A 225,391-nucleotide genomic window follows, 5' to 3' on the forward strand; every position below is an offset into this window, starting at 1 on the left:
GGCAAACCCTTGCGCCGGCGCCGCGCGCCGGGCTTCTGGAGCCAGGCCCAGGGCGGGCCTGGCCGGCCCTGCAACCGGCGTCCAGGCAAAATCGCCGGATTCGGCAGCCGGCGCCACGCGCGGTGCCTGCACCGGAGAGGCATTGCCGCCGTGCAGCCGGAACCGAGCCAATTGCTCCATCAGGCTGTCGGCTTCGCTCGGTAGAACGCGGGCGCCGGCGGTATCGTGAGCCGCCATGGCCGGTTTGCGCCGTGGGCCCGCATCCATGCCCGATACCATGCGTGAAATGGCGCCGATGCCGTCGGCCTGGCGCTGGGCCGCGTCGGCAATCTCTTCGACCAGGCCCGACACCGCGTTCACTTCGCCCACGATCTGGCGCAGCGCGTCGCCGCTGCTTTCCACCAGCGCCACCCCATCGGTGATCTGTTGAGAACTGGCATTGATCAAGCTCTTGATGTCCTTGGCCGCGTTCGCGCTGCGCTGCGCCAGGCCGCGCACCTCGCCAGCCACCACGGCAAAGCCCTTGCCGGCCTCCCCGGCACGGGCGGCTTCTACCCCGGCGTTCAGTGCCAGCAGGTTGGTCTGGAATGCGATGCCGTCGATCACGGCAATGATCTCGGCCATCTGGCGCGAGCTGCTCTCGATCGAGCGCATCGCCGCCACGGCATCGTGGGCGATGGTTTCCACCTTGCCGGCAGTGTCGCGCGCCACGCGCAGCCGGCCGCTGGTCTGGCGGGCATTTTCGGCGGTGATCCTGACGGTGCCGGTGAATTCGGTGAGCGTCCGCGCGGTGTCTGCCAGGGCATTGCGCTGCTGGGCGGACTGCAGGGACAGATCGGACGAGGCGGCCGCAACGTCGTCGATGCCCTGCTGGATCGTGCGGCATCCTGCCACGATGCGGCCCACCACATCGCCTGTGTCGCCTGATGCTGGATTGCCGTCACTGGCGAGCTTCTCCACCGCGCGGGCGGCGTTTTCGGCCTCGCCATGCGCCTGATCCGCCTGCGCGCGCTGTCTGTCGCGGGCGATCTGGCCGGGGGTGGGGCGGTCCGCTGCTGGGCGGATGCGCCGGGCCGGGCTCGCCCTAGCGGCGATCAGCACCGTCAACAGGATCGCCGACGCGGCCAGCGCCGCCACTGCCGTGCCCACCATCCAGCTTTGGGCAGCGGTATGGATGGCCGCACCCTGTTCGGAAATCGTCGCCATGCCTTTGGCCTGGCCATCGCTGAGGCGCTGCATCAGGTCTTCAAGCATGGCGTAGTGTTCGCGCGATGGCCCGCCCAAGGCAGCCCGCGCCGCGGCGGGATCGCTTTCCGACGCGGCGATCAGGCGATCGGTGTCTGCCGTCATGTCGCGCCACCCGGCCTCGAACGTGGCAAGCAGTGCCTGCTGCTCGGGCGCGGTGGTGGCCGCGCGATAATCAGCCAGGGTCTTGTCCACCGCCGCTTGCATATCGCGCGCCCGCTTGGCCGTGCTTGGGTCCGGCGTGTCGACCAGTTCGGCCTGCAGGACGCGGTATTGCGCAAGCTGGCTGTGCAACTCGCCCAGCGATTGCGTGGCCGGCAGCCAGCGTTGGCGCAGTTCGGTGGCGACACCGTTGACAGCGCCGATGTGATCGACCCCCACCACGGTGATGGCCGCGATCGTTATCAGCATCACGGCAAAGGCAGAGATCAATTTGGCGGAAATACGCAAACGAAGCATGGCGGCAGCCTCCGGCGATGGGGCGGATATGCCGGGAAACCTAGGCTGCGCACGTTCAGGGATTGGTAACCATACCCCCCGTGGTTGATTGCTAGGCCGGCGTTAACCATGATCCATGGTGCGCAGCCTGACCGTGGGATGCGCCTTTGGGATGTCCGGCCGTGTCAACTTCGGGCAGGATTGCCCGATGATCACGCGATTCGCTTTCCATATCCCTCGCCTGGCCTTGGCCCTGGCCGCTTCCCACCTGATGTTCGCCGCCGCCGGTGCGGCCCCTGTGCGCAAGCCCGCGTTGCGCGCCGCACCTGCCAAGGCGCCGGTCGAAGCGGCACCGGCCCCGGTTCCCGATGTCGCGACCGTTGCGCTGGTGACCGACCAGGGCACCATCGTGGTGGAACTGGACGGGAAGCATGCGCCGGTCAGCGTGGGCAATTTCCTGCACTACGTGGACAGCAAGCGCTATGACGGGATGATGTTCTACCGCGCCATGCACCTTGAATGGGGGCAGCAGCCCAACGGGCTCTTGCAGGGCGGCATCCGCGACGGTGCCAAGCTGTTCAAGCCGGTGGCGCACGAACCCACCAGCCAGACCGGCATTCTGCACAAGGCCGGCACGCTTTCCCTGGCGCGGCTGGCACCGGGCACGGCGACGTCGGATTTTTCGATCCTGTTGTCGGATATTCCCAGTCTGGATGCCGATCCGGCCAGCGCCGATCCCGCCAAAGCCGTTACTGATACCCAATTGGGCTATGCCGCGTTCGGCCACGTGGTTTCGGGCATGGATGTGGTGCGCAAGATCTGGGACATGCCGATTTCCCCCACGCTGGGTGAAGGGGCCATGCGCGGGCAGATGCTGGCCCAGCCGGTGAAAGTGATCACCGCGCGCCGGGTGCCCAACCAGGCACCGCAACCCGCTACCGTTCCCGCGCCTGCCCCCGTCCCAGCCACGCCTTGATCAGTTGGGGCAGGGTACCGCCGTGCTCTGGCCCCGGCGGAACAGCACCACGCGGTAGAAGAACGCGTCGCCGCCAAAGGTCTGGTTCGGCCCGGCCACCAGGTCGAGCTTGTCACCTGCGGCGAGGTCCACCGCCACCGGGCCGGGTTGGAGCGCGGTGGTGACCGTGCCTTGCCACAAGACCTTGCCATTGCGCAGCACGGACAGGTCCACCCCGTCGCCGTTGGCCGCCTTGGCAAAGCAGCCGCGCAGATCCACCGCCTGGGCCGCCGGTGCCGTATAGCGCCACACCGCGCGCAGCGGTGCGCTGGCATCGCCCGCAGGCGCTGCGCTTGTCGCGTTGATGCGCAAGGGCTTGCTGAACTTGTTGCCGAAATAGCCGGTCCAGGTATCGTCCAGCCAATCGAGCGCGGTATCGGCGCCGGTCTTGCCCCGCACGAAATAGCGCCAGGCCGGCGTGCCCCAGCCAAGCAGCGTATCGGCCACCACGGCCGAAGACCCGATGGTATAGCCCTTGCCCACCAGCACGATCGGCTGGTCCCCGATCAAGGGCGCGGCGAGCGCGGCGCCGGTGGGGCCATAGGCACGCGTGCCATTGCCCAGTACCAGCCCGCGCGGGCTTCCCCACACCACCGTGGTATCGCTGCCAAAGCGATAGGCAAACAGCAGCGGATCGCCCAGGTCGAGCCGCATCGGGCGCCCCTTGGGCAGCACGCTTGCTTGCAGGAAGCGGAACGCGCGACCCTGGTCCTTGATCGCGGTGCCGGCAAAAAGCCCCATGGTGGGAAAGCCGGTCTGGTCGATCAGCGCATACCAGCTGGCCTGGCCCACGCCGTTTGCCGCCAGCAGCGTGGCCTGCTTGACCAGTTCGCCGGCCGCCAACCCCTGGTCTGGTGTGGCGAGTCCGAATTCCGTGGCCCAGACCGGCACGCGCCGGCCCGAGGCATCCATGGCCGCCCAGAGCTGCGCCATTTCCACGTCCAACCCTTCGCCCCGGTTGCGATAGGGGTGCACGGCCAGGCCGTCGACCTGTGAGAGCAGCCCGGCGGCAAACAGCGGGCGCAGGAAGCCGGTGCCGATCATGTTGGTCGATCCGCCCAGCAGCGCGGGATTGCCGCCCAACCGCGCGCGCGCGGCGGCGGCAATGCGCACATAGGCCGCCACACTGTCGATCCCGCTGGCGAAGACCATCGCCCGGCTGCCGTTGATCTCATTGCCCAGCTCGATCGCGGCAAGGCACGATCCGAACTTGTCTTTCAGAGCGCCAAGATAGGCGGCATAGGCCGTGCGCCCCTGTTCGGACGAAACCCACAAGCCATTGTCGTAAAGCGGGTTGACCGGAATTTCCGTCAGGATCAGCCGCCGCCCTGCCTGGCACGCAGCCACCAAGTTCTGCGCCGCTGCGCTGCCCAGCGCATATTGCCCCTTGGTCACCTCACCCGCCGCCCAGGGCAGTGAATCGCGCAAGAGCGGCGCTTGCGCCTGCGCGGCCAGATCGCCCACTCCAGTGGCCCAACCCTGGCTGAAATGCGTCTGCGCGCCCAATAGCAGCGGGCTGCCGCCGGTCGAGGCGGCGGTGGCGGCTGCCGAAGCGGCCACCACCGCCGTGGTTGCGGTGCCCGTGCTGGCGGCAAGCGTGACCGCCGCAACCGGCTGGCTGGATTGGGACGCTGGTGCTTTCCCCGCAGTGAGGATGACCGTTGTCGCCAGTGCCGGCGCTGCCACGATGGCAGCCGTGACCAGCAGTGACTGGCGAAAACGGGTGTTCTTAAAAAGCGCCATGTGCGGCCGTCCTGCAAGTTGCCAGCAAAGGGCGGCAGGGATTCGCCGCCCGGTCTGCACAATCTTGCCGTTTTCCTTTAACATGCCCGCTCCAGACGCGGTTGACGCCGTGGCAGTCTTCGTTGCTGTAACCGTATTGACCAGTAAGGGAAAATACGTGGGATATGGTGGGATCGCACTGAAACGGTGCCATCTAATCGACCCGTTCTCGATTTCTGTTGAGAGTCCAACTTGCTTTCCCACGATCCTGAACGGGCGGCGGTGTCCAGGGGCAGTCTCGCGCGCAAGACAGGCGGTGGCAGACCGTGCCGGTTCTGCGGGGGGCAAGACGGCGGAATGCAGTTTGGAACCTTGCGGCGCGAGTCTGCTTGCCAGGAAAATTAGCTTAAAGGTGATGTTACGCTGAAATCTAGAATTTATCCTGTCTATTTGAACCTTGCGAAATTAAATTCGGCATAATTCGAATAGATCATAAATATAAACCAATTGAAGATCGAAATGTACTTGAAATTCGATTTTTAAATTTCACTTGCAATTATTGGCGTGATTTGCCATAAGCTGCGCATCGCCCCCTGTCATGGATGCAAATATCCTGGATGCATCAGGCGCCTGAGAGACCATCGCGCTCCCGCATCTGGCAGGAGAACGACCGTGGACCTCAATCATCTTCTTTTTCAGCATCAGGTTGCGGTGATGGATGCCCAAGCGCCGCGTGATCGCCGTGCGGGCAGCCGTTACGATCTCGTACGCCATTACGAAACGCGCATTGCCCGGCTGCGCCAGAAGCTGGGCGTTGCGGCCTATCCCGAATGGTTTGCCCAGCCGGACGCGCCCGCGGCGGCCTGATCGCCCAAACGCAATCGGGCGCATTTGCCCACGTTGCCCGTTTCGCAGGCCTTGCGAACCGGGTCTTCCGGCCAGGAGATTTCCCCATGACGGCAATTGTCACCACCCGCGCGCTCAACATTTCGGTCGAAGAGACGGCTGCGATCAAGCAATGCGAAGCCAAGTCGCTGCGCATCAGTTCGATCGAACCGCTCAAGTCGGGCGGCACCCACGTGGTTTTCTTGACGATCGAAGAGGCCGACAAGGCGCGCATCCTGTTCAAGTCCGCGATGCTGACCGGCCGCGTGGTTCGCTTCCCCTTCATGGGGGCTTCGACGCGCAGCGCTTACTGAGCTTGTGTGGTCAGCGGGGCAGGGCTGCCAGCCCTGCTTCCACCACATCGCCCACGCGCGCCAGATCCTCTGGCGTGATGCAATAGGGCGGCAGCACATAGACGGTGTTGCCCAGCGGGCGCAGCAGTACGCCGTTGTCGCGGGCAAAGCCCATCAGGTGCGGTGCCAGGGCAGAGAGATAGCCGCCATCGGGCGTGGCAAAGTCCACCGCGATGATCGTGCCGCAGCGGCGCGGGTTATTGGCGCCCGGCAGGCTGGCCAGCCGGTCCAGCAAGGCCTGCTGGTTCTGCGCCAGCGTGTCGATCCGCGCCTGTACCGGCTCCTCGCGCCAGATCGCCAGGTTTTCCACCGCCGCCGCGCAGGCGATCGGATTCGCCGTGTAGCTCGACGAGTGGTAGAACAACCTGGCTCGGTCGGTGGACCAGTGCGCGGCAAAGATCGGCTCCTGCGCCACCGTCACCGCCAGCGGCATCGATCCGCCGGTCAGGCCTTTGGCCAGGCACAGGATATCGGGCACCACGCCGGCCTGGTCGCAGGCCAGCAGCGTGCCGGTGCGGCCGAACCCGGTCATCACTTCATCGGCAATCAGCAGCACGCCATGGCGGCGGCAGACGTGCGCCATTTCGGCCAGTATGGCGGGCGGATAGAACAGCATGCCCCCTGCGCCCAGCACCAGCGGCTCCACGATCAGGGCTGCCGGCTTTTCGCGGCAGGCAAGTTCCAGCGCGGCGATGGTGTTGGCGCCATCGGCATGCGGAAACGGCACCGTGCCCACGTCGAACAGCAGGGGGGCATAGGCCGCGTTATAGACCCCGCGCTCTCCCACCGACATCGTGCCGATGGTATCGCCGTGATAGGAATGTTCCATCACCAGGATGCGGTGGCGCGGCTCGCCACGGTTGGCCCAGAAGCCCAGCGCCATTTTCAGCGCCACTTCCACGCAAGTGCTGCCGCTGTCGGAAAAGAACACGCGGGTCAGCGGCTCGGGCAACATGGCCACCAGGCCGCGCGCCACCTCTTCGGCCGGTTGATGCGTCCACCCGGCAAAGATCACCTGGTCCAGCTTTTCGGTTTGCGCGCGGATCGCGGCCATGATGCGCGGGTTGTTGTGCCCGTGCGTGGTCACCCACCAAGACGAGATCGCATCGATCACCCGGCTGCCGTCTTCCAGCACCAGCGCCGCGCCTTCGCCGCGCGCCACCGTGGGGATCGGCAGGCCCAGGCCATGCTGCCAGAACGGATGCCAGACGGGCGATTGGCTCACGCGAAATCCTCCAGCGCAAAGCCTGTGGCAAAGGCAGCGGCCAGGGTTTGCGGTGTCAGCGGATCAAGCCGGTCCAGCCGGCCCAGCCTGCGGACTTTGCCCATGGCGGCAATCGTCTGCTCGTTGTCTTCGTTGGCCGCGCCGACAAAGGCGATGCCATGGATCGGCACCCCGCGCGCACGCAATGCTTCCACGGTCAGCAGGCTGTGGTTGATTGTGCCCAGGCCCGTGCGCGCAACGATGATGACCGGCAGGTTCCACCAGGCGAACAGATCGGCATAGAGCGTGCCGCGCGTGATCGGCACCAGCGCGCCGCCGGCGCCCTCGACCACCAGGTTGTCCAGCTCGGGCGGGGCCAGCCGGGCCGGATCGATCTGCAAGCCGTCCAGTTCTGCCGCACGATGGGGGGAAAGTGGCTGAGTCAGGCGATAGGCTTCGGGCAGCACGCGCTCGGGCGGCAATTGCGCCAGGGTGGCCACGGCATCGCGGTCGGCGCCGTCATCCAGGCCCGATTGCACCGGCTTCCAGTAATGGGCGCCCAGCGCATTGGCCAGCGCGGCGCTGAACACGGTCTTGCCGATGCCGGTATCGGTTCCGGTCACGACATAGCGGGGCATGTCAAAGCACCTCCTCAAGCGTGGCAGCCAGCGCGTCCACATCGGCGGGGCTGGCGTTGAGCGTCAATGAAATGCGCAACCGGCTGGTGCCGTCCGGCACGGTGGGCGGGCGGATGCCGCGAATGTCGAACCCCGCCCGTTGCAACCGTGTCGCCACGGCCATGGTGCGCGCATCGTCCTTTAAGATCAGCGGCATGACCTGGCTGCCGCTCACGCTGGCGCCCAAGGGACCAAGCACCCGTGCGGCATGGTCGATCAACGTGGCCAGCGCCGCGCGCCGCTCCGGTTCCTCGGCGCAGATGCGCAAGGCCTCGCGCACAGCACTTGCCATCAGTGGGCTGGGCGCGGTGGAAAAGATGAACGGGCGGCCCCGGTTGACCAGGAAATCGCGCACCACGCGCGGCCCGCACACTAGCGCGCCTTCGCAGCCCAGCGCCTTGCCACAGGTGCGCAGCACGATCACGTCTTCCCGGCCATCGAGATGCGCGGCCAGGCCCCGGCCATCCGGGCCAAATACGCCAGTGGCATGGGCTTCGTCGATGATCAGGATGGCGCCGTATCGTTCTGCCACGGCGGCCAGGTCATCCAGCGGCGCGCGATCGCCATCCATCGAATAGAGGCTTTCGACGCACAGCCACAGGCGCCCCTTGTGGCCGTCCGCGCGCCATTCCCGTGCCAGGGTTTCAAAGGCATCGGCTTGGTTGTGCGCGGCCATGGCGGTTTGCGCACGCGTCAGCCGCAGCCCTTCATGGACCGAGGCGTGGATCAATTCGTCACAGATCACCAGGTCATCGCGCTGCGGCAGGGTGGCGATCAGCGCCACGTTGCCGGCATAGCCCGCGCTGAACCACAGCGTGCTTTCGCAGCCAAAGAACGCGGCGGCTTGGGCCTCCAGCGCCTCGTGCTCGGGATCGTTGCCGCGCAGCAGGCGCGATCCGCCCGAACCGACCGCCACTCCGCGCGCCAGGGCATCGGCCACGGCGGCGCGCAGGCGCGGTGATTGCGCCAGGGCGAGATAATCGTTGCTGGCGAAATCCACCCCGGAACGCGGGGTCAGCGCGCGCAGGCGGGCGCGGCTTTCCAGTGCCGCCAGATCGGCGGACTGGGCCTGCCACAGATCCGTGGCGATCACGCTGTCCATGGGCTCAGGCCGCGCAGCCGCCCGAGCAACCACCCACTGCCTTCATCGCCCGTAGCGGCTCTTCGCCTTCCATGGGCTTGAGGCCCAGGCGCGCGAACATTGCTGCGTCGCTGTCATCACCCGCGTTGGGCGCGGTCAGCAGCTTGTCGCCGGTGAAGATCGAGTTCGCACCCGCCAGGAAGCATAGTGCCTGGGTCGCCTCGCTCATGCTTTCGCGACCGGCCGAAAGGCGCACCATCGAGAGCGGCATGGTGATCCGCGCCACGGCCACGGTGCGCACGAATTCGATGTCATCGATCTTGGCCAGCGGCGTATCGGCCAGCATGTCGCCCAGCACGGTGCCCTTCACCGGCACCAGCGCGTTGACCGGCACGCTTTCCGGGTGCTGTTCCAGCGTGGCCAGCGCGTGGACGAAGCCGACGCGATCGGCGCGGGTTTCACCCATGCCCACGATGCCGCCCGAACAGACGTTGATCCCTGCTTCGCGCACCACGCTCAAGGTATCGAGCCGGTCCTGGAACGTGCGGGTGGTGATCACCTCGTTATAGCGTTCGGGCGAGGTATCGATGTTGTGATTGTAGTAATCCAGGCCGGCTTCGGCCAGTTGAGCAGCCTGATCGGGGGTGAGCATGCCCAGCGTCATGCAGGTTTCCATGCCCATTTCGCGCACGCCCTTCACCATCTGCACGATGGCGCCCATGTCGCGGTCCTTGGGGTTGCGCCAGGCCGCGCCCATGCAGAACCGCTTGGAACCGGCATCGCGCGCCTGGGCCGCCGATTGCAGCACGGCCTGCACATCCATCAGCTTGCTGGCGGCAACGCCGCTGTCGGCCTTCACGCTCTGCGAGCAATAGCCGCAATCTTCGGGGCAGCCCCCGGTCTTGATCGACAGCAGCGTGCACAGCTGCACTTCGCCCGCGCGATGGTGATCGCGGTGCACGGCCGCGGCGCGGAACACCAGCTCGGTAAACGGCAGGTCGAACAGCGCGGCGATTTCCTCGCGGCTCCAGTCGGTGCGCACCGCCGGGTTGGTGGCGGGGGCTTCGAGCGTGGCAAGGTCGGACATCGGGCGACTCCGTTCGGAATGAGCGGGAGGGAAACGGTTTAATCGTGCCCTTAGTCAAACTGCGCAGACAGGGGAAGGCCCACCGTTGCACGCCTTGAAAGGCTGCGCCAAAATCCAATCCATTTGCGGATTGGTAACGCCATGGGATTATGGCCAAAGATTGTTGGCGTAAGCAGGAATGGAACAGGCGTGCAGGGCAACGGGGTGTTTTCGCAAAAGATCGGTGTGGTCGGGCTTGGTTATGTTGGCCTGCCGCTGGCCATTGCCTTTGCCCGCAAGTTTGCCGTGGTCGGCTTTGACGTCAGCGCGCACCGCATTGCCACGCTGCGCGCGCATCACGATTATACCGGGGAGGTTTCGGCGCAGGATCTGGCCGCGTCTTCGCTGGTCGTGACCGACGATGCCGCCGCGCTGGCCGATTGCCCGGTAATCATCGTCACGGTGCCCACGCCCGTGGACGAAAGCCGCCGCCCTGATTTCACGCCCGTGCGCATGGCCTGCGAAACGCTGGGCAAGGTGATCCGCAAAGGCACGGTGATCGTGTTCGAATCGACCGTCTATCCCGGCGCCACCGAGGAAGTCTGCGCGCCCACGATCGAGGCGGTTTCGGGCCTGAAAGCCGGGCAGGATTTCAAGCTGGGCTACAGCCCGGAACGCATCAATCCAGGCGACAAGGATCACCCGTTCGAAAAGATCGTCAAGGTCGTGGCCGGTGAAGATCAGGAAACGCTGGACCTCCTGGCCGATCTCTATGGCGCGGTGGTGGAGGCCGGCATCCACAAGGCCAGCTCGATCAAGGTAGCCGAAGCCGCCAAGGTGATCGAGAACACCCAGCGCGACATCAACATCGCCTTGATGAACGAGATTTCCAAGATCTGCGACCTCGTTGGCATTCGCACCAGCGAAGTGCTGGCGGCCGCAGGCACCAAGTGGAATTTCCTGCGCTTCTATCCTGGCCTGGTCGGTGGCCACTGCATCGGCGTCGATCCCTATTACCTCACCGCCAAGGCCGAGCAGCTGGGCTATCACCCGCAGGTGATCCTCGCCGGGCGGCGCATCAACGACGGCATGGGGGCGTACATTGCCCAGCGCACGGTCAAGATGCTGGCCGGTGCCGGTTGCGCCCTCAAGACCGCGCGGGTGGGCATCCTGGGGCTGACGTTCAAGGAAAACGTCCCCGATATCCGCAATTCCAAGGTGGAAGACATCTGGCGTGAATTGAAGGACTTCGGCATCGCGCCCCTGGTTCACGATCCCCTGGCCGAACCGGCCGCCGCAGCGCATGAATTCGGCATCACGTTGGCTTCACTGGACGATTTCACCGGGCTTGATGCGGTCATCTATGCCGTCTCGCATCGTGAATATGCCGCACTGGGCGGGGATGCCATTGCCGCCATGCTGCGCCCGGGTGGTGTGCTGGTCGATGTGAAATCGGCGCTCAAGCCACAAGCGCTTCCCGAGGGGGTGCAATACTGGAGCCTGTGAGCGGCACCGGCGGTCTTGCCATGGGCCGCCATCCCGCCGCCGCCGCCCATCCGGGCGGCGGCGGGAGAGCTTGGGCAAGGCCCGTGGCCGTGCCCTGCACCACGCGGCGGTAAAAGCTGCCGTTGATCTGGGCGCGCGCCAGGATCAGCGCGTGGAAACGGCGCCACAACGCCGGATCGGGCACGGCCAGCGGCGCTTCGTGCCAGAAGCGGTGTAGCGGCCCTTGATAGGTCAATCCCGGTATGTCGTAGAATGCCGTGCCCACGGCCTTGGTGGCGCGGCCTTGGGCCAGCGCGCTCAACCCCACGGTGCTGTTGATCGTGATCACGCCACGGCAATGCTGCAACAGTAACAGCGTGGGCTGATCGTGCAGGCACAGCACCCGCCCGGCGCAGCCATGGCGTGCGGCTTCATCGGCCACCATGGCGCGATAATCACGGTATCCCCGGTCCATCGGGTGATGCTTGATCACCAGCAGGCAATCGGGCGGGGCATGGCGGGCAAACGAGGCGATCGTGCTGGCGATGAACCCCGCCACGCCGCCGGTGGCGGCATGATGCAGCACTTGCGAATCGTTGTGCACCTGCAACGGCACCATGAACCAGCGGCCGCTCGCCGGGCCGGTCAGGCGCGCCAGCATGCCGCGCTGAGCCAAGGCGCAAAGCGGTTTGCGCCAGGCCGAACGTAACCAGGGCAAGGCCTGTACCAGGGCCAGTGGCCGATGGTGGACATAGTGCGGAAACCGCCAGGCGAGCAGCGCACCCACCGCGAAATAGAGCACCGCCCACCAAGCCATGCGCCAGAACGTGGCCGGCACCGGAACCAGGGACGGGGACGCTGGCGATGCCGGTGCGGCCAGAATGCCCGCCGCATCGCGTGGCAAGGCGCTGTCGGCGTTCACCCCACCCCATTCGAATGTCACATGGTGCGGACGCAGATAGCCTTCCTCGAACACCCCCACCGCCACCCCCAGCCGGGCGCAGGCCGCACGCGCGCCTTGGTGCACCGGGCGGCAATCGCCGAACAGCAGCACGCAATCGATCTGCCATTGGTCCAGTTGCCGCTCCAGCCAAGCTGGCCAATCGGCCATTTGCCCGCGCCAGGCGATTCCCCCGGGAAAGAACACCTGGTCCCCGGCGTGGAAATTGACTTTCCACACCTGGGCCCCGGCGGCGCGCAGGTCCCGCGCCAGGTGGGCAAAGAACGGTCCCACTGGCCCTTGCAACAGCAAGATCCGCTTGCCGGCAAACTGCGCCCAGCCGTCGCGGTCATGGTCGTTCACCTTTGCACTCCCGATCCATCATGCCTTGTTGTTCAGGCCAGGCAGGATGGCGGCCATCGCGGGCACCAACCAGTGCGGAAACAACCGTTTCGCAGGCAGTAAGCGGTTGGTTTTTCGGCGCAGGTGCGTCCTGCGATGGTGCATGCGGCCTGGGCGAGAGCGTCGCGCAATCAGGCTGGCGCCCGATGAAGCGCAAGGACCGCTTCGATATGGACCCAACGGCATCCCGTGGAGATGGGCAAGGGTCGGTCTTTCAGACGCCGGCCACTGCCGCCAGTTGCGCCAGCCGGCTATCCCAAGTGTGATGCGCGGCCACATGGGCGGCGCCGGCGCGCGCGCGCTCCAAGTCTTGCGCGCTGGGCCCGTGGCGCAGGCGGGCAAACAGGTCGCGCGCATGGGCGGCATCGCGCACCACGTGGCAAAATTCGGCAAACAGCGTGTCTACCGATCGCGCCGCTGAAGTGACGGCAATGCCCCCGCAGGCGAGGATTTCCACCAGGCGGCGGGAAAACATCGTGGCCGAATCCGTCACCGTGTTGACGTTGAGCGAGACCAGGTTTTCCTTGTAGATTCGCGCCGTTTCGATGTGCGCCACCGCCGGGTGCACTTCCAGCCCGCACCGTGCCGGATAGCGATAGATGCGCGATGGCCGTTCCGAATTGCGATCGTACACGGTCAGGCCCAGCCCGGTGTCCAGTGCGGCGGAAAAGGCCATGTCCTGCCATGCACGGCGGGCGGGATGCACGTGGGTGGAATAGCTGCCCACGAAGTTTGCCTGGTTGCGGGCAAAGGCAAACCCGGTGAAGCGATGATAGGCCGGCTGCACCGGAAACGGCATGACGTGGACCGAAGCATCCGCGCCCATCGCCGTGCGATAACGGGCCAGGCAATTGGCGTCGACTGTGAACACGTGGTCAAACAGCCTGGCACTGGCGATGAAACGCTGAAAGTGGACGCCGTCTTCCTTGTTCCAGAACACCGTGGGAATGCCCATGTCGCGCGCGGTGTGCACCAGCACGCGCAGCCGCCTGATCGAACGCAGCCAAGAGCCTGGATAGCTGGCCACGCGGTATCGCCAGGTCTGCTCCCATCCCGCCCAGGCGCTTTCAACCAGCAGCAGATCGGGCCGGTTGGCAGCAAGCAACCGATGGAAACCCTGCGCGGTGGCCAGCGCGGGCACGTCCAAGATGCGGCATTCGGGCACCAGGCAGGCGCGGGTCAACTCGTCGGCCACCAGCGCGATCTTGAGCGAAGCGTTCGGCATGGCGGGGCACTCCTTCAAGGCAGGGTCTGGCCACGGTCGAGCAGAAAACGGGGCGCGCCGGCGCTGCCGGGTGGGCACCACGGGCGGGGCACGCGCGATCCGCGCACCAGCACGCGGCGGTCTGCCGGCAGATTGCCAAAATCGTTGCCGGTCACGGTGATGCCGGTCGATGGACATTCGCCGCCAGCCTTGGTGCATTCGCTGGTGCGGTCCATGTCGCAGAACCATTCCTCGATTCCCGGCGCGCCGTCGGCATCGCGGAAATGGTTGGCGCGGATCGTGGCGCCCCCCGAATCATCGCGCAGTTTGATCGCGCTGCCGCAGAAATCCTGGAACGTGTTGCCCTCGATCCGGGCACCGGTGGAATGGCTGGCCAGATAGATTGCGTGGAGCCCGCCGCAAGTGTCGCGCGGCGTGTTGCGGATGGTGTGGAAAAACACCCCGCGCACCACGGTATCCTTGGCGTTGACCAGGCGGATTGCGGCGGTCGATGGCTTGGCTGTGCCGGCATCGCTGCCGATCTGCGCCAGGACCAGGTTTTCCAGGACCGTGCCGCGGTTGAACGCGGCCGGATCGTTGCGGTTGCCGTTGAGGCTGATCGCGGTGGCATAGCGGGCCACGCGCAAGGCCTGCACGGTGAGGCCGGTATCGCGCCCTTCGGCCCCGCGATAGTGCAGCCAGGCGCTGGTGCCATCGCCCAGGAAGGCGGGAAAGGCCGCCGGGTCGCTGGCCGTCCCGGCAATCGTCAGGCGGCCTTGCAGCCGGCGCCCGTCGATGTCCACGCTTTGCCCGCGATAGACGCCGGGCAGCACGATCACACGTGTTTCCTCTCCCGCTGGCGCTTGCTGCGCGCGCGCCACGGCGGCGGCCAGCGTGGCCAGCGGTGTCTGGGCAGTGCGGCCATCGGCCTGGTCGTTGCCGGTCGGGGCCAGATAGAGCGTGGCCGCTTGCGCCGCCATTGGCAGCAGTACCAGCGCCATGGCGGCCAAGAGCCGGCGCATCAGGCTGCCTCCGCCAGTGGCAGGCGCAGCGCGAGCGCCGTGCCAAACCTGGCGTTATAGGCCGCGATGGCCGTGCCCAGCCGCGTGGCGTGGCATGCCATGGCGGCGTGATCCTCGCTGCACAGCAGCTTGGCTCGCGCGCTGCCGGTGGCACGCTCGGTGGCGTTGCGATTGTCGACCGTGGCCACGAACCGCGCCAGTTCTTCTTCGCTTGCCACCACGCCCAGCGGCGCGAACAGATGCCGGCCCAGCCAAGCCGGCTTGTTGGCGGCCGCGATGAACGCGTCGAGATCGAGCGGGCTGATCGCCGTTTCCAGGCCATCTGGCGCCAAGTCATGAGGAGATCGCGCATCGGCAATGGCGCGCGCTTGGTCCAGGCTGTTGCAATAGCGTTCCACGAATTGGTCCATGCCATCGGAAAACCACGGCATTGCCTTGAGCGAGAGCCAGCAATCGGCCGGATTGCGGACGCAGTGCAACCAGGCCAGGCGACGGAAGGCAGGGCGCGCGATGGCTGCGATCGCCGCGCTCTGCCGCTCCATCTGCGGGCATTTGAACCCGTGGATGTCGGCGCCCGGCTTGGTCAGCCGCTTGGCCTTGGACAGCAGCGCGAACAGATCGATCGCCCCCTGCGCACGCTTTTGCCGGTAATAGCTGGCGGCATAGCCACTGGCATAGGCACGATCGCCCACCTCCAGCGTGGCGCGGATTGTGCCCACCAGGGCGCTGCGGATTTCCCCCTGCAGGCACAGGCGCGGATGGGCATTGAGGAAATCTGCAAACTGGCGCGTCCCGCAGCGGGGCATCCCGCACAGCACGACAAACGTTTCCAATGGCAGGCGTTGGGGCACGGGCACAGGGCTATCGTCCTTGTGGTTCAGAGCGTTTCGGTGATGCGGCCTTCTTCGCAGATTGCTTCGGGCGCTCGCTCGGCGGTGTGGCCGGGCGGGGCAAAGACATTGGCCAGCGGTCCTGAAAAGAAATGGCGCATGACCAGGTCCACCCCCATCGGGTTCACCGTGCGCAGATCGGGGTTGAAGAACAGGCCCCGGCTGGGATGGCCCGCGATGATCTCGTAGCTGGGGAAATACGTGGTGTCGGGCAGGTCGGCTGCCAGGTCTCCCGCCGCCGCGCGCAGCACGGATTTGGAATAGACCGTGGCGGGCAGGACGTGGCCGCCGCTGGCCGTGGCCATCAACGGAACCGGGGAAACGGTCAGCAGCATGCGCGCACCGGGATTGATCTCTTTCACCAGCGCCCAGAACGCGGTCATGTCAGCCACCACCTCGCCATGCCGCATGTTGCGAAACGCGTGGGCGGCGGGGTCGAAACTGCCCGCGATGGTGCCCGGCGCCGTGGGATAGGCCGTGCCATCCACCAGGCTTTCCCAGCATTCGGTCAGCCCCAGGGTAAACACCAGCACGTCCATGGTTTCCAGCATGGTGCGCACCGCGCCCAGGTGCAGCCGCCTGGCCAGATGCACGGTTTCCGGGGTGGCATGGCCGGCCGGATCCACCGCCGGGCGCAGCGCATCGTAAAAGCGCCCCTCGCGTTCCCACACCACTTCGGCCGGGCGGCGCAGGCCCAGCGCTTCCTGGGCCAGTTGCAGCATCTGCCGGGCGGTATAGACATTGCCATAACGGCACGAAAACACGCCATAACCGAACCGCCGCGCTTCGGCTGCATCGGCAAAGACCGGTGGCGGCGGTTCACAATCCAGGAAATGCGCGCCACGCGTGGCCAGGGCATGGCCGATATGCTGGGCAAAGCAACTGCCCGCCGTGGCGATGCAATCCTCCGGGTTCAAGGCGATCGGGTCCCACACATCGGTCATATCGGCCAGGTGGTGCTCGGCCACGGCGCTTTTCCAAAAGGCGCGGGCATCGCGTCCGCGATAGGGATTGTGCATCAGGCGGCTTCCTTGCTGGCATCGGCCGGGTTGACCGGTGCGGGCGGCTCATCTTCGGGTTCGTGTGGGGGCTGGGCTGCCGGTGCTGCGGCGGCAGGGTGGCGCGCCAGCCAGGCTTCCAGGCGGGCACTTGCCGAGAGCGTCTGGGGCGGGTTGAGGAGCGCCGTGTCGCCGGGGGCCTTCGCCTTGCCGCGGCGGCGGGCGGGGGCGTTTCGGGGCACACCCGCCTGGCGCAAGGCGTGCCAGGTATCCAGCAGGTCGGCCGGCATCGTGGTCGGGCTGATCACCGCTGCGCGCAGCCAGGTGGCATAGGCTTCGCGCGGCAGGGCGTGGCCGTGAACCCCATGAAAATCGGTGTGGAACAGCACCCGATCGGCATTGCCCCGGCCAGCCACAGCCGCTGCGAACGGTAGCATGTGCGCGCGCCAGTGATGGCGGTCGCCCATCGATTGGGCATAGATCACCGTGTTGGCAAAACCCGCACCATAAAGTGCCGTGCAATCGGCCAGGGTTACGCGCTCCAGCGCGGCATTGTCGGCCAATGCCGGCCAGCACCCTTCACGATAGGCCGTGACCGAGGGCGCATGATAGCGGGCGATGCGGGTCTGCGGATTGCCGACTACGGCGATCGATCCGGGCATGGCATGCGATTGCGCCAGCGCGGCAAACCCACCGCCAGACGTGCCGAAAAAGATCGTGCGTTCCACGCCCCAGGCCTTGGCCATTTCGGCAAAGGCGCGGCGCAGCAGGGCCGGGGTGTCGAAATCCTGGTGCCCGGCAAACCAGGCGATTCCGAAATCGCCGGGCAATTGCAGCGAAGGATCGCTGACCGCCACCTGGATGCAATCGGCCAGATCGGGATTGAAGCCGTTGAACACCGGCCGTCCGCGCCGCGCGGCATCGGCGGCGCCATGTAGCGTGACCAGCATGCGCGTGGCGCCTGGCACATGACGCACGCGGAAATGCAGGGGCAGGCAGTCCGGCCGGCCCGTGCTCAGCAAGCCGCCAGTGCGCACATTGAACCGATTGTCGCCCGGCGTCGCCTGGCCCAACTTGCGCCGAAGGCTGCGCACGAATGCGGTCATGTTGGTCATTCCGCTGCCTCTGCCAGAGTGTTGCCGGGGGCCTGCGCCAGATCGTGCTGCATCAGGGCCACGGCCTGCTCACCCACGCCCAGCCAGGTTCGCTCTGCCTCCACCCAGCGCCGGCCGCGCCGCCCCAGCGCCGCGCGCAACGCCGGATCACCGATCAAGCGCGCCAACGCCTGGGCCAGGCTCGCCACGTCACCCTTGGCAAAGGCAAGGCCGGTGTCCTCATGCGCGATCATTTCGGCAAGGGCGCGCACATCGGACACCACCACCGCCTTTTCCATGGCCAGCGCTTCCAGCGGCTTCATCGGCGAAACCATCTCGCACACCGGCCAGGGCTTGCGCGGAAAGGGGCACACGTCGATCAGCGAATACCAGCTTTCCACCTCGTCGTGCGGCACCCGCCCGGGCATGATCAGCCACTCGGCAAAGCCACCTCGCGCGGCAATATCGGCAATTGCCTCGGCAATCGGTCCGCGCTCGCTGCCGCTGGTGTTTTCGCTGCCCACCAGCAGCAGGCGGAACGCATGGCCCTGCGCCTTGAGCAGCGCGCAGGCGGCCGCCAGGTCGTCCAGCCCTTCGTAATCCACGAAAGTGCCGACATAGCCAATCACCTGCACGTCGGCGGGAATCCCCAGCGCATGCGCGCGGGCAATATCGCGCGGACGGGGGGTGAAGCGGGCCGGGTCGCAGGAATTGGGCAGCAACGCGATCTTGCCCGGCTCCACCCCGCGCGCCACCAGTTCTTCCGCCATCGGGCCGGTCAGGGTAAAGACCTGGTCGGCCGCCTGGGCGATGGCCGCTTCAAGCCTTTCCTGCACTTGGTAGGCTGGCGTCGCGCGATAGCTTTCCTCGCGAGACATCTTGGTCACTTCCCAAAAGCCCCGCACTTCATAGGCAAACGGAATGCCCAGCCGCCGCGCCGCGATCAGCGCGGGCAGCGCCACCAGGTGGTTCGACGCGGCCATGACCAGCGCCGGGCGCAGCGCGCGATAGCGTTCCTCCAGCGCGCGCGCCGCAGCGGGAATGTAATGGACATAGCGCATGTCGATGCGCGCGGGGTTGGGCGTGCGCAGATAAGTGATCCCGTCGATCACCTCCGCCTCCGGCACATCGCCATCGGCCAGGCCCGCCACGGCATCGTAGGGAAAGCCTGGCCGGGTCATTGCCAGAACCTCGCACCCCGCCGCGGCCATGCCGCAGGCCAGGCCATGGGTGCGCGTGGCATAACCTCCGGTGGCATAGGGCAGGCTGTTGTGCAGCATATAGCACACCCGGCCCGGCACCGGGGCCAGCGCGCGGGCACGGCGCGGGGTGATCAGGTGCAACAGGTCAAGCTGTCCGGCCAGGCCCTGGGCCAACCGCTCGATACGGGCCTGGGCTGCGCGGTCGGCCCGCGCATCGGGATGATGGCGCATTTCCAGCATCCATTGCGCGCAATGGTCAAACGCCCCGGCACGCTGGGCAGCGGCATAGGCGCCTGCCAAAGTGGCAAGCCCGCGGTCCAGCCCGACGGCTTCCTCCGCGGCGCACAACTCAGCAGTTCCGGCGCCCGCTTCGCCTGCGGCCTTGCCCAGCCGTAGCCATTCGCGCGCGGCCTGGGCGGCATCGGTAAAGGGCGCGGTGGCCATGGCGGCACGCGCCGGTGCCGGATTTGCCTGTACCAAAGCGGCGATCAGGCTTTCCGCATCCGGCACGATCCACCCGTCACCGCTCGGTTCGGCAAGGTCGCCCCCTCCATCCTGCGCGTCGATATCGCGGCTGGGCAAGGTGTGCACGACGGCGTTGGCGATGGTGTTCCAATCGCGATTTGCGGCGGCGTGGGAGCGCGCGGCCTGGCCCAGTCGCTGGGCGAGGGCAGGATCGGTGGCGAGCGTGGCGATGGCGCGGGCGAGGTCTGCGGCGTGGTCGGGGGTGAAGAACAGGGCGGTCTCGCCGTGCTGCGCCTCGGCGCGGAACACGGGCAGGTCCGGCACCACGGCGGGCAGGCCCAGGGCCATGGCCTCGACCAGCTTGATCGGTGGCACCAGTTCGGTCACGTCGCTGCGCCGGCGCGGCAGGCAGGCAATGTGGCAGGCGGCCATGCGCGCGCGGGCCTGCGCCGGATCGAGGCGGCCGGTAAAGGTGACGGCCTGGGCCAGGCCCAGCCGCTGGGCCTGTTCCTCCAGGCTCGCCCGCAAGGGCCCATCGCCCATCACCAACAGGTCGATATCCAGGCCTTGTGCCTTGAGCAGGGCCAAGGCCTCGATCAGCAGGTCGAGCCCTTCATAGCTGACCAGCGCCCCGGCATAGCCGATCGTGGTGCGCGGCAGTGGATCGGCCGAAATGCTTGCAAAGCCGGCGCTATCGATGCCGTTGGGCAGCAGCGCCACGCGCGCGGGATCGAGGCGCCACTGCGCGATCACATGATCGGCCAGGGGCTGCGAGATGGCAAAGACGCGGGTCGCCGCACGGGCCACGAAGGCTTCCAGCTCCAGGCCCAGGGCATGGCGCTCGGTGCCGGCAAAGCCGGGCACATTGGCCGCGCGGCTCATTTCCCACAGGCCGCGCAACTCATAGTGGAAGGGAATGCCCAGGCGGCGTGCGGCAAGCAGGGCAGGCAGGGCATTGACGTGGTTGGACGCAGCCTGGATCGCGGCGACGCGGCGGGCCTTGGCCAGGCGGGCGATGCCGATGCTGGCGCGCTCGATATAGATGTCGAGCGGCAACGACTGGCTGGGCTGGCGCAAGTGCTGCCAATCGAGGCCATCATGGCGGGTAGCCAGCGCCTCGGGCGTGCCGGCGCTATCGGCGCGGTCCCACGGATATCCGGCGCGGGTAAGGGCGACCAGGTCCACGCCTTGCGCGGCCAGCGCCTGCAACAGCGCCTGGGTGCGGGTGGTATAGCCGCTGGTGTGCCAGGGCAGGGCGCTCGCGGCGCAATAGAGCAGGCTTTGCGGGCGCGGGTCATAGGCCGGCGCCGCCACCGGCGGCAGTTCGGGCAGGGCTTGCGCCATGGCGGCGAGCGCCAGGATCTGCTGCGCGCGGCTGCTTTCCGATGCGCTCAGCCCCACGTCCTGCGGCAGGCCCTGGAGCAGCGCTGCCGGCCGCGTCAGTTCCCCCGCATCGTGCAGGCGAAACGCCAGCCACTTCGCCCGCCACGGCTGCGGATCGGCGTCGTGCGCGGCCAGGCCAAGCCGTGCGGCTTCATGTGGGTCTGTGTCCTGCACCGTGCGCGCTTGTTCGGTAAGCCTGCGGGCCAGGGCTTGGGCCTCGCTGCGGCGGTGCGCTTCCTCGGCGGCGGCCAGCGCTTCGGGATCGGGTGCCGGTTCGGGCGCGGGTGGATTGAGAATCCGTTCGATGCGGCCGCGTTCCGATCGGCTCATCGCCAGATCGGCCGGCAGGGATTGCAACAGGTGCACGGCGCGGGCCGGATCGCCTGCTTCATGCCAGCGGAACGCCAGCCACTTGGCGCGCCAAGGCTGTGGATCGAGTGTCTGCGCCTCTTCCGCCAGGGCAATCGCGGCGGGCAGGTCGCTGGTGTACAGCGTGCGCGCCTGCCGGGTCAGCGCGTCGGCACGGTCCAGTGCCTGCGCCCGGCGCCGCGCTTCTTCTGCCTCGGCCGGGTCAGGCATCGGCTTGGAAGCAAGGGGGGTGAGAATCTGGCGAATCCGGCTCCGTTCCGAACGGCTCAGCGCCAGATCGGTGGGCAGGGCTTGCAACAGCTGCGTGGCCCGCGCCGTATCACCTGCTTCGTGCCAGCGGAACGCCAGCCATTTGGCCCGCCAAGGTTGCGGGTCGAGGGCCTGCGCTTCTTCCGCCAGCGCAATCGCGGTGGGCAGATCCCTGGCACAGACGGCGCGGGCCTGGTGGGTCAGGGCCTCGGCGCGTTGCAGTGCCTGCGCCCGGCGCTGCGCTTGTTCGGTGGCAGCCAAGGCGGCCGGGTCGGGAGCCGGTTCGGCTGTCGGCGCTGGCGCCACGGTGGGTGGGGCGAGTATCTGGTCGATGCGGCTCCGTTCCGAACGGCTCAGCGCCAGATTGGCCGGAAGGGCTTGCAGCAGTTGCGCCGCACGCGCCGTATCGCCCGCTTCATGCCAGCGGAATGCCAGCCATTTGGCCCGCCAGGGTTGCGGGTCGAGGGCCTGCGCCTCTTCCGCCAGCGCAATCGCGGCGGGCAGATCCATGGCATAGAGCGCGCGGGCCTGGCGGGTCAGCGCCTCGGCGCGTTGCAGCGCTTGTGCCCGGCGCTGCGCTTGTTCGGCGGCAGCCAAGGCGGCCGGGTCGGGAGCCGGTTCGGGAGTTGGCGCTGGCGCTATGGTGCGTGGGGCGAGGATCTTGTCGATGCGGCTCCGTTCCGAACGGCTCAGCGCCAGATTGGCCGGAAGGGCTTGCAGCAGTTGCGCCGCGCGCACCGTATCGCCCGCTTCATGCCAGCGGAACGCCAGCCATTTGGCCCGCCAGGGTTGCGGGTCGAGGGCCTGCGCCTCTTCCGCCAGCGCAATCGCGGCGGGCAGGTCGTTAGCATAGAGCGCGCGGGCCTGGCGGGTCAGCGCCTCGGCGCGTTGCAGCGCTTGTGCCCGGCGCTGCGCTTCTTCGGCAGCGGCCAAGACGGCCGGTTCGGGCGTGGGTTCGGGCTCCGGCTCTGGCTCTGCTTGTGGCAAGGTTTGCACGACGGCGTTGGCGATGGTGTTCCAATCGCGATTTGCGGCGGCGTGGGAGCGCGCGGCCTGGCCCAGTTGCTGGGCGAGGGCGGGATCGGTGGCGAGCGTGGCGATGGCGTGGGCGAGGTCTGCGGCGTGGTCGGGGGTGAAGAACAGGGCGGTCTCGCCGTGCTGCGCCTCGGCGCGGAACACGGGCAGGTCCGGCACCACGGCGGGCAGGCCCAGGGCCATGGCCTCGACCAGCTTGATCGGTGGCACCAGTTCGGTCACGTCGCTGCGCCGGCGCGGCAGGCAGGCAATGTGGCAGGCGGCCATGCGCGCGCGGGCCTGCGCCGGATCGAGGCGGCCGGTAAAGGTGACGGCCTGGGCCAGGCCCAGCCGCTGGGCCTGTTCCTCCAGGCTCGCCCGCAAGGGCCCATCGCCCATCACCAACAGGTCGATATCCAGGCCTTGTGCCTTGAGCAGGGCCAAGGCCTCGATCAGCAGGTCGAGCCCTTCATAGCTGACCAGCGCCCCGGCATAGCCGATCGTGGTGCGCGGCAGTGGATCGGCCGAAATGCTTGCAAAGCCGGCGCTATCGATGCCGTTGGGCAGCAGCGCCACGCGCGCGGGATCGAGGCGCCACTGCGCGATCACATGATCGGCCAGGGGCTGCGAGATGGCAAAGACGCGGGTCGCCGCACGGGCCACGAAGGCTTCCAGCTCCAGGCCCAGGGCATGGCGCTCGGTGCCGGCAAAGCCGGGCACATTGGCCGCGCGGCTCATTTCCCACAGGCCGCGCAACTCATAGTGGAAGGGAATGCCCAGGCGGCGTGCGGCAAGCAGGGCAGGCAGGGCATTGACGTGGTTGGACGCAGCCTGGATCGCGGCGACGCGGCGGGCCTTGGCCAGGCGGGCGATGCCGATGCTGGCGCGCTCGATATAGATGTCGAGCGGCAACGACTGGCTGGGCTGGCGCAAGTGCTGCCAATCGAGGCCATCATGGCGGGTAGCCAGCGCCTCGGGCGTGCCGGCGCTATCGGCGCGGTCCCACGGATATCCGGCGCGGGTAAGGGCGACCAGGTCCACGCCTTGCGCGGCCAGCGCCTGCAACAGCGCCTGGGTGCGGGTGGTATAGCCGCTGGTGTGCCAGGGCAGGGCGCTCGCGGCGCAATAGAGCAGGCTTTGCGGGCGCGGGTCATAGGCCGGCGCCGCCACCGGCGGCAGTTCGGGCAGGGCTTGCGCCATGGCGGCGAGCGCCAGGATCTGCTGCGCGCGGCTGCTTTCCGATGCGCTCAGCCCCACGTCCTGCGGCAGGCCCTGGAGCAGCGCTGCCGGCCGCGTCAGTTCCCCCGCATCGTGCAGGCGAAACGCCAGCCACTTCGCCCGCCACGGCTGCGGATCGGCGTCATGCGCGGCTTGCGCGGCCTGGGCCGCAGCCACCGGATCGCTATGGCGCAGCGCGCGGGCGCGGGCGGCATGGGCATCGGCCCGTGCGGCGCGGGCGCGCTGTTCCTGCTGCTGCGCTTTCTTGCGGGCGCGCTCTTCTGTTCGAGCCAGAGTGGCAGGGGTCATCGGCGGCAGGGGGGCGAGCGGCGCTGCGGTTGGTGCTTCGTCCCGATCGGGCACGACATCAGGCGGGCCGACCGGCGGATCGATGGCGGCTTCTGCCAGAGGAAGGCCGGGCAGCGGCAAGTCTGCATCGCGCTTGCTCGAAGGCCGGCGCAGCGGCAGCAGTCCACCGGGTAGCGCCAACCAGCGGCCCGGTTTGCGCAAGCCGTGGAGCAGCGTCTCGCCCAGGCGATAGGCCGGCGATCCCTGCAATTGGCACAGGCGGGTTTCATAGGCCGCCACGGTGCGTTCGTGGCGCTCGGCCTGGCGCATGGTGGCAAGGCGGGCATGTTCGGCGGCCGCGCGCCAGGCTGCGCTTTCGGCCTTAGTGGCGGCCAGATCGGCTGCCAGCAGGGTGGCATCTCCCGGCGTGGCGCAGCCGGCCAGCAAGAATGCCCCAGCCGCGCCAGCCTGGAGGCCGTCTGCTAAGGCACGGCCACTCTGTGCCACTTGCGCACGCTGTGCTGCGTCTGCCGTTGCCATTGGAGCGGCGGGCGCCAGCACGGCATTTGCCGCAGGGCCGGGTACAGACGCGTCTCGGGTTGGCGTTTCGATCATCGGCTCCCCACGGCGCCCCGATCGACCGGGGCTTGCACAGTTGTGGAAGAGAGCCCGATCCGAAACGCTGGCGGCTTGGTCTGGTGGCCCCCGGCCACCGCCGCTGCGTTATCCGCTGCCGTCCGCCCCCTGGCGGCTGGCCCCCGCCGCCTGGCGCGTGACGAAGGTCAGTTCGTCAGCCGCGCGCAAGGCGGGGTTGCGGATCGGGCGCTCAGTCCGTCCAGATCCCGCGTGCGTCCACGATCTCCACCCCGTCGCGCCGCTTGGGCGAAACGGTCTTGAACGGGCGGTGATCGACCAGCAGGGTCCAGACATCGGCTTGATCGAGAGCGGCAAAGCCATCGATCAGTTCAACGCCGCAGGCCGCCAGCGCAGGCGGCAGCACGGCGATATTCGGTTCAACGACCAGCAGCGGCCGCGAGAAATGGGTGGACAGGTCCTTGACGATTTCCACCGCAGGGCTTTCGCGCAGGTCATCGATGTCGGGCTTGAACGCCAGGCCGAACGTGGCCACGCGCACCTGTTCGGGGGCGCAGCCCTTGCGTGCGGCCACAGCGCGCGCCGCGGCCAAGACCTTTTCCACCACCCAGTGCGGCTTGCTGTCGTTCACCTGGCGCGCGGTGTGGATCAGGCGCGATTCGTCCGGGCTGCGGTTGACGATGAACCACGGGTCAACGGCGATGCAGTGCCCGCCCACGCCCGGCCCCGGCTGCAGGATATTGACGCGCGGATGGCGGTTGGCGAGCCGGATCAGTTCCCACACGCTGATGTCCAGCTTGTCACAGATCATCGACAGCTCGTTGGCAAAGGCGATGTTCACGTCGCGAAACGCGTTTTCGGTCAGCTTGCACATCTCGGCCGTTCGAGCCGACGTGACCACGCATTCGCCTTTCACGAACGTGCTGTAGAGCGCCACTGCTTCGGCCGAGCAGCGCGGGGTGAGGCCGCCGATCACCCGATCGTTCTCCACCAGCTCGCGCAGCACATGGCCGGGCAGCACGCGTTCGGGGCAATAGGCGACGGCAACGTCCGCCGCTTCGCCCGCTTCCTGCGGAAAGCTCAGGTCCGGGCGCGCTTCGGCCAGCCAGGCCGCGATTTGTTCAGTCGTGCCCACGGGCGAGGTGCTTTCCAGCACCACGAGGTTCCCCTTGGCCAGCACCGGCGCAATCGCGCGCGCTGCTGCCTCGATGTAGGAAAGATCGGGTTCGTGGCCATCGCGGAACGGGGTGGGCACGGCGATCAGGAATGCGTCGGCCGGCTCGGGCTTCAATGTCGCGCGCAGGCGCCCTTCCCGTGCGGCGGCATGCACCACCATGTCCAGGTCGGGCTCCACGATGTGGATGCGGCCCTTGTTGATCGTCTGCACTGCGATTTCGTTCACGTCCACGCCGATCACATCGATCCCGCGTGAGGCAAAGACGGCGGCAGTGGGCAGGCCGATATAGCCAAGGCCGATCACGGAAACCCGCTTGAAGCGGTGGGCAGGGGTCATCATCTCTTCGGTTTCATCCCTCAAAGGCGCCGCAGTGGCCATGGCGCATGCCCCCTTTCATACGTGATATCCCGTGGCAAAAGCCTTAATATTGGCGGGCCTTTGCGTGGCGACAGGTCTGAAATCCGTGTGCATCGGGCGCCATGGCGGGCGGTGGTTCGGCCAGTGGATGGCAGACCGGAGCCACCGCCGCGCGGGCGACCGTTTGCATTTTTTCGGCTGCGTCTTGCTGCCGGTGAAACAACAATTCCTCACTTCCGCCCCCGGTGCGAGCCGAGAAACCTCCGGAAGCAATGAATCGCGTCGCCGCGAAATGCACTATCCGCACAAATACTCAGTATTTACTTTCGTTTCGGAGCAGACCGGCGAGCGCGCCGGCATTTCAAGCGGCCTTGGGCCGCGCAATCCTTGCAGGAACACGCCAAAAGCGCATCCTCGCCTTGCCCGGTCGAGAAAGCGCGACGTGTGGCGAATCTGCCGTCACGGCGCAGGATGGACTATCTGGCCGGAAGGCAGGCAGCCGGCGGGCCGGTCACATCAGGTTGCGGCAATGCTCAAGGTAGCCGGCCTCGTGCCGCGCGGCCAGGTCGACCACGGTTTGCCACAGCCAGGATGGCGCATCAGCCTGTGCTAGGTCCGGCAGCAGCATGTCGCGCCAGGCGCGGCGCGTGGCATCGCTCATCTGCCGGGCATGGCCCATGCCGACGATGTAGGCGAGGTAAGAAGCTGCTGCGACCGCCTGCCGGCGCGAGAATTGTGCCACCTCGATCTTGAGGTCTTGCGGTGCCAGTTCACGCAGCACCACAGACTTGCCCAGCAGGTGGGCCGGGATCATCCGCTCGCCCAGGTTGGGCGCCAGCGCGCGGGCGCCAGCGACCACGCGCTGCGCGGGATCGGATGGCATGGTCGCCCCCGGCGCTGCTGGCGCCACTGAAGGAATGGCTTCCTTGATATCGACCAAGGCGAGGTATTCGGGGCCATGCTTGTCGGCGCGTACGCCCAATACCACGGCATGGCGCAAGCGGCCCAGCGAACTGCACCCCTTGCGCCAATAGGCCGCATCCAGCACGCGCAGGTGTCCTTCCTCGCCATAGCCGGCGAGCGCCAGGGCCCGCGTTCGCACGTGCGGATCGGCAAAAAGCGCATCCACCGCATCACGCTCGTGATCGGCCAGGCGCCAGAACCGCTTGCCCAGCGGCAGCGTGGGGGCGGGGCCATCGATCCGCTCGTTGGCCAGATGCCGCCACCGGCGGCCCGCAGCGCGGCGGCGCACGGCGCGCACCACCTTGGGCTCGGTCGGGTCGTCTTCAGTTTCGGGGGACAGCGCACGGGCATAGCCATCGATCATCGCCGCCAGCATGTGCGCGGTGACAACGCCCGGCAGATCGGAACTGCGTGCGGCGGTTTCGAGCGACAGTCCCAGGCGAATGAGATCGAGCGCCGGGTTGCCGATCACCGTCTGGTCCAGATCGCGAATCTGGATGGCAAAATCGTGGTGCCGATCAGCCAGCGGGCCCAGGTTGCCCAAGTGGCAGTCGCCACAAATCCACACGTCCGGCCCAGCCGGTACATGCGCCATGGCGGGTGAGGCTTGCAGCCATTGGTAGAACTGCGCCGTGTTGCCCCGCACATAGGCATGGACCGACCGCGCCATCTTCAACGCGCGCCGTGCCTCCAGCGCGGCGTCACGGCGATCGGGGGTGATCTTCAACCGGGATGGCCTGCCTGTGCCTGCGCCCGCGCTTTCTTGGCATAGTGATGGTGCGCCACCACGCAGCCCGCCGCCGCACCGGCCAGCGCATGGCCCTTGCCCACGAAATGTCCGGCCACACCACCTGCCACAGCACCCCGGATGCAGCCTTTGGCCATGGCCGGCTGGACGGAAAGGGTGGCGGTGGCCAAGGCGGCAATCAGAACAAGACCTTTGCGCATCATCTATCTCCTTCGTCGCGACACAGCGTGGGAAGGGCGGTGGAGTTCCATGAAGAATTTGTCATGCGCGGCGCGCAACAAGGTTGTTTGGACAACTTTCTGATCTGGCGCCGAAAGTTCCCGGTTCTAGAGGTTGCCATCGCGTTGCGCGATCGGCGGCGGATCGAACACCGTCACGGGCGGCGGTTCTCCTGCGAACAGCCGCGCCTGGACCAGGCAGGTTTGCGCAACGCACCCCTGGGACAAGCCCGAGGCGCCCCGGTCGAGCGTCAGCACGTTGGGATTGCCATGCCGTTCAAGGTCCGTGCCGGGATCGAACCAGGCGCCGGTCGCCAGCCGCGCGACGCCCGGCATGATCGCGTCGCTCAGGATCGCGCCGGCAAGGCAGCGGCCCCGATCATTGAACAATTCGACCAGATCGCCATCGATGATGCCGCGCGCGGCCGCGTCGGCACGGTTGAGGTAGACCGGCTCGCGCCCGGCAACCTTTCCCGCTCTGCTATAAGGACTTGCGTCAAGCTGGCTGTGCAATCGCCGCTCGGGCTGATCGGACAGCAGGTGCAACGGATACGTTTCGGCCTTTTCATGGCCAAGCCACTCGAACGGCTCGAGCCACACGGGATGGCCGGGGCAGTCGGGAAGGTCAAAAGCGGCGATCCGCTCCGAAAAGATTTCGATCTTGCCCGATGGCGTCGGCAGTGGATGCGCGCGCGGATCGTCGCGGAAATCGGCGTGCATCACATGGGGGGCGTCATGGACTGACAGATCGATCAGCCCGTCTTCCCAGAATTGATCGAAGTCGGGCAGGTCGATCCCGTTGGCTGCGATCTTTTCCGCGCATTCGCCATAGATGCGGCGAAGCCAGCCGGTCGTGTCTAGCCCCTCGGTAAAGGCTTGCTCCACGCCAAGACGACGGCTGAGAGCGGCGAAGATTTCGTGATCATCGCGCGCTTCCCCCTGCGCCGGCGTGGCCTGGCGCATGGCCACGAAAAGCCCTTCGCGCGTGGCAAAGCCGATATCGTCGCGTTCCAGCGAGATGGTTGCAGGCAGGACGATGTCGGCCTGCCGCGCGACCGGAGTCCAATGCTGTTCCTGCACGATGATCGTATCCGGACGCGCCCATCCCTGCCGAAGCCGGTTCAGATCCTGGTGATGGTGGAAGGGATTGCCACCGGCCCAATGCACCAAGCGGATATCGGGATAGCTGTGCAACCCGCCATTATAGGTGAAGCGCTCCCCCGGATGCAGCAGCATGTCGGCAATGCGGGCGCAAGGGATGAACGTTACAACGCTGTTGCGCCCCTGCGGAAAGACCGGGCCGGGCAGGCGCGGGTGGGCGCTGCCCATGACATTCATCGCGCCATAGCCAAGGCCATAGCCGCCCCCGGGCAGACCGATCTGGCCGACCATTGCGGCCAAAGCCACCAATGCCCAGAATGGCTGTTCGCCGTGCGCGGCGCGCTGCAACGCCCAGGCGCAATTGAGCATGGTGCGATGGCGCAGCAGGTCATGGCCGAGGGCGGCGATGCGAGCCGCGGGGACGCCCGTGATCGCCGCTGCCCATTGCGGTGTTTTGGGCGTGGCGTCCGCCTGTCCCAGCAGATAGGCGCGGAAGATGTCGAAGCCGACCGTGTGACTGTCCAGGAAGCTGCGGTCGAACAGCGGATCGTGCAGCACCACCCACGCCAGTGCCAGCATCATGGCCGTGTCGGTGTTGGGGCGGATGGCAATCCATTCCCCTGCATCACCGTCGCCCAGATTATCGCCCACCGGACCAATGTTGATGATCCGTGCGCCGGCTTCTCGCAGGCGCTTGAGGCCAGCGCGCGCACGATGACGGCCAGCACCGCTGGAAGAGACGCGCGTGTTCTTGAGCGGGACACCGCCGAAGCTGACGAACAGGCTGCAATGCGCCTCCAGCACGTCCCAGCTCGTATGGGAGGCGTTGCTTTCGTCCATGCTGGTGGCGATATGCGGCATCAGCACCCGCCCCGCGCCCAGGCTATAGCTGTCTACGCTCCGCACATAGCCGCCCAGCACATTGTAGAATCGATGGAGTTGGCTTTGCGCGTGGTGAAAGCGGCCGGCACTGGCCCATCCGTAGGAGCCGCCGAAGATCGCCTCGTTGCCATGGTTATGCCGCACCCGCGCTATTTCGGCGGCGGTCATGTCCAGCGCTTCGTCCCAGGAGAGCTCGACGAACGGTTCTTCGCCGCGTCCCGCGCGCTTTCGTCCCTCCAGCCAACCTTTTCGAACGGCCGGGCGGGCGATGCGCAGCCGGGTCATGCTGTCGTCCAACTGGTCGAGCCCGATGGGATTGGGATCGGGGTCGGCGCGCAGCGGCGAAAGGTGCGGCGCATCATCGCCCGCCCCGGCGTTGATCTCATAGACGCCCCAATGGGCAGCAGAATAGCGGGTCATGACAAGCTGGCGCCGAAGGGGGGAAGCACGTGCAGCGTGCGGTCAACCACCTCGGCGCGGCAATACCGGTCGGCCGTCTCATGACGCTCGGCAATCAGGGACATGGGCAGGGTCACTCTTCAAAGAGACGCATGCCTAGCGTTCGGGATGCTGCCTGACGCATGATGATTGCAAATAGGTCGAATGGTTCTGCTCACAGTTCCCGGCAAGGACCGTTGCGCTGCAACGGGGTGCGATTGCTGCCTGTAGGCAGAACGCGCAAAACCCCGTTGGTCAAAGCCCCAGCACCACCTTCGCGCTCACTGCGATCTGGTAGAGGATCTGCGTCATGTCTTTGAGGATCTGGCGCGATTTGGTGTCGATGCGGGGCAGCACCAGCAGATCGTCGCCGCTGCGCACGGCGTGGCTCTGCGCGGAAACTTCCTCGAAGCTGCCATCGGCATGGGCCACCACGATGCGGCGGGCGGCGCTTTTCTGGGTATAGCCACCTGCACGGCTGACATAGCCATTGGCGTCCAGCCCCTGTTGCCAGGCGACGGCATTGGGGAACAGCACTTCGCCGCTAACCAGCACGAGGCCATCGCGCGTGGGTACGTGCAGCAGGTCGCCGTTTTCCAGCAGCAGGTCGTCGCGCGCCGGGCCCTGGCCGATCACCACCTGGCCCAGCGGCTGCACCTTTCGCGCGCGATCGATCCATTGCAGGATCAGGTCGGCCTCGTTGCGGCGCAACTGGCTTTCATCGTTGGTGCCCGATCGCGCGGTCAGCGCGGCCTGTTCCAGGCTGTGCAGGCTGGCGTCCAGCATGGTCTTCTGCCGGTCTTTCACGCTCTGCCGGAACAGTTGGATGCTGCCCGCATCCGATCGCTGCGAAAAGCGGATCTGCTGCAACAGATCGCCCAGGTGCGCGCCATAGGGCAGCACATATTCCTGCGGGCTTTCATGCTCGCCCTCTATCCGCACGGTGATCGTGCCCGCTTTCTTGTCGGCGGTGAATTCGATCGTGTCGCCATTGCCAACTGGCAGGGCGCCGGCATCGGCGAGCGGGCGATAATCCACGTTTTTCACCGGCCCGGTGTTGCGCGTGATGCGCATGTGCGTGGCCGATGGCTGCGGCCCGGCGAGCAACATGACATCGGCGGTGGTGGGGTGGGCATTGCGCGGAAATTCAAAGACGTTGGCATTGTTGGCCAGGCCCAGCACACTCACCGTCTGCTGACGCGGCCCGACGAAGATCACGTCGCCATCGCCCAGCGGCACCGGCGGCATGACCCCGCGAAACAGGAACTGGTAGAGATTCACGTGGGCGCGCACCTGCTCGCCGCGCTTGACCTCCACATCGATGAAAGTGCCGCGATCGGGATCGATGCCGCCGGCTGCGTCCAGGTAATGCAGCAGGCCATCCATGCTGGTGCCGTCATAAAGCCCCGGCCGCCGCACGAAGCCGCCCACGAACACGCGCACCGGCTGCGCTTCGGCCAGCGAGGCATAGACATAGACGTTGCTGCGAAACGTCGCGGCCGCCGCGCCCGTGACCACCCGTTGCAGATCCTGGTTGCGCACGCCGGCCAGGTGGATCGGGCCGATATTGGGCAGGAACACGTTGCCTTGCGGGTCCACCGTCTGCACCTGGGCAAACTGGAACGCTCCCCACAGCCGCAGCACCACCCGGTCTCCCGCCGCGACCACGTAATCGGGGTTGAAATGGGCTGCGCCCGTGCGGGCAAAGGCACCGGTGAACAGCTGCGCGCCAAACACCGGGCTGGCCGAATTGGCGGCATAGCTGGCCGCCGGTGCCGCGCCGGGGGTAACGGGCGGTGCCCCAGCATCGACCAGAGCCGCCGGCGGCGACGTCGGGCTGGCGGTCGGTACGGCCAATGGCACGCTGGGCAGGCTGCCGCCATTGCCGATGCCGGCATTGCCCATGGCATTGGCGATCGTGGCCAGGGTGGTGGGGTCGGCGTTCTGCAAGACCTGGCTGACCAGGCCGGGCGGCAGTCCCTGGGCCGAGCCCTGCACGGGCGAAGCCAGCAGGGGCAAGGCAAGCGAAAGGCCCAGCGCCAGCCGGCCGCGGCTGGGCATGGAATGGCAATCACGGCGCATGGTGGCGCTCCTTAGGGTTGCAATTCAGTCGACATGGTCGCGCACCACCGACACCAGCAGCAGCAGGATCGCTGCCACGACGAAAGCGGCCAGGGTGAACGCGAGGGAATTGTAGAGCCGGCGTGGGCGGGCGGGGTATTCGGGCAGGGTGGGCGCCTGGACCACGGAAATCTGCTTCATCGCCTGCATCGCGGTGATCCGCCCCTTTTCCAGCGCGGCCAAGGTGGTCTGGTACAGCGACTGGCTGAACTGCGCCTCTTGCTGCAATTGGCGAAAGGCATCGGCGCGGCGGTTGAGCGCCTGCGAATCCGACGATGTGGCGCGGCCCCGTTCGCGGGCGAGTTCGGCGTCGATCGCGGCAATCTGCTGGCGCACGGCCACCACATCGGGATGGGCCGGCACGAGATAGGCTTCCAGCGTCCCGAGCTGGGTCTGCAGCGCGCTCTTGCGCGATTCCAGCTGTGTGATCGTGCCGGCCACGGCCTCCAGCGTGCCATCGGGCGAAACCATGCCGGCCTTGCTCTGGAAATCGAGCACCGCCTTGCGCGCGGCCTCGTTGCGCTGGCCCATCTGCGCCGCCTCGCCGGCCAGGAAATCCACTTGCGTCTGGGCCAGGCGATGGTCGTTGGCGTTCATGAACGCAGCGCCTTCGCGCAGCATGGCGGCCACGATGGCCTGCGCCACGCCGGGGGCATAGGCGCTGGCTTCCACATGCAGCACGCCCTGGTTGTCGTCGTAATCCACTTTCACCCGAGCCTTCATATAGTTGCGAAAGCGGGCGAGCGGCACGTCGGGCGCCGAAAGACGTGACAGCCAATCGTGCCGGCGATCGGCATAGTGGGCGCGCAAATGCAGGCTGGCATCCAGCCGGGCGAGCATGTCCTGCGACAGCAGGTGGTTGCGCAGCAGCATCTGGTCATTGCGATTGCCAGCGCCGGAAAGGCCGGAAAGCAGCCCGCCCAAGCCACCGGGATCGATGGCGCCCATGTCGGCCCGTTGCACCACCACGTCGGTTTCCGAGACATAGAGATCCGACGCGATCAGGCACCAATAGGCCGTGGCGCCAAGGCTTGCCGCGCCCGCCAGGCCCAGCACCAGGTTGCGCACCTTTGCCGCGCGCCAGCGCCGGCGGGGTAGCGAAGGGGGCGCCAGCGTGTCGCTTGCGGGCCGGCGTGGGCCGGCCAGCGGCACGGCCGGCGCGGCTTCATCGCTCGATGGGGGGGGGACGCCGGGTTGGAATGCCTGGTCGGGCTCGCTGTCGGGCGCTGGCCGCGTGCGGGCAACCGGCGGGGCAGGATCGGTTTCCGGTTTCGCCGGGGGCGGCGGAAAGGCAAGCTCGGTGCTCATGCGGGCAGGGTTTCCTTGTAGGCCGTGATCGCCTCGCCCAGCCGGTCGAACCAGGTCAGCTTGCCTTCGTGCAACAGCATCCCTGCGGTGCAGAACCGCTTGAGCGTGCCGGGATCGTGACTGACCATGATCACGCTGGCCTGGTTGGCGCGGCGGCGGAATTCCTCGGCAGCGCGGGCGCGAAAGCTGGCGTCACCGGCCGATGTGGCTTCATCGGAAATGTACACGTCGAAATCGAACGCCAGCGAGATGGCAAAGCGCAGGCGCGCAGCCATGCCGGTGGAATAGGTGCGGATCGGCTCGTCAAAGCGGTCGCCCAGCGCGGCAAATTCGGCAATGCGCGCCAGGCGTTCGGGGATGTCATCCTCGTGCCCATGGATGCGGCAGACGAAACGGGCATTCTGCCGCCCGGTGAGCGTGCCTTGCAGCCCACCGCCAAAGCCGAGTGGCCAGGATACACGGCAATGCCGCTCCACCGCGCCGCGCGTGGGTTTGTCCACCCCTGCCAGGATGCGCAGCAGGGTGGATTTGCCCGCTCCGTTGGCCCCCAGGATGCCCACGCTGACCCGCGGCGGAATGACGAAGTTCACGTCATCAAGCACCCACGGCCCGGCACCGTGCGCTGTCATGTAGCGCTTGCTCAGGCCGCGCCCCACGATCATCGCGCACCCACCTTGTGTGCCAGCCGCAGTTGCAGCGCCAGGCCAAGCAGCAAGAGCCCCAGCACCCAGGCGAAGAGATAGCCGGCATCGGTTTCGGGCACTGCCTGGTAATTGTCGGAAAGCCCCATGCGCACCAGTTCCACCCCGTGGGCGAGGGGATTGAGCATGAGCAGCGCGCGCCAATCGGCCGGCAGCGAGCCGATGGGAAACATCACGCCCGAAATCATGTAGAGCGGGCGCAGCACGATCTGCAGCACCTGGCGCGTTTCGCGCATCATCGTGGTGCAGGCTGAAACCACCATGCCGAACCCCACGCCCAGCAGCCACATTGCCGCGCTGGCGCCGGCCATGGCCAAGGGGAATTGCGGCATGAACGGGTGGCCCCACATCGCCAGGAACGCGATCAGCAACAGCGTGATCACCAGCCAGCTCGCCCCTTCGAGCAGCCCGCGCGCAACCAGCGTGTCCACCGGCTTGACCTGGCGATAGGCAAACAGGGCGGAATTGTCGGCCGGCGCGCCGGCTACGTGGTCGGCCGTCTTGCGAAACAGGAAGAAGGCCTGGATCCCAACCATGATCCACACCGGCGTATCGAGGTTGCCGACGCTGCGCACTTGCACGGCGGAATAGAGCACGAGCAGGTAGGCAACATGGAACACCGGCTCGAACAAGACCCAGGCCCAGGAAATGCGGGTGGCGAACAGCCGGGTCAGCGCCTCGCGCAGGATCAACGCGCGCCAGACCGACCAGGTGACCGCCAACGAGGAACGGGGAGGGGAACCGGCCATGGCGCTCAGGCCACTGCCACCGGCCTGCGCCGGTGCCAGGCAAACAACGGCGCTGGTGTCGGTGCAGCGGCCAATGCAGCGCAATCGGCCAGGCGCAGCAAGGTTTCGGCAAGATCGGGCACCTGCGGGAGCGACACCCCATGGCGCCCGCGTGATGGCGCGTGATCGGGTTGTGCGTCGATTTCCAGCATCAGCCCTGCGACGCCCACCGCCACCGCCGCGCGTGCGAGCGGCGCCACGAATTCGCGCTGCGCGCCCGATGACCCGCCCTGACTGACAGGATCGTGCAGGGCATGCGTGGCATCGAACACCACCGGGCAACCGATGTCACGCAACTGGATCAGGTTGCGCATGTCCACCACGAGATTGTCGGGGCCAAACAGCGTGCCACCCTCGCACACCGTGAAGGCATCTTGGCGATGGCCCGCGGCCTGGGCAGCGGTGCGTGCCATGCCCACCATGCGGGCCACGCCGGCTAGAGACATGGACGGTCCCTTTTCCAGGTTCACCGGCCGGCCCGAGGCGGCGGCCGCCATGATCAGGTCTGCCTGGCCGGCGAGGACGCCAGGCGTTTGCAGCATGTCTGCCACTTGGGCTGCGGCGGCCACTTGCGCGGCATCGTGCACGCGGGCCAGCACCGGCAGCCCGGTTTCGCTGCGCACCTTTTCCAGCACGCGCAGTGCTTCATCCTGCCCCAGCCCGTGATGGCCCGAATGCGCGCCAAGGTGAGTTGGGCCCAGGTCGGCCTGGAAGATCACCAGCGTGCCGGTGCGATCGGCCAGCTGGCGCAAGGCCTGCGCCGCGTCCACGCACCGCGCCTCGCTTGCGATTGTGCCAGGCCCGGCGATCAGGAACGGACGGCCGGTATCGTCGACGTCGATGGAGTGGCCCAGCAGGTTCACGCGTGTTCTTTCGTCATCGGGGTAGGATTAGGGCAGGCGGCAAAACCGGTCCGGGTGGTGCAGCGTCGGTCCATCAGTTCAGCCCCAGCCGGCCCAGATCGTGGAGATGCAGCACGCCCACCGGCAGGTCCGATCCATGGTCTTCCACCACGAACAGCGCTGAAACCTGGGCTTGCGACATCAGGGCCAGCGCTTCACCCGCGCGGGCCGATGTGCGCACGGTGCGCGGCGCGGGTGTCATCACGTCTTCGGCGCGGGCAGTGAGCAGGCCATGGACATGGCGGCGCAGGTCACCGTCGGTGATCGCGCCCAGCAAGCGCCCGGTGCGATCGACCACGCCGGCAATGCCCAGGCTCTTTTCGGTCATTTCCAGCAGGACCTCGCGCATCGGCATGGCCCGTGGCACCAGCGGCAGCGCTTCGCCCCGGTGCATGATCTCGCCCACGGTCACCAGGCCCAGCCCGATCGAGCCGCCGGGGTGCAACTGGCGCAACTGGGCATGGGTCACGCCGCGCGCGGCCATGGTGGCAATCGCCAGCGCATCACCCAGGGCGAGCATCAGCGTGGAGGATGTGGTCGGCGCGATGTTGGCCGGGCACGCCTCGCGCGCCGGGGGCAGGACCAGGCCAACCGTGGCCGCGCGCATCAGGATCGAATCCGGCTGGCCGCAAATGCCGATCACCGGGCAGCCCAACTGCGCGGCATGGGCCAGGATCTGGCGCAGATCGGGCGTGTTGCCCGAATTGGACAGCACCAGCAGCACGTCGTGCGCGGTCATCATGCCCAGGTCGCCATGGGCGGCTTCGGCGGGATGGATGAAGAACGCGGGCGTGCCGGTGGCGGCCAGGGTCGCGGCCAGCTTGCGCCCGACATGGCCTGATTTGCCCATGCCGCTGACCACCACTCGCGATTGCGTTGCCAGCAACAGGTTCACCGCATCGGCAAAGCGCGCGTCGAGCGTCAGCGCCAGGCGATCGAGCGCGTCGGCTTCTGCCTGGATCACGTGCCGGCCCCGCGCCAGCAGTTCCATGGCCGGCATCATGCCCGGCGCTGCCTGCGCCGTGATCTGGTGTGCTGCGATCTGGCCCGTTGGCTTCATCGAAAATCCCTTGCCGCTTGCGCATGCCCCAATTGCCCCCGCCAGCGCGATCCGTGCCGCCGCCCATCGGGGTTGGCCCTTAGTAGTCCCACCTCGGCCGCTTCAGGCCTGCTGTTCCCACGGAAATGAAGCGATAGTCCCGCCGCCTTGGCCGTTCGTGACGGCACGGGCCATGCATTGCGGCGCCGTTTGTGATAGAAACGGCCTCTCAATTTTCGAGGGGGTTGGGCGGGGCGATGCAACTGCGCCACTTGCGCTATTTCGTGATGCTGGCCCGCCATGGCCATTTCGCCCGCGCGGCGGCGGAATGCGGGGTGTCGCAACCCACGCTTTCGGCTGGCTTGGCGGCGCTGGAACAGGAGGTGGGCAAGCGGCTGGTGGAGCGCGATCGCCGCTTCATCGGCTTGACGGCGCAGGGCCAGGCGATGCTGCCCTGGGCCGAACAGATCCTGGGCGCGATGGGCAGCATGGCGCAGGCCGTGGCCGCCACCGCGGCGCCGCTGGCCGGGCCGTTTCGCCTTGCCGCAATTCCCGCCGCGCTGCCGCTGGTGGGCCGCTTTGGCGATGCGCTGCTGCGCCGTCATCCGGGGCTGCAACTGGCCGTGCACCAGGCCACCAGCCGCGCAATCGAGCAGGATCTTCAAGCGCTTTCGTGCGATGCCGGGCTGACATACCTGGATCACGAACCGCCCGCCCATGTCGTGGCGGTGCCACTGGCGGAGGAACGCTATCTGTTCGTCACGCGGCGGGATGCGGGGGAGGAAATAGGTGAAGGGACACCGGCGAGCATGGATTGGGCGCAGGCTGCGGCGCAGCCGCTGTGCCTCTTGCACCAGGGCATGCAATATCGCCGTATCCTGGACGCGCAGTTTGCCGCGCGCGGCTTGAGCGTGACCCCGCGCGCGGTGGCAGACAGCTATGTCGCGCTGCTCTCGCTTGTGCAGTCCGGGCGCTTTGCCACGATCATTCCCGATGGCTATGCCGCGCTGCTGACCGGGTTGGACTGGGCCACGCTCTGCCCCATGGCTGGCGCCGAAACGGCACGCCGCCTGGGCTTGGTGGTGCTCGATCGCCAGCCGATGGGACCGCTGGCTCTCGCCGCGCTCGACGTGGCACGGACGCTGTCGGTTTGATAGACATTCTCTATCACACTTCGCGCAATTCGATTTGACGCTGCCGGTCTCCTGCGCGACATTTCGGGCCATGACCGAACCTGCCGAACTGGACCGGATCCTTGCCGCCCACGCCGGGCGCGAAGGCGCCCTGCTGCCGATCCTGCACGATGTGCAGGCCGTCTTTGGCCATGTGAGCGAGGATACAGAGCGGGCGATTGCCCATGCGCTCAACCTCAGCCGCGCCGAAGTGCATGGCGTGGTCAGCTTCTACCACGATTTCCGCACCCGGCCCGAACCGCGCCCGGTGGTCAAGCTGTGCCGCGCCGAAAGCTGTCAGGCACGCGGCGTGGAAGCGCTGGCCGCACGGCTGCCGGCCGATGGTCCGGTGAAAGTGGAAACGGTCTATTGCCTGGGGCTGTGCAGCGTGGGGCCGAACGCCATGGTGGGCGATACGCTCCACGCGCGGTTGACGCCTGAAAAGCTGGGCGCCCTGATGGGAGGTCTGGCATGACGGTCGTGCGCATTTCCGATGACGCGCTGGCGCTGGCCTGCGGTGCCGATGCCGTGGCCGCCGCTTTCGAAGCGGCGGGGTGCACGGTGGAACGCGTGTCCAGCTGGGGCATGCACTGGCTCGAACCGCTGGCCGAGATCGACGGGCAGGGCTTCGGCCCGCTGGAACCCGCCGACGCGGCGGCCGTGCTGGCCGGCAGCAGTGACAAGGGCATCGGCCCGATTGCCGATCATCCGTTCATCGCCAGCCAGCAGCGCTTCACCTTTGCCCGCGCCGGCAAGACCCGGCCCCTGAGCCTTGAGGATTACGAGGCCCACGGCGGCTGGAGCGGCCTGGCCAAGGCGCGCCAGATCGGGCCCGAAGCGACCATCGCCGAAGTCATGACATCGGGGCTGCGCGGCCGGGGTGGCGCGGGTTTTCCCGCCGCGATCAAGTGGACCACAGTGGCCAAGGCTGCTGCCGCGCCCAAGTATATCGTCTGCAACGCCGACGAGGGCGACAGCGGCACCTTTGCCGACCGCATGGTGATGGAAGGCGATCCCTTCATGCTGATCGAAGGCATGGCGATTGCTGCCCATGCCGTGGGCGCGGCCAAGGGCTATGTCTATATCCGCAGCGAATATCCCCATGCCATCGCCAAGATGCAGGCCGCCGCGCAAGCCGCGCGGCCCTATATCGCCCCATTCGAAGTCGAGGTGCGCGTGGGTGCCGGCGCCTATGTCTGTGGCGAGGAAACCTCGCTGCTCAACAGCCTTGAGGGCAAGCGTGGCGAAGTGCGCGCCAAGCCACCGCTGCCGGCATTGGAAGGCCTGTTCGGCAAGCCCACCGTGGTCAACAATGTGCTGACGCTCGCCGCCGTACCGTGGATCCTGGCAAACGGCGGCGCCGCCTATGCCGATGTCGGCTTCGGCCGGTCCAAGGGCACCATGCCGATCCAGATCGCGGGCAACGTGAAGTATGGCGGGCTTTACGAAGTGGGCTTCGGCATCACGCTGGGCGAACTGGTCGAGGTTGTCGGCGGCGGCACCGCATCGGGCCGCCCGGTGCGCGCGGTGCAGGTGGGCGGGCCATTGGGCGCCTACCACCCGCCCGCCGATTTCCATCTGCCGTTCGACTATGAAAGCTTTGCCGCCGCCGATGGCCTGATCGGCCACGCTGGCCTTACCGTGTTCGACGACAGCGTGGACATGAGCGCGCAGGCCCGCTTTGCCATGCAGTTCTGCGCCGCCGAATCCTGCGGCAAATGTACACCCTGCCGCCTTGGTTCCACGCGCGGGGTGGAAGTGATCGACCGCATCCGTGCCCGCCAGGGCCGCACGGCGGACGCGGTGGAAGCACTGCCGCAGATCCACAACGCGCGAAAGGGTGCGCGCACGCTGTCTGACGAGATCGCCCTGCTCGAAGACTTGTGCGAGACAATGAAGTTCGGCTCGCTCTGCGCGCTGGGCGGCTTCACGCCTTATCCCGTCCTCTCTGCCCTGCGCCGCTTTCCCGAGGATTTCGGCGCCGTGCCTGATGCGGTGGAGGCGGCCGAGTGAGTGCGTTCTTGAGCCAATGGGCTTCGACAAGCTCAGCCCGAACGGGTTTCAAGGGTTCGCAAACCCCACGTCCGTTCGCCCTGAGCCTGTCGACGCCCATTGGCACCAGCGTCTCGGTGCAACCATGATCCTGGGCGCCGTTCTTGCCGGTGGTCAGTCCACCCGCTTTGGCAGTGACAAAGCCTTGGCCCAACTGGCCGGGCAAAGTTTGCTGCTGCGTGCGGTGGAAACGCTCAAGCGCCAGTGCGATGCCGTGGTCGTGGTTGGGCGCAGTGAAGCGCCCGCGCCATGCCTGGCCGATTGGCCCCGCGGCGGCATGGGACCATTGGGCGGGATCGCTGCCGCGCTTCATTATGCCGCACGGCATGGTTTTGATGAAGTTCTGACCACGGCCGTCGACAGCTTCGGCTATGATGATGATCTCGCCATCCAGCTTTCCCCCGCGCCGGCCTATTGCGCCAGCCAGCCGGTGATCGGCTTGTGGCCGGCCGGCGCCGCCCCCGCGCTCGATGCCTTGCTCGCCGGCACCGGCAAGCACAGCTTGCGCGCCTTTGCCCAAACGCTCGGCGCGCGCGCCGTTGCGCTCGACAGCATTCCTCACAATATCAACACCCCGGCGGATCTTGCCGCCGCGCAGGAGCATGCCCATGGGCTATGAACGCCAGGCCGATTTCGGCACCCCCGAGGTTCGTTCCGATACCCAGGTGACGCTGGAAATCGATGGCCGCGCCGTCACCGTGCCGGCCGGCACCACCGTGATGCGCGCGGCGGCGGTTTCGGGTGGCTCCATCCCCAAGCTCTGCGCCACCGACAATCTGAAGCAGTTCGGTTCGTGCCGCCTGTGCCTTGTGGAAATCGACGGCATGCGCGGCACGCCCGCCTCATGCACCACGCCGGTGTCCGATGGCATGAAGGTCCACACCCAGACCGAAAAGCTCGCCAAGCTGCGGCGCGGCGTGATGGAGCTCTACATCTCCGACCACCCGCTCGATTGCCTTACCTGCAGCGCCAACAACGATTGCGAGCTTCAGGACCAGGCGGCCGCCGTTGGCCTGCGCGATGTGCGCTTCGGCTATGAAGGCGCCAACCATCTGGAAGCCCAAACCGACGCCAGCAATCCCTATTTCGATTTCGACGCGACCAAGTGCATCGTCTGCTCGCGCTGCGTGCGCGCCTGCGATGAAGTGCAGGGCACCCTGGCCCTGACGGTGGAAGGGCGCGGCTTCGGCTCGCAGATTTCGGCGGGCGTGAAATCCGACGATTTCCTCTCTTCCGAATGCGTCTCGTGCGGCGCCTGCGTCCAGGCCTGCCCCACCTCTGCCTTGATGGAAAAGGCCGTCACCGAGATCGGCAAGCCCGAGCGCGCCGTGGTCACCACTTGCGCCTATTGCGGCGTGGGCTGCACGTTCCGCGCGGAAATGCGCGGGGAGCAGGTCGTGCGCATGGTGCCGTGGAAGGACGGCAAGGCCAATCGCGGCCATTCCTGCGTCAAGGGCCGCTTTGCCTGGGGCTATGCCCAGCATCAGGACCGCGTCTTGAAGCCGATGGTGCGCGAATCCATCGACCAGCCCTGGCGCGAAACGAGCTGGGAGGAAGCACTCGGCTTTGCCGCCAGCCGGTTCAAGGCGATCGCGGCCCAGCACGGCAACAACGCCCTGGGCGGCATCGTTTCCAGCCGCTGCACCAACGAGGAAGGCTTCCTCGTGCAGAAGTTGGTGCGCGCCGGTTTCGGCACCAACAATGTCGATACCTGCGCCCGCGTCTGCCACTCGCCCACTGGCTATGGCCTCAAGACCACGTTCGGCACCTCTGCCGGCACGCAGGATTTCGATTCGGTGGAAGACAGCGACGTGATCCTGGTGATCGGCGCCAATCCCACCGATGGCCATCCCGTGTTCGCCAGCCGGATGAAGCGCCGCCTGCGCCAGGGGGCCAAGCTGATCGTGATCGATCCGCGCCGCACCGATCTGGTGCGCAGCCCGCATATCGAGGCAGACTATCACCTGCCGCTGCGCCCCGGCACCAATGTGGCGGTGCTGTCCGCGCTGGCCCACGTGATCGTTACCGAAGGGCTGGTGGACGAGGCTTTCGTGCGCGAACGCTGCGATTGGGACGAGTTCCAGCACTGGGCCGAATTCGTGGGGCAAGAACGCAACAGCCCCGAATTCCTCGAACCCGTCACCGGCGTGCCGGCCGATCTCATCCGCGGTGCCGCTCGGCTATTCGCCACGGGCGGCAATGGTGCGATCTATTATGGCCTGGGCGTGACCGAGCACAGCCAGGGCTCGTCCACCGTGATGGCGATCGCCAATCTCGCCATGGCGACGGGCAACATTGGCCGGCGCGGGGTGGGGGTGAACCCCCTGCGTGGGCAGAACAATGTGCAGGGCGCCTGCGACATGGGCAGCTTCCCGCACGAGCTTTCGGGTTATCGCCATGTGTCGGACGCCGCCACGCGCGCGCTGTTCGAGGCGGAATGGGGCGTCAGGATCGATCCCGAACCGGGCCTGCGCATTCCCAACATGCTCGATGCGGCCACCGACGGCCTGTTCAAGGGCCTCTACATCCAGGGCGAAGACATCCTCCAATCAGACCCGGATACCAGGCATGTCGCGGCGGGCCTCGCGGCGATGGACTGCGTCATCGTGCATGACCTGTTCCTCAACGAAACCGCCAACTATGCCCACGTCTTCCTGCCCGGCTCCTCGTTCCTGGAAAAGGACGGCACGTTCACCAATGCCGAACGCCGCATTCAGCCGGTGCGCAAGGTGATGGAGCCCTTGAATGGCTATCAGGATTGGGAAGTGACCCAGGAACTGGCCCGGGCGCTGGGCCTGGATTGGAGCTACACCCACCCCAGCCAGATCATGGACGAAATCGCCCGCCTCACCCCCAGCTTTGCCGGGGTCAACTATGCCCGGCTCGATGCCGAGGGATCGTTGCAATGGCCGGTCAATGACGCCGCGCCCGATGGCTCGCCGATCATGCACATCGAAGGCTTCGTGCGCGGCAAGGGCAAGTTCGTGGTGACGGACTATGTCCCCACTGACGAGCGCACCGGCCCGCGCTTCCCGCTGCTGCTCACCACCGGGCGCATCCTGTCGCAATACAATGTGGGTGCGCAGACCCGGCGCACCGAAAACAGCGTGTGGCACCCCGAAGACCTGCTGGAAATCCATCCCACCGACGCGGAAAATCGCGGGATCAAGAGCGGGGACTGGGTGCGCCTGGCCAGCCGCTCGGGCGAGACCACGCTGCGCGCCACGGTGACGGATCGCGTGGCGCCGGGCGTGGTCTATACCACGTTCCACCACCCTGCGACGCAGGCGAATGTGGTAACCACCGACTATTCCGACTGGGCCACCAATTGCCCGGAATACAAGGTGACGGCGGTGCAGATCACCCCGTCGAACGGGCCGAGCGAATGGCAGCAGGACTATGCCGAGCAGACCCGCCAGGCGCGCCGCATTGCCGGCAGCGCGATGGAGCCGGCCGAATGAGCGGGCAGACCGAAGCCAAGCTGGTCTACATGGCCAACCAGATCGCGCGGAATCTGAAGCACGAGCCGCACCCGGTCGCCGCCGTGGCCGATCATATCCGCGCGTTCTGGAGCCCGGCGATGTTGCGGCAGGTCTTTGCCCATCTTGCCATGCAGGGCGAAGATGGGATCGATCCCGTGGCGCGCGCGGCCCTGGCAGAACTGGCCGCCGGCCATGCCCCGCCGCCGCAGACCAAGGCGACCGATCCCGCGCACCATGGCGCCGATGCCGGATAGCCTGCCGCCAGGTGCCACCGCGCATCGCTTTGCCGAACACTTCGTCGATGGCAGGGCGGCGACCGCGCACGAACGCGCCCTGGCGCAAGAAGCGCCGGTGGCCATCGAGATCAATGGCCTGGGCTATGCCGTGATGATGGCCACGCCCACCGATCTGGAAGACTATGCGCTGGGCTTTTGCCTTGCCGAACAATTGATTGCCGATGCCAGCGGGTTCGTTGCGGCACAGGCTGCCGAAATCGAGGGGCGCGGCTGGATGTTGCGCATCACGCTCGCCACGGGCGATGCCGCGCCATTGCTGGAACGTGCGCGGTTGCGCCTTTCCGAGGGATCGTGCGGGTTGTGCGGGATCGAAAGCCTGGAGCAGGTCTTGCGCCCGCTCCCGCAGGTACCGGTGCAGTTGGCAGTGGACGATGCCGCAATCTTTCGCGCCACCGCCGCGCTGGGGGATCGCCAAGTGCTGGGCCGGGCGACGCGGGCGGCCCACGCCGCCGCCTTTTGCACGCGCGATGGTGCGATCGTGCTGTTGCGCGAAGACGTGGGCCGGCACAACGCGTTCGACAAGCTGGTGGGGGCCTTGGCCCGCGTCGGGCGGGACCCGGCAGATGGCTTCGTGGTGCTGACCGCGCGGTGCAGCTTCGAACTGGTGCAAAAGGCGGTGATCGCTGGCGTGCCCCTGCTTGTCACCGTTTCGGCTGCCTCTACCCTGGCGGCAGAGCGCGCGCAGGCGCACGGGCTGCGACTGGTCAGCCTGGCGCGGGAAGACAGTTTTCTGGAAAGTTGAGAGGCGGGGAACAGCCCCGACGCCCGCTTAGTTCGCCTCGATCAGCGACGAGAGGGCCTCGCGCAGCGCGCTCAGGCTGACGGGCTTGGGCAGCATCGGCGCTTCGGGCGCGCCGGAATCGGGATCAAACGAAGCGTGGCCCGAAAGATAGAAGAACGGCGTGCCTTCTTCGCGCAGGCGCAACGCAACGGGCACTGACGTGGTGTCGCTGCCCAGCGAGAAGTCGAGCAGCGCGGCGTCCACCGGGCCTTCGTCCAGTGCCGAAAGCGCCTGGTCCACCGTGGCCACCGCTGTCACTTTGTCATGGCCGAGGTCTGCCAGGTTTTCCTCCAGCAGCATTGCGAGCAAGGGCTCGTCCTCGACAACCAGAATTCTCATGCGCTCAATCCTTGGTGGCGCCTGTCGCAGGCCGAACGCACGGTCTGGCAGCACCCCATCTTTGCCAAAGCCTACCGCATATGGGGGATTGGCGAAACTGCCGATGATACGAAATGGGTGGCATCGCGGGGGTCTATCCCCTGGTTGCAACGCCTTGTCCCGTTTTTTGCCCGTGTCGTGCCGCCGGGAACCCGATTGGCCTGCGAACGATTATGCCTCCGCCATGGCTTCCTACGTGATTCGCCAAAGCGCCAGGGACGCGCGCTGGAAACGCCATCTGGCCATTGGCGGCGCGGTTGCCTTGTTGCACGTGGGCCTGATTCTGGCCTTGGTAAAGGGCCTTGCGGGGGGCATGCCCGCGCTGCATTTGCCCGTTTCGGCCCTGGTGGTCTTTACCCCGCCCGCGCCCGTGCCCAGCCCAACACCCCAGCCTACGCCGCCACCCGCGCCCAGCCACGCGGAAGCGGGGGCAACCGGCGCGACGGGGCGCAAGGCCCGGCCCAAGGCGATCACTGCGCCGCCCCCGCGCATCGTCATCCCCGCGCTGGCCGCGGCCCCGGTGGCTGCCAATGGCGATGCCACGCGATCGGGCGCAGGCGCAGCCGGCACCGGCACGGGCGGTGGCACGGCGGGAAGCGGCACCGGCAGTGGTGCGGGCGGCACGGGCGACGGCGCTGGCCTGGCCCGAGCCGTGGCCAAGATCGCCGGCGACATTACCGCCACGCGCGATTATCCCGCAGCCGGGCGCGCCGATCGTGCCGGCCGCCAAGTGGTGATCGTGCTGCGTGTCGATACCCAGGGCACGCCCTCCGCCTGCCGCGTGCAACAGCCCAGCGGCAACGATGAGGCCGATGCCATCACCTGCCGCCTGGCGATGCAACGCTTCCGCTTCCGTCCGGCGCGCGATGCACAGGGGCAGCCGGTGGCCGCCGACTATGGTTGGCGCCAGCGCTGGTGGGCGCCCTAGCGACGGGGCGCGGCATTTGCCAACATGCGATAATTTTTGCATCGCCACACCCTTGAACTGCCCTTTTTCAGCGACAAAATCAGTAGCTCGCGATCGGATGGCGTTGCAGCGCAATGCAACTTTATCCGGTCTGCATCGTTTGGTTCATCGAACAGACAGATTTCGGGGCGAGCCAGCCAGATGACAAGCGACCTTTCCAATTCCCTGCGGCGCGCCACCCCTGTGGCAGGGGCCGTGCTTGATTTCTTCGCCGCCGATGGCGCTCGCCAGCCGGCCCGCCGACTGGCGCTGATCGGCGGTTTTGCGCCGCGCAAATGCGGCATTGCCACTTTTACCACCGACTTGTTCGAGCAACTGGGCCTGCACCATCCCGAGCTGTCGGTCGATCTCCATGTAATCGATAGCCCGACCGAGCCGCATGCCTATCCCCAGGCGCGCAGCGTGATCCGCTCTGACCGTGCCGAGGACTATCGTACCGCAGCGCGGCGCATCAACGAGGATGCGGTGGATGCCGTGTGGCTTCAGCATGAATACGGCATTTTCGGCGGCGCCTCGGGCGCGCTGGTGCTCGAACTCGTCGACCGTGTGGCAGCGCCGCTGATCGTCACGCTGCACACCGTCCTGGCCGACCCTTCCGCCCAGCAGCGTGCGGTGCTCGAACATATCCTGGCCCGCGCCAGCGGCGTAATGGTGATGAGCGAGCACGGCCGCGATGTTCTGTCACGCGTCTATGGCGTCGATCCCGCCCGGGTCACGGTGATTGCCCATGGCGCACCCGATCGGCCGTTCGGGCGTAGTGCCGAATTCAAGGCACGCGCCGGCCTGGCCGACAAGAACGTGATCATGACCTTTGGCCTGCTTGGCCAGGGCAAGGGTCTGGAAACCGCCATCGAGGCACTGCCGGCGATCGCCGCCCAGCATCCCAACACGGTCTATCGCATCGTGGGCGCCACGCACCCCAACCTGGTTGCCGCCGAAGGCGAAGCCTATCGCGAAAGCCTGATGGACCTTGCCCGTGATCTGGGCGTGGCCGATCATGTGCTGTGGGACAACCGCTTCCTCGAAACCGGCGAACTGCTCGACCAGCTTGAAGCCTGCGACATATACCTCACGCCCTATCCTAATCTTCAGCAGTCCACCTCGGGCACACTGAGCTATGCGGTGGCGCTGGGCAAGGCGGTGGTGTCTACCCCCTATCTCCATGCCAGCGAGTTGCTGGCAGATGGCGTGGGCGCCCTGGTGCCGCCGCGTTCGGCCACCGCGCTCGCCCGCGCAGTCAACGCCTTGCTTGGCGATCCGCAGGCGCTCGATGCGATGCAACGCCGTGCCTATGCGCGCGGGCGCGAAACCATCTGGCCGCGCTTTGCCGAGGGCTGCGCGCAATTGGTCAAGACCGTGGCGGCGATCGCACCGCTGCAGGTTCCGCTCACCGCTACGCCGGGCGCCAGCGGCGTCTGGGCGATGTGCGACAGCACCGGCATGCTCCAGCACGCGATCGGCACCGTGCCCGACCGCCGCCATGGCTATTGCCTGGATGACAACGTGCGCGCGTTGATGCTCATGGGCGTGGCCGATGGCATTCCCCTGGCAGAGCGACAGCGCTGGGCCACGGTATTCGCCTCGTTCATCCAGCATGCGTGGAATCCCGATGCCGGGCGCTTCCGCAATTTCATGGCCTTCGATCGTTCATGGTGCGAAGACGTGGGCTCGGAAGACAGCAACGGCCGCACGCTGTGGGCCTTGGGCCACGCCGTGGCCCATGCCCCCGATGCCGGTCTCCGGCAGTGGGCGCGCCAGTGGTACGATATTGCCGTCGGGCCGCTAGGCCAGGTGGACTATCCGCGCAGCATGGCCTTTGCCATCCTTGGCGCGGTCCACGTGCTCGCCGTGGAGCCCGATCACGGGCCCAGCCGCGCCTTGGTGGAACGTGGTGGTGCCCTGCTTCACGCGTTGCTGGCCAAGGGCCGGCGCCCGGACTGGGCCTGGTTCGAGGCCATGCTGGGCTATGACAATCCGCGCTTGCCCGAGGCCCTCATTCGGGCGGGCCATCTGACAAAGCGGGCAGATTGGCTGGAAAGCGGCATCGAGGCCTTGCGGTTCATCGTGGCGCAACAGACCACCGCCAAAGGACAGTTCCGTGCCATCGGATCGGAAACCTTTACCCCTCCCCATGCCGTCACATACGAAGCCAAGCCGTTCGACCAGCAGCCGCTGGAAGCCTGGGCCGCAGTGGAAGCCTGCGCCGCGGCATGGCACGCGCTTGACGCCGATGGTGAGGCAGATACCGATGGTTCGGCCCGCGCTTTGTGGCGTGGGCATGCCCAGGCGGCCTATCGCTGGTTCCTGGGTGCCAACGACCGGAGCCTGGCTCTGGGCGATCTGGTCAGCGGGCGTTGTCGCGACGGGATCACGCCGCGCGGCGTCAATGCCAATTGCGGGGCCGAATCGATCCTGGCATTCCAGCTGGCGCATTATGCGCTGGCCGGGCTGGAACGCGCAGCGGCGCCGCGCGTTGGCAGCGAAACCCAGGCCCTTGGTCAAACCAGCAAGGTAAGGAGTGTCCTTGGCGACCGAGCATACAAAGCCCAGCCTCTCGCCGGCCAGATCGGGGGCCAACCCGCCCTCGGCCAGCAACGGCTTGCGAATTCTTGAGCAGCGGCTCCATGCCGATCCTTCGCGCGTTGTCCTGCGGCCCTTTCATCTGGGCTGGCAGGGCGGCGCTGGCGGGGGATCGCGCGCCGCGCGCCTGGTAAAGGACGTTCTCTCGCTCGACGAAGCCGATGCGGCCGACGAATATGCCCGGGTGCTCCACGATTTCGAGGAGCGTCACTGGCAGACCGAGCAGTTGTTCGAAGAGCGCTATGCCGAAGTGCGCCAGGCGCTGGATCTGGACGATGGCGCCATTCCGCCCATCCGGCGGCGCCTGATCGGTGCGTACTTCTGCCACGAATACACCTACGCGGCCGCCGCGTTGATGAACCCGTCGATCGTGCCCCATCCCGACCAGTCGGGCATGGTGGATGGTGCGCAGCGTTTCGTGATGAGCCTGCGCGCCGTGGGCGAAGGGCACATCAGCTCGATCGTGTTCCGCGAAGGCGTGGTTTACGAAGACGGTACGTTCCAGCTTTGGCCGCAGAGTGCCTTTGCCACCGCCATGCTGCCCGATGCCAGCGCGCCGCTTGCCGCTGGCAGCAACGAAAGCGACCAGGGCGTCTGGCTGCATCGCCACGCCGAAAGCAGCCTGTCGAACAGCGTGATCTTCCCGATTACCGAGCAACAGCGCGGCGGGCTGGAAGACTTGCGCCTCGTGCGCTTTGACCATGGCGATGGCGAATACGAGTGGATCGGCACGTACACGGCCTATTCGGGCAGCGCGATCCGTTCGGAACTGCTGCGCACCCGCGATTTCCGCCGCTTCCGGCTGGAGCCCATCCAGGGCCGCGCCGGGCGCAACAAGGGCATGGCGTTGTTTCCGCAGACGATCGACGGGCGCTATGCGATGGTCGGCCGCCAGGATGGCAAGAACCTGTTCCTGCTGCGCTCTGACCGGCTGGATTGCTGGGACGATGACGGCGTCCTGTTGATGGAGCCCAAGTTCCCTTGGGAATTCGTGCAGATCGGCAATTGCGGGAGCCCGATCCTCACCGACCAGGGCTGGCTGCTGCTTACCCACGGGGTGGGGGCAATGCGCAAGTATGCGTTGGGTTGTGCGCTGCTCGATCGCGATGATCCATCCAAGGTCATCGCGCGCAGCAAGGTGCCGCTGCTGACCGCCATCGACGCCGATCGCTATGGCTATGTGCCCAACGTCGTCTACACGTGCGGTGCGCTGATGGTGGAAGACAACCTGCTGGTGCCTTATGGCATTTCCGATAGCGCGGTGGGCTTTGCCACGATCGGTGTGGACGATATCCTCAAACTGATGGAATGAGCGCGCTTGCGCATCGGGCGGTCATCGCGGCAATAAGGGCCGCATGATCGCCCAGACCATCCAGTTGTCGCTTGCCCCGGTCTTCGTGCTGGTGGCGATCGGCAACATCATGAATATCCTCACCACCCGCCTGGGCCGGATTGTCGATCGCTCGCGCCATCTGCAGAAATTGCACGCGGAAACCACCGGCCTTGCCCACGATGCCGTGGTGGTGGAAATGCGCTATGTCGATCGCCGCATCCAGCTGATCGGCCGCGCGCTCCTGCTGCTCGTGCTTTCGGGGCTGGGTATCGGGGTGACGGTGGGATCGCTGTTCTTTTCCCAGATGACCGGCATCGCCCATCTGGGTGACGTGACGGCCACGGCCTTTTTCATCGCCATCGCGCTCTTGATGATCGCCCTGATCTACCTGCTGCTGGAAACCCGCCTGGTTGCCAGCACGCTGCGCCTGCCGCCTGAATTGCTGGAGCTGGAACGCAAGGATTTGTGATTCTCTGTGCCCAAACTTCGTTTCGGCGTTGCGACACCGGCCCGCTCCCCCAACACTCAGGCCAGCAGCTTTTCGCCCTTTTCGCGGATCATGCCTTCGATCATGCCGCGCGCAAAGCCCAGCCCGGCCGGGATATCCACGTCGAACAGCACCTGGCTTTCTTCCAGGGTCACATGGCTGGGGATGGTAAAGCCCATCGCCGAAACCGTCATGGTCAGGTGATCCTCGTCGGTCCAGGCGGTTTCCACCTGGGCCATGCCACCGATCAGTTCGCTCGCCTTGCCCGAGGCATCGCCCAGGCGCGTGTGCAGGCGCGTGCGGACTTCGTCCTTGCCAAGGGTATGGGGCAGGGCAATGCGCATTATTTCGTCTCCACCGGCCGAGCCGGATCCAGGGGGGGCAATTGGGCCGGCGCCGCGTCCGCGCCTTCCAGCGCATTGCCATAACGATAGTCAAGATAGCGGCCGCGAATGGCCAGGGCATCGATGTCACCGGCGGCCAGTTGGCGGGTGATCTCGTCGATCTCGCCGCTTATCTTGGCCAGGCCATCGGCCAGTTGCTGGTCGGCATTGCGCCCGCCGCGCTCTTCCTGGCGCAAGTGGGGAGGAATGCGCCGCCAGGATTCCACCATGCCGGGCAGATGCTCGCCCACCAGGCTGCGCACTTGCGCCACGGCTGGCTCGGCCTGGTCGATCCCTTCAAGCTGCAGGCCCAGCCCATCGAGTTGGCCGCCGATCTGGTCCACCAGCCGCACCGCCGGGGCGGGCAGGGCCGGTGCCTGCGCTTCCAGCCACAATTGCGTGCGGCCCACCATGGTGCGCACGTCGCCGCGGTTGATGCTGGCGAGGTCGGGCACCTTGAGCCGCGGATAAGTCGCAAAGAAACCCAGCACGCCGATTACCGCCAGGATGGTAAGCAAGAGGCCGAGCAGGCCGATGCCGTCGATCACCAGGCCTACGGCCATCGCCGCCACCAGCACCGCGCCGACGGCCATGGCCATGCGCGCGGCTTTTTTCGCCACGTGCTGCCGCTTGAGCTCGGCCGAGCGCACGCCGATCGAGCGCCGCCGGCCCCCGGCGCGCTGGTGCGCCAGGCTGGCACGCGCTTCGCGCAGGATAAGGTCTGATTGGGATGCGGTCATGGTTGGGCCTGTGAAAAGTTTGCGCTCGGTATCCACCACCCTGATCTCCCTACCCGAAGCAGTAGGCGGCTTTTCAGGGCAGTCTGCTCCCCCTGTTCTTCACAAGAGGGAGTCGGGGCGTGGTGGGCGCCACCGGCAACGCCAGAAATCATCACCCCTCCAAGCTCAGCAGCGAAGGCGCGCTGGCCTGCGCCTGGTTCCGCGCTGCGCCTTCGGTGCGCGCGATGTATCCCTTGGATTTCTCCACTTCGCCCGAAAGCGTATCGACCGTCTGCTTCATCGCGTCGAGCGCCTTGAGCTTGAACGTGTCGATCGTGTCCATCGTGTCGTAGATGTTCTGGAACGCGCGCTGCAGGGTTTCCAAGGGAATCGTGCTTGAAGCCGCCATCTCGTGGATGCGCCCGGTCTGCTCGCGCAGCAGCTTGCCGGTGGAATCGATGATGTTGGCGGTGGTGGTGTTGAGCGCGGTGATCTGTTCGAGCACCAGGCGCTGGTTGGTCATCGCCTGGGCCACGGTCACTGCGGTGCGCAGCGCGGCCACGGTGGTGGTGCTGGCACGGTCCACGCCCTTGACCAGTTCCACGTTGTTCTTCTTGACCAGGTCCAGCGCCAGGTAGCCCTGGACGGTCACGGCCATCTGCGTGAGCAGGTCCTGCGCGCGCTGGCGGGTATAGAACAGCGCGCTTTCGCGGATCGCCTTGGCCTTGGCCGGGTCGGTGTGATCGAGGTCGGCAGCGGCATCTTCCAGCTTGGTGTCGAGCAGGCGGGCAATCGCGATCATCTGCTCAAGCTGGCCCATCGCTTCCCACAGCTTCTGCCGCTCCACGTCGATCGCGGCATTGTCCATCAGCAGTTCGTCCTTGCCGGCGGCCAGCCGTTCCAGGATCGCCTTGATGTGCCCCTGGGCCGAAACATAGCCGTCGAAGTACTTCTTCATGCTGCTGCCAAAGGGGATGATGCCCAGGAACTTGCGCGGCGAAGACAGCGCGCCCTTGCGCGCGGGATCGAGGTCTTCGATCGTCCGGCGCAGCTGGGCCAGATCGGCGCCCACGCCCGAATCCTTGTCCATCGCCCGGATCGGCCGGTCCAGGAAACGGTTGGACATCCCCGCCGCCTGGGCGATTTCCTTGCGTCCCATGGCGGTCAACTGGTCCACCCGCTTGCCGAATTCGGGGCTGGCGGCATCCTGCGCCAGCAATTCGTCCACGAACGATTGCGCCTTGGCTTCCAGCTTGCTGCGCGTTTCCTCGGCCACCGGCACCAGCCCGGCGGCCTGGTGCGGCGCGACCACGGGCACGGGATCGGGCGGGGTCAGGGTGATGGTGGCAGCCTGGCCGATGTCAGCCTGATTTGCGGTTGCGGCGGAAGGGGTCGAGGCCATCAAGCGATCCTGTCTTGCATGGGCGGGCATGGGCTTGCCGCCCCGCGGGAAGATGGCCCCGGCATGCGCCCGGCGCAAGGCCGATCGGATGAACGGCCCATGCATTTCGCCCGGCGGCAACTGTGGCAAGGTTAACAGGGGCATAGCCCCGGCATCCGCGCGCCTGCGGAAATGGCCGGCAAGGCAACGTGAAACCCCGATGGATAAAGCCGCCTTGGAGTGGGGCCTTGCGCGCAAGGCACGGGGAAAGCGATGTCATGCCTGGAGCAGTTTCTGCCGGATTGATTGGGGCCGAAGCCCGTACCCGTCGGCCCGGCTCGCTGGCCGGCGGGGTGCTGGCTGGCGTGGCGATGATCCTGGTGGCGATGCTGCTGTCCAGCGTGGTCTTTTCCATCGTCCGGGCCGACAACAGTATCCGCGACGCCGCCACGCGCCGGGCGCAAAGCGCCATCGATCTGCTTTCCACGCTCCATGTGCAATCCATGCTCAACCGCGCGACGTTGTCGGACGACGATGGTGCAACCCGCGCATTCGATGCGACCATGAGCGCCTTTTCGCGCGATGAAGGCCATGTCCAGGTGTGGATGGCGATGAGCGCCGAGACGATGTACTGGCAGGCGCGCCGCGGCGCGGCCACGATCGAACCGCCGCGTGATGCGCTCGACAAGGCAGGCCTTGCGCGCAGGCGCGAACTGATCGACACGCGCGGCGGCACGGTGCGCATCGTGCGCCCGGTGATCCTGGGCCAGGGCGTCGCGGCCGACGCGCGCTGTGTTGCCTGCCATGGCGCCGGACCAGGCGCGTTGCGCCCGGGGCAGGTCATCGGTGTCTACAGCGCGCAGGCGAACATGGCGGCAGAGCGTGCGCACTGGCGGCGCATGTTCCTTGATGAAGTGACGTGGCTGGTATGCGTGGCGCTGGCCGCGTTGCTGGCGCTCTCGCTCTGGCTGCGGCGGGCCTTGCTGCGCCCGCTGCGGCGGGTCGAGCGGATTGCCCTGCGCATGGCCCATGGCAACATCGACCGACCGGTGGAGAGTCTGGCCACGAGCCACGAATTCGGACGGATCGGCACCGCGCTCGAGCAGTTCCGCCAGGCCTTGGTGCAAAAGCGCGCGCTGTCCGAATACAATGCCTTCCTCGCCACGCACGATAGCCTGACGGGCCTGCCCAATCGTGGCGCCTTTGCCGAGCGACTCAAGCATTTGCTGGTCGAGGCCGGCACTGCCCGCGCTGGGCCGACGATGGCGCCGGTCGGGCTGTCTGGTACGGCAGACGAACCGCCGGCGGCACTGTGCGTGATGATCGACCTGGTGCGCTTCAAGGCGATCAACGATCGCCATGGGCGCGAGGCGGGCGATGCCCTGCTGTGCACCGTCGCGCGCGCGCTGCGCCAGGCACTGCAGCCTGGTGAGCATGTCGCGCGGCTGCATGGCGATGAATTTGCCGCCTGCCGCCTGGTGTCGCAGAGCGAAGGCATCCACGATTTCCTCTCGCGCCTCGCCCGCGCGCTGGCCACGCCGCTGCACGACGGTGATCTGGTCTTGGGCACGGGTGGCAGCATCGGCTATGCGCTGTCACCCGAAGATGGCTCGTGCGTCGACGAATTGATGGGCAATGCCGATCTTGCCATGCGCCGGGCCAAGGCCGATCCGCACGTTGCCTATACCCGCTATGACCCGCAGAGCGACGAGCCCTCGCGCACGCGGGTCGCGCTGCTCGACGATCTCGCCCTTGCCGTGGCGCGGGGCCAGATCGTGGTGCATTACCAGGCCCAGCACGACACGATGACCGGTACGGTGGTGGGCTATGAAGCGCTGGCGCGGTGGATCCACCCCACCCGCGGCCTGATCAGCCCGGCGGTGTTCATTCCTTTGGCCGAGGAAACCGGCCTGATCGGCCCGATCGGGGCGTTCGTCCTGCGCGAGGCCTGCCAGCTCGCCGCGCGTGAGCCGCAACCGGTGCGCGTGGCGGTCAATGTCTCGGCAGTGCAGCTGTGCGATCCGCAGTTCGATCGGCTGGTACACCAGATTCTGGTCGATACCGGCCTTTCGCCCGCGCGGCTGGAACTCGAACTCACCGAAACCGCGCTGATCACCCATCGCGATCGCGCGTTGCATGCGATGCGCCGCTTGAAAGCGCTGGGCGTGCAGATCGCCGTGGATGATTTCGGCGTGGGCTATTCCTCGCTCGAGGCGATCAACTTGTTCCCGATCGACAAGATCAAGATCGATCGCTCGTTCGTGACGACCTACGACGTGGAGCCCAAGGGCCGCATGCTGTTGAAAGCGATCATCACCATCGGCGAATCGCTGCAAGTGCCGATCCTGGCCGAAGGGGTTGAAACCCAAGCGCAACTGGCGTTCCTGCGCTCGGTCGGCTGCACCCAGGTGCAGGGCTTCCTGCTCGATCACCCACGCTTGCGTGAAGACCTCCCGCTCGACGAATGCGGGGACACGGCGGGCGTTGCCGACGTGGCCTGATCCGTCCTTTCGGGCTGGTCGACAGTGCCGGCCTGCGCTCCCACATTCCTGGCATGACGGACGGTGGCAGGCAGGTTGCGGTATTCGGCGCATCGGGTGGGATCGGTGCGGCCCTGGTGGCCGCACTGGCGGCGCGAGACGATATTGCGGTGGTTCACGCGGGCGCGCGCCGCCCCATCGCTGCCACGGCCAAGGTTAGACCCTTCACGTTCGATTATGGCGATGAACCCGGCGTGGCGCAGGCCTGTGAAGCCCTGGCCCGATCCGGCCCGCTCGACATGGTGCTCGTCGCCACCGGGCAATTGACTCTGCCCGATGGCAGTGGCCCCGAAAAAAGCGTGCGCGGCTTGCGCGGCGCGGCGCTGGCCCAGCAGTTTGCCGTGAACACGATCGGCCCGGCCCTGGTCATGGCCCAGATCCCCACGCTGCTGCCGCGCGATCGGCGCGGCGTGTTCGCCGTGCTGTCGGCACGGGTCGGCTCGATTTCCGACAACCGCCTGGGCGGCTGGCACGGCTATCGCGCGGCCAAGGCGGCGCTCAATATGCTCCTGCGCGGCCTGGCGATCGAACTGGCGCGCAGCCATCCGCAGGCCGTGGCCGCCGCGCTCCATCCCGGCACCGTCGATACGCTGCTGTCCGCGCCGTTCCAGCGCGGGGTGAAGCCTGAAAAGCTGTTCACGCCCGCCTATTCGGCAACGGCCATGCTGGACGTGCTGGAACGGCTGCAGCCGGCCGACACAGGCAAGCTGTGGGCCTGGGATGGCGCGGAAATTCCGTTCTGAAACGAAGCCCCTGGCGGGATCCGCTAACGATCAAGCCGCCAGGCTATACGGCTCGATCTCGCCCGAAAGGTACAGCTTCTTGGCCTTGGCGCGGGACAGCTTGCCCGAGCTGGTGCGCGGCAGGGTGCGCGGCGGCACCAGTTCGACCACGCAGTTCATCCCGGTGATCGAGCGGACCTTGTCGCGGATCTGGTCGCGCAGTTTCACGCGCTCTTCGGGGTCGGACACGCGGCAGTGGACCAGCACGGCGGGGGTCTCTTCGCCGTTTTCGGTTTCCACCGAGAAGGCGGCAATGTCACCCTGGTGGAAGCCGGGCAACTGCTCTACCGCCCATTCGATATCCTGCGGCCAGTGGTTCTTTCCGTTGATGATGATCATGTCCTTGGCGCGGCCGACGATGAACAGGTAGCCCTGCGCGTTGACGTAGCCCATGTCGCCGGTGTCGAGCCAGCCATCGACCATGCAGGCATCGGTCGATTCCGGATCGCGGAAGTACGAGTGCATGACCGACGAGCCGCGGCACCACACCTTGCCGATGTGGTGATGTTCCAGCGCTTCGCCATTCTCGCCGCGAATCGCCACGTCCATGCCCAGCACGGGCAAGCCGCAGTTGACGATGGCGCGATAGCGGGCCGGGCGCGACAAGTCGCGCGGGGTGCCCGAAAGGCGTTCTTCTTCCACCAGTTCCACGCGGATGCCTTCGCCCGGCGGCATGATCGTCACGGCCAGCGTCGCTTCGGCCAGGCCATAGCTGGGCAGGAAGGCGCTGGCCTTGAACCCGGCATCGGCAAAGGCGTTGACGAAGCCCTGCATCACGTCGGGGCGGATCATGTCGGCGCCGTTGCCGGCCACGCGCCAGCGCGACAGGTCGAACCGTTCGGCCACGTTGGTCTGGCTGGAAATGCGGCGGGCGCAGATGTCATAGCCGAAGGTGGGCGAGTAGGAGAGCGTGGTACCCTGGTTGCGGCTGATCAGGTCGAGCCAGGCGAGCGGGCGGCGGGCGAAATCCTCGGTCTTGAGGTAATCGACCGAAACCTGGTTGGCGATCGGCGAGAGGAAGCAGCCGACCAGGCCCATGTCGTGATACCACGGCAGCCAGCTGACGCAGCGATCGCCATCGCCGATTTCCATGCCGTGCGAATGCCCGGCCAGGTTGGCCAGCAGCGCGCGGTGCGTCACGGCCACGCCATGGGGAAAGCGGGTGGAGCCGCTGGAATATTGCAGATAGCAGATCGCGTCGGGATCGGCCGCAGGCAGCGCGTCATCCGAAAGCGCGCCATCATCGAACTGTGCCCAGCTCAGCCCCGGGCACCCCTGGCGCGCGGCGGCTTGCCCGCACATCTCGGCCAGCTCGCCGGGATAGACCAGCAGGCACGGATCCGAGCTGGCCAGTTGCACGGCCAGCTGGTCGATGTAGTTTTCCTTGCCGCCAAAGCTGGTGGGCAGCGGCAGCGGCACCGGCCAGGCGCCGGCATAGACCGCACCGCAGAACAGCGCGGCGAATTCCGGGCCGGTTTCGGCGATCAGGGCCAGCCGGTCGCCCGGCTTCACGCCGCGCGCCACCAGGCGGCGAGCGGCGACCAGCGCATCGGTGCGCAGCTGCGAAAACGGATAGACCTGCTTCAGCGTGCCGCGCGGGTCGTGGAAGTTGAACCCCCGCTCCCCTTGCGCGGCATAGTCCAGCGCATCGCAAAACGTGGCAAAGTCCGCGTAACGGCGCGGCTGCGCATCGTCATTGGGCGTTGGAACAAGAGCCATCTTTTCTGCGACGGCGGCCGAAACGGTCATGCGGAACCCCGGAAATGAAAACAGTCTGTGCCAGGCCCGCCACTTCCGCGCGATGCGGTGAATGGCGGCTGACTGGCCGTGGCTCCTTGCTTGGGGAACGTCTGGACGCAAGCCCCATTGGTCAAGAAACCGTAAGCCGAGGTTCTCATTTAATCCGGAGTGTGGCACGAATATGGCGTGAACCGCCCTCCTGTACCAGATCGTCGCAAGTCCCGTCCCGCCCGGCCGCTCGATGCTGCCCTGCTCGATGAAATGGCCTTGGGATACGTCGCGCGGTTTGCCACCAGCACGGGCAAGCTGGCGGCTTATCTCAATCGCAAGCTGCGCGAACGGGGCTGGGCAGAAGATTCGCCCGTCCCGCCCGATGTGGCCGCGATCGTGGCCCGGATGGCGGATGCCGGCTATGTCAGCGACGAAGGCTATGCCCGCATGCGCGGGGCCAGTCTGCGCCGCCGCGGGCTGGGCGCGCGCCGCATTGCCCAGGATCTGGGCCATGCCGGCATCGCCGCCGATCTTCGCGACGATGCGCTTGGTTCGCGGCAGGATGCGCGGGCCGCCGCGCTGGCCCTGGCGCGCAAGCGGCGGCTTGGCCCGTTCGGCCCGCGCGATGCCGAGGGGCGGATCGAGCCGGCCTTGCGCGAAAAGCAGGTCGGCATTTTTCTCAGGGCAGGGCACCCCCTTGCCATGGCCCGCGCGCTGGTGGATGCAGCGGGCGAACGCGAAGCGGAAGATTGGGTTTATGAAGCAGACGATTAAGATGGGCATGACGGGCGCGGTGCTGGCTCTTGCCGCTGGCGCCATGGCATGCTCGCCGGCAACTGCGGATGCCGGGCACCACAAGTCCGATGCGTTGGCGGCGCCCACGGGCGCCGTGACGGTGCACCCGATTTCGGGCCTCAAGGTCATTCCGCTGGCCATCGCCACCAAGTCCGGCCGCCATGATTTCCGCGTGGAAGTGGCCGCTTCGGGCGAAGAGCAGGAAAAGGGCCTGATGTTCCGCACCGCGATGGGCGCTGACGAAGGCATGATCTTTCCGATGGACCCGCCGCGCATGGCCGCGTTCTGGATGAAGAACACGGTGATCCCGCTCGACATCATCTTCATCGGCGCCAACCACCGCGTGCTCAATGTGGCGGCCAACGCTGTGCCTTACGATCTGACCGCACTGCCGTCGTCCGGCCCGGCGGGGGCGGTGCTCGAACTCAACGGCGGCCGCGCCGCGCAGATCGGGCTCAAGCCCGGTGACAAGGTGGCGTGGTAAGCGGGCCGGGGCCGCGCTGAAACTGCACGATCGCGCATTTCCCAAACGGACCCCAAGCCCTTTCAACAGACCCTTGCCGACTCCCCCTTTCAGGGGCTAGGGGCGAAAAGGCCCGTCAGCGGCGGGCTGCAACTGGAACAAGAGCTTCATGAGCATTCTCGGCAAGATCTTCACCTGGTGGAACGGCGCCACCTTCGGCACCCTGCTCGACAGCGCCCGCCATGGCGAACTGGTGGGGCACGATGCCCAGGGCAACAAGTATTACCGGGCGAAGAAGCCGTTCCCCAAGGGGCACCCGTTCCAGGGGCGCGAGCGTCGCTGGGTGATCTACAACGGCGCCAACGATGCCAGCCGCGTGCCGGCCGAATGGCACGGCTGGCTGCACGGCACGCTTGATGGCGTGCCGGAAAGCAACCTGCCGCCGCCGCGCATCTGGGAGGTGGAATTCACGCCCAATGCCACGGGAACGGCCCAGGCCTATCGCCCCCAGGGCGCGCTGGAGCGGGGCGGCCATCGCGCCGCCGCCACCGGCGATTACGAAGCCTGGTCGCCCGAAGGCTGATGCGCGCCCGCGCGCCGTCGGTCGCGGTCGTGCTGGCTGGCGGCGTCCTGTTGCTGGGCGGCGCCCTGGCCGGTTGCAATCGCGAGCCGGCCGAAACGGCCCCGCCCGGTGAGGCGACGGCGGCCGCGCCAGTGCCCGCAGCCAGCGGCGGCGTAGCCGAAAGCGCGCTGGGCACACCGGTCAAGGATCGCGTGGCCACGCTCGGCTTCCTCAACAAGCGCAACAATATCACGCAGGACATCGTGCTGCGTTCGGGCGAGGCGCGGCGCATCGGCAATGCCATCGTGCGCCTGGGTACCTGCGAGCGCACCGCGCCATGGGAAGACCCGGCCGAAACCGGGGCTTTCGTGCAGCTTTATGTCGAAGAGCGTGCGACGACCGAACAGAAGCTCACCTGGCACAAGGTGTTTTCGGGCTGGCTGTTCAAGAATTCGCCTTCGCTCAACGTGGTCGAGCACCCGGTCTACGATGTCTGGGTCAAGGACTGCGCGATGAAGTTCCCGGGCGAGGAAGACAGCCCCGCTTCGGCCGCTGCGGCCAAGAGCGCGGCAAAGCCGGCTGGCAAGCCCGCTGCTGCGGCGCCCGAACCCGATGATGCTCCTGCGGCCGACGATGCGCCGGTGGAGGAAGACGCGGGCACTCCGGGCGATTCGACCACGGAATAACCAGGCGCTGCATAACGCCCTGCTTCGTCCAGCAGGCGCAGATATTCGGCTTGTGGAATTTCCACCGCGCCCAGCGAGGCGAGATGACTTGTGGAAAACTGGCAATCGAGCAGCACCGCGCCCGCCTGGCGCAGCGCCGCGACCAGCCACGCCAACGCCACTTTCGACGCATCGCTTTGCCGGCTGAACATGCTCTCGCCGCAAAAGACGCGGGCAAAGCCCACCCCATAGAGCCCGCCCACCAGTTCACGCTGCCCGTCCGCCCCGGTGATCCAGGTCTCGACCGAGTGGGCATGGCCCAGTGCGTGCAGCGCGCGATAGCTTTCGCGGATGCGCTGTGAAATCCAGCTGTCCTGCGCGCCATCGCGCGGCGCCGCGCACGAATCGATCACCGCATCGAAGGCGGTATTGCACGTCACGGTAAACCGCTCCCGCCGCAATGTCCGCGCCAAGGACCGCGAGCAGTGGAACCCGTCGAGCGGCAGGATCGCCCGCAGCCGTGGCTCCACCCAATAGATTTCGGGATCGTCCCGGCTATCGGCCATGGGAAAGATTCCGGCACGATAAGCCCGCAGCAGCAAGTCGGGCGGGATCAGGGAAGAGGTCGATTGCAGCATGACGGTCGAAAATCTTCATCCGCCGGTTGCACTGCCCGCGTCAACCCACTAAGGGCCCTCACCAGCACAGGAGCGTAGCTCAGTTGGTAGAGCATCGGTCTCCAAAACCGAGGGCCGGGGGTTCGAGTCCCTCCGCTCCTGCCACTTCCCAGGCAAAAGCCAGGAAGTACAGGCACCTGTTGCGAGGTTAGCCAATCACGCCTTCGGGCGGTTAGCCAAATCGAAGTCGATAACAGGGGCCATGGCCTGGCGGGCCATGCGCTTTTGCTCAACCGCAGCGGTGTAGACCGCCACCTGGCGATCGGTCGTCCAGCCTCCCACAGCCTTGAGTTCCTGATTCGACGCGCCGTTCTCGGCTGCGCGGCGCGCGGCGGCCTTGCGCAGGCCGTGGGCGCTGCAATGGGGCAGGCCGGCATCGTTGCACCATTTGCGCATGCGCTGGCCCAGGCCGGCGCGCGTGAAGGGTACGCCGTAATCGGTGACGAGAAATGTTTCGGTGCCGGTGACGGGCATGGCCTCGATCGCTTCGATCAGCTGCGGCGCAGCCGGAAGCCACAGGACCTGGCCGGTGCTGTCCTTTGTCTTGGACGGGGTAACCTCGATCTTGCCGTCTTTCAGATGCTTGCGGCCGAAGGTCGATGCGTCGCCACGGCGCAGGGCCGTCCAGAGGAAGATCTCTAGCGCCAGGCGCGCTTTCGTGCCCAGCTTATGGTAATTGCGATATTGCTGGATCTCGTCCTCGGTCCAGGTGTGGAAGCCGCCCTTGGGCACGGATATCGATGCGGCCTGGTCGACCGGGTTGGGGCGCTGCAGGCCGAGCAGCTTGATCGCATAGTCGAAGAACGGCTTCAGCTCGCCGCGCAGGTTGTTCGCCGCGCTGGGGCCGCCGATCATCCGGCCCTTTTCGTTCTGCCGCTTCTCGGCCGCGCGCAGCAACAGCGCCTCGATGTGGTCGAACCGGAAATTGGTGATCAGGTCGTGCGCGACGCTGGCCACGAACTTTTCGAGGATGAGGCGGGCAGTGCGTGCTGTGGCCGGGCTCTTGCTGCCAAGGAATGCGGCCGAGGTGTAATAGCGGCCGGCAACCCAGCCAACTGTCCCTTGCGCGTAGCGCGGGGTGGGCTCTGCGGTACGCTGGGCGATGAAGCCTTCCAGTTCCGCCTTCCCCTCGGGCGTGTTGGGGTGCGCCTTGAAATAGGCAGACCGCCCGGCAAGGCGCCAGCGATAGCGGCGCTTGCCATGGCGGTCGACAAAGGAGCTGACGTTGACGGGAAGCTTTTCCTTACGGGCCATTGGGTAGCAGTCGATCCAGCGGGTTTGGTCGGGGCACATCCTTTGCCCCTTCCGTATAAATCCTAATTTCGCCGGTGGGCGAAACGACGACGGTGCCGACCGGGACGCCGGCTCGAATCACGGCTTTCACCGTTCGTTCGATGTGAGATTGCTTGATGGGAGCCTTGCTTGTCACCGTTTCCCTCCATTTTGGTGGGAAAGTTCTGCTGCGTCGATTTCAATTCGGGCGGCGGTTTGCAGTGACGGCGATCGGAGACCAAGGTCCATCTGGCAACGGCGCAATGCGGATTGCAAGGGTATCCCCTCGCGCCCGTCAGACCAAGCACAGCGGGCAACCCATTCGGGATACCCGCGTCGCAGCATCTCAATTGCGTATCTGTTGTCGTAACCGGTTGGTTTCGGCGAGCAAGAGGCGAGCGCCAGGGCAAGGCCGACTATTGAAGCATATTCGGTCATTTGGGCCGGCTTCCTTTCGTTACGGGTAACGGCCAATGTCACCAGGGGAGGCAGTGCTCGAGCGGGCAGCGGGCGAAGCCAGCGATGACGCGATCGAGGATGTGGAGGGTGGCGCCGAGCGCGAGGGTGAGCGTCGCGGCGCGGGCGAGGTCGCGGGGGCCGAGGGCGATCATTGGGCCGCATACCTGGGCGCGAGGCGCTGGCGGCGCGGGCGGGGCTGGGTGGCCTCGCGCACGGGGATGCCGGCGCGGGTGCAGTCTTCGCACCAGACCTGGCCGGCGCGGGTGGTCCAGCCCACCGGGATCTGATTGTCGGCGGCGCTGTGCTGGTTGCCGCAGCGGCATTCGAAGAGGGCGGGGGCGAGGCGTTGGGCAGTCGACATGGGCAATCTCCGGTCAGCGGGTGAGGATTGCCAGGAGATGCGCCCTGGCAGCGGTGAGCCACCGGCGCGGGCCGGCGGGGATGGGGAAGCGGGAAGGCTTGCGGCCAGCGGCCGGGAGGCAGGCGCGGCAGGGGCAAGCCATGGGGTGCAGGTCACGCGGCAAGGGGCGCCTCCACCTGGGCGGCCTCGGCGGCCATGAGTTGGCGCAGCACGAAAGTGCGGGCGCGGCAGGCGCGGGTGCGACGGCCGGGTTCGAGGTGCCAGGCCATGGCAATCACCCATTCGGCCTGGGCGGCCAGCTCGGCCGAGAAGCCGCGATCCTCGCGGGCGATCTCGGCGATGGTGGCGATGCTCTGGTCGAGGGCCTCGCGCATGGCCGGGATATGCTCCGCCTCGGCCGGGGCGCCTTCGCCCGTGGCCATCCAGCGCCATTCGGCGGCCAGGGCTTCGAACACCGCGATCTGCGCGTCGGCATCGGCGGCGGACATCCGGCCCTTGGCGACCAGCTGGGGGAAGCGGTTGCGCCGCGTGTCCAGCATGCGTTCCGCCATTTCGCGGATCTCGGCATAGTCGAACGCAGCGGCGGGCGGCTCGGGGCTTTGGATGCCGTGCCAGTTGCGAAATTCCTGATTGGCCCAGGTCATATGATGCGCTCCGCCTTGGTGGCGGGCTGCTCGAAAACCCAGCAGGCGACGATGGAACCGGCGGGGTTGTTGACCTTCTTGCGGTCCACGAACTTCCGGCTCTTGCTGCCGCGCAGCACTTTCTTGAGCTGCTCCACGTTGGGAGCGGAAAGGCCCGCGTTGCGGCAGCGCGATTCGAACTCGGGGAGCTGGATCGCGAACAGCCGATCCTTGTCGCGCGCCTGGTTGAGGGATTTGCCTTCGGCGTGGTCCTCTGGCTTTTCGCGGGCGAGCAGGTAATCCACCTTTTCCCAGAAATCGGCCACGGCGGGATGGTCACCGCCGGCACTCAACTGGCGATCGAGCGCGAGCGCCTCGATCAGCTTCAGGGTTTCGGCCACCCATTCGGGGCGGACATTGGGGAACAGGTGGGGCAGGGTTTCCACCGCCGCCGCAAGCTGGCGATGGTTCTTGATGACGCGGTCGTTGTGCAGCCCTTCCACGCGGGTGCGCAGGTCACGTTCGTGGAATTCCGACCGAGCGAAATAGTGCTCCAGCCACTTCGCCTCGTTGCGCACGACATGGACGATGGTGCCCGAGAGGCTTTCCATCGGCCATTGTTCGAGTCGGATCGCGGCGGCGCGGGTGGCCTCGTTGCGCCCGCCCTTGTCGATCGACATGGAGATGAGGCGCTCGAGCACAGCCGGGATCGCGTCGATCCGCTCATTCTGCACCAGGTAGATCGTGCCGAGGAACGGCGGTTCGCTGGTTTCGACGCCGTTGCTCTTTTGCCCGGTGCCGCGCGGCGACCGGCCGTTGAACAGCACCAGCAGCTCGTTGTGATCGAACTGCCGCCCGCCGCCGCGCTTTTCATCGTTCCGGCCGCTTTCGATCAGGCCAACCGGCAGATTGGCCACCTTGATCAGGCTGCGCGCGATAAAGGCGGGAGTGGCCTTGTTGGGGTCAAACCCTTCGTATCCGCTGCGGCCGAGCAGCTTCCACAGGAACTCGATCAGCGTGGATTTGCCCGAACCGGGCTGGCCGGTGATCTCGAGAAAGCCGATGGACTTTTCGCGCTGGCGGATCTGCACCGCAAAAAGGGACATGACGAAGAAGGCCAGGCCGACCATGGCCTTTGGCCCCCAGGCGGTCCACAGATCGGGCACCCAGGCCATATCGAGTCGCTCGGGATCGTATTCGATGTCGAGCAGGCGCTCGTTGCTGCGCGGCTTGACCGCTGCCTTGCCGAAATCGAAATAGGCCTCGCGGTTGATCTCCACCACGCGGCCCTCGCGCACGGCCAGATCGCCCAGCAGCCAGGCGCGGTGCGCGGCGGAATAGCCGGTGAAGTAGATCGGCTCGACCACCTTGAGGGCGCGGGTCTGCGCCCGCATCATGCGGTCGAGCTGCTCGCCCGTGCCGCTCCACATGCCGGCGAAGGCCATCATCCGCTTCTTGAACTCGCCGCTGTTGGCGCAAGCGGCAGACGAGAACCGGGCCTTCACCGGCCGGTCCTCGAACGGGAAATCGATGTGCAGGAAGTAGCTGGTCTCGTCCGCGATCTCGTCGCGCTCGCGGTAGAGCAGGCGGAACGCGCAGTTGGCGATTTCCTCGACCACGATGCGGCGCTTCTGGGTCTCGTCGTCGAACGAAACCTTGCAGGACCACAGCCGGTTCTTGTGGCGGAATTCGAAGGATGAAACGGCCTGCTTATGGTCCGCGATCAGGCGGGCCTTGTCGCGGGCCGTCTCCGCGATGGTGATCGCGCCGTTGTAGCGGTATTGGTCGAAGGCCCAGTCGGAGAGCGGGGCCTTTTCCGGGTCACCGGCCCAGTCGAGGTGTTCCTTGAGAAGGTCGTTCCAGTCCTTCTTGGTGCCCTCGCCATCGGGGCGCACCTGCATCGCGCTGGCGTCCCAGCCCTCTGCCGTGGCGCGCTTCACATACTTGATGGTGTATTCGACGCCAGCGCGGCCGACGTCGAACGCGAAGACCAGGCGGGGGCGCACGGTGCGCTTGATGCGCTCCAGCTCGGCGCGCAGATCGGCCAGGAACAGCTCGGGCCAATTGTTGGTGGACATGGCCGAAACCGCCACCTTGCGCACCTGGCACAGGGCGACGGCGTCAAAAATGCCCTCGGTGATCAGGATTTCTTCGGCCTTGGCGATCTCTTCCATCGAGAGGCGCGGCGGGATCCAGCAATGGCCCTTGTAGGTGCCGCCCTTGCGGAAATGGGCCTTCTTCTCGAACCGGCCGGGGCGGTCGATCAGCCGTTCCCAATAGGTATCGCCCACGGCGAAACGGACGGTGGCCGAGGTGTGGCCCGTCTTGTGATCGCGGTAGAGTTCCTGGGTATAGCTGCCGCGCAGCAAGCGCAGATCGAGGCACCGCTCGTGCTGCAGATAGGCATCGGCGGTGGCGGTGGGGTTTTCCTCTGTTTCGGGGAAGCGCTTGGACCAATCCTCGAACAGATCGGGCAGGGCATCGCGCACGGTGATTTCCCATCCGCAGCGGTCTTGCCGGCCGCAGCGCACGATCTTGGGATCCTTGGCGGCGCAGAATGCTTCGCGCTTGCCGCAGGCCGGGCAGGTGCCCTCCTGCAACCAGGCGCCCTTGGTCTTGCGGAACTGGTATTGGGCCTGAAGGCCTTTCAGGATTTCGGCTTCCAGGTTCACGCGGCGCGGCCCTCGATCAGGCGCACGGTGCGCAGCACCAGGTCGCGGCCGGCGGGGGTGAGAGCAAAGCGGGCGCTGCTGTGCCGCACCGCCTCGCGCGCCAGCTTTTGCAGGCTGCGCTTCCAGGCGGCATCGGTGAATGTCACCAGCCCTTCGCCTCGGCCGAATGGCGCGCCCTCGATGCCGGCATAGGCGCTGGGCGCCCAGAAGCGCAGCTCGGCAAAGCCGGCGACCGATGCGAGAAAGGCCCGCTCGGCCGCGATCAGGTGGGGGGCCGTCAGGCGCAGGGCGTGGTCAAAGGAAATCCTGCCCGGTGTGGGCAGGGATGGTTGGCTGGTGGCGCGGTGTGCGCTGGGCATAGGTCCCCCTCCGACGGAATCGCCGCCGTTGAAAATTCGCTGTGGTGTGGGTGGCTGGCGGGCGGGCGCCCGGCCGGGTCAGCCGGTGAACATGCTCATCTGCCCGTCATCCGTGCCCTTTTCCGGGGGCATGACGTGGGGCACCTGTTCGCGCGGGCAGACCTTCAGGTTGAGGTCTGGCCGGTCGATCAGGCCGGGGTTGAAGCTATGCACGAAGGTCAGCTCGTTCAGCCAGGTGTGGCCGCAGCCGGTGTTGGTGCAGTGGCAATGCAGGTGCTTGACCGTCACCGTGATGCGCTCCGACCGGCGGATGAAGCCGGGCGCCTCGCACTTGGGGCACAGCACGAAGGCGCGGTTGGCCTGGGTGCCGCTCGATCGCATGCGGAATTCCAGCGGCGCATGGATCAGGGGCCGCGATTGCAGGTGGCCTTCGCCGCTCATTGGTTCCCTCCCGTTTCGGTGCGCTTGATCGCGGCAAGGCCATCGGTGAGCGTGTCGATCGCTTCCTGCACTTCCTTCGTGGCTTCGCGCCGCGCTGCCGGGTTGTCGGGCTGGCCGCTGGCCTTGATCAGCGCGGCAACGGCCTCGCCGGCTTCCTTGGCGGCGCCCATGGCGATCTCCGAAAGGGAATGCCCCGCCACATCGTGCGCGGCGACATCGAGGCGCAAGGCCATCAGCCGGTGGAACGGCGCATAACCGCCGCCGCGCTCCAGAAAGGCGCGGTCGAGGCGCTCGGCATCGATCATGCGGATCTCGGTTTCGCAATCATGGTCGGACCAGAGGCGCACGGCCCGGCCGGAAACGCCGCAGATCGCGCCACACTGGTCCCAGCCAATCACGGCGGCAACGTCGGTGAGGGTGGCCTCATAGGTGAGGGGTTCGCGCCGTTTGGTCATGCCGCTGCACCCCGCTTCGAAGGGCGCGCCTGATTGAAGAGGACGGCCGCCTGGTAGCGATCTACGCGCTGATCGACGCCGTGCCAGCGCGGTCCCGGCGCCAAATCAACAGGGTAGAGATCGGGGCGCAAATGATGACGAGGGACGCCGGTAACCTCCTCCGCTTTCAGGACGTGTTCGGCGGGGAGCTGTTTCGATTGGTTCAACCACCGCCAAACAGTGGGCTGAGATACTTCGAATGCTTCGGCCATAGCCTCCTGCGTCGAGAAGCAATCGGCCACCTGCATCAGGGCTTCAAAGCGCGTCGGTGTCTTCATACGCTGACGTATATACGTGAATGCATAAAGGTCAACGGGAAAGTTGGATGAACTGTTATTCGGTTCCGTATAACCGTAGCGTTATGTGGGAAATCGTGCCGGAAAACCTGATCGCTGCGATGCTGCGGGCCGGTATGAACCAGTCACAGCTTGCTTCTGCGGTAGGGGTCAAACAGCCATCGATCGGGCGTTTGCTGAGCGGAGAAACCAAGACAACGAGGGCACTTGATCGGATTGCCGCAGTGCTGGGCACCTCGCCGGCCTATCTGAAGGGGCAAACGGATGATCCTGAAAGATCGCCGTCGGACCCTGTGGCGCTGGTCCCCGTGCAGACTGCAAATCCCGACATGGTCGAGATTGCGGAGTTCAACCTCGCCTATGGCTTGGGCGGCACATATATTCATGAGGCGCCAGTCAACCGGGTGATGCGCCCGTTCTCCAAGGTCTGGGTGCGGCAATTCACGCAATCGCCGATAGAGCAGCTTTTCTGGGCCACCAGCAGCGGCACATCGATGATGCCCGCGATCCTCGACAGCGATATCCTGCTGATCGACACCGGCCAGCGAACGCCGCGCATGTGGGACCATGTCTGGGCCATCGAAATGCACGGCCTGGGCATGATCAAGGCCCTGCGACCGGGTAAGGATGGCGCCATGCGCATCCTGTCGCTCAATCCCGACTATCCCGAAGAGGTCGCCTACGATGGCGAGATGAACGTGATCGGCCGCGTGGTGGCGATTGTGCGGAAGATTTGATGCTGTGAAGTGAACGCGTAACAGGGGGCGAAATGTTTTTGATTTTCATGGCGGCTGCCGCTGTCACAGCGGATCCGTCTGCTTGCTCGGCAGCGGTGCATAATGATCTGTCCAGCGCGGTGGTTGCCTGTAGCACAAAGGGCCTGATGGTCGATCCGCTCGGCAAGGGGGGTGTCACCGATGCCTGCCTTACCGCGCTGAAGACCGGGGAATATGTCGGGCAGTATGGACCAAAACTCCCGGAGATCGGCCGGAACGGTCTGATCCGCGATTTCGACAAGAAGATTCAACTTTGTATTGCACCGCCAAAACAGCCGGCAACGCCAGAGCTGAAAACAACCAACCTCTGGGATTGAGCGCAAGCTAAGGGCGAGGAGGCATAGTGGCTGAAGACATCATCAAAAAGGTCAGAGTCCATTATAGGCGCGCGACATGGGACGGCACTGATCTTCCAACCGAATCTCTACAGCAGATCTTGACGTCTGTTTTAGCCGGGCAATTGGGCAATGATGCCCGTGAACGGATTATCCCCGTGACCGACGACGGGCAGCACAAGGGGTGCTTGAATTTCTCGGTGCCGCGATCCGAAGCCCTCCTGGCTGATATCATGCACTTGGACGGGCGGAGTGTCTTGCCGACATGGATCGATCCAACCGAGCCGAAACCCGTGGCCAAAGTCATCCCGCGGCAACTTCCCGTTGGAGAGCGTTCCTTGGGGGAACCTGCCTATATTTTGGTCCGTGATAACCATGTTGCGGCGATTGAAAGGTTGGGTTTCCGGACTACAAATCTCGCAGTTTATCTTAACGGCTTGATGCACAAGTCAGGTTTAGTTTCAGCCAATGCCCGGTGTCGCTTGGTGCCGAAAATCGAGTTGCAAGGTAGCTTGAAAAAGGGCGGCGGCGTCAAAAAGATCATCGTCAAGCCATACGCTGCTGTCATGGGCGACGGGCCAACGCAATCTCATGAGGAACGGCGGCAGCGCGGAAGATTGCGCCGCGCCGCCTCGAGGTTCGAGGGCTTGGCCGTTTATGGCGAAAGAATCTTTGGGATGTTGGAAGCCGTCGGTGCGGATCAAGCCAAACTGGAGGATCTACGCGCAGGGATGAGCTCCGACCTGATTTTGAAGGCGAAACTGGAGTTGACCGTGCAGTCGATCAGGCAAAAATCGACTGCCGAAATTTCCAGTGAAACCGTTCACGAGGCTTTAGCTGAACTGGCGCTCGATGGCAGTGTCGATATCGTAGATGAAAACGGCCGGAACGATGGTAAGCTGGTGCAGTTGGTGCACAAGGCAGAGGTTGCCGAGTCTGGCGGCTTGTTGGAATGGGACCATGCAGCCGCCGCGCTGAAATCGGCAATGCTGGCTTGGGAGGCAAAGAAAGCAATCGAGTTGTAGCTATGGGCGGATTGGTCAGGACCATCATAGCAGGCGTATCAGGCGCGGTTTTGATGATCTATCTGCCGCGACCAGGCGTTCTTGCTGCAACTCAGGAAATCATCGGCTTCCTGGCCCTGCTGATGGCGGGACTATTGCCGGCCATGACGGTAACCGCGACCGTTTTAAGAGGAGAAGGCATTTCAGCCCGGAGAGTCGAGGAATACACGGGCGCCCTGCGCGCACAGATGCGTTTCTGGGGTAGCCTATTTGCAGCGGCAGCCCTTTCAACGCTCGGCATCGTCATCGCCAAGATATTCTCTGCGCAGGATGTGCATGTGAGCATTGATCTGCATTGGCTGAATTGCAGTGAAAAGACAGTCACCGCATTCGGCGTAGCATTAGCCGGTAGTGGATTAGCTATCGTAATGGCTCGGCTATATCCAGCATATGAAGGCTTGGTATCCCTTCTTCAGTTGAACAGCGCGATGGCTCGAGTTGAGGCAATTGCCAGAGATAGAACGGCGCGGGATGCGTTTTCGATCGACCTTGCTGATATACAGACACCCGACGAATATCGCTCTGACATCTATCGGATCGAATCCTAGTGTGATTCTAGCGTCAGGCGCTGTTTTAGGCCGCCAGCGCCTGCGGTCGTTTCAATGCTTTCCACCAGCCACGATGTGCCATCGATCGCGCCGGTCCAGCCTGACAGGCTGGCCTTGGCATTGGGCTGGATCTGCACATCGGCAATCGCCAGCTCGTAAGTGAACGTGCGCTTGCCGCGCGCGCGCTTCTTGGCCTCTGCTGTGGTGGCCTGTTGGGCCTCGGCCTCGCTGGCATAGACGCGCTTCAGGCGTTTGCGGTTGGTGCCGGCGGTTTTGTGCGTGCGGCGTTGGCCGGTGCCGGAATCGTGCCATTGCGCCTCTGCCCCATCATACTGCCCGCGATCGGCCTGGCGGCAGGACCATTGCCAGCCATCCTGGCGGGTGAGCGTGATGGTGGGGATCGTCTTGCCGGTGGCGGTGGTGGCGCTGCCCACCGGCATGAAGATGAGCTGCTTGTTCTTCCACGTCGCCACCGCATCATAGCGCTGGCCGAGATCCTTGACGAAGGCGTGGTCGCTCTTGTTGTGCTGCTCGAGCAGGGCAACGGCAAGGCCCGCCAGATCGGGATGCACCTGGGCCGACAGGCCGTTGCGCGCGGCGATGCTGGAAAGGATGGCGCCCACCGTGGTGTCCTTCCACACCTTCACGCGGCGCTGGCGTGCGGTGCCGGTGAAATCGGCCGAGCGGGCGCGGATCATGATCTTGTCGGGCGGGCCGCTCTCTTCCACTTCGTCCACCCGGAACGCGCCCTTGTCGACCAGGCCGATGGTCACGCCGTCCCCGCTTTCCCAACCCAGGGCGAGGCGGATGTAGCGGCCGGTTTCGGGCACCTTGAGCAGACCGTCGTGGTTTTGCAGGGTGAGCGATAGCTCGTCGGCCTCGCCGCCGCGCTTTTCGGTGAGGGTTAGCTCGAGAAAGCGTGGGTCGATCTTGTCGGCCAGATCGGTGCCGTCGTCGAGGGTGAGGCGGATGCCAGCCTTGTTCGCGGCCATGGGTCAGGCCTTGCGCTTGAGGGTTACGGTGAAATCGATGCTGCGCGGGATGCCGCCGGCCATGATGGTCTGGTGGGTGAGATCGAGGCCGACGATCACGTAATAGCCCCAGACCTCGCCCAGGCCATTCATCAGCGCCCAGGCTTGGCCGGTATCGCCCATGTCCACCAGCGTATCTAGCGCGCTGTATTTGCCGGCGATCTCCGGGATGCAGCTGCCGCCGATGGTCACGTCGTCATCGCCGGGGCCGATGAACTGGACGGCCGGCCGCGCGCCGAAGCGCTCGCTGGCTTCGTGGCGCCAGGTGATGCGGCGTTGCAGCTCCGAATAGGCCAGGGTGTCCATGCCGAACACGAACATGCCCAGCGTCAGGAGCTGGCCGGGGGTGGGCGCCGACGCCATCAGCGGCCGTCCGTGTCATAGCGCGAACGCGCGGCCACGCCCTGGGCGGCTTCCAGCTCGCGGCGCACCTGGCGGGCCAGGTCTTTGACGTCCATGCCGGGGGCGCCGTGGACGTGGATGACGATCGAGGGCGCGGCGCTGCCGCCCGCGCGGCCCATCGCGCTGGGCGTGGCCGAGGCGGGCGATAGCGCCATCGCGCCAGCAGCGGCCACCCCGGTAGCCATGCGCCGCGCGGCCTGCGCGGCATTCTTGCCCTGGCCATCGATGCCAAGGGCAAACCCGTTGGCGACATGGCCGCCCATCGTCATCATCAGGCGCGAGGGCGACTTGATGCCGAAGAAATCCTTGAATGCCCGCACACCGTTGCGCGCCACCTCGAGCAGCCGGTTGCGCAGGCCGAACGGGTCGATCATCGCCAAGAGGCCCTGCATCATCATGCTGCCGATGTTGCTGAGCCATGCCGGCGCGGCGGAGAGCGTGTCTTTCACCCACTGCCAGCCCGCGCCAAACGCCGCCTTGATTTTGTCCCAGTTGGTATAGACGAGATAGGCCAGCCCGCCGATGGCAACGCCGATCGCGACGATTGCCAGCACCATTGGGTTGGCCAGCATCATCAGGCCGGCGCGCAGGAAGTTCCATCCCATGACCATGGCGGCACGGCCGGCATTGAGAAGGGCGCCGCCGAAGCTGGCGATCTTGCCCACCGCAAAGCGCGCCGCCATGGCCGTGGCCTGGCCAGCGGCGACGGCAAACCGGGTGCCGGCCGCCCAGGCGAAACGGCCCGCGCTGGCCACGGCAGAGCCAGCTTTCAAGGCGTTGGAATAGACAGCCATAAACCCGGTTGAGACGCGGGTAACGGCATTTGCGATACCGCCAGCATCCCGGAACTTCTTGAATAGGCCCCAAGCTGTCGACATCGGCCCAAGCACGCTGCCGAACGCGAACTGCAGCGCGCCGATGCCGACGCGCGCGGCAACCGTGCCAGCCAGCAGCGAGGCGAGAGAGCTGGCGAGTTGCGGGTTGGCCGCTGCCCATTGGCCCACGCGGTCCATCACGTTGGTGATTGCGCCGAGGAAGGGCAAGAATTGCGGCAGGAGCTTGGTGCCTACCACGATCGCCAGGCTCTGCAGTTGCCCGGTGAAATCCTTCCATTGTACGCTGGCGTCGCGCGCCTCGCGCTGGCCGAACGCGCCATCGACAGTGCCGGCGCTCTGGTTCTGGATCTGGCCGCGCATCTGCCGGTATTTGTCCATGTTCTGGATCAGCGCGAGCAGGCCCATCTGCGCCTGCTGGTCTTCCACCACCCAGCCCAGCTTCTTGGTGTCGCCTCCGGTGGCCTTTTGCGTGGCGGCGGCGAAAGCCTCCATTGTCGTCATGCCCTGGGCCTGAAACTTCTTCATGGCCGCCGGCAGGTCCACGCCGAACTTGGTCTTGAAGGCGTTGATCACGGTGGGCGAATTGATTTTGGACAGCAGGTTACCGATGTTGTTCGCCGCCTCGTCCGCGCTGCCGGCGGTGTTCATGGCGATTTCCAGCGCGGCGGTAAGATCGGCCACGGCGGGCGTGCCGGTGTCGCCCAGCGCCTGAAGCCGGGCGGTGAGCGCGGGGAAGTTGCGCGCCATGTCGGCCACTTCGAAGCTGCCGACGTTGGCGCCCGCCGCCATCATGTCCAGCGCCTTGGCGGTGTCGGCCAGGGGCACCTTGAGGTTGTTGAGGTTGGCAAAGGCGGCGGCGCTGCCATCGGCCAGCTCCACCTTGAACGCGGTGCCGAGGCGCCCGATTGGGCCGATCATCTGGATGGCCTGGCGCGGGTCCATGCCCTTGGCCGCCAGCACATCGATGCCGGCGCGCATATCTTCGGGCAGCTGGTGGGAGGCGCGGGCCAGCTGCATGATGCTGGCCGCCATGCGATCGGTTTCGGCGTTGGTCAGCTGGGCCTTTTGCTGGATATCGACCATGCCGCTGCTGAAATCCATCGCGGCCTTGCCCGCTAGGATGAACGGCGCAGCCATGGCCACGCCGCCGAGCATGTTGTCCTGCCCTTTGCTTTTCACATCCTGTCCGCGCCGGGCCATCGCGGCCACATCGGCATTCACGGCGGCCAGGCGGCGCTGGCGTTGCAGCTGGTTGTTCACGCCCCGGAGAGAGCGCTCCAGTTCGTTTTCCCGGTTCCTGGCTTCGGTGAGGTCGCCGTTGCCCTGCTCGATCTGGCGGCGCGTGGCCTTGAGCTGGTTCTCCAGCTTGCGCTGCTCGCCGGTGAGCGCCTTGATCGAGGTGCTGCCCTGGCGGCCCAGGCCCACGATGTTGCGCAGCGCGCCGGACATCTTGTCCACGCCGATGAAGTTGATCAGCAGGGAGAGCTTATTGCTCATGACGGCTTGTCCTTACTGCCCCACATGCGGTTCCAGCGGTCGATGGCCTTGCTGCGCCACAGCATGAGATCGGCCAGGTCGAGCGCCTCGATCTCGGCCAGGGGCCAATGGAAGATCGCGGCGATATCGGCGATCATGTCTTCGGCGCGAATTCCTCGATCATCGTCGTCATGATCTTCCGCTCCGTCGCCGACATGAAAAAACCCCGGACGACTCCCGCGATCTCGGCCAAGTCATCGGCGCCGAGGTTGTTCACCTCGGGCACGGTGAGCGGCGGATTGGAAATGCGCGGGATTAGGGTGAGCATGGCCACCACGTCGGTGCGCAACAGATCCTGCAGCGAGAGGCCGCGCAGGGCGCCACCGCGCGGCTTGGTGAGGGTGATCGAGGCGATGGTCTGTTCGCCGCGCTTGATCGGTTCGGACAGTTCGACGGTGGCGGTGCCGGGATTGGCTTCGGCAGCTTCGGGCGGGGTATCGGCCATGTGCGGGGCTTCCTGTGCTGGGCTGGGCGGGGCAGGAAGGCCGGGGGCGGGAAACGAACAAAGCGCCCCCGGCCACCGCAGACCGGCGCCCCGCAACAGGACCGGCCGGCGGATCAGGTTGATCAGCTGGTGAGGATAGCCATGATTTCGGCGTAGCGATCGACGCCATCCACGCGGAACACACCCGCGATCATGTCGATCTCCACCTCTTCGACGCCATCGACAACGCGGCGGTAATAGGCGACCGCGCACTTGTACTTGTGCTCTGTCTCGTCGCCGGCCTTGGACTTGCCCAGGTCGATTTCGCTAAAGCGTCCGCCGAGGTAGATCTCCACCGCCTGGGCGGCGCTGCCATCGTCGGCCTGGTAGGCGCCCACCAGGCGCATCGGCGCGCCGGCCACGTCGGTGGTGCCGAACATGCGGATCAGCTCGGGCGTGTGGCCGCCCATGGTGACGGTGGCCTCCTGGGCTTCCAGGCCCTTGTCGATCTTGATCGGGCCGATCATCCCGCCGCCGCGCCAATCGTCGGTGGCGAGGGCCAGCTTGGGTTCCTCGAATTCGCCGATCACGCCCAGCCAGCTCTGGTTGGCGCCATAGGCGTTGATGTTCTTCAGTTTGCGCGGGAGGCCCATGGCCGGATCCTTTCAGGGGTGACGCGGGTGGGAAGGGGATCAGCCGGTCACGCTTGCCGCGAAGCCGGTGTAGTAGATGTCCGTGATCACCAGGTTGACCTGCGGGTTTTCCATCGGGGCGCAGGGGGTGAACTGGATGCGGAAATTGGGACGGCCGGCGGCCAGCTCGGCCGAGGTGTTGGCATCGGCATCGAAGAACGCCTGGGCGCCGATCACCTTGCCGTCGCGCACCAGCTTGCGGAACTGCGCGTTAGCCGTTTCGAGCTGGTCCTTGATCAGGCCCACGGTCATGGGCTGGTCGAAGAACGGGCTGAAGGTTTCGGCGATCACATCCTGCAGCGCGTAGAGCGTGCGCACCGCGCTTTCGAAGACATACTGGCTCTGATCGTCGCCCGCGCAGGTGCGGTTGCCCCAGAAGCGATAGCCCGCCGACGTGCGAATGATCGTGGTGATATCGGCATCGTTGAGCAGGCCGGCATCGGTGTCGTTGTCGAGCAGATCGTAATGCACGTCCTGCGTGATCGCGGTGATGCCGGGCACGGTCACATTGCTGATCGTTTTGTGCCAGCCCACCGTTTCATCGAGATAGGCGCGCATGCCGAGCGCGCGGGCGACGGCGTCGCCGGTGATGGTGGCCGAGCTGTTGGGCCAGATGAGCATCAGCTCGCGCGCGCCGAATTCCTCGCGATAGGTGCGAGCCTCGGCATTGGTGGCGCCGATCGCGCGGGCATAGGCAATGCCGCGCAGCTTCTTGGCCACGATCGCCAGCTTGGTGGTCACCGCCTGGGTATCGAGGCCAGGGGCGCCAATGATGCGCGGGCGGTAGCCGGTGACAGCCTCGGCGGTGAGCAGTGCCTGCATGCCGGTGTAGCTGGCGCCATCGGTCGCGCCTATCACGGCGGCATCCTGCGCCTCTTCGTCCACGCCCACGGCCACGCGCACGATGACGATAGTGGGGGTGACCACATCGTCGATCGCCTCGAGCGCGGCCTTGAGCGTGCCGGCGCTGCCTGCCTTGCCGGCGGCGACAGCGGCCGAGGTGAACAGAACCGGGGTGTTGAGCGGAAACGCCGCATCGATCGCGGCCTGGTTTTCGGGTGCCACGGCGGTGGACGTGCCGATCAGGCCAATTATGGCGCTCGACTTGGTGCTGATCGTGCGGGTGCCGGTGGTGGATTCGATAAGGGTGATGCCGTGGGCCATGGCCAAGATCCTTCAGCGGGTGGGCGCGGGGAGCGGGATGGTGAGGGTGACCAGGCTGTTGCCGAGGGCCTGGGCGGTTTTGCCGGTGATGTTGGCCGCGAGGTTGCCCTCGGCCGGGGTGCCGGAAAGCGTGACCTTGGTGACGGTCAATTCCGTCTCCCACGTCTGGATGGCCAGCGCGGTGGCGGCGCGCAGCAGGTGCGCGGTGGCGGCGTTGGTGGGCTGGTCGATCAGCTCTTGCCAGAGCGAGCCGAAATCGCGGCGCTGGACGCGGGTGCCGATGGGCGTGGACAGGATCTGGCCCACGCGCTGCGCCAGGTGCGCAACGCCCGAAAGGGGCTTTCCCGTGGTGGCGTCCATGCCGTTCATGCCCAGCGCCATGCCCCCCGCCACGCGCGCAGGCGAGACGGGGTACGGGTAAGGGCGGGCTTTACCGTGTAATTCACCATCAGATTTGCGCGAGGCGAAAATCTAGATCAGATTTTTTGGGTTTTTGATTCCAGGTTCGGACACGCGGCCGGCGTAGAGGGAGCGGAAACGCTCGGGAGATTCCAAATAATAATCAAGCATGTCGGTGTTGTATAAGGCGCAGTAGAGCGCAGCAGATCGCGCTTGGCAATTTATGGACTTCTCTGGATTAAACTCAATGTCGGTAAAGCAATCGTATTGTAATGTTTCTGCTGCTAGTTCTGTATTTTTTAACAATGCATTAATGTATAGCCAGTCGTAAAAGCACGTCTTTGGTTCTAGGGGCCAGTAAACACCATAAAATTGAAATCCGACAAGACCACCAGAATTTTTCAGTCTTTCATCTCGTTTGGCCTCTAACGGGGATTTTTCGAAAATATCCAAATAGGGGCCACCGTCCTCAAAAACTTTGCTTCCTTGAAAAGCTGACTCAACCGTTAATCGGCGGCCTTTTTTCGTAAAAAATGTAAGATTAAAGGAGGAAAGGGCTTTTCCCGCCGGGACATCTGATTTTGACGAAATCTCTAAAGGATTTTTTACCGGCCAAGTTCTTTTAGCCATCTCATGCAGGTCAGATATTGACTTTTGCTTTTGGCTTACAGAAAATCCAGCATGCCAATGAAAATCGACATACTTCTCCAAAACAAACCTATGTTTGTCTAGAACTGGAATGAATATTGGACGTTTTGCCATCTATAGTCCGATTATAAATTCTCTTTTTACATAATTAGGCACTAGTATTTCGTATTTTTCCGCAATTTTTAAACGATCTCTGACTTCAGGTATTTTCCAATCGAGCGTTTTGTAAAGAATTTCTAAATCTAGCTTGGCAAGCATTTCACTTGGTGGCCCTAGGGTGGCCTGGTTGGCGGTCACTATCATATCTGAAACGAGAACGCCGCTTTCCTTCAGCACGTTTGGCGAAATTTTCAAAAATCGGGCCTCGGCAATTCGTCCCTCTTTGCACGCGGCATACGCCATCGGATGGCTGCTTCGAAAGCACAGATGTACGAACTTATCGTACCCCTTTGTCGCATCGATGCTCAGGCTGGTGGCATTCCCACCAGTGACAGGAGCGATGCCTGATTGGCGGAGCCGTGACATCGGCAATAGACCGAACTGGTCGATGGATGGTAGATTGCGCGTATCCGTGAAGTGGTAAAAATATCTATTTTTGCCAAGCATCCAACTAACAAGTTCATCAACGCCCACTGCCATACCGCCCCCATTGCAGAATCGATCTGCAGTATAGTTGATCGAAACGGTTTGTCAGCAAGGTATCCAGAACCGGTGCGTAGCTGGACTGGTCCAGTGTTCGTGATCATAATGCTGCTTCTAGTCCGGCGGAGCCGTATGGCCGGAACCCCCCTGAACGGCGCCATGCGTATGATTCTTGAAACTTTTCCCGCCGCAGATCACATCTTCGCTGGCGGTTAGCTTACCCTCGATCGTCACGTCTCCGTGAATGGCGATGCCACCTGTCGCCTCGATCGTGGCAGTGGCGCCCGCGGGCAGAATAGCTGTGAGGGCGTGGCTTTCGGGGTCATAGCCAACGCGCGCGCCGTCCTCATATTCGACCACTTCGGCGAGAGTGTTGCCTGGGGGCGGCGCGTTGTCGTTGTTGAGGCCTAGGAGCGCGACGGCGTTGCCGATCTGGCCATCGGGGGAGAGGAGCACGACTTCTTCGCCCTCGCTGGGCGGGGACCAGTTGCGCGTCTTACCAGCGCGGCCCGCCAGCCAGCGGATGGGCGGGGTTTCGCAGTCTTCGTCGGTCTCCGGGTCGCCATAGCGCACCACGCACCGGGGCGGGGACAGCGTGACCGATACGATGGTGCCCAGACGGATCAGGGTGGAGGGGTCGGCCGGGATGTCTTCGTCGTCGGTCATGGCGCGGGCGCGTCCGGCGGGGCGACCGCGATGCCGGCGGCGATCAGGGCTTGGGCATCCTGATACACCTGGGCGAGGCGGAGGCTGTTGCCGGTGAGGATTTCGAAGTCGGCGCGGGAGAGGGCAACATCGTCGGCTGCTGAACCGGCGCCGTCATCGAGCGGGGCAGGGTGATCGGCTCCGGGCAGATCGGCGTGTCCGGGCTGACTTGCAGGACAGGATGCTGGCACGCGGTGAGCAGCAGCATAGGCAGCGCCAGCAGCGCGGCCGCGCTCGTAATAGGCAGAGGCTTGCGCATCGGAGATCTCCGCGATCGTGGCCGAGACGGCGGCCGGTTGATGGTTGACGGCCGCCTGGGCAGCGCGGGCGGCGGGTTGGGCATCCTTGACCTTGGCCAGCTCGGTCTGAGCGGTGGCGAGATCGGCGCGCAGGTTTGCGCGGTCGACCAGGAGCCATCCCAGGGCGACGGCGCAGGCCAGCAGCGCCAGGGCGACAAGGGAAGCGCCGGGGCGTTGGCGGATCAGGGCGAGAACCTTGGTAATGAGCGAGGTCATTCGCCTGCCTCCGTTGGCGCTGCGCCGGGCTGGGGAAGCCAGCGCGCGATGGTGGGCAAGGCGAAGGTGGCGAAGCCAACAAGGATCGAGGCTACCGGGCGCCAGGCCTCGGGCAGCGTATCGACCAGGCGGGGGAGCACAGTGGGATCGCTGACCAGCCAGGCGGCGATCAAGGCGGCCAGGGCAGCGAGACGCACGCTCCAATAGCGCTGCAGCGTGCGCAGTTCAGTGAGGATGCGCGTGATCATCCGGCCATCCTTTCGGCGAGCTTTTCATCGTACCGGTTCGCGCGATAGCCGGGGCCGTTGTAGGCGGCGGCGAAGGCGCGGCAGGTGACGGGGTTGCTGGTGAGCGCGGCGAGGGCGCTGTTCAGCCGGAAATGCTCGATATAGCGGCCAAGCATTTCGAGATGGGCCGCTTCGCTGGCGACGCAGCCGAGCGCCATGTCCAACGGGCTGGCATAGTCCAGCTCGTCCCACCACTCTCCCATGATCTGGAACGCGCCCCAGCTGGCCGACATGAACGCGCCATCGACCGCACCCGTGGCGATGGCGGCCGAGAGCTTGTCCCAGTTGTCGTTCACGCCGTTGCGATCGGCATCGATGGTATAGCCGCCTGCAGCGGATTGGCTGAACGGCGCGGGCGAGAACTTGCCAGCGGTGAAGCGATGGAACTTGTGGCGCTCGAACAGGATCTTGGGCCGGCCATCGCCGTCGAAGCCCTTGCCCGCCGATTCCACGGTGCGGACGGCATCGAGCTGGCGATAGGAGCAGCCCAGGCGCTTGGCCATGGCAGCGACATCGGCCGCCGTGATCGCGGGGGCGGTGCGGTTGGCGAAGCGGGTGAGCAGGGCGGCCTTGGATTTCGGCCCCCAGTCTCCATCGGGCTTGGCGCCGATGCGCGCCTGCAAATCGGCAATGCTGGTCATAGCCGTTCCTTTCGATGGATCAGGCCCTGGACCGTGGGCGTCTCGTAGATGCGGATGGCGGTCCAGACGATGGTGAGCACGGAAGCGATGGCAGGCAGCACGCTGATCAGGCTCCCGAGCAAGGCGGCAATGGATGTGAGATCGAGCGCGTGCTTCACGCCGTCGGGCAGAGCATCGAAATAGTGTTTCACGGGTCGGTCCCTGGCGGCACATGCGCAAACGCGCGCGATGGCCAGTGGTAAGGCCATCGCGCGCGCGGGGGGACGGGGTGAGTGGGTAGAGGCGGGGCTTACCGCTTACCCGAACCGCGCGAAGTTCCTGGCGAAATCGGCCGCGTTCATCGCCGCGATGCTCTTGGCGCCGGCAATCGTGGGATCCTGCAACCAGATGCGCCCGATCGAGAACGCGGCGGTTTCATAGGTGCTGGCCTGGTAATAGGCGCCGATTGCCGGGACGGCGGCGCCGGCCTGGTTGAGCGCTCCGGACCAGGCCTGCGGGGGGCTGGTGTACTTGATCGCATTGTCCACCCAGAACCGCGCTTGCCAGGTGCTTGCGGTGATCACTTCGAACTCGATGGCGAAGTGATGCTCCAGGCCATCGGTGGGCATGAAGGCCGTGATGTCGAACAGCTGCAGGTTGAACCCGAGAAACGCCCTGGTCATCGCCCCGGTCGTCTTGTCGTACTGGAAATAGAACTGATACTGCGCGTTCCCGCCTGCCCGACAGCCCAGGATCAATGCGTTCTGGGTGCCCGCCGCCCCGGTGGGATAGCCCGACGTGGCGACCTTGCCCAAAAAGCCGATGGCAAAATGGCTGGCGCCGGCCGGCATTTTCCACGCGGCGGGAAGCGCGACATTCGCGCTGGCATGGCCCATGGGAAAAGCGATCTGGTTGCCAGCCCAAGCCTTGGCGAGCGGGCCGTTCACCGCAGGCGCGCCGCCCTTCACGAAGTTGGCAAAGCTGGTTCCGCCAACCACGGGCGAAACCCTTGCCGCGTAGCCCCATTTGTACCCGAAATCGAACAGGCCGATGGTGCCTTCGTCGATGATCTTGTCGCGCTGCAAGACCTTGTAGGCGGGGTTGTTGGTGTGGAGTTCGGCATATTGCCGGGCGTTGACGGCGGTGCTCACAGGTTCCAGCCTTTCGCGACGATTGCGTTGTAGAGGGTGTCCGACTGGACGGCGTTGCCGGCGGCATTGGTGTGCAGGAAATCGACGGTGGTGCCGTCGCTGTCCTTGATGCGCAGGGATGTGGGGGTGTAGCCGGCGGCGATATCGGCCAGATCCTGCGCGCTGCCATTGCCGGCATTCTGCAGGGGACCGTTGAAATCGATCCAGTTCTTGGGCCAGCGCGCCTTGATCATGGCGTTGGTGCGGTCGATCACCTGGCGGTTGCTGGTGCCGATGCCGTCCTCGTTGGAATAGAGGCACAGCGGCACGAAGAAGCGCTTCGACAGCGGCATCTGCGCGGCGACGATCAGCTCGAGGTTCTCGATGATGCTCTCGGCCTCGTAGTACGAATTGCGCGCCGCCCAGGCGATCAGCAGCCCGTCCCACTGATAGGGGACGATGGCGCCGGAGCCGACGCCCGCACCGGTGGGATAAAAGCGGGTGCCCGGTGCCACGGCCACTGCGGCGCCTGCCGCGCTGCGGGTGAAAGCGAAGATGCCCGTGTTCTGGTCCCACGACAGCTTGCCCGCCACGTTGGCCAGAGTGCCGGCAATGACCAGGTTCGGCAGGCCGGGGGTGATCGGGCTTTCGCTGATCGCGGTCAGCGCGGCGCTGCCCGTGGCGGGAATCTGGTCGCCGGTGAGCGCCACATAGACCGGCCTTGCGCCATAGCGAGCCGCCGCCTGGCGCGCGGTCTGGCCGTTGACGCCGAAGCCAACGGCGGGCCACCCCAGGCGTTGGCCCAGCTTGTACCAATAGGAATTGGCCGCAATGCCCGCGACGTAAGTGAGGCTATCGCCCACGGCAACGATGCGGCGATAGGGCACGAGCGGCCGTTCCGGGCCGAGCCCGGCCAGATCGCGCGCGAAAAGCCCGCCAGGCGGTCCATTGGCGCGGGTGGAGCGGTAGACGGCAAAGCCATCGGGGCGGATCGCCAGCGCCGTGTGATCCGATCCCGCCGGCGCCAGCTTGACCAGCGCACCATCGGCGCGGGCAAGCGAATGGGTGGCGGTGTTCACCCCGTCGGACAGGTCGATCAGGTCGTAAAGCGTGGCCGGATCGACCGGCGGCGGCGTGGCGGTGCCCGGCAATTCCGTAGCGGACAGAATGCGGAAATCGGCATCGACTTCGACATCAAGATAGCCGCAAGCCTCATATTCGACCGCGTCGAGATAGACCACGACCTGGCCGCCGTAGTTGTATTGCGCGGGCGCGGCGACGCGCACACCCTCGATGTAGATCGCGCCGGTATCATCGACGCCCGCGATGATGCGGAAATCGGCATCGACCAGCACATCGAGCCAGCCACAAGCCTCGAACTCGACCGGATTGAGCAGACCGAGCCGGGCATCGACCGCTGCGCCGGCCGCCGCCGCGCTGGCCGCTGCCGCCGCAGCCTGGTCGGCTGTCTGATTGCGCAGCAATTGCATCGCCGCCAGCGCGGGCGCGGAAGCGGCCATCACCACTTGATCGAGCGGCGCGCGCTGGGCCACGCCGTCCTTGAGGATGACGGCGGTTTCTGTGCCGCTGGGCTCCGCGACCAAAGGAAGGTCGGAAATCTTGGCCATGGATCAGCCCTCCACCCACAAGCGCTCGGCCGTGGCGTCAAAGTCGGTCAGGTTTGCCGCCGGCATCTGCGCGATCAGAGCGGCGATGCGGTTGGACGCGGCGCGAACGGCGTCGATCGCCGCGCGGCGGGCGAGCGCTTCGGCGAGGCCGGCGGGTTGCGCGGCGCCGGTGGCGGCGGCCAGGGCGGCCTGGGCGATCAGGGCGTTGTCGTTGGTCTGGCGCTCGATGGTGGCCACGGCCTTGATGCGGCGCGCGGCTTCGCGGTTGACGGCGGCGGTGGCCTGGGCGCGCAGCTGCTCGAGGCTGGGCGGCGCCACGGGGGCCAGCACCGGGCGGCCCTTGTCGTTCGGCACGATCTGGCAGCCCTGGGCCTGGGCGTCCAACAACTGCCGGTGGCGCTGGCGCGAGACGCGCACGGCATCGTCGGGCAGCGTGGCGTGGTTGGCCGCGTGGAAGAAGCCGCCACGTGCGGCGCTGTAATAGATGTGGGACATGGTCACACCCCCAGGAAAAGAGCGTTGAAGCCGTCGAGGCGCATGTCCTGGCCGTCGTCGGACTGGGTCTGGATCGTGCAGCTGGACAGGCCGGGATCGCCCACGAACTGGAGCCAGAGATCGCGGCTGATCGAGAAGGCGTTGTTCCAGCCAACCAGCGCGAGCGGCACCACGAAGCTGGCAAAGCTGTCGGGATAGGCGACGGTGATCACCCGCTCGGTGTTGATCAGCTGGCGCACCTGCACCCACATCAGCTTCAGCCCGCCGGGGAAGGTCCACAGGCCATTGGGGGTGAGGCTCTTGGGCAGACCGGCCAGGCCCGCCGGGGTCACCGCCTTGCCCGCCTCGGTGCCGGCGAGGATCTCGGCCGCACTGGCCGCCGCCAGGCTGATCGTGGGATTGCCCGAGAGCGCGCCGCCGCCGGTCAGCAGCCCGCCCGCCGAAACGGTGGCCGCGCCATTGGCCTTGGCCGCCAGGGTGGCGAGGATCGTGGCGAGGCTGGCCGGGGTGAGCACCTTGTCGCCCGCCGCGCCCGCCGCCGCTTCGGCTGCGCTGGCGGCAGTGAGCGACAGGGTGAGATCGCCCGCGAGGGTGCCGCCGCCCGACAGCAGGCCGCCACTGGTCTGGACCTTGCGCCCGCTGGGCACCGCGCCGACATCGCCGGCATTGAGCACCACGGCGCCGACCTTGCCGTTGACCGAGCCGACCGGGGATGGCGTGGTGATCTCCAGCCAGTTGGCCAGCGTGCTGGGCGGCAGGGCCTGCAGCACATAGACCAGGCCGTTGTCGGCGCGCACCGCGAAGTCGCCCACCGTCGCATCGGCCTTGGCCAGCATCGCGGCCTGGTCGGCCACCGGCCAGACGTCGATCAGGTCGATGGCCGGGCGCTGCTCCACCGCCAGCTTGCCATCTTCGCCCAGCGTTGCCACCCCGCCGGCCGCGCCCAGCTGCGCGGCATTGACATAGCCGGCCAGCACCTGGGCCATCGTGGCGGGGGTGATCATCTTGTCGGCCACCAGGCCGCCCAGCGCTTCGGCAATGGTCGCCAGCTGGGCCACCCCGGCCACCTGCTCGGTGGCGGGCGGGTTCAAGAACGTGGTGTCGCCGAACGTAATCGCGGCCACGTCGGCAGCGGCCAGCGTCCAGTCGATGGCCAGATAGAACGTGGCCGCCGCTGCCTTTTCAAGGATGGCATCGGCCTGGCCGTAGACGGCAAACAGCGTGCCGTCCTCGAGGTAAAGCCCGAAACCGCGCACGGCATAGGCATCGGTGCCGCTATCGCGCAGCGTGAGGTGCACGGTGTCGGGCGCCACGGCCTGGCCGGAAACGGTGTCGAGCCGCTTGAACTCGCCCGGCAGCGCCTCGAGCGTGGGCGCGGCGATGAAGGTGGCGGCGGTCAGCCCGGCCGAGGCGATGCGCACGGTGCGCGTGCCGCCCGCCGGATCGACCATGGCCGCGCGGCCCGCGTCGGTGATTTGCAGGACAAGCGCGGTCATCAAGCGGCACTCCCATCGAGAAATTGGCCGGTATCGTCGGTCAGCGGTTCGCCGATCTCGTCGGTGATCAGCGCGGCCCAGTCGGTGCCGCTGGTGTCCGGCCCGGCGGCGACGCGGCGATAGAGCGCGGCATGGGCGGCGCCGGTGGCGGCGGTGGCGCCCGCCACGGCCAGGTCGATCACCACGTCGAAATGGCTGCGCGCGGGCGAGACACGCACGACATCGGCAATGATCTGCGCCGTGGTGGCGGCCGAAACCCGCGCGCCGCCCGCCACGCCATCGGCGCCGATCGCCGGCAAGTGCACGGCAAAGGTGTGCGGCACGCCGCGCGGGGCAGTCTGGTGCCATTCCACCAGGGTCAACAGGCTATCGATCCCGGCCAGCGCAGCCTTGACCGCCGTAACGCTGCCCTTGCGGCGCTGGTCGGCAATGGCGCGGGCGGTGACGGCACGCTTCTGCTCTTCCGACCAATCGGCGTCCCACTTGTCGACCGACAGCGACCAGGCCAGCCAGGGCAGCACCGCGATGGGGCACGTCGCCGGATCCCACAGCTGCTCGATCGGCAGGTCGATATCGTCGAAGCGCAAGCCCAGGCGCGCCAAGGCCACCTCGAGCGGCGTGGAATTGGGCGGGAGCAGGCTGTCACTCGACACGGCCGGCAATCCTCACGGCGGTGCCCACGCAATTGGCGCATTGCGTGCGGCCCACGGTCACATCGGCCGCCGGCTTGTTGACCAGGGCGTTCTGCACGCCCGCCACAACAGCAGCGGCATAAAGCCCGGCCCGCGTGATCGAGCGCCCCAGCTTGCGCGAGGTGGCCTTGTAGGCTTCCACCCCGGCCTGCGCGGCGGCCAGCACCACGGTTTCATCGGGGCCGCTGAACAGCGTCAGATCGATATCGATCTCGTATTCGACAATCTCGGCCGAGCGCACCTGGGGCAGATCGGTGACGGGCCGCACGTCCTCGTCTTCGGCAATCACCAATTCGACGGCCTCGATCTCATCGTCGCTGGCCGATCCGTCGCCTTGCGCAGAGAGCAGCGCGACAATCACCGTGCCCGGCCAGGTCGCCCCATCGAGCGCGGCAGTCATCGCCGCCACCAGCCCGGCCTCGGCGCCATGGTCGGCCAGCATGCCCAGCACCAGCGCGCGAATGTCGTCGGGCTTGGGGCTGGTCACGCTGGCATCGGCAACCGTGCTGGCGGCGGAGAGCGCATAATAGCGATAGGCGCTGGCCGGCCCGGCCACCGAAAAGGCTTCGGGCGCCAGCTGGATGCGCGCCTTGTAGGCATCGTCCTGCTCGCCGCTCAGCCGCGCGACATTGAGCAGCGCGCCCAGCTGGTCCAGGTTCGTGTCGGTGGCATAGGCCAGCATCACTTGCTTGGCCCGCTCGTTGAACTGCTGGCGCAGGAGCAGTTCGCGGTAGGCATAGACCTCGAGCACCTTGACCGCCGGATCGCTGGTTACCGTGGCGTCGAAGGTGGGCAAATCCTCCACCATCTTGGCCACGGCAGCGGCGCGGATGTCCTCGTAGGACAGCTGCTCCACCACCGTGGGGGCGGGGAGCTGGGAAAGGTCAATTGCGGTGGTGCTGTCGGCCATGGCCCCGGCATGGCGCGGCTTCGCGCGCGCGGGGAGGCGCTGGACGGGTAGAGGCTGGCTCTACCTGTCCAGCGCAGAGCCACGCGGCCTGCCGATCGACGCTTTATGTCAAATGCGCCGCCGTTGCGGGTCCGCTCTACCGCCTCATATACGGCGACAAGAGGCCGTTTGCAGCCGAGCAGTATTTGAGCCATATCCCGATTTGCTTTGAAAACCTTATGAAAATAGCAGTCCAAGTTTTCGACTGCCCCTAACCAAGCATCGAGCCGAAAATCTTGGTAAGGGACAGGCAGCGATGGAGGATAGATAAGTTGGGTCCGTTCGAAGTCACCAAGGAAATGGTCCGCGCGGTGTCGGACGTACTGTTGCGTGAATTGCTAGAGCGCTTGCTCATGGCCGAGGCTAAGAAGAATGGGATATTGGCGTCGGGCATCGAAGTCGGCGGTAACCAAATCGCCGCCGATGGCGGTGTCGATGGCGCAATCGAATGGAATGGCAGCCCCGAGCCAGGCGATTGGCTGCCGCGCCGCACCGTCTATTTCCAATGCAAAGCCGAGGCAATGGCACCACGCAAGCTCGCGAAGGAAATGCGCCCGAAGGGTATCGTGCGACCGATATTTGCCGAACTTGCGGATAAGGGTGGCGCCTACATCATCTTTTCGACTGATGACCCATCCAAATCGGCACGTGAGCAGCGTCTGATCGCGATGCGCGCCGCTCTCGCGGATGTCCCCGGCAAAGATAAGGTCGCGCTCGATTTCTACGGCGCCGACCGCGTGGCGCGCTGGACCAACGCGCATCTCGGCGTTGCGATATGGCTGCTCGGCCAAATCGGGAGGCCCATCAGGGGATGGCGCCCTTATGGTGGTTGGTCGGCGCCGGAAGCGGAAACCAAGCCTTATTTGTTCGACGCCACGGTGCGAGTGACGAGCAACGGAGCAGAAACGAGCATTGAGGCCGCGATCAACGAGATTCGATCTGTCCTCGTGCAGCCCGGGGGCGTGGTGCGTCTTATCGGCATTTCCGGCATGGGCAAGACGCGCCTCGCTGAAGCCTTGTTCGATCAGAGGATCGACGTTGGACCGCCGCTTGCTGCCTCGCGAGCTATTTATGGCGACGCCGGTCTCGACCTAGCGACAAGCCCGGCGCTGCTTGCCGAACAGATCGCGATGTCAGGAACCGAGGCGGTGATCGTCGTCGATAATTGCGCGCAACGCACGCACAATCAGCTTGCCCAGATAGTTGGCCACAAACTGAGCCGGGCCAGCCTGTTAACGATCGACTATGATATCGGCAGCGAACAGCCCCTCGGACGCCTTGTTGCTCTCGGCAACAACAGCGAGGATATTTTGTATGCGGTGCTCAAGCAGCGGTTCCCTCAGCTCACAGACGCGGAGTGGCGGCATCTCGCCCAATTTTCAGGCGGCAACGCGCGAATCGCACTAAAGATTGCCGAGACCGGCGCCGAGGGCGGCGACCTGTCCAAGCTCAACGACAGTGAGCTCGTGGAGCGATTGTTCCAGGCGAACCGACAGGAGCGGGAACCATCGGCTCGGATCTGCGCCGAGGCGGCCTCGCTCGTCTACGCCTTTTACACATCGGCAGGCGACGGTCATGCGAGCGAACATGGTGTGCTGGCGGGAATCGCGGGCGTCGATGCCGATCACTTCTATCGGAACATCGCGACCTTCCTCGACTGGGGCGTGACGCAGCAGCGCGGTGCGCAACGAGCGGTGATGCCGCCGCCTCTCGCCAACATGCTTGCGGCGCCGCTGATCCGCAGAAGCGATCCGGAATCTTTGCTGGCGCGCTTCCTCGCAGGGCCGTCGCGCCTCTTCGCCTCGTTTGCGCGGCGGATCGGAAACCTTCACGATGAGGTGGCTGCCGTTCGGTTGGCGGAGAGGATGTTTGGGGAGGGGGGAGCGCTGTCGCGGCCTGAGCTGCTGTCCGGCGATATGCAGCGCGCGTTCCTGCGCGCTGCGCCCGCGGCACCCAACGCGGCGCTGCGGGCAATCGAGCGCAGCCTAGCTGGCCCTGCCTGTGCAACGCTTGTTGATCCCAATCGTGATCAACGAAGCGAACTGACCCAACTGCTCGTGCTGATCGCACATGATCCTATGCTATTTGCCCGTGCGGTTGAAGCATTGCTTGCCTTTGCGCTTGCCGAACTCCCGCTGGGACACGACACAGCCAAGATTCATTTGTTGGAGCGGTTCTCGCCCGTCCTCTCATTCACGCTCGCCGACCAAAACGCCCGGCTTGCCTTCGTCGATCGGCTGCTAGGCGACCCTAAAGAGTCGATCGGCAAGATTGGTGTCGAAGCTCTCGACCAAATGTTGACTACGGGTCATTTAAGCTCATCGCTCAATCTCGAATTCGGGGCGCGGCAGGTGCTCACCGAATGGCGCCCGCCAAATGGTGCCGGTTTTCACGCATGGTATGAGGCGGCGTACCAACGCCTGCTCAAGGTTGCAAAGGACGGTGGCCCGCATGCGGCACAGGCGCGCAAGATTATCGCCAAACACTTCCGTCAGCACCTCAACAACGGGATTGGCACGCTGGCCTTTGAGGCGATGCGCGCACTGCAGGGCGGCACCTACTGGGAGGAAGGCTGGCGCGCGGTGAACGACGCGCTCCACTTCTCGGCCCGCCGCTCTGATGAGGGCGAGAACACCACCGACAAGGAACTGCTCACGCAACTCCATGAACTCGAGCAGGACTTCCGACCCCGCACATTCGATGACTTGTTTGAAACTTTCGTTCTTGGCGCTCCGTGGCGGCACTGGCATCCAAGCGGGCGCTCTAAAAATCCGGTGCGCAATGCTGGGCTGCTTGCTCAAGCAGTCGGCCGCCACCTAGCAAGGTGCAAACATGATCCCTCGCCTTTTATCGCGCGCGCGGCCGTGTCCCAGGGGCAGAACAGTGTCTGGCAATTCATGACCGGGCTTACTCGCCATAGCGACGATCCGTACCCATTGTGGGCCGTAGCGTTTGGACTGTTTACAGCATCCCCCGAGCAGGTGGATCCGCACCTGCTTGGCGGCATCTTCGCCGGCATGAATGGAAGAGATCCGGACTGGGTTCACGCCAAGCTTGATATCGTCGCCGACAACCCCAACCTGGCTCCTCACCTGGTCCGGTTGCACAGTGCTATCCCACTGGATGTAGCCGCGCTTCGCCGTTTCAGCCATGCGCTCGAAAAGGGCTATATCGCGCCTGCCGCCTTTGAGGCATTGATGATGGGCCGAGCCACAGAGCCGATTCCCGCAGCCGACCTCGCCAGTTTCTTGGCCGAACTCTACGGCATAGACGGTGGTATATTGCCCGCCATCCAGGTTTTGCAGATGCGCATTTTTGCGGACCGAACCGACAACCGCACCGTCGATCCGGCGCTGATCGCGTTGGGGCGGACTTTCCTTTGTGATCCGCAAAGCTATTCCAACGACCTTGAGCGCCACGGACACGAATTGGCCCAGATTGCTAGAACAGTCCTAGTAGGAAAGGACGCAACTGATGCTGCCGGCCGAGTGTGCGCGACACTGCGCTCGCTGGCGCGGGGCAAGTACCGAAGCTATCGGGACTTCCATGAACTCTGCACTCTGCTGATGAATCGTTTCCCTGCAGTCGTCCTCGACGAAATAGTCGGGCAGGAGGTTAATGACTATCTGGTCGAGCAATTTTTTGGCGGCAGGCACGCCGATGACGATGGTCGCGACGGCAGCGGCGACAAACTCGACAATGAAACGCTGCTCGCCTGGGTTGCGGAGGCCCCTGAGAAACGGTCGGTGCGCGTCGCTGAGCTCGTGCCCTATTTCGTCAAGGACGCAACCAGTGACACGCTGCGCTGGACACCAATCGCGCTTTCGCTGGTAGATGCGAGCCCCGACCCGGCTGCGGTGCTGCTTCGCTTCGAGCGGCGCTTCTTGTCGGGGGCGGGATGGGGCCCGTTCTCGCAGCGCTTCGTGCGTCGACGCCCGTTGGTTGCTGCCCTAGCGGACCATCGTGACCCTCAGGTTCGGGCTTGGTCACGTGCGGCTGGCGAGCGTCTCGAACAGAGTATTCGAGATTGGGATGCGCGCGACCATGACCTCGGTAGCCGGTTCGAATGACGTGCTCTCCAATTAGTTGTTGGGTGAGCCGACATCGATCATTTCGGCTGCGATGAGCATGGCCAGATTCTCGTCTTCATCGGACAGGCCCAGCAGGCGGCGTTCGGGGTAGCGCGCGCGGATGCGCTTGCCGTTGCGCAGGCGGCCGACCGTGATCGTCTCGCCGAACTGGCTGACGCGGCCCATGCGCGCGGCCACGGGCGAGGCTGGCGCGATTTCCACGCCGTCCTGGTCCGCATCGATCTTCCATTGCTTGGCCATACGCAGGCCGCGAAACATCTTGGCGCCGGCTTTCATCCGCAGCCGGCCCTGGCGGTCATAGCGGGCCTTGCGCGGTTCGAACGGGGTGCCGTCCGGATTGGTGTTCGAGCTGATGCGCTTGAGGTTGCTGCGGCGCAGGGCCTGGCCCAGCTTCATGGCCGCACGGCGGCGCTGGGCCGGGGCAAGGCCCTGCAGGATCTGCCCGAACCACTCGTCGAGCCGGGTCAGATCATCGTCAGCCATCAGGCGGCCGGATCGAAGGGGGCGATCTGGCCGTCACCGCTCACGGACACGGCCTTGAGCACGGGCACGGCGTCGAGGCCGGGGAAGGGCAGATCGTCGGCAAAGAGCGGCTCCGGCTCGGGCAGATAGTCCACCTGCATCTTGCCCTGCGCGTTTAGGGCGCAGGTGACGTTTTGCTTCAAGTCGATCTGGATCAGCGCGTCATATTTGCCGTTGTCGAGCACATCGAGATCCAGCGCGAAGGCATCCTTGCCGGGCGTCAGCAGGTCGGGCTGGTTGATGCGCAGCCAGGCGCAGATGACATAGCCGATCGACGCGATGTCGGTGGTCATGTCCATCAGCAGGACATTGACGCGATAGGCCATGGCGAAGCCAAAGGTGGCCGTCTGCCGGCACTGCACCGTGCCGCGATCCATCCAGACGCGCAGGCGCTCGTTGGACTTGGCCAGATCCTCGATCGAGGTAGAGAGCACCTGGCGCAGGCTATCGATCTTGCGCATGGCTCAATCCCACAGACTGACGGTTTCGAGGGTCTGCGCGGCGGCGGACGACGACGCCTCGGGCAGGACGATGACGGTGCCAGCAGGCAGGCGGGGGCCAAGCGCGGCGAGGCCTGGGTTCAGCTCGAGCACCTGCTCTACCACGGTGCGCGTGTAGCCCAGCACGCGCCAGCATACTTCGTCGACGGTTTCACCTTGGAGCGCGGTCGCGGTGCGGGCCATCAGATCAATCGCACCCGATTGCGGCCGACCTGCGCTCCACCGATGGAACGCAGATCGGCCACGGCCCCCAGTGCGACCCGACGGGCTTCGTCGGCGGAGGTATCCTTTTCGAGGGCGCGATCAAGGCCTTGGTCGGTGGCGCTGATGTCGCGGTAGGCGGCATAGAGATCTGCGGCGGCGAAATAGGTGACGATCCGTTCCCACAGCTTCACCGCCACGTTGGCGCCGTTGAGCGTTTCGGTGGTCACGTCGGCCAGCTCCGCCACCCCGGCGCTGGCCTTGGCAGTGCGCCAGGTGGAAAGCTCGCGGAACGCGTGCAGCATGGCGCCTTCGATCGCCATGGTAAGGCGTTCGGTGCTGATCGTGCCATCGCCCAGGCGCACGGAATCGCGCACGGTGGCGAGCTTGATGGGCGGGAACCAGCCATCGGCCACAACCTGCGCGTCATCGGGATCCCAAGGGGCGGCAGGGACTGCAATGACGCCGGTGGACATGGTGGCGGTTCCTTGAAGGTTTTGGGGGGTGGGGATGGTTGACCGGGCTTGACCGCAAAGCGGCTGCACGGCCCACCATCCGCCCCCCAGCGCCGTGGGCGATACGTGGATCAGGTAGCGGCGGCCTGCTCGGCCATGGACTTCTTCTGGCGCTCGAGCCGCTCGATATCCTTTTTCACGCCGATGTTGCGGTCGAGGACCAGGGCGCGCGAAAGCGTGGTCAGGGCAGCTTCGATGTAGGCGGCCTTGCCCCCGGCCGGGGCGTTGTCGGCGGCCGGATCGAAATCGTCCGCCTTGCGCGCGAAGCTGCGGCCGATGGCCTTGTAGAGCTTGGCCATGACCGGATCGGGCATATCCGCGCCGTTGACCAGCTCCAGCGTACGCAACAGCGCTTCGTGCGGCACGGCCTCGGCCTGGGCGAGCGCGATGCCGGCGATTTCCTCGGCCACGACGCATGCGACGGTACGGGTGAAGCCGGGCAGCACCAGGTGGAAGCGGATCGCATGCGCGGCCAGCGCCAGGGCATAATCGAAATCGCGATAGTCGATCGCCCAAAGCATATTGGTGACCAGAATCTCGTCCTGGGCGGCCTTGCCCTGATCGCCAGCCTCGAGGACGCCAGTGATCCAGGCTTCGAATGCGCTGGCAAATTCCCGCTTTTTGGGGATGCGCGCCTCGTGGCTGGCAATGTCCTTCAGGGCGCGCAGGTTGTCGTGGAGCAGCACGCGCAGGGCGGCGTATTCCTTGCCTTCGGGCGTGCTGGTGTCCGGCTCGGCGGGCGCCGTACTGTCGACGGACGGGGCGGCGCCGGCGCGGATGGCCTGCACCCGCTGCTTGTGGCGGCGGAAAGGGCTGCTCATGGGGCTTGGTCCTGTTGCGGGTGGTCCGCAGGGGCGCGTGGCCTCCCCTGCGGTGCGCTGGCTCCGGGGTGCCGCCGGCCACGGCAGGTTCCCCATCAAAGCCCTCGGGTATTACGGGCGGTCGCCGAAGGTGATGTTCTCGGCCATCACGGCGTAATCGGTGTGCTCGATCACATAGCCTTCGTTGACCGAGTTGTAGTCGACCAGCGCGGCCATCAACTCGGGCTTGTCCTCGATGTAACGGCGGCGCGAGCCTTCCTGGTAGTAGATCGACAAGTTGCTGCTGTCGGTCGCGTTGGGCTGGCCCAGCGGCGTGATCAGCATGGTGCCTTCGGGGAAGAACGGCACGATTGCCGCCGGGCGCCCGCCGATCTGCTTGGTCGACATGACGATGTCGCTGGTGACCTGGTCGCTGGTGGAACGGCCGCCATCGATGGTGTCGGACAGCGGACGGTTGATCATGGGGAAATACTTCTCGTCCACCAGATCCTGCGACACGATAACGACGTGATCGGTCGAAGCGCGCGCCCAGCTCGGCATGCCGGCGATCAGGTCATAGGCCAGGGCATCGATGTTCTTGTAATCGCCCTGCGCCACGTTGCTGTCGGGGCCGATGTAGATCGGCTTGGCAGCGCCGGTCGCGGTGGTCACGCCGTTGGCAGTCACGGTTTCCCGGCCCATGACGTGATCGGCGCGCTCGAGCCGGAGCTTCTGCAGCCACCCGATGTTGACGTCTTCGCCCATCGGGTTGTCTTCGGCATCGGTATCGGCCGCCGCCGTCACACCGTGGAAGCCCACCATGATGCGCGACAGCGCCACCGAGATCGCGACCTGGCGCGAATAGCGCGTGGCGAAGTCGGGAAACTTCGACCAATTGTCGATGGTTTCCCACGGCAGCCAGGTATCGAACAGCGTGTTCTTGAGCAGGTATTCGCGGTCCTGCAGCTGGCCCACATAGCGGGGCTGGCGCGGCAGATTTGCGCGGCTGCGGCGCGAGGCGATCATGTTGGTGGCGCCCAGGCCGATCACCTGGCCGGTGAGATCGCGCACACCCGGCACGTTGATGCGCTGCAGGAAGCCGACGTTTTCGCGCTGGAGATCCTCGAGCCGCTGTTCCGAAGTCGGATCCAGCGAGAACTGGTGGCTGACACCGCGCGGCGCATTGTTGCGCTGCTCGATGGCGGCATAGAGACCGTCGAGCGCCCGGCGGCCGCGATCGGAGAGATTGTAACCCATGTGTTTCAGGTCCTGTGGTGACGGGGTGCGGGGCGGGCGAGGGGCGGCTTAGAAAACGTCTTCGTAGTTCGCGGCGCCGCCGTCCGCGCGGGTGCGGGCGCGATAGTCGTGGGCCGGGGTCTTTTCCTGGGTGGCCTCGAGCTTCTGCAGCTTCACCGCCAGGGCATCGGTATCCGCGCGGAATTCGTTGCGCAGATCGGCCATGGCCTTGGCGAAGCCGGTGCCCATTTCCTCGAACAGCGGGCGCAGCTGGGCGAAGTCCATCGCGGCGGGCTGGGCGGGATCGGCCGGGGGCGCGGGGTCGGTCTTGGGCGCGGGCGAAAATTTGGAGGCGACGCGATCCAGGGCTGCGGTGAAAGCCGCGATCAGGCCGGGGCCGTTCGCCTCGGGATCGTCGGGGAATTCCAGCGGCTCGGGCGTTTCGCCTGCCACGGTGAGCGCGCCGGGCAGCGAACGGTTGAATTCCAGGCGCTGGGTGGCAATCGACGCGGGGCTGTCGGTGAGGGCACAGCCCATGAGATAGGCAAAGCCCTTGCCCGCAAAGTTCGGCTCGATCTCGATCGAGGGGTAGACCTTCTGCCCGGCCTCATTGAGCTTCTTGGCGTCTTCGTTGACGTCGAACACGCCATAGAGCGCGGTGCGCGTTTCCTTCTTGCCGTTGAAATTGACCTCGGTCTTGCCGATCGACAGCTCGACCACGTCGCCATAGGCGCGAAAGGGGCTTTCGCCCGTGACGCCGCGAATATGCTCGATGTTGAGCCGGGCGCCATAGGTCTTGGGATCGTAGCTCGAGGCGATCTGCTGCAGCATCGCGTCATCGATGGTGCGGCCATCGACGGTGGAGCCGGCGGTGGCGAGCAGGAAGGGCTTGGTCTTCATCGGGTGCTCCTGGGCGGTCCTGTTGGCTGGGCCGGCTGCGGCGACCCGTGTGCTGTTGCCCTTGAGCCAGCCCGGCGCGGCATCGGCAACGCGGGCGCGCGGTAGAGGCCGCCTCTACCCAGCGAGCGGGGCGACAGGGGCGCCGTTTCGGGGTGCATGGCTGTGGCCATGCATCCGACCAGCCATCCCGACGCAGATGACGACGCCCCGGCGATCAGCCGGCAGGTGGCGCGCGCCCAGCGCCGGCAGGCGCGCTCGCTCTATCATCGCGGGTGGCAACTGACGCAGATCGCGGCCGAACTGGGCGTGAAATATGGCACCCTGGCCGCGTGGAAGAGCCGCGATGCCTGGGACGAGGACGCGCCGATCGCGGTGGTCGAGGACCGGCTCGAGGCGCGCCTTGCCACGCTGCTCGACAAGGATCCTTTCACCGAAGGCGACATGAAGCGGGTGGACTTCATGATGCGCCAGCTCGAGCGCGCCGCGCGGATCCGCAAGTTCGACAAGACCGGACGGGAGGGCGATCTCAACCCCAAGATCGAGAAGCGCAACAACGAGGAGGCCAAGGCCAAGCGAGCGGACAAGCGCAAGAATTTCCTGTCGCGCGAGCAGTGGCAAGCGCTGCTCGATGATTTCCACGACTGGTGTTTCCAATACCAGGCGGAGTGGTGGGAGCAGCGCAACCAGCGCGTGCGCAAGATCCGCAAGAGCCGGCAGATTGGCGCCACCGTCTATTTCAGCCGGGAATCGGTCGCCAAGGTAGCCGAGGCGATCATCGCGACCTTGGACGGTGAAAGGGACGCGGCGCCGCGCAACCAGATTTTCCTGTCCGCATCCCAGCGCCAGGCCAACAAGTTCCGCCGCGAGATCGTAAAGTGGGTGCGGCGCGTGACCGGGGTGGAGCTGAAGGGCAACCCTATCATGCTCGACCTGTCGTTCCCGGCCGAGACGGACGAGGACGGCGAGCCGCAGGCGCTGCCGGCGATGGATGCGGTGGGCTTCTATCCGCTGTCCACCAACAGCGCGACAGCGCAGGGCGAGAGCGGCGACTTCTACTTCGACGAATTCGCCTGGGTGCATGGGTTCACTGAACTGAACGGCGTGGCCAGCGGTATGGCCACGCACAAGATCTACAAAAAGACCTATTTCTCCACGCCTTCGACCAAGACGCACCAATCCTATGGCTTCTGGTCTGGCGAGGAGTGGAACGCCGGGCGCGCGAAGGGCGAGCAGCAGCCGTTCGATATTTCGCACCGCAATCTGCGGAACGGCGCGATCATGCCCGATGGCAGCTGGCAACAGTTGGTCACCATCCATGACGCTGTCGCCAAGGGCCTGGGCAAGCTGGTCGACGTGGACGAGCTGCGCCGCGAATATTCGGACGAGCGGTTCCGCAACCTGTTCGAATGCGAGGACATCGACGATTCCGAAAGCTCGTTCCCCTATGTGCGCCTCGCCCCGGCGCGGGTGGACAGCTTCTACAAGTGGCGCGATTTCGCGCCCGCGCTAATCGAGATCCCTGGTGGGCGGCCGTTCGGGGAAAAGCCGGTCTGGCTTGGGTATGACCCGAACAAGCAAGGGCGCGATGATGCAGCGCTGGCCGTTCTGGCACCCCCTGAAAAACCGGGGGGCAAATTTCGGGTGCTCGAGAAGATCCGGCTCAACGGATTGGACTTCGCGGGCCAGGCCGACGCGATCCGGGCAGTCTGCAAGCGCTACAATGTGACCGACATATCGATCGACACCACCGGGCATGGCCAGGCGGTGTGGGAGCTGGTGTCCAAGTGGTTCCCGCTGGCCCGCAAGATCGAGTATTCGGTGGCGAGCAAGACGGCTCTGGTCATCAAGGGTCAGAACGTTTTCCGCGCCGGCCGCATCGAATTCGATGCCGGTTGGACCGACGTGATGCAGGCCTTCATGGCCATCCGCCCAACGCTCACCGGGAGCCAGCGCGGCGTGACCTATACCGCGCGGCGCAATGGCGAGATCGGCCACGCCGATATCGCCTGGGCCATTCTCCACGCGCTTTCCAACGAACCGCTCGACGCTGGCGCCGAAACACACGCCCCGGCCGGGCGTGTGCGCTTCCTCAACTGACAGGACCGATATGACCGAACCCAGCTTGACCGCCCTGGCCCTGGCCGATCAGCCCGAGGAACAGGCCAGCCACGCCCCGGCCAAGGTTTTCCGCTTTGGTGAGCCGGAAAGCGTGCTCGATCGCCGCGAACTCGCCCAGTATTTCGAGATCTGGCACAACGGGCGCTGGTATGAGCCGCCGCTGCCGATGGCGCGGCTGTCGCAGACGTTCAACGTCTCGCCCTATCACCGCAGCGCCATCGGCCTGAAGGTCAACCTGCTGGTCGCGCAACAGACGCCTTCGCGCTGGTTGGCGGCCGATGTGTTCGAGCGGTGGGCGCTGGATTTCCTGCAGATGGGCAATGCCTATCTTGAGAGCGTGCCGAACCTGGGCGGGCGCATCGCAACCCTAGCGCACAGCCCGGCCATCCACACACGGGCCGGGATCGATCCCGACGTGTTCTGGTGGACCAACTGCGCGCGCGGCGACGAGCATGCCTATGCGCCTGGCACCATCTTCCAGTTGCAACAGCCCGATGTGGCGCAGGAAATCTATGGCCTGCCCGAATGGCTCTCAGCGCTGCAAAGCGGGCTACTGTCCGAAAATGCCACACTGTTCCGCCGTCGCTATTACCTGAACGGTGCGCATGCGGGCTTCGTGTTCTATGTGAGCGAGCCGCTTGCCGACCAGGCCACAGTCGATGCCATCGAGGAGCAGCTTGGCAGCTCCAAGGGCGTGGGCAACTTCAAGAACATGCTGGTCTATATCCCCAAGGGGAAGAAGGACGGCATCCAGATCATGCCGATTGCCGACGTGACGGCGAAGGATGAATTCTCGGCGGTGAAGAACATCAGCCGCGATGACATGCTGGCCGCGCACCGGACACCGCCCATCCTGATCGGGGTGATCCCCCAGGCCGCTGGCGGGCTGGGTAATGTCAGCCAGACTCGCGATGCCTTCTTCGAGACCGAGATCGTGCCGATCATGCGCCGCATGCTGCGCGTCAACGATTGGGCAGGCCTGCCGGTGCTCGCCTTCCGCGATTACGTGTGCAGTGACGGCAGCGTGATCAAGCAGGACGGCACCCGCGTGGCGGCCGGCGCGCGATAGGATTCCCGCCCGCCGCCAGAGGCGGGGGAAAGGGGCGCTGCAACGCCCCATTCCGACGACCGCAGATCGTCATGTCCCCAGACAGGCCCATCCGAGGCCATCCCGCCTGCCGACTCGGCAGCGAGAACATATAAGGAACATTTGCAATGTTGTCGAACGCGCTGGACCAGCTCGAACCGGTCAGCCCAACGCGCCCACCCGCGCCCTACATCGGCGGCAAGAAGATGCTCGCCAAGCGCCTGGTGGCCCGCATCAATGCCGTGCCGCATCGGCTCTATGCAGAGCCATTCGTGGGGATGGGCGGCGTGTTTTTCCGCCGTGACCAGCGGCCGAAATGCGAGGTGATCAATGACTGGTCTGAAGACGTGGCCACGTTTTTCCGCATCCTGCAGCGGCACTATGTGGCCTTCATGGATATGCTGCGCTGGCAGGTCACCTCGCGCGCCGGGTTCGAGCGGCTGCGGGCGCAGCATCCTGCGACACTGACGGATCTCGAGCGCGCGGCGCGATTCCTCTACCTGCAAAAGCTGACGTTTGGCGGCAAGGTGGCACAGCGAACGTTCGGCGTTGCCACGGACGGCCCCGCGCGTTTCGACGTGGCCAAGGTTGGGCCGGTGCTCGAGGCGGCGCATGAGCGGCTTTCCAGCGTTGTGATCGAGCGCCTGCCCTGGTCGGACTTTCTGGCCAGGTATGACCGGCCGGGAACGCTGTTCTACCTCGATCCCCCATATTTTGGCTGCGAAACGGACTATGGCCGCGATCTGTTCGATCGCAGCCAATTCGAGGCGATGGCCGAGCAGCTGCGGGGCATCAAAGGGCGGTTCATCCTGTCGCTGAATGACCGGCCCGAGGTGCGGCGGATCTTCGAAGGGTTCGCGATCGAGGCGGTGCCGGTGCGCTACACGGTCGGTGGCATGGCGCAGAGCCAGGTCGTTGGAGAGGTGATCATTTCGAACTGAATGGGCTCGTGGAAGGCGGGGCGCGATCCTGCCCCGCCTCCCAGCTCCAACTCACCAACTCTTCACGGCCGCCATCCTTCCAAGAAATGTCGGTGGGCATGACGAAGACGTCATCCGCTGGCCAGGGCCGATCGAACCGCTGCAGATCTTCCAGTGGGGCGTTGAGCCAGGTTTCCCAGTCCTCGCGCGCCAAGATCACTGGTGATCGATCATGGATCGACGCCAACTCAGGAGCATTGCGCGTCATCACGCCAGTATAAACCGGCCCCCAATCTCCGCTGTCCCGCCATAAGCCCGCCCAGGCAAATGTCGATGTAGAGCGCAATGTCAGCCAACCGGTGGTCATGGAGCCGGATTCGCCCATGGGTTCGGCATAGGCCGAGGCAGGGATCAAGCATCGATGGGCTGGCCCTGCCCAACGCGCCCAGAAGCCCGAGAGCTTGTCGAACCGAGCATTGTTCACGGGCTTGGGCTTCAAGGGCTGGCCCTTCTTCCCGCGCAGCACGACCGGAAACCCCCAGGTCATTTGGTCTAGCACCAGCTCACCGTCCACCGCGCGCACAACCCAGCCCGGATCTTTGGGATGGACGATGCCCGGCCCATCGTTGACCTGGCGCCACAGCTTGGCATCAAAATGCTGGCGGATCGTCTCACGTTCGCCTGGGCGGTATCGGTTGCACATCACCCAGGGGTGTGGCTGGCCGGTCTCCTGGTCAAGCAATTCCGTGGCGAAGCGGCGCGCGAGCGAGGCGCGCAGGCCGTCGGGCGGCCGCCGATTTCCCAAGCCGTAATAGGCAGCCAGGAGTGTGCCGCGCATGAGCGTCGGCCGAATGTAATGCTCGCCACCGGGCAGGTGTGGCGTGAGGATGGGCGCACCCATCGCCTCGATGAATGATCGCGCTTGCCAGTTCTCCAAGGCGCCGATGGCAACCAGCCATTGCAGCGCGAGACGGTGCGCGACGTGTGGTTCGACGATCTCGGCCTCGGCCTGGGCGAGCGCCTCCTCCAGCACGCGCAGGGCGAGCGTGGTCAGGCGTTCTATCTGGGCAGGCGCGATTCGCATCGGCGTTTGAGAACATAGGTAGAACATTGCCGTCAACCGCAGTGAGGCGGGCCGAGGGGGCAACCGCCCCGCCACCTCGCGCGCCGCGCTCGCCCCCACGCCTCGCTTGCCTCTTCTTCATCTCGAATTTTGCATTTTCCGGGCCGGCTGTGCGGTGGTGCGGCAAGCCCAGGATGCACCCCCATCGTCGCAAGTCGGTTATCTCGGTTACATGCCTGCGGACAGGCCCGAGAAATGGCGGAAATCTGCGGTTTTTGAGGTTACCTCTTAGAGGTTATCCATGTGCAATATGAGTTTGGCAAAAAGGTTATATCATTGAAATTATTGCATATAAATTTGATGGAATATTCCTTTATATAGAGGTTACCAGATAACCGCCGTGTTGCACTTCATGTTGCCCAAAAAACGGCTGATTTCCGCCAATGTAACCGAGATAACCGAGTTGCGAACCCCACCCCAAAAAGCTCGAAATCAGGCCCAAGGGTGCAGGCCATCGCGTAAAGTCCGCGATCGCGAGGACACTGCCGGACTGGCTCGAGGCTTTGCGATTTTATGCGCGTGGCTGTTCGCGCCATTGCGACTGTAGCGATGGCGCGGGAGGCACCCTGGGCGCCTATGATTCGCGGGGCTTTTGGTTAGACAGGCCGACCGGGATGCCCAGGGTTTGCGTGGGTCCGCACTGGCTGGTTAGCCGTCTCAAGTATCCGAATTAAAACGGTTAAGACAGGGCCTCCGCTCCTGCCATCGCAACCGCGCGATGGTCTGAACGCTGAAAAAGGCCGCTGCCCCGATCGGGTAGCGGCCTTTTTCATGTGCTTGGCTAAAGGTCAGAGGCCGCCGGTCAGGCCGCCCGCCGCAGCGCCCGTGGCGCCGAGCGTGCCGCCCAGGCCCGTGCTGCCCAAATTCGTGCCGCCGAGCGTCGAACCCGTGGCGCCGCCCATCGCCGAGCCCATCGGATCGACGGCCGATCGCGTCGTGCTATCGAGCGCGCCCTGGGCAGAGCCGGTGGCACCGCCCTGTGCGGTCACGCCGCGGCGATTGGCCTGGACGCCCACGCGGCTGCCGCCGTTCAGGCTGGTACCGGCGGCACTGGCGGTCGATCCGGCCATGCCGGGCACGGTCGTGGCGGTTCCGGTGCGCGCACCCGTGGTGGCCCGGCCGGTGCCGTTTGCCGAAACTGCGGCGCCATTCGGGCTGGCCTGCGTGGTGGCAGCGATGCCGCCGGTGCCGGTGGTCGTGGCGCCGCCGCGCGCGGCAGCAGCAGCGCTTGGCGGCGGGGTGGTGGCTTGCTGGCCCATGGCCGGCAAGCTGATCGCGGTGCCCAGCAGCAGGGCAGCAGTTGCGGCGATTGCGCGCATGATCGGGCGCTCCTCTCGTGTCGTGTTTCGGTTGCTGGTGCGGGCGCTTGGCGTGCGCCCCGTTCGCGCAGTCAATGGTCGGCGCGGCCGCTTGTTTCCGATCGTTGCGCCATGCTGCCCGGCGCGTGCGGCAGTCGGGGCAGGGCCTGCCAAACGGCCTGCCCTTGCCAAGCGCCGCGCTTCGCCTTAGATACGGCCAACCTCCCGACATCGGAGCCTTGACCTGCCCCTCCCGGACCTGTCCGGGGCGGCGATGGCCCCTAGGCGGAAGGCATGTGATTCATTCAGGCAGCGAAGGCAGCACGGCCATGGCCAAGACCAGCCCCGGCGAATTCTTCAATCAGGTGAAGGCAGAGGCGCGCAAGGTGGTGTGGCCCACGCGCCAGGAAACCACCACCACCGCGATTTTCGTGGGTATCATGATGCTGATCCTGGCGGTGTTCTTTCTGGGCATCGACACCGTGTTCGGCATGATCGTGCAGTGGCTGCTCAAGCTGGCCTGAACTTCAAACTTTCGCACAAGAGACGCATTATGGCCCGCTGGTACATCATCCACGCCTATTCCGGCTTCGAGAACAAGGTTCGCGAATCGATCATCGCCGAAGCCGAGCGCATCGGCCTGTCGCAGCTGGTCGAAGCGGTGGAAGTGCCCACCGAAACCGTGACCGAAGTGAAGCGCGGCAAGAAGATCGCGGTCGAACGCAAGTTCATGCCCGGCTACGTGCTCGCCAAGCTGGCGATGAACGACGATATCTACCACCTCGTCAAGAACACGCCCAAGGTCACTGGCTTCCTTGGCCATAACGGCAAGCCGCAGCCGATTTCCGAAAAGGAAGCCGCTCGCTATTTCGGCGCGCGCGAACAGGCCGCGGCCCAGCCCGCCCGCCAGGTGGCGGTCGATTACGAAATCGGCGATTCGGTCAAGGTCAACGCCGGTCCCTTCGCGTCGTTCAACGGCGTGGTCGAGGAACTGGATTTCGACAAGCACCGCGTCAAGGTGTCGGTCTCGATCTTCGGCCGCGCCACCCCGGTGGAACTCGGCTTCGACGAAGTCGAACTGGTCAAGTAACCGGGCCTGCCCGAATTACCGCCCCTGGCGCTGGCCGCAGCCCTTTCGGGTTGCAATTGCGGCCATGCCTGCTAAGGGCGCTCCCTTCGCGGGCGGCATCCGCTGCCCGTGATTCCGCGCGGTAGAGCGGCTTTCGGGCCACTCGTTATCACCGCTTACTCTGCGGGGCATGACGCCCCAACAGGATGAAAGGAGGCCATCATGGCCAAGAAGATCGAAGGCTATATCAAGCTGCAGATCAAGGCCGGCGAAGCAAAGCCTTCGCCGCCGATCGGGCCCGCGCTGGGGCAGCGCGGTGTCAACATCATGGGTTTCTGCAAGGAATTCAACGCCGCCACCCAGGAAGTGGAAAAGGGCACGCCGCTGCCGACCGTGATCACGGTCTATGCGGACCGCTCGTTCACCTTCGTGACCAAGACTCCGCCCGCCACCTTCTTCATCAAGCAGGCCGTGGGCATCAAGTCGGGCTCGAAGACTCCGGGCAAGGCTTCGGCCGGCACCATCAAGCGCTCGCAGCTGGAAGAAATCGCCCAGGCCAAGATGAAGGACCTGAACGCGAACAGCATCGAACAGGCCGCCAAGATCATCGAGGGCTCTGCCCGTTCGATGGGCCTGCAGGTTGTGGAGGGCTGAGACCATGGCAAAGCAGACCAAGAAGCAGAAGGCCCTCGTCGAAAAGCTGGGGGACAACCAGAAGATCTATGGCGTGGATGAAGCCATCCAGCTGCTCAAGGATCTCAAGAGCGCCAAGTTCGACGAATCGCTCGAAGTGTCGCTGAACCTCGGCGTCGATCCGCGCCACGCCGACCAGATGGTCCGTGGCATGGTCAGCCTGCCCTCGGGCACCGGCAAGGACGTCAAGGTTGCCGTGTTCGCCCGTGGCGACAAGGCCGAAGCGGCCCTGGCCGCTGGCGCTGACCGCGTGGGCGCCGAAGACCTGCTGGAAGACATGCAGGCCGGCAACCTCGACTACGGCCGCGTGATCGCCACGCCCGACATGATGGGCCTCGTCGGCCGCCTCGGCAAGGTGCTGGGCCCCAAGGGCCTGATGCCGAACCCGAAGCTCGGCACCGTGACCCCGAACGTGGCGGACGCCGTGAAGTCGGCCAAGAGCGGCCAGATCGAATTCCGCGTCGAAAAGGCCGGGATCATCCATGGCGGCATCGGCAAGCTCTCGTTCTCGAACGAAGCGCTGCGCGCCAACTTCGACGCGTTCGTCGATGCGATCGTCAAGGCCAAGCCGTCAGGCGCCAAGGGCAAGTACGTCCGCAAGGTCGGCCTGTCCTCGTCGATGGGCCCCGGCCTTAAGATCGACGTTGCCCAGGTGCACGGCAGCTAAGCTGCCGCTCGCCAAGGCGAACAGGATTACGGGGCTGGGAAGGTTTGCCTTCCCGGCCCCTTTCCGTTTGCGCTAGGCATCATGTCGTGACCGTCTCATCCGCTTCTTCCCCAGCGCCCGTTCCGCCAGACATCGATCCGCTCGCGCCCCGCCTGGTGGACGAGGCCGAATGCGTCGCCTCGGTCCTGCTCGCGATCCTGCTGGCGCATCTGATCGGCGCCACGCACGTGTCGTGGGCCGCGTTCACCGGTTACATGGTGATGCGCGGCTATCCGCTGGAAACCCTGCGCCGCGCGATCCTGCGCATCGTCGGCACGGCGGTGGGGGCGCTCCTGTGCCTGCTGCTGCTGGAAAGCCCGCTGGGCGGCAACATGCTTGCCCTGGCCCTGGCCATGGCGCTGGCCGGCACGATCAGCCTCTATGGCGCGATCACCGCCCGCCATGCCTATGCCTGGCTGTTCATGGGGCTGACTTTTGCCATGATGCTCTATGATCGCGTGGCCATGCCGCTTGCCGATCCGCGGGCCTTTGCCGTGATGCGGATGATCGAGACATTGGCCGGCACCACCGCGTGCATGGCGGTCAGCCTGGTATCTGCCTGGACGCTGCGCCGCCGCTGGCCGGCACTGCGCGCGCCCAAGCCCCAGGGCGTGGGCTGGCGCCCCGATGCCATGCTGCATGGCGCGCGCGGCGGGGTGGCACTGGCGCTGCTGCTGGGCCTGGCCAACTTGTGGGATCTGCCCTCGCTGGTGTCGGGCGCGATCACGATCATGGCGGTCATGCTGATCCCGGTCACGGCCGTTGCCGGCCCCAACGGGCTGCGCCAGGTCAGCCGCCGCCTGTGGTATCGCCTGCTCGGTTGCCTGGCGGGCGGGCTGCTGGCGGCGTTGGTCCTGGCTCTGGCGGCGCTGCTTCATGGCCCGGCACGCGCCGGGCTGATGCTGGCTGGTACCGCGCTGGGCGTGGCCCTGGGGCGCCATCTCGAAAACGGCAACCACGGCCGGGGCTATGTCGGCACGCAGTTCACCCTTGCGGTCCTGGTCGTACTGGTGCCCGATAGCTGGGAAGCGGCGCATATCGCGCCGGGGTACGATCGCCTGCTCGGCATCCTGGTTGGCATGGCCGTGCTGGAGCCCGTCCTGCTGGTCGGTGCGGCGATGGCCAAGCTGCGCGGCGGAGAGCGTGGCGGAGGCGGCGTGGTCGATCAGCGCGGCGAGGCCGGCGGCGTCTGAACGCTGGCGCGGGTGTAGCATTCGACCACCAGGCTGATCGCCGCGCCATCGGGCCGGCGCAGCACCGCACGGTGCGATAGCACGGTGCCCGCCGGGCATTCGGCCATGCGCCCGCGCCGCGCGGCCAGGCGCTGGCGGGTAAACTGCAAGGGCGCCACCACCGTGCCGAACGGCGTGTCGGTATGCGCCAGCGTGTCGTTCATCGCCGGGGTCAGCCGCGCCGGCACGAACCAGTTCTGTGCGTCCGACAGCACCACGCCCCCGCAGGAAAGCCGCACATGGCGAAAGCCCAGCGGCTCTCCCACTGCCACGCCCAGGGCGCTGCGCACGGCGGGCGGGGCGGCGCGGGGCGTGCGATCGGCAGCGGCGCGAATCGTGGCGGGATCGGCCAGGCCTTGGGTATTGCACCACTGTGCCAGCGCCGCCGTGGCGCTAGGCTGCGCCGCCAAGGTGGCTTCCAGCGCCGGCAGGCGGCTGGGCACGCAGCCCGCCAATACCATGACCAGCGTGGGCGCCACCAATGGTAGCGCGGCCCACCTTGGCGTCATCGGCCGCTGCATGGTGTCCTCGCGGCCAGCCAGTCGGTATCGTCGGCAAACGGCGCGGGATCGTCCTTGGGCCGCGCGGCGCCCTTGAACGTGTCCTGCTCGTAGACCGAAGACATGTCGTTGTCGAAGCCGGGTATCTGGCGATTGAGATCGGCGGCCTGCTGTGCGGTGATTTCGGGCAAGAGCACGCGCCGGCTCATCACCGTGCGCATCACGTTGCCGGTCAACCCCACCTGGCGCCAATAGGCCACGCCTCCCAATGAACGGTCCACCGGCGCGGCGTGATAGCGCCACATCCGCGTGTCCCCGGAGGGCGGCAGGCGCACCGTCGTCACCCAGCAGCGAAACACCGGGTAGTCGGTTTCATAGGGCAGGGTCTGGTCCTGGTCGGCGGGCCGGCGTAGCCGGTCGGGCGGGGCAAAGCCGGCGCCGGGCAGGGTATAGCGATGGGTCCCATCGCCCAGGTCTTCCCAGTCCACGTCGCCCAATCCCTGCGCGCTCAGCACCAGGGCGCCGTGGGCCTCGTCGGTTTCCCAGGCGACTTTGTCGGTCACCAGCCAGTTTTCCTGCGCCTGCCAATACTTGCGCAGCGCGCGTTCGGCATCGACCGCGGGCAGGCCGCTCAGGTAGCTGCGGATCGCCAGCGCCTCGTCACCGCGCACGATGTGGCGGGCACGCACTTTGGCCCGTGCATTCATGCCCGCGCTGTCATCGATGTCGAGCACGGCCACCAGGCGTGGCAGGGTGGGGGGCGGCGTGGGCAGGCTCAGGATGGCGGCGCCTTCGCGCGTGATCGGCAGGCCCTGGCGCCAGGGTGGCGGCAGGATCATGGCCAGCGAGCGATCGCCCAGCCGCGTGCCGTCGAGCAGCACCGGCTTGCCCGCAATGATCGCGCGCACCACCACATGGTCGAACAGCGCCGGATTGGGCAGCCGATCGGCCAGGCCGTCGCCGCCGCGGCTCTGGATCAGCAGCGGCTGCGCCTCGATGCCCAGGCCGCGCAGGAGTGCCAGCAGGAGCACGGTCTTGCCCTTGCAGTCGCCAAACCGGCGCTGCCATGTCACGTCGGCATCGGCCGGGGTCAGGTTGGCGCCATCCATCCCGACATAGACATAGCGTACTTGTTCTTCGACCAGTCGCAGCGCGGCCTCCGCGCGTTGCACGGGATCGGCAGACGCCGCGGCGATCCGCGCCACTTCCGTCTGCACCGGGCTGCCGGGGGCGAGCCGGGCGGCCTTGTCGTAAAGCGGGAAGAGCCGGCGCGAGAAATCGGGCCAGCTGGGATAGTTCGTGAATTCCACCAGCCGGCGCCAGCGATAGCGTGGCGGTGCGCCCTGCGGCACGTCGGCCGGCGGCGCGGGATCGTGCAGTTCCACGCCGATTCCATCCAGCTTGCCACCTGCAAACGGCTGGAGCGAGAGATCGGGGGTGGTCTGCCAGCGCAGCGGTTGCCCGTGCGGCCAGGCCACGCGCAGGCGAAACGTGCCGGTGGCGCTGGCTTGGGGCAGCAGATAGAGATCGCCGCGCGCATCGGGCAGCGTCGGGTCCTTGACCGTCTGCGTGGTGGCCAGTTCGATCTCGTCGCCCACTTCCAGCCCGGGAATCTGGTAGGCGGCGGTCAGCCGTCCATCCAGGGCGGCCAGTTCCAGGTTCTGTTCGCGCTGCATCACGGTGAACTGCGCGGTACGCGTCAGGTCGCGCACCGCGCCGCCATGGATCACGCGCAAGTGGTGCAGCACCATGCTGCCCGAATCGGGCGACCAGGTGAGCGTGATATTGCCCGCCGCCAGCCCCTGCGGCTTGGTGATGCGATAGCGCACGGCGTTATAGGCCTGCATGCCGTCTGGCCCCGCCAGGTACTGCGCGTCGCTGTAGATGGCGGCCAGCGCCGCGTCGGTGGTGGGCGACGCGGCCGCAATCGGCGGCGGGGGCAGAACCCAACTGGCCGGGTCGGCCACGATCACCGTGCGCACCGGCGCCGGCGCGCCCCACGCCGCTGGTGCGGCAAGCGCCATGGCCACCGTGGCCGCCGCCCTTGCCGGCCAGCCCGCCTCGGCCCGTCCCCACTGCCTGCTGTTCATCATTCCCCCTTGGCCATACCCCGGCGCCAGCCGATCATGCCGGAAGTGCCCGTGGTGTCGAGGGAATTTCCACTCGGTTTCGGTCAGATCCCGCCAGCGACCCCCTGCCGGCCCAGCGCGGCGAGGCCAGCCATCAAGTCGGTGGCGCAGGCATCGATGATCGCCTGGTCGGTGGCGCGGATCACGAAGTTGGCGCCGACCCGGCCTTCGCGGAAAAACGGATAGGACCCGATCTGGCAGCCAGCGTGCGCCTTTTCGGTCTCGCGCAGCAGGTCGGCCACTTCGCTTTCGGCCACCCAGCAGCCGATCGTGTCCGAAAGCACCGGCAGCCCGCCTTCCAGCGTGCCGGTCAGCGCGGCCAGCATTTCGGCGGCGATGTGCGGCACGCCGGCCAAAAGGTGGATATTGGCAACGGCAATGCCGGGCGCGCCCGACAGCGCGTTTTCGATCAGGCTGGCGCCGGCGGGCACCCGCGCCATGCGCAGCCGAGCCTCGTTCACGCCGCCGCGCGGGCCGTAATATTCCTCCAGCATCGCGCGGGCCGCCGGGTGGATCACCACGTCCACGCCCAGTGCCGCAGCCACGGCATCGACCGTGATGTCATCATGCGTGGGGCCGATGCCGCCGGTGGTGAACAGGTAATCGTTGCGCGCGCGCAGGGCGTTCACCGCCTCGACGATGGCGGTCATGTCATCGGCCACCACGCGCACTTCCTTGAGGCGGATGCCCTGGACATTCAACCAGGTGGCAACCTGGGCGATGTTCTTGTCGTGGGTGCGGCCCGAGAGAATCTCGTCACCAATCACCAGCAGGGCTGCAGTCCATATGCGGGAAGCGTCGCTCATCGGGGCGTATCGATAACGCAATCGGGCGCGGGTGCAAGCGCGGCGGGCGCCCGGTCAAACCGCAGCACGCCATCCTCCAGCCGATCGCGGCGCAGGAACGCGCGATCGGCCAGGTAGTCGTGGTTGAGCCGCCAGCGCCGCTCGGTGCTGCTGCGTGGCATGATTGCCCAGCCGCGCTGCAGGTAGCCTGACGAAAAGGCCAGCGTATCGTCGATCGTCAGGCCATGGTCGGCTGGCAGGACCGGGGTGGCCACTTGCGTGGCGGTCCGCGCCATGTGGTCCAGGATGCGCACGGTGAACGCGGCGACCAGATCGGCGCGCAAGGTCCACGAGGCGTTGAGATAGCCGAACACCTGCACCAGGTTGGGCAGGTTGGACAGCATGCAGTCCTTGTAGTGGAAATGGTCAGCCAGGTTTATCGCCGCGCCATCCTTGCTCAGCGTGATCTTGCCCGCCACGGCCAGCTTGAGGCCGGTGGCCTTGACGATCACGTCGGCGGCGAGGTGCTGGCCATCGGCGAGGGCAAGGCCGGCAGGTGCAACCTTGGCGATCGTGCCGGTCACCACGCGGGCCCGGCCCGATCGGATCGCGGCGAACAAGTCGCCATCGGGGACCAGGCACAGCCGCTGCTGCCAGGGGCCATAGGGTGGGGCAAAGGCGGCCTCATCCCACGCCGGGCCCAGCGCGCGAGCGGCGCGGCGTTTGAGCCAGGCGCCCACCTTGTCCGGCGCGCGGCGGGCGCGGTTGTAGAACCAGGCGTTGAGGCGGATGTTGCGTGCCCGCACCAGGGCCGCGGCCAGGCGCGCGGGCAGCATGCGATGCAGCGCGTGGGCCAGCCGGTCCCGCCGGGGGCTGGCAATGAACCAGGTGGGTGTGCGTTGCAGCATGGTCACTTGCGCGCCCCGCGCGGCCAGGGCCGGCACCAGCGTGGCCGCCGTTGCGCCCGATCCGATCACTGCCACCTGCTTGCCTGCAACATTCAGATCCTGCGGCCAGAACTGGGGATGGACGATGCGGCCGGCAAAGTCCGCCTCGCCCAGCAAGGCCGGATCGTGCGCGGCGTCATGGTCGTAATAGCCGGCGGCGAGCACCAGGAACCGGGCCGAAAGACGATCGGCCCGGCCGGCTTCGTCCACCAGCGTCAGGTGCCAGCGGGCGCCCGCGCTGTCCCAATCGGCGGCCGTCACCCGCGTGCCGGTGCGGATGTGCCGGGCAAGGCCGTGCAATGAAACGACCTCGTTCAGATAATCGCGGATGGCCGCTCCATCGGCAATGGCATCGGCGCCGCGCCAGGGGGCAAAGCCGAAACCCAGCGTGTGCATGTCGCTGTCGGATCGCACGCCGGGATAGCGGAACAGGTCCCAGGTGCCGCCCACCGCGCTGCGCCGTTCGAGCAGGGCAAAGCTGCGGCCGGGGCAATCGCGGGCGATGTGCGCGGCCATGCTGATGCCGCTGATGCCGGCGCCGATGATGGCCACGTCGAGATCGGGTGGGCGCGGGGTGTTGGTCATGACAGTGTCCGAGGTAGGGCAAAGCCGGGCAAATGCCAGCCCGATTGCGCTTTCTCCGTGGCATTGCCACAGTGGCGCGCATGACGATCATTGCCGCGCGCCGCTATGTGCCGGATCCCACGGGCCGATCGGCCGCCCGTGTTCCCGGCCCACTCGATCTGGATGATGGATTTTGCCCCGTGCCAGATGGGGCGTTTGACTGGATCGGGCTGTGTGAATCATCGCACGAGGAAATGGATCGCGTGGCCCGGCACTATGGCCTGCATCCCCTGGCGATCGAGGATGCGCTCAACCCGCAGCAGATGCCCAAGCTGGACCAGTACCAGAAGCATCTGTTCGTGGTGGCGCGCACCGCGACGCTGGAGCCAGGCGAAACGCTTACTTATGGCCAGACCGCGTTTTTCCTGGGCGCAGACTTCATCATCTCGGTGCGTTTTGGTTCGAGCCGCGCCCACCTGGACTTGCGCGCCGCGCTGGAAGCCGATCCCGAGCGCCTGGCCGAAGGCGCCGACTATGTGCTGCATTCGGTGCTCGACTTCATCGTCGATGGCTATCTGCCGATCATGGAACGGCTGGAAGCCGTGGCCCATGCCATGGAAGAAGCCGCGATCGACGTCTTTCCCGAACAGCAGACGATCCGCCGCATCTTCCGCCTGCGCCGCCAGTTGCGCCGGTTCGAACGGATCATCGGGCCGATGGAGGAAGTGTGCGAGCGCCTGGCCGAGGCGCATCTCGCCCTGGTCGATCCCACGGCGCGGATCTGGTTTCGCGACGTGCTCGACCACGTGCGCCGCGCCATGGCCCGCATGCGCGGGCTGAAAGAGACGCTGGCCGCGATCGTGGAAACCGCCAGCCTGCTAGAACAGCATCGCCAGGGCGAAATGACCCGGCAACTCGCCGCGTGGGCCGGCCTGCTCGCCGTGCCCACGGCAATTGCCGGAATCTATGGGATGAACTTCGATTTCATGCCCGAACTCAAGTGGCGCTACGGCTATTTCTTCGTGCTCGGCCTGATCGCAACGGTCTGCGGCGGGCTCTATTGGCGCTTCCGCAAGATCGGCTGGCTTTAGGCCCGTCCACGCCGCCTAGGACATATCCCTATGCCGTTCCGCTCGCAGGTTTAACCAGCGCGGCGCCATGTAGCCTGCAAAGCCGCGCATGGCGTGCGGGATCATGGTTGCAGGGGTCGTTTGCATGTCGGTGCTTGGTGGATTGCGGATCCGGACAGTTTCCCTGGTGGGCACACTGCTGCTGGCGTTGGCAGCGGTTGGCGGCGCGGCGATGGCAATCACGGCCACCAGCAGCCTAGGTGGCCGGCTGACCACGCTGTCAGGGGATACGGTGCCGACGCTCACCGCGCTGGCACAGCTGCGCGGCATGATGGGGGATTTGCGCCTCACCATCGCCAAGCACATCTTGTCCAACGATCTGACGGAAACGCGCAAGCTCGACGCCGATTTCGAGAAGCGCGTGGCCGAATTCGACAAGGCACTGGCCGACTACCGCGCGTTCCAGCAGCAAGGCGACGACCGGGATGAAGTGACCAAGGTGAGCGAATTGCAGGACGTGTTCCGCGCCTGGGTGCAGGAAGCACGGCCGGTGCGCGGCCTGTCGCTCCAGAACCGCAACGCAGAGGCCTATGCCCAGTTTCGCGACCGGATGAACCCGCTGGGCCTGGACCTGGGCAAGCGGATCACGGCCCTGGCAGAGCGCAACGCGGGCCTCGCCAAGGACGATTCGGCCGAGGGCATGGCCCAGGCCGATCGGCTCAAGCTTTTTGCCACGCTGAGCGGGGTGGCCGCGATCGTCGTCGGCTTGGGCGTGGCGTTCCTTTTCCACAGCCGCGTCACCCTGCCGCTGGCCAGGCTTTCAGGCGCGATGCAGGACATGGCCGCCGGGCAGATCGATCGTACCGTGCCGGGCCACGACCTGGCCGATGAAGTGGGCGACATCGCCCGCGCGTTGGAGGGCATCAAGGACTTTGTCGCGCGGCGCGCGGCGCGGGCCGGCGAAGAGCGTGCGGCCGTGCAGCAGCAGGTGGTGGGAGCGCTCGGTGCCGGGCTTTCTGCCCTGCGCGACGGCCGCCTGACCCATCGCATCAACGAGACATTCCCCGGCGATTACGAACAGCTGCGGCTCGACTTCAACCAATCGATGGCCAGTCTGGCCGATGCGCTGGGCCAGGTGACCCAGGCGGCGCAGGGCGTGCGCGTGGGGGCGAGCGAGATCGCCTCGGCCAGCCACGACCTGTCGAGCCGCACCGAAAACCAGGCTGCCGCGCTGGAAGAATCCGCTGCCGCCGTGCGCGAGCTGACCACCACCGTGGCGCAGACCGCCCAGACCGCCAAGGACGCCAGCGACACCGCGCGGCAGACCCGCCACGAGGCGCGGGCGAGCGGCGAGACGATGACCCAGGCCGTGGCGGCGATGGAAGAAATCGCCAAGTCGAGCAATCGCATGCAGGAAATCGTCGCCCTGATCGAAGGCATCGCGTTCCAGACCAACCTGCTTGCGCTCAACGCTGGCGTGGAAGCGGCGCGTGCCGGGGACGCCGGCAAGGGCTTTGCCGTGGTGGCATCGGAAGTGCGCAGCCTGGCGCAGCGTTCGTCCGACGCTGCCAAGGAAATCACCGCGATCATCCGCACCAGCGACCGCGACGTGGGCAACGGCGTGCAGATGATCGGCGAAACGCAAGGCGCACTGGGCCAGATCGTGGAGCGCACCTCGCGCCTGTCCGACATGATCGAGGCCATTGCCCGCTCGGCCGAGGAGCAGGCCGGCGCGATCCGCCAGGTCGATACGGTGGTATCCGACATGGACCGCATCACCCAGGCCAACGCCGCACTGGTGGAAGAGACCACCGCTGCCTCGCGCAGCCTGTCGAACGAGGCCAATTCTCTGGGCCAGCTTGTCGGCCGCTTCGACCTGAGCGGCGGTGGCGGTGCATCAGGCTATCAACGCCTGGCCGCCTGACCTGGCGGCCGCCCCGCCGCTTAACAATTCGGGTGACATTCCCGGCCCTCACGCGTTAGCGCCCCGACACCGTCACGCATGACATTTAGGGGAACATACCGCGCCATGGCCGGGGGATCGACACGTACCATCCTGATCGCACTGGGTGCCAACCTCGGCATTGCCGCGGCCAAGTTCATGGCAGCGGCCATAACCGGGTCATCGGCGATGCTGACCGAAGGCGTGCACAGCATGGTCGATTCGACCAACCAGCTGCTGCTGCTGCACGGCCGTTCGCGCGCGGTGAAGCCGGCCGATGCCCTCCACCCGTTCGGCTATGGCCGCGAGCTCTATTTCTGGAGCTTCATCGTCGCCATCCTAGTCTTTGCCCTGGGCGCCGGGGTTTCGGTGTACGAAGGGGTGCTGCACATCCTGCACCCCGAGCCGGCGGAAAGCCCGCTGATCGCGTTTATCGTGCTCGGCGTGGCATTCGGCCTGGAAGGTTGGTCGATCCTGGCGGCGCTGGGCGATTTCAACCGGGGGCGGCGTGGCTCGGTGTGGTCTGCGATCCGCGATACCAAGGATGCGCCCACGTTGGTCATCCTGCTGGAGGATTCGGGCGCGCTGGTCGGCCTGGTGCTCGCTGCGCTCGGCCTGGGCTTGAGCCTCATCACCGGCAGCCCGCTGTGGGATGGGCTGGCCTCGGTGCTGATCGGCCTCGTGCTGGGCGCGCTCGCGCTGATCCTGCTTTACGAGGCCAAGGGCCTGTTGATCGGTGAAGCGGCCGATCCGCAGATGGTGGCCGCCATCCGCAGCAGCGCGGCGGCCCACCCTGGCGTGGTGTGCGTGCACGAAGTGCTGACCGTGCACAGCGCACCCACCATGGTCACCGTGATCATCAGCGCCGATTTCGATGACACCATCACCGCGCGCGACGTGGAGCGCATCGTGCTGGCGATTGAAACCCAGGTTTCGCAACAGTTTCCCATCGTCGCGCGCGTTTACGTGCGCCCGCGCGACAGTTCGACGCAGGCGCTCGACGGCTGATCTGTCGGCTGTCCCGATGGGATCAGTTCACACCATGTCTTGCGGCCGGACAAGGCGATCGAAGGTAGCTTCGTCCACCAGGCCCAGCGCCAGGCCGGCTTCGCGCAAGGTGAGCCCTGCGGCGTGGGCGTGCTTGGCGATGCGTGCGGCATTGTCATAGCCGATTTCCGGGGCCAGCGCGGTCACCAGCATCAGCGATCGATCGACCAGCTCTGCGATGCGGCGGGTGTTGGGCTCGATCCCTTCGACGCACCGCTCGGCAAAGCTTTCCATGCCCACTGCCAGCAGATGGACGCTGCGTAGCACCGCCGCGCCGATCATCGGCTTGAACACGTTGAGTTCCAGGTGTCCCTGCATCCCACCCAAAGTCACGGCCTGATGGTTGCCGATCACTTGCGCGGCCACCATGGTCAGCATCTCGCACTGCGTGGGATTGACTTTGCCCGGCATGATCGAGCTGCCTGGCTCGTTGGCGGGTAGATCGATTTCGCCAAGCCCCGAACGCGGGCCGGAGCCCAGGAGGCGGATGTCGTTGGCGATCTTGGTCAACGCCACGGCCAGTGTGGCGAGGGTTGCGGAAAACTGCACCAGCGCGTCGTTGCTCGCCAGCGCTTCGAAGCGGTTGGGTGCGGGGACGAACGCATGGCCGGTGAGGCTGGCAAGCTCTGCCGCCATCGCCGGGGCAAACCCTTCGGGCGCGTTGAGGCCGGTGCCCACTGCCGTGCCGCCCTGGGCCAGGCGCAAGAGGTGTTGTTCGGCCCCGCGCAGGCGCTCGTGCGCATCGCGCAACTGCTGGACATAGCCGGAAAATTCCTGCCCGAGCGTAAGCGGGGTGGCATCCTGCAGGTGGGTGCGGCCGATCTTGACGATCCCCGCCCATTCGCGCGCTGCGGTGTCGAGCGCGCCGGCCAGCAGGTCGAGCGCGGGCAGCAGGTCACGGTTGAGGGCAACCACCGCGGCCACGTGCAGCGCGGTGGGAAAGCTGTCGTTCGACGATTGCCCGCGGTTCACGTGATCGTTGGGATGCACCGGGCTCTTGCCGCCGCGCGTGCCGGCGAGCTGTTCGTTGGCCCGGCCGGCGATCACTTCGTTGACGTTCATGTTGGTCTGCGTGCCGCTGCCGGTCTGCCAGATGACCAGCGGGAACTGGTCGTCATGACGGCCGGCCACCACTTCGGCCGCGGCCGCTTCGATCGCATCGGCCAGGCGCGTGTCCAGGCCATGGTCGCGGTTGACGCGGGCCGCCGCCTGCTTGACCAGGGCAAGGGCGTGAACGATGCCGATCGGCATGCGCTCACCGGCGCCGAACGGGAAATTTTCGATGGAGCGCTGTGTCTGCGCGCCCCAATAGGCGCTGCTCGGCACGGCGATCGTGCCGATGCTGTCGCTCTCGATACGGCCAATGCTGCCGCTTTCGATGGTAGGGGTCATGCCGGGGTCCTTTCGCGGCGCCGGGGCGGCGTGGACCCCGGGCTTGTCAGATGGGGCGGGGGCTGGTGGCGTCTTGGGTGCGGCGGCGCAGGAAGCGGGCCTCCACCTGTGGCCCGGCCTGTTCGGCCAGGATCGAAAGCGCGGCATGCAGGCCGCGTTCGGCCAGGCGATCCACCGCCACTTCGGGGGGAATGCCCAGTTCGCGCGCCATGTCGCGAATCGCGCGGGCCATCTCGATGAATTCCAGCTCGCTTTCGCGCGCCGCGCGCCATTCTGCCGATGGGGAAAAACTGTGGTGCATGTCCATGCCGTCGCTCCTGCCGTTGTTGCCGGGCAGAGGCTAACATTTGCAGGACGGGCGAGGCTTTAAGGCGGGGCATAGGCATATTGCGGAGGGGGTTAAACCAGCCGCACGGGCGCGGGGTCGCCGTGGCGGGCGATCCAGCGCGTGCGTGCATCGGCCAGCGCCCGCAGGAACTGGGCATCCACGGCGGTGCCAGGCTGCCCACTGCGGCCGGCCAGCATGGTTAGCGCGGCGGCAAGGCCTTGCTCCACCATGCGATCGAGCAGTGGCACGGGGTGCTGTCCCCATTGCGCCGCCACGGCCTTGAGGGCATGCACCGTTGTTGCAAAATCATACGCGGCTATTCGCGCGGATTCGTATTCCTCCTTGCGCAACAGCGCATTTCGCAGATCAAACGCCATGGTGGTCGGTCCTTCTTGCGCAAGCACGTTAACAGCAGAGATGGAGCCGGCCTTGATGCATAGCAAGATGTGACCCACGGCCACAGCGCCGGGGCAGTATGGGGGCAGGGACGGGGTATGGGCATGGGCACCAGTGAAATCTTCCTGATCGCGTTGACGATTATCCTCGCCGTGCCGTGGCTGGCCTGGCGCCTGTTGCGCCGCGACGACCATGCCCCGCTGGTGGTGGTGCAGATCGTGGGTGGCATCCTGCTCGGGCCGGGCGTGCTGGGTGCGCTCTATCCGGCCTATTATGCCTTCGTGTTCAACCCGCAGGTGATCGGTGCGCTCAACGGCGTGGCGTGGTGGGCGGTCAGCCTGTTCGTGTTCATCGCCGGGGTGGAACTGGACCTGGCCGACGCCTGGGGCAATGCGCGCGAAACGCTGGTGACCGCCTCATGCGCGCTGTTGACGCCGCTGGTGCTGGGCAGCCTGGCCGCGACCGTTCTGCTTACCATGCCTGGCTGGCTGGGCGAAAAGGGTACGTGGGGCCAGGGCGTGGCCGGCATCGGCATGGCTTGTGCCGTCACTGCGCTGCCCATCCTGGTGCTGCTGATGGAAAAGCTGGACATTTTCCGCACCGCGCTGGGCCAGCGCCTGCTGCGCTATGCCAGCATGGATGACGTGGCGATCTGGGGCGTGCTGGCGCTGATCCTGCTCGATTGGCAGCGTATCGGGCGCCAGGGTCTTTTCCTGGTGGGCTTCGCCCTGGCCGCCTGGGGCCTGCGGCGCCTGATGGCCTGGGTGCGCGAAGACGATCGCTGGCACATCGCCTTGATCTGGCTGGCGGCCGTGGGGTTTGCCGCCGATTGGTCGGGCCTGCATTTCATGGTCGGCGCGTTCCTTGCCGGGGCCGTGCTCGATGCCCACTGGTTCGAACAGGGACGGCGCGATGCGTTCCGCAATTTCCTGCTGCTGGCGGTGATGCCGGTGTTCTTCCTGTCCACTGGCCTGCGCACGCAGTGGGGCCAGGTTGGCGGCCTGGGCCTTGCCGCCGTGATCGGCGCGGCATTGCTGCTGCTCCTCGCCTCGGTGGCGGGCAAGCTGGCCGGCGTGCATCTGGCCGGCCGCATCCTGGGCTGGAAGAAGGGTGAGGCCAGCGTGATCGGCTGGATGCTGCAGACCAAGGCGCTGATCATGATCATCTTCGTCAACGTGCTGCTCGACAAGAAGATCATCACGGCCGAAGCGTTCACCGCGCTTTTGCTGATGGCGGTGATGAGCACCATGCTGACCACGCCGATCGTGCGGCCCTTGTTGAAAAAGCTGGCAGACGCGTTCTCGGCATCAGCAAATTCTTGACGGATTCGCGCTAGGGCGGGTGGCCATGGCGGATATCCTGATCATTGCGGCGCTGGCGTGCTGGCTGCTTTTCGTGTTCTGCGTGTGGCAGGCGCTGCGCCTGCTGGGCACCTGGCAGCCAGCGCCCGCAATGGTCTGGCGCAGCGATTATACCGAAGGGCAGCAGTCGGAAGACTTCTGGTCGTTTGGCATGACGATGTTCACCTCGCGCGGGTGGAACTGGCGCGATGGCGACGATACCCGCTATATCGAGGATGAAATCCGCTTTCGCGATTCTGACGGGATCGAGCGGCGCGCGCTGGTGCACCGCTGGGTGCACCGCGGGTGGAAGCCATCGGGCGCCTATACCGTGTGGTATGATCCGGCCGATCCCACCCGGGCCACGGTGTTGGGCCCGTTCACCTGGGGCGCCTGGGCGGTGCTGTCGCTGTTGCTGTTGTGTATCGCGCTGCACGCGGTCAAAGTGGTGGGATTGCCGCCGGTACTCGCCGCCTGGTTGGGGTAGCGGGGCGGCACCTGATCTGCCATAGGCGGGCGCGTGACTGCCGTTTTGCCCGACCTTTCGCCCGATCTTGAGCCCGCGCGCCAGCGTCTGGCGCAAGTCTTCGGCTTTTCCGGCTTTCGCGGGGTGCAGGACCAGGTGGTCGGCCGCGTACTGGCCGGCCGATCCACCCTGGCGGTGATGCCCACCGGGGCGGGCAAGTCGCTCACCTATCAATTGCCGGCGGTGATGCTGCCGGGCACGTGCGTGGTGGTCTCGCCGCTGATTGCCCTGATGCACGACCAGTTGCGCTCGGCCACGGCCAACGGCATCCGCGCTGCCGCGCTGACCAGCGTGGACACCGATCGTGAACTGACGATCGAGCGGTTCCGCAATGGCGAGCTGGACTTGCTCTATGTGGCGCCCGAACGCGCCAGTCAGCCGCATTTCCGCGAACTGTTGAGCCGTGCGCCGCTGGCCCTGTTCGCCATCGACGAGGCGCATTGCGTTTCGGAATGGGGCCACGATTTCCGCCCCGACTATCGCCTGCTGCGCCCGCTGATGGATGCCTTTGCGCATGTGCCGCGCCTGGCGCTGACGGCCACGGCCGACCGGCACACGCGGGCAGACATCCTCGAACAGCTTGGCATTCCCCACGACGGGTTGATCGTGGCCGGGTTCGATCGGCCCAACATCCAGTATCGCATCGCCCCGCGCGACAATCCGCTGCGCCAGCTCACCCGCTTCATCGCCGAAAATCCAGGGCCCGGCGTGGTCTATGCGCCCACCCGCGCGCAAGTGGAAAAGCTGGCGGAGCAATTGGGCGAGACCGGGCGCCGGGTGCTGCCCTACCACGCCGGCCTGCCGGCCGAAACGCGCGCCGCCAACCAGGAAGCCTTCGTCACCAGCGAAGACATGGTGATCGTGGCCACGGTGGCGTTCGGCATGGGCATCGACAAGCCCGACGTGCGCTTTGTCGCGCATGCCGGCCTGCCCAAGTCGATCGAAGGCTATTACCAGGAAACCGGCCGCGCCGGGCGCGATGGCGATCCCTCGGTGGCGCTGTTGCTGTGGGGTGCGGACGATTTTGCCCGCGCGCGCCAGCGGCTCTCCGAAGTGGACCAGAGCCGACAGCAGGGCGAGCGAACGCGGCTTGATGCCCTGGCCGGGCTGGTCGAGACGGCCACCTGCCGCCGTGCCGTGCTGCTGCGCCACTTTGGCGAGGACCCGCCTGCCACTTGCGGCAACTGCGACAATTGCCTGGAGCCGCCGGGCCTGACCGACGCGACCGAACTGGCGCAGAAGCTGCTCTCGGCGGTCTATCGCACGGGCCAAAGCTATGGCCTGGGTCACCTTGAAAAAGTGCTGACCGGCGTGGCGGACGAACGCGTGACCGCGCGTGGCCACGATGGACTTTCGGTGTTCGGAATCGTGCCGGCAGACCAGGCCCCGCTGCTCAAGGCGGTGGCGCGCGCGCTCCAGGCCCGGGGCAGTCTGGTGCCGACCGAGCATGGCGGCCTGGCGCTGGGCGGCGATGCCCGCGCAATTCTCAAGGGCGAGGCGCGGGTGGACGTGGTCCTGCCGCCGGTGCGCGAACGCGGTGGGCGTCGCCGTGCCAAGGCGGGCAGTGGCGCTGCGCTCAATCCCGTGGGCGATCCGCTGTTCGATGCGCTGCGCGCGCTGCGCCGCGAGATTGCGCAGGAAGCCAATGTGCCGCCCTATGTGGTGTTTCACGATGCCGTGCTGCGCGAAATGGCAGCGGCCAAGCCCACCAGCCTTGCAGAAATGGCCGCGATCGGCGGCGTCGGCACGCGCAAGCGGGATGCCTATGGCGATCGCTTCCTGGCGGTGATCCGCGCGCATGTCTGACCGCCGGTGCGGCGCATAGCTTTGCGCCCCTGGAACCTAAAGGCTCGGTCAACCATTTTTCGTTAGGCTGCCTGCAACAGGTGGGGAGCCGAGCGAACAAACCATGTTGACCGAGATCGAAACCCGCCTGAGCCGGCACCGCACCTTGCGGGCGCGCCTGATGCTCCTGTCCGTGGCCGTGCTGGCGGCGATCCCTGCCGGTGCATTGCTGGCGCAGAACGCGCCGGTGCGGGCGGCCAGCGCGCCGTTCACCGTGGTGCAGACGGGCCAAGGCTTCGATCGGCTGCAGGATGCGATCAATTCGCTGGGCGAAGGGGATGGCACGATCCGCGTGGCGCCGGGAACCTGGCATGACTGCGGCGTGCAACCCCATGGCAACGTGGCCTATATCGCGGCCATTCCCGGGCAATCGATCTTTGATGGCAAGGTCTGCGAGGAAAAGGCGGCCTTGGTCATGCGCGGCCAATCGATGCGCGTGGAAGGGCTGATATTCCAGAACATGCGCGCGTTCGATGCCAACGGCGCCGGCATCCGGCTGGAGCGGGGCGACCTGACCGTGCGCGATGCCTGGTTCCGCGACAGCGAGCAGGGCATCCTTTCCGCCAACTTTCCGGCCGGGCACGTGGTGATCGAGCAATCGACCTTCACGCGGCTGGGGCGCTGCGACCGGGGCCTGTCCTGCGCGCACTCGCTTTATTTCGGGAACGAGGCGAGCGTTGTGATTCGCCGCAGCCGCTTTGAACAGGGCACCGGCGGCCACTATGTTAAAAGCCACGCCGGCCGCATCGAAGTGACCGATTCGAGCTTTGACGACAGCCGTGGCCACACCACCAACTACATGATCGACCTGTCGATCGGCGCCACCGGCCTGATTTCGGGCAACTGGTTCGTCCAGGGGCGCGACAAGGAAAACTACAGCACGTTCATCGCCAACGCGGCCGAAGGGCATGAGCACAGCGCCGATGGCCTGACGATTACCGGCAACACCGCGCGGCTGGTGCCCGGCCTCAATCGCCCGACAGTGTTCGTGGCCGACTGGTCGGGTGACCGGATCAACCTGGGGCAGAACGCGCTGGGACCGGGCATTGCCCGGTTCGAGCGGCGCTGAGCTTGCCCTTGCGCGCCTGGGCCCCTACCTTGCTGGCGTGTTGAGCCGTTTGCCTTCGCGTCTGGCTGGCCGTCTTTGGGCGGTGCTGCTGGTCCTGACCGTTGCTCTTTCGGCGCTGGCGCCGGGGGCGGCACCGGTCGGCATGCGCAGCGGGTCGGCATTCTCGGTCGATACCGTGGAAATGGCCGTGGCCCCGGCGCGGCCGCAAGTGGCAGTGGCACGGCTCGAGGCGTTGCCGCCGATGCCGCTGGTGCCGGCCGTGGCGCTGGTGCTCGTGGTGTTGGCCCCTTTGGCGCTGGCGCGGGCTCCACATATTCTGCCCCGTTCGACCGGGCCGCCGCTGGCCGCCCTGCCGCTGCGGGCACCGGGAACCCCACGCGCCCCTCCGCACGCCTGACAAAACCGTGAATTGCCTGCGCCCCCTGAGGCGCGGGCCGAACCCGTTTTTGCCAGGATACCAAGACCATGACGATTCAGACCCAGAGCGCTTCGGCGCTTGCCCGCCGTGCCCATGTCGAAGCGCTGCTGGCGGCCTATCCCGATGTCACGCCCGAGGAGCACGGCATGCTCGTGCATTACTTCAAGCGCGAGGCCAATGCGCTCGACGTGGGCATGATTGCCAGCAACGACACGATCGGGCGCGGCTATGCCCGCTTCCGCGCCGACCATCTCGACCGCTTTACCTGGGCCGATCTTGCCAAGGGCGTGGCTGGCACTGCCGTGCTGGTGCTGTGCGTGGGGCTGGTGATGTTCCGGGCGTTTTGACGCTGGTTTCAGGTCCGCACCACCCCCGCCCCCTCCTCGTCAGAGGAGGGGGCGAAGCCTGTCGCGACGTTGCCGAAACTATTTCAGCAAATGCCCCGTGCGATCGCGCTTGGTATCGAGATAGCGGGCGTTGTGCGGGTTGGCGGGCAACTGGTGCGCCACCCGTTCCAGCACGGTCACGCCCAGCGCTTCGAGCGCGGCAACCTTGGCCGGATTGTTGGTCATCAGGCGAATTCGGCGCGCGCCGATCAGGTCGAGCATGCGTGCGGCCACGGGAAAGTCGCGCGCTTCGGATGGCAGCCCCAGCCGTTCGTTGGCATCGACAGTGTCAAAGCCCTGGTCCTGCAGTTGATAAGCGCGCAACTTGTTGATGAGGCCGATGCCGCGCCCTTCCTGTCGCAGGTAGAGCAGCACGCCCCACCCGCCGTGGCTGGCTTGCGCGGCCATCCGGGCGAGGGCGGCTTGCAGCTGTGGCCCGCAATCGCATTTCAGGCTGCCCAGGATATCGCCGGTCAGGCATTCGCTGTGCAGCCGCACCAGGGGGGGAACGGCATTGTCCTGCTGCCCCACGATCAGGGCAACATGCTCGCGCAAATCGTCACGGGCGCGAAAGGCGATGATTTCGGCTTCCTCGCAAGCGTCAACGGGCAAGCGGGCGCGGGCCTGGATCGTCAGGTTGAGCGGGTCGGTGAATGCGGCCATGTCTTCGACCGCCACGGTTTCGGCAATATCCACCCCGCTCGCCACGAGGAAAGCCGGCAGGATGCCGGCCAGCCGCGCCAGCTCCATTGCTGCCCCGGCCGCCTCTGGCGCCGGGATGGGGGTGGCCCGGAACGGCCCGCGCAAGGGGCTGCCCAGATCGTGCGCGGGATCGGCCAGATCACGCGCCATCGCCAGTGTGAACGGTTCAGCCGCGTGAATCAGCACCGGCGCGTGCGGCAGGGCGGCGTCGCGCTGGTTGGTCAGCTTGAGCGTGGCGGCGCGCGCGGCTGAAATCAGCATCTGCGCGGCATAGAGGCCCGGCTGGGCAAAGCCCGTTTCCGCCGGCAGCAGATCGAACGCGCCGGCCGCGTCGGTGACACGGATCGCCCAGCCATGGCGCAGCGCGTCAAGCGCGCGCGCCACGCGGCGCGTGGCGGCGGCCGGCGTGGTCAAAGGGCAAACTCGGTGATCAGGGGCACGTGGTCCGACGGCTGGTCCCAGCGGCGCGTTTCCTCGACGAAGCGATGGCCCACCGATTGCGGCGCCAGTTCGGGCGAGGCCCACATATGGTCGAGCCGGCGGCCCTGGTCCTTTTGGCGCCAATAGGAGCGATAGGACCACCAGGAAAAGTTGCGTTCCGGCGCGGGCAGGTGCTTGCGCCCCAGGTCGACCCAGCCGTGCGCATCGGCAAAGCGCTGGAGCGTTTCGACCTCCACCGGCGTGTGGCTGACCACCTTGAGCAGGGCCTTGTGGTCGTAGACGTCCTCGGGCAGCGGGGCGATGTTGAAATCGCCCACGATCAGGGTGGGACGGTCGATCTTGTCCGCCCAGCGCGTCATCCGTTCCAGGAAATCGAGCTTTTGCCCGAACTTGGGATTGAGCGTGCGATCGGCGATGTCACCCCCGGCGGGAATGTAAACATTTTCCAGGATCAACCCCTGGCCAGTGGGGCCGAGCAGTTCGACGCCGACATGGCGCGCTTCGCCATTGTCCTGCCAGTCGTAGCGGCTGAACTCGCGGAACGGCAACCGGCTGACCGTGGCGACGCCGTGATAGCCCTTCTGCCCATGGATCGCGCGGTGGGTATAGCCCAAGGCTTCGAAGACATCATGCGGGAAGAGATGCTCGGCCACCTTGATCTCTTGCAGGCACAGCACATCGGGCTGCTGTTCTTGCAGAAAACGCACGACCTGATCGGCGCGCAGGCGAACGGAATTGATATTCCAGGTGGCGATAGAAACCATGGAATGCGCTTTACGAGCCCCCGCCATGGCCGGCAAGGCGGATCACGAGTAACGTCCGAGGGGGCAACATCGCAGTCGTGGTTTTTGTGGTGTTGCGGGGATGGCGGGTGCCGTTCGCAGCCCACCGGACGCCCCGCAACACCGCAAAAACGGAAAACCCTCGGACCGGGGGCAATGGTCCGAGGGTTCCATGTGCGTTCGTCACGCGGTCGACGAGAGGATGAAGTCAGACTGGGCAACAGGGGGGAAACCCGTCTTGTCCGTCTCGTCTGAAACCTCTCTAGGGCTGGGCCGCTTGCTGGTGGATGAACGGGCGCCTCTGGTTCTTCGCAAAGTGTCGCACAACCGCTGGTAAGGAAGATGAACCGTTCGCCCGCTGCGATTAGTGCCGCACTTGCGGACGCGGGTCGTTGTAGCGGAACATGTTGGCCGGGACCGGCACGCCGTACTGCTGGTTGGACAGGCGAATCGTGGTGCGCTGGTTCTGCGAATCGAGCGCGACCCAGCTATCGAGTTGCAGGCCGCCGGGCGCGCCGGGCTTGCGGACCATGATCAGGGTGAGCGTGCCATATTCGGGATGGCGCGGATCCTTGATTTCCAGGCTGATCACGTCAGGGTTGGTGGTGGGAAGCAGCCGGGCATAGCGGGCCACGTCCTTGTCGGGATTGAGCAGTGCGCCGAGCGGGCTGTTGCGAATCGGCCAGCGCGACACCTGGCGCACTTCATAATCGATCACGGTCAGGGCCGCGCCATCGGATACGATCAGCAGCGGGACGCCGGGCTGGTATTGAAAGCGGATCTTGCCCGGCCGTTGCAGGGTAAGCGTGCCGGTGAGCCGCTGGCCGTTGCGATCGGTCTGCACGAAATCGGCGCGCAGCGAAGAAATCGCGCGCAGCGCCGCCACGGCACGTTCCACGTCGCTGGAGGGGGCTGCGGCCGGCGCAGGGGCTGCCAGAGCCGGCGCAAGGGCCGGAGAAACGGAAAGCGCGGCAACGAGGCCGGCGGCGCTCAGGATCTTGGTCAAGCTGTTCATTGCCACTCCTTGGGACAGGCGCTTTGAACTGCCCGTGAACCTTTCGGTTCCGAATCGCAACATCGCCGGACGTGCCGCAGAAACACGAAAGGCCGGGGCAAACCCCGGCCTTTACGCGTTGGCAAGCAAGCCGATCAGATTACTTGATCTTGGCTTCCTTGAATTCCACGTGCTTGCGCACCACCGGGTCGTACTTGCGGAACGACATCTTTTCGGTGGTGTTGCGCGGATTCTTCTTGGTGACATAGAAGAAGCCGGTGTCTGCGGTCGAAACCAGACGGATCTTGACGGTAGTTGGCTTTGCCATGGGCTTGTCCTGAATTCCTTCTAGGCGTCTGCGCGCCGCTGCTCAAACAAAACGGGGCGGCGCGCGCCGCCCTGACAGGTGGCCGCCCATGCGGGAGGCAGCCGGGAAAGTCAACCCTTGGCGAAAGGAAACGGGGCGCAAAGACCTAAGCCCTGCGCCCCGCTAACCGATCCTTGAAAGGAAGCTCAGTTGGCCTGGTCGGCCTTCTTCTCCGCCTTTTCCTTGATCGCCGTCGATTCGTCCTTGCCTTCGGCGCGGACGGCATCGGCCTTGCTGTTCAGCTTGTCGGCTGCAGCACCCGACGCATCGGCAGCCTGCGAATCGATGGCGTCGGCAGCGGCGTCAGACGATTCGGCAATGGCGTCGGCGGTCTTGTCGGCTGCGTCTTCCTGCTTGCTCTGGCAGGCGGCAAGGCCCAGGCCCAAAGCGGCAATCGGCAGCAGCAGTGCATGCTTGGCGGTGAACTTCATAACTGGCTCTCCCTGTTTAGGTATGCGGTCAGGCGTGGGATCGGGCGCTCAGCGCACCGAACCGCGACGAACCAGATTGACGATGGCGAGCAGGATCAGCGCGCCAAGGAACGAAACGATCAGGCTGCCGGCCGAGATGCCGTTCGTGATGCTGCCGCCGCCCAGCAGCGGGCCGAGCAGGAAGCCGCCCAGCAGCGCGCCAACGATGCCGACCACGATGTTGAGGAAGATGCCCTGTTGGGCATCGGTGCGCATGACGATGCTGGCCAGCCAGCCCAGAATGCCGCCAACGATCAGAAGAACAATAAGGCCCATGACGGTAAACCCCTTGATTGGATGCCACGAGGTGGCTGTCTGCCGGGGATAATTCTCCAGCCGGGGGATTGTTCCGCATATGCGACGGATCGTTGCGACCTGCCCTTGCACAAAGGCCCTGCCCACCCTGGTGACACGGGTGAGCAGGGCCTTTTCTTACGGCCTTTTGTTGGGCTGGAATGCTGCGGTTCAGGCGCCCAGCAGCCACACCAGCGCGCCTGCCCCGACCACGATGCGGTACCAGGCAAACGGCGCAAAGCCGTGGCGGCCGATGTAGGTGACGAAGAACTTGATCACCACGAGCGAGACGAGGAACGACACCACGCCGCCAACGGCGATATCGGCCCAGCCCACGGTGGCTGCACCGCTGGCCAGTTCGTGGCGATTATCCCACAATTGCTTGGCCGTGGCGCCGAACATCGTGGGCACGGCCAGGAAGAAGCTGAATTCGGCGGCGGTCTTGCGGTTGATGCCCATGGTCAGCGCGCCCATGATGGTGGAGGCCGAACGCGACATGCCCGGCACCATCGCCAAGCACTGCATCACCCCCACGGCGAGCGCCTTGGGCAGGGGCAGCTTGCTGACGGGCTCGTACTCTCCCTGGCGGGCCAGGCGCTCGATCACCAGGATCAGGATGCCGCCCACCACCAGCGCGGCGGCCACCACGGCGGGGGTTTCCATCAGCGCGTCGATCTTCTTCTTGAGCAGCACGCCCAGGATGGCCGAGGGGATGAACGCTACCAGCACGTTGCGCACGAAGTGCAGCGAATCGCGTTCGCCCCGCAGCGCGCCCTTGGCCACGTCCACGAACGTGCGCCAATAGAGCACGACCACGGCCAGGATCGCCGGCAGCTGGATCACCACGTTGAACACTTCCCATTCCTTGGCATTGAAGCCCAGGAGCTCGGTGGCCAGGATCAGGTGCCCGGTGGAGGAGACGGGAAGGAACTCGGTGAGGCCTTCGACGATGCCGAGAATGACGGCGGTAAGGGTGTGGCTGTCCATGGGCCACCGACTTGCCGCAGTGCAGCACGGCTTTCAAGCGCTACGATGCAATGGCCGCATGGCAAATTGGTAACCTTGGGGTTTTGAACCGCGGCACCGGCCCGCTCCCCCACCCGGCCTCGCAACCATAGTACCTTGTGAGAGGCTGGGTGGGGAGCGGGCCGGTGCCGCAAATCCGGCGACGCCGGATTCCAAACAGACGCTCAGGCTCCGTCGAACTGCATGCGGGCCAGGCGGGCATAGAGGCCATCGGCGGCGATCAGGCTGGCATGGGTGCCTTGTTCGACGATGCGCCCGCCATCCATCACCACGATGCGGTCTGCCGCGCGCACGGTGGCGAGGCGATGGGCGATGACCAGCGTGGTACGGCCCTGCATCAGGTGATCGAGCGCATCCTGCACCAGGCGTTCGCTTTCCGCGTCGAGCGCGCTGGTTGCCTCATCGAGCAGCAGGATCGGCGCATCGCGCAGCACCGCGCGGGCAATCGCCATGCGTTGGCGCTGGCCGCCCGAAAGGCGTGCGCCGCCTTCGCCCAGGAAGGTGTCGAGCCCTTCGGGCAGGGCACGCAGGAAATCCTCGGCATTGGCAGCGCGGGCGGCGGCCCAGATCGCCTCGTCGCTAGCGTCCCATGCACCATAGCGCAAGTTGTCGCGGGCGTTGGCGGCAAACAGCACGGGCTCTTGCGGCACCAGCGCCATGCGCGCACGGATCTCGGCCGGATCGGCCTGGGGCAGGGGCACCCCGTCGATACGGATCACGCCGCCCTGCGGATCGTAGAAGCGCTGTGCCAGCAGGAACAAGGTGGATTTGCCGGCGCCCGAAGGGCCGACAATGGCGACGGTCTCGCCCGGCTCCACGGTCAGCGAGAAATCGGTGAGTGCCGAAATCTCGGGGCGGCTGGGATAGCGGAACGCCACGTTCTGGAAAGCGAGCGCGCCACGCGGCGGGCTGGGCAGGGCAATCGGGCGGGCTGGCGGCGCGATATCGGGCTGTTCGAGCAGCAGTTCGTTGAGGCGCCCGGCCGCGCCCGCGCCGCGCAGCAGATCGCCATAGACTTCGGTCAGCGCCCCGCACGATCCGGCGACGATCCCGCCGGTCAGCACGAACGCGGCAATCGTGCCGCCGGTGAGCGAGCCATTGGCCACGCCCATGGCGCCTTGCCACATCAGCGCGGTGATCCCGCCCATGACCAGGAAGATGACCACGGCGGTCATCACCGCACGGATCATGATGCGCCGGCGGGCGGTGTCGAACGTGCGCTCCACCGCAGCGGCAAAGCGGGCGCGCTCACGCCCTTCCTGGCCAAACGCCTGGACGATGCGGATCGCGCCGAGCACTTCGGCGGTCATCGCACCGATATCGGCCACGCGGTCCTGGCTCGATCGCGAGACCTTGCGCAGCCGGCTGCCGAACCACGCGATCGGGAAGATCACGACCGGAATGCCGATGACCAGCCCGGCGGTGAGGCGGGGGGCGAGGAAGAACAGGTAGATCAGCCCGCCCAGCGCGGTGATGGTGTTGCGCAGGGCGATCGAGACCGTGGTGCCCACCACCTGCTCGATGATCGCCGTGTCCGACGTCATGCGCGAGGAGATCTCCTTGGGGCTGTTGCTTTCGAAGAACGCCGGCGGCAGGCGCAGCAGGTTGGACTGCACCCTGGCGCGGATATCGGCCACCACGCGTTCGCCCAGCCACGACACGTAATAGAAGCGGATCGCCGTGGCAAAGCCGAGCACGACGACGATCAGCAGCAGCACGTGGAAGGCCTGGTCGATCACGCCGGGCTGGGCGTGGGGGCCAAAGGCCTGGTCGACAATGCCCTTGAAGCGGGCGGGGATGGCGATGGTGGCAGTGGACGTGGTCACCAGCGCGAGCAGCGCGGCGGCAACCTGACCGGGATACTTGATCGCCTCCCGCCAGATCATGCGCAGCGGCGTAAGCCGGCGCGAAACCGGCCCTGGCGGGACGCCGGCCGGTTCCGCCGCCGCGTCAGCGCGGGCTGGATCAGCGCGCGACGGACCGCGGGCAGGGGCATCGGCGGGGGCGGGCGTGTCCGGCGCGGGCCGTTCCAGGGGAACCTCTTCCATGGCGCGGACCTAGCCGATGGCGGGCTGCACCGGAAGGGGCCTTGCGTGCCACTTGGCAGGTTCCCATCTGTTGTGGAGCGATTACCGCCGCCCCTGTCCTTCTTGCTGCATTGCGGCCAGCGCGATTCGCAGGCACAATCGGGCCAAGCAACGCATGGTTGCCGCAATGCGCCACGCCATTAGCGGCGGGAGCGGGTGGTGACCGGCGGACAGAAAGGCAAGTATCGACGTGCTGTACAAGGCTTATGAAATTCAGCGGTCGCTGATGAACGCAAGCAGCGCCTGGGCCTCGATGATGGCCGACGTGCTCAATGATCCGCGGCTCCCCTTTGCCACTTATGGGCCCAACCAGACGCTGGCTTCGGCGCTCGACGTGTTTGCCCACGCCACCGCGCCGCGGGGCAAGCCGGCCTTTGGCATCCGCACCATCCAGGTGGACGGGCAGAGCCACGCCGTGCACGAGACCACCGTGGTGCATCGCCCGTTCGGCGATCTCAAGCGCTTTACCCACGAAGGCCTGCCCGCCGATGCGCCGCGTATGCTGCTGGTGGCGCCGATGAGCGGGCACTATGCCACGCTGTTGCGCGGTACGGTGGAGCGCCTGCTGGAACGCGCCGTGGTCTACATCACCGATTGGGCCGATGCCAAATACGTGCCGTTGGCCGAAGGGCATTTCGACCTCGATGACTACATCGACTACCTGATCGGCTTCCTGGAGCATGTCGGCCCCGGCGCGCACATGATGGCGGTGTGCCAGCCTTCGGTGCCGGCCTTTGCCGCAACGGCGGTGCTGGCCGCCCAGGACCATCCGTGCCGCCCGCTGACGCTGACCATGATGGGCGGGCCGATCGACACGCGCGAAAGCCCGACTGCGGTGAACGACCACGCGGTGGCCAAGCCCTATGTGTGGTTCAAGCACAACGTGATCACCAGCGTGCCGGAAAACTATCCGGGCGCGGGGCGGCAGGTCTATCCCGGGTTCGTCCAGCTCACCAGCTTCATGTCGATGAACCTGGGCAGCCACATGATGAGCCATTACAAGCTGTTCCAGCACATGGTCCAGGGCGCGGAAGAAAACGCGGATTCAACCAAGCGGTTCTATGACGAATATCGCTCGGTCTGCGATCTTCCGGCCGAATTCTATCTTCAGACCGTCGACGTGGTGTTCCAGCGCCATGCCCTGCCCCAAGGCGAATTCATCCACCGCGGCCAGCCGGTGGACCTGGGCGCGATCACCGACACGGCAATCCTGTGCATCGAGGGCGAGCGTGACGACATTTCGGGCATCGGCCAGACCCGTGCCGCGCTCAAGGTGACGCCGGGCCTGCCCGACGAGATGAAGCAGTATTTCCTGGCGCCCGAAGTGGGGCATTACGGCATCTTCAATGGCTCGCGCTGGCGCAAGAGTATTGCCCCGGTGGTCGAAGCGTGGATGGCCCGCTTTGCCACGCGCGACGATGCCGCCGCCAAACCGCGGCGCGGGCGCAAGCTCACGGCGGTAAGCTGAAGCCGGCGCGGTTTCCGGCCGCCTGGGCCCGTTCCCGGTTCAGACCGGGGCGGGCACTGCGCGGCGGGAGACGAAGGGCTTGGGGGCGGCGCGCCGCACCCGGCCGATATAGGCCGAAAGCCCGCATTGCAGCCCCACCAGCATGTAGCAGAACGGCTGGAACGCGATGCCCACGAAAGTGGAGCCGACGAGATAGCATATCTGCGCCTGTTGCAGCGCATCGGCCAATGGCGAAACCCAGGCAAAGCCTTCGGGCGGGTTCTTGCGATAACGCCGCCGGATCAGCTCCATCTGGAACACGCCCATCAGATGCAGCAGCAGCCATAGCCCGAGGCCGGGATAGCCCTGCTCGCCCAGCATCTCGAAATAGGCGGAGTGATAGGCGCGGCCCTTTTCCTCGATATGGTCGGTCTCGATCGCGGCGTTGTTGTCACCGGCATAGTCGGCCTTGACCGTATCATAGCTGACGCTGTTCTGGCGGAACGCGTCGAAGCCGCCGCCAAACGGGTGAGTCTTGGCAAATTCGATGGTCCATTTCCACACCGCCACGCGGGTCGAGGCGGACTGGTCGGCCTGGTGGTTCTTGATCGTGCCCATGCGCTCGGTAAAGCTGGAGGGCAGCAGCGGCACAGCGACCAGCGCACCGGCGCAGACGATACTGATATAGAGCATGCGCCGCCGGGTGGAGCGCAGCATCATCACCGCCAGCACCACCGCGCAGATCAACCCGGTGCGCGCCTGGGTTCCCACCGGCATGAGCAGGCAGGAAAAGCAGATGCCGGCGGCAAAGAGCTTGGCCTTCCAGTCCGGCTTGAAGATTGTGCCATGGTTGGCGAGCCACAGCGCAAGCGGGATGATCCCCATGGCCACGGTGGAAATGATCGAGCCTTCGTAGAGCCCGGTATTGTCGTTCACCAGCAGGCGCAATTCGCCATAGCCGCCGCCCGAGCCCAGCGTCTTGATGCCGCCGCCGATCACGATCACCCCGACCGAGAGCACCATGGTCAGCGTCAGCGCCTCGATCCGCAGCCGCGTGCGCAGGGTGAGCGGCAGGAACAGAGCAAAGACCAGAGCTTTCCACACCCATGACCATTTCGCCGCCGCTTCCACCGGGAAATCGGCGGTGCGCGTGGTGAGGCCGCAATAGACCAGCAGCAGCAGCAGCACGAACTGGCGCGGGGAAATGCGGATGCCGTTCTTGTCTTCCGCCACGATCCAGCCGAGCAAGGCGCACGAGAACGCGATCAGCGAGATCGGGATATGCGTGAGGAAGCCCCAGCTCACCTTCTGCGGCGCCACGATATCGATATAGGCATAGGCCATCACGAACAGGAACGGCCGCTTGAGCCCTGCGCCCAGGAAGGCCAGGCAGAACGCGGTGAAAAACAGGTCAAGCATCGCCGGCCGCACCCTGGCTGTCGTCGTGCGGGGACGACGCGGCAGGCGGGCGCCGGCCCATCAGCGGCTGGCGGCGGTTGGGCAGGGCGGGGTCATCGTCGAGATCGGCACGATGCACCAGTTTCCAGATCATCAGTGCCATCAGGATATGGGGCACGAAGATGGTTATCTTGTCGATCATCGTCTTGCGTCGCCCGAATGCCTTTCGCACGGGCATAGTGCGACACGGTTGACGGCGCGTTAAGCGAAGAATTTGCTGGCCGTTAAGGCTTGTTGTGCCAAGCGTTGGGGCATGGCCCGGATTCTCCACGTTCTCGATCACTCGTTGCCGCTGCACAGCGGCTATACCTTTCGCACGCGCGCGATCCTCAAGGCGCAGGAAGGGCATGGGCTAGAGGTGCGCGGGGTGACGGGGCTGCGCCATGCCGCGCCGGCCGAGGGAAACGATCCCGAAAGCCATGACGGCCTGCTGTTCCATCGCACCGGCGGAGAGGCTGGCGGCCCGCCGGGCTTGCGCGAGTGGCGCGAGGCGGGGCTGCTGGCCGATCGGATCGTGGCCGTGGCGCGCGAATGGCGGCCCGATGTGCTTCACGCCCACAGTCCGGCCCTGTGCGGGCTGGCGGCGGTGCGTGCGGGCAAGCGGCTGGGGCTGCCGGTGGTCTATGAAATCCGGGCTTTCTGGGAAGACGCGGCGGTGGGCAACGGCACGGGCCGCGAAGGATCGCCCCGCTATTGGCTGACACGGCAACTGGAGAACCGCGTCGTGGCCGGGGCCGACGCGGTGGTGACGATCTGCCAGGGATTGAAGGACGATCTGGTGGCGCGCGGCGTGGCACCGGGCAAGATCACGATCATGCCCAACGGCGTGGACCTGGCCCTGTTCGGCACGCCGCCCGCGCCCGATCCGGCACTGGCTGACCAGCTTGGGCTGGGCGAGGGGCCGGTGATCGGCTTCCTCGGCAGCTTCTATCCCTATGAGGGGCTGGACGACATGATCGCGGCCATGCCGGCGATCGTGGCGCAAGTGCCCGGTGCCCGGCTACTGCTGGTGGGTGGCGGGCCGGCGGCCGAGGCGCTGCGCGCCCAGGCGGCGGCCAGCCCGGCCGCGCATGCCATTCGCTTTGTCGGCCGCGTGCCGCATCACGAGGTGGACCGCTATTACGCGCTGGCCGATGTGGTGTGCTATCCGCGCAAGGCCATGCGCCTGACCGACTTGGTCACCCCGCTCAAGCCGCTGGAGGCTATGGCCCAGGGCAAGCTGGTGGCCGCAAGCGACGTGGGCGGCCACCGTGAACTGATTCGCGATGGCCAGACCGGCACGCTGTTTGCACCCGATGATCCCGCCGCACTGGCGGCGGCCATGGTGGCGTTGTTCGCACGGCGCAGCGAATGGGGGCAGCAGCGCCAGGTCGCCCGCGCCTTTGTCGAGCAGGCCCATGACTGGGCGGCCAACGCGGCGCGTTATCTTCCCGTTTACCAAGGCCTGATAGCCCATGCACTGGACAAGCCCGTTCTGGCTGCCTGAAATGTCAGGGGATTGGCACAGCGGCAGGCTTGCCTGAAGGCCGATTCGCCCTGCACCATGGCAAGTGGTTGATGGGTGGACGGTTCACGATTGGGGGTATGCACAGGTGACCAAGACCAAGCGCAAGGCAGGGGCCCGGCACAAGCCGATCACCGCGCATCGGCTGTTTCCCGCCTTTGCCGCCCTGTGGTTTGCGGCGCTGTTCGGGCTGGCCAGCTTTGCCGTGCCGGTGGATCTGTTGCAGCGCGTTGTCGTGGCCAGCGGCCTGCCCCATCTGGTGGCGGCCGCCGCGCCGCCGCTGGGCTTTACCGCGCGGGCGCTGGTCGCGCTGCTGTTGACCGGCGTTGGCGGCATGCTGGGCCTCTTGATCGGGCTGCGCCTGGGCGCGCGCCATCGCCCGATGGCGGACCCGGCTGAAAGCGACCTGGAAATCGCAGCGCCTGTTGTTGTGGCCACCGCGCCGCGCGTGCGGGCCCGCGACGCCCATCCCGATGCGCCGCCCCGCCGCCCGCTGGTGGTGAGCGCCGACATGATCGATGAATCCGAGACCACGATCGTGGCTGACGATTCGGCGCTGGCGCTACGCCGGCGCCCGCTGGTGACCCAGAATGGCCCCAGCGCGCCGCAGGCGATCGATCCGGTGGAAGACCTGCTGCCCGGCGGCAGCGATTTCGCGCGCGACGCCTTTGACCCCTTTGCCATCTACGAAGGCACGGCCGAGAGTGCCGAGCCGTTCGTTCCACCCGCATTCCTGGCCGAGGCGCTGGGCGAAGCGGCGCGCGAGGACATCGTGCCCCTTCCCGAAGCGGCGCCCGAAACTGTGGCGGAAACAGTGCCTGTGGCCGAGCCTGGGCCTGGGCTTGGGCCTGAGCCTGAGGCCGAGTTTGGGCCTGGGCCTGGGCCTGAGCAAGCGGCCGACACGGCCAACAGTGTTTCTCCGGCTGTGGAGCCGGAACCGGTATTGCCCGAGGCCGTGGACGAAGCCAGCGACGCCCGGCCCGCCGAAGAGACGGATGAAGCGGAAGAACCTGCCCGCGTGACCGTTCCGGCGGGACCCTCGCTGTTTGCCATGGCCCGCCAGGCCGTTGGCGAAGGCGGCCGCTCCCCCGTTGCCCAGGCCGACCTTGATGGACTGGGCCTGGTGCAACTGGTCGAGCGCCTGGCGCTGGCCATTGCCGATCATCGTCGTGCCCTTGACAATGCGGTGGAAGACAGCGCCCCGGCCTATCACCTGACGCCCCGGGCGCCGACCGGCTTCGACAGCGGCGATGAGGCTGGTACGCCTGTGGTGGACGCGGCGCGTGGCCATGCTCCGGGCGATGTCCTGGCCATGCCTCGCCTCCACCGTGTTGGCCCGGCTGATACCGGCCAGGCGGGAGAGCCGACCGGCGAGGCAGCGGTGCTGGAACAACGCTATTCGTCGTTGCTCGACATGGCCGCCGCCGTGCGTCGGGCGGATTCGAGCCGCCATGCCCTTTCCGGCAGCCCTGCTGCAACGCCGCAGCCGGTTGTGATCTTCCCGGGTCAGGCGCGTGCCCAGCGCATCGATGAACAGGGCGCGGCCGCCCCTCTGGCGGCGCCGTTCGAACGACCCTATCTCGCCGCCGTTCCCAACCGATTCCAGGCGTTTGATGGCAGCGAGACCACAGCGGCACCCGATGCGGAAAGCACCGAGCAGGCCTTGCGCGATGCCCTCGCTACGCTGCAGCGGATGACGGCGAACCGCTAGGGGGTGTGATCGCATCGCCCTGCTGCGGTGCGACATTTAAGCATCGCATCCGTATTTCCCGGCACGGTTTCCCATTTGGGCGGCCCTCCCCGGTTGCAAAATAACTTTCCAACAGTCATGGGGGATTCTCGCGCAACTTTCGACGCTTTCCGGCGCCGTGATTCGTGCGAGCTTTCTTTCTTTGGGTGTAGGGACGATCAACGCGATGGGATTTCCGCCGGTTCAGGGCCTGTATGATCCGCGTAACGAGCATGACGCATGTGGCATGGGCTTTGTTGCCCACATCAAAGGCGTCAAAAGCCACGCGATTATTGGCCAAGCGCTGGAGATTCTGCGCAATCTCGACCACCGCGGCGCGGTGGGCGCCGATCCGCTGCTGGGCGATGGCGCCGGCCTGCTGATCCAGCTGCCCGACCAGTTGTTCCGCAAGTGGGCCGCGGGCGAAGGCAAGGAACTGCCGCAGCCGGGCGACTATGCCGTGGCGATGTGCTTCCTGCCGCAGGACGAAGCGGCGCGGAACTTCGTGATCGAAAAGTTCGAAAAGTTCGTGGCCAAGGAAGGCCAGGAGCTGATCGGCTGGCGCGATGTGCCCGTGACGCTCGATGGCCTTGGCAAGACCGTGATCCAATCGATGCCGGTGATCCGCCAGTGCTTCATCAAGCGCGGCGAGAACTGCGCCGACCAGGATGCGTTCGAGCGCAAGCTGCTGGCGATCCGCAAGCAGACGCAGAACCCGCTCGAAGCCATGGCCGAAAAGCATGGCCTGCCCGGCGTGACCGAACTGTACCTGCCCAGCTTCTCCTCGCGCACGATCGTGTACAAGGGGCTGCTGCTGGCCGGCCAGGTCGGCTCGTTCTATGACGATCTGCGTGATCCGGACTGCGTTTCGGCACTCGGCTTGGTGCACCAGCGCTTTTCGACCAACACGTTCCCCAGCTGGAAGCTGGCGCATCCGTTCCGTTTCGTGGCGCACAATGGTGAAATCAACACCGTGCGCGGCAACGTCAACTGGATGAACGCGCGCCGCCGCACCATGGAATCCGAGCTGCTCGGCCCGGATCTCGACAAGATGTGGCCGCTGATCCCGCATGGCCAGTCCGACACCGCCAGCCTCGACAACGCGCTCGAACTGCTGGTGGCTGGCGGCTATGGCATTGCCCATGCCATGATGATGCTGATGCCCGAAGCCTGGGCCGGCAACGCGCTGATGGATCCCAAGCGCCGTGCGTTCTATGAATACCACGCCGCGTTGATGGAACCGTGGGATGGCCCGGCAGCCGTGGCGTTCACCGACGGGCGCCAGATCGGTGCCACGCTCGATCGCAACGGCTTGCGCCCGGCGCGCTTCTCGATCACGCGCGACGATCTGGTCTGCATGGCCTCGGAAAGCGGCGTTCTGCCGTTCCGCGAGGAAGACATCGTGCGCAAGTGGCGCCTCCAGCCCGGCCGCATGCTGCTGATCGACCTGGAGCAGGGCCGCATCGTGGAAGACGATGAGCTCAAGGCTCAGCTCTCGGCTGCCGAACCCTATGAGGAATGGCTCGGTGCCGCCCAGTACAAGCTCAAGGAGCTTGAAGTGGTCGAGCCCGAAGTCGTGGCGCTGCCTACCGCGACCGACAGCCTGCTCGATCGCCAGCAGGCCTTCGGTTACACCCAGGAAGACGTGACCAAGTTCCTGGAGCCGATGGCCGCGATCGGGGAAGACCCGATCGGCTCGATGGGCACCGACACGCCGATTGCCGTGCTCTCCAAGCGCTCGCGCCTGCTCTACGACTATTTCAAGCAGAACTTCGCCCAGGTCACCAACCCGCCGATCGACCCGATCCGCGAGGAGCTGGTGATGAGCCTGGTGTCGATGATCGGCCCGCGCCCGAACCTGCTCGGCCATGACGCCGGCAGCCACAAGCGCCTTGAAGTGGACCAGCCGATCCTCACGAACGAGGACGTGGCCAAGATCCGCTCGGTCGAGGCCGCGCTCGATGGCGCGTTCCGCACCGCCACGATCGACACGACCTGGGACGCGACCACCGGTGCCGATGGCCTGGCCATGGCGATCAAGGAAATGTGCTGGGCCGCCACCGAAGCGGTGCTGGCAGACAAGAATATCCTGATCCTGTCGGACCGTGCGCAAAGCGCAGATCGCATTGCCATGCCTGCACTGCTGGCGACGGCCGCGGTGCACCATCACCTGGTGCGCCAGGGCCTGCGCATGCAGACCGGCCTGGTCGTGGAAACCGGCGAAGCGCGCGAAGTGCACCACTTCTGCGTGCTGGCCGGCTATGGCGCCGAAGCGGTCAATCCCTACCTCGCGTTCGAGACGCTCGAAGCCATCCGCATCGACAAGGGCCTGCCGCTCACGCCCTATGACGTGCAGAAGAACTACATCAAGGCGATCGGCAAGGGCATCCTCAAGGTCATGTCCAAGATGGGCATCTCGACCTACCAGTCCTATTGCGGGGCGCAGATCTTCGACGCGGTTGGCCTGTCTTCGGCCTTCGTTGACAAGTACTTCACCGGCACGGCGACCTCGATCGAAGGCGTCGGCCTCAAGGAAGTGGCCGAGGAAACCGTGCGCCGTCATGCCACGGCCTATGGCGATAACCCGATCTACAAGAAGATGCTCGACGTGGGCGGCATGTACCAGCTGCGCCTGCGCGGCGAGGAGCACGCCTGGACGGCCGGCAACATCGCCAGCCTGCAGCACGCCGTGCGCGGCAACATTCCTGAAAAGTACAAGGAATTTGCCCAGACCATCAATGACCAGTCCGAACGGATGCTCACCATCCGCGGCTTGATGGAGCTGAAGCCGGCCGACCAGCCGATCGACATCAGCGAAGTGGAGCCGGCGAACGAGATCGTCCGGCGCTTTGCCACCGGGGCGATGAGCTTCGGCTCGATCAGCCGCGAGGCACACACGACGCTGGCCATCGCGATGAACCGCATCGGCGGCAAGTCCAACACCGGCGAAGGCGGCGAGGAGCCCGATCGCTTCAAGCCGCTGCCCAACGGCGATTCGATGCGCTCGGCGATCAAGCAGGTCGCCTCGGGTCGCTTTGGCGTCACCGCTGAATATCTCGTCAATGCCGACGACATCCAGATCAAGATGGCCCAGGGCGCCAAGCCCGGTGAAGGGGGCCAGCTGCCGGGTGACAAGGTCGACAAGGTGATCGGCAAGACTCGCCACTCGACCCCGGGTGTCGGCCTGATCTCGCCGCCGCCGCACCACGACATCTATTCGATCGAAGACCTTGCCCAGCTCATTCACGATCTCAAGAACGTGAACACCAAGGCGCGCGTTTCGGTCAAGCTGGTGTCGGAAGTGGGCGTGGGCACCGTGGCCGCGGGCGTTTCCAAGGCGCGTGCCGACCATGTCACGATCTCGGGCTATGAAGGCGGGACCGGCGCTTCGCCGCTCACCTCGCTGACCCACGCCGGCAGCCCCTGGGAAATCGGCCTGGCCGAAACCCAGCAGACCCTGCTGCTCAACAACCTGCGCAGCCGTATCTGTGTGCAGGCCGATGGTGGCCTGCGCACGGGCCGCGACGTGGCGATTGCCGCGCTGCTGGGTGCCGACGAGTTCGGCTTTGCCACCGCGCCGCTGATCGCGGCCGGGTGCATCATGATGCGCAAGTGCCACCTCAACACCTGCCCGGTGGGTGTGGCGACGCAGGACCCGGTGCTGCGCGCGCGCTTCACCGGCCAGCCCGAGCACGTGATCAACTACTTCTTCTTCGTGGCCGAAGAACTGCGCGCGATCATGGCCGAGATGGGCTTCCGCACGGTGGCTGAAATGGTCGGCCGGGTAGACCGTCTCGACACGCGCAAGGTCGTGGCGAACTGGAAGGCGCAAGGGATCGACCTGTCGCGTCTGCTGCACAAGGTGGAACCGGTGGAAGGCACCGGCCTCAACTGGACCGGGCACCAGGACCACGGCCTCGATGCCGCGCTCGACAACGACCTCATCGCGGCGGCGGCGCCTGCTCTTGAAGCGGGCGAGCCGGTGCGCATCGAGCGTGCGGTGATCAACGTCAACCGCACCGTGGGCGCGATGCTCTCGGGCGAAGTGGCACGTCGCTATGGTCATGCCGGCCTGCCCGACAACACGATCAACGTGGCGTTCAAGGGCGTGGCGGGCCAGTCGTTCGGCGCGTTCCTGGCCCACGGCGTCACGCTCGACCTGGTGGGCGATGCCAACGACTATGTCGGCAAGGGCCTGTCGGGCGGCCGCGTGATCGTGCGCCAGCCGGCGCATGTGGAGCGCGAGGCAGCCGAGAACATCATCGTGGGCAACACCGTGCTCTATGGCGCGATTGCCGGCGAGGCGTTCTTCAACGGCGTGGGTGGCGAACGTTTCGGCGTGCGCAATTCCGGTGCCCTGGCGGTGGTCGAAGGCACCGGCGACCATGGCTGCGAATACATGACCGGCGGCGTGGTCGTGGTGCTGGGCAAGACCGGGCGCAACTTTGCCGCCGGGATGTCGGGCGGGGTGGCCTATGTCTATGACGTGGATGGCAACTTCGGTTCGCTGGTGAACGGCGCCATGGTCGACGTGCTGCCGGTTTCGGCCGCGCGCGACGAAGACGACGGTGCCGGCCGACCGCAGCAGCGCGGGGTGGACGTCAACGACTTCGGCATGGGCGACATGCTGCGTCATGACGCCGAACGCTTGCGCGTGCTGATCGAGCGTCACCTGCTGCACACCGGGTCCAAGCGGGCCCGCGCGATCCTCGACAACTGGGATCAGGAAGTGTCGCGTTTCGTCAAGGTCATGCCGCGCGACTATGCGCGTGCGCTCCGCCAGCTTGAGGCCGAGCGCCTTGAAGCCGCGTCGGTCGCTGCGGAATAAGGAATAGACTACAATGGGTAAGGCAACCGGCTTTCTCGAACTCGACCGCAAGGACCGGGGCTATGATGCCCCGGCCGAGCGCCTGAAGCACTATCGCGAGTTCATCGTTCCGCACGACGAAGGCTCGCTCAAGGGCCAGGCCTCGCGCTGCATGAACTGTGGCATTCCCTACTGTCACAATGGCTGTCCGGTGAACAACCAGATCCCGGACTGGAACCACCTGGTCTATGAAAGCGACTGGCGCGAAGCGCTGGACAACCTGCATTCGACCAACAACTTCCCGGAATTCACCGGCCGCGTCTGTCCCGCTCCATGCGAGGCGGCGTGCACGCTCAACATCGTCGACCAACCCGTCACCATCAAGTCGATCGAATGCGCGATCGTCGACAAGGGGTGGAAGGAAGGCTGGATCGAGCCGCAGGTCGCCGCGAAGAAGACCGGCAAGTCGGTCGCGGTGGTCGGGTCGGGCCCGGCGGGCATGGCTGCCGCGCAGCAACTGGCGCGTGCGGGCCATTCAGTGACCGTGTTCGAGAAGTCGGATCGCGTGGGCGGCCTGCTCCGCTATGGCATTCCCGACTTCAAGATGGAAAAGCACCTGATCAACCGTCGTCTGATCCAGATGATGGCCGAAGGCGTGGATTTCCGCACGTCGGTGGAAGTGGGTGTGACTGTCTCGGTCGACTCGCTCAAGGAAAACTTCGACGCGGTGGTCCTGTCCGGCGGCGCAGAAGATCCGCGGCCCCTGGGTATTCCCGGCTTCGAACTGCCGGGCGTGCGCTTTGCCATGGAATTCCTCACCCAGCAGAACAAGCGCGTGGCCGGCGACGATGAAATCCGCGCCGCGCCGCGTGGTTCGCTCACTGCCACGGGCAAGCACGTGGTGGTGATCGGCGGCGGTGACACCGGTTCGGACTGCGTCGGCACGTCCAACCGCCAGGGCGCGCTGTCCGTCACCCAGCTGGAAATCATGCCGCGTCCGCCCGAGAAGGAAGACAAGGCGCTGACCTGGCCGAACTGGCCGCTCAAGCTGCGCACCTCGTCCAGCCACGAAGAAGGCGTGACCCGCGAATTCGCCGTGCTGACCAAGCGCGTGGTGGGCGAAAACGACGTGACCGGGCTGGAATGCGTCCGCGTCGAATGGGTCGACGGCAAGATGCAGGAAGTGCCGGGCAGCGAATTCGTGCTCAAGGCCGATCTCATCCTGCTGGCCATGGGCTTTGTCGGTCCGCGCAAGCAGGGCCTGCTCGAACAGGCCGGTGTGGATCTCGATCCGCGTGGCAACGTCAAGGGCAACACGGTGGACTACAAGACCAGCGTGGACGGCATCTTTGCCTGCGGCGACATGCGCCGGGGCCAGAGCCTGGTGGTCTGGGCGATCCGCGAAGGCCGCCAGTGCGCCCGCGCCGTGGACGAAGCGCTGATGGGTGTGACCGAACTGCCGCGCTGAGCGACCCGATCGTACCGCGAAAACAGGACAGGGGGCGCTCGGCAGCGAGCGCCCCTTTTTCGTGCGGGTTCAGGCCGGCTGCGGTTGTCGGGCCAGCCGCTCGACAAGGCGGTTGTACAAGATCACCGCCTTGTCATGGACCGTGGGCATGACCGCGGGATCGGGCGTCGCGGCGATCACGCGCTGTTGCGCCTCGATCATCGTCTTGTCCTCGGCAAAGGCGCGGCCCGCGATGTCCATCAGGGTATCGCGCAAGGCCGCATCGCCATGGGCGCGGTGCGGGCCCCAGGAAAAGAAATAGCGCGCCGTATCGCCGGTCATCGGCGTCACGGCCTGGCTCGTGAAGGTGACACCGCCGGTCGCCCCGGCATAATCGGGCGCACCGTAGCCGCAACGCGTGGCGGTGCCGGGTGCGAACGTGCCACCCTTCATCAACAGCACGCCCGGCACCAGGAAATCGTAGGCCATGTAGCTGTCCATCGGCGTGGCCGACATGCGCGAGGACGAACCGAGGCTGTTCTCGATCCATCGTTCATAGCGGATGCCGCGTGGCAGTGGCGTGATGCGCGCCGGCGTATCGGCAAATTCCGACCCGGCACCAAAGCTTTGCGCATGAACGAAGGTAAGGTGGCTGAAATCCAGCAGGTTGTCACAGATCAGTCGCGCCTGCGCCGCATAGTCGAGATGACCGTGCCCGAGAATATAATCGGGATCGTCCAGACCCACGGCCGGCGGGACAAGGTCTTCGTCGGCCCGCGCCGGATCCCCCATCCACACCCAGATCCAGCTGTGCCGCTCGATCGCGGGATAGCGGCGCACGCGGGCCTGCGGTGGGATGGTTTCCTGCCCCGGAATCGCGATGCACTTGCCCGATCCATCGAACAGCAGCCCGTGATAGCCACAGCGCAAGGCCTCGCCCTCGCACCGGCCCAGCGATAGCGGGGCAAGGCGATGAACACAGCGGTCTTCCAGGGCATGAAGTGCCCCCGTCGGCGTGCGCCACAGCACGATGCGTTCGTCCAGGATGGTGATGGCAAAGGGGGTCTGTGGTTCCAGTTCGTGGCTCCACCCGGCAACGTACCAGGCATCGCGGGCATAAGTCATGGGCTGTTGCCTCCTTCCGATCGCTCTCCGTCCGGCAGGTTGACTTAACAGTGTTAAGGAGTCAAGACGGTTCCATGCCGCCCCGCCCCGAACCCGCTCTTGATCGCCAGCGCCTGGTAGCCGCCGCCTTTGCGGTGCTGGAGGACGAGGGCCTGGAAAAGTTGAGCATGCGCAGCTTGGCGGCGCGGCTGGGCGTGCAGGCGCCGGCGCTTTATTGGCACATTGGGGACAAGGCCGAATTGCTGGGCATGATGGCGGCCGAAATCTATGCGGCGGCGTATTCCGCCGTGCCCAACGCGCCCGATTGGCAGGCCTGGTTGATTGCGTTTGGCACGGCCCTGCGTGCGAGCCTGGCGGGGCGGCGCGATGGCCCGAGGCTATGCGCGCTGGCCTATCCCACCGCGCCGACGGCCCCGGCAGACCATGCCCGCCATATTGCCGCGCCGCTGGTTGACCTGGGGCTGGATCAGAACCAGGCGCTGGCGTTCCAGGCTGCGGTGATCGCCTTCACGCTGGGATGGGCAACGTTCGAAGCGAACGGGCCGATGCGCGCCTTCCTGCAGGGAATGATGGATTTTGAAGGCAATTTTGCCGGCGGTCTGGGCGCACTGGTGCGCGGCTTGGGCACGCCAGCGCCCGCGCCGGATCAGGCCAGCAAATCTTCGTAGAACGCCCCGAACGGGCGGGTGGGGTGGCGAAGCTGGATTTCCAGGATCCACAGGCCTGGCGTGGGCAAGCCGTCGAGATCACCAAGCTTGCCGGCCTGGCGCGAAGGGTGTGGGTAATCGGCGACGCGATGGCCGCGCACGTCGAGGTTGAGGTGCCAGCCCATGGCTTGGGCTTCCTGCTCCGCGCGGGCGTAGAGGGCGGTGCCGCGCACAGCGCCGTGGTTCCAGATGGCCGCGATGCGGTGCCACAACTCGCGTGCGGCGGCGGCGCAGGCGTGCATGTCTGGGTCGTTGCCCGCCGCGAAGCTGGCGCCGACATCGGCTTCGTGGCCCAGCAGTACCGGGCCGATGTCGATGAAGAAAATGTCGTTTTCGGCCAGGGTCAGGTCTTCGCCGCCCCGGTCGCTGAACACGCGCAGGGTGTTGGCGCCGAAGCGCACCACCATCGCGTGCCAGGCCTGGCCCATGCCGAGGTCCGCCATGATTGCTTCGCCAAGCGCCTTGGCTTCGCTCTCGCGCAGGCCGGGATGGATCGCAGCGGCGAGGCGTTCGATGGCGGTCCAGGCCTGGGCCTGCGCCGCGCGCATTGCTGGCAGCGACCAGGCAGGGCCGACGGAGTCGACCGCCGCGTTCATGCCGGGTCTACCCGCCAGTCGATCGGGGCCTGCCCGTGGCTTTCCAGGAAAGCGTTGGCCTTGCTGAAATGGCGGCAGCCGAAGAAGCCGGCGTGGGCCGACAAGGGGCTGGGGTGCGGTGCCTTGAGCACGAGATGAGGGCCGGACGCGAGGCCGGGCACGCGTGCGGCCTTTTTCTGGGCGTGGCTGCCCCATAGGAGGAAGACGATCGGATCGGGCCGTGCCGCGACGGCGGCAACGGCCGCGTCGGTGAATTCCTCCCAGCCCTTGCCCTGGTGCGAACCGGCCTGGCCGGCTTCCACCGTCAGCGCGTTGTTGAGCAGCAGCACGCCCTGCTCCGCCCAATGGGTGAGATTGCCATGCGCCGGGCGTGGCAGGCCGAGGTCGGTTTCCAGTTCCTTGTAGATGTTGACCAGGCTGGGCGGCACTTTCACGCCGCGCTGGACCGAAAAGGCCAGGCCATGCGCCTGGCCGGGGCCGTGGTAAGGGTCTTGCCCCAGGATCACGACTTTCACTGCCGGCAGTGGCGTCAGTTCGAGGGCAGCGAGGCGCTGCCCTCGCGGCGGGTAGATCGTCTTGCCAGCGGCTTCCTCGGCACGCAGGAAACCACCCAGCGCCCGCAAGAGCGGGCTGGCGAGCACCGGATCGAGGGCGGGTGCCCAGCTTTCAGGAACCGCGGACACGCCCGTCGCCCCGTCAGGCAGCGGCCGGTCGCACGACGATCGCCTGGCCCTGCGCATCGAACGCCAGCGCATCGATCCCCGGCGCCCAGGCGCAATCGCCCGGCTTGAGGATTTCATCGCCAAGCGCCACGGTGCCGATGCGCGGGATCACCAGCAGCGGGCCGGCATAGTCGGCAGCCAGGGCTGCATCGGGCAGCCCTTCGAGGCGGTGCGCCGTGAAGTAGGCGCCGCTGGCGAGCTCTACCGTGCCGGTATCGGGGATGTGCTTGTGCAGCGCCGGATCGAGCGGCTCGCCCTTGGACACGGCGATGCCAGCATCGAGATGCAACTCGCGCGGGCGGCCATAGTCATAGAGGCGATAAGTGATGTCGCTGTTCTGCTGGATTTCGATCAGGCTGACGCCGGCGCCGATGGCGTGGACGGTGTTGGCCGGAATATAGAAGAAATCGCCCGGCTTGACCGGATGCCACACCAGCATGTCCTCGATGCTGCCATCGAGCGCGGCGGCGCGCATCGTGTCGTGGTCCACATGCTCGTGGAAACCCACGCCGAGCGTGGCGCCGGGCTCGGCATCGATCACCAGCCAGCATTCTTCCTTGCCGCGGTCCTTCTCACCGGCGGCGGCCGCCTGCGCGTCGCTGGGGTGGACCTGCACCGACAGCGCTTCGCTGGTGAAGATGTACTTGACCAGGAGGCTGGGCACTTCGGGCGGGGGCACGAACCAGATTTCGCCGATGCGCTGGCCTTCGGGCGCACTGAACGGCGCGGGCAGTACATCCTTGCCCCAGGGCTTTTCGACCGAGCGGATCGGCAGCTTGCTCATTGATTCACCGCACCTTCCAGCTTGCCCACAAGTTGCGCGCCTTCGGGCGTGCACACCAGGATGTCGTCGCCATCGACCACCACGATCAGGTTGCTGGCGCCCACGACCGAAACGCGCGGGCCATCGGTGTGGACCAGCACGTTGCTGCAGTTCTTGAGTTCGACGCGGCCCTTGGTGGCATTGCCCACTTCGTCCTTGTCGAGCGCTTCGTGCAGTGCCTGCCAGTTGCCGATGTCGGACCAGGCCATGGTGGCGGGCACCATGGCGGCGCGGCCGGTTTTTTCCATCACCGCGTAGTCCACCGATTCGCCGGCGATCTTGGCAAATTCGGCCGCGTCGGGGTGGAAGGCGTTGCCATCGGCATGGCCCTTGGCCACCGCGGCGCGCACGGCGCTGGCGATGTCGGGGCGGTGCTGTTCCAGTTCGTCCAGGAAATGCCCTGCGCGGAACGCGAAGATGCCGCCGTTCCAGGCATAGCCGCCATCGGCCAGGAAGCTCTTGGCGCGTTCCAGATCGGGCTTTTCGACAAAGCGTTCCACGCGGCGGCCACCGCTGCCCTCGATCGGATCGCCTTGCTTCAGATAGCCGAAGCCGGTTTCGGGCGCCGTCGCTGCAATGCCGAAAGACACCAGCCAGTCATCAGCGGCCAGCGCGGCGGCGGCGGTGGCCGCTGCCTGGAAGGCATCGCAATCGCCGATGTGATGGTCGCTGGGGCACACCAGCATGATGGCGTCTTCGGGCAGGCGCAGCGCAGCCAGGGCGATGGCCGCAGCCGTGTTCTTGCCCTCGGGCTCCACGATGATCTGGCTGCTGGCCGGATCGGGCAACTGTTCGACCACGTGATCGAGGTGATGCGCCCCGGTCACGACCACCGGCGGCGAAAAACCTGCTTCAGTGCTGCACCGCAGCACGGTGGCTTCGAACAGCGTGGTGTCGCCAACCAGCGGAAGGAACGGCTTGGGCTTGATCTTGCGCGAACGCGGCCACAGACGGGTGCCGCTGCCGCCGCACAGAATAACCGGTGTGATCATCGTAGTAGACGTTCCTGATTGCGTGGTCCCAGGTACCATTTTCTGGCCTTTTTACAGTAACATGCCTCTTTCTGCCAAAATGCATTGGGCGGTGGATCGACCGCGCCTTCCGGCAGGGTGGCACGGCACCGCCCCCTATTCCTAGTGTACGCCGCCAAGGGCGGCAACCGCCAATACGCTGCACCACGGCATGGCGATTGTGCGCCGCGCAGAAAGTCTTGGCCGGGTTGCGGGTGCGTGCGGGTGGTGGGATCGGCCGGACCTTGGGGTTGCCGCTTGCGCCGAACGGGCCTAAGCACGCGGGCATGGCCGTTTACCTGCATGAAGAAGACCTGCCTTCCGCCGATTTGCTGGCGCCGGGCATCGTTGCCGTCGACACCGAGACGATGGGGCTGATCACGCCGCGCGACCGGCTTTGCGTGGTGCAGATTTCCGACGGGCAGGGCGATGAGCACCTCGTTCGTTTCAAGGTGGGCAGCGACTATGCCGCGCCCAATCTGCGCGCCGTGCTGGCCGACCCCGCCCGGCTCAAGCTCTATCATTTCGCACGGTTCGATCTGGCGGCCATTCATCATTACCTTGGTGTCATGGCAACGCCGGTTTTCTGCACCAAGATCGCATCCAAACTGGTGCGTACTTACACCGACCGGCATGGCCTGAAGGACCTCGTGCGCGAATTGCTGGGCAAGGAAATCTCCAAGCAGCAGCAGTCTAGCGACTGGGGTGGCGCGGTGTTGAGCGATGCGCAACTCGAATATGCCGCATCCGACGTGCGCTATCTGCATGGGGCCCATTCCATCTTGGTGGAACGTCTCGCACGCGAAAAGCGTTCCGAGATCGCCCAGGCCTGTTTCGACTTCCTGCCGACGCGGGCCCTGCTCGACATTGCCGGGTGGGCCGACCGGGATATCTTCAGCCACGAGTAATCAACCCGCCCTGATGATCGCTGTAACGCCCATGAACGTTGTGACGCCATGACAGTCCAGGCCGATCGCATGCGCAATCGCCGCCAGCACAAGGCCGCCCCCGGCGGCCGGCACGATCGTGTCGTGCGCACGCTGGCGGTTGTGTTGCCGGGCCTGATCGGGGCGATGCTGGCGGTCATGGTGCTCAGCCCGCTCGCCCCGCGTGGGGAAATCAGCTTCCTGCTTGACCGCACCAAGGTGGCAGTCGTGGCCGATCGCCTGCGCGTGGTCAGCGCGATGTATCGCGGCGCGGACAACAAGGGGCGGACCTTTTCGGTGACAGCTGGCACCGCCGTGCAGCATTCCGCGGCGCAGGATGTGGTGCAGCTCAAGGATGTGACCGCGCGGGTCATGCTCAAGGACGGGCCGGCGATCCTCACCACGCAGCAGGGGGCCTATGACTTTGGCAAGCAGTTCATCACTGTGCCCGGCGTGGTCAATTTCGAAAGTTCCGATGGCTATCGCATGATCACCGACGGCGCTTCGATCGACCTGAACAAGCGGCGCATGGTCAGCGATGGGCATGTTGAAGGGCGCCTGCCGACCGGCACGTTTTCGGCCGATCGCATCACGGCCAACCTTGACGATCGGGTGGTAACGCTGGAAGGGCATGCTCGCATGCGGATGGACCAAGGCAAGTTGCCCCTTCCAGCCAAGCCCTGACGCCGGGCAAGCCATGACGCGCGATTCGATGAGGACAACGCAGATGACCGACCCGCTCCCTTCCTCGCCCCGCGTTTCCACGCGCGTTCTGGCGCTGCGCTCGCTGGCTGCGGGCTTTGCCCTGTCGGCCGCGATCGTGGCGGGTGCGGTTCATCTCGATGCCCAGACCTTTGCCAAGCACAATTCCAACGCGCCGGTGAATTTTGGCGCAGACCGCATGGAATTGCAGGACCGGCAAAAGCGCGTCGTGCTGACCGGCAATGTCGATATCACGCAGGAAGACCTGCGGCTTCAGGCGGCGCGCACCACGCTGGCCTATACCGATACCAATGCCGTTCAGGTGCAGCGCATCGATGCGGCCGGTGGCGTGGTGGTCACGCGTGGCGACCAGCGCGCCAGCGGCAACAGCGCGGTCTATGACATTCCGCGCCGGATCATCACGATGGTGGGCAATGTCGCGCTGCGGCGCGGCAAGGACACGCTCAACGGCGGGCGCCTGGTGATCGATCTCAACACCGGCCTTTCCAGCGTGGACGGACGCAGCAGCGCGCCGGCACCGGGTGGGACGGGCACCACCACCGCGCCGAGCGGCCGCGTCACCGGCACGTTCAACGTGGCGAAGAAGAGCACCTGAGCGTTTAGGTCGTGAACTCATAAATGGCGCCCCCGAGGTTTGAGGCCAAAGGCCCCGTCGCGAGGAGAAAGCGCGCGGGAATATCTTACATATTTCAAGTGCTTTCGACGCTGCGAGGGGGCCTTTGGGTCAAATCCCGAAGGGACGCCAAAATGGCTTCCATCTCAGCCCAAAGTGCCCTTGCAAAGGCTACCAGCCTTCGCGGCGCACACTTTGGCCCGATATGTTCGCCATTTTGGCGCCTCGGGGGCGCCATTTATGAGTTCACGACCTAGGTCGCGACCCAGCCAACGGCGCAAAAGCGTTACCCTTTTTTCGCTTCTGCCGGTTATGGCAGCGGCAAGGCGGACAGGCTCGTGCGCCGCAAGTGGAGACGCAGCGTGGCTACCCTGGTTACCGGCAATGCCGGCTTCATCGGCTTTCACACCGCCAAGACCTTGCTCGAACGAGGCGATGCCGTCGTGGGGCTGGACGTGGTCAACGATTACTATGACCCGGCGATCAAGGAAGCCCGGCTGAAAATCCTGGAAGAGACGGCGGCGCGCACGGGTTCGTCGTATCGCTTCTTCCGCGCCAACCTGGCCGATCGCGGGGCGGTGGAGCGTGCGTTCGAAGACGGTCAGGTGCGCCGCGCGGTGAACCTCGCGGCGCAGGCGGGGGTGCGTTATTCGATCGAGAATCCGCACGCTTACGTCGAAAGCAATATCGTCGGCTTTACCAACATCCTCGAAGCCTGCCGCCATCAGGGAATCGAGCATCTGGTCTATGCGTCGACCAGCTCGGTCTATGGCGCCAACAAGGCCATGCCGTTCAGCGAGCATGTTGGCGTGGATCACCCGCTGCAATTCTATGCCGCCACCAAGAAGGCGAACGAATTGATGGCGCACAGCTATAGCCATCTCTACCGGCTGCCCACCACTGGCCTGCGCTTCTTCACCGTCTACGGGCCCTGGGGCCGGCCGGACATGGCGCTGTTCCTGTTTGCCCGCGCGATCCTCGAAGGCAAGCCGATCAACGTGTTCAACCACGGGAATCACACCCGGGATTTCACGTATGTGGATGATATCGTGGCCGGTGTGATCCGTGCGCTGGATCGTCCGGCGGCGCCCGATCCGGCGTGGGATGCACACCAGCCCGATCCAGCCACGTCGAACGCGCCCTATCGGATCTATAACATCGGCAACAACGCGCCGGTCAAGCTGACCGCCTATATCGAAGCGCTGGAAGAAGCCCTGGGGCGCAAGGCGGAACGCAATCTGCTGCCGCTGCAGGCCGGCGATGTGCCCGATACTTATGCCGACGTTTCCGATCTGGAGCGGGACCTGGGATACAAGCCGGCCACCACGGTGCGCGAGGGCGTGAGCCGATTCGTGGCCTGGTATCGCGATTACCACGGGGTGTAGCGCGAGTCCCTGCGCGGCCGTTCTTACGCAACTGCGAGATGGATTGCCTGGTTTGTACTGTGCGGAATTCCGCGCAGCAGAAGCGATCAATTTTGCACTGCGAGATAATGGTATATCGTTACTTGTGCGACGAAACGGGCCGTAAAGGCGATGAGCGGGGAAACACTTAGGCGGGCTTTGCCATATGCCGGCTGGAACTGCTGGCATTGCAATGGCATTGTTACACCGCCGGGGTAATCATGGGGGGCGCCATGTCACAGCACGACAAGCTGCGCAGAATGCTATTGTGCAAAGCAGCAATAGCTGGCATCGCTCCGTTCCGGAGATTTCTTCGGCAGGGAGAAAGGCGTGTGCTGTCGTCTTCCATGGCGGCAACAGATCGCTGACGATCGCTTCGAATGACCAAAGCAGGAGCACGTATCCAAGTGAAGCTTCCACCCAGAATTGCGGTTCTTCTTGCGAGCGCTGCCGTGTCGGGTTGTGCAACGCCCGTTGCCCCCACCGTGAAGCAGGGCCAAGACGCATACCAGGTGGCACAGCCCCAGGCGGAAACCAAGCTGCCCGATCAGTACAAGATCGGCCAGGGCGACGAGCTCTCGCTCGCGGTGTTCGGCGAGCCTGACCTGAGCGCGGCGAAACTGGTCGTGGACGAGGCCGGCCGCATCCAGGTGCCGCTCGTCGGTTCGGTGGTGGTTGCCGGCATGTCTCCCGACGAGGCGACGAAGGCAATCCAGAACCGGTTGGGCTCACGCTATCTGCGCGATCCCCAGGTGACGCTGAACGTGACCACCGCCGCTGAAAAGCTGGTTTCGGTGGAAGGCCAGGTCAACCACGCCGGTTCCTATCCCATCACGCCCAACACCACCCTGCTGGGCGCGATCGCCATGGCGCAGAGCCCGACGCGCATCGCCAAGCTGGACGAGACCATGCTGTTCCGCAACGTGAACGGCCAGCGCATGGTGGCGCGGTTCGACATCAAGCGCATTCGTGCGGGCATCGACCCGGATCCGCAGGTGTTTGCCGGAGACGTGATCGTGGTCGGCTTCTCGCAGTCGAAGTCGATCTACCGCGACATCATCTCGATGGCCGGGCTCCTCAACGTCCTGACCCGTTTCTAATGATCGGCGGTACCGTGCACAACAACCCCTCCTTCGCTCCTGCTGGCAGCGCCGCGCCGCGCGCGATGTCGGATGCCTTTGCCGATCTTGCCGAATACGACGACGAGGGCAGCAAGATCGACGTTCGCAAGATCCTGCTCGTCATCCGCGCCAACTTGTGGCTCATCGGCTTGATCATTGCAGGTTCACTGGCGCTGGCGCTGGTCTTCACCATGCTCAAGACACCGCGCTACACCGCGGTTGCCACGGTGCAGATCAACAACCAGTCGGCCCAGGTGCTGGGTGACGATCAGCAGGATGCCTCGCAGGGCGAAGTTGCCTCGCCGCAGGATACCGATCGCTTCCTCAAGACGCAGATCGCCATTCTCAACAGCCGCGCCATTGCCGAGCGCGTGGCCCAGCGCCTGCGCCTGACCGGCAATCCGCAGTTCTATGCCGGCATGGGCGTGCCCGCGCCCAAGCCTACGGCCAGCCCGCAGCAGGTGCGCGAATATACGCTCAACCTGCTCAGCAACAACGAACTGGCCGACATGACGCCGGCTTCGCGCCTGGCAACGATCACGTTCACCAGCATCGACCAGCAGCTTTCCGCGCGCATCGCCAATGCCTGGGCCAATGAATTCATCCAGGCCAACCTGCAGCGCCGCTATGACAGTTCGGCCTATGCCCGCGATTTCATTTCGGGCCAGCTCGCCGAAGCCAAGGCCAAGCTCGAGCAGTCGGAACGCGATCTCAACGCCTATGCCCGGCAGGTCGGCCTGATCCGCACGCGCGATGCCGCGCCCACGCCCGGTGACGCCGACAGCGGCGGGACCACCGGTTCGGTGACCACGGCCAGCTTGCTGCAGATCAACACCGCGTTGAACCAGGCGCAGGTCAACCGTATGGCCGCCGAGCAGCGCTGGAAGGCCTTGTCGGGTGGCAACCTGCTGGGCGCGCCCGAAGTGCTGGCCAACAGCACGATTACGTCGCTACTGGCCGACCGCTCCCGCGCCGAGGCAGAACTGCAGCGCGAACGCGCACGCCACCTCGACGACTTTCCGTCGGTGGTGCAGGTCAAGGCCCAGATCGTTGGTATCAACCAGCAGATCAATTCGGTGGCGCAGAGCATCCGTACGTCCGTCAAGGAACAGTACGATGCGACGGTCGAAGCCGAGAACAATCTCAAGCAGCAACTCTCGCAGCTCAAGGGCACTTCGCTCGAAGAGCAGGACAAGTCGGTTCAATACAACCTGCTTGCCCGCGAAGCGGATACCAACCGCAGCCTGTATGACGGCCTGCTGCAGCGCTTCAAGGAACTGAACGCGGCGGCCGGCATCAGCGCCAGCAACATCTCGATCATCGATGCGGCCGAGCCGCCGTCGATCCCCAGCTCGCCGGTGCTGGTCAACAACATGTTGATCGCGCTGCTTGCGGCCCTGGCGATCTCGGCGCTGGTCGTGCTGATCCGCTTCCAGCTGGACGATGCGGTCCGCGTGCCGGAAGACATCGAGGAAAAGCTGGGCATGCCGTTGCTTGGCGTCATTCCCAAGGCGGAAGACACCACGCCGGCCGCGGCCTTGGCCGATCCGAAGTCGGCGGTGAGCGAAAGCTACAACTCGCTGCGCGGTTCGCTGCTCTATTCGACGGCAACCGGCCTGCCGCGCTCGCTGCTGGTCACCAGCTCGCAGCCTTCGGAAGGCAAGTCCACCACCAGCCTGGCCGTGGCCACGGGCCTTGCCCGCCTGGGCAAGAAGGTGCTGCTGCTCGACGTCGACATGCGCCGCCCCGCGCTCCATGCGGTGATCGGGGTGACCAACGAACACGGCATGTCCAGCCTGCTTACCGCGCAGGATACGCTGGCCGACGTGGTGCGTGAAACGGATGAGCCCAACCTGCAGGTGATCACTTCGGGTCCCCTGCCGCCCAGCCCGACCGAACTGCTCAGCTCGGGCCGCCTGACCCAATTGCTGCGCGAACTGAACGAGATCTATGACGTGGTCATCCTCGACAGTCCGCCGGTGCTGGGCCTGGCCGATGCGCCGCTGATGTCGGCCATTGTCGATGGCGTGATGCTCGTCGTCCAGTCCGACCGTAGCCGCCGCGGCTCGTTGCGCGCTTCGCTGCGCCGCCTGCGCGCGATGCACCCCAATGTCCTGGGGGCGGTGCTGACGATGTTCGACGCGTCGAAGTCGGGCAACCGCTACTCCGAATACTATGGCTACAACTACTACCGCTACACGCCCGAGAACGAGGCCTGAGGTAAAGCCATGACGGGCTCGCCGTTGGGCAAAGTGTCGGGGCTTGGCAAGGTGTCGGGCTATGCTGCGGCGCTTGCCTTGGCCGCCTATGCCGGGGTGGCCGCTTTCAGCGGATGGGATCGGCTTTCGATCGTCGATCCCAACGTGCGCGCGCCGACCGGTTGGGCCTATGATACCTTCAGCGCGCGGGCGCTGGCCGGGGATGCCAACGCGGCAGCCCGGCCCAAGGATGCGCTGCCCCTTGCGCAGCGCGCCTTGCTGTCAGACCCGGTCGATGCCTCGGTGGTGGGCCTGGTCGGGGCGGCGCACTTCCTGGCCGGCCAGTCCGACGATGCCGATGCGGCATTCCGCCTGTCCGCCGGCATGGGCTGGCGCGACCTGCCCACGCAGATCTATTGGTTCAACCGGGGGCTGGACCTGGGCCAGGCCGATGTCGCCGCCCAGCGCCTGGACGCCTATCTGCGCCAGGTGCAGGACGATGACCGCACCCAGACCATGCTGAACGACATGGTGGCAAGCCCCGAAGGACGCGCCGCGATCGTGCCCCGGCTGGCCGAGGCGCCCACGTGGCAGCGCATGTTCCTCTCCGCACCCTCCACCATGGCGCAGCAGGACTTTGCCAACCGCTATGCCGTGGTGCGGCACATGCGCGCCGGCAGCCTGGGCTGCCCGGCGGTGAGCGGGTTGACCACCGGGTTGATGCGGGTGGGCCTGTTCAACGAGGCGCAGGATATCTGGAGCCGCGAATGCGAACCGGGCAATGCCCTGGTGCACGATGGCCAGTTCCTGCGCATCAATCCCGATCCACAGGCGCACAATTCGGTGTTCGACTGGCAGGTGCCGAGCAGCGGGACCGTGGAACTGCTGGTCAGCGACTTTGGCAACAATGGTGCCCACCAGCTCGACCTGCGGGTTTCCGGGGCCAGCCCCTTTTCGGTGCTGCGCCAGGTGGTGGTGTTGCCGGCGGGCAGCTATCGCCTCTCGTGGGCGATGCCTGGCACCACGGCGACCGAACTGCGCGCGTTGAAAGTGGGCCTGGGCTGCACGTTCGACCAGGGCATCGCCCAGACGCCGATACCGCAAGCCGGCGGCCGGGTTGCCACGCAATACCTGCTGGACGATGCCTGCCAAGCCCGCGCGCTGGTGTTCTGGCTGGCGCCGGGCACCCAGGTGCACATCGCCGATGTGCGGTTGGAGCGCGTGACGGGCTGAGCCAGCCAGGCCAGCCGGTTATCCGGCTATTTGCGGCGCGGGACGATCAGTGGCGTGCCGCGCGGCACGATCGGCCCCAGCACCAGGCAGAACGAACGGATCGCCGCCGCTCGTGTCCGCGTGGCATCGCCTTTCAACAGCGAGACGAAAAAGCGCCCGATGCTCTTGGTCAATTGCCAGGCATAAGTGGAATAGAGCTTGTGCTGGACCAGCACGGCGCCATTGCCCAGGGCATAGAAAAACGACCGGTCCAGTTTGATCGTATCGTTGGCGGGCAGGGGCGGATGATCGACCAGTAGCCCGGCCACGCGGCGTCCACGATAGCCGGCCGCAAGCAGGCGCAGCCCGAAATCGAGACCCTCGCTCGATCCGTGAATGCAGCCGATGCCCAGCGTGGGATCGAATCCCGTGGCGCGAAACGCATCGGTTCGGATCGTCACGCCTGGCTCCCACATGTTGCCGATGATCGTCTTGGGCGAAAAATCGATGTCGGCGGCAATGGGGTCGGCCGCCTGCACGGCGCCCTCGGACCGGATGTTGCAGGCCAGGAAATCCAGCCTGTCGCGCTCGAGCAGGGCAATGGCATCGTGCAGCGCCGTGTCGCCCACCGGATAGGTATCGTCATCGAGGAAGCACAGGAACGGATGGCTGGCCAGTTCCGCACCCTTGTTGCGTGCCAGCGACGAACTCCAGATGGTGAGCGGCAAGACGCGCACCCCGGGGAAGGATGGGGCATTGGCCACGTCCCAGCCTTGCCAAACTAGGATGATCTCCACCGTCACGTGCAACTGTTCGCGCAGATGGTCGAGCACGGTGCGCAGGCGTTCTTCGCGGCCGGAATTTTCCACCGTGCAGATGATGATCGTGATCGATGGCGTGGTGGGCGTGGGGGCAGATGTCTGGGCGTCAGCGGTCATGGCGTTTTCCGTCGGTGAAGCGGGCGGTGGTTTGGCGCCGGATGGGCCGACGACGCGCACAGGCGCCGCTTTGGCTTCATGCGCGATTCCCCCGGGTCTTGCCAAGGGGGCATGACATGAAATTTGCTGCGTTGCGGCAATTGGTCATGCCGCGAACTTGTAAAATCTTCCGCGCTGCAAAATAAAATGGCTGACCAGCGCTTGGCAAAGTCGGCGATCCATTGACAAGAACAGGTTGACCCGACAGACCTTTGCCAGGGGAACGGCCATTGCGCAGTGCACAAGGGACGGACAAGCCGTAGCCCGATCCGGCATGGCGATGCGGCAAAAAGCGCCAAATTGTGCGGGATAGGCTGGTTTCTGTTTCGTAAACCATGGTTTGCTGCAATTTCGGGACGGTTTTGAACACGGTATGAGCTACTCCAAACTCGCGATGAAAGGCGCAATCTGGTCGTTGCTCCAGGTTCTCGCCGAGCGCTTTACCCAGACCGTGGTCATGCTTACGGCAGCCCTGTTCCTGGGGCCGCACGATTTTGGCGTTGCGGCAATGGCCACCGCCCCGGCCATCATTGCTGCATCGACTTTGCAATCTGGCAACCAGTTGATTGTGCAACGCGAAGAGGCGGATGCCCGGTTTCTGGATACCGCGTTCGGCCTGTTCATCGGGATCGGCATTGCCGCCGGCGTGGTGATCGCTGCGCTGGCGCTGATCTTTCGCCTCCTGCCTGGCTATGACAACATCTGGCTGATGATCCTGCCCACGGTGGCCGCGCCGCTGTCTGCGGCGGTGGGCGTGGTGCCCGAAGGCCTGCTGATGCGCACGTTCAATTACCGCGTGCTGGCGATCCGCAAGACCGCCGGCCAGGCAATTGCCGGCGTGGCTTGCTGCGCGATGGCGGTCTATGGCTTTGGCGCGTGGAGCATCGTGGTGCAGGTGACACTGGCGCCGATCATTTCCACCGTCATCAGCCTGTTTGCAGCGCGCTGGCGGCCCACCGCGGTTGCCCGGCTGGGTGACATGGCCGATGTCAGCCGCTTTTCGGGTGCGGTCCTGGGCGTCTCGGTGCTCAACCAGATCAACATCCGCTCGGTCGACGTGATCGTCGGCATGATCGCCGGTCCGACCGCCACGGGCGTGTTCCGCCTGGCGCGCACCGTGCTCGATCTGGCCACCAGCCTGTTCCTCAACCCGGTCAACAACACGCTCCTGCCGATCTTCTCGCGCATGGCCGGTGACCGGGAACGCACGATCGAGGCGATGTGGCAGGCTTGCGGTATTACCAGCCTGATCGCATCGGTGCCGTTCGTCGCCTCCACCTTTGCCGGGCCGTTCGTGGCCGACCTCGTGTTCAAGGGCAAATGGCCGCACCTGGCCGAAACCGTCACGGTGCTGCTGATCTCGCTGCCGTTCGTGGCGATGATCGTGCCGTTGCAGACCTACCTGGTGGCCACTGGCCGCCCGCGCCTGGCGCTGTGGAACAACTTTTTCCAGACCATCGCCAACGTGGTGATGATCGCGGCGGGTGCCTATTTCGGTATCGTCTGGGCAGCGGGCGCATTCAGCCTGCGTTGCATGCTGGGCGGGCTGGCGCTGATCTTTGTGATCCGCAAGGTCACGCCCGATATCCGCATCGCCAAGGATGTGGTGACTTCGCTTCCAGCGGTGGTTGGCCTGGGCGTGGTGGGCGCGGTCGGTGCCTTGACGTGGATCGCTTCGCTCGATCTGTCGCGGCTCTTGCCCACGCTGGCCACCACCACCCTGGCGCTGCTGCTTTATGCAGCGATCACGTTCCTGTTCTTCCGCGCGCGCATCAGCACTGTCCTGATGGCCGTCAAATCGAAGCGCTAGTTTTGTTTGCCGTGCGATTTGTTGACAAATACCGGTATCCACTTTTTGTCATCGCACTCAAGAAGGAGCCACGCCATGGCGCGCATTGCAGTCGTCTGCGCCTTTCTGCCCAGCCGCAACACCGGCATGTATACGGTGGATCTGTCGGCCTATGCCTATTTCACCAGGGCCTTTCCCGATGACGAAGTGACGTTCTACTGCCTCGGCAGCACGGCCAAGCTGGGCTATTCCAAGGAAGAAACCCACCAGGAATACCAGCAGCTGAGCGACCATGTCGACGCGGTGCGCGAGGCGGACCTGATCGTCTACTGGGGCGATTTTCTGCACTCCAAGGGCTATTGGGAAGCAGACCTTGGTGGCTGGCTGGTGCGCGACGGGATCAGCCCCGATCGCGACGCTGCCCGCGAATTGATCTATCGCGCGTTGATGCTGGAAGACGCCAGCGATGAACTGCTGGCCAAAGTCGTGGTGTTCGGCGGCACGATCATCACCATCGGCGCCAACGACCTGGCCGATGCGCGCTATGCCAAGGCGCTGCGCCGCCTGATCACCAAGGCCGGTGGCATCTATTTCCGCGATGCGCTTTCCTCGGTCAAGGCTTCGCCCCTGCGCGGCGACCAGGCCACGCTGGGCAGCGACTGCGCGCTGCAATTGTCAAAGGACGATTTCCTCCAGTACGGGCTGGTCGATAGCTTCCCCGAAAAGCCGGGCGAGAAGCTGGGCGTGTTCTTCGGTCGATCGAAATGGATTGCCCAGCCCCTGGCTTTGGGCCGGGCCGTGGCGCGGCAGATGGGGGCAGAGGCGATGTGGGTGCCCTGGCTGCGGTCGGCGCCGCGCCAATTGCCGCTGGCACGCCTGTTCGGCTTTCCCGCCACGCGCGAACCGCCGCTGCCCAAGGATGCCATCGCCAAGCTGCTGGAATGCAAGGCAGTGGTCACCGATACGTATCACCTCTGCGTCAATGCCTGGAATCTGGGCATTCCGGCGGTGTGCATCGGCTTTGGCAGCCAGCACGTGGGCCACACCCTGGGCGACAAGAAGAAGGAAATCCTTTACGCCCAATACTTGGGCAGCCCGTTCTACATCTATCGCGAGCACATCCAGAACCCGACGGCGATCCCCGCCGCGGCACGTTATGCCGCCAAGATGCTGGGCGAAACCGACCAGATCGAGATTGTGAAGGCATCGATCCACGAACAGGCGCAGGCCGCGCGGGCGCGCCTGGCGGCGGCTTGCCGCCGCGTGCTGGGCCGCTGATCTCTCCGGCCCCTGCGTAACGCAAAAAACCCCGCTGCCCATGCCGGCAGCGGGGTTTTTCGTTTCAGCCGATCCGCGCCAGCAGGGCCTGTGCAATTCCATGCCAGCTGAACTGATGGCGATAGGCCGCCACCGCATCGGCAGCCGGCGGCGTGGCCGCGGCGTCGGCCACTGTCTGCGCCAGGGTGTTGGCATCGATCGACAGCGGCACGAAGCGCGCCCAGGGCGGCGCCACGCGGCGGTGAATCTCGATGTCGCTGCACACCACCGGCAGGCCCAGGCTGCCCGCCTCGACCAGCGGCATGTTGAACCCTTCGGCCAGCGACATGCTGACGAAGCAGGTGGCATGCTGGTACAGCGCCAGCAGCGCGGTATCGCTGGCATGGCCGTGCCATTCCAGCTTGCCGGCGCGGGTGGCAAGCTGGCTTTCCCATTCGGCAGCGACCGGGCCCCAGCCACTGCGGCCCACCACGCGAACCACCCAGGGGGCAGGCAGGGCATCGGCCATGGCCACCACGGCGGCATAGTTCTTGCGCGGCTCGATCGTGCCCACCGCGATCACGCCGGGCTGGCTGCGATCGGGGGCGGGCGCGGTGGAGAGATCGATGCCGGGGGCATTGCCGATCGTCGCCACCTGGCGGCGCAGGATCGTCGCCAGGCTTTCGGCCATCAGCGTGGTGGGGGCAACGATATCGCGATAGCGGGGCGCCATGCGGGTTTCGGCGTGCTTGAACAACATGCGCCCGCGCAAGTTCATGGCCTGGCCGCGCGTCCACGGGAAATCATCGTGGATGATGCGGTAGACCGGGGTGCCGAACAGTAAGGGGCTGGGCGGAAACGCCGGGCAAACCAGCGCACGGGGCCGCGCCTGCCGCCAGGCCGCCGTGCGCGACAGGCCGAGCCAGCCGCGAAAGCCGCCAGGCACCTTGATCATGCTGCCATCTTGCAGATCATCGAGCACGGTCGAGCGATCGTCCACGAAAGCCACCACGTTGGTGGCCCGGGCGCGCATCGCGCGGAACAGGTTGATGGCATAGCGTTCGATTCCGGTTGATGCGTTGGGCCTTGTGGCCAGCACCAGGTCTATGGCGATTGTCAAAGCGTTCGGCCCCCGATGATATCAAACCTTGGCCGTCTTGGCGCGAATTGCGCTGCGGTGCAACATAATGGTGTCAGGCGATTTCCTGTTCGCGCGCCAGAACCGCAGGCGCAGCTCGCTTCTTGCCGAGGCCGAATATCCACAAGAGATTGAGCCGCATGAGCAAGATATGCGCGGCGATCGGTATGGCGATGCCCAGCACCGTGCCGATAAGCAACATTCCCTCGCCGCCGATCGGAACATGCATCTTGTGCAGTGCAATCCGCGCGCCGGAGGTGACGAGGATGTGCATGACGTAGATCGACATGGAATACTGGCCTAGTACGGTCATCGCCCGTGCGGCGCGGGTTTTCCCCAGCGCTAGGCCCAGTACGCAGGTCAGGGCAATGCCAGTAACCGCCAGCGGCAGGGCGGACATGTTGTGGTAATCCATGCCCAGCAGATTCGATACAGCGGCCAGCACGGCAAACGCGGCGGCGGCTGCAAGCAGCGGAATGCGCGCGGGCAACGCCATGAACGACTCTGAAAACGCAGCACCGGCCGCATAAAACAGCAGGAAATGCCCAAGGTTGAAGGCGGTGGTTTCATAGCTGAGGAACAGGCCCGCCACCACGAAAGCCGGCAGCGCAAGCCAGAACAGCAGCCGCGTGCCAAGCGCGAGCACCAGCAACTGGAACGCCATAAGCGTGAACAGGAACCAGAACTGGGCGATGGGATGCCAAGGGATCGTCAGCAATTGCGAAGGATAGACCTTGCCGCTGGTGTAGCGTGACAGCGCGACCATGACCCCGCCCTGAAGCAAGGACCAGAGCAGGTAGGGATAGGCCACCGTCTTGATCTTGCTGTACAGAAACGGGCCGCGCCCCTTGGCCAGCGAATGCGGCGTGGTCAGTCCGGCGAGGAAGAAGAACGCCGGCATGTGAAACGCATAGATGGTGAAATCGGCCACCTGATGGAACGGCGTCCACTCCAGCAGGCCGGCATCGCGCAAGCCACGCCACACGTGCGCCATGACGACAAGCACGATGGCGATGCCCCGCGCATTGTCCAGCCATGAAACCCGCGCCGGCGCAGCCACGCTCATGCCTGCAGCCCGCGCGCGACGGCGCGGCGTCGTGTCGGCTTTTCCACGGGCGGCAAGGCCAGGGGCCGCATGCCTGCGTAGCCGATGACCATGCCCAGCAGAGCAGCGGTCTTGATCGAGAAGATTGCGCCGCCGAACAGAGCGCCAACGGTGATATAGCCGGCAGTGGCGATATTGACGAAGGCGGGCGATGCCTTGTGCCGCGAAAACGCGCCGGCAAAGGCAATGATCGCGAACGGCGCCCCAACCAGGCCAAGGCAGCGGATCAGGTAAAGCGCGCCGCTATCCCCGATGCGCGATTCGGGAACGCCACCCACCAGCATCGCCGGCAGGCTGGTTTGCGCCATGCCGTCAAACGTGATGGCAATACGCTCTCCCAAATCGCCGAACAGGAATGAACCACCGATCAGGTAGAATGCTAGGGCGATCATGAAGATTACCACCGGGACCAGCCAGATGAAGTTGGGCGAGGGCCGCCGCACCACGAACGTACCGAGAGTTGAGACGAGGATCAGAATCGTGGGGATGCGCGAGTCTGCCGCCAAGGACAGAAACAGGCACACGCCCACGGCGATCAGGCGGAATTTGGGGCGATGCTTGTAGAGTTCGTTATAGGCAAACGACGCGATCAGCGCGAAGTAGCCTAACGAAATGGGTTCGAGAAACACGCTGCCCAGGCGGTGATCGGCCAAGGAAAACTGCGATCCGCCAGCGCGCATGGCGCCAAGATAAAGCCCACCGGAATTGCCACTGCTGCTGGCGGCGTCAGCAATCCAGGAGCGTGTGCTTGTGAAGTAGTTCAGCGGATTGGCAATCGCGGTATAGATCGAGGGCATGAACATCTCGACCAGGGCGACGGCCACCACCACGCCCATCAACTGATTGAGAATCTTGACCGGAAAGCGTTCCAGCGTGGCACCGGCCATAATGAACACCGGGATCACCAGCATGTCGTAAAAGCACTTGGCGTTGAAACCCTGGGTGGCAGAGGTCAGCAGCAGGAGGCCGATCAAAGCAAAAAGCGACCAGGTAAATCCTACCTTCAGCTTGGGTGGACGAAGATAGACCAAGCCTGCCGCGACGGCCGTGATCACGATCTGGACGATGGTGACCTTGGCATTGCTCATCCCCACACCGTGGGCGTTGAGCACGGCGAGAAGGAAGTTCATCAAGGTGGCCACAGCCAGCACGATCCCGCCAAACCTATCGTGCGCTTCTTGGGCCGCCAGCATTTTGGAGCGGGCCCGCGGGCGGCGGCGGGGGCCTTGCCCCGGCAGTGTGTGCGCAACATGTGCCATACGTCGGGCTCTAGCACACGAGGTAGCATGAAGGCGACAACGAAAGGTGCCGTTGCAGGGATTTGCGGCCTGCTCTCGATCTCTGCTGCGCCTGCGTTGCAGCCAGGGCAGAACGCCCGGCCTTCACCGGCCCAACCTATTCCGCAACCGCGAATGCAGGGGGCTTGGTCGCCTGCTGCGGCGGGCGTGCAGAGCCTGCATGAGGCGGGCATTCTGTCCAACAGCAATGGTCGCGGGCGCACGCAACTGCCGCCCCCGCAAGGGTGCCGTTATGGCGATTACTGGACCACGTTCCTGGTGGGCGGTGGCCATCTGGCCTTGCAGCAAGGCACGGTGTTTCCTGGTGACCTGGCGGTTTGCCACGGGCAGGCCTGGGTGATCCAGCGTAGCCCGGCATCGGGCGCGCCGGCCGGGACGATCAAACCTGGTGATAGCTGGCAGGTGGCGGCCAATGGCGTGTTTGAAGGACGCGCCTATCGCGCCGGTGGCCAAGTGGTGCATTATGGCGGCTCGTACTACCACTTCTTCCTGCCGCGCGATGCCCGCTCCATGGCCGGGCCGCTGCGTCCCGGTGTCTATTGGATCGGAGACAGCATGGCCGCCTTTGCCCGCGCGGCGGCGTTGCGGACGATGCCGGGGGTGAGCGTCGATGCGCTCAATTCGGCCGGATCTCTCGAAATCGCCAGCGTCTTCGCCTATCGCACGCTGACTGGCGCCGCGGACCGGCGCACCGTCGTGGTCTGGGCGGGACAGAACACCGAAGACAAATGGTGGGAAACCGATGCCGCCCTTGCGCAGATTCGCGCGATCACCCGGCAGCGTGGGCAGCGCCTGGTGGTGATGACCCCGGTGGGGCGGCGCGAATTCACGTTCAATGGGCAGCGCTTGGTCGGCAAGTGGCAGGAATTCCTGAAAGCCGGCAGCAACCTGCGCGTGGGACTGGTGCAGACGCAGGCGTTGGTGCGACGCGAATTTCCCGGCCAGGCGATCGACTCGCGCGCAGTGGTGCTTGCTGCCGTGCAGGCGCATCCCGACGCTTTTGCCGGGCCGGACCTGCAATTTCCGGGCATGAGCGAATTGCAGACGGCCCGGCGATTTGGCCTGGTTCCGCTATCAATCTATCAGGACCCGGTGCGCAACGGCTTTCCGCGCCAAGCGAAGTTCGCTGGGTATTGGAGCCAGTCCGGCCTGCCGTCGCAGGTCGCCCCTGGCGCTTATTACGTGCGCAGTGGCGGTGGCGTGCCGGGCAATCTGATTGCGGCGGTCAATGGCCAGCCGCATGAATTTCCGATGGGTAGCCGCAATTCGGTGGTGCATTTTGCCGGCCCAAACGCCGGTATCGCCAACGATGCCCTAGTCGCCGCCGTGGCCCGCCTTGCCGGCAACTGACCCGCGGCTTCGCTCAAGCCAACGTCGCCGGCGCAGGCTTCGGTCGCTTGGTGCGGTCCGCGATCCAGCGGTTGATCGTGCGACGCGCAGGCTGTTCGATCAGGTAATAGCTGCCAATCGCCACAACGAGGGTGGCGGGCAAGAGAACGAGCGGCGTTACCCGCTCGTGCAGCGTGTAGAATGGTTGCTGCCACAGATAGATCGAATAGCTCGTCACACCCACGAAGTGCATTGCCGGAAACTCGAAAAAGCGCACGAAGGGCGTGGGGGCATGAGCCAGGCCGTTTACCGCGCAGGCCAGCAGCGTGCTGTTGATCGCCAGTTGCAAGGCCAGCGGCAATCCCGAAAAGGGCACGAAGAAAGCCAGCAGCAGAAACAACGGCGCAACTTTGCCGAACACCGCATGAAGGCGGGCGGGGGCAAGATAGATGGCAAACGAAAGGAACAGCGGCGCGACGCGCACGTCTGTTCGCCAGAACACATTGTGCTCGTTAGCGCCCGGCATGGCACCCAGGACGAAACCGTTCACCAGCGCCAGCACGGCCAAGGCCAGCACGAGATAGCCTATCGCGCGGCGCCGCATGAGCAGGGCTGCGAGAATCGCCAGGATGATATAGGAGTGTTCCTCCACGCTGATCGACCAGATGTGGTTGAGCGCACCGGCTTCGCCGAAGAAAGCCACCTTGTAGTTCATCCACATCGTGAGCGTGGCAAAGTAATCCATCGGCGTCACCAGCGAATTGAACCGGTGCCCTTTCCATCGCGCCGCCATGGAAACGGCGTAGATCACTGTGGCGAACACCAGCAGAGCCGGATAGATGCGCGAGAAGCGCCGAAGGAAGAAGGTCTTGAGCGGGAATTTCTCGTCGATCAGGATCTGGGACATCAGGCGACCGCTGAGAACGAAGAACAGATCGACGCCCATACCGCCCAACTGCGGGATGCCCGGAACGAAGTGCCCTGCCAGAACGACGAGAATGGCCAGGCCGCGCCAGCCATCAAGGTACAAAATGCGGCCATGGTCACGCGAAGACACGGCATTCTCCAGCAAGGTTGATCATGTCATCCGGTTTCAAATACCATGCCGAAAACGGATCAAGCACGGTTTGGCAGGGTCAAAGCGCAGCGACGGCTGGCGTCTTCCGTCGCGTCGCCTGGCGGGCTCGCTCGCCAAACCAGTTCATCCCCGGCATTTCCACGAAGCGATAGGTCTGGCTTGCCACGAGCACAACGGCCATCAGGTAAACGACGGTGATCGCATCCATCACCCAGGCGTTGCCCACCAGGGCGAGATCGGTGCCGGGTAGCGTGGTCGGCATGTGCAGCACTTTGCCCGCAGCGCGCAGCACGTTGTTTGTGATAAACGCGCCGAAGAAATGGACCATGTAGATCGAATAGGACAAATCACCCAGCTTGCGCGGGAAAGGCCGTAGCAGCGCCTGGGAGACTTGGCCATCCTGCCGCGCGAAGACTAGGATCGCGATGCCGAATACCAGTGGCGCTAGCAGTTGCAGAGGGCCAACTTCAGCCAGATAGACAAAGCCCAGCACGAGCGCGATAGCCAACGCTTCCGCCAGAGTGCCCTTGATTGGCAGGGGCCTGTCGCGCAGGCACCACACCAGGTGCCCGGCAAAGAAGCCATAAACGCAGCGCTCCAGGCCGAACTGGCTGCTTGTTGCCAGGAACTTGGGCGCCAGCAGATAGAGTGACAGGCCAGCCGCCACCACATAGAGCAGCGCGACCAGCGGCAAGCGCCGCCGCGCAAGGATCACCGTGACGGCAAAGATCAGATAAGTGAAGAATTCCGCGCTGATGCTCCACGATGGGCCGTTCCAGGTAGACCCTTCATAGATGCCCACACCGTTCAGCAGCAGAAGGTTGACTAGGACAGCCATCGGCGTGCGGTCTTCGGAAAAAGGCGGGCGGGGCAGCGCCCCGGGCGCATGGTGTGAAACCACGAGCACCAACAACTCGAACGCCACGAACGCCGCCAGCATCACCACATGCAGCGGATAGATGCGGCCGAATCGGCGGATCGTGAAAGGGATTAGGTCGTCGAACGTGGCAAGTCGGTTGGCATAGGCATGGGAAATGACGAAGCCCGACAGCACGAAGAAGAAATCCACAAACATGTAGGCGTGCCGCGTCAGCGTGAAAAAGTAGATGTGACTGCCCACTTGCAGGTGGAACACCGCCACGGACAGCGCGGCGATCCCGCGCAAGCTGTCCAACGCTTCATACCGATGCTTTTGCGCCATCACTGCCCCACTTCCCCAATTGCAACGGGATTACACGATCAGGTCTCATGCGTAAATACGCTGCGCCGCAGCAAGCAACAGCTGCGCCATGGCGGCACCGGCCGCCGGCGCACAATCAGAACCGCGCTGTCTCCCGCTGGACGCGCGCGGCGATTGAGGCCCATGAGAAGTTGTCGTTGATGTGGGCGATCTGTGCAGTAAGCAGCGCGGCGCGAGCGGCTGGGTCTTGCAGGGCGCCGATGCGGGTGGCGAGGCTCGCCTCATCCCCTGGCTCGAAGATTGCGTTGGGGCCCACCACGCCGGGAATGCCGCCCACGTTGGAGCCGAGCGCTGGCGTGCCGCAGAACACCGCTTCGGCACAGACGCGGCCGAACTGTTCGCGCCAGTTGGGCGTGGGCACGCTGGGCAACACGAAAAGGTCGAGCGCCGAATAGAAGATCGGCAGCTGTTCCTTGTTGAGCGCCGGGAGCAGCACACCGCCGAATTGCTGCACCGCTTCGGCCACGTCAGGATCGCTCACCGGCCCGCAAAGGAGCAGGGCGGCGCCGGCCTGGTGCGCGGCGCGGGAGAAATACTCCAGCCCCTTGGGCCGCCAGATGCGCCCGGCATAACCGGCGAGCACGCGCCCGTCGAACGCACGAGCGCCCTGGGGGAACAGCGCGGTCAGCTTGGCCCGCGCCTCGTCCTTGGGAATGGGGCTGAACGATTCGAGCGAGACGCCGTTGCCCAGCGGTGCCACGATCCGCTCGGCCTTGGCACCGCGCGCGCGCAGCACGCCGGCCACTTCGGTGTTCTTGGGAAACACGATGTCCGCCCGGGCATGAACCACTCGCTCCATCACGTTCGCGCCGGAAAAATTGCCTTTAAGGTTGATCGCGCTGCTTTCCAGCACGAACGTGCTCTTGCGCTTGAGCAGGGCAGCCAGGAACGCCGTGAGCGAGTGCGGCTCTTCATGGATGTAGAGCACCTGGGGCGGATGGGCCCGGATGTAGGACAGCATGCCCGGGCTGACATATGTGAGCCAATGGCCGGGCGCGATGCTGGGAAACAGCTTGAGCGTGAACTCGGGCTCGGTCACCTCGGCGTATTCCTTGCCGGCAAAGACCTGCGGGCCCAACACGGTGAGATCGAACAGCTTGCCCAATTCCCGGAAGCGATCATGGTACAGCTTGTTGCCGGCTTCGTGCCACACCAGAATCATGCTCGGTTTCACGGTCGGTCCACCCTTTCGACACAGCCCCGCGGCGCGCGCTGTTCGCTGCGCCGGTCCAGGCGTCTTGTGCATGCACAATGCGCGTGTTGCAATGCAATAGGTTTTGTAAAGGCACAATTCGCTGGCTGGGCCGTTGGTCTGCCAAAGGGGCAGCGGCGCGTGGCAGCAATGTAAATTTTGCATATGCGAACCACGCGCTATGGCCTAACACAGCGCCCGGGCGGCGGGGGTTTCCACCTGCCGGGGCAAGACGGCTTATGGTTAAGGAAAAGCGAGGATCTATGACGCAGACAGTGGCGGTGACCGATGTTATGGCGCGCTCTGGCGTGGCCTTTGGCACCAGCGGCGCACGCGGCCTGGTGACGGCGATGACCGACCAAGTATGCTTCACTTATACTTGCGCATTCCTGCAGCACATGGCCGAGATCGGCCAGTTCGCACCCGGTGGCGGCGTGGCGATCGCGGGTGATCTGCGGCCTTCCACCCCGCGCATCATGGCGGCCTGCCGTGCCGCGATCGCGCACATGGGCGGGGAATTGGTCGATTGCGGTTTCGTGCCTTCGCCGGCCGTGGCGGCACTCGGTTTTGCCCGCGGCATTCCCTCGCTCATGGTTACCGGCAGCCACATTCCCGACGATCGCAACGGCATCAAATTCAACCGCGCCGACGGCGAAGTGCTCAAGCCCGACGAAGCCGCGATTCGGGCGCAGCACGTGGACCTGCCCGATCTCTTCGATGCCGATGGCATGCTCCGCGATGCGGCAACTGCGCCTGCCCTGGTGGACGCGGCCACGCCTTATGTCGCGCGTTACATCGACTTTTTTGGGGGCGAGGCGCTCAAGGGGTTGAAGCTCGGCGTCTATCAGCATTCGGCCGTGGGCCGCGATGTGGTGGCGCAGATCGTGTCCGGCCTGGGCGCAGACGTGGTCTTGCTGGGCCGATCGGACAAGTTCATCCCGGTCGATACCGAAGCGGTCCGCCCCGAAGACGTGGCGCTGGGCAAGCAATGGGCAGCCGAACATGGCCTGGATGCGATCCTTTCCACCGATGGCGATTCGGATCGGCCGCTGCTGGCCGATGAAAGCGGTGCGTGGATGCGCGGCGACGTGCTCGGTATCCTGTGCGCGCAGGCGCTGGACCTTGCCGCGGTTGCCACGCCGGTCAGCTCCAACACCGCGCTCGAGGCATCGGGCCGGTTTGCCCAAGTGCGCCGCACGCGCATCGGCTCACCGTTCGTGATCGAAGCGATGGACCAACTGCTGGCGCAAGGCCTGGCCGCCTGCGGTTATGAAGCTAACGGCGGCTTCCTGCTGGGCAGCGCAGTCACCGCAAACGGGCGCACGCTGGCGGCCCTGCCCACGCGCGACGCGGTCTTACCGATGGTGGCCGTGCTCGCCGACGCGCGGGCCAAGGGCCTTTCCCTGTCGGCACTCCAGGCGCAGTTGCCTGAACGCTACACCCATAGCGACCGCCTCAAGGACTATCCCACCGCACATAGCCAGGCGCTGATCGCCAAGCTGGAAGCGGGCGATGACGAAGCCGTGCTGGGGCGGTTGACCGACCTGCTCGGCACGCTGGCGGGCAAGGCGGTGGCTTTCGACAAGACTGATGGGCTGCGCGTGACGTTTGCCGATGGCGATATCATCCACTTGCGCCCCAGCGGCAACGCCCCGGAACTGCGCGTCTATACCGAAAGCGCCACGGCGGCCCGAGCGGCCGGTCTCAACACCGCAACGCTTGATCTGGTGCGCCATCTGCCCGCCCCGGCCTGAACGGTTTTGGCGGGAAATGTGCAGGTGCAGCATAAATGCGTTGACGGCCTGCCCTTCGGTGCGGAATATCGGGTAACGACAAGCAATTTTCCGGGCGCAGCATGATCATCGTGCGAGGGGCCAGGCGCAGCGAGGCGAATGATCGCCGCGCCTTGCACCGGCCCGGCGCCGCCAACGCTTGATGCCAAAACGCTTGATGTGAGTATTCACGAATGAAGATCGCCGTTTTCGGGCTTGGCTATGTCGGCCTTTCCAATGCCGTGCTGCTTGCGCAGCATAACCAGGTCGTTGCCGTGGACATCTCGGCCGATCGCGTGGCCAAGGTGAATGCCCGGCAATCCCCCATCGTGGATGCCGAGTTGGAGGATTTCCTCGCGACCCGGCCACTCGACCTTTCGGCAACCACCGATTCGGTGGCCGCGCTCGAAGGGGCAGACTATGTGATCGTCGCCACGCCGACCAACTACGATGTCGAAACCAACAAGTTCGATACCTCGTCGGTCGAGGCGGTGATCCGGCTGGTCAAGGACCACAATCCCACTGCCGTGGTCGTGATCAAGTCCACCATCCCGGTGGGTTTCGTGTCCGACGTGCGGCAACGGCTGGGCACCGACCAGGTGATCTTCAGCCCCGAGTTTCTGCGCGAAGGCCGCGCGCTCTACGACAATCTCCACCCCTCGCGCATCATCGTGGGCGAGGAATCCGAACGGGCCCACGTGTTTGCCGAATTGCTGCGCGAAGGCGCGGTGAAAAAGGACGTGGAAGTGCTGTTCACCGGCCCGGCCGAGGCCGAGGCGATCAAGCTCTTCGCCAACACTTATCTCGCCATGCGGGTGGCCTTCTTCAACGAACTGGACAGCTATGCCATCGCCGGCGGCATGGACACGCGCCAGATCATCCGTGGCGTCGGCCTCGATCCGCGCATCGGCTCGCACTACAACAATCCCAGCTTCGGCTATGGCGGCTATTGCCTGCCCAAGGATACCAAGCAGTTGCTGGCCAACTATTTCGATGTGCCGCAGAACCTGATCCGCGCGATCGTGGATGCCAACCGCACCCGCAAGGATTTCCTGGCCGAGCAGATCATCCAGCGGCGCCCCGGCAAGGTCGGCGTGTTCCGCCTGGTGATGAAGGCCGGATCGGACAATTTCCGCCAATCCTCGATCCAGGGGATCATGAAGCGGATCAAGGCCAAGGGCATCGAAGTGGTGATCTACGAGCCGGCGTTGGAGGAAGACCAGTTCTTCGGGTCCAGGGTCATCCGCGATCTCGACACGTTCAAGCGCGAGTGCGACGTGATCGTGGCCAACCGCGCGTCCCCGCAATTGGCCGATGTGGCCGACAAGGTGTTCACCCGCGATCTCTTCGGCTCTGACTGAGGCGCGCGCCATGGGATCGAATCAGCAGGGCCTGGCCGGGGGGCCGGCGGTCGAGGCAGCGGGCACCACGGGCAAGGGCGATCTGTTCGCGCGCTATGGCCTGGAATTTGATTCCTATCCGCTGGAAGATGTGGTGGCGCGGGCGCTGCTGCCGGCCACCACGCCGCAGCTCTATTGCACGTGCAACCTCAATCACTTGCGCCAGCTGCAGGGCAATGCCGATTTTCGCGCGGCCTATGCCCGCGCGGCCGTGGTTACCGTGGACGGCCGCCCGATCCGCATGCTCGCGCGCCTTCAGGCCAAGCGCGATGTGCCGGTGGTGACCGGGGCAGACATGTTCCCGGCGCTGCTCGACGCGCTGCGGCCGGGGATCGATCGCCCGTTCTTCGTGGCGAGCTCTGCGCAGGCGGCGCAGATCCTGCGCGACAAGCTGGTGGCGCGTGGTTTCGACCCTGCCGATATCGGGCACGACAGCCCGCCCTATGGGTTCGAGCGGGATGCAGCCTATAGCGCCGACCTCGTCGCGCGCATTGCCGCACTCGATGCCACGCACCTGTTCATGGGGGTTGGCGCGCCCAAGTCAGAGATCTGGGTTTCCCGCCATTTTGCTGGGCTGCCGGCCGCGCACATCTTTTGCGTTGGCGCCGCTCTGGATTTCTCGTCCAGCCTCAAGGCGCGCGCGCCGGCGTGGGTGCGTGCGCTGAGCCTGGAATGGGCCCATCGCATGTTGAGCGAACCGCGCCGCCTGTTGCCCCGCTATGCCGGTGACGCGCTGTTTCTGGCGCAAATCCTGGCCGGACGGAAACTGGTGCCGGTCTTCCCGCCGCGCCCCTGATCCGTCTGGCCCGCCAGGCCGCGGGTCAGACGTTTTCCAGCAGTTGCGGCAAAGGTGCGCTGTCTGCCGGCGCGGCGGATGCCGGCGCGGCGGATGCCGGGAGCGGCGGCGTTTCGGGCGTGCGGTCTGCTAAGGCGGCAATGGCGCGCGGGGTGAACAGCAGGGCTCCCGCCATCGCCAGCAACGAAGCAAGCGACATTTCGCGGATGGGGAAGTCGTCCAGCGCATGGGCGCCCAATTGCGCCATGATGCCCAAGGCAAACAATGCCTGCGCGCGTGAATGCAGCGTGCCCTTTTCACGCAGTTCGAAGCCGAGCCGCCGCCAGGCCATGGTGCCCACGATCGCCAGCACGGCCACCAGCACGATCAGGCCTGGCAGGCCCGCTTCCAGCGTCCATTCCATCCAGTCGTTGTGCGCACGGCCGGCAACGGTGTTGCGGACCACTTCCAGGCGTTCAGCCGCGTTGAAGATCGGGGGGAAGCTGCCCACGCCGCCACCGGCCGGCCAGACCTGGCCCAGGGCGTGGATCGTATCGATCCAGATATCGCGGCGCGAATCGTTGAGGTTGGAAAAGCGGTTCATGATGCGATCGACCGAATGCAACCCGACCGCCAGGAGCAGCCCGACGGCGGCTACCCCGCCGCCCACGCCGAGCCAAAGCGTGCGGCGGGAAAACTGCTGGCGCGCCAGGGGCCAGACCATCGCTGCGCAGAACGCCAGCGCAATCGGCAAGAGCGCGATGCCGGTGCGCGAACCGGTGAGGAACACCACCACCAGCATGATTGCGCCGGTAAACGCCACGCCGCCCCAGAACAGCGATCGGTTCGGAACCAGGCCCACCACCGCGGTGGCGATCACGCCACACGCCATCAGTGCGATCGACAAAAGGTCTGCCTCGGCGTTGTGGTTTGCCTGGAAGCCCACGATCACCCCGAAGTGGGCATAGGAATAGAGCGTCCAGTTGTGGCCAGCGGCGTGCGACAGTTGCAGCGCGCCGAGCATCACCGAAGCGCCGGCAACAGCCACGATCGTGGCGCACAGCCACAGGCGGCCAATCAGATCGGTGCGTGAAACGGCCAGCAGCATCAGCACGGGCACCACCATCGCCAACAACGAGATGAAGGTTCGCGCCGGTGCCATCGACCAAGGCATCCACCGATCGGCCTGGCCGATCAGGGCGAGCGACGCCACTTCCATTTCCCGATCGGGCAGGGCGTGCCAGATCGCAGGGGGCAGCGGAATGAGTTGCAGCACGGGCACGATCAAGACCAGCGCCGCAATCACCCAGGCTGCCCGCGGCACCGGGCCCAATCCCGTCGCCAGGCGAGGATGCAGCAGGGGCAGGGCCAGGATCAGCGCCACCAGCGGCTGCAGGATCATTTCCGTGCCGGGATTGGTCGTGCCGCCGCCGCCGAGCACCAGGGCCACGGCCAGCGCTGCCATCACGACGATCACACCAACCTGAGGCGGAGCCAAGGCGATGTCAGCGGGCAGGCGCAGGCTGCGGCTGCTGCCACGGCTGCCGCTGCGCGAGCGTCGGCGGCGCTGGCCTTGCGTGCTGTCGGGAACGGCCAGTGGTCTGGGTGGCGTGGGCGAGGCGCTGGACCTGCGCCGGCGAGAGCGGCGCTGCGGCTGCGAGGCGGGGCTTTCTTCCACGGGGATGATGCTCGATGATAAGGGGAAAATGGCATGGACAGCGGCATCGCCCCCACGCCGCCGGCGGTCTGTGCCGGCTGTCGTCCCGTCTTTTACCGACGGGTTGCCCGCGGCGCAATCGTGCGCTTAGCGGGGATCATCAGGCAAAAGAAAAGGCCTGCACGCGCTGGGCGTGCAGGCCTTTTCTTTTGCCAAGAGCAAGATCCAGCTCAGCTGCCGGAAGAATCGCTCTTGAAGATTTCGTAGGCGCCCACGCCGAACGCGGCAGCGGCAGCAACGCCGATGATCACGCCGTCAGCGTCCTTGGACTGCTTGGCGACCGGAGCGGACGAACGCACCAGCTTCTTTGCGGTTACCGAGGCAACGGGCACACCAGCGCGGGTGCCAGCGGCCTGGGCGGTCCCTGCAACCAGCAGGGAGGCAACGACGCCGAGGGCGCCGATCTTCATGATGTTCATGGTCACAACTCCAGAATCGGCTTACAGAAGAATACTTATAGGACTTGGCCCTGCCGTTCAAGAACATTTTGCAGTGCAAAATAACCTGGAGCGACGAACGGGGCCCAGGGCGACTGCCCGGACCCCGCTTGTTTGGCACGAACTGAGGCCTTCAACGCAGCGCACAAGAAGCACTCGCACGCTGCGGCAGGGATCAGCCGCCGGGAGAATCGTCGTTGCTGTTGCCCACGGCGATCAGCACGCCGGTGGCCACGACCGGAATGGCCACGAGCAATTCCTCGCTCACGTTCTTGTTGCGCGTGGAAACCGCCTGCGAAGAACGCTTGAGCATCTTGGCCTGCACGGCCTGGACAGGAGCGGCAATGCCGGCGCGGGTGGCCGCAGCATGTGCAGGGGCAGCGATGGCAACAGATGCGAGTGCTGCCGTTCCGAGAATACCAAGCAGTTTCATATTGCCCTCACTTTATAAATCATAGGGTTTTATTTACTGCAAATCGGCCGAATTGACAACGCCGTTGTTTGCAGTGTGTCATTTCAAACAATCTCATGAAATAAAACGATTTTGATGCGGATTGCGACGGGCTTGGTGTGTGGTGCAGCAACAATATCTCACCAAATCTGTGCCAAAAGGACTTGTGCGCAGATTCGGATTTGAGGTTGGCGGCGATTCGTCAGATCAAAATATTGTAAAATCACAATATTGTATGCTTGGTGGGCCAGATTGGCGAGGTACAGCGCCCCAGCCGCCAATGCAGGCATGCCGGCCATTCCCGCAATCGGGCCTGGCCGGCATGCTTGTTTCTCAACGCAATCAGTACTTGAGATAGCGCTGCATGAGCAGGGTCTGCGGCTTGTCCACGCCGTCGACCGGATCGGCCGAACCCATTCGTTTTCCCCACGTGCCGCCGCCGGCGAAATAGGTCGCGCCGATGAAGACGTCCTTGTGCGTAACCATGAACTGCAAAAGGTCGTTGAGTTCTTTCAACGAAGGCGGGGTGGGGCCGGACGCGAATTCGCCGATGAAGATCTGCTTGCGGTTTTGCCGCGCCCAGCCGGTGATGTCCTGCAGGATACGGGCACCCACGCCGGGAATGGCATCGAGGCTGCCGCCGCCAAATCCGCGATCGAGATACTGGTGCGCGTCGAACGCAAAGTTGTTGCCGGGATCGACCATCTGCAACGTGGCCGCGGCGTTGGCGGTTCGCAGCCAGGAGTGCGCGCCGGTCCAGGCGGTGCCGGAAAACAGCACTTTCGAGCGAGCCCCGGCGGCGCGAATGGCGGCGCAGGCGGCATTTTGCGCGCGAATGTTGGAATCGGCCGATTGGTCGTGCGGCTCGTTCATCAGGTTGTACCAGACCAGCGCGTTGTTCTTATAGCGCCGTGCCATGCGACCCCAGAAATCGGCGAATATTTCCGCCGTCACGCTCGACCCTACGTCGCCGATCACCTGGTTGTCACGGCGGCCATAGTCGTGTGCATCGAGCAGGACGACGGCGCCCGCTGCAGTGGCGGTCGCAACGATCTGATCAAGCCCGGCAAGGGCGGCTTCATCGAGGGGGCCGGATAGCTGCGGCTGCAGGCGGCGCCATTTGAACGGCACGCGATAGACGTTGAAACCCTTGCCCAGGTAATAGGCTAGGTTATCAAGTGCGGGCCATTTCCATCGCCCGCCGATATCCTTGAATTCCGCGCCGGCCAGGTTGACGCCGAGGCGAAAACCCTTGGGCTGGACCACGGCGGCCAGGGCCGATCCGGCGGGGGTGGCCAGGGCCAGGGAGAGGGCACTGCCCCGAATGAAGGTGCGACGCGTGTGTTTTGCCATGGGGCGAAGGATTGCGGCGTGTCATGCCGCAATGCAACATGGAAAATGAGGCGCCGAGGCCCGGCCTGCCGCACAAGCCATCCGCTTGGACGCAACAAAGGGCCGCATGGCAGCGGCCCTGTCGTAAACTGGCGTTAAAATGCCCGGTCGTGAACCAGCACGGTAAACGTGGCGAACATGATCTGCACGTCGCGCCAGATGGTCCAGCCGTCGAGATATTCAAGGTCTGCCTGGAGCCGGCCGGACAGATCCGCCTCGGTATCGGTGGCGCCGCGGAAACCGCGCACCTGGGCAAGGCCGGTGAGCCCGGGCTTGAGCGAGTGGCGCTGGTTGTAGCGCGGATCGACTTCCCAGAAGCGCTTGGTGCCGGCGAGCGAGCCCAGCGCGTGCGGGCGCGGGCCCACGATGCTCATGTCGCCGCGCAGCACGTTGAGCAGCTGCGGCAGTTCGTCGATGCTGGTGCGGCGGATGAAGCGGCCGATCCGCGTAATGCGATCGTCTTCCTTGCTGGCCGAGCGCGCGCCGGCGGCATCGAGCTGGGCCACCCGCATCGAACGGAACTTGTAGATCCAGAACAAGCGGTTGTTGCGGCCCTGGCGCTGCTGCTTGAAGAACACCGGGCCGCGATCTTCGAGATAGACCAGCGCAGCAACGGTCAGCAGCAGGGGCACAAGGAACAGCACTGCCGAGCCGGCAATGGCCAGGTCCATCGCGCGCTTCGAGGCGCGTCCGCGCATGCCCAGCGGTCCGGCCGAAACCACCAGCGAACCGGTGTCGTTGATGCGGCGCGCGCCGAGGACGCCCATCGCCACCACGTTCTGGTCGATCAGTTCGCCGGTGATGTTGGCGCCCTTGAGGACCATGGCCCATTCCATGTGCCGTTCTGGCGGGCAGCTGACCAGCACGCGATCCATGTTGGTCATGAACATCGCCAGGCGATCGAGCATGTGCGGGTCGTTGCGATTGGGCACCAGGCGATGCTGGCGCGTATCGATGTGCCAGGCATGGGGAATGCGCACCGGCAAACCGCCGTCGTCCAGGATCAGCACGTTTTGCGCGGTGGGGCCGCACAGCTTGCGGATCAGTGGCTGCATCCACGTGCGCGCCAGCGTCAGCAGGAGTGCACAGGCCAGGAAGCTTGCCCCGGTGGAGGCGCGCGAAATCTGGTCGGAAACCTTGGCGAAGAAGGCGACGAAGATCACCATCGAAAAAGCCGCCAGCAGCGAGAAGAAAGCGCTGTGGCGGCCGAACCGGGCCGAGGTGAGGGCGGTGATCGAGTAGGCGTTGAACGTGAGCGCGCCGATCACATAGAACGGGAGGAGCAGCACCAGCTGGCGCAGCACCGACGGTGTGACCGAACCGAACTGGAAATGGCTGATGCCCAGCATCGCTGCGGTAATCATCAGCACATCGACCGCCATGAGCAGCACATAGCACTGCAGGCGGCGATGCTCGAGCGAGGAGGCGAGCGGCAGCTTCAGCCGCGCGCCACCCGTCGGGCGTTGCTCGCCTGCCTTGGCTTGGGCCGTCTGGGCCGGGAGATCTAGCGTGGTCATTGCCGCTCTCACTGTCCTTCGATGCCGGCGTTGCGATGCCAGCGGCCGCGTTCACCGGTGCGCAAAAGGGACGAATCACGCCCCGCCCGATGGACCTGCGGCTGCCGAAGCGCCAAAACAGGTCTTTGTTGCGCTGCAATATCTACATGCTTGCGCAGTAATGGCAAGTATCTCTGCTTAGCATGTTTTCGCAGGGCGATCCACGCGCGGCGAATCCGCCGAATCTAGCGTGAAGCGGCACGCGCAAATTCGGCGAGCGCTTGCCACAGCGCCAGGTCGGCATTGCGGCTGTCTGCCAAGAGGCTGCGATGCAACGATATCAGACGCTCCAGCAGGCGCTCCAGGCGGCGGCCACGCCAACGTTTGAGCTGATTTGCCAGATCGGGCTTGTCCCGAAAGAAGACGCGCCGAGCAGACATTTCCTGCTCAAGGAAGCTATTGATATCACTACGGCTTCCCATGCGTCCGGTGAGCTGTGCCAATTGTGCGACACGCCGTTCGAATGCCAGCAGCAAACCGACCGGGTTAATCCCCATTTCGCGCGCGCGTGCCAACTCGGCCCCGACTCGGCGGGAATCGCCGGAAAGCACGGCGTTGACCACCGGCATCATGCCATCATCCTCGGTCGAGGCGCCAATGGCATCGAGCGCAGCGGCATCGACCGTGCGCGGCGATTGCTGGCTGGCATCGAGATAGAGTGCGAGCTTTTCGACTTCGCTGCGTGCCATTCGCGTGTCGAGCGCGGTCGCCCTGGCAATGCGTTCGGCCAGGTCACCGGTGATGCGCAGGCCGGCGGCGCCGGCCATGTCGCGCACGGCATCGACCACGGAGCGCAGGTCGGGCGGGTGGAACATGCCCACCAGCGCATCGGCCCGATCGCCCAGCAGCTTGGCGAGGCGAGACTTGTCGGTGGCCGACGATGCCACGATCAGTACCGGCCAGCCATCCACCGGGCTGGCCAACAGCGTTTCCACCGCGTCGAATGCCTCGTCGCCTGCGGTGCGCACGTGGATCTGCCGCTTGTCGCCGAACAGGGAGACCGAGCGCGCCTCGTCGGCCAGGCGGACGGGATCGCGCCGCAGTTCGGCGCCCGAGAGTTCCACGCGTTCCGCTTCGCCCAAGAGCGCGGCAATGCGCGCGGCGGCATCGGCCGCGCCGGCTTCATCGGGGCCGCAGAAATAGAAGATGCGACAGTCCTGCGCGGCCCTTGCGGCCATGCCGGCAAAGGTTTTCTGCGTGGCCTTCACAAGTTGCGCTTACTGCCCGGAAGCAGGAGCGGGGGCCGCCGGCACTGCCACGGGCGCCGTGCCTTGCGTCGATTCGCGCAGGCGGGTGGCCACGCGCGTCACGATCTGGTCGGCGATCTCGCGCGAAAGGTTTTCCTGCGCCGTCTGCTCGGCCGCGATCACGGCATATTCGCTGGATACCACGTCCATCCCCGCGTCGGCGGTGGCGGTGGCATCGAGCATCACGGCGCCGGAGGAAAGATCGACCAGCTGATAGCGCGCGCGCATGGTGCGGCGTTCGCGGGTGATGGTGTCGTCTGAGAGCTGGCCCAGGCCCTGGAGCTTTTCATCCAACCGCACGTCGAGCCGGTAGTGTGGCTGCGTGCCACTGCCCAGCCGATCGGACAGGGCGTGGCGCACCAGCCAGCCAGACTTGCCGGCGATTGGCGCCACATCGACGCTGGCGACCGAACGCGCCACCGCGCCCGACCCACCGCCGGCATACATCGGCTGCAACCCGCAGCCGGCCAGCAACAGGAAAGGGGCGGCAAGTGCCACGAACAGGCCGGATTTGGGCAATTTAGACAACAAGGTTCACCAAACGATCGGGCACCACGATCACCTTCTTCACAGCTGCCCCGTCCAGTGCACGCTGCACTTTGTCCGAAGCCAGCGCAAGGGCTTCGAGGGTCTCGCGCGGGGTTCCCTTGGCCACGGTGAGCGTATCGCGCAGCTTGCCCTTGACCTGCACCGCCACGGTCACTTCGTCGTCCACCAGCAGCGCGGGATCGACGCTCGGCCAGGCTGCATCGGCGACGAGGCCAGCGCCCTGCGCGGCATAAGCCTCTTCGGCCAGGTGCGGCATCATCGGCGCCACCAGTAGCAGCAAGGTGCGGATGGCCTGGGTGCGGCTCGCCGAAGGCGCGGCCTTTTCGGTGGCACCGGTCAGTTCATAGATGCGTGCCACGGCCTTGTTGAAGCCCAGCGCGGCGATATCCTGGCCCACGGCGTGCACGGTCTGGTGCACCTTGCGGTCGAGCGCCTTGTCCTCACCGGTGGCGGCGGCATCGGCCTGGGCGAACAGGCGCCACAACCGCTGGACAAAGCGCGCGCAGCCTTCGATGCCGGCTTCCGACCAAGGCAGGTCGCGCTCGGGCGGGCTGTCGGACAGCATGAACCAGCGGATTGCGTCGGCGCCATAGCGTGCGACGATGTCGTCCGGGTCCACCACGTTCTTCTTGGACTTGGACATCTTGATCACGCGGCCGATTTCCACCGGTTGGCCATCGGCCTTGAGCGTGGCGCCATCGCCGCTGCGATCGACATCGCTTGGCGCATACCAGATCGGCTGGCCATTGGCCGGATCGACACGGCTGTAGGTTTCGTGCGTGACCATGCCTTGGGTGAACAGGCTGGCGAACGGCTCAGCCACGTCGATCTTGCCGATGCGGGCCAGGGCGCGCGTCCAGAACCGGGCGTAGAGCAAATGCAGGATCGCATGCTCGATCCCGCCGATGTACTGCTCTACCGGCAGCCACTGCTTGATCACTTCGGGATCGAACGGCCGGTCGGCAGGCTGGCTGGCAAAGCGCAGGAAATACCACGAGCTGTCGACGAAAGTGTCGAGCGTGTCGGTCTCGCGCCGCGCGGCATGGCCACATTGCGGGCAGGGCACGTGCTTCCAGGTGGGATGGCGATCCAGCGGATTGCCCGGCACCGAGAAATCGACATCCTCGGGCAGGGTGACGGGCAGCTGCTTCTTGGGCACCGGCACCACGCCGCACACCTCGCAGTGCACGAAGGGGATCGGCGTGCCCCAATAGCGCTGGCGGCTCACGCCCCAGTCGCGCAGGCGCCACACCGTCTGGCCCTGGCCCCAACCTTGGCCTTGCGCGCGATCGATCACCGCCTGCTTGGCCTCCGTCACGGCCATGCCATCGAGGAACTGCGAATTGACCAGCACGCCATCGCCGGCTTCCGCCTCGGTGCCGAACGGCTTGTCGGCATCGGCCGCGTCGGACGCGACCACGCGCAGGATCGGCAGGCCATACTTGGTGGCGAAATCGAAGTCGCGCTGGTCGTGGCCGGGCACGGCCATGATCGCGCCGGTGCCATAGTCCATCAGCACGAAATTGGCGATGTACACAGGCAGTGCCGCGCCGGTGAACGGATGGCGCGCGGTGATGCCCGTGTCGAAGCCCAGCTTCTCGGCGGTTTCGAGTTCGGCCGCCGTCGTGCCGCCCTGCTTGCACAGCGCGATGAAGTCTTGCACGGCCGGGTTGCCCACAGCCACGCCCTGCGCGATCGGATGATCGGCGGCCACGGCCACGAAGCTGGCGCCAAAGATCGTATCGGGGCGGGTGGTATAGACCTCCAGCTTTTCGCCGTTCGACAGATCGAACGCGAATTGCAGGCCCTGGCTCTTGCCGATCCAGTTTTCCTGCATCAGCCGCACCTTCTCCGGCCACTTGTCGAGGCTGGACAGCCCGTCGAGCAGCTCGTCGGCAAAGTCGGTGATCTTGAGGAACCACTGGTTCAGCTTGCGCTTTTCGACCAGCGCGCCCGAGCGCCAGCCGCGCCCGTCGATCACCTGTTCGTTGGCCAGCACGGTGTGATCGACCGGATCCCAGTTGACCGCCGATTCCTTGCGATAGACCAGGCCCGCGGCATAGAGATCGAGGAACAGGGCCTGTTCATGGCCATAGTATTCGGGCTCGCACGTGGCGATCTCGCGGCTCCAGTCGAGTGCGAAGCCCAGGCGCTTCAACTGCGCCTTCATGTTGGCGATGTTCTCGCGCGTCCAGCCGCCGGGATGCACGCCCTTTTCCATGGCGGCATTTTCCGCCGGCATGCCGAAGGCGTCCCAGCCCATCGGGTGCAGCACTTCGTGGCCGGTCATGCGCTTGTAGCGCGCCAGCACGTCTCCCATGGTATAGTTGCGCACGTGGCCGATGTGAATGCGCCCCGAAGGATAGGGGAACATCTCGAGCACATAGCTGCGGGGCTTGGGGCTCGAATCGTCGGCGCGGAACGATTGCGCCTCGTCCCAGGCCTGCTGCCAGCGCAGATCGGCGGATGCGGGATCGAAACGGGTCGGTTCAGAAGGCGTGGCAGAGGTCATGCGCGGCTCTTTAGGTAGCGGCACGCCTTATCGCAAGCGCGTGCCGCTTCCAGGCGTGCCGCTTTTTCGCAGACGATCAGTTGATGCCGGCGGGGAGGGCCTGGCGGCGCAAGTCGCGCGCCTTGGTCAGGATCACGTCTTCCAGCTTCTGTACGGTGGCCGCCTGGACCGGGGCATCCACCCAGTTGCCGTTCTGCGACACCTGGCGGCTGGCCGCCACGCGCAGGGCGTCGGCGCGCAAGTCCTGGTCGAGGATCGAGACCGTCACCTTGATCCGCTCGCCCGGATTGCGCGGGTTGGCATACCAGTCGGTCACGATCACGCCGCCGTTGCTGTCCGTCTGCAGCAGGGGCATGAACGACAGCGCGTCGAGGCTGGCGCGCCACAGATAGGCGTTCACGCCGATGGTGGTCACCTTGCTCGATGCCATGTCGGGGTGAAGCTTGGAAAGCTTGGACAGCTTCTTTTCGCCGTGGCCGGCGCAGCCGGCAACCGCCAGGGCCAGTACGCCCGCGGCGAGCGCGCGGCCGATCAGCCGGCCAGCCGCCGATCGATCCCTGCGCGCTTTTGCAGGGGCCTGCTTGGCAGGCTGGGCGGCGGTGGTGTTGTGGCGGGCGATGGCGCTGATCGTCACGTCAATCCTGTCCTGTCTGGCGCAGCGGCGGTCATCCCCGCAGCAATGAAAAATCCGTGCGGCTGCACGGCTGGATGGGCACGCCTCTATCACCCTGGCCCGTCGCCCGGCAAGCCGCGTTGCCAAGCCATCTGCATTGTTGTGGCAATGCGAGCATGCGCCCGGGCAACAAGGCAAAAGGCGGGCCATGGTCAAGCCGTTGCAGCGGTGAACGGCCGATGAACGCACCGGGCGGGGCAAACCCTTCGCGACGGCGCCTGGGAAGCACGCTTTCCGGGCGGTTTGCGGCCAGGGTGGCGATTTGTGTAACCACTTGGCCACAGCATTGGAAATCCTTGCGAGTTCGGACGTTTCGAATCTGGAAATCGCCGTGGTGAGAGAGTAGATGGGAGAAGTTGTCATGCCGATGTCATGTTCGTGCCCTTTGGCCGCAAGACGGATCGCATGATCAAGTACCGTGATTCGCAACGAATAACGACAGGAAGCAGGCAGGACATGAGCGGCAGGGGCAGCAAAACAGCGAACGCGCACGGCATGCGCCGTTCCGCGCTGCCGCGCGCCTTGCGGGCTCCGCTGCTGGCCGCCACGTGCGTTGCCGCCGGTCTGTTTATCGCTCCCACCGTGAGTAGCGCGGTCACCGGCTCGTTCAAGCCGCTGGCCCAGGTGAGCCTGGCGGCGCGCGGTGGCATCGGTTCGTTCACGCCGGCTTCGGCCGATCCCAAGCTGGCCGCGGCGATCACTGTGCGCGGGCTGAGCAACAGCCATCTGTTCCGCTTCACCCCGGCCGGTTCCGATTCGCGTTCCGACCGTGCCATTACCGTGGCGGTTCGGGTGAATACCGACGTGGCGCAGGCTATTTCGGTGCGCGGCGTTCTGGGCAACATCGGTGGCGCGGCCGGCAACGGCACGCCGCTGCGCATCGTGCCCAATGCCTTCAACCTGGGCATGGCGCGCGGCTATCAAAGCTTTGCCGTCACCAGCGGCCTTGGCCCGTCCAATGGTTTCGACCGCGACATGCAGCGGATCGACATGCCCGATCTCAGCCACTTTGCGGCTGCTTCGCCGTCGGCGAGCGCGGCTTCGGCTTCCACCAGCCGCATTGCCCCGCGCATTGCGCTGGACGAGAAGGAGCGTGCGGGCCGTGCGCCGCGCACGCTGGAAAGCCAGGGCGACTACCAAGTGGACTTCGGCGGCAGCTACCGCCTGACGCGCAATCTCGATGTTACCGCCGGCATCCGCTATTCGTCGGATCGCGATCGTCTTCGTCCGCTCACCGATGGGCGCCAGGACAGCCAGGCGGTCTATCTCGGAACCCAGTTCCGCTTCTGATTTTCCACTCCATTTCGGTGGAACAACAGGCTCGCTTCGGCGGGCCTTTTTGTTGCACGATGCGAGCCCCGGCAGGCCCATGGTGGCTCTGTCTTGTTGCAGGAAAACAGCCTCGTCCTGCCCGCGCGCATGCTGCGCCGGCGGTTGGCAACGCATGGGCAATGCACGGGCAAAGTTTATCAATATCCGTCGAAGAAATTTATCGGTTTGGTGCTGCCGCGACTTGTCGCGGGCATGTCATCACCCTAGCCTAGCGCTCTCCAAGCTGGTGAGTACGGGAGTACCAGGAATGACGCGAGTGGCCATCGTAACGGGCGGGACGCGGGGTATCGGCGAGGCGATCTGCCTTGCCTTACAAGAGCAGGGGCGCACCGTCGTTGCGAACTATGCGGGCAACGAGGAAAAGGCCAAGGCCTTTACGGAGCGAACCGGAATCAAGGCCTACCGCTGGGACGTGGGCGATTTCGAAGCGACCCAGGAGGGATGCGCTCGCGTGGCCGCCGAAGTCGGCGCGGTCGACATCGTGGTCAACAATGCTGGCATCACCCGTGACGGCGTGCTGCACAAGATGAGCTTTGACGACTGGAACGAAGTCATGCGCATCAACCTGGGCGGTTGCTTCAACATGGCCAAAGCCACGTTCCCCGGCATGCGCGAGCGCGGCTGGGGCCGCATCGTCAACATCGGATCGATCAACGGCCAGGCCGGGCAATATGGCCAGGTCAACTATGCGGCGGCCAAATCGGGCATCCACGGCTTTACCAAGGCCCTTGCCCAGGAAGGCGCAAAGTACGGCGTGACGGTCAACGCCATCGCGCCGGGCTATATCGACACCGACATGGTGGCGGCCGTGCCGCCGGCGGTGCTGGAAAAGATCGTGGCGCGCATTCCTACCGGGCGCCTGGGCCAGGCGAGCGAAATCGCGCGCGGCGTGGCGTTCCTCACGTCCGAAGAGGGCGGCTTCGTCACCGGATCGACCATGTCGATCAACGGCGGGCAGCACATGTACTAAGTGGCATGAAGGGCGGCGCGGTTGCCGCCCTTTATACCCGAGATGACCAGTCCCTATCATCCCCCGGTCAAGCGCTCGGTCGAAATCGCCGGGCACAAGACGTCGATCAGCCTCGAACCGCTGTTCTGGGACTGGCTGCGCGCGGCGGCCAAAGCCGAAGGGCTGCCGCTCAACGCGCTGGTGGCCCGCATCGATGCCGAACGCATCGCCAGCCCCACGCCACCGGGCCTGGCCAGCGCCGTGCGCCTCTGGCTGGCCAGCCAGGCCTTGCCCGATCCGCCTGACGTGCAGGACTGATCAACCCGCCAGACCACGAGCCCGCGCGACGCGCAGCCCGATGGCCGACGCAATCAATCGATCCGCGCGCCGCCTTTCCACAGGGCGAGCACGCGTCCTTCCACCGGGCGACGGTCGAACGGAGTGTTGCCGGCGCTGGCGGCCATCTTGTCGGAATTGACGATCCATGGCCGGGTGGGATGGATGACCGCGATATCCGCCTCTGCCCCCACGGCCAGGCGGCCGGCGTTGACGCCCAGCAGGGCCGCCGGATTGGCTGCGAGCAGGGCAAAGGCGCGGGCCAGGTCGATCACCTCGTCGCGTACCAGGGTCAGGGTCAGGGCAAGCAGCGTCTCGGCGCCGGCCATGCCCGGTTCGGCATCGGCAAAGGGCAGGCGCTTGTCTTCCGGGCCGCGCGGATCGTGGCCCGAGGCGATCACGTCGATCGTGCCATCGGCGATCGCGGCGATCACCGCCTTGCGATCGGCATCTGCGCGCAAGGGCGGTGAAAAGCGGCAGAACGTGCGGAAATCGACCAGTTCGAGGTCCGACAGCATGAAGTGCGCCGGGGTGACGCCGGCCGTTACCGGCACGCCGCGCAGCTTGGCGGCGCGCACCAGGTCGAGCGCCTTGGCCGTGGTGACCTGGCGGATGTGCAGGCGCGCGCCCGTCATTTCGGCAAGGGCAATGTCGCGTGCCACGGCGAGGCTTTCCGCCTCGGCCGGGGCAGAGGGCAGGCCCAGCCGCGTCGCCACTTCGCCAGCCGTGGCCACGGCCTGGCCCGTGATGCCCGCGTCCTCGGCATGGCTGACGACGACAAGGTCGAGCATCGCGCAATAAGAGAGCAGGCGCAGCATGACGCCCGAATCGGCAATCCAGCGTCGCCCGGTGCTGACCGCGCGGGCGCCGGCATCGCGCATCAGGGCCAGTTCAGCCAGTTCGGTGCCTTCCAGCGCGCGGGTGGCCGCCGCCAGGGGGTGCACCCAGAAATCGGGCTTGCCCGATTGCGCAGCAAAACGGACGCGGGCGGGATGATCCAGCGGCGGGCCCTGGTCGGGCATCAGCGCGGCGCGGGTGATCCCGCCGAAGTGGAAAGCCGGCTTGTCGATGGCAAACACGCCAAGGTCCACCAGGCCGGGCGCAACCAGCGCGCCGCGTGCGTCGAACACCGCGTCGCCGTCTTGCGGCGCGGCTTGCGCGCCAATCGCCACGATGCGGCCGCCCTGGCAGCGCAGATCGGCCTCAACCGGCTCGCCCGAAGGCAGGACCAGGCGACCGCTGGTGATGACAAGGGGTTGGGGCGTCATGCGTTTTCTCCGCCAAGGTGGTCCCAGCCGGGAAGCTGGCGGGCACGGCGGGTGAGCACTTCCAGGCAGGCCATGCGAATGGCAACGCCGCTTTCCACCTGCCGGGTGATCAGGCTGCGTTCGACATGGTCGGCCACCTGGCTGTCGATTTCGATGCCTCGGTTCATCGGGCCGGGATGCATGACCAGCGCAGCAGGATCGGCCTTGGCCAGGCGATCGAGTGAGAGGCCATAGAGATGGCGATATTCGCGCGGGGACGGGATGAACTGGCCCTGCATGCGCTCCATCTGCAGGCGCAGCATCATCACCACTTGCGCGCCTTTGAGCGCGGCATCGAAATCGTGAAAGACCTTGACGCCCATCACTTCGATTTCCGCCGGCATCAGCGCGGGCGGGGCGCAGACGCTGACTTCGCAGCCCAGCGCGGTCAGCGACAGGATGTTGGAGCGCGCCACGCGGCTGTGCAGGATATCGCCGCAGATCGTCACGCGCAGGCCATTGAGATCGCTGCCCTTGGGCAGGCCCAGGGCATGGCGGATGGTCAAGGCATCAAGCAGGGCCTGGGTCGGGTGTTCGTGCTGCCCGTCCCCGGCGTTGAGCACCGGGCAATCGACCTTTTCGGCGATCAGCCGCACCGCGCCCGAACTGGCATGGCGGATGACGATGGCATCGGCCCGCATGGCGTTGAGCGTCATCGCCGTGTCGATCAGCGTCTCGCCCTTCTTCACGCTGGAGGTGGCGGCATGCATGTTGACCACGTCGGCGCCCAGCCGCTTGCCGGCGATTTCGAACGACAGCAGCGTGCGCGTGCTGTTCTCGAAAAAGGCATTGATGATGGTCAGGCCCGAAAGCAGGTCGGCGCGCTTTTGCGGCTGGCGATTGAGTTCCACCCACTGCTCTGCCTCGTCCAGCAGATAGAGAATCTCGTGCCGGGCAAGCTGGCCGATTCCGGTCAGGTCGCGGTGAGGAAAGGCAAGGCCGCCCGCAGGATAGCTGCGTGCTGGGCTGGCTGACGAGGGGGATTGGCTCGATGGATGCATCGAAGACCACGCCCTAGACTTGCGCGGGCCAACGGGCAAGCCTTTCGACTGGCGCAGCGATAAGCAGGTGGTTAGATATCCCCCATGAAATTTGCCCGCTCGGTCTGGAAAGTCCTCGTCGCGATCAAGGATGGCCTCGTCCTCCTGTTCCTCCTGCTGTTCTTCTGGGTGCTCTATGCTGCGCTCACCATCCGGCCCGTGCCAGGCCAGGTGCATGACGGCGCCTTGACGATCACGCTCAATGGCAGCGTGGTGGAAGAACGCAGCAGCTTGCAGCCGGCGCAGATCCTGCTGTCGGGAGAAGCGCCCGAAAAGGAATTCCAGGCCCGCGACGTGGCCCGCGCAATCGAGGCTGCGGCCGACGATACGCGGATCAAGGCCGTGGTGCTCGATCTGGAGGCGTTTACCGGCGGCCGCCAGGTGCACATCAGCCGCATCGGCGCGGCGATGGACAAGGTGCGTGCCGCGCACAAGCCGGTGCTGGTGCGCGCGCTGCTCTATACCGACGATGCCGTCCAACTGGCCGCCCATTCCAGCGAAGCCTGGGTGGATCCGATCGGCGGCGCGGTGGTGACCGGGCCGGGCGGATCGCAGCTCTATTACAAGGCCTTGATGGATAAGCTGAAGATCAAGGCGCATATCTTCAAGGTTGGCACCTACAAGTCCGCAGTCGAACCCTATGCCCGCAGCGATGCTTCGCCCGAGGCGAAGGAAAACCTGACGGCGATCTATGGCGCGCTGTGGAACGCCTGGAAGGCCGACGTGAAGAAGGCGCGGCCCCGCGCCGATATCGACCTGGTCACCCGCAATCCGCCGCAGTGGCTGGCGCAAAGCGGTGGCGACATGGCCCAGGCGGCGGTCAAGGCGGGCTTGGTCGACAAGGTGGGCGACAAGGTGGCCTTCGGCAAGCGCGTGGGCGATCTGGTCGGGCACGACCTGTCCGCCGGCGACGGCGGTTACAAGGGCACTACCCTGGCGCAATACCTGGCCGACAAGCCCGCGCCCAAGACCGGCAAGGCGATTGCCGTCGTCACCGTGGCTGGCACGATCGTCGACGGCGAGGCGGGGCCGGGCACGGCAGGCGGCACGCGCATTGCCGATCTGATCGACCAAGCGGTGACCAGTGGCAATTATGCTGCGCTGGTGGTGCGGGTCGATTCACCGGGTGGATCGGTTACGGCGGCCGAGCGCATTCGCGCCGCGATCGCCCGCGCCCGCGCCAAGGGCCTGCCGGTGGCGGTTTCGATGGCCAATCTTGCCGCAAGCGGCGGCTATTGGGTCTCTACCCCGGCGCAGCGTGTCTTTGCCGAACCGGCCACGATCACGGGTTCGATCGGGGTCTTTGCCGTGATCCCGAGCTTTGAAGACACCCTCGCCAATTATGGCGTGACGGCCGACGGCGTGCGAACCACGCCGCTTTCGGGCCAGCCCGATATCGTCGGCGGCCTCAGCCCCGAATTCGAAGCGCTCTCGCAGGCCTCGGTTGAAAGCTATTACGCCCGCTTCCTGCGCCTGGTCGCCGATGCCCGGCACAAGAGCCCGCAGGATATCGACAAGATCGCGCAAGGGCGGGTGTGGGATGGCGGCACGGCGCGCCAGCTTGGCCTGGTCGACCAGTTCGGCGAACTCGAAGATGCCGTCGCCTGGGCGGCCAAGGCCGCCAAGGCAGATAGCTGGCACGCCGAATTCCTCGGGGCCAATCCGGGAAGCTGGCAGGGATTGCTGGCCGACCTGATGAATGACGACAGCAGCACCGAATCGCGCGCAGCCGGGGATGTGACGGGAATGCTGGCGCTGCGCCAGCAGGCGCTGGGCTGGCGGGTCCTGTCGGATCTGGCACGCCTCAACAGTGCTGCCGGGGCGCAGGTCTATTGCCTGGAATGTGGCAGCCTCGGACCGGTCGCGGCGCGCCCGGCCCAGGGCCTCGTCGCCCAGGCTTCGTGGTTGGGCGTGGTCGGCAAGCTGTTCTGATCAATCCGGTGCCGGGACCTCGTCGGGGGTGACGGGGTCGATCCGGTCGGGGCTGACCGGCGGGGTTTCCTGCGGTTCTTCGAGCGGCGTTTCGTCGGGCGTGATCGCGGGGGGAACATCGGGCGGCGATTGCGGGTCGATACGATCGGGCGGGGGCGTGCTGGCCATGACGTCAGGCTCCTTGCGGCCGGCCCGTGGCGGGCGGGCTTTTCCTATCAACCGCTGCGCGAGGGGGCTTGTTCCCTCCGTTTTCGCGCCGGGCTTGTGCTTTTGAGCGCGCTGGGATAGGGGCACCGCTCGCTTTTTGCCGGATGCGGGCGTGGCGGAACTGGTAGACGCGCTGGATTTAGGTTCCAGTATCGCAAGATGTGGGGGTTCGAGTCCCTTCGCCCGCACCAGGGATCATCCCCCGCCGGCTGTGCACGGATTTTTCAGGCGCCTTGTCGCGGCGTCAGTCAAGAAAGTTGGATCAGGATGCAGATCGTCGAAACCAGCAACGAGGGCCTGAAGCGCGCCTATGCCGTGACCATCCCGGCGGCAGACATCGCCGCGCGCGTGGAAGGTGAAATCAAGAAGATCGCCCCGCAGGTGCGCATGCCCGGCTTCCGTCCCGGCAAGGTGCCCGCCAACCTGGTCAAGAAGATGCACGGCCCGGCCCTGCACCAGGAAGCGCTGCAGACCACGATTCGCGAAGCCATGGACAAGCTGGTGGCCGACCACCAGCTGCGCCCTGCGATGCAGCCCGACGTGGCCCTGGGCGAAGGCTATGAAGAAGGCAAGGACGCCGAACTGACCGTCAGCCTGGAAGTGCTGCCCAAGGTCGAAGCGCCCGCGCTCGATGGCCTCAAGCTCGACAAGCTGGTCGTGCCCGTGACCGAAGACCAGGTGGACGAAGCGGTGAACCGCATCGCTGCTGGCCAGAAGAAGTTTTCGGACGCCGAAGAAGGGGCGGAAGCCAAGGACGGCGACCAGCTGATCATCGACTTCCTCGGCAAGCTTGACGGCGAACCGTTCGAAGGCGGCGCGGCGGAAGACCAAGCGCTGGAAATCGGCGCCGGCCGCTTCATCCCCGGTTTCGAAGAACAGCTCGTCGGCGCCAAGGCTGGTGACGAAAAGGTCATCACCGTGACGTTCCCGGAAGACTATCCGGCCGCCAACCTGGCGGGCAAGGAAACCACCTTCGACATCAAGGTCAAGGCGGTGAAGAACCCGGGCGAGTTCGTGGCTGACGACGAATTCGCCAAGGCGCTCGGCCTGGAAAGCCTGGAACAGTTGCGCGGCCTGCTCAAGGGCCAGCTCGAACAGGAAACCGCCGGCCTCACCCGCACCCAGATGAAGCGCGCCCTGCTCGACCAGCTGGCCGCCGGCCATGACTTCGCCGTGCCGCCCTCGATGGTGGACGCCGAATTCGAGCAGATCTGGCAGCAGCTGACCCAGGAAGCGCAGAACGAGGAAAACCCCGAGGAAGCGCTCAAGGAAATCGAAGCCGAGAAGGACGATTACCGCAAGATCGCCGAGCGCCGCGTGCGCCTTGGCCTGCTCCTGTCGGAAATCGGCCAGGCCAACGGCGTGGTGGTGACCGCCCAGGAAATGGAAATGCTGATCCGCCAGGCGGCCCAGCAGTACCGCGAACAGGACCGTCAGCGCTTTGTGGATTACGTCCGCTCCGAGCCGCTCGCCGCCGCTCAGCTGCGCGCGCCGCTCTATGAAGACAAGGTTGTCGACTTCCTGTTCGACAAGGCCGAAGTGACCGAGCGCGAAGTGACCCGCGACGAACTCCAGGCCGCGATCGAAGCCGAGGAAGGCGTGACCGCTGCTCCGGCCGAAGCCAAGCCGGCCAAGAAGAAGGCCGCCAAGAAGGCGGACGCCGAAGCCGAAACCGCTGGCGAAACCGAAGAAGCCAAGCCCGCCAAGAAGGCCCCGGCCAAGAAGAAGGCTGCTGCCGAAGGCGAAGCAGAAGCCGAAGTGGCCGAAGGCGAAGCCAAGCCCGCCAAGAAGAAGGCCGCCAAGAAGGCGCCTGCCGAAGGCGAAGAGGCCTGATCCAGCGCCCATAGGGCCTGATCGAGACAATGTGGGGCGCTGCCGGCAACGGTGGCGCCCCTCGTCGTTTACGCGCTATTCCTTAGCTATCATACGGATTGGCGCGTTGATTCTCGGCATGAGAGAATCGGCAGGAACGGAACCCGGAAGGGGGGACCTGCCGATGCATACGGTGCGCAATCGCAAGGGCGCTCGCCCAGGAAATGCCACGCCGGCCAAGCCGCCGGTTCCATCCACCGGCAAGCCCGCGCCGCGGGCCGCCGCCGCTGAAAAGGCGGGTGGCCATGCCGGGAGCAAGCCGCTGGTCACCGCAACGGTGCAGGCCCATGTGAAGCCAGCGAGCAAGGGAGGGGCCAAGCCGCCGTTCCTGCTGAGGCAGCCGGCCGCGCCGCCGTTCCTGCTGAGGCAGCCGGCCGCGCCGGCGTTTCCCGCCGATCTGATCCTGCCGCCCCATCGGGGCGCCATCATCACCACCGCTGCGTGGCCGGCGGGCATGATCCCCGCGCCTTTGCCGGCGACGCCACCCTTGCGCGCGCCGTTCATCATGCCGCGCGTGCCGGCAACCAATCCGCAAGGCCAACCCGATCGCGAGGCGCCAGGCCGCGATCCCCGCCGCCAGGCCCCCCAGCGCAAGACCCCGCACCGCGATGTGCCGCCGCGCCCCGGCACCCGCACCGCCCGCAAGGCGCAACGCCGCGCGATGATCGAGGCGGAACTGGCCCGCCGGGCCGTTGCCGCCGCGCGCGCGGCCGCCCCCGCCGCAGCCGAATCTGCCCCGCCTCCGGGCCGCCAGCGCACCTCGCCGGCGGTGGCGCGGCAAAGGGCAACGGCGCCGGCAAGCGGGATGGCTGCGGCATCTGCGCCCGCCGCGCCGCCGCCCAGCGTGCAATGGGTGGGTCCCGATGATCGCAGCCCGTTACCGCGGCATCGCGCCCCGGCCATGCCGCGCCAGCGGCTGCTCGATGCGCTGGCGGCCAGCCTCGGCGATGCCGGGCGCCTGCTCGCCAGCCTGCTGCCCGGCCGCAAGCGCAGCCGCGAACTGCGCGAGCGGGTTGCCCGCGCCGAGGCCCGGTTGCGCGCGATGGAAGCGCAACTGGCCGCGCTGGAAGCGCTGCGCGAGCGGGTGAAGGCCTGAAGCAGCGGCCAAAAGCGGCGAGAAACTGCTCCACTATCCACGCATTCCCGCGCATTCGCGGTTAATGCCCTTGAACATCCTTTGCTGGCACGCGACATAGGCCATCGCAACCAGATGAGGATTCCCATGCTCGACGTGTTCGGCAGCCGCTCTGCCCAAGGAAAGTTCCACGCTGATCCGGTGACCGGCGCGCTCGTCCCGGTCGTCGTCGAGCAGACCAGCCGTGGCGAACGCAGCTTCGACATTTTCAGCCGCCTGCTGCGCGAACGCATCGTCTTCGTGACCGGCCAGGTCGAAGACCACATGGCGTCGCTGATCGTGGCCCAGCTCCTGTTCCTCGAGTCGGAAAACCCCTCGAAGGACATTTCGATGTACATCAACTCGCCTGGTGGCGTGGTGACGGCCGGCATGGCGATCCACGACACCATGCAGTACATCCGCCCGCGCGTGTCGACCGTGTGCATCGGCCAGGCCTGCTCGATGGGCAGCTTCCTGCTCGCCGCTGGTGAGCCGGGCATGCGTATCGCGCTGCCTCACGCGCGCATCATGATCCACCAGCCTTCGGGCGGGGCGCAGGGCATGGCTTCGGATATCGAGATCCAGGCCCGCGAAATCCTGCGCATCAAGAAGCGCATGAACGACCTCTACGTGAAGTACACGGGCAAGAGCCTGGAAGAGGTCGAGAAGGCGATGGACCGCGATACCTTCCTCGAAGCCGACGAAGCCCTGGCCTTCGGCCTGGTCGACAAGGTGTTCGAATCGCGTCCCCAATCTGAACAGGTTGGCTTCGAAAGCGGCAGCGGGGGCGCACCTTCGGCCTGATTTTGCCTTCTGTCCCGGCTCCTTAAGCCTTGCGAAAGGAGCCGCGTGGCAGGAATCATCACCTCGTTTCGTGTCCGGTTGATTAATACCCTTGCGGTAGTAGGATGGCCGGGCCCGCCCCTCGTGGAGGGGCGCCTGGGATTGAAGAATGACAAAGCTTTCCGGATCGGACTCTAAAAGCACGCTCTACTGCAGCTTCTGCGGCAAATCGCAGCATGAGGTGCGCAAGCTCATTGCGGGGCCCACGGTCTTCATCTGCGATGAGTGTGTCGAGCTGTGCAACGACATCATCCGGGAAGAGACCAAGCAGGGCATCGCCGGCAAGAAGGACGGCGGGGTGCCTGCCCCGCGCGACATCTTCGAGACGCTCAACGATTATGTGATCGGCCAGGACCGTGCCAAGCGCGTGCTCTCGGTGGCGGTGCACAATCACTACAAGCGCCTCAAGCACAGCGGCAAGGGCGGCGACATCGAACTGTCGAAGTCCAACATCCTGCTTGTCGGCCCCACCGGCTCGGGCAAGACGCTGCTGGCGCAGACGCTCGCCAAGACGTTCGACGTGCCCTTCACCATGGCCGACGCCACCACGCTGACCGAAGCCGGTTACGTGGGCGAGGACGTGGAGAACATCATCCTCAAGCTGCTCCAGGCCAGCGACTACAACGTCGAAAAGGCGCAGCATGGCATCGTCTACATCGACGAAATCGACAAGATCAGCCGCAAGGCCGAGAACCCGTCGATCACGCGCGACGTTTCGGGCGAAGGCGTGCAGCAGGCGCTGCTCAAGCTGATGGAAGGCACCACCGCCTCGGTTCCGCCGCAGGGCGGGCGTAAGCATCCGCAGCAGGAATTCCTGCAGGTGGACACGACCAACATCCTATTCATCTGCGGCGGCGCCTTTGCCGGCCTTGAAAAGATCATCGCCGATCGCCTGCAGAAGCGTTCGATCGGGTTCGGCGCGCATGTGGCTGATCCTGACAAGCGCCGCGTGGGCGAACTGCTCCAGAAGGCAGAGCCGGAAGACCTGCAGAAGTTCGGCCTGATCCCCGAATTCATCGGCCGTCTGCCGGTGATCGCCACGCTCAATGACCTTGACGTGCCGGCCCTGGTGCAGATCCTGCGCGAACCCAAGAACGCGCTGGTCAAGCAATATGCCAAGCTGTTCGAGCTGGAAGACGTGACACTGACCTTCACCGACGACGCGCTGGAAGCGATCGCCAAGAAGGCCATCGAACGCAAGACCGGCGCGCGTGGCCTGCGCTCGATCGTCGAAGGCCTGCTGCTCGACACCATGTTCGACCTCCCCACGCTCGACGGCGTGACCGAAGTGGTCGTGGACAAGGACGTGGTCGATGGCCGCAAGGAACCGGTCCAGGTCCACAAGGGCAAGGAACAAGCCGCCTGAGGCTTTCCAACCCGACGACATGAAAAACCCCCGCTGGCGACAGCGGGGGTTTTTGTTTGGGCCGGCGCGCGATGGGGAAGGGGGCTTTGCCCCCTTCTGCCGCTCAGCCGTCGATGCCCAGCTCGGTCAGCAGGAACGCGAATTCCTCGGCCGCTTCCTTGAGGCTTTCAAAGCGGCCTGACTTGCCGCCGTGCCCTGCGCCCATGTTGGTCTTGAAGATCAACGGATTGGTGTCGGTCTTCCGTTCGCGCAGGCGCGCCACCCACTTGGCCGGCTCCCAATAGGTTACGCGTGGGTCATTGAGGCCGGCGGTGACCATCAGCGGCGGATAGGCCTGGGCCTTGACCTGGTCATAGGGTGAATAGGAGCGGATCAGGTGGAAGGCGGCTTCGTCTTCCAGCGGATTGCCCCATTCGGGCCATTCGCCCGGCGTGAGCGGCAGGCTCTCGTCGAGCATGGTGGCCAGCACATCAACGAACGGCACATCGGCCACCACGGCGCCGAACAGTTCGGGTGCCTGGTTGATCACCGCGCCCATCAGCTCGCCCCCGGCCGAGCCGCCCGAAGCGGAAATCTCGCCCGCCGTGGTGAAACCGTGGCCGATCAGCCCGCGCGCCACGTCCACGAAGTCGTTGAACGTGTTGGTGCGTGCCTCCAGCTTGCCGGCCTTGTACCAGCCGCGGCCGAGATCGTCCCCGCCGCGGATATGGGCAATGGCATAGGCCATGCCGCGATCGAGCAGCGAAAGCCGCGTGGTGGAAAAGCCCGGCCCGATGGCAATGCCATAGGCGCCATAGCCATAGAGATGGAGCGGGCCACCGGCCGCGCGATCCTTGCGCCACACCACCGAGACCGGCACCAGCGTGCCATCGCGGGCCGGAATGTCGAGCCGCGCGGTTTCATAGAGGCTGGCGTCATAGCCCGAGGGGATCTCCTGGACCTTGAGCCGCGTGAGCGTGCGGGTGGGCACATCATAGTCATAGACCGACGAAGGGCTGACCATCGATTCGTAGCCGACCCGCAGAGTCTGCGTCGCCCATTCGGGATTGTCGCCCAGGCTCGCTTCATAGCTTGCCTCGGGAAAGGCGATCGGCTCGATCCGCGCCGGATCGTCGTAATAGCGCACTTCGATGCGATCGAGCCCGCGCACGCGGCCTTCGACCACATAGAAATCGCGGAACAGCTCGAAGCCGGTGAGGTAGAATTCGTCGCTGCCGGCAATCAGCGTGGTCCACTGCGCGGGATCGGCGAGCGGCGCGGTGGCGAGGCGGAAATTCTCGTGGGTGTCGTTGGCGTGGATGAACAGCGTGTCGTCGCGCACGTCCACATCGTATTCCACGCCCTTTTCGCGCGGTCGCACCAGGATCGGCGTGGCCAGCGGATCGTCGGTGGGAACGAGGCGCACTTCGCTGGTTTCATGGTCGCCGGTGGAAAGCAGCAGCCATTTCTCGTTGGCCGAAAGCGCCGCGCCGGCGCGGAAGCCTTCGTCGTCCTCGTGATAGAGTTCAACGTCGGCCTCCAGCGGCTGGCCCAGCCAGTGCAGCCGCACGTTGTCCGTCCGCCAGTTCTCGTTGGCCAGGCTGTAGACCAGGCCAGTGTCGCCCTTCACCCAGATCAGGCCGGAATTGGTGCCGGGGATTTCGTCGGGCAGCACTTCGCCGCTGGCGATCACCTTGATCCGCGCGGTAAAGCGTTCCGAGCCGTTGTCGTCCACCGACCAGGCGAGCAGGCGCCCGTCGTTCGACACCGAAATCGCCCCCAGGCGGAAATAGTCGTGGCCCTGCGCCAGCGCCACTTCATCGAGAATCAGCTCGTCCGCACTGCCATCGGCGGCGGCATCGACCGGGCGGCGCCACCACTTCTTGTATTCGGCGCCTTCCTCGTATTCGATCCAGTAGAGCCAGTCCCCGTCCTTTTGCGGCACGGACTTGTCCGCTTCCTTGATGCGCCCGCGCATTTCGGCAAACAGCGTGTCGATCAGCGGCTGGCGCGGCGCCATATGTGCCTGGAACCAGGCGTTTTCCGCTTCCAGGTGGGCGAGGATTTCCGGGTCCTTGACCTCGGGATAGCCGGGATCGCGCAGCCAGGCGTAATCATCGGTGACAGTCACGCCGTGGTGGGTGAAGCTCTGGGGCTTTTTCGCGGCGACGGGGGGCTTGGCGGCAGTGTTCATCACCGCCATCTATGGTGCCTGTGCCCGGCCTGCAAGGCGCGCCTCTGGCGTCCGCCGCCCCGGTTGGTTACAACGTGAACCAGTTACCTGCCATTACCGCTCAAGGACGTTCTGCCATGTTGATGCAAACCCACGAAGCCCGCCTGGAAGCGCTGCGCGCCGAACTGGGGCGCCGGGGGCTGGATGGCTTTGTCATCCCGATCTCCGACGAGCACATGAGCGAGTATGTCGGTGGCTATGCGCAGCGGCTGGCCTGGCTGAGCGGCTTTGGCGGATCGGCCGGCACGGCTGTGGTGCTCAAGGACGCTGTGAACGGGCCTGGGGCCGCGATCTTCGTGGACGGGCGCTATACCATCCAGGTGCGTGAGCAGGTCGATGGGCGGCTCTATGAGTACCAGTCCGTGCCGCAGACCAGCCCAGCCGCTTGGCTGGGGCAGAATGCGCCCGCGGGCGCGAGGATCGGCTATGATGCCTGGCTGCATGCCAAGCCCTGGGCCGATGGCGTGGCCAAGGCGCTGGCCGCCAAGGGCGCCACGCTGGTGGCGGTGGAGAGCAATCCCATCGACGCCGTGTGGGAAGACCAGCCGGCGCCTTCGCCCGCCCTGGCAGTGCCGCATGCCGACCAATATGCCGGACAAAGCGTGGCGGAAAAGCGGGCTGTCCTGGCACAATGGCTGGCGGACCAAGGCGCCGATGCGGCGGTGGTAACCGCGCTCGATGGGGTGGCCTGGCTGCTCAACATGCGCGGCGCCGATGTCGATCGCACGCCGGTGGCGCTCTCGTTCGTGGTGGCCCACGCCGATGGCACGGTCGACCTGTTCATAGCCCCGGACAAGGTCAATGCCGATCTGGTCGCGCACCTGGGAAATGCCGTGCGCGTGCAGGATCGCGCCGCCTTCGTGCCCGCGCTCCAGGCATTGGCCGGCAAGACCGTGGCGGTCGATCCCGAACGCGCGGTGGCGGCCGTGTTCCACGCGCTGGAAGGGGCAGGCGCGCGCGTGCTGACGCTGACCGATCCCACCGTGCTGCCCAAGGCGTGCAAGAACCCGGTGGAGCAGGCCGGCCACCGCGCTGCGCAGGCACGCGATGGCGCCGCCGTCAGCCGCTTCCTCCACTGGCTGTCGCAGGCCGCGCCCCAGGGCGGCGAGACCGAGCTTTCCGCCGCTGCGCGCCTGATGGCCGAGCGCGAGAAGACCGGCCTGCTCAAGGACCTGTCGTTCGACACCATTTCCGGCGCCGGGCCGAACGCGGCGATCCCGCATTACCATGTCGATGAGCAGTCCAACCGCGCCATCGAACCCGGCAGCGTCTATCTGGTGGATTCGGGTGGGCAATACCTGGATGGCACCACCGACATCACCCGCACGGTGTGGATCGGCCCGGGCGAAGCGCCGGCCGAAGTGAAGGATCGCTTCACCCGCGTGCTCAAGGGCCATATCGCCATCGACCAGGCGGTGTTTCCGCTGGGCACGCCGGGCGGCGCGCTCGACAGCTTTGCGCGCCAGTTCCTGTGGGCGGCCGGCCTGGATTATGCCCACGGCACCGGCCATGGCGTGGGCAGCTTCCTGGCGGTGCACGAAGGGCCGCAGCGCATTGCCAAGGCCACCGGCGCGCAGGCCGGCACCGGGCAGGGGCTGCTGCCGGGCATGATCCTGTCCAACGAGCCGGGCTATTACAAGGCCGGCGAGTACGGCATCCGCATCGAGAATCTCGTGCTGGTGGAAACGCGCGACATCGCCGGGGCCGAAGGCGCGTTCTGCGGGTTCGAAACGCTGACGTTCGTACCGATCGACCGGGCGCTGGTCGATGTGGCGCTGTTGACGCCGGCCGAACGCGCCTGGTGGAACGATTACCACGCCCGCACCCACGCCTTGCTGGCGCCGCTGCTCGATGGGGCAGACCTGGCATGGCTGGATGGGGCCTGCGCCGCGATCTGAGTTTGATGGGCGCATCGTTCATGATACGTTCTCTTTGTCGCGATTCGCGGCAGGGAGAACGACGATGATCGGTTATGTGACTCTGGGCACCAACGACCTGGCGCGCGCCGCGCCGTTCTATGATGCGCTGTCGGCCGAACTGGGCACGGGGCGCATGTACGAATGGCCGGGGGCGATCGCCTGGGGGACGGCAGGCGGCGCGGCTGGCGTGGCGCTGATGACGCCGTTCGATGGCCAGCCTGCCACCGTGGGCAATGGCGTGATGGTCGCGTTCGAGGCCAAGGACCCCGGGCAGGTCGATCGGGTGCATGCCTTGGCCTTGGCCAATGGTGGCGTGTGCGAAGGCGCACCCGGGCCACGCGGCGAAGGCGGTTTCTATGCCGCCTATTTCCGCGATCCCGATGGCAACAAGCTCAACGCCTTCGTGATGGGCACGGAATAAGCGCGGCATACGAAGCGTTCGGGCGCAGGCCGGGCCGATCCCGGCCTGTCGCGAATGTATCGGCCATGTTTCAGCCGAATTGCACCCAAGCCTGGGAAATGCGGCCGGCAACCCCGCATCACCGGCCGGATATCGCCGCTTTTATAATTTTAAAGATTTGATTTATATATAAAATGATGCAGCTGTTCCGCTGCCTGGGGCGCCAGCAACACCATGCGACAATTGGCGACAAAATACCCCCTGCGCCGACATAATCGCGCGACATCCGCCGACTATATATTGGGACATGGAAGCTGCGGTGCCCGCCACCTCAGTCCCCACGGCCGGAAGGGGTGTCCCTCCCCCCTTAGTCCCTAGCCTCTTTCGGCAAGGCGGCGCCGCAGCTTCCTCATCCCCCTTACGCCTGCCGTCGCGCCCTCGATGGCGAACGGCCTGAATTCTTCGGGAGCTTGCCGAAATGAAGAAACTCGTGCTCGGTCTGTCTGCGGCGGTTGTCGCCGTGGCGGGTGCCGGTGTGCTTTGCGCCGCCGCCCCGGCCGGCCCTGCTGCCGATCCGGCCCGCTTTGCCGGCGGTCCCAATGGCGATGGCACGATCACCTGGGCTGATGCCAAGGCCCAGGCCGACGCCCTGTGGCAGCGGATGGACGTGAACAAGGATGGCAAGATTGACCAGGCAGATCGCGATGCGCGCCTGATCGAGCGGTTCGATGCCATCGATGCCAACCATGATGGCGTGATCAGCCGCGACGAATTCCTCGCCCACCATCGCGCCATGAAGCCGGGCCACGGCCCGCATGCGGGGCCCGATGGCGCCATGCCGCCCCCGCCGCCGCCCGGCAGCGACGGGCCGGGCTCGCGCGATGGCCGCCCTGGCATGCCGCCGCGGCCCGCAGGAATGGGCTTGCTGGGCCCGGTTTTGCACGATGCGTTGCGCGACAAGGATGGCGCCGTCACCCGCGCTGCGTATGATGCGGCGGTCAAGTCTCAATTCGACAAGGCCGACACCAACCATGATGGCAAGCTTACCCGCGATGAAATCCGCGCCGCGTTCGGCCGCAACGGCGGACCGCACGGGCCCCACAAGGGCGGCCCGCGCGGTCGCGATGGCGAACGCATGGATGGCCCGCCGCCCCCTCCGGGTGAGGGCGACGACATGCCGCCGCCCCCGTCACCGGCTGGCAACTGACCATCGGGCCATTCGGGCATGAGTGAAGCAGCGGCAACCAGCATCCTGCTGGTCGATGACGAAGCGGCCTTGCGCGAAGTGCTGGCGGACTATCTGGTCCGCCAGGGCTTTGCCGTGACCCAGGCTGGCAATGCGGTGGAAGCGCGCGCGCGCATCGCGGCCGATACGTTCGACCTCGTTCTGCTCGACATCATGATGCCGGGCGAAGATGGCCTGTCGCTGTGCCGCCATCTGGCGGAAAGCCGCGCGCTGCCGGTGATCTTCATCACTGCCAAGGGCGAATCCACCGATCGCATCGTCGGCCTGGAAATTGGCGGCGACGATTACGTGGTCAAGCCGTTCGACCCGCGCGAACTGGTGGCGCGCATCCGGTCGGTCCTGCGGCGCAGCGCGCGCGTGGCGACCGAGGCGCCCGAAGCCCTGGTCTATGAATTCGAAGGCTGGACGCTCGATCCGCTCAAGCGCCGGCTGACCGACCGCGAGGGCGCGGTCGTGGCGATTTCCTCGGCCGAGTTCCGCCTGCTCATGGCCTTTCTCGATCATCCGCGCCAGGTACTCGATCGCGATCGCCTGCTCGATATGGTCCAGGGCCGCGAAGCGCACTTGTTCGATCGCGCGGTGGACAACCAGATCAGCCGCCTGCGTCGCAAGATCGAGGAAGACAGCCGCAACCCGCAACTGATCCAGACGGTGTGGGGCGGGGGCTACATGCTTGCGGCCGAAGTGCGCAAGGTGGCGGGCCGCGATTGATGTGGCGCTTTCCCGCCTGGACGCTTTCGCGCACCCCACGCAGCCTGCAAGGGCAGATGCTGCTGGCCATCGCCCTGGCGCTGCTGGTGGCGCAGGGGCTTTCGGCCGGGCTGATTTGGCGCGAGCAGAACGAGCGGCGCGTGCAGTTGACGGTCAACGAGGCGGCTTTCCGCCTGATCGGCCAGCCCCCGCGCGACAGCCATGGCCCGGACGGCCGACCGCATGGGCCGCCACCGCCCGATGACATCTGGCGCCTGCCGCGCCCCCTGCGCGTGCGGGTGGATGCGCAGTCTCCCGCACAGGCTGGGGACCGGCAGCGCGACGACGTGGCCGGTGCGCTGCACGACGTGCTCGACACCCAGGGGCTTGTCCATCGCCAGGTGCTGGTGGTGGAGCGCGATCCCCGCACCGATGCCATCGTTGGGCCGTGGTTCGGCAACGTCAGCAAGCGGCTGGAAAGCTATGGCGACCATCACCCCGATGCGCGCCTGATCATCGCCTCGATCCAGCGGCCCGACGGCACGTGGTTGACCGCGCGCATCCTGGCCCCGGCCAACGAACGCCAGGTGATCCTGTCGTTGCTGATGCAGACAGTGCTGCTCTATCTCGTGCTGGTAGGGGCGGTCGCGCTGATCCTGCGGCGCATCGCCCGTCCCCTGAAGGCCTTGACCGGCCGGGTGGAAGCCTTTGCCCGCGAACGCAGTGCCGATGGCCAGCTGGAACCCGAGGGACCGGATGACATCCGCCGCCTGATCGTGGCGCACAACGCCATGGAAGGGCGCATCATTGCCCTGCTCGATGAAAAGGACGTGATGCTGGGCGCGATCGGCCACGATCTCAAGACCCCGCTCGCCGCGCTGCGCGTGCGGATCGAGGCGGTGGAGGATGATACCGAACGGGCGCGCATGGCCGCCACGATCGAGGACATCAATCGTTCGCTCGACGACATTCTCTCGCTCGCTCGCGTCGGGCGCCCGTCCGACCCGCTTGAAACCACCGAGCTTTCCGCCCTCGTAGCCGATGTGATGGGCGAATACGAGGACATGGGCGAGGACGTGACACTGGAAGACACCGTGCGCATCGTCTTGCCGCTGCGCGCCACCTGGTTGCGCCGTGCGATGCGCAACCTGGTGTCCAACGCCCTGCGCTATGGCCAGCGTGCGCGCGTCTCGCTGGCGCGGGAAGGGGCCGAGGCGGTGCTGCGCATCGAGGATGATGGCCCTGGTATTCCCGAAGGCGATATCCTGCGCATGATGGAGCCGTTCACCCGGCTGGAAGCCTCGCGCAACACGGCCACGGGCGGCACCGGCCTGGGCCTGACCCTGGCGCGCGCGATTGCTGACCAGCACGGCGGCTCGCTGGTTCTTGCCAATCGCTGGGAGGCTGGCCACATCACTGGCCTTACCGCGACGCTGCGCCTGCCGCTGGCGGCCTGAGCCTTTGCCCGCTGGACCCCGCCGCGCCACGGCGCTATCCCGGCGACCATGAACGATAGCAGCGGTAGCGGGCCGGCAAACGGGCCCGGCTGGTGGCAGGTGGCGCGCGCGGGGACATGCCCGGCTTGCGGCACGCCAGGCATGGTCTGGGCCGGCCGCGTGTGGGAGCCCCCCAAGCTTGCCGATCATTGCCGCACCTGCGGCGAGGCCCTGGCCGTGCACGAGGCCAGCGGCCGCGCGCTCTATCCGTTGGTCATTCCGCTTTTGGCGCTGCTGGTTTTTTCCGCACTGCGCGTGGACGATATCTGGCGCTTGCCGCTGTGGGTCTATCCCGTGGTGTGGGGGCCGGCCAGCGCCCTGCTGGTGGGCCTTGCCGTGCGTGCGACGCGGGCGGCCGTGCTGGCAGCGCGCGTGGCCCCGCGGGGGCAGCGCTGATGCCCGGCCGGCCCGCGCCGTTCCGGCTTCCCGTACTACCCACGATCGTCGTGCTGCTGGCGGTTGCCACGATGATCGGCCTGGGTTTCTGGCAATTGCAGCGCAAGGCGCAGAAGGAACACCTGCTGGCTCGCTATGCCGCCGCGCTCGTGAATCCCGCGCAGGTGGCGTTTCCGGTGTCGGGGGATGGCAGCGCGGTGCTCTATCGCCGGGCCAGGTTCGATTGCCGGGTGCAGCCGGGCTTGTGGGATTCGGTGGCCGGCCGCAACGCGGGCGGGGACAGCGGCTATGTCCATATCGCGCATTGTGAAACGGCCGATGGCACGCCGGCGCTGGTCCAGCTTGGCTGGTCGCGCGATCCGCACCCGCCGGAATGGGGCGGCGGCCGCGTGACGGGCCGAATCGCGCCGTTCCACAAGATCACCCGCCTGATCGCCGATCCGCCGCTGGCCGGGCTCGATGCCAACGCCCAGCCCGACCCGTCTGACATTCCCAACAACCACCTGGCCTATGCGGTGCAATGGTTCCTGTTCGCCGCCGTGGCCCTGGTGATCTATCCGCTCGCCCTGCGCCGGCGCGCGAAAGACGGACCGGTGAAAGCTTCGCGAGTGGTTGTCACATCCGCCCCGGAAGGCTAGGCGCCCCACCAACACTGGCGGCGGGCACGCAGCGCGCGGCACACGGGGATTGGCGATGAAGTATGTCAGCACGCGGGGGCAGGCCGCCTCGCTCGATTTCGAAGGCGTCACGCTGGCGGGCCTTGCGTCCGATGGTGGCCTCTACGTTCCCGAAGCCTGGCCGCAGTTCAGTCACGAAGAAATCGCCGCCATGGCTGGGTTGCCCTATGCCGAGCTGGCCGCGCGGATCATGGCGCCTTTCGTGGGTGACAGCCTTTCGCCCGAGCGGCTGCGCGAATTGACGGCCACCGCCTATGGCCGCTTTGCCCATGCCGGCGTCACCCCGCTCAAGCAGCTGGACGAACGCCACTGGGTGCTCGAACTGTTCCATGGCCCCACCCTGGCGTTCAAGGACGTGGCGCTGCAGATGCTGGGCCTGCTGTTCGAGGAATTCCTGGCCCGGCGCGAGGATCACCTGACCATCGTGGGCGCCACCTCGGGCGATACGGGCTCCGCCGCGATCGATGCCGTGGCCGGCCGCGCCAAGGTGGACATCTTCATGCTCCACCCCGAAGGCCGCGTTTCGGATGTGCAGCGCCGCCAGATGACCACGGTGATCGCGCCCAACGTCTACAACATCGCCATCGACGGCAGTTTCGACGACGCGCAGGCGATGGTGAAGCGCATGTTCAACGATGCCGCGATGACCGGCACGTTCGGCATTGCCGCGGTCAATTCGATCAACTGGGCGCGGCTCATGTCGCAGGTGGTCTATTACTTTGCCGCCGCGCTGCAACTGGGTGCCCCGCACCGCAAGGTGGCGTTTTCGGTGCCCACCGGCAATTTCGGCGACGTGTTCGCCGGCTATGTCGCCGCCCGCATGGGCCTGCCGGTAGAGCGGCTGATCGTGGCCACCAACATCAACGACATTTTGCACCGCGCGCTCTCGGCAGGGGACTATTCGGCCAGCACCGTGACGCCCACGGCCGCGCCGTCGATGGACATCCAGGTCTCTTCCAACTTCGAGCGCCTGCTGTTCGACGCCTGCGGCCGCGATGCCGGCGTGCTCGCCGCGCAGATGCAACAGTTCGATGCGACCAAGGCGCTGCAACTCACCAATGCCCAGCGCGAGGCGATCGGTTCGCTTTTTTCCAGCGCGCGCTGCGATCCGGCGCAAATGGCCCAGACGATGCGCTGGGCTTATGAAGCGGCCGGCGAAGTGCTCGATCCGCACACCGCGATCGGCCTGCATGCCGCGCGCGTGGCCGACGATCTGCCCGCCGACGTACCCGTGGTGACGCTGGCCACGGCCCATCCGGCCAAGTTCGTCGATGCGGTGGAACGCGCCACCGGTGTGCGCCCGCCGTTGCCCGCGCGGGTGGGCGACCTGTTCGACCGCGAGGAGCGTTGCGACCACCTGCCCGGCACTTATGAGGCGGTTTCCGCCTATGTCGCTGCGCGCGCGACGCCCAAGACCGGCCAGAAGAACGGCTGATGGCGGCTCTCACGCTCCAGCCGCAACTGATGGTGGGATCGCCCTGGGGGGATTTCGCCCTCATCGATTCGGGCCATGGGCGCAAGCTGGAACGCTATGGCCCGCATCGCTTCATTCGTCCGGAGCCGCAGGCCATGTGGGCGCCCGCGCTGGCCGACTGGCAGGCCGATGGCGAATTCGTGCCCGGTTCCGACGAGGACGGCGGCGGCCGCTGGCAGTTCGACCGGCCGGTTTCGCGCGAAGGCTGGCCGCTGGCCTGGAACGAGGTGCGCTTTACCGCCTCGTGCACGCCGTTTCGCCATCTCGGCTTCTTTCCCGACATGGCCCCGGTGTGGGACTGGATGGGCTCGCAGCTTGATGGCCGCGATGATGCCGCCACGCTCAATCTGTTCGGTTATACCGGCGTCGGCACCCTGGCCCTCTCGCGCTTCGGGCCGGTGACCCATGTCGATGCGTCCAAGAAATCGGTGGCGCAGGCACGGGCCAACGCGGCGCTTTCGGGCATGGACGCGCGGCCGGTGCGCTGGATCGTCGATGATGCGGCCAAGTTCACCGCACGCGAAGTGCGCCGTGGCAGGCGCTATGACGGGATCATCCTCGATCCCCCCAAGTTCGGGCGCGGCCCGGAAGGGGAAGTGTGGCGGCTGGAAGAAAGCCTGCCCGGCCTGATCGCGGACTGTGCCAAGCTGCTGGATGAAAACAGCCGCTTCCTGTTTTTGACGGTCTATGCCGTGCGCATGTCGAGCCTGGCGATCGGCGGCCTTCTGGCCGAAGCGCTGGCGCACCTGCCCGGCACGATCGAGCACGGCGACCTGGGCATTGCCGAAGAGGGGGCCGAGGAAGGGCCGGGCGGGCGCGTGCTGCCCACGGCGATCTTCGCGCGCTGGCGGAATACCCCATAAGCGCGGCTGATGCTGGACATTCGCGCCGCCAAGTGCCAAGGGCGCGCGCGTGTCTGACAGCCTGATCCTCGAAGTCGCCAATGTCGAAACCGATGTCCTGACCGGGATCTATTCGGAGGAGACCGGCCGTCCGCAGCCCTTGCGGATTTCCATCCGGGCGTGGCTCAATCCGCAGGATCGCTACACGGCCGATTGTCCGCTCAACGCCAGCAAGAACTACATGGACCTCAAGCACGCCGCCAGCGACGGTTTGCCCAAAGATGTGCATTTCCAACTGATCGAATCGGTTGCAGACCATATCTGTGAAACCTTGTTCGTTCAGGATGCGCGCGTGAAGCAAGTGGAAGTGAAGATCGTGAAGCTGGCGATCAGCCAGGCTGGCGAAGATATCGGCATGACGCTCACCCGCGCACGGCGCGGATGAGCGGGGACACGAGCGAGGCGCGCCCGCTCGCTCTCGTCACCGGGGGGTGGCGCCGAATCGGGGCCGCGATCGCCCGCAAGCTGGCCAGCGAAGGCTGGGACCTGGCGCTGCACGCGCACCACGTTGCCACGTTCGATCCCGAATTCACCGCGCAATTGCAGTGGCTGGGCGCCGCGGTCTATCCGGTGGCCGGAGACCTGGGCGACAGTGCCTTTCCGGCCGTGATGCTGGCTGACGTGATCGCGCGGGCCGGGCGCGCGCCTTGCCTGCTGGTCAATTGCGCGTCGCTGTTCCAGGACGACACGATCGCGTCGCTCGTGCCCGAAGCGCTCGACCAGCACTTTGGCGTCAATCTCTTCGCCCCGTTGCTGCTGACCCGCGCCTTTGCCCAGGCGCTCGGGGACGGACCTGGGGCGCCGCGCGAGGGCGCGGTCGTCAACATTCTCGACCAGCGGGTGCAGAACCCGGTGCCCGACCAGTTGAGCTACACCCTGTCGAAACAGGCCCTGCATGCGGCGGTGCGCACGCTGGCGCGCGCCCTGGCGCCGGGCATCCGGGTCAACGGCGTGGCGCCTGGCCTGATCCTGCCGACGCAGGACTATGACGCGGCGCAGTGGCAGCGGCTGGAAGAGATCATGCCCCTGAAAAGGCTGCCCGGCGCCGACGAAATTGCCGACGCGGTGCACTATCTGGCGACGGCCCGCGCCGTCACGGGACAAACTCTTTTCGTGGATGCCGGCGCGAGCCTTGAATCCTACCCCCGTGACTTCGTATATCTGGAAAGATGAACGCGCCCGCGCCCCTGGTTGACCGCTTCGCGCGGGCCATAACCTACCTTCGCCTGTCGGTGACCGACCGTTGCGACTTGCGCTGCACCTATTGCATGCCTGAGCGCATGACCTTCCTGCCGCGGGCGGAAGTGCTGAGCCTGGAGGAACTCTATCGGCTCAGCCTGCACTTCATCGCGCGCGGAGTGACCAAGCTGCGCCTGACCGGTGGGGAGCCCCTGGTGCGGCGCGACATGGTGGACCTGGTCCGCGCGCTCGGCCGGCACCTGGGCGAGGGCGGCCTTCAGGAACTCACGCTTACCACCAACGGCACGCGCCTTGCCGAATTCGCCGACGATCTGGCGGCGGCGGGCGTGCGGCGCATCAACGTCTCGCTCGATACGCTCGACCGCGCGCGCTTTGCCGCGCTGGCTCGGCGCGACAGCCTGCCCCAGGTGCTCGAAGGGCTGGCGGCCGCGCGTGCAGCGGGCCTCAAAGTCAAGCTCAATGCCGTCGCGCTCAAGGGCGTGAACGAGGATGAACTGCCCGATCTGGTCGCCTGGGCCCACGGGCAGGGGCACGATGTCACGCTGATCGAGGTCATGCCGCTGGGCGATGTGGGCGAGGATCGCATCGATCATTACCTGCCGCTCGACGCCGTGCGCCGCGATCTGGAGCAGCGCTGGACGCTGGTGCCCAACGGGCACAGCAGCGGCGGCCCGGCGCGCTATGTCGACATTGCCGAAACCGGCGGTCGGCTGGGCTTCATCACCCCGCTGACCGGCAATTTCTGCGCCACGTGCAACCGCGTGCGCGTTACTGCCACGGGCCAGCTTTACATGTGCCTGGGCGGGGAAGGGCGCGTCGATCTGCGCGCGGCCTTGCGTTCGCAAGATCCCGATGCCGCGCTGGCCGATGCCTTTGCCCGCGCCATGGGGGAAAAGCAGGAAGCCCACAGCTTCGTCATCGACCGTGCCGGGGCAGCGCCGGCGGTATCGCGCCATATGTCGATGACCGGCGGCTGAGCGCGATGGCCAAGCTGGTATTCCTCGGCCGCCTGGAAGATCGCGCGGGCTGCGCCGAAATGGCTGTGCCCGCCGGGCCCCTGGCGGATATTCTCGCGAGGCTCGATTCGGCCCTGGCGCTGGATTTGCTGGGCGAGCGCGTGCGCTGGGCGCTCAACGGCAGGCTGGTGGGCGAAAGCGAAGCCATGGTGCTGGGCGAGGGCGACGAACTGGCATTCCTGCCGCCGGTGAGCGGGGGGTAGGGCGGCCGGTTGGGTGCAGGGGCTTCGACGAGCCCGGCCCGAACGGGTTTTTAGGATTACCCCCCACCTCCGTTCGCCCTGAGCGTGTCGACGGGCAGTAAGCGACAAGCCCAAGGCTTTAGGCCCTGAAAGCTATTTTCGCAGGGGCAGTTTTTGACAGCGGCCGCCCCAATCCGTATGGGGGCGGCGCTTGCCGGGCCAGCTTGCCTGGCCCCTTAAGCCCACGATCCGCGACGGATTGCCGGCCGCATGCCAAGGAAAGCCCTTTCGATGTCTCAGCCCCAGGTGGAAGTCGCCACGCTTGAACCCACGGCCGCAGCCACGGTGGAAACCGTGCTCACCGTCCGGCACTGGGACGAGCGCCTGTTCAGCTTCACCATCACCCGTCCGGCTTCGTTCCGCTTCCGCTCGGGCGAATTCGTGATGATCGGCCTGCAGGGCGACAATGGCCGCCCGCTGCTGCGCGCCTATTCGGTGGCGAGCCCGGCCTGGGCCGAGGAACTGGAATTCCTCTCGATCAAGGTGCCCGATGGCCCGCTGACCTCGCGCCTGCAGAAGATCCAGCCCGGCGACCAGATCTACCTCGGCAAGAAGCCCACCGGCACGCTCGTTACCGATGCGCTGCTGCCGGGCAAGCGGCTGTTCATGCTGTCCACCGGCACCGGCCTTGCGCCGTTCCTGTCGCTGGCGCGCGATCCCGATGTCTATGAATATTACGAGCAGGTGATCGTGGTGCACTCGGTGCGCAAGGTCAGCGAACTGGCGTTCCACGAGGAACTGTCGAGCGGCTTTGCCGAGGATCCGCTGGTGGGAGAGCAGGCTGCGCAGCAGTTGCACTATGTGCCCACCGTCACGCGTGAGCCGTTCAAGAACAACGTGCGCATCGACAAGCTGATCGAAAGCGGCGCGCTGTTCGAGGGCATTCCGGGCGAGGCCAGGCTCGATCCGGCCACCGACCGCGTCATGCTGTGCGGCTCGATGGAAATGATCAAGGATTTCGCCGCCCTGCTCGAAGGCCTGGGCTTTGTCGAAGGCTCCAATGCCAAGCCTGGCGACTTCGTTATCGAACGCGCGTTCGTCGGCTGATGGCATGACGGCAGACGTTCGTCTGACCGATGCGGCATTCGACCCCGCCGCGCTGCTTTCCGCCTTTACCGGGCGGTTTGGCAGCGCGGGCGGGGTCGTCAGCTTTCTGGGCCAGGTACGCGGCGGTGAAGGCGTGGAAGCGCTGGAACTGCGCCATTATGCGCCGCTGACCTTGCCCGGCATGGAAGCGCTGGCCGAAACCGCGCTGGCCCGATGGCATCTTGAGGGGCTGCTGGTGATCCACCGCCACGGGGTGATGGCACCCGGTGATCCGATCGTGATGGTCGCCGCCGCCGCACGGCATCGCCGTGATGCCTTTGCCGCCACCGATTTCGTGATGGATCACCTCAAAAGCGACAGCTGGTTCTGGAAGCGGGAAAAGACCGCAGCCGGATGGCGCTGGATCGAACCGCGCGACGAGGACTTTGCCGACCGCGCCCGCTGGTGATTCAACCCTTGATGCGGGCCAGCACGGCATCCTGCTGCGCCACCCGTGCCGCCACCGCATCGCGCGCGGCGACAATCGTCGCGGCATCGGGGCCGGGCTGGTCCACCGCGGTAATTTCAGCCTTGGTGGCCATCTGGTCCAGATCGGCCAGCGCGATGGCGGTTTCACTGCGCGCCGATTCGAGCCGCGCCAGCGCCACTTGCGCCAGGTTCCAGGTTTCGCCGCTGCTTGCCGTGCCCTGCGCGCGGGCAACGGCGCGCGTGGCCTCGGGCACCAGGGCGGCAAAGCGGCTGTCGGCCTCGCGTGCGCGCCCTTCGATGGCCGCCAGGCGCTGGGGCAGGCTGGCATCGGTAGGAAGCGGTGCCGGGTTGGCCGGGGCCGGATTGGCAGGGGCGGCCTGGGCCTGGCCAAAGGCCCGTTCCGCCGGGCGAATCGCCAGCGAGGGAAAGCGCCCCCGATCGGGTGAGCAGGCGCCCAGCGACAGCGCCGGGGCAGCGATCGCCCCGAACATGCAAAGCCGTTGCAGGGTGGTGAAGCGATTGGACAGGCAGGCCATGGCGGTGCCATAGCATGGTCACCGGTATTCGCCAGTGCCGGCAGGGCGCCATTGCGGATTTCCCGGCGCTGTGGCGTTGACATGCTGGCACGGTTGGACTATCCGCGCCGCTCTTTCCGGGGCTTCGCATCATTGCGGGGAACCGGCACATTGCCCGCTGTCCGCGATTCGGAATTGGCCGATCGGGGTGCTTGGTGGGCCAGGCATTTGAAACGGATAGCAGAACCATGTTCGCAATTGTGCGCACGGGCGGCAAGCAGTATCGGGTGGCCGCCGGAGACAAGATCGCGGTGGAAAAGCTGGCTGGTGAAGCCGGTGAAACCATCACCCTCGGTGACGTCCTGCTGGCTGGCAAGGATGGCGAACTGGCCGATGCTTCGGCCATTACCGTCTCGGCGGAAATCATCGCCCAGGCCAAGTCGGAAAAGGTCGTGGTGTTCAAGAAGCGCCGCCGTCACAACTATCGCCGCAAGAACGGCCACCGCCAGCAGATGACCCTGCTGCGCATCGTGTCGGTCGCCTGAGCGCCAGTTCGGAGTAAGCAGAGATGGCACATAAGAAAGCAGGCGGTTCGTCGCGCAACGGTCGCGACTCGCAGTCCAAGCGCCTTGGCGTGAAGAAGTTCGGCGGCCAGGAAGTGGTCGGCGGCAACATCATCATCCGCCAGCGCGGCACCCGCGTGTACCCCGGCGCCAACGTTGGCCTGGGCAAGGACCACACCCTGTTTGCGCTTGCCAATGGCCGCGTGCGTTTCCACGCCGGCAAGCTTGGCCGCAAGTACGTGTCGGTGGACCTGATGGCGCAAGCTGCCGAGTAATCGGATGGTCATGCCAAGGGCCATCCTGTTGGGATGGCCCCGCCGGTTTCGCGCCGGCTGAACGAGGGAGAGGGGCCTGCCCCATCTCCCTTTTTCTTTGTCTCCCTCATCCGCAACCGCGCCATTTGCCTCGAAAACCGAAGCACTTGGCGCACCACGCAATATCCTTGTCACCGGAAAGTGCATAAGCATCCGGCGAAAGGGAGCGGTTGACTGGAGACTACCGATGTTCATTCGCAGCGAGCGGCTGTTCCTGCGGCCCGGCTGGCCGGAAGACTGGGCCGAACTGTTCGGCCTGATCGACGACGAAGCCGTCGTGCGCCATCTGGTGCGCGTGCCATGGCCCTATCATCCCGATGATGCCCGTGCCTATGCCGCACGGGCGCAGAGCGGGCTGTACCCGCATTTCTTCGTCACTTTGCCCGGTGCGGAAGGTGCGCAGCTTATCGGCTGCGTCGGCCTGATGCCCGACGATCATGACCCCGACGGGGCACCCCGGCTGGGCTATTGGATCGCGCGGGCGCATTGGGGGCGGGGGTTTGCAACCGAAGCGGCGCGCGCCGTGTTGGCCCTTGCCGCCACGCTCGGCCATCGTCGCGTGGCTGCGCGCCATTTCCTCGACAATCCGGCATCGGGTCGCGTCCTGGCCAAGCTCGGTTTTCGGTCCACCGGGGAAATCCGCCCGGGTGCCAGCCCCGCGCGTGAAGGCGTGGCGCCTACGCTCGGCTACGCGCTCGATCTCGATCCGCCGGGCAATTGCGACGGCGATCGCCGTTCGATGGTGCCCGTGCCCCGCGCCGCTTGAGGCCCGCGGCAACGCGCGCGGGGGCAGCAGTGCCGGTCAGGCCGGCGGTTCTGCCTCCACCGCGTTGCGCGCGGCGCGTTCCTGCTCGAAACGCAAGCAATCCAGGATCTTGGCCCCTGCCATGAACACCGCGCAGGTCGTCGCCAGGAACAGCAGCTTGCCACCAAAGCCGGGAAACCGCGTGAGATAGGCCTGTCCGCGCTCCACGGCGCCCAGCGCCAGGGCATAGATCACCGCAAACGCCTCGAAGCGGTTCTTGATCATGAAGAGGCGGCCGATCTTGCGGAGCATGTCCTGTCCTTGTCCCCTTTCGCGGGTAGTCTCCACCCCCGGGGCTGGCATCCCCGGGGCGGCTTGCGATCCCAGCAGGCTGTCGCAACCTTCGTGCCAATCCAATGTTTCCGGGCGCATTAAACCTTAATGCGCCCTTCATTGTAAAGGGGGGCGACAATCCAGGGACAGGACAGCAACGCGCGTGGCCTCAGGCCAGTTCCTTGGTCGGGAAAGTTCGGCCTTCAGGCCAGTTCGCCCAGGGTCAGCGCATCGAGCAACGCGTTGCGGGCCGCCACGACCGCTGCCGCCAGCGCCGGCTGGCCCAGATCGGCCGCGTCGATCTGCTCGGGCCAGTGCGTGGCGACGACATGCTCCAGCCGTTCGATTCGCGCGGTATCGAGCAGGAAGCGTGGATCGACCGTGGCCGGATCGGCCACCACGCGCAGGCGCAGGCAGGCGGGCCCGCCACCATTGGCCATGGACTGGCGCACGTCCACCGGCAGGACCTGGCGAATCGGTCCGTTGCCGGCGAGCATGGTATCCAGCCAGCCGCGGACCGAGGGCGTTTCCCAGGCTTCCAGCGGAATCACCAGCGCCATTTCCCCGCTGGGCAGGGTGAGCAACTGGGCGTTGAACAAGTAAGAGCGAATCGCGTCGGCCAGGCTGACCGCGCTGGCTGGAACGACCACGATCTCGGCCTCGGGCAGGCGCGCGCGAATCGCGGCATAAGTGCCTTCGGGATCGGCAAAGGCCTGTTCGTGGGTAAACAGCACGCGCTCGTTCGCCACGGCCACAACGTCGTTGTGAAACGCGCCGGCCGCGATGGCTTCGGGGGCCTGTTCCACAAACAGGCAACGGGCCGGATCGAGCCCGTGGACGCGCGCGATGGCGCGGCTGGCCTGTTCGTGCTGGCGCGCGGGAAAGGCGCCACCGGGGCGGCCATAGACAAAGATTTCCAGGCCCGGCGCATCATGGCTGGTGGCCATGCGCATGTGGTTGGCTGCGCCTTCGTCGCCAAAACAGGGCGGCACGGCATCGTGCACGGCGAAGTGCGTGCTGCTGGCAAAGGCCAGGCGCAATTGCCGCACGGTATCGGGCCATTCCTGCGCGCGGTGCGGCATGGTGACGAGGTTGGCGGCCGAGAGATGGCAGCGCCCGTCGGCGGTATCGGCTGCGGGGCTGACCGTGGCGGCATTGGCAGTCCACATCGCGCTGGCCGACCAGGCGGCGGCGCGCAGTCGGCGCTCGGCCTCGTCGGCAGGCTCGCGGTCCGTCAGGCCCAATTGGGCCAGAAACGCCGGGTTGGGGCGGGGCAGGGGTACAAACAGGCCCTGCGCCAGTCCCAGGCCCAGGTTGTGCCGCATCTTGCCCAGGCCCTGCAGTGCCGCCGCGCGCGGGTAGGACACTTGACCCGCGTGACTGGCCGAAGCCAGATTCCCCAAGCTCAGCCCGGCATAGTTGTGGCTGGGGCCAACCAGGCCGTCGAAGTTGATTTCCACCGTCGCCATCTGTTTATTTCCGTCCTTCAGCGGTCCACATGCCACACCGTGTCGCCGGGCCGCACGTCGAGCGCAGCAGCGGCAACCGGATCGAGGATCAGGCCTTCTGGCCCATCGGTCACTTCCCCCAGGGTGCAGCGAAATTCGGCGAGGCGCCCGGTGGCGACCAATGCCTGGCGGGCGGGGCCATGCCCTTCGGGCGCGGCCACCTGCGCGAGCGTGGCAGCGCGCGTCCCGGCGATGGAGCGCACCTGGTCGGTCCGCGCGCTCAGCGTGGGGCCACCATCGAAAATGTCGACATAGCCTTCATAGGCAAAGCCTTCGGCCTCCAGCATGCGCATGGCGGGGCGGCCGTTTGGGTGGGGCATGCCGATCACGCTGCGCGCGCTTTCCGGCAGCATCGCCACGTAGACGGGATGCTTGGGCATCAGGTCGGCAATGAACTGGTTGCCGTTCAAGGCATTGAAATGGTCGGCATCCTGAAAGCCCATGCCGAAGAATTTGCCGCCCACCGCGTCCCAGAACGCCGATCCGCCGCGCTCGTCGATCACGCCGCGCAGTTCGGCGAGGATGCGCGGGCCGAATCGGGCGCGGTGCATGGCGATGAACAGATAACGGCTGCGCGCCAGCAGCAACCCCAGCCCGCCCGCGCGCTCGCCTGGGTGCAGGAACAGGCCGCCCACTTCGCTCGATCCTTCCAGGTCGGTGACCAGATGGAGCATCTCGGCGCGGAACGTGCGGTCCAGTTCCTTGGAATGCTGGGTCAGCGTGGTGAGGCGATAGGAATAGAACGGCCCGCTGCGCCCGACGCAGGCAAAGATCTGCGCCGTGCCGCGCAGATCGCCGGTGGCCACGTTTTCCAGCACCATGACGAACAGTTCGTCGCCCGGCCCATCGGGCAGGCGCTCGCGCGGCTCGGCAAAGGCGGCGGCGGCGCGTTCCAGCTTGGCGCGCAGCGAGGCGCGGTCGGCGGGCAAGTTGGTAAAGCCGCTGCCGCCCAGCTTGGCCATTTCATACATGGCTTCAAGGTCGGTGGGCCGCGCGGCGCGAATACGGAACGTCATCGTTTCATTCCCCGCCCGAGAGACGATGGAGCACCAGCGCAGAGAGCGCCGCGCGCTCGGCCAGCGAGGGCACGATCAGGAACTCCTGCGGCGAATGGATCGATCCGCCACGCACGCCCATGGTATCGACCACAGGCACGCCCAGCGCGGCGATGTTGTTGCCATCGCACACGCCGCCGGTGTCTTTCCAGCCGATGGTCTGGCCCAGCGCGGCGCCGCACGTCCGCACCAGATGGAACAGGGCCTGGGCTGGCAGGGTGAGCGGCTTGGGCGGGCGGCTGATTCCGCCGTGGACGTGGATGGCCACCCCGTGCAGGCGCTCCACCTCGGTCACGGCCTGGCCCAGGGCCACGGCAAAGCCTTGCGCATCCTCGGTACTGGTGGGGCGGATGTTCCAGCGCAGCACGGCCTTGTCGGGCACCACGTTGTTGGCGCTGCCCCCGTCGATCCGCGCGGGGTTTACCGAAAGACCGGCACGGTGCAGTGCCTTGAGGCGAAGGGCAAGGTCTGCCGCGGCCACGATGGCATTGCGGCCATCGTCCGGGTTGCGCCCGGCGTGGGCCGATGTGCCGGTGATCACGGCGGAATAATTGCCGCTGCCCGCCCGCGCGCCGGCCAGCGTGCCATCGGGCAGGGCCGAAGGTTCATACGTCAGCGCCGCCGCCTTGCCCGCTGCCAGTCGGGCGATCAGTGGAGCGGAGGACAGGCTGCCGGTTTCCTCGTCGGCATTGATCATCACGTCGTAGCCGACTTGCGCCGCAGCCGGGCTGCGCTCGAAGGCGAGGAGGGCGGCCAGCATGACGGCAATGCCACCTTTCATGTCGGCCACGCCGGGGCCATTGAGCGTCACTTCGTCAAGCCAGGTGGCCGTCTGGAACGGATCGCTGGCCGGGAACACCGTGTCCATATGCCCCGTCAGCAAATAGCGCCGCGGCGCATCTGGCCGCACGCGCACCACCAGATGCGCGCCATGGTCCAGAAGGCCCAAGGTGCCATCCTGCCCCACGGTTTCCACCGGGGCCGGCGGTTCCAGCTGCACCGTGCCGGGTAGAACCGAGAAGGCGTCGGCCAGGAGGCCGGCCTGCGCGGCCAGCCCGGACAAGTTGCGGGTGCCCGTGTTGATCGCGCTCCACGCCAGGACCTGGGACAGCAGGGCGGCGCCCTCGATCGGGGCAAGCAGGGCCTGTTCGGAGCCTGAAAGTTCGCGGGCGGAAAACTGTTGCATCGGAAACCACGCCTAGCGGTTCCCGCGGCCGGGGTGAACCCCCTGCCTAAGCCGCAGCGAATGGAACCCGGTTGCCAAGCCGAAGCGAATCGGGCAAAACAAGGGCGTTCCTCCCCAGGTTCAATAGGCAGGTCGGCAGGGTTTCGGTATCGACACGATACGGGGCCACAAGCCGGTCTTGCCGTGCCCGTTTTGACGACAAAGGCAGATGACCATGGGTGAGTTTACCGAAATTGCCGACTTGCGCCCCCGCACCACGCGCGCCGGGTTGCATGTGGATGCCGCGCTGGCGGCCTTCCTGGAAAGCGACGTGCTGGCGCCCCTGGCGCTTGACGTGGGCGCGTTCTGGACGGGCTTTGCCGCGCTGGTGGCCCGGTTTGCCCCGGTCAATCGCGCGCTGCTCGACACGCGTGACACGATCCAGGCCGCGATTGATGCCTGGCATCTGGCCCGCGCCGGTCAGCCGCATGATCCGGCCGCCTATCGCGCCTTGCTGGAAGAAAACGGCTATATCGTGGCCGAGCCGGCGCCCTTTGCCGTGGGCACGCAAGGCGTCGATGCCGAGATTGCCACGATGGCCGGCCCTCAGCTGGTCGTGCCCGTGCTCAACGATCGCTTCCTGCTCAATGCCGCCAATGCGCGCTGGGGCAGCCTTTACGATGCGTGGTACGGCACCGATGCGCTCGATGCCGCCCCGGCGCTGCCCGGCGGCTATGACCCGGCGCGCGGCGCGGCGGTAATTGCGGCCGGGCGCGCGTTCCTTGATGCCGCGCTGCCTTTGGCGGGCGGATCGTGGGGCGATTGGGATGGGCAGGGCGTGCCCGCGCTGGCCGATCCGGCGCAGTGGGTCGGCCACAAGCCGGGCGGACTGCTGTTCGTGCATAACGGGTTGCACATCGAACTGGTGATCGATCGCGCACACCCCGTGGGCGCCACCGACCAGGCCGGCCTCGCCGACATCGTGCTGGAAGCGGCGCTGACCACGATCGTCGATCTGGAGGATTCGATCGCGGCGGTGGATGCGGAAGACAAGCTGGTGGCCTATCGCCACTGGCTGGGCCTGATGCGCGGGGACCTGACGGCCCATTTCGCCAAGGGCGGCAAGACGCTGAGCCGCTCGCTCGAGCCCGACCGCGCCTGGACCGCGCCCGATGGCTCCGCCTTCACGTTGCCCGGGCGCAGCCTGCTGTTCGTGCGCAATGTCGGCCACCTGATGACCAACCCGGCGATCCTGTTGGCCGATGGTGCCGAGATTCCCGAAGGCATCATGGACGCGGTGATCACCTCGGCCATCGCCATGCACGACGTGATGCACAAGGGGCGCTATCGCAACAGCCGCGAGGGGTCGATCTACATCGTCAAGCCCAAGATGCATGGGCCCGAGGAAGTGGCCTTCACCAACGACCTGTTCGATGCGGTGGAAGACCTGCTGTGCCTGCCGCGCCATACCATCAAGGTGGGCGTGATGGACGAGGAGCGTCGCACCAGCGCCAACCTGGCCGCCTGCATCGCGGCGGTGAAGGACCGCGTGGTGTTCATCAACACCGGCTTCCTCGATCGCACGGGCGATGAAATCCACACCTCGATGCAGGCCGGGCCGATGATCCGCAAGGGGGCGATGAAGCAATCGGGCTGGATCGCCGCCTATGAAGCGCGCAACGTGGGGATCGGCCTGGCGTGCGGGCTTTCGGGCAAGGCGCAGATCGGCAAGGGCATGTGGGCCGCGCCCGACCGGATGCGTGCGATGGTGGCCGAAAAGATCGCCCATCCGCAAACCGGTGCCAACACCGCCTGGGTCCCGTCGCCCACGGCGGCCACGCTTCACGCCACCCATTACCACCAGGTGGACGTGTTCGGCCTGAGGCCCGAGATCGCCGCGCGGCCGGTGCCATCGCTCGATGCCCTGCTGGCCATTCCGCTGGCCGAAGGGACGAACTGGTCGGAAGCGGATATCCGCGCCGAGCTGGACAACAATGCGCAAGGCCTGCTGGGCTACGTCGTGCGTTGGATCGACCAGGGCGTGGGCTGTTCCAAGGTGCCCGATCTGGATGACGTGGGCCTGATGGAAGACCGCGCCACCTTGCGCATTTCCAGCCAACACCTCGCCAACTGGCTGCTGCATGGGGTGTGCACGCGCGCGCAGGTGATGGATGCGTTGCAGCGCATGGCCGCCAAGGTGGATGCGCAGAATGCCGGCGATCCGGCTTACGAACCGATGGCCGGCAACTGGGAAACCAGCTTTGCCTTCCGCGCCGCCTGCGACCTGGTGTTCCAGGGTGTGAGCCAGCCCAGCGGCTATACCGAGCCGCTGCTCCACGCCTGGCGCCGGCGCAAGAAGGCAGCGGCCTTGGTGGCAGAACCTGCCTGAACGATCGGCGGGGCGGGGCGTTCTGGCGCGCCGCCCCGCTTGCCCCGCAGCGCGCTTGTTGCCATGGCGGTTCCAGTCGCTTTTTCCGATGACATGGAACCTGGAAAGACAATGCTGCAACTGATCGAGGCCAATTGGCCGTTGGTGGCTGGCGCCGTGGCGCTGCTGCTGGTGGTGGCAATCCTGCTGCTGCGCCGCGCCGGCAAGGCGCCCGAGCGCCGTGAATTCAACGATGTGCTGTCTGAAGGGGCCGCGCCTGCGCAGCGCAACACCGCGCTGATCGATGCGCCGCCTGCGGCCGCGATCGTCACGCCTGCGCCGCCACCGGTGGAGCCCGCACCAGTTGCAGAGGGTGACGACCTCACCCGCATCAAGGGCCTTGGCCCCAAACTCAAGACGCTGCTGGGCGGCCTGGGCGTGACGCGGTTCGAGCAGATCGCGGCATGGAGCGAAGAAGACGTGGCGCGGATCGACGCGCAATTGGGCGCCTTTGCCGGCCGCCCCACGCGGGACAATTGGGTGGAACAGGCCAAGCTGCTGAGCAGTGGTGACACCGCCGCCTATGAAGACAAGTTCGGGAAGCTGTAACGCTATTCCTGTGCCTGGGGTGCGGCCGGCGTCGCCCCCGTGGCAGGCCGCGCGCCGCAACGGCGGATCAGCGCGCGCACCAGATCGCTGCCAGGCACGCTGATCTTGCCGGCATCGGGCAGCGTGCCCACGAACGGTCCTTCGAACACGTCCGCTGCCGGATCGCCCGCAGGCAGGCTGCCCTGCCAGAGATAGCCCTGCGATCCCGGCACGGCGGTGGCATCCACCGCCAGCCGCACGATGCGCTTGCGCCCCTGCAGGGCGAACAGCGCCTGCGCGCCCACTTCGGCCGGCACATGCCGCGTCACCACCAGCACGCCCTGCCGGCAGGCAAGCGACAGGTCCGGTCCAGCGCCCGGCGCGCCATAGCGCACGCTGTCGCCGCCAGGTGCACCGGCCCAGATCGGCTTCTCGTTGCCGGCCGGCGCTGCGGGCAAAGGTTGGCTTTCGGGCAGCGGCACGCGCACGGCATTGAGTGGGGCTCCGCTATCGAGCGGCGCGGGCGCCTTTTGCGAACAGGCGGCAAGGACAAGCAGGGCGAGCAGCGAAACCGGACGGCGCGAGATCATGGCTTGGGTGCTATCGCGGACCGGCGCGGCAAGCAACCATGTGAGTCCCCCCTCCGACCGCCTGCGGCCGCCACCTCCCCCCGCGTTGCGGAGGGAGGATCAAAGCCTCTCCCGCGTGCGAGAGGGGTTGGGGGAGGGCATGTCACCCTCTCCTTACTTCCCCCACTTCTTTTGAGACTTGCCGTAGCGGGTCTTGCGGGTGCCGGGCTTGCCTTCGTTGCTGCGGCCCACGATGGGCGCCTTGTGCTCGCCTTCGGGCAGGCCGAGTTCGGTCGCTTCCAGGCGGCGGATCTCGTCGCGCAGGCGGCCCGCTTCCTCGAATTCCAGATCGGCGGCGGCATTGCGCATGCGCTTTTCGAGGTCTTCGATGTGGCTGCGCAGGTTGTGGCCGACGAGATTGTTGGTGGTGTCGTCGTCCAGATCCACCAGCACGCCGTCGCGGCTGGCCGTATCGGCGATGATGTCGGCAATCTGGCGCTTGATCGTGGCCGGGGTGATGCCGTGCAACTCGTTGTAGGCATTCTGCTTTTCGCGGCGGCGATCGGTTTCGGCAATCGCGCGTTCCATACTGCCGGTCATCCGGTCGGCATAGAGGATCACGCGCCCGTCCACGTTGCGCGCGGCGCGGCCGATGGTCTGGATCAGGGAGGTTTCCGAACGCAGGAAACCTTCCTTGTCCGCGTCGAGAATGCAGACCAGCCCGCATTCGGGAATGTCGAGCCCCTCGCGCAGCAGGTTGATCCCCACCAGCACGTCATAGACGCCCAGGCGCAAGTCGCGGATCAGTTCGATGCGCTCCAGCGTCTCCACGTCGGAGTGCATGTAGCGCACGCGCAGGCCCGCTTCGTGCATGAACTCGGTCAGGTCTTCGGCCATGCGCTTGGTCAGCGTGGTAACCAGGGTGCGATAGCCGTTCTGTGCGGTGAGGCGGCATTCGTTGATGCAGTCCTGCACCTGGTCTTCGACCGGGCGGATCAGCACCGGCGGATCGATCAGGCCGGTGGGGCGGATCACCTGTTCGGCAAAGACGCCACCCGATTGCTCCATCTCCCAATTGCCTGGCGTTGCCGAAACGGCAAACGTCTGCGGGCGCATGGCGTCCCACTCGTTGAAGCGCAGTGGACGGTTGTCGATGCAACTGGGCAGGCGGAAGCCATATTCGGCCAGGGTCATCTTGCGGCGGTGGTCGCCCCGCGCCATCGCGCCGATCTGCGGCACGGTCTGGTGGCTTTCGTCCACGAACAGCAGGGCATTGTCGGGCAGATATTCGAACAGGGTCGGCGGCGGTTCACCCGGCAGGCGGCCGGTGAGAAAGCGCGAATAGTTCTCGATCCCCGCGCACGATCCGGTGGCGGCCATCATTTCCAGGTCGAAATGGGTGCGCTGCTCCAGCCGCTGCGCTTCCAGCAGCTTGCCCTCGGCCTGAAGCTCCTTGAGCCGCTCTGCCAGTTCGAACTTGATCGCCTCGCGCGCCTGCATCAGCGTGGGACCGGGCGTGACGTGGTGCGAGTTGGCGTAAACGCGCACTTGCGACAACCGCGTGTCGGCCTTGCCGGTCAGTGGATCGAATTCCGCAATGTCTTCGATTTCGTCGCCGAAAAAGCTGATGCGCCAGGCGGTGTCCTCGTAGTGCGAGGGGAAGATCTCGAGGTTGTCGCCCCGCACGCGGAACGTGCCGCGCTGGAAAGCGTGGTCGTTGCGCTTGTACTGCAAGGCCACCAGCTTGCGCACGATCTCGCCCTGGTCGACGCTTTCACCCTTCTTGAGGTCGAACACCATGGCCGAATAGGTTTCGACCGAGCCAATGCCATAGAGGCACGAAACCGAAGCGACGATGATCACGTCATCGCGTTCGAGCAGCGCGCGCGTGGCCGAGTGGCGCATGCGGTCGATCGCCTCGTTCACCGAGCTTTCCTTCTCGATGTATGTGTCCGACCGCGGCACATAGGCTTCGGGCTGGTAATAATCGTAGTACGAGACGAAATATTCCACCGCGTTTTCGGGGAAGAAGCTCTTCATCTCGCCATAGAGCTGCGCCGCCAGGATCTTGTTCGGCGCCAGGATCAGGGCGGGGCGCTGCAATTCCTCGATCACCTTGGCCATGGTGAAGGTCTTGCCCGAGCCGGTGACGCCGAGCAGCACTTGCGTGCGCTCCCCCTCGCGCGCGCTGGCCACGAGATCGGCGATCGCAGTGGGCTGGTCGCCGGCGGGGCTATAGTCCGACACCACCTTGAACGGGCGGCCCGGCTCCAGCTTTTCCGGTCGCTGGGGCTTGTGCGGCACGAAGTTGCCGGATGTGTCGGGCTCTTCCAGCCCCCTGCGGATGATGATTTCGGCCATGGGCAACATATGGGGAACATGGTCGCCAGATGCAATCGGCGGCAAAGCGCCCGATCATGCCATGGCCTTGGCCGACATGGCGTGATAGCGTCTCCCGCCCAATCGGGAGAGTGACGATGATTGCCAAGACCCCATCCGCCTTGCTTGGGCCCGCCCTGCTGGTTGTGGCGCTGTTGCTGCCAGGCTGCAAGAAAGAGCCCACCGTGGTGGCCAAGGATGCCGACGCGGGCGAAGTGGCGGCCAAGGTGGCCGAGGCCGGCGTGAAGTTTCAGCCCGGCGCCTGGACTACGCAGGTCAAGGCGATTGACATCGACATGCCCGGCATGCCCCCCGAAATGGTCGGCAAGATGAAGGAAGCCCTGGGCCGCGCCCGCGCCGAGCGATCCTGCCTGACCAAGGAAAAGGCGGCGCGCCCGGATGGCGATTTCTTTGGGCAGGCAGACAAGACCTGTCGGTACAAGACCTTTGCCATGGCCGACGGCAAGATCGACGGCGTGCTCAATTGCGGGCGCGGTGGCGCGACGCAGACCATCACCCTCAAGGGCACGTACGATGCCCAGCACTTCGCTATGGACATGGACATGACCGGCACCGGCCCGGCCGGCAAGCAGATGCGCATGCACGTCGCCACGCAGTCCACCCACGCGGGCGAATGCACCCCGCAGGAAAAGGCCCAGGCCGAAGCCGACGAGAAGGCGGCGGCGATCTAAGCGCGTTTGCGGTCAACGGCGGTGGGTTTTAAATCCGGCGGTGCCTGCCAGGGGCGCCGCCGTCCCCGAAGCCCGTGGCAAGGCAGTGGCGGCACAGCCATCCTATCTATTTATAGTTAAATAGAAGTAAAAATCTTTACTTCTGAACTTGTACTGCAAGCGCCATTTAAACGGCACAATGCCATTGATCGTGACTTGTATTTTATGGGATGATGCCCCGGGGTTGTGAATACGGGGGTCTTCATGATCGGCGAAGTTCTTGCCGTGGTTGATGCGGTGCTGGCGGTGTGCCTGCTGATTTTGATATGCAAAGCTGCCGCATTGCCGCACAGGCGCAGGCGTTCGGGGCGCAAGCGTCCTGAATTGTTGCTCATGGCTGGCTGTGCCACCGTGCTTGGGCTGATTCCGGCCGCCGTGGCCTCGCCCGAGGATCGCCGTCCAATGCCGTTGCGGCTGGAGCGTGCGAAGCCGTGGGTGGATGTGGAAAACGTGGTGACGTTTCCCCAGGCGGGGATTGCCTGCCGCGAGCAGGAGGACCTGCACGCGGTCATCGCGTTGCGCCAGAGCGGACGCACCACCAAGATGCGGTCCTATCTCGATACCGTCGATGGCGATGGCCCGCGCTGCTACATGCTGTCGGCCCAGCGCCGCTACAAGGTGATCGACGAACACCCCAGCGCCGGTGACACGCCCGAAGCCATGGTGCTGGAAATCGTACCCGCGGGTGTGACGGCTGCCGCCAGTGGCCTGTTCACCCTGGCGCTCGACCGGAGCCAGGTTCGCCTCGTTGCGCCGGGCGCTCAATCATAGGCATAAGGCCCGCCCACCTCGATCGCGCGGCGATAGGCGGGTAGGGCTTGGATCTTGTCCAGCCAGGCGATCGTATGGGGCCGGGTGCGGTCCAGGCCGGCGCGGGCGCGGGCGGCTTCCAGGGGGAAGCTCATCATCACGTCGGCCGCGGTCATGCGCTCGCCCGCGAACCAGGGGCGGCTGGCCAGTTCGCGTTCGACGAAATCGAGATGCACGTCGATCAGCGGCTGGATTTTCTTGAGCGCGATCTTGCCCATGATCGGCACGCGCGACAGCACCAGCTTGAGCAGCAGCGGCGGCATCATCGACCCCTCGGCATAGTGCAGGAACATGGTGTAACGCAGCGCGTCGTCCTCGTCTTCAGGCGCACCGAGCCAGCCGCCCGCCTTGGCCACCAGGTATTCCACGATGGCGCCGCTTTCGGCCAGCACGCGGCCCTCGTCCTCGATCACCGGCGATTTGCCCAGCGGATGCACCGCGCGCAGCTCGGGCGGGGCGAACATGGTCTTGGCGTCACGCTCGTAGCGACGCAGCGCATAGGGCAGGCCCAGCTCTTCCAGCAGCCATAGCACGCGTTGCGAGCGGGAATTGTTGAGATGGTGGACGATGATCATGACGCCTCCTTGGGCAATTGGCGGGATGGCTGTCGGCCGCCCCTTGCCTGCCGTATCCATGCAGTTTACACTGTAAACATAGCGAGGCGGCAAGGCGGTGTAAACAAGCGTGAATGAACCCCAGGGACTGCGCCAACGGCTGCTGGACGAAGCGATCGCCGCGCTCGACCATGGCGCAGGCGAACCCAGCCTGCGCGCGCTGGCGCGCCAACTCGGCGTTTCGGCCATGGCGTCCTATCGCCACTTCCCCAGCAAGGCCGCCCTGCTTGGCGCCGTGGTGGCAGAAGGCTTTGCCCGGCTGGAGGCTGCGTTGCGCGCGGCGGACCAATCCGCGCCGGGTGCCGAGGCGCTGATGGCCCAGGGTCTGGCCTACGTGGATTTCGCCATGGCCCAGCCGGGCCTGTTCCGCCTGATGTTCGGGCTGGCCGGGCGTGATGGTGGCGCGGCATCGCGCGACCACGCCTATGGCGTGCTGACCGCGCGGATCACCGCGCTGCTGCCCCGGCCGGCGCCTGGTGCGGCGCTTGCCTGTTGGGCGCTGGTCCACGGGCTGGCCACGCTGCAACTCGATCGCGGCGGGGCCCTCTCGCGCCAAGATCTGCGCCAGGCCCTTGCCGTGGTGATGCACGGCCTGGCGGCCGGCTGACGATCGGCCTCGCCGCATCGGCCGATGAATGCGGCAGAGTGCGGTTTGTGACATGAATTTGAAACAAT

At 65.9% G+C, this 225,391-nt stretch carries 212 protein-coding genes, 2 tRNA genes and 1 pseudogene (1 of these 215 running past the window's edge); 95 read left to right on the top strand and 120 right to left on the bottom strand.

What is annotated here, in order from left to right; all coding sequences use genetic code 11:
- On the bottom strand, positions 1-1,704 hold the 5' portion of the coding sequence (locus FHW94_RS12760; RefSeq protein WP_246866121.1) for a methyl-accepting chemotaxis protein. It extends 36 nt beyond the left edge of the window; 1,704 of the gene's 1,740 nt are visible here — the first part of the coding sequence; it begins with the start codon at positions 1,702-1,704; the stop codon falls past the left edge of the window.
- A 187-nt stretch (positions 1,705-1,891) separates the two neighbouring features.
- Between FHW94_RS12760 and FHW94_RS12765 the strand changes: the two genes are divergently transcribed.
- The gene (locus FHW94_RS12765; RefSeq protein WP_168556231.1) at positions 1,892-2,659 is read left to right on the top strand and encodes a peptidylprolyl isomerase; all 768 of its coding nucleotides are present in this window, start codon (positions 1,892-1,894) and stop codon (positions 2,657-2,659) included.
- Here FHW94_RS12765 and FHW94_RS12770 read toward each other — a convergent pair whose 3' ends face one another.
- The gene (locus FHW94_RS12770; protein ID WP_168556232.1) at positions 2,660-4,441 is read right to left on the bottom strand and encodes a hypothetical protein; all 1,782 of its coding nucleotides are present in this window, start codon (positions 4,439-4,441) and stop codon (positions 2,660-2,662) included.
- A gap of 651 nt (positions 4,442-5,092) precedes the next feature.
- Between FHW94_RS12770 and FHW94_RS12775 the strand changes: the two genes are divergently transcribed.
- Positions 5,093-5,287 carry a hypothetical protein gene (locus FHW94_RS12775; protein ID WP_168556233.1) on the top strand — a complete coding sequence of 65 codons (195 nt, stop codon included), beginning with the start codon at positions 5,093-5,095 and terminating at the stop codon, positions 5,285-5,287.
- A gap of 86 nt (positions 5,288-5,373) precedes the next feature.
- Entirely contained in the window at positions 5,374-5,619 is a 246-nt protein-coding gene (locus FHW94_RS12780; protein WP_210425654.1) for a hypothetical protein, read from the top strand.
- A gap of 10 nt (positions 5,620-5,629) precedes the next feature.
- On the opposite strand, the gene FHW94_RS12785 is transcribed toward FHW94_RS12780, so the two are convergent.
- Genes FHW94_RS12785 through bioB form a run of 4 tightly spaced genes read right to left on the bottom strand, consistent with a single transcriptional unit; the run spans position 5,630 to position 9,707 of the window.
- Complete coding sequence (locus tag FHW94_RS12785) at positions 5,630-6,883, bottom strand: adenosylmethionine--8-amino-7-oxononanoate transaminase (RefSeq protein WP_168556234.1); 1,254 nt, start codon at positions 6,881-6,883, stop codon at positions 5,630-5,632.
- Positions 6,880-7,500, bottom strand: a complete 621-nt coding sequence (gene bioD / locus FHW94_RS12790; protein WP_168556235.1) for a dethiobiotin synthase — start codon at positions 7,498-7,500, stop codon at positions 6,880-6,882. The genes FHW94_RS12785 and bioD overlap by 4 nt, the downstream gene beginning before the upstream one ends.
- 1 nt (position 7,501) lies before the next feature.
- Positions 7,502-8,641 carry an 8-amino-7-oxononanoate synthase gene (locus FHW94_RS12795; protein ID WP_168556236.1) on the bottom strand — a complete coding sequence of 380 codons (1,140 nt, stop codon included), beginning with the start codon at positions 8,639-8,641 and terminating at the stop codon, positions 7,502-7,504.
- Between the two features lie 4 nt (positions 8,642-8,645).
- Complete coding sequence (gene bioB / locus FHW94_RS12800; RefSeq protein WP_168556237.1) at positions 8,646-9,707, bottom strand: biotin synthase BioB; 1,062 nt, start codon at positions 9,705-9,707, stop codon at positions 8,646-8,648.
- A 189-nt stretch (positions 9,708-9,896) separates the two neighbouring features.
- On the opposite strand from bioB, the gene FHW94_RS12805 reads away from it, so the two are divergent.
- Positions 9,897-11,192 (top strand): nucleotide sugar dehydrogenase, encoded by a 1,296-nt coding sequence (locus FHW94_RS12805; protein WP_349237512.1) that lies wholly within the window; start codon positions 9,897-9,899, stop codon positions 11,190-11,192.
- On the opposite strand, the gene FHW94_RS12810 is transcribed toward FHW94_RS12805, so the two are convergent.
- The 17 genes from FHW94_RS12810 to FHW94_RS12890 form a co-directional block, all read right to left on the bottom strand.
- Positions 11,146-12,474: a capsular biosynthesis protein gene (locus FHW94_RS12810; RefSeq protein WP_168556239.1), complete on the bottom strand. Its 1,329-nt coding sequence runs from the start codon at positions 12,472-12,474 to the stop codon at positions 11,146-11,148. The two genes, FHW94_RS12805 and FHW94_RS12810, sit on opposite strands and share 47 nt — an antisense overlap.
- 253 nt (positions 12,475-12,727) lie before the next feature.
- Positions 12,728-13,738, bottom strand: a complete 1,011-nt coding sequence (locus FHW94_RS12815) for a glycosyltransferase (RefSeq protein ID WP_168556240.1) — start codon at positions 13,736-13,738, stop codon at positions 12,728-12,730.
- A 14-nt stretch (positions 13,739-13,752) separates the two neighbouring features.
- A complete protein-coding gene (locus tag FHW94_RS12820) occupies positions 13,753-14,739 on the bottom strand; it encodes a hypothetical protein (protein WP_168556241.1) in 987 nt (328 codons plus the stop codon).
- On the bottom strand, positions 14,739-15,596 hold the full coding sequence (locus tag FHW94_RS12825; RefSeq protein WP_168556242.1) for a tetratricopeptide repeat protein: 858 nt from the start codon (positions 15,594-15,596) through the stop codon (positions 14,739-14,741). Before FHW94_RS12825 ends, FHW94_RS12820 begins: the two co-directional genes overlap by 1 nt.
- A gap of 20 nt (positions 15,597-15,616) precedes the next feature.
- On the bottom strand, positions 15,617-16,648 hold the full coding sequence (locus FHW94_RS12830) for a GSCFA domain-containing protein (protein WP_168556243.1): 1,032 nt from the start codon (positions 16,646-16,648) through the stop codon (positions 15,617-15,619).
- On the bottom strand, positions 16,648-17,742 hold the full coding sequence (locus tag FHW94_RS12835; protein ID WP_168556244.1) for a hypothetical protein: 1,095 nt from the start codon (positions 17,740-17,742) through the stop codon (positions 16,648-16,650). Before FHW94_RS12835 ends, FHW94_RS12830 begins: the two co-directional genes overlap by 1 nt.
- Positions 17,739-24,449 (bottom strand): glycosyltransferase, encoded by a 6,711-nt coding sequence (locus tag FHW94_RS12840; protein WP_168556245.1) that lies wholly within the window; start codon positions 24,447-24,449, stop codon positions 17,739-17,741. Before FHW94_RS12840 ends, FHW94_RS12835 begins: the two co-directional genes overlap by 4 nt.
- A 286-nt stretch (positions 24,450-24,735) precedes the next feature.
- The gene (gene wecC / locus FHW94_RS12845; protein WP_349237513.1) at positions 24,736-26,019 is read right to left on the bottom strand and encodes a UDP-N-acetyl-D-mannosamine dehydrogenase; all 1,284 of its coding nucleotides are present in this window, start codon (positions 26,017-26,019) and stop codon (positions 24,736-24,738) included.
- A gap of 529 nt (positions 26,020-26,548) precedes the next feature.
- Complete coding sequence (locus tag FHW94_RS12850; RefSeq protein WP_282599586.1) at positions 26,549-27,727, bottom strand: DUF2252 family protein; 1,179 nt, start codon at positions 27,725-27,727, stop codon at positions 26,549-26,551.
- Positions 27,724-27,948, bottom strand: a complete 225-nt coding sequence (locus tag FHW94_RS12855; RefSeq protein ID WP_168556246.1) for a hypothetical protein — start codon at positions 27,946-27,948, stop codon at positions 27,724-27,726. The genes FHW94_RS12850 and FHW94_RS12855 overlap by 4 nt, the downstream gene beginning before the upstream one ends.
- Before the next feature lie 126 nt (positions 27,949-28,074).
- Positions 28,075-30,369: a molybdopterin-dependent oxidoreductase gene (locus FHW94_RS12860; RefSeq protein ID WP_168556247.1), complete on the bottom strand. Its 2,295-nt coding sequence runs from the start codon at positions 30,367-30,369 to the stop codon at positions 28,075-28,077.
- 273 nt (positions 30,370-30,642) lie between these two features.
- Positions 30,643-32,469 (bottom strand): polysaccharide biosynthesis/export family protein, encoded by a 1,827-nt coding sequence (locus FHW94_RS12865; RefSeq protein ID WP_210425655.1) that lies wholly within the window; start codon positions 32,467-32,469, stop codon positions 30,643-30,645.
- A gap of 24 nt (positions 32,470-32,493) precedes the next feature.
- Positions 32,494-33,816, bottom strand: coding sequence for a chain-length determining protein (locus FHW94_RS12870; RefSeq protein ID WP_168556248.1), 1,323 nt, complete (start codon positions 33,814-33,816; stop codon positions 32,494-32,496).
- Positions 33,813-34,478, bottom strand: coding sequence for an ABC transporter ATP-binding protein (locus tag FHW94_RS12875; RefSeq protein ID WP_168556249.1), 666 nt, complete (start codon positions 34,476-34,478; stop codon positions 33,813-33,815). The genes FHW94_RS12870 and FHW94_RS12875 overlap by 4 nt, the downstream gene beginning before the upstream one ends.
- Positions 34,475-35,266, bottom strand: a complete 792-nt coding sequence (locus tag FHW94_RS12880) for an ABC transporter permease (RefSeq protein WP_168556250.1) — start codon at positions 35,264-35,266, stop codon at positions 34,475-34,477. The genes FHW94_RS12875 and FHW94_RS12880 overlap by 4 nt, the downstream gene beginning before the upstream one ends.
- Positions 35,267-35,271: 5 nt before the next feature.
- Positions 35,272-36,168 (bottom strand): 3-deoxy-8-phosphooctulonate synthase, encoded by an 897-nt coding sequence (locus tag FHW94_RS12885; RefSeq protein ID WP_168556251.1) that lies wholly within the window; start codon positions 36,166-36,168, stop codon positions 35,272-35,274.
- 73 nt (positions 36,169-36,241) lie between these two features.
- The gene (locus FHW94_RS12890) at positions 36,242-37,267 is read right to left on the bottom strand and encodes a KpsF/GutQ family sugar-phosphate isomerase (protein WP_246866122.1); all 1,026 of its coding nucleotides are present in this window, start codon (positions 37,265-37,267) and stop codon (positions 36,242-36,244) included.
- Between the two features lie 236 nt (positions 37,268-37,503).
- Between FHW94_RS12890 and FHW94_RS12895 the strand changes: the two genes are divergently transcribed.
- The 7 genes from FHW94_RS12895 (at position 37,504) to fdhD (ending at position 44,990) form a co-directional block, all read left to right on the top strand.
- On the top strand, positions 37,504-38,400 hold the full coding sequence (locus FHW94_RS12895; protein WP_168556252.1) for a LysR family transcriptional regulator: 897 nt from the start codon (positions 37,504-37,506) through the stop codon (positions 38,398-38,400).
- A gap of 70 nt (positions 38,401-38,470) precedes the next feature.
- Positions 38,471-38,893: an NAD(P)H-dependent oxidoreductase subunit E gene (locus tag FHW94_RS12900; protein WP_168556253.1), complete on the top strand. Its 423-nt coding sequence runs from the start codon at positions 38,471-38,473 to the stop codon at positions 38,891-38,893.
- Positions 38,890-40,431: an NADH-ubiquinone oxidoreductase-F iron-sulfur binding region domain-containing protein gene (locus tag FHW94_RS12905; protein WP_168556254.1), complete on the top strand. Its 1,542-nt coding sequence runs from the start codon at positions 38,890-38,892 to the stop codon at positions 40,429-40,431. Before FHW94_RS12900 ends, FHW94_RS12905 begins: the two co-directional genes overlap by 4 nt.
- Positions 40,432-40,555: 124 nt before the next feature.
- Positions 40,556-41,089 carry a molybdenum cofactor guanylyltransferase gene (locus FHW94_RS12910; RefSeq protein WP_168556255.1) on the top strand — a complete coding sequence of 178 codons (534 nt, stop codon included), beginning with the start codon at positions 40,556-40,558 and terminating at the stop codon, positions 41,087-41,089.
- Positions 41,079-43,931, top strand: coding sequence for a formate dehydrogenase subunit alpha (fdhF, locus tag FHW94_RS12915; RefSeq protein WP_168556256.1), 2,853 nt, complete (start codon positions 41,079-41,081; stop codon positions 43,929-43,931). The genes FHW94_RS12910 and fdhF overlap by 11 nt, the downstream gene beginning before the upstream one ends.
- The gene (locus FHW94_RS12920; RefSeq protein ID WP_168556257.1) at positions 43,928-44,206 is read left to right on the top strand and encodes a formate dehydrogenase subunit delta; all 279 of its coding nucleotides are present in this window, start codon (positions 43,928-43,930) and stop codon (positions 44,204-44,206) included. Before fdhF ends, FHW94_RS12920 begins: the two co-directional genes overlap by 4 nt.
- Positions 44,187-44,990: a formate dehydrogenase accessory sulfurtransferase FdhD gene (gene fdhD, locus FHW94_RS12925; protein WP_349237515.1), complete on the top strand. Its 804-nt coding sequence runs from the start codon at positions 44,187-44,189 to the stop codon at positions 44,988-44,990. The genes FHW94_RS12920 and fdhD overlap by 20 nt, the downstream gene beginning before the upstream one ends.
- 27 nt (positions 44,991-45,017) lie before the next feature.
- Here the strand turns inward: fdhD and FHW94_RS12930 are convergent, their stop codons facing one another.
- Positions 45,018-45,368 carry a response regulator gene (locus tag FHW94_RS12930; RefSeq protein ID WP_168556258.1) on the bottom strand — a complete coding sequence of 117 codons (351 nt, stop codon included), beginning with the start codon at positions 45,366-45,368 and terminating at the stop codon, positions 45,018-45,020.
- 235 nt (positions 45,369-45,603) lie between these two features.
- On the opposite strand from FHW94_RS12930, the gene FHW94_RS12935 reads away from it, so the two are divergent.
- From FHW94_RS12935 to FHW94_RS12950, 4 genes are all read left to right on the top strand, one after another.
- Complete coding sequence (locus FHW94_RS12935; RefSeq protein ID WP_349237516.1) at positions 45,604-46,335, top strand: TonB family protein; 732 nt, start codon at positions 45,604-45,606, stop codon at positions 46,333-46,335.
- Positions 46,336-46,515: 180 nt separating this feature from the next.
- The gene (locus tag FHW94_RS12940; protein ID WP_168556260.1) at positions 46,516-48,987 is read left to right on the top strand and encodes a glycosyltransferase family 4 protein; all 2,472 of its coding nucleotides are present in this window, start codon (positions 46,516-46,518) and stop codon (positions 48,985-48,987) included.
- A complete protein-coding gene (locus tag FHW94_RS12945) occupies positions 48,974-50,266 on the top strand; it encodes a glycoside hydrolase family 130 protein (RefSeq protein WP_168556261.1) in 1,293 nt (430 codons plus the stop codon). Before FHW94_RS12940 ends, FHW94_RS12945 begins: the two co-directional genes overlap by 14 nt.
- A 43-nt stretch (positions 50,267-50,309) precedes the next feature.
- Positions 50,310-50,756, top strand: a complete 447-nt coding sequence (locus FHW94_RS12950) for a DUF2721 domain-containing protein (protein WP_168556262.1) — start codon at positions 50,310-50,312, stop codon at positions 50,754-50,756.
- 56 nt (positions 50,757-50,812) lie between these two features.
- Here the strand turns inward: FHW94_RS12950 and FHW94_RS12955 are convergent, their stop codons facing one another.
- The 3 genes from FHW94_RS12955 to FHW94_RS12965 all read right to left on the bottom strand — a co-directional run bounded on the left by FHW94_RS12955 (position 50,813) and on the right by FHW94_RS12965 (position 53,278).
- Positions 50,813-51,118, bottom strand: a complete 306-nt coding sequence (locus FHW94_RS12955) for a polyhydroxyalkanoic acid system family protein (RefSeq protein WP_168556263.1) — start codon at positions 51,116-51,118, stop codon at positions 50,813-50,815.
- On the bottom strand, positions 51,118-51,897 hold the full coding sequence (locus tag FHW94_RS12960) for a hypothetical protein (protein ID WP_168556264.1): 780 nt from the start codon (positions 51,895-51,897) through the stop codon (positions 51,118-51,120). The genes FHW94_RS12955 and FHW94_RS12960 overlap by 1 nt, the downstream gene beginning before the upstream one ends.
- A gap of 151 nt (positions 51,898-52,048) precedes the next feature.
- Positions 52,049-53,278, bottom strand: a complete 1,230-nt coding sequence (locus tag FHW94_RS12965) for a toxic anion resistance protein (protein WP_168556265.1) — start codon at positions 53,276-53,278, stop codon at positions 52,049-52,051.
- A 257-nt stretch (positions 53,279-53,535) separates the two neighbouring features.
- Here FHW94_RS12965 and FHW94_RS12970 point away from each other — a divergent pair, with 257 nt between their 5' ends.
- Entirely contained in the window at positions 53,536-55,758 is a 2,223-nt protein-coding gene (locus FHW94_RS12970) for a bifunctional diguanylate cyclase/phosphodiesterase (RefSeq protein ID WP_168556266.1), read from the top strand.
- A 53-nt stretch (positions 55,759-55,811) separates the two neighbouring features.
- Positions 55,812-56,540, top strand: coding sequence for an SDR family NAD(P)-dependent oxidoreductase (locus FHW94_RS12975; protein ID WP_168556267.1), 729 nt, complete (start codon positions 55,812-55,814; stop codon positions 56,538-56,540).
- 30 nt (positions 56,541-56,570) lie between these two features.
- Here the strand turns inward: FHW94_RS12975 and FHW94_RS12980 are convergent, their stop codons facing one another.
- Positions 56,571-58,328, bottom strand: coding sequence for a fatty acyl-AMP ligase (locus FHW94_RS12980; protein ID WP_168556268.1), 1,758 nt, complete (start codon positions 58,326-58,328; stop codon positions 56,571-56,573).
- A 177-nt stretch (positions 58,329-58,505) separates the two neighbouring features.
- Between FHW94_RS12980 and FHW94_RS12985 the strand changes: the two genes are divergently transcribed.
- The 4 genes and pseudogenes from FHW94_RS12985 to FHW94_RS13000 form a co-directional block, all read left to right on the top strand.
- Positions 58,506-59,084: a RecX family transcriptional regulator gene (locus tag FHW94_RS12985; protein ID WP_248290593.1), complete on the top strand. Its 579-nt coding sequence runs from the start codon at positions 58,506-58,508 to the stop codon at positions 59,082-59,084.
- Positions 59,068-59,589 (top strand): DUF192 domain-containing protein, encoded by a 522-nt coding sequence (locus tag FHW94_RS12990; RefSeq protein ID WP_168556269.1) that lies wholly within the window; start codon positions 59,068-59,070, stop codon positions 59,587-59,589. Before FHW94_RS12985 ends, FHW94_RS12990 begins: the two co-directional genes overlap by 17 nt.
- Positions 59,590-59,737: 148 nt before the next feature.
- A complete protein-coding gene (locus tag FHW94_RS12995; protein ID WP_168556270.1) occupies positions 59,738-60,151 on the top strand; it encodes an NADH:ubiquinone oxidoreductase subunit NDUFA12 in 414 nt (137 codons plus the stop codon).
- A pseudogene (locus FHW94_RS13000) lies at positions 60,151-60,579 on the top strand (DUF2155 domain-containing protein); the annotation flags it as partial. The gene FHW94_RS12995 and the pseudogene FHW94_RS13000, both read left to right, overlap by 1 nt.
- 35 nt (positions 60,580-60,614) lie before the next feature.
- Here the strand turns inward: FHW94_RS13000 and aat are convergent.
- Positions 60,615-61,433 carry a leucyl/phenylalanyl-tRNA--protein transferase gene (gene aat, locus FHW94_RS13005; protein WP_210425656.1) on the bottom strand — a complete coding sequence of 273 codons (819 nt, stop codon included), beginning with the start codon at positions 61,431-61,433 and terminating at the stop codon, positions 60,615-60,617.
- A 68-nt stretch (positions 61,434-61,501) separates the two neighbouring features.
- Between aat and FHW94_RS13010 the strand changes: the two genes are divergently transcribed.
- Positions 61,502-61,577 (top strand) — tRNA-Trp (locus tag FHW94_RS13010).
- Positions 61,578-61,628: 51 nt separating this feature from the next.
- Here the strand turns inward: FHW94_RS13010 and FHW94_RS13015 are convergent.
- The 10 genes from FHW94_RS13015 to FHW94_RS13055 form a co-directional block, all read right to left on the bottom strand.
- On the bottom strand, positions 61,629-62,765 hold the full coding sequence (locus FHW94_RS13015; RefSeq protein WP_168556271.1) for a tyrosine-type recombinase/integrase: 1,137 nt from the start codon (positions 62,763-62,765) through the stop codon (positions 61,629-61,631).
- A 132-nt stretch (positions 62,766-62,897) separates the two neighbouring features.
- Entirely contained in the window at positions 62,898-63,182 is a 285-nt protein-coding gene (locus FHW94_RS13020; RefSeq protein WP_168556272.1) for a hypothetical protein, read from the bottom strand.
- A 38-nt stretch (positions 63,183-63,220) separates the two neighbouring features.
- Positions 63,221-63,355 (bottom strand): hypothetical protein, encoded by a 135-nt coding sequence (locus FHW94_RS23585; RefSeq protein WP_282599587.1) that lies wholly within the window; start codon positions 63,353-63,355, stop codon positions 63,221-63,223.
- Positions 63,352-63,564: a hypothetical protein gene (locus FHW94_RS13025; protein ID WP_168556273.1), complete on the bottom strand. Its 213-nt coding sequence runs from the start codon at positions 63,562-63,564 to the stop codon at positions 63,352-63,354. The genes FHW94_RS23585 and FHW94_RS13025 overlap by 4 nt, the downstream gene beginning before the upstream one ends.
- Before the next feature lie 152 nt (positions 63,565-63,716).
- Positions 63,717-64,208, bottom strand: a complete 492-nt coding sequence (locus FHW94_RS13030) for a hypothetical protein (protein WP_168556274.1) — start codon at positions 64,206-64,208, stop codon at positions 63,717-63,719.
- The gene (locus FHW94_RS13035) at positions 64,205-66,859 is read right to left on the bottom strand and encodes a toprim domain-containing protein (RefSeq protein WP_168556275.1); all 2,655 of its coding nucleotides are present in this window, start codon (positions 66,857-66,859) and stop codon (positions 64,205-64,207) included. Before FHW94_RS13035 ends, FHW94_RS13030 begins: the two co-directional genes overlap by 4 nt.
- The gene (locus FHW94_RS13040; protein ID WP_168556276.1) at positions 66,856-67,218 is read right to left on the bottom strand and encodes a hypothetical protein; all 363 of its coding nucleotides are present in this window, start codon (positions 67,216-67,218) and stop codon (positions 66,856-66,858) included. The genes FHW94_RS13035 and FHW94_RS13040 overlap by 4 nt, the downstream gene beginning before the upstream one ends.
- 78 nt (positions 67,219-67,296) lie before the next feature.
- Positions 67,297-67,659, bottom strand: a complete 363-nt coding sequence (locus FHW94_RS13045; protein WP_168556277.1) for an ogr/Delta-like zinc finger family protein — start codon at positions 67,657-67,659, stop codon at positions 67,297-67,299.
- On the bottom strand, positions 67,656-68,114 hold the full coding sequence (locus FHW94_RS13050) for a hypothetical protein (protein ID WP_168556278.1): 459 nt from the start codon (positions 68,112-68,114) through the stop codon (positions 67,656-67,658). The genes FHW94_RS13045 and FHW94_RS13050 overlap by 4 nt, the downstream gene beginning before the upstream one ends.
- Entirely contained in the window at positions 68,111-68,431 is a 321-nt protein-coding gene (locus tag FHW94_RS13055) for a YdaS family helix-turn-helix protein (RefSeq protein WP_168556279.1), read from the bottom strand. Before FHW94_RS13055 ends, FHW94_RS13050 begins: the two co-directional genes overlap by 4 nt.
- Positions 68,432-68,478: 47 nt before the next feature.
- On the opposite strand from FHW94_RS13055, the gene FHW94_RS13060 reads away from it, so the two are divergent.
- From FHW94_RS13060 to FHW94_RS13075, 4 genes are read left to right on the top strand one after another with little or no spacing between them, the layout of a single operon-like run.
- Positions 68,479-69,186, top strand: a complete 708-nt coding sequence (locus FHW94_RS13060) for a S24 family peptidase (protein WP_168556280.1) — start codon at positions 68,479-68,481, stop codon at positions 69,184-69,186.
- A gap of 32 nt (positions 69,187-69,218) precedes the next feature.
- Positions 69,219-69,542: a hypothetical protein gene (locus tag FHW94_RS13065; RefSeq protein ID WP_168556281.1), complete on the top strand. Its 324-nt coding sequence runs from the start codon at positions 69,219-69,221 to the stop codon at positions 69,540-69,542.
- 26 nt (positions 69,543-69,568) lie between these two features.
- Entirely contained in the window at positions 69,569-70,585 is a 1,017-nt protein-coding gene (locus FHW94_RS13070; RefSeq protein WP_168556282.1) for a hypothetical protein, read from the top strand.
- A 53-nt stretch (positions 70,586-70,638) separates the two neighbouring features.
- Positions 70,639-71,172: a hypothetical protein gene (locus FHW94_RS13075; RefSeq protein ID WP_168556283.1), complete on the top strand. Its 534-nt coding sequence runs from the start codon at positions 70,639-70,641 to the stop codon at positions 71,170-71,172.
- Here FHW94_RS13075 and FHW94_RS13080 read toward each other — a convergent pair.
- The 21 genes from FHW94_RS13080 to FHW94_RS13180 all read right to left on the bottom strand — a co-directional run bounded on the left by FHW94_RS13080 (position 71,169) and on the right by FHW94_RS13180 (position 87,424).
- Positions 71,169-72,164, bottom strand: a complete 996-nt coding sequence (locus tag FHW94_RS13080; RefSeq protein WP_168556284.1) for a contractile injection system protein, VgrG/Pvc8 family — start codon at positions 72,162-72,164, stop codon at positions 71,169-71,171. The genes FHW94_RS13075 and FHW94_RS13080 overlap by 4 nt on opposite strands.
- Positions 72,165-72,167: 3 nt before the next feature.
- Positions 72,168-72,566 (bottom strand): phage tail protein, encoded by a 399-nt coding sequence (locus FHW94_RS13085; protein WP_168556285.1) that lies wholly within the window; start codon positions 72,564-72,566, stop codon positions 72,168-72,170.
- On the bottom strand, positions 72,566-74,938 hold the full coding sequence (locus tag FHW94_RS13090; RefSeq protein WP_168556286.1) for a phage tail tape measure protein: 2,373 nt from the start codon (positions 74,936-74,938) through the stop codon (positions 72,566-72,568). Before FHW94_RS13090 ends, FHW94_RS13085 begins: the two co-directional genes overlap by 1 nt.
- Positions 74,935-75,075 carry a GpE family phage tail protein gene (locus FHW94_RS13095; protein WP_210425657.1) on the bottom strand — a complete coding sequence of 47 codons (141 nt, stop codon included), beginning with the start codon at positions 75,073-75,075 and terminating at the stop codon, positions 74,935-74,937. Before FHW94_RS13095 ends, FHW94_RS13090 begins: the two co-directional genes overlap by 4 nt.
- Complete coding sequence (locus tag FHW94_RS13100) at positions 75,072-75,422, bottom strand: phage tail assembly protein (RefSeq protein WP_168556287.1); 351 nt, start codon at positions 75,420-75,422, stop codon at positions 75,072-75,074. Before FHW94_RS13100 ends, FHW94_RS13095 begins: the two co-directional genes overlap by 4 nt.
- A 122-nt stretch (positions 75,423-75,544) precedes the next feature.
- A complete protein-coding gene (locus tag FHW94_RS13105; protein WP_168556288.1) occupies positions 75,545-76,054 on the bottom strand; it encodes a phage major tail tube protein in 510 nt (169 codons plus the stop codon).
- A gap of 39 nt (positions 76,055-76,093) precedes the next feature.
- Positions 76,094-77,257: a phage tail sheath subtilisin-like domain-containing protein gene (locus FHW94_RS13110; protein ID WP_168556289.1), complete on the bottom strand. Its 1,164-nt coding sequence runs from the start codon at positions 77,255-77,257 to the stop codon at positions 76,094-76,096.
- Positions 77,258-77,269: 12 nt separating this feature from the next.
- Positions 77,270-77,626: a GPW/gp25 family protein gene (locus FHW94_RS13115; RefSeq protein WP_168556290.1), complete on the bottom strand. Its 357-nt coding sequence runs from the start codon at positions 77,624-77,626 to the stop codon at positions 77,270-77,272.
- 102 nt (positions 77,627-77,728) lie between these two features.
- The gene (locus FHW94_RS13120; protein WP_168556291.1) at positions 77,729-78,418 is read right to left on the bottom strand and encodes a hypothetical protein; all 690 of its coding nucleotides are present in this window, start codon (positions 78,416-78,418) and stop codon (positions 77,729-77,731) included.
- Positions 78,419-78,943 (bottom strand): DarT ssDNA thymidine ADP-ribosyltransferase family protein, encoded by a 525-nt coding sequence (locus FHW94_RS13125; RefSeq protein WP_168556292.1) that lies wholly within the window; start codon positions 78,941-78,943, stop codon positions 78,419-78,421.
- Positions 78,944-79,060: 117 nt separating this feature from the next.
- Positions 79,061-79,612 (bottom strand): phage baseplate assembly protein V, encoded by a 552-nt coding sequence (locus tag FHW94_RS13130; protein ID WP_168556293.1) that lies wholly within the window; start codon positions 79,610-79,612, stop codon positions 79,061-79,063.
- On the bottom strand, positions 79,609-80,166 hold the full coding sequence (locus FHW94_RS13135) for a hypothetical protein (protein WP_168556294.1): 558 nt from the start codon (positions 80,164-80,166) through the stop codon (positions 79,609-79,611). The genes FHW94_RS13130 and FHW94_RS13135 overlap by 4 nt, the downstream gene beginning before the upstream one ends.
- Complete coding sequence (locus FHW94_RS13140) at positions 80,163-80,414, bottom strand: hypothetical protein (protein ID WP_168556295.1); 252 nt, start codon at positions 80,412-80,414, stop codon at positions 80,163-80,165. Before FHW94_RS13140 ends, FHW94_RS13135 begins: the two co-directional genes overlap by 4 nt.
- Positions 80,411-81,094, bottom strand: coding sequence for an N-acetylmuramidase domain-containing protein (locus FHW94_RS13145; RefSeq protein ID WP_168556296.1), 684 nt, complete (start codon positions 81,092-81,094; stop codon positions 80,411-80,413). Before FHW94_RS13145 ends, FHW94_RS13140 begins: the two co-directional genes overlap by 4 nt.
- On the bottom strand, positions 81,091-81,285 hold the full coding sequence (locus tag FHW94_RS13150; protein ID WP_168556132.1) for a hypothetical protein: 195 nt from the start codon (positions 81,283-81,285) through the stop codon (positions 81,091-81,093). The genes FHW94_RS13145 and FHW94_RS13150 overlap by 4 nt, the downstream gene beginning before the upstream one ends.
- Positions 81,286-81,390: 105 nt before the next feature.
- The gene (locus FHW94_RS13155; protein ID WP_168556297.1) at positions 81,391-82,224 is read right to left on the bottom strand and encodes a hypothetical protein; all 834 of its coding nucleotides are present in this window, start codon (positions 82,222-82,224) and stop codon (positions 81,391-81,393) included.
- Positions 82,221-83,831 (bottom strand): hypothetical protein, encoded by a 1,611-nt coding sequence (locus tag FHW94_RS13160; protein ID WP_168556298.1) that lies wholly within the window; start codon positions 83,829-83,831, stop codon positions 82,221-82,223. Before FHW94_RS13160 ends, FHW94_RS13155 begins: the two co-directional genes overlap by 4 nt.
- A gap of 3 nt (positions 83,832-83,834) precedes the next feature.
- On the bottom strand, positions 83,835-84,326 hold the full coding sequence (locus FHW94_RS13165; RefSeq protein ID WP_168556299.1) for a hypothetical protein: 492 nt from the start codon (positions 84,324-84,326) through the stop codon (positions 83,835-83,837).
- A 2-nt stretch (positions 84,327-84,328) separates the two neighbouring features.
- Positions 84,329-85,822, bottom strand: a complete 1,494-nt coding sequence (locus tag FHW94_RS13170; RefSeq protein ID WP_168556300.1) for a hypothetical protein — start codon at positions 85,820-85,822, stop codon at positions 84,329-84,331.
- Entirely contained in the window at positions 85,822-86,475 is a 654-nt protein-coding gene (locus FHW94_RS13175; RefSeq protein ID WP_168556301.1) for a phage tail protein I, read from the bottom strand. Before FHW94_RS13175 ends, FHW94_RS13170 begins: the two co-directional genes overlap by 1 nt.
- Positions 86,465-87,424 carry a baseplate J/gp47 family protein gene (locus FHW94_RS13180; RefSeq protein ID WP_168556302.1) on the bottom strand — a complete coding sequence of 320 codons (960 nt, stop codon included), beginning with the start codon at positions 87,422-87,424 and terminating at the stop codon, positions 86,465-86,467. The genes FHW94_RS13175 and FHW94_RS13180 overlap by 11 nt, the downstream gene beginning before the upstream one ends.
- A gap of 311 nt (positions 87,425-87,735) precedes the next feature.
- Between FHW94_RS13180 and FHW94_RS13185 the strand changes: the two genes are divergently transcribed.
- On the top strand, positions 87,736-91,533 hold the full coding sequence (locus FHW94_RS13185; RefSeq protein WP_168556303.1) for a hypothetical protein: 3,798 nt from the start codon (positions 87,736-87,738) through the stop codon (positions 91,531-91,533).
- A 12-nt stretch (positions 91,534-91,545) separates the two neighbouring features.
- Here the strand turns inward: FHW94_RS13185 and FHW94_RS13190 are convergent, their stop codons facing one another.
- From FHW94_RS13190 to FHW94_RS13220, 7 genes are all read right to left on the bottom strand, one after another.
- Positions 91,546-92,037 carry a phage virion morphogenesis protein gene (locus FHW94_RS13190; protein WP_168556304.1) on the bottom strand — a complete coding sequence of 164 codons (492 nt, stop codon included), beginning with the start codon at positions 92,035-92,037 and terminating at the stop codon, positions 91,546-91,548.
- Positions 92,037-92,537: a phage tail protein gene (locus FHW94_RS13195; protein WP_168556305.1), complete on the bottom strand. Its 501-nt coding sequence runs from the start codon at positions 92,535-92,537 to the stop codon at positions 92,037-92,039. Before FHW94_RS13195 ends, FHW94_RS13190 begins: the two co-directional genes overlap by 1 nt.
- A 3-nt stretch (positions 92,538-92,540) precedes the next feature.
- Positions 92,541-92,759, bottom strand: a complete 219-nt coding sequence (locus FHW94_RS13200; protein WP_168556306.1) for a tail protein X — start codon at positions 92,757-92,759, stop codon at positions 92,541-92,543.
- Positions 92,759-93,253 carry a head completion/stabilization protein gene (locus FHW94_RS13205; RefSeq protein ID WP_168556307.1) on the bottom strand — a complete coding sequence of 165 codons (495 nt, stop codon included), beginning with the start codon at positions 93,251-93,253 and terminating at the stop codon, positions 92,759-92,761. The genes FHW94_RS13200 and FHW94_RS13205 overlap by 1 nt, the downstream gene beginning before the upstream one ends.
- Positions 93,254-93,363: 110 nt before the next feature.
- Complete coding sequence (gene gpM, locus FHW94_RS13210; protein ID WP_168556308.1) at positions 93,364-94,113, bottom strand: phage terminase small subunit; 750 nt, start codon at positions 94,111-94,113, stop codon at positions 93,364-93,366.
- 111 nt (positions 94,114-94,224) lie between these two features.
- A complete protein-coding gene (locus tag FHW94_RS13215) occupies positions 94,225-95,349 on the bottom strand; it encodes a P2 family phage major capsid protein (RefSeq protein WP_168556309.1) in 1,125 nt (374 codons plus the stop codon).
- 48 nt (positions 95,350-95,397) lie between these two features.
- Positions 95,398-96,228, bottom strand: coding sequence for a GPO family capsid scaffolding protein (locus FHW94_RS13220; protein ID WP_168556310.1), 831 nt, complete (start codon positions 96,226-96,228; stop codon positions 95,398-95,400).
- Between the two features lie 168 nt (positions 96,229-96,396).
- Here FHW94_RS13220 and FHW94_RS13225 point away from each other — a divergent pair, with 168 nt between their 5' ends.
- The 3 genes from FHW94_RS13225 to FHW94_RS13235 all read left to right on the top strand — a co-directional run bounded on the left by FHW94_RS13225 (position 96,397) and on the right by FHW94_RS13235 (position 100,374).
- Complete coding sequence (locus tag FHW94_RS13225; RefSeq protein WP_168556311.1) at positions 96,397-98,325, top strand: terminase family protein; 1,929 nt, start codon at positions 96,397-96,399, stop codon at positions 98,323-98,325.
- Positions 98,326-98,335: 10 nt separating this feature from the next.
- Positions 98,336-99,415, top strand: coding sequence for a phage portal protein (locus FHW94_RS13230; protein ID WP_168556312.1), 1,080 nt, complete (start codon positions 98,336-98,338; stop codon positions 99,413-99,415).
- Between the two features lie 146 nt (positions 99,416-99,561).
- Positions 99,562-100,374 carry a DNA adenine methylase gene (locus FHW94_RS13235; RefSeq protein ID WP_168556313.1) on the top strand — a complete coding sequence of 271 codons (813 nt, stop codon included), beginning with the start codon at positions 99,562-99,564 and terminating at the stop codon, positions 100,372-100,374.
- Here FHW94_RS13235 and FHW94_RS23275 read toward each other — a convergent pair.
- Positions 100,361-101,437, bottom strand: a complete 1,077-nt coding sequence (locus tag FHW94_RS23275) for an SOS response-associated peptidase family protein (RefSeq protein WP_246866123.1) — start codon at positions 101,435-101,437, stop codon at positions 100,361-100,363. The genes FHW94_RS13235 and FHW94_RS23275 overlap by 14 nt on opposite strands.
- A gap of 827 nt (positions 101,438-102,264) precedes the next feature.
- Positions 102,265-102,795, bottom strand: a complete 531-nt coding sequence (locus FHW94_RS13245; protein ID WP_168556314.1) for a hypothetical protein — start codon at positions 102,793-102,795, stop codon at positions 102,265-102,267.
- Positions 102,796-103,103: 308 nt separating this feature from the next.
- On the opposite strand from FHW94_RS13245, the gene secE reads away from it, so the two are divergent.
- From secE to FHW94_RS13270, 5 genes are all read left to right on the top strand, one after another.
- Positions 103,104-103,298 (top strand): preprotein translocase subunit SecE, encoded by a 195-nt coding sequence (gene secE / locus FHW94_RS13250; RefSeq protein WP_168556315.1) that lies wholly within the window; start codon positions 103,104-103,106, stop codon positions 103,296-103,298.
- Positions 103,299-103,327: 29 nt separating this feature from the next.
- Positions 103,328-103,864, top strand: coding sequence for a transcription termination/antitermination protein NusG (gene nusG / locus FHW94_RS13255; protein ID WP_168556316.1), 537 nt, complete (start codon positions 103,328-103,330; stop codon positions 103,862-103,864).
- Positions 103,865-104,065: 201 nt separating this feature from the next.
- Positions 104,066-104,497, top strand: a complete 432-nt coding sequence (gene rplK / locus FHW94_RS13260; protein WP_022675306.1) for a 50S ribosomal protein L11 — start codon at positions 104,066-104,068, stop codon at positions 104,495-104,497.
- A 4-nt stretch (positions 104,498-104,501) separates the two neighbouring features.
- Positions 104,502-105,203, top strand: coding sequence for a 50S ribosomal protein L1 (gene rplA / locus FHW94_RS13265; protein ID WP_022675307.1), 702 nt, complete (start codon positions 104,502-104,504; stop codon positions 105,201-105,203).
- An 86-nt stretch (positions 105,204-105,289) separates the two neighbouring features.
- Complete coding sequence (locus FHW94_RS13270; RefSeq protein ID WP_168556317.1) at positions 105,290-106,435, top strand: FUSC family protein; 1,146 nt, start codon at positions 105,290-105,292, stop codon at positions 106,433-106,435.
- Here the strand turns inward: FHW94_RS13270 and FHW94_RS13275 are convergent.
- The 4 genes from FHW94_RS13275 to FHW94_RS13290 form a co-directional block, all read right to left on the bottom strand.
- Positions 106,408-106,983 (bottom strand): hypothetical protein, encoded by a 576-nt coding sequence (locus tag FHW94_RS13275; RefSeq protein ID WP_168556318.1) that lies wholly within the window; start codon positions 106,981-106,983, stop codon positions 106,408-106,410. The two genes, FHW94_RS13270 and FHW94_RS13275, sit on opposite strands and share 28 nt — an antisense overlap.
- On the bottom strand, positions 106,980-109,064 hold the full coding sequence (locus tag FHW94_RS13280; RefSeq protein WP_168556319.1) for a DUF3857 domain-containing protein: 2,085 nt from the start codon (positions 109,062-109,064) through the stop codon (positions 106,980-106,982). Before FHW94_RS13280 ends, FHW94_RS13275 begins: the two co-directional genes overlap by 4 nt.
- Before the next feature lie 83 nt (positions 109,065-109,147).
- Positions 109,148-109,909 carry a molybdopterin-binding protein gene (locus FHW94_RS13285; protein WP_168556320.1) on the bottom strand — a complete coding sequence of 254 codons (762 nt, stop codon included), beginning with the start codon at positions 109,907-109,909 and terminating at the stop codon, positions 109,148-109,150.
- Positions 109,906-111,420, bottom strand: coding sequence for an NAD(P)/FAD-dependent oxidoreductase (locus tag FHW94_RS13290; RefSeq protein ID WP_168556321.1), 1,515 nt, complete (start codon positions 111,418-111,420; stop codon positions 109,906-109,908). The genes FHW94_RS13285 and FHW94_RS13290 overlap by 4 nt, the downstream gene beginning before the upstream one ends.
- 44 nt (positions 111,421-111,464) lie before the next feature.
- Here FHW94_RS13290 and FHW94_RS13295 point away from each other — a divergent pair, with 44 nt between their 5' ends.
- From FHW94_RS13295 to FHW94_RS13305, 3 genes are all read left to right on the top strand, one after another.
- Positions 111,465-112,490 (top strand): magnesium and cobalt transport protein CorA, encoded by a 1,026-nt coding sequence (locus FHW94_RS13295; RefSeq protein WP_246866125.1) that lies wholly within the window; start codon positions 111,465-111,467, stop codon positions 112,488-112,490.
- Positions 112,491-112,656: 166 nt separating this feature from the next.
- The gene (locus FHW94_RS13300) at positions 112,657-114,393 is read left to right on the top strand and encodes a HAMP domain-containing methyl-accepting chemotaxis protein (RefSeq protein WP_168556322.1); all 1,737 of its coding nucleotides are present in this window, start codon (positions 112,657-112,659) and stop codon (positions 114,391-114,393) included.
- Between the two features lie 105 nt (positions 114,394-114,498).
- Positions 114,499-115,419, top strand: a complete 921-nt coding sequence (locus FHW94_RS13305) for a cation diffusion facilitator family transporter (RefSeq protein WP_168556323.1) — start codon at positions 114,499-114,501, stop codon at positions 115,417-115,419.
- A gap of 27 nt (positions 115,420-115,446) precedes the next feature.
- Here the strand turns inward: FHW94_RS13305 and fumC are convergent, their stop codons facing one another.
- The 3 genes from fumC to FHW94_RS13320 all read right to left on the bottom strand — a co-directional run bounded on the left by fumC (position 115,447) and on the right by FHW94_RS13320 (position 117,555).
- Positions 115,447-116,850 (bottom strand): class II fumarate hydratase, encoded by a 1,404-nt coding sequence (gene fumC, locus FHW94_RS13310; protein ID WP_168556324.1) that lies wholly within the window; start codon positions 116,848-116,850, stop codon positions 115,447-115,449.
- Between the two features lie 46 nt (positions 116,851-116,896).
- Positions 116,897-117,157, bottom strand: a complete 261-nt coding sequence (locus FHW94_RS13315) for a hypothetical protein (RefSeq protein ID WP_168556325.1) — start codon at positions 117,155-117,157, stop codon at positions 116,897-116,899.
- A gap of 92 nt (positions 117,158-117,249) precedes the next feature.
- Positions 117,250-117,555 (bottom strand): hypothetical protein, encoded by a 306-nt coding sequence (locus tag FHW94_RS13320; protein ID WP_168556326.1) that lies wholly within the window; start codon positions 117,553-117,555, stop codon positions 117,250-117,252.
- Positions 117,556-117,678: 123 nt separating this feature from the next.
- Between FHW94_RS13320 and FHW94_RS13325 the strand changes: the two genes are divergently transcribed.
- The 6 genes from FHW94_RS13325 (at position 117,679) to FHW94_RS13350 (ending at position 123,119) form a co-directional block, all read left to right on the top strand.
- Entirely contained in the window at positions 117,679-118,896 is a 1,218-nt protein-coding gene (locus FHW94_RS13325; RefSeq protein ID WP_168556327.1) for a cation:proton antiporter, read from the top strand.
- 25 nt (positions 118,897-118,921) lie between these two features.
- Positions 118,922-119,401 carry a DUF3592 domain-containing protein gene (locus FHW94_RS13330; RefSeq protein WP_168556328.1) on the top strand — a complete coding sequence of 160 codons (480 nt, stop codon included), beginning with the start codon at positions 118,922-118,924 and terminating at the stop codon, positions 119,399-119,401.
- Positions 119,402-119,446: 45 nt separating this feature from the next.
- Positions 119,447-121,246: a DNA helicase RecQ gene (gene recQ / locus FHW94_RS13335; protein ID WP_168556552.1), complete on the top strand. Its 1,800-nt coding sequence runs from the start codon at positions 119,447-119,449 to the stop codon at positions 121,244-121,246.
- Positions 121,247-121,349: 103 nt separating this feature from the next.
- Positions 121,350-122,354, top strand: coding sequence for a right-handed parallel beta-helix repeat-containing protein (locus tag FHW94_RS13340; protein WP_246866126.1), 1,005 nt, complete (start codon positions 121,350-121,352; stop codon positions 122,352-122,354).
- Between the two features lie 40 nt (positions 122,355-122,394).
- A complete protein-coding gene (locus FHW94_RS13345; protein ID WP_168556329.1) occupies positions 122,395-122,751 on the top strand; it encodes a hypothetical protein in 357 nt (118 codons plus the stop codon).
- Positions 122,752-122,819: 68 nt separating this feature from the next.
- Positions 122,820-123,119, top strand: coding sequence for a hypothetical protein (locus tag FHW94_RS13350; RefSeq protein ID WP_168556330.1), 300 nt, complete (start codon positions 122,820-122,822; stop codon positions 123,117-123,119).
- A gap of 78 nt (positions 123,120-123,197) precedes the next feature.
- Here FHW94_RS13350 and ribA read toward each other — a convergent pair whose 3' ends face one another.
- The 8 genes from ribA to FHW94_RS13390 all read right to left on the bottom strand — a co-directional run bounded on the left by ribA (position 123,198) and on the right by FHW94_RS13390 (position 130,120).
- A complete protein-coding gene (gene ribA, locus FHW94_RS13355) occupies positions 123,198-124,274 on the bottom strand; it encodes a GTP cyclohydrolase II (protein ID WP_168556331.1) in 1,077 nt (358 codons plus the stop codon).
- Positions 124,271-125,065, bottom strand: coding sequence for an exodeoxyribonuclease III (locus FHW94_RS13360; RefSeq protein ID WP_168556332.1), 795 nt, complete (start codon positions 125,063-125,065; stop codon positions 124,271-124,273). The genes ribA and FHW94_RS13360 overlap by 4 nt, the downstream gene beginning before the upstream one ends.
- Positions 125,066-125,447: 382 nt before the next feature.
- The gene (locus FHW94_RS13365) at positions 125,448-126,098 is read right to left on the bottom strand and encodes an outer membrane lipoprotein carrier protein LolA (RefSeq protein ID WP_168556333.1); all 651 of its coding nucleotides are present in this window, start codon (positions 126,096-126,098) and stop codon (positions 125,448-125,450) included.
- A gap of 139 nt (positions 126,099-126,237) precedes the next feature.
- On the bottom strand, positions 126,238-126,405 hold the full coding sequence (gene rpmG / locus FHW94_RS13370; RefSeq protein WP_054132393.1) for a 50S ribosomal protein L33: 168 nt from the start codon (positions 126,403-126,405) through the stop codon (positions 126,238-126,240).
- Between the two features lie 185 nt (positions 126,406-126,590).
- Positions 126,591-126,875: a hypothetical protein gene (locus tag FHW94_RS13375; RefSeq protein WP_168556334.1), complete on the bottom strand. Its 285-nt coding sequence runs from the start codon at positions 126,873-126,875 to the stop codon at positions 126,591-126,593.
- Positions 126,876-126,923: 48 nt separating this feature from the next.
- Complete coding sequence (locus FHW94_RS13380) at positions 126,924-127,190, bottom strand: GlsB/YeaQ/YmgE family stress response membrane protein (protein WP_168556335.1); 267 nt, start codon at positions 127,188-127,190, stop codon at positions 126,924-126,926.
- Between the two features lie 189 nt (positions 127,191-127,379).
- Positions 127,380-128,195: an undecaprenyl-diphosphate phosphatase gene (locus tag FHW94_RS13385; protein ID WP_168556336.1), complete on the bottom strand. Its 816-nt coding sequence runs from the start codon at positions 128,193-128,195 to the stop codon at positions 127,380-127,382.
- 203 nt (positions 128,196-128,398) lie between these two features.
- On the bottom strand, positions 128,399-130,120 hold the full coding sequence (locus FHW94_RS13390; RefSeq protein WP_168556554.1) for an ABC transporter transmembrane domain-containing protein: 1,722 nt from the start codon (positions 130,118-130,120) through the stop codon (positions 128,399-128,401).
- Between the two features lie 391 nt (positions 130,121-130,511).
- Here FHW94_RS13390 and phaZ point away from each other — a divergent pair, with 391 nt between their 5' ends.
- Positions 130,512-131,789: a polyhydroxyalkanoate depolymerase gene (phaZ, locus tag FHW94_RS13395; protein WP_348981811.1), complete on the top strand. Its 1,278-nt coding sequence runs from the start codon at positions 130,512-130,514 to the stop codon at positions 131,787-131,789.
- Positions 131,790-131,828: 39 nt separating this feature from the next.
- Here phaZ and FHW94_RS13400 read toward each other — a convergent pair whose 3' ends face one another.
- Both FHW94_RS13400 and FHW94_RS13405 read right to left on the bottom strand, forming a co-directional pair.
- Positions 131,829-133,187 carry a putative O-glycosylation ligase, exosortase A system-associated gene (locus FHW94_RS13400; RefSeq protein WP_168556337.1) on the bottom strand — a complete coding sequence of 453 codons (1,359 nt, stop codon included), beginning with the start codon at positions 133,185-133,187 and terminating at the stop codon, positions 131,829-131,831.
- On the bottom strand, positions 133,180-133,368 hold the full coding sequence (locus tag FHW94_RS13405; RefSeq protein ID WP_168556133.1) for a hypothetical protein: 189 nt from the start codon (positions 133,366-133,368) through the stop codon (positions 133,180-133,182). The genes FHW94_RS13400 and FHW94_RS13405 overlap by 8 nt, the downstream gene beginning before the upstream one ends.
- Positions 133,369-133,479: 111 nt before the next feature.
- Here FHW94_RS13405 and FHW94_RS13410 point away from each other — a divergent pair, with 111 nt between their 5' ends.
- The 4 genes from FHW94_RS13410 to FHW94_RS13425 all read left to right on the top strand — a co-directional run bounded on the left by FHW94_RS13410 (position 133,480) and on the right by FHW94_RS13425 (position 142,734).
- Positions 133,480-134,712, top strand: a complete 1,233-nt coding sequence (locus tag FHW94_RS13410; protein ID WP_168556338.1) for a TIGR04063 family PEP-CTERM/XrtA system glycosyltransferase — start codon at positions 133,480-133,482, stop codon at positions 134,710-134,712.
- Positions 134,713-134,818: 106 nt separating this feature from the next.
- Positions 134,819-136,441: a hypothetical protein gene (locus FHW94_RS13415; protein ID WP_168556339.1), complete on the top strand. Its 1,623-nt coding sequence runs from the start codon at positions 134,819-134,821 to the stop codon at positions 136,439-136,441.
- Between the two features lie 205 nt (positions 136,442-136,646).
- Complete coding sequence (gene gltB, locus FHW94_RS13420) at positions 136,647-141,287, top strand: glutamate synthase large subunit (RefSeq protein ID WP_168556340.1); 4,641 nt, start codon at positions 136,647-136,649, stop codon at positions 141,285-141,287.
- Positions 141,288-141,300: 13 nt separating this feature from the next.
- On the top strand, positions 141,301-142,734 hold the full coding sequence (locus FHW94_RS13425; RefSeq protein ID WP_168556341.1) for a glutamate synthase subunit beta: 1,434 nt from the start codon (positions 141,301-141,303) through the stop codon (positions 142,732-142,734).
- 69 nt (positions 142,735-142,803) lie between these two features.
- Here the strand turns inward: FHW94_RS13425 and FHW94_RS13430 are convergent, their stop codons facing one another.
- Positions 142,804-143,838, bottom strand: a complete 1,035-nt coding sequence (locus FHW94_RS13430) for an aromatic ring-hydroxylating dioxygenase subunit alpha (RefSeq protein WP_168556342.1) — start codon at positions 143,836-143,838, stop codon at positions 142,804-142,806.
- Between the two features lie 74 nt (positions 143,839-143,912).
- Between FHW94_RS13430 and FHW94_RS13435 the strand changes: the two genes are divergently transcribed.
- On the top strand, positions 143,913-144,506 hold the full coding sequence (locus FHW94_RS13435; protein ID WP_168556343.1) for a TetR family transcriptional regulator: 594 nt from the start codon (positions 143,913-143,915) through the stop codon (positions 144,504-144,506).
- Here the strand turns inward: FHW94_RS13435 and FHW94_RS13440 are convergent.
- From FHW94_RS13440 to FHW94_RS13455, 4 genes are read right to left on the bottom strand one after another with little or no spacing between them, the layout of a single operon-like run.
- Positions 144,485-145,141 (bottom strand): M24 family metallopeptidase, encoded by a 657-nt coding sequence (locus tag FHW94_RS13440; RefSeq protein WP_168556344.1) that lies wholly within the window; start codon positions 145,139-145,141, stop codon positions 144,485-144,487. The two genes, FHW94_RS13435 and FHW94_RS13440, sit on opposite strands and share 22 nt — an antisense overlap.
- Complete coding sequence (gene ung, locus FHW94_RS13445) at positions 145,138-145,824, bottom strand: uracil-DNA glycosylase (RefSeq protein WP_349237517.1); 687 nt, start codon at positions 145,822-145,824, stop codon at positions 145,138-145,140. Before ung ends, FHW94_RS13440 begins: the two co-directional genes overlap by 4 nt.
- 13 nt (positions 145,825-145,837) lie before the next feature.
- Complete coding sequence (locus FHW94_RS13450) at positions 145,838-146,647, bottom strand: class I mannose-6-phosphate isomerase (RefSeq protein ID WP_168556346.1); 810 nt, start codon at positions 146,645-146,647, stop codon at positions 145,838-145,840.
- Positions 146,644-147,678, bottom strand: a complete 1,035-nt coding sequence (locus FHW94_RS13455; protein WP_168556347.1) for a mannose-1-phosphate guanylyltransferase — start codon at positions 147,676-147,678, stop codon at positions 146,644-146,646. The genes FHW94_RS13450 and FHW94_RS13455 overlap by 4 nt, the downstream gene beginning before the upstream one ends.
- A 305-nt stretch (positions 147,679-147,983) precedes the next feature.
- On the opposite strand from FHW94_RS13455, the gene FHW94_RS13460 reads away from it, so the two are divergent.
- The 7 genes from FHW94_RS13460 to FHW94_RS13490 all read left to right on the top strand — a co-directional run bounded on the left by FHW94_RS13460 (position 147,984) and on the right by FHW94_RS13490 (position 155,913).
- Entirely contained in the window at positions 147,984-148,604 is a 621-nt protein-coding gene (locus FHW94_RS13460) for a ribonuclease D (RefSeq protein WP_168556556.1), read from the top strand.
- Between the two features lie 48 nt (positions 148,605-148,652).
- On the top strand, positions 148,653-149,306 hold the full coding sequence (lptC, locus tag FHW94_RS13465) for an LPS export ABC transporter periplasmic protein LptC (protein ID WP_168556348.1): 654 nt from the start codon (positions 148,653-148,655) through the stop codon (positions 149,304-149,306).
- Positions 149,307-149,349: 43 nt separating this feature from the next.
- Positions 149,350-149,940, top strand: a complete 591-nt coding sequence (locus tag FHW94_RS13470; RefSeq protein WP_168556349.1) for an LptA/OstA family protein — start codon at positions 149,350-149,352, stop codon at positions 149,938-149,940.
- Between the two features lie 380 nt (positions 149,941-150,320).
- Complete coding sequence (locus tag FHW94_RS13475; RefSeq protein WP_168556350.1) at positions 150,321-151,343, top strand: NAD-dependent epimerase; 1,023 nt, start codon at positions 150,321-150,323, stop codon at positions 151,341-151,343.
- A gap of 530 nt (positions 151,344-151,873) precedes the next feature.
- Entirely contained in the window at positions 151,874-152,461 is a 588-nt protein-coding gene (locus FHW94_RS13480) for a polysaccharide biosynthesis/export family protein (RefSeq protein ID WP_168556351.1), read from the top strand.
- 14 nt (positions 152,462-152,475) lie between these two features.
- Complete coding sequence (locus tag FHW94_RS13485; protein ID WP_349237518.1) at positions 152,476-154,701, top strand: polysaccharide biosynthesis tyrosine autokinase; 2,226 nt, start codon at positions 152,476-152,478, stop codon at positions 154,699-154,701.
- Positions 154,702-154,710: 9 nt separating this feature from the next.
- Positions 154,711-155,913: a hypothetical protein gene (locus FHW94_RS13490; RefSeq protein WP_168556352.1), complete on the top strand. Its 1,203-nt coding sequence runs from the start codon at positions 154,711-154,713 to the stop codon at positions 155,911-155,913.
- 26 nt (positions 155,914-155,939) lie between these two features.
- On the opposite strand, the gene FHW94_RS13495 is transcribed toward FHW94_RS13490, so the two are convergent.
- Together FHW94_RS13495 and FHW94_RS13500 are read right to left on the bottom strand one after the other, a co-directional pair.
- A complete protein-coding gene (locus tag FHW94_RS13495) occupies positions 155,940-156,830 on the bottom strand; it encodes a glycosyltransferase (protein WP_168556353.1) in 891 nt (296 codons plus the stop codon).
- 76 nt (positions 156,831-156,906) lie between these two features.
- Positions 156,907-157,239 (bottom strand): hypothetical protein, encoded by a 333-nt coding sequence (locus FHW94_RS13500; protein WP_168556354.1) that lies wholly within the window; start codon positions 157,237-157,239, stop codon positions 156,907-156,909.
- A gap of 3 nt (positions 157,240-157,242) precedes the next feature.
- Between FHW94_RS13500 and FHW94_RS13505 the strand changes: the two genes are divergently transcribed.
- Positions 157,243-158,679 carry an oligosaccharide flippase family protein gene (locus FHW94_RS13505; protein ID WP_168556355.1) on the top strand — a complete coding sequence of 479 codons (1,437 nt, stop codon included), beginning with the start codon at positions 157,243-157,245 and terminating at the stop codon, positions 158,677-158,679.
- Positions 158,680-158,754: 75 nt separating this feature from the next.
- Positions 158,755-159,936: a polysaccharide pyruvyl transferase family protein gene (locus tag FHW94_RS13510; protein ID WP_168556356.1), complete on the top strand. Its 1,182-nt coding sequence runs from the start codon at positions 158,755-158,757 to the stop codon at positions 159,934-159,936.
- Between the two features lie 64 nt (positions 159,937-160,000).
- Here the strand turns inward: FHW94_RS13510 and FHW94_RS13515 are convergent, their stop codons facing one another.
- The 3 genes from FHW94_RS13515 to FHW94_RS13525 form a co-directional block, all read right to left on the bottom strand.
- On the bottom strand, positions 160,001-161,035 hold the full coding sequence (locus tag FHW94_RS13515) for a glycosyltransferase (RefSeq protein WP_168556357.1): 1,035 nt from the start codon (positions 161,033-161,035) through the stop codon (positions 160,001-160,003).
- A gap of 73 nt (positions 161,036-161,108) precedes the next feature.
- Positions 161,109-162,119, bottom strand: coding sequence for an acyltransferase (locus FHW94_RS13520; RefSeq protein ID WP_168556358.1), 1,011 nt, complete (start codon positions 162,117-162,119; stop codon positions 161,109-161,111).
- The gene (locus tag FHW94_RS13525; RefSeq protein ID WP_168556359.1) at positions 162,116-163,351 is read right to left on the bottom strand and encodes a hypothetical protein; all 1,236 of its coding nucleotides are present in this window, start codon (positions 163,349-163,351) and stop codon (positions 162,116-162,118) included. The genes FHW94_RS13520 and FHW94_RS13525 overlap by 4 nt, the downstream gene beginning before the upstream one ends.
- A 219-nt stretch (positions 163,352-163,570) precedes the next feature.
- Here FHW94_RS13525 and FHW94_RS13530 point away from each other — a divergent pair, with 219 nt between their 5' ends.
- Complete coding sequence (locus FHW94_RS13530; RefSeq protein WP_168556360.1) at positions 163,571-164,806, top strand: hypothetical protein; 1,236 nt, start codon at positions 163,571-163,573, stop codon at positions 164,804-164,806.
- A gap of 13 nt (positions 164,807-164,819) precedes the next feature.
- On the opposite strand, the gene FHW94_RS13535 is transcribed toward FHW94_RS13530, so the two are convergent.
- From FHW94_RS13535 to FHW94_RS13545, 3 genes are all read right to left on the bottom strand, one after another.
- Positions 164,820-165,842 (bottom strand): acyltransferase, encoded by a 1,023-nt coding sequence (locus FHW94_RS13535; RefSeq protein ID WP_168556361.1) that lies wholly within the window; start codon positions 165,840-165,842, stop codon positions 164,820-164,822.
- 79 nt (positions 165,843-165,921) lie between these two features.
- Positions 165,922-167,064, bottom strand: a complete 1,143-nt coding sequence (locus tag FHW94_RS13540; RefSeq protein WP_168556362.1) for an acyltransferase — start codon at positions 167,062-167,064, stop codon at positions 165,922-165,924.
- 115 nt (positions 167,065-167,179) lie between these two features.
- On the bottom strand, positions 167,180-168,277 hold the full coding sequence (locus FHW94_RS13545; RefSeq protein WP_168556363.1) for a glycosyltransferase family 4 protein: 1,098 nt from the start codon (positions 168,275-168,277) through the stop codon (positions 167,180-167,182).
- Between the two features lie 281 nt (positions 168,278-168,558).
- Here FHW94_RS13545 and FHW94_RS13550 point away from each other — a divergent pair, with 281 nt between their 5' ends.
- The 3 genes from FHW94_RS13550 (at position 168,559) to FHW94_RS13560 (ending at position 172,263) form a co-directional block, all read left to right on the top strand.
- Positions 168,559-170,049: a phosphomannomutase gene (locus FHW94_RS13550; RefSeq protein WP_168556364.1), complete on the top strand. Its 1,491-nt coding sequence runs from the start codon at positions 168,559-168,561 to the stop codon at positions 170,047-170,049.
- A 212-nt stretch (positions 170,050-170,261) separates the two neighbouring features.
- Positions 170,262-171,428, top strand: coding sequence for a nucleotide sugar dehydrogenase (locus FHW94_RS13555; RefSeq protein ID WP_168556365.1), 1,167 nt, complete (start codon positions 170,262-170,264; stop codon positions 171,426-171,428).
- A 10-nt stretch (positions 171,429-171,438) separates the two neighbouring features.
- Positions 171,439-172,263: a WecB/TagA/CpsF family glycosyltransferase gene (locus FHW94_RS13560; RefSeq protein WP_168556366.1), complete on the top strand. Its 825-nt coding sequence runs from the start codon at positions 171,439-171,441 to the stop codon at positions 172,261-172,263.
- Between the two features lie 25 nt (positions 172,264-172,288).
- On the opposite strand, the gene FHW94_RS23710 is transcribed toward FHW94_RS13560, so the two are convergent.
- From FHW94_RS23710 to FHW94_RS13605, 9 genes are all read right to left on the bottom strand, one after another.
- Positions 172,289-173,920 (bottom strand): O-antigen ligase family protein, encoded by a 1,632-nt coding sequence (locus tag FHW94_RS23710; RefSeq protein WP_168556367.1) that lies wholly within the window; start codon positions 173,918-173,920, stop codon positions 172,289-172,291.
- Positions 173,921-174,129: 209 nt separating this feature from the next.
- Positions 174,130-174,378 carry a hypothetical protein gene (locus tag FHW94_RS13570; RefSeq protein WP_168556368.1) on the bottom strand — a complete coding sequence of 83 codons (249 nt, stop codon included), beginning with the start codon at positions 174,376-174,378 and terminating at the stop codon, positions 174,130-174,132.
- Between the two features lie 193 nt (positions 174,379-174,571).
- Complete coding sequence (locus tag FHW94_RS13575) at positions 174,572-174,829, bottom strand: hypothetical protein (RefSeq protein ID WP_168556369.1); 258 nt, start codon at positions 174,827-174,829, stop codon at positions 174,572-174,574.
- Positions 174,830-175,189: 360 nt separating this feature from the next.
- Positions 175,190-176,200, bottom strand: coding sequence for a cellulase family glycosylhydrolase (locus FHW94_RS13580; RefSeq protein ID WP_168556370.1), 1,011 nt, complete (start codon positions 176,198-176,200; stop codon positions 175,190-175,192).
- 134 nt (positions 176,201-176,334) lie between these two features.
- The gene (locus FHW94_RS23285; protein WP_349237519.1) at positions 176,335-177,756 is read right to left on the bottom strand and encodes a sugar transferase; all 1,422 of its coding nucleotides are present in this window, start codon (positions 177,754-177,756) and stop codon (positions 176,335-176,337) included.
- 224 nt (positions 177,757-177,980) lie between these two features.
- Positions 177,981-179,003, bottom strand: coding sequence for a DNA polymerase III subunit delta (gene holA, locus FHW94_RS13590; RefSeq protein WP_168556371.1), 1,023 nt, complete (start codon positions 179,001-179,003; stop codon positions 177,981-177,983).
- Positions 179,004-179,012: 9 nt separating this feature from the next.
- Complete coding sequence (lptE, locus tag FHW94_RS13595) at positions 179,013-179,489, bottom strand: LPS assembly lipoprotein LptE (RefSeq protein WP_168556559.1); 477 nt, start codon at positions 179,487-179,489, stop codon at positions 179,013-179,015.
- A 73-nt stretch (positions 179,490-179,562) separates the two neighbouring features.
- A complete protein-coding gene (gene leuS, locus FHW94_RS13600) occupies positions 179,563-182,103 on the bottom strand; it encodes a leucine--tRNA ligase (protein ID WP_168556372.1) in 2,541 nt (846 codons plus the stop codon).
- A 76-nt stretch (positions 182,104-182,179) separates the two neighbouring features.
- Positions 182,180-182,602, bottom strand: a complete 423-nt coding sequence (locus FHW94_RS13605) for a DUF3576 domain-containing protein (protein ID WP_246866153.1) — start codon at positions 182,600-182,602, stop codon at positions 182,180-182,182.
- Between the two features lie 669 nt (positions 182,603-183,271).
- Here FHW94_RS13605 and FHW94_RS13610 point away from each other — a divergent pair.
- The 3 genes from FHW94_RS13610 (at position 183,272) to FHW94_RS13620 (ending at position 185,375) form a co-directional block, all read left to right on the top strand.
- Positions 183,272-184,066, top strand: coding sequence for a hypothetical protein (locus tag FHW94_RS13610; protein WP_168556373.1), 795 nt, complete (start codon positions 183,272-183,274; stop codon positions 184,064-184,066).
- Positions 184,067-184,355: 289 nt separating this feature from the next.
- Positions 184,356-185,078, top strand: a complete 723-nt coding sequence (phbB, locus tag FHW94_RS13615) for an acetoacetyl-CoA reductase (protein ID WP_168556374.1) — start codon at positions 184,356-184,358, stop codon at positions 185,076-185,078.
- A 42-nt stretch (positions 185,079-185,120) separates the two neighbouring features.
- Positions 185,121-185,375 carry a ribbon-helix-helix domain-containing protein gene (locus tag FHW94_RS13620; protein ID WP_210425659.1) on the top strand — a complete coding sequence of 85 codons (255 nt, stop codon included), beginning with the start codon at positions 185,121-185,123 and terminating at the stop codon, positions 185,373-185,375.
- A 53-nt stretch (positions 185,376-185,428) separates the two neighbouring features.
- On the opposite strand, the gene FHW94_RS13625 is transcribed toward FHW94_RS13620, so the two are convergent.
- The gene (locus tag FHW94_RS13625; RefSeq protein ID WP_168556375.1) at positions 185,429-186,661 is read right to left on the bottom strand and encodes an amidohydrolase family protein; all 1,233 of its coding nucleotides are present in this window, start codon (positions 186,659-186,661) and stop codon (positions 185,429-185,431) included.
- The gene (locus FHW94_RS13630; RefSeq protein ID WP_168556376.1) at positions 186,658-187,701 is read right to left on the bottom strand and encodes an aspartate carbamoyltransferase catalytic subunit; all 1,044 of its coding nucleotides are present in this window, start codon (positions 187,699-187,701) and stop codon (positions 186,658-186,660) included. Before FHW94_RS13630 ends, FHW94_RS13625 begins: the two co-directional genes overlap by 4 nt.
- A gap of 84 nt (positions 187,702-187,785) precedes the next feature.
- On the opposite strand from FHW94_RS13630, the gene sppA reads away from it, so the two are divergent.
- Positions 187,786-189,672: a signal peptide peptidase SppA gene (sppA, locus tag FHW94_RS13635; RefSeq protein WP_168556377.1), complete on the top strand. Its 1,887-nt coding sequence runs from the start codon at positions 187,786-187,788 to the stop codon at positions 189,670-189,672.
- On the opposite strand, the gene FHW94_RS13640 is transcribed toward sppA, so the two are convergent.
- On the bottom strand, positions 189,673-189,840 hold the full coding sequence (locus tag FHW94_RS13640) for a hypothetical protein (protein ID WP_168556378.1): 168 nt from the start codon (positions 189,838-189,840) through the stop codon (positions 189,673-189,675).
- A 145-nt stretch (positions 189,841-189,985) separates the two neighbouring features.
- On the opposite strand from FHW94_RS13640, the gene FHW94_RS13645 reads away from it, so the two are divergent.
- The 5 genes from FHW94_RS13645 to clpX all read left to right on the top strand — a co-directional run bounded on the left by FHW94_RS13645 (position 189,986) and on the right by clpX (position 195,074).
- Positions 189,986-190,070 (top strand) — tRNA-Leu (locus FHW94_RS13645).
- A 76-nt stretch (positions 190,071-190,146) separates the two neighbouring features.
- Entirely contained in the window at positions 190,147-191,712 is a 1,566-nt protein-coding gene (tig, locus tag FHW94_RS13650; protein ID WP_168556379.1) for a trigger factor, read from the top strand.
- Between the two features lie 163 nt (positions 191,713-191,875).
- Entirely contained in the window at positions 191,876-192,847 is a 972-nt protein-coding gene (locus FHW94_RS13655) for a hypothetical protein (RefSeq protein WP_168556380.1), read from the top strand.
- A gap of 126 nt (positions 192,848-192,973) precedes the next feature.
- Positions 192,974-193,669 carry an ATP-dependent Clp endopeptidase proteolytic subunit ClpP gene (gene clpP / locus FHW94_RS13660; protein ID WP_168556381.1) on the top strand — a complete coding sequence of 232 codons (696 nt, stop codon included), beginning with the start codon at positions 192,974-192,976 and terminating at the stop codon, positions 193,667-193,669.
- Between the two features lie 148 nt (positions 193,670-193,817).
- Entirely contained in the window at positions 193,818-195,074 is a 1,257-nt protein-coding gene (gene clpX, locus FHW94_RS13665; RefSeq protein ID WP_168556382.1) for an ATP-dependent Clp protease ATP-binding subunit ClpX, read from the top strand.
- A gap of 103 nt (positions 195,075-195,177) precedes the next feature.
- Here the strand turns inward: clpX and FHW94_RS13670 are convergent, their stop codons facing one another.
- Positions 195,178-197,247, bottom strand: coding sequence for a S9 family peptidase (locus tag FHW94_RS13670; RefSeq protein ID WP_168556383.1), 2,070 nt, complete (start codon positions 197,245-197,247; stop codon positions 195,178-195,180).
- Between the two features lie 122 nt (positions 197,248-197,369).
- Between FHW94_RS13670 and FHW94_RS13675 the strand changes: the two genes are divergently transcribed.
- The 15 genes from FHW94_RS13675 (at position 197,370) to FHW94_RS13745 (ending at position 210,439) form a co-directional block, all read left to right on the top strand.
- A complete protein-coding gene (locus FHW94_RS13675; RefSeq protein WP_168556562.1) occupies positions 197,370-199,184 on the top strand; it encodes an aminopeptidase P family protein in 1,815 nt (604 codons plus the stop codon).
- A 64-nt stretch (positions 199,185-199,248) separates the two neighbouring features.
- On the top strand, positions 199,249-199,626 hold the full coding sequence (locus tag FHW94_RS13680) for a VOC family protein (protein ID WP_168556384.1): 378 nt from the start codon (positions 199,249-199,251) through the stop codon (positions 199,624-199,626).
- 457 nt (positions 199,627-200,083) lie between these two features.
- The gene (locus FHW94_RS13685; protein WP_168556385.1) at positions 200,084-200,812 is read left to right on the top strand and encodes an EF-hand domain-containing protein; all 729 of its coding nucleotides are present in this window, start codon (positions 200,084-200,086) and stop codon (positions 200,810-200,812) included.
- A gap of 18 nt (positions 200,813-200,830) precedes the next feature.
- Complete coding sequence (locus FHW94_RS13690; RefSeq protein WP_168556386.1) at positions 200,831-201,562, top strand: response regulator; 732 nt, start codon at positions 200,831-200,833, stop codon at positions 201,560-201,562.
- Entirely contained in the window at positions 201,562-202,998 is a 1,437-nt protein-coding gene (locus FHW94_RS13695; protein WP_246866128.1) for an ATP-binding protein, read from the top strand. The genes FHW94_RS13690 and FHW94_RS13695 overlap by 1 nt, the downstream gene beginning before the upstream one ends.
- A gap of 48 nt (positions 202,999-203,046) precedes the next feature.
- Positions 203,047-203,433, top strand: a complete 387-nt coding sequence (locus FHW94_RS13700) for a DUF983 domain-containing protein (protein ID WP_168556387.1) — start codon at positions 203,047-203,049, stop codon at positions 203,431-203,433.
- The gene (locus FHW94_RS13705) at positions 203,433-204,071 is read left to right on the top strand and encodes an SURF1 family protein (RefSeq protein ID WP_168556388.1); all 639 of its coding nucleotides are present in this window, start codon (positions 203,433-203,435) and stop codon (positions 204,069-204,071) included. The genes FHW94_RS13700 and FHW94_RS13705 overlap by 1 nt, the downstream gene beginning before the upstream one ends.
- A gap of 55 nt (positions 204,072-204,126) precedes the next feature.
- The gene (gene thrC / locus FHW94_RS13710; protein WP_168556389.1) at positions 204,127-205,545 is read left to right on the top strand and encodes a threonine synthase; all 1,419 of its coding nucleotides are present in this window, start codon (positions 204,127-204,129) and stop codon (positions 205,543-205,545) included.
- Positions 205,545-206,447, top strand: a complete 903-nt coding sequence (locus FHW94_RS13715; protein ID WP_168556390.1) for a class I SAM-dependent methyltransferase — start codon at positions 205,545-205,547, stop codon at positions 206,445-206,447. The genes thrC and FHW94_RS13715 overlap by 1 nt, the downstream gene beginning before the upstream one ends.
- Before the next feature lie 49 nt (positions 206,448-206,496).
- Positions 206,497-206,871: a dihydroneopterin aldolase gene (locus FHW94_RS13720; protein WP_168556391.1), complete on the top strand. Its 375-nt coding sequence runs from the start codon at positions 206,497-206,499 to the stop codon at positions 206,869-206,871.
- Positions 206,868-207,659 carry an SDR family oxidoreductase gene (locus FHW94_RS13725; protein ID WP_168556392.1) on the top strand — a complete coding sequence of 264 codons (792 nt, stop codon included), beginning with the start codon at positions 206,868-206,870 and terminating at the stop codon, positions 207,657-207,659. The genes FHW94_RS13720 and FHW94_RS13725 overlap by 4 nt, the downstream gene beginning before the upstream one ends.
- Positions 207,656-208,663, top strand: a complete 1,008-nt coding sequence (moaA, locus tag FHW94_RS13730) for a GTP 3',8-cyclase MoaA (protein WP_168556393.1) — start codon at positions 207,656-207,658, stop codon at positions 208,661-208,663. The genes FHW94_RS13725 and moaA overlap by 4 nt, the downstream gene beginning before the upstream one ends.
- Before the next feature lie 5 nt (positions 208,664-208,668).
- Positions 208,669-208,905: a MoaD/ThiS family protein gene (locus tag FHW94_RS13735; RefSeq protein ID WP_168556394.1), complete on the top strand. Its 237-nt coding sequence runs from the start codon at positions 208,669-208,671 to the stop codon at positions 208,903-208,905.
- A gap of 270 nt (positions 208,906-209,175) precedes the next feature.
- On the top strand, positions 209,176-209,991 hold the full coding sequence (locus tag FHW94_RS13740; RefSeq protein ID WP_168556395.1) for a ferredoxin--NADP reductase: 816 nt from the start codon (positions 209,176-209,178) through the stop codon (positions 209,989-209,991).
- A 4-nt stretch (positions 209,992-209,995) separates the two neighbouring features.
- Positions 209,996-210,439: a molybdenum cofactor biosynthesis protein MoaE gene (locus FHW94_RS13745; protein WP_168556396.1), complete on the top strand. Its 444-nt coding sequence runs from the start codon at positions 209,996-209,998 to the stop codon at positions 210,437-210,439.
- 1 nt (position 210,440) lies between these two features.
- On the opposite strand, the gene FHW94_RS13750 is transcribed toward FHW94_RS13745, so the two are convergent.
- The gene (locus FHW94_RS13750) at positions 210,441-210,995 is read right to left on the bottom strand and encodes a hypothetical protein (RefSeq protein ID WP_168556397.1); all 555 of its coding nucleotides are present in this window, start codon (positions 210,993-210,995) and stop codon (positions 210,441-210,443) included.
- A 227-nt stretch (positions 210,996-211,222) separates the two neighbouring features.
- On the opposite strand from FHW94_RS13750, the gene rplU reads away from it, so the two are divergent.
- The 3 genes from rplU to FHW94_RS13765 all read left to right on the top strand — a co-directional run bounded on the left by rplU (position 211,223) and on the right by FHW94_RS13765 (position 212,617).
- Positions 211,223-211,519, top strand: coding sequence for a 50S ribosomal protein L21 (gene rplU / locus FHW94_RS13755; RefSeq protein ID WP_022678098.1), 297 nt, complete (start codon positions 211,223-211,225; stop codon positions 211,517-211,519).
- Positions 211,520-211,542: 23 nt separating this feature from the next.
- A complete protein-coding gene (gene rpmA, locus FHW94_RS13760; protein WP_110761659.1) occupies positions 211,543-211,812 on the top strand; it encodes a 50S ribosomal protein L27 in 270 nt (89 codons plus the stop codon).
- A 226-nt stretch (positions 211,813-212,038) separates the two neighbouring features.
- Positions 212,039-212,617, top strand: a complete 579-nt coding sequence (locus tag FHW94_RS13765) for a GNAT family protein (RefSeq protein WP_168556398.1) — start codon at positions 212,039-212,041, stop codon at positions 212,615-212,617.
- Between the two features lie 36 nt (positions 212,618-212,653).
- On the opposite strand, the gene FHW94_RS13770 is transcribed toward FHW94_RS13765, so the two are convergent.
- From FHW94_RS13770 to FHW94_RS13785, 4 genes are all read right to left on the bottom strand, one after another.
- Positions 212,654-212,908, bottom strand: a complete 255-nt coding sequence (locus FHW94_RS13770; RefSeq protein ID WP_168556399.1) for a hypothetical protein — start codon at positions 212,906-212,908, stop codon at positions 212,654-212,656.
- A 224-nt stretch (positions 212,909-213,132) separates the two neighbouring features.
- Positions 213,133-214,398, bottom strand: coding sequence for an N-succinylarginine dihydrolase (locus FHW94_RS13775; RefSeq protein ID WP_168556400.1), 1,266 nt, complete (start codon positions 214,396-214,398; stop codon positions 213,133-213,135).
- A gap of 17 nt (positions 214,399-214,415) precedes the next feature.
- Positions 214,416-215,453 (bottom strand): arginine N-succinyltransferase, encoded by a 1,038-nt coding sequence (locus FHW94_RS13780; protein WP_168556401.1) that lies wholly within the window; start codon positions 215,451-215,453, stop codon positions 214,416-214,418.
- A 4-nt stretch (positions 215,454-215,457) separates the two neighbouring features.
- Entirely contained in the window at positions 215,458-216,678 is a 1,221-nt protein-coding gene (locus tag FHW94_RS13785) for a hydrolase (protein ID WP_168556402.1), read from the bottom strand.
- A 214-nt stretch (positions 216,679-216,892) separates the two neighbouring features.
- Here FHW94_RS13785 and FHW94_RS13790 point away from each other — a divergent pair, with 214 nt between their 5' ends.
- A complete protein-coding gene (locus FHW94_RS13790; RefSeq protein ID WP_168556403.1) occupies positions 216,893-219,046 on the top strand; it encodes a malate synthase G in 2,154 nt (717 codons plus the stop codon).
- A 111-nt stretch (positions 219,047-219,157) separates the two neighbouring features.
- Positions 219,158-219,634: a hypothetical protein gene (locus FHW94_RS13795; protein WP_168556404.1), complete on the top strand. Its 477-nt coding sequence runs from the start codon at positions 219,158-219,160 to the stop codon at positions 219,632-219,634.
- A 2-nt stretch (positions 219,635-219,636) separates the two neighbouring features.
- Here the strand turns inward: FHW94_RS13795 and FHW94_RS13800 are convergent, their stop codons facing one another.
- Both FHW94_RS13800 and uvrB read right to left on the bottom strand, forming a co-directional pair.
- Positions 219,637-220,203: a hypothetical protein gene (locus FHW94_RS13800; RefSeq protein ID WP_168556405.1), complete on the bottom strand. Its 567-nt coding sequence runs from the start codon at positions 220,201-220,203 to the stop codon at positions 219,637-219,639.
- A 153-nt stretch (positions 220,204-220,356) separates the two neighbouring features.
- Positions 220,357-222,543 (bottom strand): excinuclease ABC subunit UvrB, encoded by a 2,187-nt coding sequence (uvrB, locus tag FHW94_RS13805; protein WP_168556406.1) that lies wholly within the window; start codon positions 222,541-222,543, stop codon positions 220,357-220,359.
- Between the two features lie 116 nt (positions 222,544-222,659).
- Between uvrB and FHW94_RS13810 the strand changes: the two genes are divergently transcribed.
- Together FHW94_RS13810 and FHW94_RS13815 are read left to right on the top strand one after the other, a co-directional pair.
- Entirely contained in the window at positions 222,660-223,253 is a 594-nt protein-coding gene (locus FHW94_RS13810) for a DUF3617 domain-containing protein (protein ID WP_168556407.1), read from the top strand.
- A gap of 243 nt (positions 223,254-223,496) precedes the next feature.
- Positions 223,497-224,063 carry a hypothetical protein gene (locus FHW94_RS13815; RefSeq protein ID WP_168556408.1) on the top strand — a complete coding sequence of 189 codons (567 nt, stop codon included), beginning with the start codon at positions 223,497-223,499 and terminating at the stop codon, positions 224,061-224,063.
- On the opposite strand, the gene FHW94_RS13820 is transcribed toward FHW94_RS13815, so the two are convergent.
- Positions 224,054-224,677 carry a glutathione S-transferase gene (locus FHW94_RS13820; protein ID WP_168556409.1) on the bottom strand — a complete coding sequence of 208 codons (624 nt, stop codon included), beginning with the start codon at positions 224,675-224,677 and terminating at the stop codon, positions 224,054-224,056. The two genes, FHW94_RS13815 and FHW94_RS13820, sit on opposite strands and share 10 nt — an antisense overlap.
- Positions 224,678-224,786: 109 nt before the next feature.
- On the opposite strand from FHW94_RS13820, the gene FHW94_RS13825 reads away from it, so the two are divergent.
- Complete coding sequence (locus tag FHW94_RS13825; RefSeq protein ID WP_349237520.1) at positions 224,787-225,323, top strand: TetR/AcrR family transcriptional regulator; 537 nt, start codon at positions 224,787-224,789, stop codon at positions 225,321-225,323.
- Positions 225,324-225,391: the final 68 nt, after the last annotated feature.

The organism is Novosphingobium sp. SG720, assembly GCF_012275365.1.
Lineage (GTDB): Bacteria > Pseudomonadota > Alphaproteobacteria > Sphingomonadales > Sphingomonadaceae > Novosphingobium > Novosphingobium rhizosphaerae.

What these genes read in the sequence shown, in the direction of transcription:
- FHW94_RS12765 (WP_168556231.1), top strand. Translation starts at nt 1,892, where the DNA reads ATGATCACGCGATTCGCTTTCCATATCCCTCGCCTGGCCTTGGCCCTG.
- FHW94_RS12770 (WP_168556232.1), bottom strand. Translation starts at nt 4,441, where the DNA reads ATGGCGCTTTTTAAGAACACCCGTTTTCGCCAGTCACTGCTGGTCACG.
- FHW94_RS12780 (WP_210425654.1), top strand. Translation starts at nt 5,374, where the DNA reads ATGACGGCAATTGTCACCACCCGCGCGCTCAACATTTCGGTCGAAGAG.
- bioD (WP_168556235.1), bottom strand. Translation starts at nt 7,500, where the DNA reads ATGCCCCGCTATGTCGTGACCGGAACCGATACCGGCATCGGCAAGACC.
- FHW94_RS12795 (WP_168556236.1), bottom strand. Translation starts at nt 8,641, where the DNA reads ATGGACAGCGTGATCGCCACGGATCTGTGGCAGGCCCAGTCCGCCGAT.
- bioB (WP_168556237.1), bottom strand. Translation starts at nt 9,707, where the DNA reads ATGTCCGACCTTGCCACGCTCGAAGCCCCCGCCACCAACCCGGCGGTG.
- FHW94_RS12815 (WP_168556240.1), bottom strand. Translation starts at nt 13,738, where the DNA reads ATGCCGAACGCTTCGCTCAAGATCGCGCTGGTGGCCGACGAGTTGACC.
- FHW94_RS12820 (WP_168556241.1), bottom strand. Translation starts at nt 14,739, where the DNA reads ATGCGCCGGCTCTTGGCCGCCATGGCGCTGGTACTGCTGCCAATGGCG.
- FHW94_RS12830 (WP_168556243.1), bottom strand. Translation starts at nt 16,648, where the DNA reads ATGCACAATCCCTATCGCGGACGCGATGCCCGCGCCTTTTGGAAAAGC.
- FHW94_RS12835 (WP_168556244.1), bottom strand. Translation starts at nt 17,742, where the DNA reads ATGACCAACATGACCGCATTCGTGCGCAGCCTTCGGCGCAAGTTGGGC.
- FHW94_RS12840 (WP_168556245.1), bottom strand. Translation starts at nt 24,449, where the DNA reads ATGGCAACGGCAGACGCAGCACAGCGTGCGCAAGTGGCACAGAGTGGC.
- wecC (WP_349237513.1), bottom strand. Translation starts at nt 26,019, where the DNA reads ATGATGACCCCTGCCCACCGCTTCAAGCGGGTTTCCGTGATCGGCCTT.
- FHW94_RS12855 (WP_168556246.1), bottom strand. Translation starts at nt 27,948, where the DNA reads ATGCGCAAAGGTCTTGTTCTGATTGCCGCCTTGGCCACCGCCACCCTT.
- FHW94_RS12860 (WP_168556247.1), bottom strand. Translation starts at nt 30,369, where the DNA reads ATGACCCGCTATTCTGCTGCCCATTGGGGCGTCTATGAGATCAACGCC.
- FHW94_RS12865 (WP_210425655.1), bottom strand. Translation starts at nt 32,469, where the DNA reads ATGCGCCGTGATTGCCATTCCATGCCCAGCCGCGGCCGGCTGGCGCTG.
- FHW94_RS12870 (WP_168556248.1), bottom strand. Translation starts at nt 33,816, where the DNA reads ATGAGCACCGAGCTTGCCTTTCCGCCGCCCCCGGCGAAACCGGAAACC.
- FHW94_RS12875 (WP_168556249.1), bottom strand. Translation starts at nt 34,478, where the DNA reads ATGATCGTGGGGCGCGGCCTGAGCAAGCGCTACATGACAGCGCACGGT.
- FHW94_RS12880 (WP_168556250.1), bottom strand. Translation starts at nt 35,266, where the DNA reads ATGGCCGGTTCCCCTCCCCGTTCCTCGTTGGCGGTCACCTGGTCGGTC.
- FHW94_RS12890 (WP_246866122.1), bottom strand. Translation starts at nt 37,267, where the DNA reads ATGAAGCCAACGGGCCAGATCGCAGCACACCAGATCACGGCGCAGGCA.
- FHW94_RS12895 (WP_168556252.1), top strand. Translation starts at nt 37,504, where the DNA reads ATGCAACTGCGCCACTTGCGCTATTTCGTGATGCTGGCCCGCCATGGC.
- FHW94_RS12900 (WP_168556253.1), top strand. Translation starts at nt 38,471, where the DNA reads ATGACCGAACCTGCCGAACTGGACCGGATCCTTGCCGCCCACGCCGGG.
- FHW94_RS12905 (WP_168556254.1), top strand. Translation starts at nt 38,890, where the DNA reads ATGACGGTCGTGCGCATTTCCGATGACGCGCTGGCGCTGGCCTGCGGT.
- FHW94_RS12910 (WP_168556255.1), top strand. Translation starts at nt 40,556, where the DNA reads ATGATCCTGGGCGCCGTTCTTGCCGGTGGTCAGTCCACCCGCTTTGGC.
- fdhF (WP_168556256.1), top strand. Translation starts at nt 41,079, where the DNA reads ATGGGCTATGAACGCCAGGCCGATTTCGGCACCCCCGAGGTTCGTTCC.
- FHW94_RS12920 (WP_168556257.1), top strand. Translation starts at nt 43,928, where the DNA reads ATGAGCGGGCAGACCGAAGCCAAGCTGGTCTACATGGCCAACCAGATC.
- fdhD (WP_349237515.1), top strand. Translation starts at nt 44,187, where the DNA reads ATGGCGCCGATGCCGGATAGCCTGCCGCCAGGTGCCACCGCGCATCGC.
- FHW94_RS12930 (WP_168556258.1), bottom strand. Translation starts at nt 45,368, where the DNA reads ATGAGAATTCTGGTTGTCGAGGACGAGCCCTTGCTCGCAATGCTGCTG.
- FHW94_RS12940 (WP_168556260.1), top strand. Translation starts at nt 46,516, where the DNA reads ATGACAAGCGACCTTTCCAATTCCCTGCGGCGCGCCACCCCTGTGGCA.
- FHW94_RS12950 (WP_168556262.1), top strand. Translation starts at nt 50,310, where the DNA reads ATGATCGCCCAGACCATCCAGTTGTCGCTTGCCCCGGTCTTCGTGCTG.
- FHW94_RS12955 (WP_168556263.1), bottom strand. Translation starts at nt 51,118, where the DNA reads ATGCGCATTGCCCTGCCCCATACCCTTGGCAAGGACGAAGTCCGCACG.
- FHW94_RS12960 (WP_168556264.1), bottom strand. Translation starts at nt 51,897, where the DNA reads ATGACCGCATCCCAATCAGACCTTATCCTGCGCGAAGCGCGTGCCAGC.
- FHW94_RS12965 (WP_168556265.1), bottom strand. Translation starts at nt 53,278, where the DNA reads ATGGCCTCGACCCCTTCCGCCGCAACCGCAAATCAGGCTGACATCGGC.
- FHW94_RS12970 (WP_168556266.1), top strand. Translation starts at nt 53,536, where the DNA reads ATGCCTGGAGCAGTTTCTGCCGGATTGATTGGGGCCGAAGCCCGTACC.
- FHW94_RS12975 (WP_168556267.1), top strand. Translation starts at nt 55,812, where the DNA reads ATGACGGACGGTGGCAGGCAGGTTGCGGTATTCGGCGCATCGGGTGGG.
- FHW94_RS12980 (WP_168556268.1), bottom strand. Translation starts at nt 58,328, where the DNA reads ATGACCGTTTCGGCCGCCGTCGCAGAAAAGATGGCTCTTGTTCCAACG.
- FHW94_RS12990 (WP_168556269.1), top strand. Translation starts at nt 59,068, where the DNA reads ATGAAGCAGACGATTAAGATGGGCATGACGGGCGCGGTGCTGGCTCTT.
- FHW94_RS12995 (WP_168556270.1), top strand. Translation starts at nt 59,738, where the DNA reads ATGAGCATTCTCGGCAAGATCTTCACCTGGTGGAACGGCGCCACCTTC.
- aat (WP_210425656.1), bottom strand. Translation starts at nt 61,433, where the DNA reads ATGCTGCAATCGACCTCTTCCCTGATCCCGCCCGACTTGCTGCTGCGG.
- FHW94_RS13015 (WP_168556271.1), bottom strand. Translation starts at nt 62,765, where the DNA reads ATGTGCCCCGACCAAACCCGCTGGATCGACTGCTACCCAATGGCCCGT.
- FHW94_RS13020 (WP_168556272.1), bottom strand. Translation starts at nt 63,182, where the DNA reads ATGACCGAATATGCTTCAATAGTCGGCCTTGCCCTGGCGCTCGCCTCT.
- FHW94_RS23585 (WP_282599587.1), bottom strand. Translation starts at nt 63,355, where the DNA reads ATGATCGCCCTCGGCCCCCGCGACCTCGCCCGCGCCGCGACGCTCACC.
- FHW94_RS13025 (WP_168556273.1), bottom strand. Translation starts at nt 63,564, where the DNA reads ATGTCGACTGCCCAACGCCTCGCCCCCGCCCTCTTCGAATGCCGCTGC.
- FHW94_RS13030 (WP_168556274.1), bottom strand. Translation starts at nt 64,208, where the DNA reads ATGACCTGGGCCAATCAGGAATTTCGCAACTGGCACGGCATCCAAAGC.
- FHW94_RS13040 (WP_168556276.1), bottom strand. Translation starts at nt 67,218, where the DNA reads ATGCCCAGCGCACACCGCGCCACCAGCCAACCATCCCTGCCCACACCG.
- FHW94_RS13045 (WP_168556277.1), bottom strand. Translation starts at nt 67,659, where the DNA reads ATGAGCGGCGAAGGCCACCTGCAATCGCGGCCCCTGATCCATGCGCCG.
- FHW94_RS13050 (WP_168556278.1), bottom strand. Translation starts at nt 68,114, where the DNA reads ATGACCAAACGGCGCGAACCCCTCACCTATGAGGCCACCCTCACCGAC.
- FHW94_RS13055 (WP_168556279.1), bottom strand. Translation starts at nt 68,431, where the DNA reads ATGAAGACACCGACGCGCTTTGAAGCCCTGATGCAGGTGGCCGATTGC.
- FHW94_RS13060 (WP_168556280.1), top strand. Translation starts at nt 68,479, where the DNA reads ATGAACTGTTATTCGGTTCCGTATAACCGTAGCGTTATGTGGGAAATC.
- FHW94_RS13065 (WP_168556281.1), top strand. Translation starts at nt 69,219, where the DNA reads ATGTTTTTGATTTTCATGGCGGCTGCCGCTGTCACAGCGGATCCGTCT.
- FHW94_RS13075 (WP_168556283.1), top strand. Translation starts at nt 70,639, where the DNA reads ATGATCTATCTGCCGCGACCAGGCGTTCTTGCTGCAACTCAGGAAATC.
- FHW94_RS13080 (WP_168556284.1), bottom strand. Translation starts at nt 72,164, where the DNA reads ATGGCCGCGAACAAGGCTGGCATCCGCCTCACCCTCGACGACGGCACC.
- FHW94_RS13085 (WP_168556285.1), bottom strand. Translation starts at nt 72,566, where the DNA reads ATGGCGTCGGCGCCCACCCCCGGCCAGCTCCTGACGCTGGGCATGTTC.
- FHW94_RS13090 (WP_168556286.1), bottom strand. Translation starts at nt 74,938, where the DNA reads ATGAGCAATAAGCTCTCCCTGCTGATCAACTTCATCGGCGTGGACAAG.
- FHW94_RS13095 (WP_210425657.1), bottom strand. Translation starts at nt 75,075, where the DNA reads ATGATCGCCGATATCGCCGCGATCTTCCATTGGCCCCTGGCCGAGATC.
- FHW94_RS13100 (WP_168556287.1), bottom strand. Translation starts at nt 75,422, where the DNA reads ATGGCCGATACCCCGCCCGAAGCTGCCGAAGCCAATCCCGGCACCGCC.
- FHW94_RS13105 (WP_168556288.1), bottom strand. Translation starts at nt 76,054, where the DNA reads ATGGGCCTCCCGCGCAAACTGAAGAACATCAACGCCTATGGCGCCAAC.
- FHW94_RS13110 (WP_168556289.1), bottom strand. Translation starts at nt 77,257, where the DNA reads ATGGCCCACGGCATCACCCTTATCGAATCCACCACCGGCACCCGCACG.
- FHW94_RS13115 (WP_168556290.1), bottom strand. Translation starts at nt 77,626, where the DNA reads ATGAACGGCATGGACGCCACCACGGGAAAGCCCCTTTCGGGCGTTGCG.
- FHW94_RS13120 (WP_168556291.1), bottom strand. Translation starts at nt 78,418, where the DNA reads ATGGCAAAACGTCCAATATTCATTCCAGTTCTAGACAAACATAGGTTT.
- FHW94_RS13125 (WP_168556292.1), bottom strand. Translation starts at nt 78,943, where the DNA reads ATGGCAGTGGGCGTTGATGAACTTGTTAGTTGGATGCTTGGCAAAAAT.
- FHW94_RS13130 (WP_168556293.1), bottom strand. Translation starts at nt 79,612, where the DNA reads ATGACCGACGACGAAGACATCCCGGCCGACCCCTCCACCCTGATCCGT.
- FHW94_RS13135 (WP_168556294.1), bottom strand. Translation starts at nt 80,166, where the DNA reads ATGACCTCGCTCATTACCAAGGTTCTCGCCCTGATCCGCCAACGCCCC.
- FHW94_RS13140 (WP_168556295.1), bottom strand. Translation starts at nt 80,414, where the DNA reads ATGATCACGCGCATCCTCACTGAACTGCGCACGCTGCAGCGCTATTGG.
- FHW94_RS13145 (WP_168556296.1), bottom strand. Translation starts at nt 81,094, where the DNA reads ATGACCAGCATTGCCGATTTGCAGGCGCGCATCGGCGCCAAGCCCGAT.
- FHW94_RS13160 (WP_168556298.1), bottom strand. Translation starts at nt 83,831, where the DNA reads ATGGCCAAGATTTCCGACCTTCCTTTGGTCGCGGAGCCCAGCGGCACA.
- FHW94_RS13165 (WP_168556299.1), bottom strand. Translation starts at nt 84,326, where the DNA reads ATGTCCCACATCTATTACAGCGCCGCACGTGGCGGCTTCTTCCACGCG.
- FHW94_RS13170 (WP_168556300.1), bottom strand. Translation starts at nt 85,822, where the DNA reads ATGACCGCGCTTGTCCTGCAAATCACCGACGCGGGCCGCGCGGCCATG.
- FHW94_RS13180 (WP_168556302.1), bottom strand. Translation starts at nt 87,424, where the DNA reads ATGGCCGACAGCACCACCGCAATTGACCTTTCCCAGCTCCCCGCCCCC.
- FHW94_RS13190 (WP_168556304.1), bottom strand. Translation starts at nt 92,037, where the DNA reads ATGGCTGACGATGATCTGACCCGGCTCGACGAGTGGTTCGGGCAGATC.
- FHW94_RS13195 (WP_168556305.1), bottom strand. Translation starts at nt 92,537, where the DNA reads ATGCGCAAGATCGATAGCCTGCGCCAGGTGCTCTCTACCTCGATCGAG.
- FHW94_RS13200 (WP_168556306.1), bottom strand. Translation starts at nt 92,759, where the DNA reads ATGGCCCGCACCGCGACCGCGCTCCAAGGTGAAACCGTCGACGAAGTA.
- FHW94_RS13205 (WP_168556307.1), bottom strand. Translation starts at nt 93,253, where the DNA reads ATGTCCACCGGCGTCATTGCAGTCCCTGCCGCCCCTTGGGATCCCGAT.
- gpM (WP_168556308.1), bottom strand. Translation starts at nt 94,113, where the DNA reads ATGAGCAGCCCTTTCCGCCGCCACAAGCAGCGGGTGCAGGCCATCCGC.
- FHW94_RS13215 (WP_168556309.1), bottom strand. Translation starts at nt 95,349, where the DNA reads ATGGGTTACAATCTCTCCGATCGCGGCCGCCGGGCGCTCGACGGTCTC.
- FHW94_RS13220 (WP_168556310.1), bottom strand. Translation starts at nt 96,228, where the DNA reads ATGAAGACCAAGCCCTTCCTGCTCGCCACCGCCGGCTCCACCGTCGAT.
- FHW94_RS13225 (WP_168556311.1), top strand. Translation starts at nt 96,397, where the DNA reads ATGCATCCGACCAGCCATCCCGACGCAGATGACGACGCCCCGGCGATC.
- FHW94_RS13230 (WP_168556312.1), top strand. Translation starts at nt 98,336, where the DNA reads ATGACCGAACCCAGCTTGACCGCCCTGGCCCTGGCCGATCAGCCCGAG.
- FHW94_RS13235 (WP_168556313.1), top strand. Translation starts at nt 99,562, where the DNA reads ATGTTGTCGAACGCGCTGGACCAGCTCGAACCGGTCAGCCCAACGCGC.
- FHW94_RS23275 (WP_246866123.1), bottom strand. Translation starts at nt 101,437, where the DNA reads ATGCGAATCGCGCCTGCCCAGATAGAACGCCTGACCACGCTCGCCCTG.
- FHW94_RS13245 (WP_168556314.1), bottom strand. Translation starts at nt 102,795, where the DNA reads ATGCGCGCAATCGCCGCAACTGCTGCCCTGCTGCTGGGCACCGCGATC.
- secE (WP_168556315.1), top strand. Translation starts at nt 103,104, where the DNA reads ATGGCCAAGACCAGCCCCGGCGAATTCTTCAATCAGGTGAAGGCAGAG.
- nusG (WP_168556316.1), top strand. Translation starts at nt 103,328, where the DNA reads ATGGCCCGCTGGTACATCATCCACGCCTATTCCGGCTTCGAGAACAAG.
- rplK (WP_022675306.1), top strand. Translation starts at nt 104,066, where the DNA reads ATGGCCAAGAAGATCGAAGGCTATATCAAGCTGCAGATCAAGGCCGGC.
- rplA (WP_022675307.1), top strand. Translation starts at nt 104,502, where the DNA reads ATGGCAAAGCAGACCAAGAAGCAGAAGGCCCTCGTCGAAAAGCTGGGG.
- FHW94_RS13275 (WP_168556318.1), bottom strand. Translation starts at nt 106,983, where the DNA reads ATGACGCCAAGGTGGGCCGCGCTACCATTGGTGGCGCCCACGCTGGTC.
- FHW94_RS13280 (WP_168556319.1), bottom strand. Translation starts at nt 109,064, where the DNA reads ATGAACAGCAGGCAGTGGGGACGGGCCGAGGCGGGCTGGCCGGCAAGG.
- FHW94_RS13285 (WP_168556320.1), bottom strand. Translation starts at nt 109,909, where the DNA reads ATGAGCGACGCTTCCCGCATATGGACTGCAGCCCTGCTGGTGATTGGT.
- FHW94_RS13290 (WP_168556321.1), bottom strand. Translation starts at nt 111,420, where the DNA reads ATGACCAACACCCCGCGCCCACCCGATCTCGACGTGGCCATCATCGGC.
- FHW94_RS13305 (WP_168556323.1), top strand. Translation starts at nt 114,499, where the DNA reads ATGGCCGGGGGATCGACACGTACCATCCTGATCGCACTGGGTGCCAAC.
- fumC (WP_168556324.1), bottom strand. Translation starts at nt 116,850, where the DNA reads ATGACCCCTACCATCGAAAGCGGCAGCATTGGCCGTATCGAGAGCGAC.
- FHW94_RS13315 (WP_168556325.1), bottom strand. Translation starts at nt 117,157, where the DNA reads ATGGACATGCACCACAGTTTTTCCCCATCGGCAGAATGGCGCGCGGCG.
- FHW94_RS13320 (WP_168556326.1), bottom strand. Translation starts at nt 117,555, where the DNA reads ATGGCGTTTGATCTGCGAAATGCGCTGTTGCGCAAGGAGGAATACGAA.
- FHW94_RS13325 (WP_168556327.1), top strand. Translation starts at nt 117,679, where the DNA reads ATGGGCACCAGTGAAATCTTCCTGATCGCGTTGACGATTATCCTCGCC.
- FHW94_RS13330 (WP_168556328.1), top strand. Translation starts at nt 118,922, where the DNA reads ATGGCGGATATCCTGATCATTGCGGCGCTGGCGTGCTGGCTGCTTTTC.
- FHW94_RS13340 (WP_246866126.1), top strand. Translation starts at nt 121,350, where the DNA reads ATGTTGACCGAGATCGAAACCCGCCTGAGCCGGCACCGCACCTTGCGG.
- FHW94_RS13350 (WP_168556330.1), top strand. Translation starts at nt 122,820, where the DNA reads ATGACGATTCAGACCCAGAGCGCTTCGGCGCTTGCCCGCCGTGCCCAT.
- FHW94_RS13360 (WP_168556332.1), bottom strand. Translation starts at nt 125,065, where the DNA reads ATGGTTTCTATCGCCACCTGGAATATCAATTCCGTTCGCCTGCGCGCC.
- FHW94_RS13365 (WP_168556333.1), bottom strand. Translation starts at nt 126,098, where the DNA reads ATGAACAGCTTGACCAAGATCCTGAGCGCCGCCGGCCTCGTTGCCGCG.
- rpmG (WP_054132393.1), bottom strand. Translation starts at nt 126,405, where the DNA reads ATGGCAAAGCCAACTACCGTCAAGATCCGTCTGGTTTCGACCGCAGAC.
- FHW94_RS13375 (WP_168556334.1), bottom strand. Translation starts at nt 126,875, where the DNA reads ATGAAGTTCACCGCCAAGCATGCACTGCTGCTGCCGATTGCCGCTTTG.
- FHW94_RS13380 (WP_168556335.1), bottom strand. Translation starts at nt 127,190, where the DNA reads ATGGGCCTTATTGTTCTTCTGATCGTTGGCGGCATTCTGGGCTGGCTG.
- FHW94_RS13385 (WP_168556336.1), bottom strand. Translation starts at nt 128,195, where the DNA reads ATGGACAGCCACACCCTTACCGCCGTCATTCTCGGCATCGTCGAAGGC.
- FHW94_RS13390 (WP_168556554.1), bottom strand. Translation starts at nt 130,120, where the DNA reads ATGATCTGGCGGGAGGCGATCAAGTATCCCGGTCAGGTTGCCGCCGCG.
- FHW94_RS13400 (WP_168556337.1), bottom strand. Translation starts at nt 133,187, where the DNA reads ATGCTTGACCTGTTTTTCACCGCGTTCTGCCTGGCCTTCCTGGGCGCA.
- FHW94_RS13405 (WP_168556133.1), bottom strand. Translation starts at nt 133,368, where the DNA reads ATGATCGACAAGATAACCATCTTCGTGCCCCATATCCTGATGGCACTG.
- FHW94_RS13410 (WP_168556338.1), top strand. Translation starts at nt 133,480, where the DNA reads ATGGCCCGGATTCTCCACGTTCTCGATCACTCGTTGCCGCTGCACAGC.
- gltB (WP_168556340.1), top strand. Translation starts at nt 136,647, where the DNA reads ATGGGATTTCCGCCGGTTCAGGGCCTGTATGATCCGCGTAACGAGCAT.
- FHW94_RS13425 (WP_168556341.1), top strand. Translation starts at nt 141,301, where the DNA reads ATGGGTAAGGCAACCGGCTTTCTCGAACTCGACCGCAAGGACCGGGGC.
- FHW94_RS13430 (WP_168556342.1), bottom strand. Translation starts at nt 143,838, where the DNA reads ATGACTTATGCCCGCGATGCCTGGTACGTTGCCGGGTGGAGCCACGAA.
- FHW94_RS13435 (WP_168556343.1), top strand. Translation starts at nt 143,913, where the DNA reads ATGCCGCCCCGCCCCGAACCCGCTCTTGATCGCCAGCGCCTGGTAGCC.
- FHW94_RS13440 (WP_168556344.1), bottom strand. Translation starts at nt 145,141, where the DNA reads ATGAACGCGGCGGTCGACTCCGTCGGCCCTGCCTGGTCGCTGCCAGCA.
- FHW94_RS13450 (WP_168556346.1), bottom strand. Translation starts at nt 146,647, where the DNA reads ATGAGCAAGCTGCCGATCCGCTCGGTCGAAAAGCCCTGGGGCAAGGAT.
- FHW94_RS13455 (WP_168556347.1), bottom strand. Translation starts at nt 147,678, where the DNA reads ATGATCACACCGGTTATTCTGTGCGGCGGCAGCGGCACCCGTCTGTGG.
- FHW94_RS13460 (WP_168556556.1), top strand. Translation starts at nt 147,984, where the DNA reads ATGGCCGTTTACCTGCATGAAGAAGACCTGCCTTCCGCCGATTTGCTG.
- lptC (WP_168556348.1), top strand. Translation starts at nt 148,653, where the DNA reads ATGACAGTCCAGGCCGATCGCATGCGCAATCGCCGCCAGCACAAGGCC.
- FHW94_RS13470 (WP_168556349.1), top strand. Translation starts at nt 149,350, where the DNA reads ATGACCGACCCGCTCCCTTCCTCGCCCCGCGTTTCCACGCGCGTTCTG.
- FHW94_RS13490 (WP_168556352.1), top strand. Translation starts at nt 154,711, where the DNA reads ATGACGGGCTCGCCGTTGGGCAAAGTGTCGGGGCTTGGCAAGGTGTCG.
- FHW94_RS13495 (WP_168556353.1), bottom strand. Translation starts at nt 156,830, where the DNA reads ATGACCGCTGACGCCCAGACATCTGCCCCCACGCCCACCACGCCATCG.
- FHW94_RS13505 (WP_168556355.1), top strand. Translation starts at nt 157,243, where the DNA reads ATGAGCTACTCCAAACTCGCGATGAAAGGCGCAATCTGGTCGTTGCTC.
- FHW94_RS13510 (WP_168556356.1), top strand. Translation starts at nt 158,755, where the DNA reads ATGGCGCGCATTGCAGTCGTCTGCGCCTTTCTGCCCAGCCGCAACACC.
- FHW94_RS13520 (WP_168556358.1), bottom strand. Translation starts at nt 162,119, where the DNA reads ATGAGCGTGGCTGCGCCGGCGCGGGTTTCATGGCTGGACAATGCGCGG.
- FHW94_RS13525 (WP_168556359.1), bottom strand. Translation starts at nt 163,351, where the DNA reads ATGCTGGCGGCCCAAGAAGCGCACGATAGGTTTGGCGGGATCGTGCTG.
- FHW94_RS13530 (WP_168556360.1), top strand. Translation starts at nt 163,571, where the DNA reads ATGCAGGGGGCTTGGTCGCCTGCTGCGGCGGGCGTGCAGAGCCTGCAT.
- FHW94_RS13540 (WP_168556362.1), bottom strand. Translation starts at nt 167,064, where the DNA reads ATGGCGCAAAAGCATCGGTATGAAGCGTTGGACAGCTTGCGCGGGATC.
- FHW94_RS13550 (WP_168556364.1), top strand. Translation starts at nt 168,559, where the DNA reads ATGACGCAGACAGTGGCGGTGACCGATGTTATGGCGCGCTCTGGCGTG.
- FHW94_RS13555 (WP_168556365.1), top strand. Translation starts at nt 170,262, where the DNA reads ATGAAGATCGCCGTTTTCGGGCTTGGCTATGTCGGCCTTTCCAATGCC.
- FHW94_RS13560 (WP_168556366.1), top strand. Translation starts at nt 171,439, where the DNA reads ATGGGATCGAATCAGCAGGGCCTGGCCGGGGGGCCGGCGGTCGAGGCA.
- FHW94_RS13570 (WP_168556368.1), bottom strand. Translation starts at nt 174,378, where the DNA reads ATGAACATCATGAAGATCGGCGCCCTCGGCGTCGTTGCCTCCCTGCTG.
- FHW94_RS13575 (WP_168556369.1), bottom strand. Translation starts at nt 174,829, where the DNA reads ATGAAACTGCTTGGTATTCTCGGAACGGCAGCACTCGCATCTGTTGCC.
- FHW94_RS13580 (WP_168556370.1), bottom strand. Translation starts at nt 176,200, where the DNA reads ATGGCAAAACACACGCGTCGCACCTTCATTCGGGGCAGTGCCCTCTCC.
- FHW94_RS23285 (WP_349237519.1), bottom strand. Translation starts at nt 177,756, where the DNA reads ATGACCACGCTAGATCTCCCGGCCCAGACGGCCCAAGCCAAGGCAGGC.
- lptE (WP_168556559.1), bottom strand. Translation starts at nt 179,489, where the DNA reads ATGTATGCCGGCGGTGGGTCGGGCGCGGTGGCGCGTTCGGTCGCCAGC.
- leuS (WP_168556372.1), bottom strand. Translation starts at nt 182,103, where the DNA reads ATGACCTCTGCCACGCCTTCTGAACCGACCCGTTTCGATCCCGCATCC.
- FHW94_RS13610 (WP_168556373.1), top strand. Translation starts at nt 183,272, where the DNA reads ATGCGCCGTTCCGCGCTGCCGCGCGCCTTGCGGGCTCCGCTGCTGGCC.
- phbB (WP_168556374.1), top strand. Translation starts at nt 184,356, where the DNA reads ATGACGCGAGTGGCCATCGTAACGGGCGGGACGCGGGGTATCGGCGAG.
- FHW94_RS13620 (WP_210425659.1), top strand. Translation starts at nt 185,121, where the DNA reads ATGACCAGTCCCTATCATCCCCCGGTCAAGCGCTCGGTCGAAATCGCC.
- FHW94_RS13625 (WP_168556375.1), bottom strand. Translation starts at nt 186,661, where the DNA reads ATGACGCCCCAACCCCTTGTCATCACCAGCGGTCGCCTGGTCCTGCCT.
- FHW94_RS13630 (WP_168556376.1), bottom strand. Translation starts at nt 187,701, where the DNA reads ATGCATCCATCGAGCCAATCCCCCTCGTCAGCCAGCCCAGCACGCAGC.
- sppA (WP_168556377.1), top strand. Translation starts at nt 187,786, where the DNA reads ATGAAATTTGCCCGCTCGGTCTGGAAAGTCCTCGTCGCGATCAAGGAT.
- FHW94_RS13640 (WP_168556378.1), bottom strand. Translation starts at nt 189,840, where the DNA reads ATGGCCAGCACGCCCCCGCCCGATCGTATCGACCCGCAATCGCCGCCC.
- tig (WP_168556379.1), top strand. Translation starts at nt 190,147, where the DNA reads ATGCAGATCGTCGAAACCAGCAACGAGGGCCTGAAGCGCGCCTATGCC.
- FHW94_RS13655 (WP_168556380.1), top strand. Translation starts at nt 191,876, where the DNA reads ATGCATACGGTGCGCAATCGCAAGGGCGCTCGCCCAGGAAATGCCACG.
- clpP (WP_168556381.1), top strand. Translation starts at nt 192,974, where the DNA reads ATGCTCGACGTGTTCGGCAGCCGCTCTGCCCAAGGAAAGTTCCACGCT.
- clpX (WP_168556382.1), top strand. Translation starts at nt 193,818, where the DNA reads ATGACAAAGCTTTCCGGATCGGACTCTAAAAGCACGCTCTACTGCAGC.
- FHW94_RS13670 (WP_168556383.1), bottom strand. Translation starts at nt 197,247, where the DNA reads ATGAACACTGCCGCCAAGCCCCCCGTCGCCGCGAAAAAGCCCCAGAGC.
- FHW94_RS13675 (WP_168556562.1), top strand. Translation starts at nt 197,370, where the DNA reads ATGCAAACCCACGAAGCCCGCCTGGAAGCGCTGCGCGCCGAACTGGGG.
- FHW94_RS13680 (WP_168556384.1), top strand. Translation starts at nt 199,249, where the DNA reads ATGATCGGTTATGTGACTCTGGGCACCAACGACCTGGCGCGCGCCGCG.
- FHW94_RS13685 (WP_168556385.1), top strand. Translation starts at nt 200,084, where the DNA reads ATGAAGAAACTCGTGCTCGGTCTGTCTGCGGCGGTTGTCGCCGTGGCG.
- FHW94_RS13690 (WP_168556386.1), top strand. Translation starts at nt 200,831, where the DNA reads ATGAGTGAAGCAGCGGCAACCAGCATCCTGCTGGTCGATGACGAAGCG.
- FHW94_RS13695 (WP_246866128.1), top strand. Translation starts at nt 201,562, where the DNA reads ATGTGGCGCTTTCCCGCCTGGACGCTTTCGCGCACCCCACGCAGCCTG.
- FHW94_RS13700 (WP_168556387.1), top strand. Translation starts at nt 203,047, where the DNA reads ATGAACGATAGCAGCGGTAGCGGGCCGGCAAACGGGCCCGGCTGGTGG.
- FHW94_RS13705 (WP_168556388.1), top strand. Translation starts at nt 203,433, where the DNA reads ATGCCCGGCCGGCCCGCGCCGTTCCGGCTTCCCGTACTACCCACGATC.
- thrC (WP_168556389.1), top strand. Translation starts at nt 204,127, where the DNA reads ATGAAGTATGTCAGCACGCGGGGGCAGGCCGCCTCGCTCGATTTCGAA.
- FHW94_RS13715 (WP_168556390.1), top strand. Translation starts at nt 205,545, where the DNA reads ATGGCGGCTCTCACGCTCCAGCCGCAACTGATGGTGGGATCGCCCTGG.
- FHW94_RS13725 (WP_168556392.1), top strand. Translation starts at nt 206,868, where the DNA reads ATGAGCGGGGACACGAGCGAGGCGCGCCCGCTCGCTCTCGTCACCGGG.
- moaA (WP_168556393.1), top strand. Translation starts at nt 207,656, where the DNA reads ATGAACGCGCCCGCGCCCCTGGTTGACCGCTTCGCGCGGGCCATAACC.
- FHW94_RS13735 (WP_168556394.1), top strand. Translation starts at nt 208,669, where the DNA reads ATGGCCAAGCTGGTATTCCTCGGCCGCCTGGAAGATCGCGCGGGCTGC.
- FHW94_RS13740 (WP_168556395.1), top strand. Translation starts at nt 209,176, where the DNA reads ATGTCTCAGCCCCAGGTGGAAGTCGCCACGCTTGAACCCACGGCCGCA.
- FHW94_RS13745 (WP_168556396.1), top strand. Translation starts at nt 209,996, where the DNA reads ATGACGGCAGACGTTCGTCTGACCGATGCGGCATTCGACCCCGCCGCG.
- FHW94_RS13750 (WP_168556397.1), bottom strand. Translation starts at nt 210,995, where the DNA reads ATGGCCTGCCTGTCCAATCGCTTCACCACCCTGCAACGGCTTTGCATG.
- rplU (WP_022678098.1), top strand. Translation starts at nt 211,223, where the DNA reads ATGTTCGCAATTGTGCGCACGGGCGGCAAGCAGTATCGGGTGGCCGCC.
- rpmA (WP_110761659.1), top strand. Translation starts at nt 211,543, where the DNA reads ATGGCACATAAGAAAGCAGGCGGTTCGTCGCGCAACGGTCGCGACTCG.
- FHW94_RS13765 (WP_168556398.1), top strand. Translation starts at nt 212,039, where the DNA reads ATGTTCATTCGCAGCGAGCGGCTGTTCCTGCGGCCCGGCTGGCCGGAA.
- FHW94_RS13770 (WP_168556399.1), bottom strand. Translation starts at nt 212,908, where the DNA reads ATGCTCCGCAAGATCGGCCGCCTCTTCATGATCAAGAACCGCTTCGAG.
- FHW94_RS13775 (WP_168556400.1), bottom strand. Translation starts at nt 214,398, where the DNA reads ATGGCGACGGTGGAAATCAACTTCGACGGCCTGGTTGGCCCCAGCCAC.
- FHW94_RS13780 (WP_168556401.1), bottom strand. Translation starts at nt 215,453, where the DNA reads ATGACGTTCCGTATTCGCGCCGCGCGGCCCACCGACCTTGAAGCCATG.
- FHW94_RS13785 (WP_168556402.1), bottom strand. Translation starts at nt 216,678, where the DNA reads ATGCAACAGTTTTCCGCCCGCGAACTTTCAGGCTCCGAACAGGCCCTG.
- FHW94_RS13790 (WP_168556403.1), top strand. Translation starts at nt 216,893, where the DNA reads ATGGGTGAGTTTACCGAAATTGCCGACTTGCGCCCCCGCACCACGCGC.
- FHW94_RS13795 (WP_168556404.1), top strand. Translation starts at nt 219,158, where the DNA reads ATGCTGCAACTGATCGAGGCCAATTGGCCGTTGGTGGCTGGCGCCGTG.
- FHW94_RS13800 (WP_168556405.1), bottom strand. Translation starts at nt 220,203, where the DNA reads ATGATCTCGCGCCGTCCGGTTTCGCTGCTCGCCCTGCTTGTCCTTGCC.
- uvrB (WP_168556406.1), bottom strand. Translation starts at nt 222,543, where the DNA reads ATGGCCGAAATCATCATCCGCAGGGGGCTGGAAGAGCCCGACACATCC.
- FHW94_RS13810 (WP_168556407.1), top strand. Translation starts at nt 222,660, where the DNA reads ATGATTGCCAAGACCCCATCCGCCTTGCTTGGGCCCGCCCTGCTGGTT.
- FHW94_RS13815 (WP_168556408.1), top strand. Translation starts at nt 223,497, where the DNA reads ATGATCGGCGAAGTTCTTGCCGTGGTTGATGCGGTGCTGGCGGTGTGC.
- FHW94_RS13820 (WP_168556409.1), bottom strand. Translation starts at nt 224,677, where the DNA reads ATGATCATCGTCCACCATCTCAACAATTCCCGCTCGCAACGCGTGCTA.